We start from the raw sequence: 230,686 nt of genomic DNA, 5'->3' as shown, positions 1-230,686 counted from the left end.
AGAAATCTGGGCTGGTCGTCCATTACCTGAGTTGAGTGATGTGGTTGAAGCCGCACACGCTCTGCGTGACGAAGGGATCGCCCACGTGGTGATTTCTCTCGGTGCAGAAGGGGCTCTGTGGGTTAACGCCTCCGGTGCTTGGCTGGCAAAACCACCTGCTTGTGAAGTGGTCAGTACTGTCGGTGCAGGTGACTCTATGGTGGGTGGCCTTATCTACGGATTATTAATGCGTGAGTCCAGCGAGCATACGCTGCGTCTGGCGACAGCTGTCGCTGCTTTGGCCGTTAGTCAGAGTAATGTGGGTATTACGGATCGCCCGCAGTTAGCCGCCATGATGGCAAAAGTCGATCTGAAACCCTTTAATTAATATCCGGAGGCGAAATGAAAACGCTACTAATAATAGACAGTTCGCTCGGGCAGGCCAGAGGCCACCTCGCGACACTGATGTTGGGCGCTGCGGCGGCAAAAGCAGGACTGAGCTGGGTTGAAAACGCAGCTGATGCAGAGTTGGTGATTGTCGCTGGGCAATCTGTCCCTGCTGACAGCGCGCTGAACGGCAAAAAACTCTATCTCGGTGATGTCGAAAAAGCCGTACGTGATCCGGATGCTTTCTTAGCGCAAGCCATTGCGCAGGCTAAACCGTACCAAGCCGCAGTGACGGCATCTGCGCCAGTTGCAGCAGCGCAGGGCCCAAAACGTATCGTGGCAATTACCGCCTGTCCAACAGGGGTAGCGCACACCTTTATGGCCGCTGAAGCCATTGAAAGTGAAGCGAAAAAACGTGGCTGGTGGGTGAAGGTTGAAACTCGCGGTTCCGTGGGGGCAGGTAATGCAATCACGCCAGAAGAAGTGGCTGCGGCAGATTTGGTTATCGTGGCGGCTGATATCGAAGTGGATCTCGATAAGTTTGCTGGCAAGCCAATGTACCGCACGACGACTGGTCTGGCATTGAAGAAAACCGTGCAGGAATTAGACAAGGCACTGGTGGAAGCTGAAGTGTATCAGCCAAAAACAGGCAGCAGCGCGGGGACTGGCACCAAGAAAACAGAAACTGGCGGCCCATATCGTCACCTGTTGACCGGTGTTTCTTACATGTTACCGATGGTGGTTGCGGGGGGCTTGTGTATCGCACTCTCCTTCGTATTCGGTATCAAAGCGTTTGAAGTCAAAGGCACATTGGCTGCGGCCTTGATGCAAATCGGCGGCGGTTCTGCCTTTGCTCTGATGGTGCCTGTGTTGGCCGGCTTTATTGCGTTCTCTATTGCCGACCGCCCAGGTTTAACGCCAGGGTTAATTGGCGGTATGTTAGCGGTCAGCACCGGTGCGGGTTTCCTTGGCGGTATCATTGCCGGTTTCCTCGCGGGTTATGTTGCGAAAGCCATCAGCACTAAGCTGCAATTACCGCAAAGTATGGAAGCACTCAAACCGATACTGATTATTCCGCTGGTTGCGAGCTTAATTGTGGGTTTGGTGATGATTTATGTGGTCGGTACGCCGGTGGCAAAAATCATGACTGGCCTGACGAATTGGCTGCAATCTATGGGCACCGCAAATGCGGTACTGTTGGGCGCAATCCTCGGTGCGATGATGTGTACTGACATGGGTGGGCCAGTTAACAAAGCGGCCTATGCTTTTGGTGTGGCGCTGCTGAGTTCTTCGGTTTATGCACCAATGGCGGCCATCATGGCGGCGGGGATGGTTCCACCGCTGGCAATGGGTCTGGCAACATTATTGGCCCGTCACAAGTTCGATAAAGGTGAGCAAGAAGGGGGCAAAGCGGCGCTGGTTCTGGGCTTATGCTTTATCTCTGAAGGGGCGATTCCTTTTGCCGCTCGTGACCCAATGCGTGTCTTGCCGTGCTGTATCGCGGGTGGCGCACTGACTGGCGCACTCTCCATGGCATTCGGTGCGCAACTGATGGCACCTCATGGCGGCTTGTTCGTGCTGCTTATCCCAGGGGCGATTCATCCTGTGCTGTTATATCTGGTGGCTATCATCGCCGGAACAGTATTAGCAGGCGGTGCTTACGCGATGCTGAAACGTCCTGATGCGGTCGTGGCTAAAGCGGCGTAATACTGATTTGATTTGTTATGCATGACTCGATTTTTTAAACAGGGATCGATTAGTGTAAAAATAAAAAACCGGCCTCAAGTGCCGGTTTTTTTAATGGGGCGCTTCTTATTCTGCTTGTGACTTCTATTCCGTCTGCGACTTCAACCAAGCAATTTCTTCGGCCCAGATATCTGGATTGACGGTTTCTAGGATGAGCGGGATATTATCGAAACGCGCATCGCGCATAATATAGCTGAACACGGTTTTACCGATATTCCCTTCACCGAGGCTGTGATGGCGATCCACTCGGCTATTAAATTCACTTTTCGCATCATTGAGATGCATACCGCGTAAATACTGGAAACCGACAATTTCACCGAGCTGCTTGAAGGTGTGCTCGCAATCGGCCTCAGTACGCAAATCATAGCCAGCAGCGAAAGCGTGGCAGGTATCAATACACACGCCGACACGGCTTTTATCTTCCACGCCGTCAATGATGGCGGCCAGATGTTCAAACTTAAAGCCCAGATTACTCCCTTGGCCGGCAGTATTTTCGATCACCGCCGTGACACCTTCACTGGCATCTAATGCGATATTGATTGATTCGGCAATCCGCGCTAAACACTTATCCACATCGATTTGCAGTAAATGGCTGCCGGGGTGGAAGTTCAGTAATGACAACCCCAGTTGTTGGCAGCGGAGCATTTCATCAATAAAGGCTTCACGAGATTTCTCTAGCGCTTCAGTGACCGGATGACCCAAGTTAATCAGATAGCTGTCGTGAGGCAAAATTTGAGCCGATGTGTAGCCATATTGCTCACAAGCTTGCTTAAACTTCTCTATGACACTTTCTGTCAACGGGGCTGCGTGCCATTGGCGCTGATTCTTGGTAAACAAGGCAAAGGCGGTTGCCTTGATCTCATGCGCTCGAATTACCGCCTGATCGACTCCCCCCGCGGCACTAACGTGTGCTCCGACAAATTTCATTCCATTCTCCTCTGATGACCGAATCATTATGGCATTGATAGCGACATGATTGAATGGTGGAAAGGGTAGGAAAAGAAAAGGGCCGCTGGTGCGACCCTTGATTGATTTATTCTATGCAGCCATTAATTTGTACCGTCATCTGGCTATGCTGCAAAATGTTGTACCACTAAGTTGATTCCTGTACCGCCCACCAACAACCAGATAAATAGCAGCAGTGCGAGTAATATCGGCTTAACCCCAGCCTGACGAATAGAGCCGATATGCGTGGTGAGCCCTAATGCGACCATTGCCATGGCCAATAAAATGGTATCAAGCGTAATTAAATGGCTCACCCATGCAGCAGGCAGCAGATTCAGTGAGTTAAACCCAGCGACCAGAATAAATACCACCGCAAACCAAGGAATGGTGATGGCACTTTTTTCTCGTTTTGTTGCATTGCTTTTCACGCGGCTACGGCCCAAATAAGCGGAAAGCAACAGCAAGAAAGGTGCTAGCATCATCACGCGGATCATTTTAGTAATGACCGCAGCATTTTCAGCATCAGGGCCAATGGCATGACCCGCAGCGACCACTTGTGCCACTTCATGAATTGTCGAGCCGGCAAAGATACCGAAGGTTTCCTGACCAAACGGCAGCCATTGATAATGCAGGTTTAACTGATACAGCCATGGGTAGACAAAAATGGCTAATGTCCCGAAAATCACCACGGTTGCGACGGCCACGGCGACTTTGCTGGCGTCGGCTTTCAGTACTGGTTCTGTGGCCATAATGGCGGCGGCACCGCAAATACTACTGCCAGCACCAATTAACATCACGGTTTGCTGATCCAAACCAAAGACACGTTTACCTAGCCAACAGGCTAAGATAAAGGTGGAACTTAATGTTAAAATATCAATCATAATACCTGTGGCACCGACATCCGCCACTTGCTGAAAGGTGAGTCGGAAACCGTACAAAATGATCCCTAACCGGAGCAAATGTTGTTTGGCCAGTAAGACGCCATCCGAGCAAACGGGTTGTACCCAAGGGTACAAAGTATTGCCAACGATAATGCCGAAGATAATGGCCAATGTCAGCGCACCCAAACCCATATTGATAAACCACGGCATATCACCCACTGTCAGTGCCAACCCAGTAATCACACCGGTTAACACCAAGCCCGGAAGGTAGCGGGGCAGGGTGAACTGTTGTGGTCGAGGGAGTTCTTTAGTATGAGACGTTGCCATGTTGATATCCTATTGCCTGTGAAGATTGCGCATAGTTTAACGACTTTGGCAATAATAGATAAATTCATTATATATTTATAATCAATCGATATAAGTGGTAAGGGAGGGAAGTCATGCAGGCCGCATGATAAGGATGAAACTGATTAAGTTTATCACAATGGAAATGTGTAACGGATGATGGCACCTGTCACCCTATAAAGAGGGATTCTTGATATGAAAAAAGTAAAACATGAAAAGTCGTTGTGGGTGATATTGACGATTACTGCATTTATTTATTTGCTTATCCCACCTTATTTGATGGCTTATTTTTTTATGTCATTTAATTTGACGCCTTTTAATATTGCTTCTTTGCCGCATTTTAATCCGTTTAAGGTTGAACGCGGTATCCCTTTATCCCAAACTTTCGCTTATCTGTTAGTTATATGGTTGATTGTAAACATAGTTATCAGTGCATTCGCTGCTTTTGTATATTATATCTTCTTTCAATCAAATGAAAACGAATAGGCTGCTTCACACTTAATTTCATTTCCCTATGACCTCCCGCTTTTGCTCAAAGGTGTTAATCTTATACGGTCATTGAGGCTATTTTCTTTTCTGTCAGTTATTGTATTTGCAACGGATATATGAGTTCAGTTGCATCCTGCAACTGACCAGTAAAGTCATGATAGCGTCCTTCATTTTTTACTACAGAGACCGTTATGCACATAACCTTACGTCAACTTGAAGTCTTTACTGAGGTGCTGAAAAGCGGCTCGACGACCCAAGCCTCGGTTGTGCTCGCGCTTTCACAATCTGCAGTCAGCGCTGCGTTGGCGGATTTGGAAGGGCAATTAGGGGTGCAACTGTTTGATAGGGTCGGTAAGCGCTTAGTCACTAATGAACATGGGCGTTTGCTCTATCCCAAAGCCTTGGCGTTAATTGATCAAACGATTGAAATAGAACAACTTTTCCTGAATGACTTGGGTGCGCTGCGTATTGCAGCCAGTAGCACTATCGGCAACTATATGTTACCGGGCATGATTGCCAAATATCGGCGCGATTTTCCTGGTACGCCGCTCGAACTGAATATTGGTAACAGTCAGGACGTCATCGAGGCGGTGGCTGATTTTCGCGATGATATGGGGCTGATTGAAGGGCCTTGCCATATGCCGGAGTTGAAGACACAGGCATGGTTGCAAGATGAATTAGTGGTTTTTGCCGCGCCTGATAACCCGCTCTGCCATAAAATGCTCACACTTGATGCACTCGCTGGCGCGGATTGGATCCTACGTGAACGCGGATCGGGTACGCGGGAGGTGTTGGATCATCTGCTATTGGCAAAATTGCCGCACTTTAAATTGGTCATGGAGTTGGGCAATTCGGAAGCCATTAAGCGCGCAGTGCGCTATGGCATGGGCATTAGTTGTCTGTCGAGAAGGGTGATTGCCGATCAACTGGCGAGTGGGGAACTGGTTGAACTGAAAATCCCATTACCCACATTGGTTCGTACTTTGTATTTGATTCATCATCGGCAAAAACACATCTCTAATGCCTTACAGCGGTTCCTGAGTTATTGCCAAGAAGACAATTGAACTGTGTGGGTAAACCGAAAACGAGTGATACGTGTAGCGCGCTGGATTTCAGGTGTTTTACACCAATGCTGTGGGTTATTGCGGCAGATAAAACCTGCGGAAAACTATTTTTGCTGGCAATTGCGCTTTTGCTAATAATAGCGCTGGGATCATGAAGGTATCTTATATCAGCGCATTGTTACTATCCGAGTCGGTGGGATTTGTTACAATCCCGCCTTATTTTTTAAGGGTGGATTAGGGTAATAATGACTCAGCAAAATACTAAAACCCAAGTGCCGCAAGGCGCACAGCGTTTGCGACGAGAGCTTAAATCGCGGCATCTGGCCATGATTGCTATCGGCGGATCTATTGGTACAGGTTTGTTTGTTGCTTCAGGGGCAACCGTATCGCAAGCAGGCCCAGGGGGCGCATTGCTCTCCTATGCATTAATTGGCCTGATGGTTTACTTCTTGATGACCAGCCTCGGCGAATTGGCGGCATTTATGCCCGTCTCTGGCTCGTTTTCAACTTATGGTTCCAAATATGTTGAGGAGGGCTTCGGTTTTGCCCTTGGTTGGAACTACTGGTACAACTGGGCGGTCACCATCGCCGTTGACTTAGTCGCCGCACAATTAGTCATGAACTACTGGTTCCCTGACACCCCCGGTTGGATCTGGAGTGCGCTATTCCTCGCCTTGATGTTCTTACTGAACTACATCTCAGTCAAAGGCTTTGGTGAAGCAGAATATTGGTTCTCGCTAATTAAAGTGGTGACAGTGGTCATCTTCATCATTGTCGGTGTGATGATGATAAGTGGCATCATGAAAGGGGGGGAAAGTGCAGGCTGGCACAATTGGACGATAGGTGATGCCCCGTTTGCCGGTGGTTTCTCCGCCATGATTGGTGTGGCAATGATTGTCGGTTTCTCGTTCCAAGGCACAGAGCTGATTGGTATTGCGGCCGGTGAATCAAAGGATCCGGGCAAGAATATTCCCCGTGCTGTGCGTAAAGTGTTCTGGCGTATTCTGCTGTTCTATATCTTCGCTATCTTGATTATCAGCCTGATTATCCCGTATACCGACCCAAGTCTGTTACGCAATGACGTGAAAGATATTAGTGTGAGCCCGTTCACTTTAGTGTTCCAGAATGCGGGCTTGTTGTCTGCGGCGGCAGTCATGAATGCGGTTATTCTAACGGCGGTATTATCTGCCGGTAACTCTGGCATGTATGCCTCTACCCGTATGCTGTTTACTTTGGCCTCTGAGGGCAAAGCACCACGTATTTTTGCCAAGTTATCTAAAGGCGGTGTACCACGTAATGCGTTATATGCCACAACCGTGGTCGCGGGTCTATGCTTCCTGAGTTCCATGTTTGGTAACCAAACCGTTTATCTGTGGCTGCTAAACACGTCAGGTATGACCGGCTTTATCGCGTGGCTGGGTATTGCCATCAGCCACTATCGTTTCCGCCGTGGTTATATGTCACAAGGCCGCGATTTGAACGAATTGCCGTATCAGTCTGGCTTCTTCCCTCTGGGGCCAATCTTTGCCTTCGTACTGTGCCTAATCATTACCTTGGGGCAGAATTATCAGGCATTCCTGCAAGATCGCATTGATTGGTATGGCGTGACAGCAACTTACATTGGCATTCCATTGTTCCTAGTGATTTGGTTCGGCTATAAGCTGACCCGTGGCACTAAGGTTATCAAATATAACGAAATGGAATTCCCGAAATGGCGGGATGAAAGTGAAGAGCCTCAAGCGGCGAAAAAAGCCGTGTTGATTTCTGACTAGTCAGTCTTGCCGCTAAATTCAGTCCTCGTGACAGAAGGGCGATAAAGATAGAAGGGCGATAATAATATCGCCCTTTTTTATTGCCGTAATCTACTTGATTTGTAAGAAATAATTGACCGCCATTAGTGATGATTAGACAAAAAATTTCGCCAAATGAGTCCCACTCCTGCCAAAAGAATCGCCTCCTGATCGTTCAAGCTGATTAAATCACATTATAAAATATAGGGTTACACACATTAATGCCAAATGAATAACATCAATCATATTGATAATTATTATCATTTGTTTTATTGTTAGCGCCACATTGAATATCAGCAGCAAAGCAGCACGAGTATCACTGTAGCCAGCATGACCAAAACAACCGGTCAGATGAGTATGAATACTCTTGGGCGCGTGAGGAATACTCTGTGTCAATGCTTGCTTATCAAGGGAATGGGGCATGTCACTGCGGGTTTATCGCAAGGGGCACGGTGAGGCTGAATGGATTAATGATGTAACCATAATATTTTTATGGATACCTCGGCAGTAATCGGATTCACATAATAATAATGAAGCATCAAGCCGTCATAGCCTAAAGCGCTATTTCTGCTGCGGTGAGCTATTGCCAAAATTTATAAAAGTTAACTTTCATCTGCCCGCCAGGCGGCAAGGTGCTTTGCCCGATATCGTTCTTTGCCAGATATCGCTATATGCCGCAACAACCTGACGGAAAGGCGTTGAGTCAATTTATACCTCATGGAGAACGTATAATGCTTTTTAGGAAAACAAAATCTGCGGCACTGGTGATAGCTGCAATTTGCTCGTCTCAGGCCTATGCTGCCGAAACGAATAATAAGACCGCAACGACCACGACAGATACGATGGTGGTCACGGCAACAGGCTTCCAACAACGTATTCAAGACTCTGCGGCCTCTATTTCAGTGGTGACCCGCGAGCAAATTGAGAATAAGGCGTATCGCGATATTACCGATGCACTGCAAGACGTCCCTGGCGTCGTTGTCACAGGTGGCGGGAGCCACAGTGATATCAGTATTCGTGGGATGTCGGCAAAATACACATTGATTCTGGTAGATGGCAAACGCGTTGATACTCGCGGCACTCGACCAAATAGTGATGGCTCCGGTATTGAACAAGGCTGGCTGCCTCCTTTAGCCGCTATCGAACGTATCGAAGTGGTGCGTGGCCCAATGTCATCGTTATATGGCTCGGACGCGATGGGCGGGGTGATTAACGTCATTACCCGTAAAGTCGGTAAAGAATGGCATGGAACAGTCCGCGCTGATGCCACGTTGCAGGAAGATTCCAAATCTGGCGATATATTCCAGACCAATGCTTACGCTTCCGGCCCATTAATCGATGGCTTATTGGGGCTAAAAGTCAGCGGCCTGCTTTCTCATCGTAGCGAAGATAAAATCGTCGACGGTTATAATGAACAGCGCCTAAGAAATGGTGCAGCGACATTTACTTTAACGCCAGATGATCAAAACGAATTTGATTTTGATATCGGCCATTATGTACAAGACCGAAACTCCACTGCGGGACGTTCAATTCCCATAGCGAGTACGAGCAGTGATGTGCAATATGATCGCAATAATTATGCGATTACTCACCACGGTTATTATGACTTTGGTAATTCCACCAGTTATGTTCAACGCGATGAAACGCGAAATCCATCTCGCAATATGAAAAGCGTGGATAATGTCTTTAATACTCAAACATCATTCTTATTGGATAATCACACCCTGATTCTGGGCGGACAATATCGCTATGAAGAATTGAATGACAAGGGTAACCAATTAGCTTCAGCCAAAGATTTGACCAAATTAACCCGTTGGAGTTGGGCGTTATTTGCTGAGGATGAATGGCAGATGACCAACGACTTCGCCCTAACGGGTGGTGTACGTATGGATCAGGATGAAAACTACGGAACACATTGGACGCCACGTTTATACGGTGTTTGGCATTTAGCCGAGCAGTGGACATTAAAAGGTGGGGTATCGGGGGGGTATCGTTCACCTGATTTGCGTCAAGCCACAGAAAACTGGGGGCAAATCACCGGTGGTCGTGGCGATCCGGCGATCATTATTGGTAATGCTAACCTGAAACCAGAAAGAAGTATCAGCCAGGAAATTGGTATTCTCTGGGATGATCAGGAAGGTATGAATGCGGGCCTGACGCTATTTAATACTGATTTTAAAGATAAAATTACTGAGGTTCGCCGTTGTACTGACAGCACTGGTAATGCATCTGGTCAATGTATGATTAATGGCACTGCTTATAAATTTATCAGTGACCGTACCAACGTGGATAAAGCCATCACTCGTGGTGTAGAAGCTACATTTGATTGGGAAATCAACAAAGCGTGGTCAGTAACCTCCAACTATACCTTCACGCAATCTGAGCAGAAAAGTGGTCAATTCTCCGGTCAGCCGCTGAATCAAATGCCTAAGCACATGCTGAATGGCACACTGAACTGGCAGACAAGTGAAGAACTGGCGACGTGGATCCGTGCTAATTATCGAGGCAAAACCTCCGAATACCTCAACCGCACCAGTATTGGCGCAAGTACGCCGTCCTATACCTTTGTGGATTTGGGGGCTAACTATCAGCTAACGAAAGAATTCCGCTTGATGGGGGGCGTCTATAACGTGTTGGATAAGCGCGTCAATGTCGAAGTTAACGATAAAGTACTCGACGGCCGCCGTTACATGATTGGTGCAAGTTACGATTTCTAATCACCGTTCTCGATTTGTCGCTGTTTAAGGCGTAATGGCGTCGGCACAAGTGATTAGGTAAGAGCCAAAAAGGGTGGCTGATGATGTCAGTCACCCTTGTTCATTTAGATGATGATCAACTGATGCCAATCGCAATCACTTTCTGGAATGCGGCTCTTTGTGTCAGGCTGTGATACCAGCGTTGCAAATGCGGCAGTTCGGGGCGAACGATCGGCATATTGAACCAAGCGTATGCAAAACACCCGAGCGGAATATCACCGATACCGAATTTATCCCCAGAAAAGTAAGGTTGATCCTTGATGGCGCTGTCAGCAATGGTCATTAATGCATTCAGCTGCTCAACACCTTCAGCAATTTTGGCTTTATCTTGCTGATCTGGCGGCGTTCGCACTAAACCGATAAATGCTGCTTTAAACGGAACACTCATGCCTGAGGTGACCCAATCCATCCACTTTTCAGCACTGGCCCGCGCACGTGTGTCAGACAGATACAAGGTGTCTTCCCCATATTTAGCGGCTAAATAGCGCACGATGGTATTGGATTCCCACAGGATGAAATCCTCCTCTTGTAGGCAAGGAATCAAGCCATTTGGGTTTAATGAGCGGTAAAGGGGTTCATTCAACTTGCCATATTGGCCACCGACATCAATACGCTCGTAGCTGACGTTCAATTCTTCTAAACACCAAAGCACTTTTTTGACATTGGTCGAATTGTTCCGACCCCATACAGTGACCATATTTATCCCTCTATTGACATGAAATATTATCTATTTTTGCGCGCGGCCAATGGTGAATATCCCAATCATGTAGAATCGCCAAATCCACCAATTCATTACCGGGGTTAATGACGGCGGCATGATCGACATATTCCAATAACGGCTTATCATTAATCGAATCGCTGTAGCCATAGGAGTGTTGGAAGGCGAGCTCGGGCGATGCCGATAACCATTGTTTTAACCTTTCGACTTTACCTTCGCGATAAGTCAAGGTGCCGTAGGTTTTGCCGGTATAGCGTTCATCTTCCACTGAAACACCGATAGCGAGTGCCGCATTGGCAGAGAAATGCTGCGCGATGGGCGTCACCAAATGCTCACCAGTCGCTGAGATGATCACGATGTAATCGCCCCGTTGGCGGTGCCAATCGAGCAGTTTTTGAGCTTGCGGATAAATGCGCGGCAGAATATCGCTTTCAATAAAACGCTCAACCCAGCTTGCTACTTCAGCCGTCTGCCGTCCCACCAATGGAGATAAAGTCGATTCCATATAACAGGACATCGACAACTCCCCACGATAATACTGCTTCATTAAATACTGCTCTTGTTCTGCCAGTTCGATGGGGGCATGCCCTTTATCGACCAGCCAGCGCATCCATAGGCCGGAGCTATCGTCGCTGATTAGCGTCTCATCAAGATCAAACAAGGCCAAATCCATTAAGCCACCTCCTGATAAAGAGAAAGATTGAAGTGATACTTAATAGTGCGTGTGCTGGACATGACAAACTCCCCAACGGAATAAAGGGCTTTAGTAGCTAACCTAATACTTTCTACCTAAACATGGAAGAGGGTCAGCATATCCGCCAAATAAGACAGCTTAATGATCATGGCGGGTGAGCCCGCTGTTAATGATGAAAGACATAACATAGAACGGATTGATATTGGTGAGTTGCGGAGTTTAGGTGTTAATTATTTATATCGTTTAGATATAGATTGTTAAGTATCTAGTCGAGAACGCTCTTAAAACTGTTTGGTTTACGCTCAATAAAAAAGAGCGGATTGATGCGGTTTGCTGCTAAAGCCTGATGGCTAAAGAAAGAGTGTTGTCGTCTGTCTGCTTTCACCCCCACAGCTCAGGAGCTGATTATGCTGATTATTCGTTTGTATGGTTGTCCAGTTTTCATTGGTTCGGAGCAAAAAAAACAGCCAAGTGAACATTCTGGAGTGAAAAATGAGCCACCAAAATTTAAGCCATCCATCCTTAGTTAGTCACCCTCCATTCGTTGCGCCATCTGCCGCGAATGTCGCCTCTACACACTCGTTACCTTTATTGGATCTCGCATTGCTCAATGGCAGTGAAACAGATCGCCAGGCTTTTTTAGCCGACTTACGCCATGCGGCACGGGATATTGGTTTTTTCTATCTCACTGGACATGGTATCGACCCCACGTTATTAGAACAAATTCAAACACTGTCACGTCAATTCTTCGCGCTACCTGATGAAGAGAAACTGGCGGTTGCTATGGTGAATTCACCTCATTTTCGTGGCTATAACCGCGCCGCCGCCGAGCTCACTCGTGGTCAACCTGATTGGCGCGAGCAGTTTGATATTGGTGCGGAAAGAACCCCCTTACCACAAACATTAGAGACGCCACGTTGGGCGCAACTGCAAGGCCCGAATCAATGGCCAGCGGCATTGCCTGAGTTGAAACCCGCGTTACTGCAATGGCAGCGTGAAATGACGGGTATGGCGCTGCGCTTATTACGTGCATTCGCACTGGCATTGGATCTGGATGAAAACGCCTTCGATGAACTGTATGGCGATAAACCTAACGAGCATATCAAACTGATTCGTTATCCAGGGCGCGAAACGACCCAAAGCGGGCAGGGCGTTGGTGCTCACAAAGACTCCGGCTTCCTGAGCTTCTTACTGCAAGACAAACAGCGTGGTTTACAGGTTGAAGTGGAAGAAGGCCGTTGGATTGATGCGGTACCCCAACCAGGCACTTTTGTGGTCAATATCGGCGAGCTGCTTGAACTGGCCAGTAACGGTTACTTACGCGCCACAGTGCATCGAGTGGAAACACCGCCAGCCGGTACTGACCGCCTGTCTATCGCCTTTTTCCTCGGCGCGCGTTTGGATGCGGTGGTGCCCTTGTACCAATTGCCCGCAGCAATCGCCGCAGAGGCACGTGGCCCAGCCAGCGACCCACAAAATCCCCTGTTCCGTGATGTAGGGCTAAATTATCTCAAAGGACGACTACGGTCGCATCCTGATGTCGCGAGTCGTCATTACCCTGGTGTGATTGCCTCATCAGAAACTACTAGCACAACTTATTGATATTAAATTATAAAAACTTATTTTTAGGATAATGATGATGACAACAACACGTATTTCAGGTTTGGTTCGTACAGCTTTGTTCACCGCACTGGCATCGACTTTTGCTTTATCAGCACAAGCTGCTGACGCATTGCGCGTTGCCGCAGATCCGGTTCCTCATGCGGAAATTCTGCAATTTGTCCAAAAGCTCGACCCATCACTGAATCTAAAAGTGATTGAGATTCCGAATGGTGTTAACTCAAATGAATTGTTGGCCCACGGTGATGTTGACGCCAACTACTTCCAGCATGTTCCTTATTTGCACTCGCAAGAGCAGGCACTGGGGCAGAAGTTTGCTGTCGCCGCAACAGTGCATATCGAGCCGCTGGGGGTGTATTCCCACAAACACAAAACGTTCGCAGAGGTGCCGGAAAAAGGGACGGTAGCGGTGCCGAATAACGTCACTAATCTTAGCCGTGCACTCTATTTATTGCAGCAGCAGGGATTGATCACACTCAAACCGGGCTTTACTGATCCGGCTAAGAATCAGGCGACGCCGAAGGATATTGCGAGTAATCCCAAACAGCTGAAAATTCTGGAAATCGAATCACCACAAATCCCGCGTTCTTTGGATGATGTTGATTTAGCGGTGATTAATGGCAACTACGCATTAGAAGCAGGTCTGAATCCGGCAAAAGATGCTTTGGGGTTGGAAAAAGCGGCGGGTAACCCTTACGCCAATATTCTGGTGACCACGCCAGCGTTGGCAAAGGACCCACGCATCATTCAATTGGCGAAAGATTTGCAATCACCGGAAGTGGCGAAATTTATCACTGAAAAATACGCCGGTTCTGTTATTCCAGTGGCAGGCAATAAATCATGATTAGCATCGAACGCCTGAGTAAAACCTATCCGCAAGGTGGGCTGCTAATGGTGGCCCTGACGGAGGTGTCGCTCGCGATCCCCACCGGCTCGGTGTTCGGTATTATTGGCCGCAGCGGAGCGGGCAAAAGCACCTTAATCCGTTGTTTGAATCTCTTGGAGCGGCCCACTTCGGGCCGTATTCAGGTGGATGGTCGTGAGTTAACTACCCTGACTGATCGTGAGCTACGTTTACAACGGCAGAAGATTGGCATGATTTTCCAGAATTTTCATTTGCTGCATTCGCGCAATGTGTCGGACAACATCGCGGTCGGCTTGGAAATCATTGGTATGCCAAAGCTGCAACGTCAACAACGTGTCGCAGAGCTATTGGATTTAGTCGGACTGAGTGATAAAGCCCTGGCTTTTCCGTCACAGTTATCCGGTGGGCAAAAACAGCGAGTGGGCATTGCGAGGGCGCTGGCGGCGAAACCGGCTTACTTATTATCTGATGAAGCCACCAGTGCATTGGACCCCGAAACAACGGCCTCAATATTAGCGTTACTGCGTGATATCAATCGCCAACTGGGGTTGACCATTGTGCTAATTACTCATGAATTGGATGTGGTGAAGTCTATTTGTGATCACGCGGCACTGCTTGAGCGTGGCCGCGTCGTGGAGACGGGCGTGATTGCGGATTTACTCGCGTCGCCTGATTCGCGTTTGGGGCGTTCATTATTACCGACACGGGGGCCAGCGTCGGTATCAGGCACCCCCGTTGCGGAGTTAACCTTCTTTGATACTTTAGCGGCCTCGCCAGTGCTGAGTGAGTTAGCGCAGCAGCATGCAGTGGGGGTCACATTGTTGGGAGGTGGGGTGGAGTCTATTGGTGGCCATCGGGTTGGGCGTTTACAAGTTGATTTCAGCCACCCAGACGGCGGGTTAAATTTGGCTGAGATATTACAGTTTCTTAATGAGCGTGGCGTGAGGGCGGAACTGATATGAGCAGCGGCATGAGTTGGCAGGACCTGCTGGCATTGGTGACGAATGCCACCGGTGAAACGATTTATATGGTGGTGATCGCCACCTTTTTTACTGTTTTGATTGGGCTACCGCTTGGGGTGTTGTTATTTGTTTCGCGCCCTGAAGGTGTGCTCCCAGCACCACGGTTGAATACGTTGATCGGTACCATTGTCAATCTGGGCCGATCAATGCCCTTCGTGGTGCTGCTGATTGCTTTAATTCCGATTACACGTTGGATTATCGGCACCACATTGGGCAGCACTGCGGCGATAGTCCCTATCACGTTGGGGGCTATTCCCTTTTTTGCTCGTGTCGTGGAAGCAGCGTTAGATGAAGTGGACAAAGGGCGGATTGAAGCCATTTTATCGATGGGTGGTTCAGCCAGACATGTGATTCAGAAAGTGTTGTTGCCGGAAGCCTTGCCGGCATTATTGGCCGGCATTACCTTAACCGTTGTGATGCTGGTGGGCTTCTCCTCCATGGCGGGCGTGATCGGCGGTGGCGGGCTAGGTGATTTGGCGATTCGTTATGGTTATCAAAGATTCAATAATGAAGTGATGGTTGCCACACTCATTATATTGGTAATTTTGGTGCAAGGCGTGCAAAGCCTCGGCGATAAATGGGTGAGGTCGCTGGCACATCGGCGCTAAAGTTATTCTGGTTATCTGTTGTTTCCCCTCATTCTTCAGCTTATTCACACTGATTCGCCTTTTAATTCTTGACGCTCCTTTTTTTACCTATCAAAATGATAGGTAAAAATTTGAGAGGTGATTGAATGGAATCGAATACACCTTCGCATTATCAGGGAATTGCTATCAGAGAATTTCCGCTTAGTGCCATTTCAGCACGTAAAATAGTGAATGATTTGGCAGTAAATAGCACTAGCCGCATTCGGTTAAGTACACATGCGAAACAAAGGATGTCTGAACGGCGTGTCACGTTACGACAGATTATGTCTGTTTTTACCAGTAAACACAGTCGTTTTACCGAAGCTCCGCACCTCACTGCGGCTGGCGATTGGAAATTTAATCTACAAGGTATCGCAGCAGGGGACATGATTGAGGTTGTGACGGTATTGAAGCGGCATGAGGATGATCCTGCCTTGTTTGTTATCACGGTTATGATTAAGTAGGGAGAAAAATCATGTATCACTACACGGAAAGTGGTTTAACGACAGTGTGGCTGGCTAATGGTTATCATTGTGAATTTATTGATGGTGAGCGATTTACCAGTATTGATGATGTTGATGGCCTTCATCGTTTGATTGGCAAGATACTCGTTAACCGCTGTAGCCCATTAGCCGCTGATGACATTCGATTTATACGCATTGAAATGAATATGTCTCAAAAAAATCTTGCGGCATTACTCGGGGTTGATGTTCAAACCGTTGCTCGTTGGGAGAAGGGGCAAAGCAGCTTACCTCGGACGGCGGATGTCTCTTTACGTGCTCTTTATGTGGAGTCTATTGATGAGGCCAGTGAGGTAGGGCACTTCTTACGGATACTGGCGGACTCTGAAGCTTTGCAATCCATGGAAAAACTGATTTTTGAAGAACGTGAGCACCGATGGCAAAGAGCTGTTTAACGTTTTTCACTACCCGTCAGCAGGCGTGATATCCACACCTGCTGACGGGATGCAAAACTAACCGTTTAATGCCTGTGACAAATCGGCAATCAAGTCTTCAGTATCCTCAATACCCACTGATAAGCGCAGTAACTGTGGCGTGATACCGTGCTTTAACCGTGTCTCTAACGGGATTGAGGCATGAGTCATGCTGTAGGGCTGGCTGATTAAACTCTCCACGCCACCGAGGCTTTCTGCCAAGGTAAACAAATGTGAACGCTTAATCACTGCGCGGGCATAGCTATCATCACCTTTTAGCCGCACCGATATCATGCCACCGAACCCCGCCATTTGTTTGGTGGCCAGCGCATGTTGAGGGTGGCTTTTCAGCCCCGGATAATAGACGTTTTCTACTTGTGGCTGTTGCTCCAACCATTCTGCGATACGTTGCGCACTGTGGTTATGTCGTGCCATCCGCAAGGCTAAAGTCCGTAACCCACGTAAGGTCAAAAAGCTGCTGAAGGGATCTAAAATCCCCCCGACTGCATTATGTAAAAAGCCCAATTGCTCGGCCAATTCAGGATTTTGACCTACCGCAGCGACACCGGCGACCACATCAGAGTGGCCATTGAGGTATTTAGTGGCGGAGTGCACCACAATATCAAAACCCAGATCCAACGGACGCTGAATGTAAGGGGAGGCGAAAGTATTATCCGCCACACTAATCAGTTGGTGTTTTTTGGCGATCGCTGCAATGGCAGACAGATCCGCCAGTTTTAGCAACGGGTTAGTCGGTGTTTCAACCCAGATCATTTTGGTTTCGGGCAGGATCGCTTGTTCTAGCGCGATGGTATCCGCAGGGGAAACATAGGTGACCCGCAAACCGGCGGTGCGGCTGCGCACCTTTTCTAATAGGCGGTATGTGCCACCGTATAAATCATCAACGGCAATGATATGGCTACCTTGATCCAGCAGCTCGAGCACAGTTGAACAGGCGGCTAAACCAGACGCGAATGCGTAGCCACGTATGCCGCCTTCCAGCTCTGCGATAGCCTGTTCCAGCGCAGTACGTGTGGGGTTGCCACTGCGCGAGTATTCATAGCCAGTATGTTCACCGGGCGCAGGTTGCGCAAAAGTGGATGTTGCGTAAATCGCCGGCATCACTGCGCCAGTGCTGTCAGGGGTATAACCGGCGTGAACGGTTAAGGTGTCGAATTTTGCCATAATATAAATCCTTAATGAAAGAAGGTTAAGCCAGCTTCTGCCGCCAGTTATTCAATACATCGGTTCGGGTAATCAGGCCGAGGAAACGCTCGCCATCCAATACCACCGCCACATGGCCATCATTAAAGGTCGCCAACAGATCGCGGTAATCAGCCTCTTTTTGTAACGTGTTGACCTGACGAGTCATCGCGGTGCTAACGGGAAATTTGAAATGGTTGGCATCGGTTTGTACTGCATTCAGCAAATCCCATTCGTCGATTAATCCCACCACTTTTTCGCCCTCTAATACCGGCAGTTGTGAGATGTCATATAAACGCATTCGAGCGTGGGCAACTGATAAGGCATCTTGCGGTGAGACAGAAATAGTCGCGCCATCCTGATGGCTATAAGTGATGAAATCGCGTAAATCGCCATGCTGAGTTTTACTCAGCAAACCCTGTTCGAGCAGCCAGTAGTCATTGAACATTTTTGATAAATATTTATTGCCGCTGTCACACACAAAGGTGACCACGCGTTTGGGGGTGGTTTGCTCACGGCAATAGCGTAGTGCTGCGGCCAATAAAGTACCGGTTGAGGAACCCGCCAAAACACCTTCCTCCCGTAATAGGGTGCGAGCAGTGCTGAAGGCTTCAGCATCATCGATGCGATAAGATTTTTTCACCTGCGCGAAGTTGCTCAAGGGAGGAATGAAGTCTTCACCGATACCTTCCACCAACCAGCTTCCGGCATCGCCAATCTGTGCGTTGTCGACATAATCAGCCAAAATAGAACCCGCAGGGTCAGCCAAGACAAATTCGGTGTCCGGTGACACATCGGCGAAATATTGGCTTAGGCCACTGAGCGTGCCGCTGGAACCCACCCCCACGACGATTGCATCAATTTTTTCGCCCATTTGTTGCCACAATTCAGGGCCAGTTGATGTCCGATGTGCAGCCGGATTGGCTGGATTGTTGAATTGATCAATATAAAAAGCACCAGGCGTTTCTTGTGCTAATCGTAAGGCATAGTCCTGATAATAAGCGGGATGGCCTTTACCGACATCTGAACGAGTGAGCAACACTTGTGCGCCTAACGCCCGTAAGTGGAAAATCTTCTCCTGGCTCATTTTATCCGGCACGACCAACACCAGCTTGTAGCCTTTTAGCGCGGCAACCAGTGCTAGCCCAAGCCCTGTATTACCCGCAGTTGCTTCGATGATGGTACCACCGGCTTTTAATAAGCCTGATTGCTCTGCTTGCTCAATCATCGACAGAGCAACTCGGTCTTTAATCGAACCGCCAGGGTTTTGATTTTCTAATTTCACAAATAATTGGCACGGGCCAGTATCAAAACGAGTCAGTTCCAGAAGCGGGGTGTGGCCGATAAGATCAAGCACTGAGCGTGGGATTGCCATGTGTTTCTCCGATAAAGAGTGTGTTAGCTAAGTGCTCAGCTAACAATTTATGGGTCAATGATAGCGCCAGCGGTTTAAGCACTAAAAAGAACAAATAACCTCTCTATATTTCTTTTTGGAATAATAATGCTATTTCTTATGACGTTTGGATGTTTAGATGTCAGGACGTTCGGATAGCGAGATGTTTAGCCGTATGGGCATCAATGGCTACTTGAATCAGGGTCTTTACAAAACAAAACGTAAAACTGCGCCCAATTGACACGGCAATGGGATAAATTTAGAAAAGGTGTCGAAATATGACTAAACTCAAGTTTCAGCATCGGTAAAAAGACGTTATTTTTTCGTTAATTGGACCGTGGTCTGCTTTTGAAACACCACTTATTTCCGATTATTTGCAAGGATACTTTGGCGACCTCATGATGAAATTTCTCCTCCCTTTCAAGATAAAAAAATTGACGTTCAGCGCTGGATTATTGCTCTTGGCACTGCCCGCTGCGCACGCGGCTGATGACCCTGCGGTTCCTCCAGTTGATGCCAAAGCTTATGTATTGATGGACTACAACAGTGGCAAAGTGTTGGCCGAAGCGAATGGTGATCAGCGCCTTGATCCGGCAAGTCTGACAAAAATCATGTCCAGCTATGTGATTGGACAGGCGATTAAAGCCGGTAAAGTGCATCCAGATGATTTAGTCACTGTCGGTAAAGATGCTTGGGCGACTGGTAATCCGGCACTGCGCGGTTCTTCGCTGATGTTTTTGAAACCGGGTGATCAGGTAAAATTATCCGATTTGAATAAAGGCATCGTGATTCAGTCAGGTAATGACGCAAGCATCGCGCTGGCTGATTATGTCGCGGGTAGTCAGGACAGCTTTGTCGGGCTAATGAATAATTACGCTAAAGCGCTGGGCCTCACGAATACTCACTTTATGACGGTGCATGGCCTCGATGCTCCGGGGCAATACAGTACGGCACGTGATATGGCGGTGTTAGGGCAGGCCTTGATCCGCGATGTACCAGAAGAATATGCGTTGCATAAAGAGAAAGAATTTACCTTTAATAATATTCGGCAAATTAACCGTAATCGGTTGTTATGGAGTTCTAATCTCAACGTCGATGGCATGAAAACCGGCTTTACCTCTGGCGCCGGGCATAATCTGGTCGCCTCGGCCACTGATGGCCCGATGCGTTTGATTTCCGTCGTATTAGGGGCACCGAGTGATCGGGTTCGCTTCAGCGAAAGTGAAAAATTACTGACTTGGGGATTTCGTTTCTATGAAACTGTGGTCCCCATTAAAGCGACTAAGCCTTTTGTGACGCAAAAAGTGTGGTTTGGTGATACCGGGCAGGCAGATCTTGGGGTCGCTGAAGATGCAGCAATCACTATCCCGAAAGGGCAAATGAAGAATCTGAAAGCCAGTTATACGCTCAATCAAACCGAGCTACGCGCGCCGCTGGCTAAGCATCAAGTGGTCGGCACCATTGATTTCCAGCTTAATGGCAAAACCATTGAACAACGTCCGTTGGTGGTGATGAACGAAATCAAAGAGGGCGGGTTCTTCAGCCGTATCTGGGATTTTGTGATGATGAAATTGAGCCAGTGGTTTGGGGGAGTATTCGGCTAGTTGGCCTGTATGTCGTGGCAGGGCAGGTACTTTTCAATAATCTTAATGGCTACTTCTCAGTAGCCATTTTTATTAAGTCTAGACGACGATAAATCAGTTACAGGCAACAATCTTAATGGCCAGCCCACCACGAGACGTTTCGCGGTATTTAGCGTTCATATCTTTGCCAGTTTCATACATGGTTTCGATGACTTTATCCAAGCAGACACTCGGCTCACTGGTACGACGCAACGCCATACGGGCTGAGTTAACCGCTTGTACGGCGGAAATGGCGTTACGCTCAATACAAGGAACTTGAACTTGTCCAGCGACGGGATCGCATGTCAGCCCCAGATTATGTTCCATGGCGATTTCAGCGGCGATACAAACCTGAGCAGGGCTACCCCCCATTAACTCAGCCAATCCGGCAGCCGCCATTGAGCAGGCAACACCGACTTCTCCCTGACAACCCACTTCAGCGCCAGAAATAGACGCGTTCATTTTATACAGCGCGCCAATCACACCAGATACCAAGAAATAGCGGCTATAAGAGTTCTCATTCACTGGGCGAATAAACTTATCGTAGTAAGCGAGTACCGCAGGAATAATGCCGCATGCACCGTTAGTCGGAGCCGTTACCACCCGCCCGCCCGCCGCATTCTCTTCGTTTACGGCTAAAGCGTACATATTGATCCAATCGACCACCATCATCGGATCCGCATTGTGCTTATCGGTAGTGACCAACATACGCCGTAATGCAGCAGCACGACGTGGCACTTTCATGGGGCCAGGCAATAAGCCTTCGGTATTGATTCCGCGTTCGATACCGGCACGCATCACGTCCCAAATAGCGGCAAAGTGTGCACTTATCTCAGCTTTACTGTGTAATGCCAGCTCATTTTGCATCACTAAACCAGATAATGATAAACCAGTATCTTTGCAGTGTTTTTGTAAGTCACGCGCAGAGTTGAACGGATAAGGAACCGAAACGGCGTTGCTATCTTGCTGACCAAAACTTGCTTCATCGACAATAAACCCACCGCCGATAGAGTAATAAGTTTTACTCAAGAGGACTTCATCACCCGCATGAGCCGTGATGGACATGCCATTCTCATGCAAAGGTAAATTAGTTTCGTGGAAGTTCATCCCGCCTTTAGCGGGAAAATCCACTTCGTGCTGGCCATTTGCTAGCAGCAGACGCTCACGCAACTCAACATCGCGGATAAATCCTGCAATGGCATCAATATCAACGGTGTCGGGCAAATTTCCCGCTAAACCCATGATAATAGCAATGTCGGTATGGTGACCTTTGCCGGTCAGTGACAATGAGCCGTAAACATCAACGGTAATTCGCGTCACGTCAGAAAGATGTCCTAGCGCGATCAGGTCATCGCTAAACAGCTTGCCAGCCTTCATCGGGCCGACGGTATGGGAGCTGGAAGGGCCAATACCAATTTTGAAAATGTCAAAAACACTGACCATATTTTAACCTCTTAAAGGTTTTAATTATTAAATTGCTGACAATGCCGTGGGATAGAGAACCGGTACGGGCGCACCGGCTTTTGAAACGATTTTTTTCAGCAGTAAATGCTACTGGCTGGCCGTGGAGGTTGGCCAGCCGCATTATCATTAACCGAACAGGCTGAACAAGATTGCAGAGATAGCAATCAGGCCCATGATAACCACGAATACGTTACTGATATGACCGCTGTACTTACGCATCGCAGGTACTTTATGAATTGCGTACATTGGCATCAAGAACAACAACATAGCGATGATTGGGCCACCCAGTGTTTCAATCATGCCCAGAATGCTTGGGTTCAAGGTTGCGACGATCCACGTTGTCACCAGCATGAACAGCGCAGTAATGCGGTTCAGTTTATTGGTGCCGATGGTTTTACCTTTGCTACGCAAAGATTTGATGATCATGCCGTTAAAGCCTTCGCGAGCACCCAGATAGTGGCCCAAGAATGATTTAGTGATAGCAATAAAGGCAATGACCGGTGCCATGTAAGCAATGATTGGGGTATTAAAGTGGTTAGCAAGATAAGACAGAATAGAGATGTTCTGGCTTTTCGCTTCTGCAAGGTCTGCCGGTGACAGGCTCAGTACGCAACTGAAGACGAAGAACATAACCGTGACAACCATCATGATGTGCGCAAAAGCTAAAATGCGTGAACATTTCTTCTCAGCATCCACACCGTATTCTTCACGTTTTGAAACCGCAAACGCCGAAATGATAGGAGAGTGGTTGAATGAGAATACCATGACGGGAATAACCAGCCACATCGTCATCCACAACCCGCTACCTGTACCGTTACCGTCCATTGATACGTGCTCGAAGATGGCACCAGACCAGTTTGGGATCAGATAGACAGCCAACAGCATTAATGCGGCGACAAATGGGAATACCAAGATGCTCATTGCTTTAACAATGGTGTGCTCACCAAAACGCACGATAGTCATCAGGCCCACGATCAAAATCAAGGACAGGATGGCACGCGGTGGTGAAGGCAAATGCATCTGATGGGTAATAAAGCTATCAACGGTGTTGGTGATAGCAACGCTATAGACCAACAAAATAGGGTAGATAGCAAAGAAGTAAAGCAAGGTAATCAGTTTACCTGCGCCGATACCAAAGTGTTCTTCAACCACCTCAGTAATGTCTTCACCCGGATTTTTACCTGAAAGCACAAAGCGGCACAGGCCACGGTGAGCAAAGAAGGTCATTGGGAAGGCAATGACTGCCATCACAAGCAGTGGCAGTAGACCGCCGATACCGGCGTTGATTGGCAGGAATAATACACCCGCGCCGATTGCTGTACCGTATAGACCCAACATCCACATAGTGTCACTTTTACGCCATGTGCTTGCTGAAACTTTTCCCGTGGAGGCAAGGGTGCCTGCTTGAGTAGTGTCCATGAAAAATCTCCAATGTGAACACGTTAATTTAAAATTAAGAGCCGAAAGTTAGAAACCTGTAACGCATTATTTTGCCGCGCTATCAGGCGAAAATTTCAGTCAAAACGATTCGGTTATAGTGGGTGCCCTGGTTATTTGGTTGATGCCGTGGTTATGCTTAGGTCTAAAAATAAAGTGCAAAAATTAACCGACGATAAGCGTATTAACTCGCTTTATCGGGTATGTTAGTTGTCTCCGCAAACGCGGTAGTTTTTGCTGGCGGCAAGATAACGATTTGCAGTGGAAACTACCGTGATCCTGCTCTCAAATGCTTAATAAACTCGTTTTCTGGTGATTGTTGCTGATTTACAACTAATTGTTATTCAAATGTATCCTGATCGTAGATATGAATAACTAATATCTATTTTTTTTATTTTGATTAATAAGTAATCAATTTGTTTTTTATTGCTCAAATTTTGAGGTGCAATATATTTTAACCACGTTTTTGGATCTAGTTAAATTCAATATTTTCGCTATTTTATTGATTGAAGTCATAAGTTTAAAATTCATATAAAAATCATAATAAATTGATATTTAACGGTTTATTTTATTTTTTCCTGTGAAGTTGCCGTCTGAATTTGACGATAATATCATCATGAAAATAACAAATAAAAGTGGTTGGTTTTTTGTCGATGAAAATAGAGTAACGTGGAAAGATGGCAAGATTTCTTTTATTTGTCATAGAAATTCATTCTACCGGTAATTTGTCAGACAAAAAAATAGCGCTATTCCTTTACATGAATCCATTAGAAGAAAGACTAAATGTTAAATTAATTTACTTTAAAGATTGCCATTGATGAATACTTAATAATCAATGGAATTATGTTTTGAAATTTTTAATACGGAAATATTAAATACCCATAAATGAAATATGGATATCTAAATAAGATAATATGGCGAAAATATACTCGGAATTAAGCTAATGAATACCTAGGTAGAGTTATCTACCCAGGGTGAACTGTGATGGGAATTTTACTAAGCAATTCAAGCCTAACAGTAAGTGATGATGCCTTGAGCAGAGAAGAACTGGCTGAATTCAGCTTCTGGCTGGCGATCCGTCACTACCGTATCAAACAGTGTCAGAGCACCGATACTGGCAGGTTTTATCTTGCCGAATTTGCTGTGGTCGGCGACCAGAATTTTATGCTGGGATTTTGTCAGCGCGCGGTGTTTCAAAATGATCTCATCAAAATTGAAACAGGTTGCGCCATATTCAATTGAAACACCTGCTGCTGAGATAAACGCTTTATTGGGGCAGATATTATCCAGTTCATTATGCTGGCTGATCGGGGTGAAAATGTAGTTATTCGGTTTGAACTCGCCCCCGCACAGGATGACTTTGCAATTGGGTTTGTCTTGTAAGGAAAGAAACGTGTTGAGGGAGTAACAGATCGCCGTAAAGGACAGTTCTTCATCGATCTCGTCAATGATTGAGGGAATAGTGGTGCCACAATCAAAAAAAACCGTATCGTTTTCTACGATAAGTTGAGCCGCCAGTTGCCCAATTCGGCGCTTCTCTTCCACCTGCTTGGCTTGCTGGTCAGAAACAAAATAACTGTTGGGATTGTTGATTTTGGGGTCCATTACCACGTAGCCCCCTAGCAAAATGATCGCTGTTGGCTCTGCGCTCAGATCCCGCCGAATGGTCATTTCCGAAACACGTATTAGGCTGGCTGCATCTTTAAGATGGATTTTGTCGGAACGCTTTAGGGCCTGAGTAAGTTTACTGATTCGTTCTGCACGGCGGGTTTCCATAAGCGATTCCTGACAAACTATTCACGATACCTTGCACGGCAAAGCAGCACAGGGCAATAAATAAGCCCGGCATGACCGGGCTTACAATGATTTAGTAGCTTGATGCGGCCGCTTGTTGGCCCGAAACGATAGTGACCCCAGAGCTAGTGCCAATCCGAGTGGCGCCTGCGAGAATCATTTTCTCCGCAGTGGCTTGGTCACGAACTGCGCCGGATGCTTTGACACCCATGGCTGGGCCAACGGTGGAGCGCATCAATTTTACATGTTCTTCTTTTGCGCCGCCGGTGCTGAAACCTGTTGAAGTTTTCACAAAAGCGACGTCCAACTCACGGCACATCTCACAAACTTGGACGATTTGTGCATCACTGAGTAGGCAAGTTTCTAATATTACCTTCAACGGTGTAGAGGCGCAATTATCACGCACGGCCTGAATGTCAGCTTTAACTTCAGCCACTTTGCCGCTTTTTAGCCAGCCAACATTGATAACCATATCAATTTCTTGCGCGCCAGCGTTGATGGCAGCTTGAGCTTCAAACGCTTTTGCTTCTGTTAGGCCTGCACCCAACGGAAAACCAATGACTGAACATACTTTCACTGAACTACCCGCTAGCTGTTGTGCAGCCAAAGGAACATAACCTGAGTTCACGCATACTGCATAGAAATGATGCTGTTTAGCCTCTTCACATAGTTTGATAATTTGTGCTTCGGTCGCATCCATTGCCAGTAAGGTATGGTCGATATAATTCGCGTAATTGATGGTCATGAATATTGTCCTTTTGTCCATTTTTTAGTTAGCTATATTGTTATAATAGTAACATTAAATGGATATACAAAGGATTATTTCACGCCATATGCAATTCGGTGTTATTTAAATAACATTTAATGGTGCGCAAGTGAGATCTGGGTTCTGATACCGATGACTTCGGCGAAGACGATGATAGCAACGTGAAGAGAGCACATTGCTGACGATTTGATACCATCAGCAATGCGAAAGACAGGAATGGAGAGGTTAGCTTCTGACCCACCCTCTGCTGATAGGGATGGCAAAGCTGAGGTGATATAAGCGCTTCATACCATTAGAGATAGACTCGCCAAACAGATTCCACACTAACTGAGCAAATAAGCAGCCGACCATCCCTAGCAAGAAAGCGCCAACCATATCGAGCGGCCAATGCACGCCCAGATAAATTCGTGACCATGCGATAGCAATTGCTATCACCATCATCGTAATTGCTGACCAGACTTTATGCCAAAAAACAAAGGCTAAGGCGACGGTGAAAATTGCGGTACCGTGATCGCTTGGGAAAGAGCTATCGGGTGAATGACTCAGGAAATTATAGCCAAACCCCACGACAAAGGGCCGGTCGTGAGGGAATAGCATGCCGATACAGGCTGATGACAGCATAGCGAAAGCGAGTGCCATAGCGGCTTTCGTCACCATCGCCCGTTGTGAGTCCATCGAATTCTTCGGTCCCCATAACCACAAGCCAATCAGCAATGCTGGAATAATCATGATTAAGTCGCGTGCGATAAAAGTCGCAAAAGAAATCATCCATGGTGATGATGCGGGAGTCGCATTTATCATCGAAAAGAAAAAGTAATTCATTTGTTCCATTATTCTGCACCCTTATCGCGGTTGTAATAACCGCTAATCATCCAAAAAAGAGCCAATTGGCTAAACCATACCCACCAACCCGCCCAGAGGTTGTGAGTAAGGAAATGTGCACCGCGCATGATTTGACCAAACCCCATTAGCATGCCAAGACAGATACCTACGCCCCAACACAGCATCGCCAGACGGGGCCGTTCGGGGTAAAACAGAAAAAAAAGTGCCATGACAGCAAAACCGCTAGAGGCATGTCCACCCGGAAAGCAGTGGCCGGGACCGGCCCCGATGGGAACCGCGCCTAATAGCACATAGTTCAGGGATTTCCCGCCAAATTGCACCAAATCCCAAGGGCAAGAGTGCGCGCTGGTGGCTTTTAGAATGCCGATCACCAAGGGGCCAACCCCCAACAGCAACATACTGGTGACTAACCGCCCATTTCGGTGATAAATCCCCCATAGCAAGCTGATCGCTGAAGCGCTAATAATGGCCATTTTCAACAGTCGATGATTCAGTAAATCCAGCCAATAATTATGTTCTAACGGAAAATTCTGCCCAATGGGGTCAAACCAATACTGGGTAATAAGCCAATCCAACTGTTCATGGCGAGATAGCCAAAGAAACAGTAATCCGCTGATCGCCAACCCAAAAACTTGCCAAAAATAAAATGTTAGTGGCAATGAGTAAAGGGAGTTTGTCCGAATTGTAGGTGTCGTTGAGACGCGATTTAAAATTGGTGGGTCGACCTCAGGTTGAGGTCTAGAGTTATGGGACGTCACAAAACAACCTGAGCAGAAGGGAATAATGCTGGTACTGTAATAATTTTGTATTAAGAAAGCCTTAAGGGGGGAGCTTGAATTTCAGGCAAGAAATACAATCTCTGTCATTCGGGGCATGACCTCGGAACGAGTGACTAAAATGACTTTAATGATAACTAATGAATATCTTGTCTTTAGACCCATCAATTCGAGTTGGCTACTGTATTAGGGGCATCAACATACAAGTTATTAGCGAGGTAATGTAGTGAAAATCTTAAAATAATCTTTAATATTCAATTTGATATGTGACTTATGTTACTGTCGCTCGATGAAAACTATATCCGCACCCCATGACGCCATTTTTAAACAATTTCTGACCCACCTACAAACTGCTCGTGACTTTTTGGAGATCCATTTACCTCCTGAATTACGCCAAATATGTGACCTAAATACCTTACAATTAGAATCAGGCAGCTTTGTTGAGAATGACTTGAAAGCTTATTATTCAGACGTTCTCTACTCGCTAAAAACACAAATGCAGGATGGGTATATTTACGCTCTAATCGAACATCAGAGCTCACCGGATAAACAGATGGCTTTTCGGTTAATGCGATATGCTATTGCGGCTATGCAACGCCATCTTGAAGCCGGTAATGAAAAACTGCCATTGGTCATTCCGATCTTGTTTTACCACGGACAGGTTACACCGTACCCATATTCAATGAACTGGCTACAAGCTTTTAGCTCGCCAATTATGGCGGGTAAATTGTATTCTTCTGACTTCCCTCTGGTTGATGTAACAGTGATCCCCGATGATGAAATTATGACTCACCGGAGTATCGCTATGCTGGAACTCCTGCAAAAGCACATTCGCCGACGAGATTTATCCAAACTGTCGGATCGATTAGTCATACTGCTATCAAGGGGCTACAATACCGATGATCAGCTAGTTTCATTGATAAACTACATGCTACAGGATGGTGAAGATTCGGTCCCTAAAACCTTTATCTGGGATCTCGCTCGTCGTTCGCCACAGCACAAGGAGTTACTCATGTCGATTGCAGATAAATTGAAGCAAGAAGGCCATCAGGAAGGGGCGCAAGAAACAGCCCTGAGAATTGCTAGCGCTCTGTTAGCCAGTGGCGTTGATCGCGCTATTGTAAGGAATACGACTGGCCTAAGTGAAAAAGAATTGGCTCAACTTTGCCATTAATTACACGACAGAGTCAGTAGCTCTAGCAGATGACTTTGCTCTAAACGTTATCTGTTTGCTGTAACTCATTTCCTTCTGCTGCGACTCTATCAGCGACCAGTTTCTTATAAGTCTTTTCATCGGCTTTTAAAAAACGTCCGTGCAGGCCATATCAAAGTTCGGCAATCTTGCTTAACGTGCGGCGTTCTGGATCATCTCTTAACCACGGCTTATTGCTTATTTATTCCATTACGTAATACAGCAAAACTTGCCACAAAAGAAACATCATCACTACACCGCACCCGCCTGCACACTTTGCGTTATAAAGTTTTTTCAGTTTTATTTTTCTACAAACCAACCCGCCAGCCCGCGCCGTGGCTGGGGCTTTGCAGCATTTCGCCAACTGAAAAGAATGAAAAGAATTTCAGGGATTTGGATCACGTAGTGTTATGAGTACATATTCCAATGCATTGAAAATATTTAATAAACATGAATTACGTGGATCTCAGGACGTTTGGAATGGATCGTGTAGAAGGTGAGGGGTAATCCGCGAAGGCATGGCCCGCGCGGGTTTCAGCAAAAATTTATAGTATGTTTGAAACTGAAAAAGCTGGAGTAGAGTTCGCCAAATTGGAATTATTGATTGGTTAGATATTTAAGCCGGTTTGCCTAGAACATAAATAACTAGCAGTTCGGTTATGCCATCATCTAACTTCAGCGTGTCGCTATAAGTATTAATGAGTTCCCAACCATCAGCTAGCATAGGGTTAGCTTTGTTGGATCCAACGACTTCTTTAACTTCTGAATACTGTTTACTAGACATTTAAAATTCCTTTAAAAGGGACGTACTAAAGTATGTGCTACCACCAACAATTGACTTAAAGATAATTTCTTTAAATGATTTCATTGCTTTGATTTTAAATATAAAATTTCGCTTACTCTGCTGAAATTGAACCAGTGACCAAGCGATTATGAACCACATGCAAAACTTGCTGATTATATCAAATATGATTATTAGCTTGATTTTTTTCCAAGAACGATGCTGTTTATTGGATAATCACTCTCATCGACACCGTTACTTACGGCGATAATATCCCACCTATTTGTATCAAGAAGTTTATTTACTTCGGAGTCATTACGAAGTCCAATAAAAGTTTTTATTTCTCGATATACTGAATAATCAAAAACTTGCTGCGTCATATGTAATTCCTCGTGAATTGTTTTACTATCCATATATAAGTTACATCTAGAAATTGTAACGAGTTGCTTCCGCATAACATGATAGCTACTAACGAGGAAAAAGTAAGAGGTTTATGTAAGCAATTTAAGGGTGAGTTTCAAGCAAACTACAACTTGAGGCAACCATGGTCATAGTGTAACAATGGGCGGCTGTCGCCACTTCGCCGCCACGAGGTAAACTGGTTGTTCATATCTATATGTTTTAAAATGGCATTTTAAAAAGGCAAGAAAAAACCCGATTAGTCTTGAACCTAAGAAGGCGGGACTATCGGGCTCCTCAATATGGGGACATCAAAGAAAAGCAGTGGCACTAATTCAGACCCCAGTCCAGTAGGAAAGTTCTGGTCAAATGAAAAAAGTATAAAAAAATGTTTAGCTTTAGCCTTTCATCCCCTTTTTAGGGCATTAACCTAATATTCCCGGCCAGACAATGACGATCAACGAGCCCGCCAACGTCAATAATACGTTCGCAATCGCATAAGTCCCTGCATAGCCTAGCGCTGGGATATTACTGCGCGCGGTATCGCTGATGATATCCATGGCTGGCGCACAGGTTCGTGCGCCCATAATCGCGCCAAAAAGTAGCGCGCGGTTCATGCGTAATACATAAGCGCCAAAGAGGAAGCAGATGACAACAGGAACCAAACTCACAATAAGGCCTGAAATTAACATTTGCCCGCCGACGGCCCCGAGGCTGCTATTAATACCACCACCCGCACTTAGCCCGACGCCTGCCATAAAGACCATTAACCCAAACTCTTTCACCATATTCAGCGCTCCCTGCGGGATATAGCCAAACGTTGGGTGATTGGCACGCAGAAATCCGAGCATGATCCCCGCCATTAGCAGACCTGCGGCGTTACCAATCCCGAAACTGAAGTTACTAAACTGGAATGTAATCAGGCCGATCATTAAGCCTAAAATAAAGAATGCGCAGAAAGCTAACAGGTCGGTTACCTGACTGTGAATAGAAATAAAGCCAATTTTCTCTGCCACACTTTTCACGCGCCGCGCATCACCGCTGACTTGCAGCACATCACCCTTATTAAGAACCACATTGTCGTCAATCGGCATTTCGATTTGGCTGCGGATCACGCGGTTAAGGAAACAACCGTGGTCCGTCAGTTTTAAGTGGCTGAGTCGTTTACCAACGGCATTGCTGTTTTTGACCACAATCTCTTCGGTAACAATACGCATATCCAACAGATCGCGATCGAACACTTCTTTACCGTTACGAAAACTTGGGTCAAGACGTGAATGAGCATCTGGATAGCCCACAAGGGAGATTTCATCACCCACTTGCAGCACCGCATCACCATCTGGACTGGCCAGAATGCCGTTACGCCGAATACGCTCGATATAGCAGCCTGTCTGGCGATAAATGCCTAACTCACGGAGATTTTTACCATCAGCCCAAGCCACCAATTCAGGGCCAACACGATAAGCGCGGATGACCGGTAAGTACACTTTCCGCTGGCTATCGGTATCCAAACCGCGTTCGCGGGCAATCTGCTGGGCGCTGGTGGGCAAGTCTTGATGCTGAAGTTTGGGTAAGTAACGCGCACCTAAAATCAGGCTAACTAATCCGATAAGATAGGTGAGGGCGTAACCTAGGCTCAAGTTATCTTGGGCGTGTTGTAGGGCTGGATTATTGCCGATGGTATTGCGTAATGTATCGCCTGCGCCAACTAACACTGGCGTAGACGTCATTGACCCAGCGAGCATCCCCGCAGTGAGGCCAATATCCCAACCAAATAGCTTACCTAGCCCTAACGCCAGAATCATGGCGCTACCGACCATAACTAAGGCGAGCATGAGATAGTTTTTGCCATCGCGGAAGAAAATAGAGAAGAAGTTTGGGCCAGCTTCAACACCGACACAAAAAATAAAGAGCATAAAGCCCAAATTGAGCGCTTCTGTATTAATGGTAAAGTGCTGTTGCCCTAGCAACAGGGAGACCACCAAAACACCAATAGCGTTACCTAATTGAATAGGCCCTAATCGCAGTTTGCCTAGGCACAACCCCAGCGCTAACACGACGAATAACAGCAAGATGTAGTTGCCGTTCAGTAAATTTGCGACGTTAATATTCACAGGTATGACTTTCTGTTAGCCCAGATGATTCACGATATACACGCTCTTTACTTATCGGTAGAGCGACACACTTCATTAAAAGCTAAAAAAATATCGCCAGCCAGAACATCAGAGCAAGCGATAACGGGGCTTATTCTAATCGGTATGCTGCGTGACAGCCAGTAGTATGCAGGAAGTTTGCTCGGACTAGAGGGAAATACTAAATTGTTAATTTGAGCTGGGGTTATCTGCTATTTATATCCGTGCAAATAAGGTTTTTCGACACGATAATTTATGATTAAGTGACATGCTCTAGACGCAATATAAAAAGGGTGTTAGACACCCTTTATCGGATAAAGCCAATTTAAATTGATGGCGAAATCATAAGCGGCTTGCTAGCCCAATTACTGGAACAGGCTCAGATTTTGTTTAGCGTATGCTTCAAAATCAGTGCAACCGCCAATGTGTTTCTCATCAATAAAGATCTGTGGCACGGTTTCTACCGGTTTGCCGACAGTTTTTTCCAAATCAGCTTTGGTGATACCTTCCGCGTGAATATCGATGTAACGGAATTTAAAATCGTCACGTTCGGTTTCCAGTTTTTCTGCCAATTCTTTAGCACGAACACAGTAAGGACATCCAGGACGCCCAAAAATTACAGCAAACATTTAAAACTCCTTGATTAATTTGAGGTAATCACTGAGAACCTATCCCATTAGGATTATCTTATTGGCCATTTTGAACTCACATACAATTCAGAATCCCAGCGTACTGCCTATGGCTTCGATTCTTCCGCGCTATTTGTGTTCAAAATGACAGCAACAATGGCACCTACTGGGATTGGCTCTTAGCCAACAGCGACTGATACATTCAACTGCTAAATGACTTCTAGCGCATTACTCATTCTCACTGGGGTCTACTATGCCCTTTGGCACAGTGAAAAAAAAGCAGGAATTGCCTGTTGATATGATAAATCCTACCTATTTGCTTCTCGGTACTGTTACAAACCTTGGGGATTCAATACACTGAGTTAATACTTAGACATACCCAAGAATGTTGACCTACAACGGATGCCGTTGCAGTTTTAAACCTGAAGGGGAAGAGCTTATTGGAGGTAAAGATGCGCTCATTAGGAGATATGCCCCGCATAGTGATCGTTTCAGAAGTGCTGGGGATGCTGTTGCTGGTCGTGGCTTACCTCAGTATTAATGATTTTGTATCATTACCGGGTTCGATGGGCACACCGACTGTTGCGATTATGATGATTTTTGTCGGAATCGGCCTGATGGTGCCTGCCGCAGTTTGCATTGTTTGGCGCGTAGCCAGTGGTTTTGGTCCACTATTAGGGAGTGCCGATAGAGTCTCGCGGCCACAAACCAAGAAAGAACAAGATAAAGTGCAATCCGAAAAAGAGAATCAATCTAAGTAGGATAGGGATTGAGTCTTAATCAGGGCATTAAATTTGTCGGGATTGATCATGGCGCTGTCGGCCAATATTCCGTAAGCTATGCCACTTTTCGTATTATGAGAATCGTGAGGTAGGTAGTTATGGATTCACTCATCGTCCCGGATTTAGCCTTATTACGGCGTTGGCTGGATCAACTCGGTATCTCATTTTTTGAATGCGATTCCTGCCAGGCGCTGCATTTGCCGCACATGCAAAATTTTGAGGGTGTGTTTGACGCCAAAATCGACTTGGTGGATAACGTCATCTTATTCTCGGCGTTAGCCGAAGTCAGACCAACGGCGCTGATTCCACTGGTGGCAGATCTCAGCCAAATCAATGCCAGTTCACTGACGGTGAAAGCGTTCATCGATATTCAGGATGATAATCTGCCAAAACTGATTGTCTGCCAATCATTGACGATTGAAGTTGGGGTGACACTGGCTCAATTCGGTTACTTTATGCAGCAGTGTGAAGAGCAGATTTCAATGATCATTCTCGAAGCGCGTGCGAATGATTTATTGTTTATTGGCTCAAGCGAAGACGACGAAACACCGCAAACGGCCACGGCTTATCCTGTTATCCACTAAATATTTTGTCATTCAATGTGCCGCCAATGCTGGCGGCGCTTTGCTCTTATCTTTGTAAACCATAAGATCTTCTGCTTTTTACCCTCTTTTGCCAGATATTTATCGCCGTTTATACCGTTAGTGACGCATTACATAGATAAACTGTGCATAAAAAATCGATAAAAGGCGTTTTTTACCCTAGAGTCTGGTACGGATGGTTAACTGCGGTTATGCTGCTGTTTCTGCAAAAGACATAATATTACCTCATAAAATCAGTGATTATCCTTGTTAGGTTAATAATCACTCGCTGTGCATAGTCATGCATCTGGTGTTTGAGGCGATGAACGTCGGCAGGGCAAAGGTATTGTATCTTTTCGGATACAAATTTAGCGCACTATTTCACCCCCTGTTCTGGAGGAGTTAACGGATGTTCACCCAACGTAAAAAGTGGTTATCGGGTGTTACTGCTGGCCTGTTACTGGCCGCGTCCGTCTCAGCATCCGCTGAGGAAAAAACACTGCACGTTTACAACTGGTCCGATTATATCGCGCCGGATACGCTGGCTAATTTCCAAAAAGAAACCGGCATTAAGGTTGTCTATGATGTGTTTGACTCCAACGAGGTGTTGGAAGGTAAATTGATGGCGGGAAGCACCGGTTTTGATTTAGTGGTGCCGTCAGCCAGTTTCCTTGAGCGCCAACTGTCTGCTGGCGTATTTAAGCCATTAGATAAAACGAAATTACCGAATTACAAAAACCTTGATCCTGAGCTGTTGGCACTCGTCAGCAAACACGATCCTGAGAATAAATTTGCGATCCCATATCTGTGGGCCACAACAGGCATTGGTTATAACGTCGAAAAAGTGAAAGCGGCGCTGGGAACAGATGCACCCGTTAATAGCTGGGATCTGGTGCTTAAACCTGAAAATCTTGAGAAGCTGAAAAGTTGCGGCGTTTCTTTCCTTGATGCGCCAAGCGAGATTTTTGCCACTGTATTGAATTATTTGGGTAAAGATCCAAACAGTATTCAGGCGGCTGACTACACGGGTCCTGCAACCGAATTGTTATTGAAATTGCGGCCAAATATCCGTTACTTCCACTCTTCACAGTACATTAATGATCTGGCAAACGGTGACATCTGTGTGGCGGTAGGTTGGGCAGGCGACATCATGCAGGCATCTAATCGCGCTAAAGAAGCCAAAAATGGCGTGAATGTGGCTTACAGCATTCCAAAAGAGGGAGCCTTGGCTTTCTTTGATGTGTTTGCGATGCCATCAGATGCTAAAAGTCAGGATGAAGCCTATCAGTTCCTGAATTACCTGATGCGCCCTGATGTGATTGCCAATATCAGTAACCACGTGTTTTATGCGAATGCTAACAAAGCGGCAACCCCGCTGGTGAATGCTGAGGTTCGCGATAACCCAGGCATTTATCCGCCGGCAGATGTGCGCGCGAAGATGTTCACGCTGAAAGTACAAGAGCCGAAAATCGATCGTGTCATCACATCGGCATGGACTAAAGTGAAAAGCGGTAAATAACCCATTGATGGGTAAGTAAAATAGACCATGGTAGGAACAGGGGGACTTTCTCTCTGTTCCTGTTTTTTATTGCGCCGCACCTCAAATGCGGCCTGTTCTGCTTTTACGGAGAGCACGCTGAGTGAATGATGTAATTCCCCGCCCACAGCCCAAATCCCAGAAGGTGTTTACGCCCTTGTTGGAGATTCGCAACTTAACCAAATCATTTGATGGTCAGGCCGCAGTAGATGATGTCAATTTGACCATCTACAAAGGTGAGATTTTTGCGCTGTTGGGGGCATCAGGTTGTGGTAAATCGACCCTGTTGCGCATGCTGGCCGGTTTTGAACAGCCGACGCAGGGGCAAATCGTCCTCGATGGGCAAGACTTGTCACACGTGCCACCTTATCAACGCCCGATCAACATGATGTTCCAGTCATATGCGTTGTTCCCCCATATGACGGTCGAGCAAAACATCGCGTTTGGTTTGAAGCAAGACAAATTGCCTTCGAATGAAATTAAAAGCCGTGTGGCTGAAATGCTGACGTTGGTACACATGCAAGAGTTCGCTAAGCGCAAACCGCACCAGTTATCCGGTGGTCAACGCCAACGTGTGGCGCTGGCACGCAGCTTGGCTAAACGTCCAAAACTGCTTCTGTTGGATGAGCCAATGGGGGCGTTGGATAAAAAGCTGCGTGACCGCATGCAACTCGAAGTTGTGGATATTCTCGAGCGAGTGGGGGCGACTTGTGTGATGGTGACCCACGATCAAGAAGAAGCCATGACCATGGCGGGCCGTATCGCCATTATGAACCGTGGCAAATTTGTGCAAATTGGTGAGCCAGAAGAGATTTATGAACACCCGAACAGCAGATTCAGTGCTGAATTTATCGGGTCAGTCAATGTGTTCGAAGGGGTATTAAAAGAGCGCTTAGACGATGCATTGATTATCGACAGCCCAGGTTTACGCCATCCGCTGAAAGTGGACTCTGACGCTTCAATAGTCGATGGGGTGCCGGTATTCGTTGCGCTGCGCCCTGAAAAAGTCATGTTGTGCGAGCAGGTGCCGGAAGATGGCTGCAACTTTGCCGTCGGTGAAGTGGTACACATTGCTTATCTGGGTGATCTGTCGATATATCACGTCAAACTCCATAGCGGCCAGATGCTGAGTGCACAGTTGCAAAATGGTCATCGCTACCGCAAAGGCATGCCAACATGGGGCGATGAAGTTCAACTGTGCTGGGATGCCGATAGCTGCGTGGTCTTAAATAGCTAATGGTGCTAAATAGCTAATGGTTTAAGTCGCTGATGGGCTTTAAAAAACAGATCGTTTTAAAAAGCTCAATAGCCTTGGGGAGCTCAATATTGTGATACCAAAATCCACTCATGGCACCGAAGAGCCACCGACCCGTGCGGTAGGGCAAATTAAGGCGCTGATACAACGCTTCCAGATGGCACATGGCCGTAAGCTGGTTATTGCTATACCATATTTATGGCTATTCCTGCTGTTTATGTTGCCATTCCTGATTGTGTTTAAAATCAGTTTGGCCGAGATGGCCCGCGCGGTGCCGCCTTATACCAATTTAGTGACTTGGCTTGATGGTAAGTTGGATATCTCGCTAAATCTGGGTAATTATCTCCTGCTCCTTGAAGAACCACTGTATATCGATGCTTATTTGCAATCGTTACAAGTGGCGGCTGTCTCAACGCTGTGTTGCCTTATTATCGGTTATCCGCTGGCTTGGGCTATTGCTCACAGTAAATCATCGACACGCAATATTTTATTGCTGCTGGTTATTCTACCGTCATGGACATCATTCCTGATTCGGGTCTATGCCTGGATAGGGATACTCAAAAATAACGGCATATTGAATAACTTCCTGATGTGGACGGGGATTATCGATCAACCGCTGATCATTTTGCACACTAATCTGGCGGTCTATATTGGCGTAGTGTATTCCTATTTGCCTTTCATGGTGCTGCCGATCTACACCGCATTAACTCGATTGGATTATTCACTAGTAGAAGCTGCATCTGATCTTGGTGCCAAGCCACTTAAAACTTTCATCAGCGTTATCATGCCTCTGACCAAAGGGGGTATCGTCGCAGGTTCCATGCTGGTCTTTATTCCGGCGGTAGGGGAATTTGTTATCCCTGAGCTACTTGGTGGGCCAGATAGCATCATGATTGGTCGAATATTATGGCAGGAATTCTTCAATAACCGTGACTGGCCGGTGGCTTCAGCCGTGGCAACGGTGATGTTGGTCTTACTGATTGTGCCGATACTCTGGTTCCATAAACACCAGAATAAACAGATAGGAGGCGCGTCGTGAACAACCTACCGGAAGTGCGTTCAGTCTGGCGTCGAGTGATCTTAGTTGTTGCTTATACTTTCCTGTATGCACCAATGTTGATGCTGGTTATCTACTCATTTAACAGTTCAAAGCTGGTCACGGTATGGGCGGGGTGGTCGACTCGTTGGTATATCGAATTATTTAATGATTCAGCAATGATATCAGCCGTAGGATTGAGTCTGACTATCGCGTCGGCCTCCGCCACCATGGCGGTGGTACTTGGAACCATCGCCGCCGTAGTGATGGTGCGCTTCGGGCGTTTTCGTGGTTCGACGGGGTTTGCATTTATGCTGACCGCGCCCTTAGTGATGCCCGATGTCATTACTGGCTTGTCACTATTGTTACTGTTTGTCGCCATGGGGCATGCCATCGGTTGGCCCGCAGAACGTGGCATGTTCACCATTTGGCTGGCGCACGTGACCTTTTGTACCGCTTATGTGACTGTCGTCATCAGCTCGCGCTTACGTGAACTTGACCGTTCTATTGAAGAGGCGGCAATGGATCTGGGGGCGACACCGCTGAAAGTGTTCTTTGTGATTACCGTCCCTATGATTGCCCCTGCGTTAATTTCAGGCTGGCTATTGGCCTTTACCTTATCGTTGGACGATTTAGTGATTGCCAGTTTTGTGGCTGGGCCAGGTGCGACCACATTGCCGATGTTAGTGTTCTCTAGCGTGAGGATGGGGGTGAATCCAGAAATCAATGCGCTGGCAACACTGATTCTGCTGGTGGTGGGCATCATCGGTTTAATCGCATGGTGGTTTATGTCTCGCTCAGAAAAACAGCGGTTGCGGGAGTTACGCAAAGCAGCTCGCAGTTGATAGGGCTTATGAATAGTTGATACCGTTAATTAATAGCTGATAGCCCTTAAAACTGTTAGTCTTTCTTTTACTTTAACGCCGCCTTGAGCGGCATTATTGTGAAGGATAACATTGAGTTGTAGGGAACCGAACGGGGGATAGATAGGCCAATATGAGAGCATTATTTTCATCCTCAGCTTTTTCGTCTTCAGCAACGACACCTGTTCCGGTTCTGATTGCCGGCACCGCTATCATTGCGACCCATTTTGTTGGCCTATTGCTCCTTGTGGCAGAATTGGGATGGGGGGGCATCGGTGCGTTTATTAATGAAAGCCTACAAAGCTGGGATTCCAGTTTTATCCTAGTAATGAGTATTTTCTTACTTCTGCTGGAAATTGCCTGTGGTGTCGGGGTCTGTCGTCGGCAGAACTGGGCGCGCTGGTGCTACCTGTTTTGCCAGATACTCGTCATTATCTATCTGTTGGTAGTCTCATTTGATTGGCTACTATTAGATGTTTTTCGTATTGAAGGTGATAGCAATGCGGAAATCCTTCATAGCCTACTGATGCAGAAAATCCCTGATGTGGTGATTATCGGTTTGTTATTCTTTCCTTGGCATCGCTATTTTGGCCACTCAAAATGAGTGTTTAGCCTGACACAGTGCTACAATTCGCCTCCAGCAACAGCTTCGGCTACGAATTCTTTAATGTCTCAGTCTATAACGGTCAATTATTAATGCATTGCGCTCAGTATGCGGCAGGTCGCTGTCGTTCCTGTCAGTGGTTGGATAAGCCTTATCCACAACAACTGGCTGACAAACAACATCATTTAGAAAATTTGCTCTCTGGGCATTCAGTGGCACAGTGGTTAACGCCAGTTTTCGGGCAGGAAAGCGCTTTTCGAAATAAAGCAAAAATGGTGGTCAGTGGCAGTGTCGAGCGTCCGTTATTAGGGATGTTACATCGTGACGGCACGCCTGTGGATTTATGTGACTGTCCGCTTTATCCGGCCAGTTTTGCGCCCGTTTTTGCCCTCCTTAAAACCTTTATTGCCCGTGCAGGTTTAACGCCATACAACGTTGCCCGTAAGCGTGGTGAGCTTAAATTCCTGTTACTGACTGAAAGTACGCATAGTGGTGAGTTGATGCTGCGTTTTGTTTTGCGTTCGGAAACTAAATTGGCGCAATTACAGGCGGCGTTACCCTGGTTACAACAGCAGTTGCCTCAATTGGCGGTTATCTCGGCCAATATTCAGCCGGTGCATATGGCGATTTTGGAAGGGGAGAAAGAGATCCCTTTGACTGAGCAGCAGGCATTGCCGGAGCAGTTTAATCAGGTGCCACTGTTTATCCGCCCGCAAAGCTTTTTCCAGACAAATCCGCAGGTTGCAGCTTCACTCTATGCCACTGCTCGCCAGTGGGTGCGTGAGTTAAATATCGATAGTATGTGGGATCTATTCTGTGGCGTTGGCGGTTTTGGTTTGCACTGCGCGGGGCCGCAGACAAAACTCACAGGAATTGAAATTAGCGCTGAAGCCATTGCCTGCGCGCGTCAGTCAGCAGATCTGTTAGGGTTAAAAAACGTAAGTTTTGCTGCGCTTGATTCCACTCGCTTCGCTACCGCAGAAGCGCAAGTGCCGCAATTGGTATTGGTGAACCCGCCACGGCGCGGAATTGGAACAGAGCTGTGTGATTATCTGGCTCAGATGGCACCTGAATATATTCTCTATTCAAGCTGTAACGCAGAGACAATGGCGAAGGATATTAGCAGGTTAGCGGCATATCGTATTGAGCGGGTGCAGTTGTTTGATATGTTTGCGCATACGGCACATTATGAAGCTTTAGCCCTGCTTACCCTTCGTCCTTGAAGCCACAGGGTTGTTGGCTGCTTTCACGCACCCGAATCACATACTGATGTATGCTCATCGGGATGTGTTCAATTGCCGCCTACCTGTGACTCCAATGACTTTGGGTATATTTTTTTCTTGAAGCCACAGGGTTGTTGGCTGCTTTCACGCACCCGAATCACATACTGATGTATGCTCATCGGGATGTGTTCAATTGCCGCCTACCTGTGACTCCAATGACTTTGGGTATATTTTTTTCTTGAAGCCACAGGGTTGTTGGCTGCTTTCACGCACCCGAATCACATACTGATGTATGCTCATCGGGATGAGTTCAATTGCCGCCTACCTGTGACTCCAATGACTTTGGGTATATTTTTTTCTTGAAGCCACAGGGTTGTTGGCTGCTTTCACGCACCCGAATCACATACTGATGTATGCTCATCGGGATGAGCTCAATTGCCGCTAACCTGCAACGCAAAGATAAAGATTATTATTGCGGGAACCACTTATCGTTAATGGCCTTATAGGTACCGTCAGCTTTAACGGCATCAATCGCTTTATTCAGTTTTTCTAGCAGCACGGTATTATCTGGGCGTACAGCAATCCCCAAGCCAGTGCCAAAGTATTGTGGATCAGTCACATGCTCGCCAACTGAGGCCAAATTAGGATTGGTTTTTAACCACTCATTCACCACTGCAGTATCACCAAACACCCCATCAATACGGCCATTCTTCAGGTCAATAATGGCATTCTGGTAGCTGTCATAAGCCACAGTTTGGATTTCAGGATGCTTATCCTGCAAATATTTCTGATGCGTGGTGCCGTTTTCCATCCCGATCTTCTTCCCTTTCAGATCAGCAAACGAGCTAAATTTGCCTTTGGGGGCGATCACGATAGCGGAGTTAGCATAGTAAGGCTGAGTGAATGCCACTTGCTTGCTACGCTCTGGCGTAATGTCCATGCCGGAGATAACAGCGTCATAACGTTTGAATTTAAGCGCTGGGATCAGGCTATCGAAGGCTTGATTGGTGAAGGTACAGTTGGCTTCCATCTGCTTACATAATGCTTTTGCCAAATCCATATCGAAGCCGACGATCTCGTTATTGGCATCCATTGATTCAAATGGTGGGTAGGTAGCTGAAGCTGCAAAACGGATGGTTTCTGCTGCGGTTGCGCTGAAAACCATGCCACTCAAGATTGTTGCCAATAGTAACTTTTTCATGCTTAAACTCCTGTCTGAATTTTTTATAATGAATTATTTATTAGTTATTGATTTTATTATGACTAGTCATTGTTCATCGCAATATATTCGGATGAATGATGTGGATTACATTGCCACTATATGAATTTATATGCAAGTAATGTGATTAAAAATTTAGTTTTTATTTTCGAAGGAAGTGAAGAGTCGGAGGGAGTTGAATTTAGATCGGATCTCATTGTGGTTGATATTCATTCGGTGGTGATTTTGTGTTCCTCTTCTAAGCCAAAAGGCGCGCTTGGGTATTTTTGCCCAAGCGCGCCTTTTACCAAGAGAAGATTTATTCGCGTTAATTACGCCGTTCAAAAGCAAGCGCTCTGCGTTCCACCAAACGCATCAACAGCGTCAGCAGCCCATTCACGCACAGATACACGATGCCAGCGGCACCAAAGACCATCACGTCATAAGTACGCCCATACATCAACTGGCTATAACCCATGACTTCCATCAATGTGATGGTATAAGCCAATGAGGTGCTTTTGAACACCAGAACCACTTCGTTGGAGTAGGATGACAATGCGCGCTTAAAGGCAAAGGGCAGCAGAATGCGTAACGACTGAGCCTTGGACATCCCCAACGCTTCGCAGGATTGCCACTGACCTGAAGGAATCGCCCGAACAGCACCATAGAACAGTTGAGTTGTATAGGCCGCGCTGTTCAATGCCAACGCAATCATGGCACATAGCCATGGTTGTGACAGCAGGCTCCATAACCATGGGTATTCACGGATAGCCGGAAATTGCCCTGGGCCGTAATAAATCAAAAAGATCTGCACTAGCAGCGGGGTGCCCGTGAACAGCGTGATATAGATTTTGACCAACGAGGTCATAATCGGGGTTTTCAGTGTTAAGACGATGGTAAACAGCACCGATAACACCAAGGCCACAATTAATGAAGCAATCGTCAATGTTAGGCTGGTGTGCAGCCCTTTTAAAATCTCGGGTAAGAATTCCAACATTAGGATGGGCTCCGTTCAAAGCGGGTGGTACGGAGTTCAATCCATTTGAGAACGTATTGGCTCAGCAGGGTGACGACCAGATAAATCGCCGCCGCAATCATGTACCAAGTGAAAGGTTCTTGAGTGCGGGTCGCAATGCTTTTGGTTTGCAGCATCAAGTCATTGACGCTGATCAGTGACACCAATGCCGTATCTTTGAGCAGTACCAGCCATTGGTTACCTAGGCCGGGCAATGCGTGACGCCACATTTGCGGCATAATCAAGCGGAAGAAAATGGCTGCCTGACTCAAACCCAATGCTTGCCCAGACTCCCATTGCCCAATGGGGACTGCTTTCAGTGCACCGCGTAAGGTTTGCGACGCATAAGCCGAATAGAGCAGGGCGAGGGCGATGACACCGCACAGGAACGGGCTAACCTCGAAATCATCAATGCTGAGCTTAATCGGCAACTCAAACAGATAAAGATTTAGGGTAAAGCCATCCGACAGCATCATCAGCAATTGTGAAGAGCCAAAATAGATAAACAGGACCACCAGAATCTCTGGTAGTCCGCGTAAGATGGTGACCCAGCCCGTCGTCAGATAACTGACCACTTTGATACGTGATGATTCACAGACGGCAAACAACATCGCCAGAACCAGACCGAGGGCCAATGCACAAACGGCAAGGCCGACGGTCATACCGGCGGCGCTTGCTAAAGGTTGAAATTCATTCATGGGTGTTTAAATTACTGCTGGAACCATTTTTTATAAATGGTCTGATAGGTGCCATCTGCTTTAATTTTCGCCAGTGCAGCATCTAACTTACCCTGTAACTCGGTATTGTTCTGACGAACGGCGATACCTAGGCCTGTGCCGAAATAGTCAGCATCAGTCACTTTATCCCCGACGGCAGCCAATTGGTCATTCTGCTTCAGCCATTCATTCACTACCGCAGTATCACCAAATACTGCGTCCAGACGGCCATTTTTCAGATCAAGAATCGCATTCTGATAGCTGTCATAAGGTACGGCAGTGATTTCAGGGTGTTTTTCCATCAGGTATTTTTGATGAGTGGAGCCGTTTTGCATCCCAACACGTTTGCCTTTCAGGGCTGCTAAATCAGCAACTTTCCCTTTCTCAGCGATAAACAACGCAGAGTTATCGTAGTAAGGCTGAGTAAATGCCACTTGTTTTAAGCGCTCAGGGGTGATGTCCATGCCTGAGATAACGGCATCAAAACGTTTAAATTTGAGGCTGGGGATCAAGCTGTCAAAGGCCTGATTGGTAAAGGTACAGTCAGCCTGCATCTCTTTACACAGCGCATTAGCCAGATCGATATCAAAGCCCTGCATTTTATTATTAGCATCGATAAATTCGAATGGCGGATAAGTGGCTTCAGCAGCGAAACGGATGGTTTCAGCAGCAGAAGCAGAAAGACTGATACTGGCAAGGACTGCAGCAATTATTAATTTTTTCATCGCAAATTCCCAAATAGATATCAATGTGACAGATAGCTGGCAAAAGCTTCGGTTGTTGGTTGTGTAAAGTGGCTGGCATCGCCTTGTTCCACCACATGGCCGTTTTCCATGTAAACCACACGGCTGGCTGTTTTGCGGGCCACTTCAACTTCATGCGTGACGATAACCTGGGTAATGCCTGTCCCAGCTAATTCACGGATGATGCTAACGATTTGCGCCGTAATTTCTGGGTCGAGCGCCGCAGTCGGTTCATCAAACAGCAGAACCTGAGGCTCCATCATCAGCGCACGAGCAATCGCGACACGCTGTTGCTGACCACCAGAAAGGTGCAGCGGATAGCGATCCACAAAATCAGTCAAACGCAGACGCGTCAGTAATTTTTGTGCTCTTTCCATGGCTTCATCTTTTGATAGACCAAGCACACGGCAAGGCGCTTCAATCAGATTTTGTACCACGGAAAGATGCGGCCAGAGGTTATATTGTTGGAAAACCATGCCGACATTTTGACGCAAGTCGCGAATCGCTTTTGCACCCGGAGCTTGGGTAAAGTCGAAGTGATTACCGGCTATCTGTAATGTGCCAGAACGCGGCATTTCCAACAGATTAAGCACACGTAGAAGTGAGCTTTTACCGGCACCACTTGGCCCTAGTAAGACTAAGGTTTCGCCTGCCGGACAGTCTAATGTAATGTCGAACAGCGCCTGATGTACGCCGTAGTAACAGTTAATTCCGCTAAGTTGAATACTCATGCGCCAAATCTGAATAGCCAATGATGCGGTGAATGGTAACTTCCGCGGCATACTTATGCAATCTTTGTGCGTTAAAATTTATTAATAACCAGCGCTAGCGTTAAAAACCAGCATAACATTTGGATTTGATTGCGCGGAAAGGGAATTTGTCGTGCGATGAATAAATCTGACAGAGTATCCGCAGTGGTGATTAAAAAATAGGCGAAATGGAAATTTACTTTTAAATCAATGCATACCGATTTCTGGAAGAAAACCGGTACACATTTTCGGCAAGAATAATCTGGCGGCTATTTCAATTTAATCAGATTGAATGTTGTGAAAATGACATCTATGTCAGCGGCTTGTAGGTGATGTTGACGTATTGTATTGGTGAATACGTTTTTGTCAGAGAAGGTCGCTTTGTCACAGGTTTTAAGCTCTTCGGCTATTTGCTTGAGCGTTTTACTACTCAACTCACCAATTTGTGTTCGCACTGTCTCGAGTGGTTTTGGCTGCCAATCAGATTCTGGCTGTGATAGCCAGTCAGCGCGGTAGCGGTATTGAATGGCTTTTGCCGCATTGATTTGCGCCACCATAAAAGGTTTGATGGAGACGGGGTCAAGACCGAGTGACGCCGCTTCAGCTAGCGCTTTATCGAGTACTTTTTCTTCTTGGGCGACATCTTCGACGGGCAAATGATTTTGCGCTTTATAGCCCGCGACATCTTTCATATAGCTTAAGCGTGCATTAATGAGTTGGGCAGTTTGCCCACACTGAGGCGCAGCTTGTGCCGTGATGGCGACAAAAAATCCGCTGACGGCGATAAGCCTGATAGCTGAGTGTATAGAGGACATGGCAACTTCTTCCTTGTTGAAGTTAATGATGAGTAGGGCGAATAGACATCGCCCTGATAAGGCAGCCAGAAAAGTCCTGTGTGACTAGTGATCACCTAATAGTTGGCGCAAGCTGCTGGCGGGCGCAGTCACACCCATAAAGCGAATATCATCAACAACCCAGCACGTCCCTTCACGGATCATCAACACTTCATCTTGCCACGCCACGGTTTGGCCACTGGCCGTTTGATGCGTCAAATTCACCCGCAGTGGAATATTTCGGGCATCGGTATTGGGGATCGTAGAAGCGCTGGCGACATCGGCATGAGTGCTACCTTCACGCATACTGGTAAAGATATCACCGTTGATAGCTTGAGTTTTATTCACTTGAGTCGTGTTACGAGTGCCCGCCTGTTTTCTGGCGGTTTGGATTGTGTCGTACAGCCCTTGGCTGAGGTAAGGGCGGAATTGGGCCGAGAGATTATCATCCGGTAGGCCACTGCGATTGCCAATTTGCTGAACCCGCAGATCATAGAATTTTTGTGCGACCTGATCTGGCCCGCCCTCAATACAAGGTGCTGTACGGCTACTCACATCCTTAAACGCCGGATCGACAGTGTTGGTACAGGCGCTAAGCATAATGGCAAGAGGGAGAATCAGAGCGATATTTTTCTTTTTCATATGATGACCTTAGGTGAAAGAATCTGTTATGAAAGTGATTGTAGTATAGACCTATTTTCTTGACAGTTTCACGCTTGCAGGAGATTGTCTCATTCAGCCAAGCTATGCCTAGCATGTTCTTATAAATGAACAGCTTTATTGCCCACTTAATTTGCCATGCTGTTTTATCCAGCGGGCGGTGCGAATAATGCCTTCGTCGAGCGACACTATCGGGCGATAGCCCAATTCTTGCTCGGCTCGGCGGGTATCTAGCGTCATATCAAAGTTGAGTTTAGCGGCAGCATAGTGAGTCAATACTGGCTCTTTCTCGGCCTTATTCCCCAGTTTTTCCATCGTTCTGGCCATGATATCCATCATCGGATAAGGCACGGAACGAATACGGCACGGCATCGACAGCTCTTCTAACAGATGTTGCACGATAGTGCGTAACGGGCGGGGCTGCTGATTAGTAATGTTATAAGCGCGGCCCGACAGCGTATTTTGGCTTTGAGTCGCCAACCACATAGCATGCACCGCGTTTTCCAGATAAGTCATGTCCACCAAAGCATTACCACCCCGAGGCAGTAGCAGAGTGCCATAATATTTGATCATCTGTAGTAGGCGCGGCAGCATCACTTTATCGTGAGGGCCGAATAAACCTTGCGGGCGCAGGATCGTAAAATGGGTTTGCGGGTTGGACAGCGCCAATTGTTCAATGACTTCTTCACCGGCTGCTTTACTGCGGGCGAATTCATTGGCGTAACGCGCGGGGCGGAAATCTTCCTGAATATTACGGTGATGATGAAAATCGAAATAAATCGCGGGTGAGGAGATATGAATAAAATTCTCCACACCATAGGCGGCAGCCCATTCACCGAGGCGGCGAGTGGCACGCACGTTGGCCAACTCAAACGCTTCTTCCGTCCCCCACGGCGAGGTAAAGCCGGAGCAATGCCACAGGGTGTCGACATTAGCCAACATGGCTTTTGCCTGCGAGGAAACCAGATTCGTCAGATCCGCATGAATAAATTCAGCGCCCATTTTGGTCAGTAATGTTCCCATCGCCGGATTGTTACCGGCGGCGATGACTTTGATACCCTGACGACGGAGATATTCAACGGCATTTCGGCCTAACCCACAGGTTGCACCGGTGACCAATACCTTCATAGCGAATTCGGTTCCCACCAAAAATCAGAATGCTAGCGCATAGAATTATTCGCTCAGCAAATAAGATGCCATTCTTCCGTGAAATGATGCGCTATGCAATATGACTTTGGAGAAGAATATGACAAAAGGGCCAAAAGGCCGACAAATAACCGCTATTTATCGGCCTTTTGGTTCATTACGCTGATTTGTCTGAATTTGGTTCGCTTTGCCCTAATATCCCAGGCTGATGCTCGCGATCATACTGTTCCGCCAGTGTGGCAATGCGTTTTGCCATCCCACGAAAAATAAACAGATGTGCCGGCATCATGACAAACCAATAAAGTAAACCGCTAAAACCTGCCGGATGCCACCATGCTCGTACATCAAAACAGCGGTTTCCACCCATATCCTTGATAGTAAAGGTTAGCCGGCCTAAACCGGGCGCTTTCATGCCGAACATCATCGCTAATTGGCGCAATGGTTTGACGGTAATGACTTTCCAGCCATCAACCAGATCACCCAACTCCAGCGTGTCACGGTCAGGGCGGCCATAAACCACACCACCACCGGCAATATCGTCCATCCAAGCACGGATTTTCCAGAGTGGGTTGCCATAGAAATAGCCTTCTTTCCCACCGATTTGCTGTACCACATGCCAAAGTGCTTCACTCGATGCCGTGGTGTAAAGCTGGCAACCTGCTTGCTTCGGATAGAATCCGTAACCGGGTCGCCAACGGGCGCGAGCCTCGGGGTCATAGCCCCAATCAGCGGAATCCACCACTTCATCCTCACGGCGCAACGTCTCTTTGACTGCATCGTCAAAACGAATTAACTGTTGGGGGATCAGCGCTTGCAACGCTTCACCATCGGCGGGTAAATCGTGGTTCAAACCCTCGATTAATGCGCTGGCAATGGGCGTTGGTACTGAGGTGATCATGCTGATGAAATACACCGAGATAAATCGGGTGGGCAATGGGATTGGAATCAACCAACGCCGCTTACCACTGATGGCAATAAAGCGTTCGAACAGCGTTTGATAGCTGATATATTCCGGCCCTGCGACATCAAAAATACGGTTTTCTTGCGCCGGATGATTGAGCATTTCTGTGAGATAAACCAACAGATTTTCCAGTGCAACGGGGGAAGATTTTGAACGTACCCAGCGTGGTGGTGTCAGGATGGGCAGGTTATAAACCATGTCGCGCATCACTTCAAAAGCGGCAGAGCCGGGGCCGACAATGATACTGGCGCGCAGCTCTGTCACGGGAAGACCACTTTGGCGCAACAAATCACCGGTCAGTTTACGGGCAATCAGGTGGGATGAACTGTTATTCCCCGGTTGTAATGCGCCGAGATAAATAACTTGTTTCACCGTTGATGATGGCGCTTGCAGTGCGGCCTTCATATTGTTAGCTGCAATACGTTCCTGCTCAATCAAATCTTGCCCGTCACCCATGCCATGGACCAGAAAATAGACAACATCAATATCCTGTAACGCAGCATTGAGAGTGGCAGGTTGGTAAAGATCGACAAAACGGCATTGGACACCGGGCCATTGCTGCTCGTTTAACCACTCGATCCGGCGAGCGGCGGCAGTCACATGATGGCCCTGTTGGCTGAGTTTAGGGATCAGATGCTGGCCAATATAGCCACTCGCGCCAAGCACTAATATCCGTTGCGGGGTCATGAGCGTTGCTCGAGCAAAAATTCACGCCACAGTGCCACGACTTTTTCCAGATCTTGGCGGCTGATATTGATGTGAGTAATCATTCGGGTGATGGGTCCAGCACTGATTAATACGCCGCGTTCGCGCATCCAAGGGCCAAATTTGGCAGCAGACTCGGCAGATTGCTTGATATACAGCACGTTAGTTTGCGCGCCGGGTGCCACAATATCGACATCCAATGAGCGCAGCTGTTGCTCGAGCCAAGCGGCATTGTCGTGATCCTCTTTTAATCGAGCGACATTGTGTTCCAGCGCGTATAGCCCTGCGGCGGCGAGGATCCCGGCTTGACGCATGCCACCACCGGTCATTTTACGCCAGCGACGCGCGCGTTGGATGTATTCAGCACTGCCACACAACAACGATCCCACTGGCGTCCCCAGCCCTTTAGAGAGGCAAATCGTCAGCGTATCGCAATATTGACTGATCTCGCTCAACGGCACATTTAGTGCAACGGCGGCATTAAAAATACGTGCACCATCAATATGCAACGCCAGTTTCTTTACCCGAGTCAGTGCCCATGCTTGCTGTAAATAATCCAGTGGCAACACTTTGCCGCTATGGGTATTTTCCAAACTGAGTAATCGAGTTTGGGCAAAATGAATATCATCAGGTTTGATCGCGGCTAAGACTTTATCCAGCGGTAGGGTGCCGTCATCGTTGGCATCAATGGGTTGTGGCTGAATGCTGCCGAGTACCGCGGCACCGCCTGCTTCATACAAGTAGTTATGCGCTTTTTGACCAACGATATACTCTTCACCTCGTTGGCAGTGAGTCAATAATGCGACTAAGTTCGCTTGTGTACCGGTTGGCAAAAACAAGGCTGCTTCTTTGCCTGATAAACTCGCGGCTTTGGCTTCCAACGCATTGACTGTCGGGTCATCGCCATACACATCATCACCTACTTCAGCATTGGCCATGGCATTGCGCATCGCGGCGTTAGGTTGCGTTACTGTGTCACTGCGTAAATCGATCAGCATAATTTTCTCACGGTCAGAATAAAGGGGCATGCTTCATCATAGCCAGATTGATAAAACAAGAAAGGCGTGGCGGGTTTTATTTATAGATATTGTGAATATTGCTTATCAGATTAATGGAAAATGAATAAAATTGTGATTATTCACTGATTTATTAGGATATTTCTCGAGTGGCATAAACTAAACATGAAGCAGTATTAATTTTCTCTAGGCATTTCCCTTGGTTATCAGTAAAAAAACGTTTTTCCAATTCGCGCGCGTCAGCCCTATCCAATAATGTCAAACCATATTGCTGGAGGAATGCGTCTAACCCTTTCTCTGCAATACCAAATGTCCATTCTTCACCAAGGCTGCGAACCCCTTCAACACTTTCTTTTACGCCATATTCATCCGTCATGGCAGAGGTAGCCACGAATTTATGGTCACTCACTAATAGATGGTCATAAACAAAATCGAAAATAATCTGGCTACCATCGCTGCTGTAGTCACTGATGGCACTGAACAGCGATTTTACCTGCGGGTGGGTCAGATACATCAACAAGCCTTCCAGCAAAAATAGGCATTTCTCGCCGGGCTGCAACGGGAGGGCGGCCAGTGTGTCAGCCAGATTTTGTTGGTTAAAATCGAGGGGAATAAACGTCAGATTAGATGGCGGCGTGATGTGAGCTTTGGCCAGTTTCTCTATTTTATTTTGCTGCATAGTCGGATGGTCAATTTCAAAGATGCGACTATGTTGCAGGGAGTGATGAAAACGAATTGCTCTCGAATCATAACCGGCCCCCAGAATAAATATTTTACTGAAGCGCCCAGCCGTTTTTTGCACAATCTGATCGATATATAAAGTGCGAGCGACAATGTAGGGATAAATACCAACAGGGGTCGCGAGATTAACGACATCATCCCCTAACAGAAAGGTTTTCTGAATCATCGAAAAGAACGAGTGAAAGGTCTGACTCAGAATGACCGCGACGTAATCATCACATTTCAATTGCGGCCTTTTTTCGCCGTATGACTTTGCTCGGAGCAAACAGGTCAATTCAGCGGTTGCTGATACCCCTGACTTCGCTTTTTTTAGCATAGAAATACCACCATCAATACAATTAGCCTGCTGATTATAAAGTGAACGTGATGACAGTTAATCTATAAAAGACTCTACGCCTCTATAAGCGATTTAATAGCGCGATAAACAGAAAGTGTCGCTTACGCCACATTATCCGCTTACGGCACATTATTCGCTTACGCAACATTATCAATGATAAGGGTTCAGACTCGAATGAGTCAGCAGAGTGGAATGCGACGAATGCGGCTAAGTCGCCGCTTTCGTCATGGTTAATAGTCGATGGTTAATGGTGGGGCGATAAAGGCTGATGACTCAGCCTAGAGAGCGAATAACAACCTGAGCGTTACCTTAAAAGTGTTAACGTAGCCAATTGGTTTTTGCCAGTTCGACGACTTCATCACCACGTCCGTTGATAATGGCCCTGAGCATATACAGGCTGAAACCTTTGGCCTGATCGAACTTTATTTGTGGTGGCATCGATAGTTCCTGCTTGGCGGTGACCACATCCACTAACACTGGCCCCGGATGAGCAAAGGCACTTTCCAATGCGGCATCCAGTTCTGAGGCTTTTTCGACTCGGATCCCCTTAATGCCAGCAGCATTGGCAATTGCGGCAAAGTCAGGGTTATGCAAGTCCGTGCCATCCGTCAGATAGCCACCGGCTTTCATCTCCATCGCCACAAACCCCAACACACTGTTATTAAATACCACGATTTTCACCGGCAACTTTAGCTGTGCCAGTGTGAGGAAATCCCCCATTAACATGGTGAAACCGCCGTCACCGCATAAAGCAACCACTTGTCGGTCAGGCGCGGTAGCTTGCGCACCAATGGCTTGCGGCATGGCGTTGGCCATCGAACCGTGGTTGAAAGAACCCAGTAAGCGCCGCTTGCCGTTCATTTCAAGATAGCGGGCTGCCCACACCGTTGGCGTACCCACATCGCAGGTGAAAATAGCATCATCCGTAGCATGGCGGCTGATTTGTTGCGCCAGATATTGTGGGTGGATCGGTTGGTTGTCATTCGCGGTCGCCAGCCCATCCAGATCTTTGCGGGTGGTGCGATAGTGCTCCAGCGCTTTTTCTAAAAATTTGTTATCACTTTTAGCGTCCAACTGCGGTAACAGCGCGCTGAGTGTCGTTTTGATATCACCGACCAGCGCCATGTTCACTGGGCAGTGAGCCCCTATGCTGCCGGGGTTGATATCAATCTGGATGATATTCGCTTTGCTGGGGTAAAAGGCGCGGTAGGGGAATTGGGTGCCAAGTAAAACCAGCGTATCAGCATTCATCATGGCGTGATAACCGGAGGAAAACCCAATCAAACCGGTCATTCCCACGCTGTAAGGGTTGTCCCACTCAATATGTTCTTTGCCCCGTAGCGCATGGACCACAGGGGCTTGCAGCATTTCAGCCAGTTTCACCACTTCATCATGCGCATCGGCGCATCCGCTACCACACATCAGCGTGATATTTTTTGCCTTATTCAGCGTTTGCGCCAAAATGTTCAACTCGCTCATCAGCGGCTGAACCAGCGGTAATTTCGGTGTTTGCCACAGGATAGCCGCCTCTTCGGGGGCAGGTTGTAGCGCAACATCACCCGGTAACACGATCACTGAAACCCCACGGTTAAGAATCGCTTTGCGCATGGCGATTTCGAGCACACGTGGTAACTGTTCCGGATTGGACACTAATTCGCAGTAGTGACTGCATTCGCGGAATAACTCTTGCGGGTGGGTTTCCTGAAAATAACCGCTGCCAATTTCACTTGAGGGAATATGTGCGGCAATGGCTAATACCGGCACATGGTTACGATGACAATCAAATAAACCATTGATCAGATGCAGGTTACCGGGGCCACAGGAGCCTGCACAAACGGCCAGTTGCCCTGTCAGTTGTGCCTCAGCGCCAGCGGCGAAAGCCGCGACTTCCTCATGACGAGTGCCGAGCCATTCAATGGTACCCATTCGGTGCAGGCTATCACTTAACCCGTTGAGTGAGTCTCCGGTTACCCCCCAAATGCGCTTCACGCCAGCTTGTTCCAATGTTTTAGCGACCAGTGTTGCCACAGTTTGCTTCATCTTTGTACCCTCAATGATTAATGGCGAGTCATTATTCTATGAGGTCAAAGTATGGCGTGTTTAACCATTTTTGCTCTATTAAGGCGAGGAATTGCCCCATGGATAATATGGATGGGTAGCATGGGGCGATAAATTCCGTGACGGCATTAGTCAAACACTTATGCCAATTGAACGTCACCTTGTAGCTGACAACTGCACGCCAAAACATAGCCTTGGGCGATCTCTTCGGGAGTGAGGGTCATGGTGCTGGTGGTGGTGTATTCACCGTGCAGAATGCGTGTTTTACAAGAGCCGCAAACACCGGCGCGGCAGGCGGCCATGACGGGGACTTTATGCTGTTCTAATGCAAACAGCAGTGAAGTGCCGACCGGAACTTTCACGCTTCTCAGTGGGTGGCTGATGGTCATCGTCAATTCATTGCTAGTGTCTATATCGCTATCCGCAGTGCGGAACTGCTCTTTCTGGAAATGATCCGCAGGAACGGATTGCTCACGGCAATATTGCTCGACCCAATCCATATAGGGGGCTGGGCCACAGGTCATCACTCGGCGCTGGGTAATATCGGGCGCAACATGCTGCATTACATCAGTGGTGATTCTTCCGGCGATAAAGCCGTCTGTCGCGGCTTGCTCAGCCATCAAAGTGAGTTGCAGTTGTTGTGGATAGCGCTGCAATAACTGTTGCCACTCATCGGCAAAAATCACATCTGCGGGTGAACGCACATTAAAAATCACCCGAATATCGGCGTGTTTACGCTGAGCCAATAAGTCACGGCACATTGACATCACGGGTGTGACGCCGCAACCCGCAGCCAGCATCAGGTAGTGGTCATCATCAGCATGGGCACAAGTAAATTCACCCTGAGCATCGGAAAGCCACAGATAATCGCCTTCATTAACGTGTTGGGTTAACCAGTTGGAGCCTTCACCTTGGACTAAACAGCGCACAGTCAGTTGGATAAAAGGGCTTAATCCGGGTGTGGAGGACAAGGTATATGCACGCAAGGTTTCATCACTGTTGCGGATACTGACCAAAGCATATTGCCCCGGTAAGTAAGCATAAAAGTCATGATTAATCAGCCGCAGGCTCCAGACATCGGGGGTTTCTTGCACGATAGAGTGGACTTGCATACGGTTAGGACAAAGGGCGGTGGGGCAATCAGCTGGGATAAAATCGGTCATCGGGGCCTCACAACAAATCAGGTCATTTTCGGGCTAGAAATAGGAATCATGCCCGACCAATGGCGCTAAACTGCACTGGCCGGGCAAGGTGGTATTGCTCGATGAACTTACGTCACATTGACCTCACGCTAAGCTATCGAAAAATAGAGGCTTAGCTGCCCAGAATCTCGTTCATATCTTGTTCAACGGTGGTAATAGGGCGCATACCAAATTTCTCGTACAAGATCCCCATCAGGTTATCTGTCAGGAAACCGGGCGCGGTTGGGCCGGTATAAATGTTTTTGACGCCTAATGACAGCAAAGTCAGGAGGATGACAATGGCTTTTTGTTCAAACCATGACAGCACTAAACTGAGAGGCAAATCATTGACGGTGCAGCCTAATTTTTCTGATAACTTCACTGCCAGCATGATGGCAGAGTAGGCATCGTTACATTGGCCGACATCCAGCAGGCGTGGTAAGCCCTCTAGTGTGCCAAAATCCAGTTTGTTAAAGCGATATTTGCCGCAGGCCAGTGTCATGATGATGCAATCTTGCGGCACACTGCGGGCAAAATCAGTGAAATAGCTGCGTTCGGTGCGGCTACCATCACAGCCCCCCACCAAGAAGACATGGCGTAATTTTTTAGTGGCGACCAAATCAATCACGGTATCAGCAGCATTTAGCAGGGTTTGACGACCAAAACCGACGGTGATCAGATGCTCCAGTTCATTGTACGGGAAGCCCGCCAGACTCAGTGCTTGATCAATCACCTGCTTGAAGTCATCACCTTCCAGATGATTCACACCCGGCCAGCCAACAATACTACGGGTCCAAATGCGATCACCGTAGTTGCCCACATTCGGGTCAATGATGCAGTTGGATGTCATCAAGATCGGGCCAGGGAATTTGGCGAATTCAGTTTGCTGATTCTGCCAGCCACTGCCGTAGTTCCCCACCAGATGTGAATAACGTTTTAACTCAGGATAGCCGTGGGCAGGCAGCATTTCACCGTGGGTGTAAATGTTAACGCCAGTTCCCTCGGTTTGTTCCAACAGCATTTGCAAGTCTTTGAGATCATGGCCTGATATCAAGATAGCTTTACCGGCGACAGGGCGCACGTTAACGGCCGTTGGTTGTGGATCGCCATAAGCTTGGGTTTCACCTGCGTCTAATATGGCCATCACGTTGAAGTTCATTTTGCCAATGCCCATTGCGTTATTGAGCAATGTGTCAACGTCACGGGGTTGCGTGCCTAACCAAGCCATATAGGCATGATATTCAGCATAAATCTGCTCATCGTACTGACCCAATACGTGGGCGTGTTCCATGTAGGCTGCCGCACCTTTGAGGCCGTACAAACACAGCATCCGCAGACCGTGAAGGTCATCGCCGATTTCTGCTTTGTCGTTATTCAAGGCAAATTGTTGTGATTGCTGCTGCAGGGCAGAGATGTCATCTGACAGCAGTTGCAGTTCAGCTAAGGGGTGATCAACGGTAATCGTGCTGTCGAGCAGGCGACAACGAATTGCCAGTGATTGGCGGAGTAAAATCGCTTCTTTGGCGTAACCGATGATTCTGTCTGAATCGAAATTCACATTGGTTAGGGTAGAGAAGAAGGCTCTGGGTGCAAAGCTGTCAATCTGGTGATCAACGATACCCACTTCACGCGCAGTCAATGCCCACGCTGAAAGTCCTTGTAGCACGGCAACCAATAAATCTTGTAAATCAGAGGTTTCTGCCGTTTTGCCGCACATCCCCTGCGCGTAAGAGCAGCCATTGCCCGCAGGTGTCCGGATGGTTTGTTCACATTGCACACAGAACATAATTATTTTTCCTTTTAAAAGTGCATTTGTAATGCATGTTTAAAAGCATAGTGATGTCTGGCTGGTTTAAAAAGGCCTATTTAAGGCAACTTTCACTTGTTTTGATTTGGCGCAATTTTTGCTGAGAATGAGAATTTATTCACTTTGCTGCGAGGGCGATGCGCAGTGAGTTGTGCGACTCACCGCGCAAAGTGATCATTATGACGAGAAGAATGCGATCAATACTGGTGCCAATAGACTCAATAAAAATCCGTGGACGATGGCCGCAGGGACCATTTCTAGCCCACCACTGCGCTGCAATACGGGCAAGGTAAAGTCCATTGAAGTCGCACCACACAAGCCTAGCGCCGTTGAGCGGCTACTGCGAACTAGCGTTGGGATAAGCATGATCGCCACCAATTCCCGCGCTAAGTCATTGAAGAAGGCCGCGCTGCCGATCACTGGGCCAAATGCATCCGTCAGCAAAATACCGGACAGTGAATACCAACCGAAACCAGAAGCCATCGCCAGCCCTGTTTTAATCGGTAACCCCATTAATGCAGCGGCGAGTGCACCGCCGAGTAATGCACTGATGCCGACGATAAAGGCCACAATAGTGCCACGGCGGTTCAGCACGATTTGGCGCAGTGTCATGCCACTGTTACGCAATTGGATACCGACTAAAAACAGCAGGAAGATCAGTGCGAGTTCGCTGCCTTTTGCCGCAAATTGTAGCCATGCCCATTGGCTCAACCCCAGCAGAAAACCGATAATCACCACACCGCATAATTTTAATGATTCCAACGCCATATGCAGCCGCGAAGGTAATGCTTCCTGACGATGTGTGTTCCGCCAAGGTAATTTACGCTCGAGTAAAAACAACCCGAGTAGATTGGCGCAAAAAATACAGAGGAAAAAAACGCCCGTGTATTGGAAGATCAGCAGCAAGTTAGCACTGAGATTTTCCAGAAATGCCAGACTGATGCCCATAAAGAATAAAATCACGTAGACCATCCAGCTTAATAAGCGGTTGATCATTTGAATGAGTGACTTGCTGCTAAGTGGGATCAAATAACCTACGATTAACGGCAAAAGAATGATCAGCAATCCTGAATACACGAGTTATACCGTCCTGTTTTGCGGTTAAGATTATTATGCGGGGATGAGTGACACGGTGGTTAGAACAACCAGTACCAATATCAGATAAGCAATAGTGCTCAGTGCTGCAATAAGCTATCTAAAAATTCCCGCAGAGTAAAGCAGCATAAATATCGCTTTATCATCTGGCAGATAAGGATTTTTACCTCATATTTTCAATATAATCCGCTATGCTTGCCGACTTAACAATGTTATCTAGTAATCAATGTCATCTAGAAATCAATGTCATCTCGTAGTAACAGTATGATTCCATTCGCACCGGAGGCGTAGCATGTATCTTGAACGCGTTGATATAGTCGGTTTTCGCGGTATCAATCGTATTTCATTGAACCTTGATGATAATACCGTGTTGATCGGTGAGAATGCTTGGGGTAAATCCAGCTTATTAGATGCGCTTACGTTACTCTTATCCCCTGAACCGCAACTTTATCATTTCACCGTGCAGGATTTTTATTATCCGGCAGGGGATGAAAATGCGAAAGAGCGCCATTTACAGATTATTTTTACCTTCTGTGAGAAAGACATTGGCCATTGGCGTGCGCCTCGTTATCGCCAATTAGCCCCGCTATGGATAAATAATGATGACGGTTTGCATCGTATTTATTATCGGGTTGAAGGTGAATTGGCTGATGATGGCACCGTGTGCACTTGGCGCACATTCCTCGATTCAGAAGGCCAGCCGCTGGCGTTGCATGATATTGAGAAATTGGCGCGGGGAGTCATTCGCATTCATCCGGTACTGCGACTACGTGATGCGCGTTTTATGCGTCGGCTGCGTAATACCACCCTTGAAAATGGTCAACAGCCAGACAAAGTGGCGCTGAACCAACAGTTAGATCAGTTAAGCCGTGAATTGGTGCGCAACCCACAGAAATTGACTAACTCCGAACTGCGTCAAGGGCTAGAAGCCATGCGTCAACTACTCGAGCATTATTTTGCTGAGTTTGGCTCGCAGTCAGTCGGCGTACGTAGCCACCGCTTTCGCCCACAACCCGAGCGTGAGGCTTGGCTGGCGCTCGACAATATCAACCGAATGGTGGCTGAACCCAATAGCCGTAGTATGCGATTGATATTATTGGGTATGTTCTCAACGTTACTGCAAGCTAAAGGCCCGCTAAGCCTTGATCCTCATGCCCGCCCCTTACTGTTGGTTGAAGACCCTGAAACTCGCTTGCACCCCATTATGCTATCCGTTGCTTGGGGGTTACTCAGCCAACTTCCCCTACAGCGAATTACGACCACTAATTCCGGTGAGTTAGTGTCATTGGTGCCTGTGGAGAGCATTTGCCGGTTGGTACGTGAATCGTCACGGGTGGCAACTTACCGTATTGGACCACGTGGCATGAGTGCGGAAGACAGCCGCCGCATCGCGTTTCATATCCGCTTCAATCGGCCTTCAGCCTTATTCGCTCGTTGCTGGTTGATGGTGGAGGGGGAAACAGAAATCTGGTTACTCAATGAGCTAGCGCGTCAGTGTGGCCATCATTTTGAAGCTGAGGGCGTCAAAGTGATTGAGTTTGCCCAAAGTGGTTTACGGCCGCTGTTGAAGTACGCTAATCGTATGGGGATCCAATGGCATGTTCTGACGGATGGCGATGATGCCGGCAAAAAGTATGCTGCCACGGTACGAACAATGGCGGAAAATGATCATGAACGGGATCGCTTAACCATTTTGCCAGCACCCGATATGGAGCACTTTTTATATCGAGGTGGTTTTGATGATGTTTACCACCGAGTATCGGGAATACCGATGAATGCAAAAATGCAGCCACGTAGGGTGATTGAGAAAGCTATTCATCGCACCTCCAAGCCAGATCTTGCCATTGAGGTGACCAGTCAGGCCAGAGATTGGGGGGTAGAATCAATCCCCCCGTTACTGAAAAAAATGTTCTCGCGTGTTGTTTGGCTCGCGCGTGGGCGGGCAGACTAGCGTAACAATGTGTTGCGTTTAGCGCTCGATAAAATGTGCAGCTAAGCCGCTTTCGAGTTGATCAAGCAACTGATAACGGCGGCGATATTCCGCCCGCTTTTTGCTCGCAATATCTTCAAGCGGTTTGCGTGCAATCTGTGTGGGTAAGCTGAAATGGCCTTTTGAGCATTGTATCCCGCCCAATGAGCGCCAGAAGCTATCATAATCTGCGTGTAACTTATCTTTCTTCTTCGCTCGATAGCGCCAATTTTGATAAATATGCGTGGTATTCCCAACCGCAATGACTTGTGTTGCGCCCATCAGTTTCGCCAAAGAACAGGCGGCTTCTAATACCAAACGTTTAGGAAATAAACCATGGCACGCTTTGGTGCTGAGATGAATTTCACTGTGGGGAGTTTCGTTATCGGCCCCTTGTAAGCCACCAATAAACAATGTTTTTTGCTGTTGATAGTAAAATAGACTGAACGTCAGTACGGCCAGCGTTTGTTGTTGCTCATTGGTCAGCATCAGCGTAATTTCACCCTCTTTATTGAATCTCGCGATAGCGGCCAAATATAGAGAGTACTTCTCCTCATTCTTACCGGTTAGCTCAGTCAATTTATACGGCGAGTGATGGGCATAATTGTGCCGTAATGACGCTGGCATACATTGATTTATGAGTTCGAAATGATCCTGTAATACCGCCAGCTTTTGGCGATTATTAAAGGTATTAGCCAAATAAGGGCGATGCAATTTACAGGGTAAATCAGGTTGATTGCGTAACATTTTGCTCAGAAACGGCTGTTTCACCAGAATGGCTAACAAGTTAAAGGTTAATTTAGGGCAAATTAAGCTTCGGGCAATAAATTTAAGTCGAAACATCAACTTATGCCATGAACCGCCCAACGCGGGATTGCCTTTAAACAGCAATGCGATTAACCCCCAAGAGTTAATATTGTTAGGGTTTGATGTGGTGTTACTAATGTTATGCATGATTAAATCCGTTGTATCACTATTTTTTCGCCGCTATTGACGTTACGGGGCTATTGAAACAATCGGGAACTAAACAGTGTGTCAATGCATCTTAGGATTCGCTGGTAGCATGGTTATATTGAGTTTTCGTTTAACTAAATGAGAATTTCCGATGGTAATTTCGGCAATTTGAAGAAGAAAATTAAGGGAAGGTAATTAATTTGATGCCGTTCAGTAGCACTCAGCGCCGGTGGCTCTTGGTACTTGTCGTAGTGATTATCGGAGGTTTTTTCCTCGCTAAACACTTAATGGCACCAGCGCCGGTTCAATATCAGACAGTCAAAGTCGCCCATCGTGATTTGCAGCAGAATGTCTTGGCAACGGGCAAACTTGATGCAGTGCGCAAAGTAGATGTGGGCGCGCAGGTCAGTGGGCAGTTGGAAAGACTGTACGTAGAAATTGGCGATCAAGTGAAGCAAGGACAGCTATTGGCGATGATCGACCCGCAACAGGCGCAAAACCAAATCAAAGAAGTGGAAGCGACACTACAAGATTTGAATGCTCAGTTGGCACAAGCGAAAGCGGAAATGCAACTGGCAGCAGTGACGTTGCGCCGTCAGCAAGATCTGGCAAAACTTCAGGTCGTATCGCGTCAGGATCTGGACCAAGCCAGTACAACGCTGGCAGTGAAAAAAGCGCAAGTTGAGACCATTAATGCGCAAATTAATAAAGCCAAGGCCAGTTTGGATACCGCCAATATTAATTTGGATTACACCAAAATTTCTGCCCCAATGGCCGGTGATGTGGTGCAAATCACCACCTTGCAAGGCCAGACTGTTATTGCGGCTCAACAGGCGCCGAATATTCTGACGTTGGCAGACATGAGTACCATGCTGGTTAATGCACAGGTTTCAGAAGCCGATGTGATCCATTTGAAACCGGGGATGAAAGCCTCGTTTACCGTGTTGGGTGACCCCGGAAAGCGTTTCGATGGTGTGCTAAAAGACATTCAGCCGACACCGGAAAAAGTGAATGATGCGATTTTTTATTCGGCCCGCTTTGAAGTGCCGAATCCTGACCGAGTGTTACGTTTGCAGATGACCGCACAGGTTTCCATTGAGTTAGCAAATGTGAAACAAGCCGTCGTGATTCCATTATCGGCATTAGGTGAGGAGTTAGGCACTAATCGTTATCAAGTTGCGGTGCTAAAAGACGGCAAAGAAGAGAAACGCGAAGTGACCATTGGCATTCGTAATAATGTGGATGCGCAGATAGTGGCAGGTTTAAACGTCGGTGAGGAGGTCATCGTCAGCCGCGGCGGCATGGAGGAAGCATAATGACGGCATTGCTTGAATTAAAAGGCATTCGCCGGAGTTATCAGTCTGGTGGCGAAACGGTTGATGTATTGCAGGATGTCTCACTGACGATTAATGCGGGTGAGCTGGTTGCCATTATCGGTGCTTCAGGCTCGGGTAAGTCAACGCTGATGAATATTCTTGGTTGCTTAGATAAGCCAAGTGCAGGTGTCTACAGTGTTGCTGGCCAAGATGTTGCCACGTTAGATAATGACGCGCTGGCGGCACTGCGTCGCGAGCATTTTGGTTTTATTTTCCAACGATACCACCTGCTACCGCATCTCAGTGCGGCCCATAATGTAGAGGTTCCGGCGGTCTATGCCGGTTTGGGTAAGCAGGAGCGACGCGAACGGGCGAAAATGCTACTGACCCGTTTGGGATTAGAAGAGCGAGTTGATTATCAGCCTAATCAGCTCTCGGGTGGGCAGCAGCAGCGTGTCAGTATCGCCCGAGCTTTGATGAATGGTGGGCAGGTTATTCTTGCCGACGAACCGACAGGGGCACTGGATAGCCATTCTAGCGTTGAAGTCATGGCGATCCTAAAGCAGTTACAGCAACAGGGACACACGGTCATTATTGTGACCCATGACCCGACTGTTGCGGCTCAAGCAGAACGGATCATCGAAATTAAAGATGGCCGTATCATGGCAGATTCTGGCTCCAAAACAGTCGCCGCCGTTGCAACGTCGGAAGTCACGAGTCTCACGCCGCCCGCGCCTTCGTGGCAGCAACTGACGGGCCGTTTCCGTGAGGCGTTGTTAATGGCTTGGCGTGCTATGTCGGCCAATAAAATGCGCACTGCGTTGACGATGTTGGGCATCATCATTGGGATTGCTTCTGTTGTCTCCATATTGGTGGTCGGGGATGCGGCTAAACAGATGGTACTCGCGGATATCCGTGCGATTGGGACGAATACCATCGATATCTATCCCGGCAAAGATTTTGGTGATGATGATCCCAGCACACGACAAGCACTGGTTTATGAGGACATGGCGGCGCTGAAAGAGCAATCCTATGTCAGTGCGGTATCGCCAACCATCGCTGGCAGTATGCGGCTGCGATACGGCAATATCGATGTGGCAGCCAGTGTGTCGGGTGTGAGTGAACAATATTTTCGCGTATACGGCATGAAGCTCGAACAAGGCACAGCCATCACGCGTGAACAAGTTGAGCGTCAAGCACAAGTCGCCGTGATTGACCGTAATACCCAACGCAGGCTATTTCCCCATATAAACGATGTCGTGGGGCAAGTGATATTGGTTGGGAATATGCCAGCGACCGTGGTGGGGGTTGTGGAAGAGAAACAGTCCATGTTTGGCAGTAGCAAAGCACTGCGGATTTGGGTGCCCTATAGCACGATGGCCAGTCGCTTGATGGGGCGTTCATACTTCGATTCGATCACGGTGCGGATTAAAGAAGGTTATAACAGCAAAGAGGCTGAGCAACAGCTGATTCGGTTGTTGACCATGCGGCATGGCAAAAAAGACATTTTCACCTATAACATGGACAGCTTGCTGCAGACGGCGGAAAAAACCACCCGCACCATGCAATTGTTCCTGACATTGGTGGCGGTGATTTCACTGGTGGTTGGCGGGATTGGCGTGATGAATATCATGTTGGTATCCGTCACTGAACGTACCCGTGAAATTGGTATTCGCATGGCAGTGGGCGCGCGATCGAGTGATGTCATGCAGCAGTTTTTAATAGAGGCGATCTTGGTCTGTCTGGTGGGGGGGGCGCTGGGGATAACACTCTCCTTCGCCATCGGTTTGATCGTGGAAATGTTTTTACCTAACTGGCAAATTACTTTCCCACCGATGGCGTTATTCAGTGCGTTCTTGTGCTCAACCGTGATCGGGGTAGTTTTCGGTTATCTGCCGGCTCGAAGTGCCGCCAGACTCAACCCGATTGATGCTTTAGCGCGAGAGTAATGACTGAGCGAATATCGATTCGGATGAGAAGATGACCACAGTGATGATTTTTACGGTCATAAGAATGAATCGATGCCGGCCATTGACCACATCTATTAAGCCCGCATAATAGGGGAATAAAAATGCCAGTCATGATTGACTGGCATTTTGAGACGCCATGGCGTGTTTGGCGATAGCCTCCAGAAACACATCTGTCACCGGTGTGTTTTCGGTGATGGAGTTGCCATGGTATTAATGCGAATGAGTGCGTGGTGTCAGGCTAGTGCAGCCATTTCCTGCGGTATGTCTGTTTGTAATACCACATCTAACCCAAGTGGCACTATCAGGCTGGCATGGTTACCCTTCGGCCCTTGGTGGACATCAAAGTTAACCATCTGACCGGCTTTTAACGTTCGGTAACCATCCATCTGGATAGTTGAATAGTGAGCGAATATATCTTCACCACCGTTCTCGGGGCAAATGAAGCCAAAACCTTTGGCATTATTGAACCATTTAACAGTACCCGTCTCCATACTTCTACGTCCCTCGCAAGGCTATTCTAGTTTGAGATGAGGTAATCGCTGGTTAAAGTGAGTGCAAAGTGGTTAAACCGTCAGCATTGGTTAAAACGTTAGCATTGGTTAAAACATCAGCAACCCACGAAAATACACTCTAGTGGAAATGCTTATAACGTCAAGGAGTCGCTTTTGTCTGGCTGAGGCAGTTCTTCAAAGTTTGATGCAGCTAACGCTATTGTGTTTGTTTGGTTACAATTTAATCGTTTTTAAGGTGAGGAAATCGGCTTTTTTCTCTGGCGGCGTTATGGCATAAGTGATGTTAAAATAATAATAGATATCTTCATCAAATGGTCTTATAACCGGAGTGAGGTATTGCTCCTGTGTAGTTCAGTGAAACGATGGGCATGCAATGGGTAATAATAACGATTGGCTAAATTTTGATCACTTAGTCAAAGATAAACAGAAAGAGGCGCTTAAACCGCCGTCAATGTATAAAGTTATACTTAACAACGACGATTACACACCGATGGAATTTGTGATTGACGTTCTGCAAAAGTTCTTTTCTTATGATATTGAACGTGCAACACAATTGATGCTCAATGTGCATTATCAAGGAAAGGCGATTTGTGGTGTCTTTACCGCTGAAGTGGCGGAGACAAAAGTCGCACATGTAAATCAATACGCCAGGGAGAACGAGCATCCATTGCTTTGTACGCTGGAAAAAGCCTGATTAAGGCAATTATTGGGAGGTGCCTATGCTCAATCAAGAACTTGAACTCAGTCTCAACATGGCTTTCGCCAGAGCGCGTGAGCACAGACACGAGTTTATGACCGTGGAGCACCTATTGCTGGCATTGCTGAGCAATCCAGCTGCGCGGGAAGCGCTGGAGGCGTGTACGGTTGACCTAGTGGCATTACGCCAGGAACTGGAAGCGTTCATCGAACAAACCACACCAACATTACCGGTCACTGAAGAAGAACGTGACACCCAGCCAACGCTCAGTTTCCAACGGGTGTTACAACGCGCGGTCTTCCACGTTCAGTCATCTGGGCGCAACGAAGTCTCAGGTGCCAACGTGCTGGTGGCCATCTTTAGTGAACAAGAATCTCAGGCGGCCTACCTGCTGCGTAAGCATGATGTCAGCCGACTGGATATCGTGAACTTTATTTCCCACGGCGCCCGTAAGGATGAGCCGGGTCAGGCACCGAATGCAGAAAATCCGGTGAATGAAGAGCAGGCAGGAGGGGAAGACCGTATGGAGAACTTCACCACCAATCTGAATCAACTGGCCCGCGTTGGCGGCATTGACCCACTCATTGGGCGCGATAAAGAACTGGAGCGCACCATCCAAGTGTTATGCCGTCGGCGTAAAAACAACCCGCTGTTAGTGGGGGAGTCCGGTGTCGGTAAAACGGCTATCGCCGAAGGTCTGGCATGGCGTATCGTGCAAGGTGATGTACCAGAAGTGATGTCTGAATGTACCTTGTACTCGCTGGACATTGGTTCGCTGTTGGCTGGAACCAAATACCGTGGTGACTTTGAAAAACGCTTCAAGGCCCTGCTGAAACAACTGGAAAATGATAAAGACAGCATTTTGTTTATCGATGAAATTCATACCATCATCGGTGCTGGTGCTGCCTCTGGTGGGCAAGTTGATGCCGCTAATCTGATTAAGCCGCTGCTTTCCAGTGGGAAAATCAGAGTGATCGGCTCGACGACCTATCAGGAGTTCAGCAATATCTTTGAAAAAGATCGTGCTTTGGCGCGGCGTTTCCAGAAAATCGATATTACTGAACCGACGGCTGAAGAGACAGTTCAGATTATCAATGGCTTGAAACCGAAGTATGAAGCACACCATGACGTGCGTTATACCGCGAAAGCGATACGTGCAGCGGTTGAGTTATCAGTGAAATATATCAATGACCGCCACTTACCTGATAAAGCCATTGATGTAATCGATGAAGCGGGTGCCCGTAGTCGCCTAATGCCTGCTAACAAACGTAAGAAAACCGTCAATGTATCGGATATTGAGTCAGTGGTTGCTCGTATTGCGCGTATTCCGGAGAAAACTGTCTCTGCCAGTGATCGCGATGTCCTGAAGAACTTGAACGAACGCTTAAATATGCTGGTATTCGGTCAAGATAAGGCCATCGATGCACTGTCTGAAGCCATCAAGATGAGCCGTGCTGGTTTAGGGCATGAACACAAACCCGTCGGATCATTCTTGTTTGCTGGCCCTACCGGTGTGGGTAAGACGGAAGTGACGGTGCAATTGGCCAAAGCACTGGATATCGAGTTGCTACGCTTTGATATGTCCGAGTACATGGAGCGTCACACTGTCAGTCGCCTGATTGGTGCACCTCCAGGCTATGTTGGTTACGATCAGGGTGGTCTGTTGACTGATGCGGTTATCAAGCATCCTCATGCTGTGTTGCTGCTTGATGAAATTGAGAAGGCACATCCAGATGTGTTCAACCTGTTATTGCAGGTGATGGATAACGGCACACTGACGGATAACAATGGGCGTAAAGCCGATTTCCGCAACGTCATTTTGGTGATGACCACCAATGCGGGTGTGCGCGAAACACAGCGTACTTCTATTGGCTTTAAACAGCAGGACAACAGTACGGACGCTTTGGAAGAGATCAAAAAAGTGTTTACACCGGAATTCCGTAACCGGTTGGACAACATCATTTGGTTCAATCACTTGTCACCAGCGGTTATCCAGCAAGTTGTGGATAAATTCATTGTTGAGTTGCAGGCCCAATTAGATGCCAAAGGTGTGTCACTGGAAGTCAGTGAAGAAGCCCGTCATTGGTTATCTGATAAAGGTTACGACAAAGCGATGGGCGCACGGCCAATGACGCGGGTAATTCAGGAAAATCTGAAGAAACCTTTGGCAAACGAGTTGTTGTTTGGCTCTCTGGTTGATGGTGGCTCGGTCACTGTTCAGTTGGATAAAGAAAAACAACAACTGGCTTATGAGTTCCAGAGCGCACAAAAGCGTAAAACTGAAGGTGCGGTTCACTAATTCAGCGTGTTAATACCGAAGGTGTGTTAATGCTGGCGAATTTGTACAAATAAAATAGAAAAGGGCGATAAGTTGATAGCTTATCGCCCTTTTTATTTTGGATATTTCACTTTCTTCATGGCTGATAAAGCCGTATGACTGAGTAAATAAAAGAAAACGCAAAACGCCCTTACCATAAATTGGAAGGGCGCCGGAGGGGGGACTACATCCTCAGAGCTCGCGAGTCGTCGACTTGCGACAGATTAGCCGATTAACGGCTACGGAAGACAATGCGGCCTTTGCTCAGGTCGTACGGGGTCAGCTCTACAGTGACTTTGTCACCCGTCAGGATGCGGATATAGTTTTTACGCATTTTACCGGAGATATGAGCGGTTACCACGTGCCCGTTTTCCAATTCAACGCGGAACATGGTGTTCGGCAGCGTATCAAGAACGGTGCCCTGCATTTCAATATTGTCTTCTTTGGCCATCGAATCCTCTAGGTGTAACTACCTTAGTTTTTAACCGGCAAGATAATGCCGAAAAACCCACATTATGTAAAGAAGTGTTGGCGGTCATCGCACCATCTCCGCAAAATTAGCCTGCCGGTAAGAGGGGGATAAAGCCTAATGTGGGGTGTTTTAAGCGATTGAGTTTTACTGCATCGAAGATGAAAAACTCAACGATTGCGGTAACCAGCATTCAGCCGGTAGTGGACTAAACTGGATTTGACTCAACTGCTGTAAAAAAAAGTTTCGGGGGATCTCAATCGCACCCAGCGACGCAGTGTGAGCGTTGAGGACCTGACAGTCAATCAGTTCTCCACCCATACGGGTAAAATGATGACAAAAAACCATTAATGCGCTTTTTGAGGCATTGTCAGCACGGCTAAACATGGATTCACCGCAAAACAATGTACCGACGGCGATGCCATACAAACCACCAACTAGCTCATTTTCCAACCAAACTTCGACTGAGTGGGCATGCCCCAAAGCATGAAGTTGGCAATAAGCCTGTTGAACATCATCGCCAATCCAAGTTCCCTCATCACGCTGTGACGCACAAGCTTGGACAACATCCGTGAAAGCATGATTCAGCGTAAATCGATAAGGGCAACGCCGTAAAAAACGACGCATGCTGCGACTGATATGCAAATCTTCTGGAAACAGAACCGCACGTGGATCGGGCGACCACCACAAAATCATTTCCCCTGGACTAAACCAAGGGAAAATTCCCCGTTGGTAGGCTGCCAGTAAGCGAGGGGCAGATAAATCCCCTCCCAGTGCTAACAATCCGTTTGGTTCACGCAGTGCCAGCTCAGGTGATGGAAAAGCGAATGATTGTGAAGAGAGCTGTGTAATGCGCATAAATCTCCTTGGCGATGCTATCAGGCTCATATAAATATCAACGTCTTAGTATCAACATCAGTAATACTGCTTTGCTTTCAACCGCTTTTAATCATATTAGCTGATGAGCTACTGCTGTGCCGTCGATTTGAGCATGATAAAAGTTTCACTATCACGACATCAGTGACGTTGATGGAATTGGTAATAGCGTCCCTTACGTTGCAACAAACTGTTGTGATCACCTTGTTCGACTATCATCCCACCATCCATGACGCAGATTCGGTCCATAAACTCCAACCCATGCAAGCGGTGAGTGACAATAATCAAGCTTTTCTGCTGACAATGCTGACGCAATAACGCCAGAATTTGCTGTTCAGTTTCCGCATCTAACCCTTCAGTCGGCTCATCAAGTAGCAACAACGGGGCAGGGTGCAATAAAGCACGGGCTATCCCCAAGCGCCGTTGTTCACCGCCAGACAATGGTCGCCCGCCATCGCCCATCCACGCATTCAACCCTTCACTGTTATCCAACAAATTGGCTAAACCGACTTGTTCTAAAACTGTTTTGAGTTGTGCATCTGAGGCGTCAGGGCAAGCAAGTAACAGATTTTCGCGCAACGTACTGCTGAAAATATGTACCCGCTGGCTGACCACAGTCATCATCTGGCGCAGCGTTGTTTCATCATAGTGAGCCAATGGCATTCCGTTGAGTGTGATGATCCCCTTATTAGCATCCCAAGCTCGGGTTAATAGCTGTAACAGTGTTGATTTACCGCAACCAGTACGACCCAATAGCGCAATATGCTCTCCTGCGGCCAGTGATAGCGATATATCCTGCAAAACAGGCAATGGCTGCTGCGGGTACGTAAAACTTAACCCTGTCACTTCCAGCGCCACCTGCGGGGTTAACGTTGGACCCGTTACAGGGAATGTCACTTCAGGCTTTTGTTCCATCAACTGAGCGACCCGGGTCGCGGAGGCAATCACCTGTCCTAGATGTTGGAAGGCTCCAGCCACTGGCAATAATGCTTCAAATGCAGCCAAGGAGGTAAACACAAACAGCGCCAACAATGCGCCAGGTTGGTTGTTTCCACCAATGCCTTCAGCAGCAAGCCATAAAATCAGTGTGACAGTTAAGCCGGAGGCCAGAATCATAAGTGCTTGAGCTAGACCCGCCAACGATGCCTGCTGTTTTTGTCGGGTCATCCAACGCTGTTCAATTTCATCTAATGACGCGCGGAAACGACCCAATGCGCCGAAGACTAATAACTCTGCTTGCCCTTGTAACCAAGATGTCAGTTGCGAACGATATTGACCACGTAGGTCAGTTAAGTCGCGGCCAATAGGTTGACCTGCACGATAGAAAATCAACGGAACTAACAGCAATAAGCCCAGCAGAATAGCACCAAGGGTCAATGCTAAATTGACATCCAGATAACTCAAGCCAAACGTCACGACAGCAATAATGACGATGGCTGCTACCAAGGGTGAAATAACGCGTAAATAGAGGTGATCGAGCGTATCGACATCCGCAACTAGCCTGTTAAGCAGCTCACTTTGACGAAAACGAGCGATGCCAGCAGGGGAGAGGGGCAGGATCTTTTGGAACGCGAATACGCGTAGATGAGCCAAAACACGGAATGTTGCATCATGGCTAACAACCCGTTCAGCATAACGGCCCGCAGTACGGGTAATTGCGGCGCCACGGACACCGGCAGCCGGTAACAAATAGTTAAACGTATAGAGCCCGGCAGGCCCGGCAATGGCCGTGCCGGCTAAGAACCAACCTGATAATGTAAGCAAGCCGATACTGGCTAACAGTGTAACAATCGCTAGAACAATGCCGAGGCATATGAGGAACCAATGGCGGCGATACAGCGCCAAAAAGGGAAGAAGTACGCGCATGATTAAAGCTCCTCACTGCGGTGGGACAGCAGATTGGCAAATGAACCGGTAGACTGGCTTAAGCTTGAATAATCACCTTGTTGAATTAACAGGCCATTATCCATTACCCAGATTTGATCATACCCTCGCGTATCTTCCAACTGATGCGTGACCAGCAGCGTTGTCTGTCTGCGAGAGGCATCTTCCAGCGCTTTCATCACTAGCTGCTCACTGTGGGCATCAAGGCTGGCTGTTGGCTCATCCAACAGTAGCAAACGACATGGATTGAGTAATGCGCGGGCAACCGCAACGCGCTGAGCTTGCCCAACGGAAAGGCGTGCTGAGTGATCGCCGACTTCTGTATTGAGCCCTTGCGGCAAGTCATTGATAAACTCGCTGATATAGGCACGTTCGATAGCTTGCTGCAATTGTTTGTCGTCAGCATCAGGCTGGTCTAGCAGGATATTGGCTATCAGAGTTTGTTCAGGCAGATGCGGGTTTTGCCCAACCCAGCTTAATTGATCGCGCCAAGCTGGCGGTGCGAGGTCACGTAACTCAATCCCGTTAACTTTCAACGAGCCGCGATAAGGTAAAAAACCGAGCAGCAAATTGAGCAAGGAGCTTTTGCCTGCGCCACTCAGACCGACAATAGCAACACGTTTGCCAGCAGGCAGTGAAAATGAAAGTGGCCCCGCTAGACGGTTGCCATTGGGGGCTAAAATTTCTAATTCATCGGCCTCTAGGGTGACCGCATCTACACCGGTTAAGACTTTATCTCCTTGGCCGATAGACTCGCTCTCGCTGCTCAAAAAAGTCACTAATGACTCAGCAGCACCTACTGCTTGAGCTTTAGCATGATAAAACGTCCCTAAGTCGCGTAATGGCTGGAAAAACTCAGGTGCTAGAATCAACACTAAGAACCCCGCAAATAAGGTTACGCCAAGGCCATAGCTACCAAAGTTCAGTTCACCCAAATAAGAAAAGCCAAAATAGACTGCAACGACGGCAATAGAAATAGCAGCAAAAAACTCTAATACCGCGGAAGAGAGGAAAGCCATCCGCAAAACTTCCATGGTACGACGACGGAAATCTTCTGAGGAGTCGCGAATTTGGTCTGTTTCAGCTTTAGCACGATTAAACAGCCGAAGGGTGTCTAGTCCTCGTAAACGATCGAGGAAATTGCCACTTAAGCGCGCGAGCGCGACAAAATTCCGCCGATTAGCATCAGCAGCGCCCATTCCGACTAGCGCCATGAATAATGGGATGAGTGGCGCGGTGACAAATAAGATTAAGCCTGCCGCCCAGTTGATAGGGAAGACCGCGATCAATATCAGTATGGGAATCAATACAGCCAGATACATTTGCGGTAGATAGCGGGAATAGTAATCCTGCATATCCTCGATTTGTTCCAGAATAATGGTCGCCCAACTTCCAGCAGGTTTACCTTTCACCCATGCTGGGCCCAACTGCTCTAATCGGTCTAACACCACTTTACGTATCTGCTGACGCACTTTCATGCCGCAGATAAAACCAACGCGCTCACGTAACCAACTGATCACGGCACGTAAGGCGAAAGTACCCGCGAGCAGCCAAAAATCGGTGGTCAGCGACGCACGCGGTAACTTATCGATAATCAGAGATTGCAGCAAGGTGGCGAGTAACCATGCTTGAGCAATGATCAGTAACCCGCTGAGGAGGCCAAGTAACATGGACAGGCGGAGCCAACGTTGCGCCGGAGCGCTTTGTTTTTTCAGCCAACGAATCAACTCATACTGTCGTGTTTTATTCATCAGGCAATTTGTCTGCGCAAATATACCCAAAAGGCTCAGATATGCAGGGAGATGGATGACGCTATTTCACGCTATATCAATATAGGGTGTGAATGTGGTCTACCTACAATACTGATGACTCTGGGCTTATAAAGATCAAAAGTTTGTCACTATTGTCGGTGGCAAACTGGCGAGGGGCAATCTTACCTCGTGATGCATTGAGGCGAAACCATAATGCTTGTGATAGTTACCGCATTAGTAGATTTCTATAATTTGCTGTTTTTCATTGGGGTGCTAAATGTACAAAATAGAAACGGGTAGCTCACGTATCGCCAGCTACCCGTATGTATTCAGTAAAACAGTGATCTAAGATGTAATATCAATAAACGCTATTTATCGTTTACTAATCCATCAAGATAGCGTTCAGCATCCAGCGCCGCCATGCAGCCAGTGCCAGCAGAGGTGATGGCTTGGCGGTAAATATGATCCATAACATCACCTGCGGCGAACACACCTGGAATTGAGGTTTGCGTTGCATTGCCTTGGGTACCTGACTGGACTTTTATGTAGCCATTTTCCAGTGCTAACTGGTCACCAAAAATGGCGGTATTAGGACTATGACCGATGGCAATAAAGACACCCGCAACCGCAAGTTCTTCGGTTTCATTGCTTTGAGTTGATTTCAGGCGCACGCCGGTTACACCCATTTCATCGCCCAGTACTTCATCCAGCGTACGGTCAGTATGCAGCACGATGTTACCGTTTTTCACTTTCTCCATCAGGCGATCAATCAGAATTTTTTCGGAGCGGAAGCTATCACGGCGATGGATCAAATGGACTTCAGCAGCGATATTTGCCAGATACAGTGCTTCCTCAACGGCAGTATTACCGCCACCGACGACTGCAACTTTTTGATTGCGGTAGAAGAAACCGTCACAAGTTGCGCAGGCAGAAACCCCTTTGCCTTTGAACGCTTCCTCAGACTCCATCCCCAAATAGCGGGCAGATGCGCCAGTTGCGATAATTAACGCATCGCAAGTGTATTCATCGCTATCACCAAATAGGCGGAAGGGGCGATTTTTCAAATCAACACTGTTGATATGATCGAACAGAATTTCTGTCTGGAATTTTTCAGCATGCTCATGCATCCGGTCCATCAGTGCTGGGCCGGTGAGTCCTTCGGGATCGCCGGGCCAGTTTTCGACGTCAGTTGTAGTAGTTAACTGACCACCTTTTTCCATTCCGGTAATCAATACAGGTTTTAGGTTAGCGCGTGCTGCATAAACTGCCGCGGTATAACCTGCAGGGCCAGAACCCAGAATAATCAATTTGCTATGTTTAGCCGTGCTCATGAATACCTCTTTCCCACAATGGCGGACAATATTAGCGATTGTAGGGAAAATTGTGCATGAAAAAAAGCAGACAAAAATGTTGATAGCGATTTGTTTGATAGGCAATGCCTATTTAATAGACTAAATGTATTGAGAATCGGCAGTTACCGGATAAGAAAATTAAGTTTGGTGACAAATTGGACCAAAATTGATTTCTACGTTATGGAAAAAAAAACCTGAAAAAGCGTTGACCCCATAAAGAATGTGGCTTGTGAGCCAATGCGCCTAAAAAAAGCTGTCTTAGATAGAGAGAAATTTGCACCATTTTATCGCAAATAAGCGGTGAAAAAATAGCTAAGTGAAGGGGGCTGAGATTTTAATTCTGGCACGTTCTACTGATTTAACTTCTTTTACTTTGACAATCGGCTGCGCATTTGCGAAAACATCATAGGAAGAAGAAATTATCTGCGCGCCATAATTTCAGTTTTGGTGTCACTGACATCAAGCGAAAACCCTGGAATGTTTTCGATTAATACTGGATGGCATGTGGAGTCAGTTATCGAATAACCGTAGGGGGGATGTATCTGCGGTTGTTTGTGATGCGCTATCTCTTCCTCAACGCTAATAATCATCGAGTACCTCGCATACAGTTGGACAGACAGGGTGTGAGTTAACAACGTGTTGATATATTTGCATAAAACAGGCTGCGGGTCGTGGTTTGTAGCAAGCTCTAAAGGTCCTTACATTTAGGGTATGCCGCAGACTCAAGGAAATTAAGAGAGACTATAAGATGATAGATAATAAAAAACGGCCGGGGAAAGAGCTTGATCGTATTGATCGTAACATCCTGAATGAATTACAAAAGGATGGGCGAATCTCTAACGTAGAGCTTTCAAAACGAGTAGGATTGTCACCAACACCATGTCTAGAGCGAGTTCGCCGTTTAGAGCGTCAGGGCTTCATCCATGGTTATACCGCACTGCTTAATCCACAATATTTGGATGCATCATTGCTGGTTATTGTTGAGATTACTCTGAATCGTGGTGCTCCGGATGTGTTTGAGCAATTTAATGCTGCTGTAAAAAATCTTGAGGAAATTCAAGAGTGTCACTTGGTGTCAGGCGATTTCGACTATTTGTTGAAAACCCGTGTACCTGATATGTCCGCTTACCGTACCTTACTCGGTGAGACCTTGCTTCGCCTACCGGGCGTGAACGATACCCGTACCTATGTGGTCATGGAAGAAGTGAAGCAGAGTAACCGCCTTGTGATTAAAACGCGGTAAACAGGCAGGTGCAAAACCTGAGTAATTTGGTTACACTCCTGTTTATTCATACAGTTTCAACGCCGGGAGGGTTCTCGGCGTTGTTACTCATACCAGTTAACAGGAACCTGGAGAGCCTTTCTTGAGCCAGGAATATACAGAAGACAAAGAAGTTACTCTGAAAAAGCTAAGCAGCGGGCGTCGTTTGCTTGAGGCTGTTTTGATTGTGGTAACCCTTCTTGCAGCCTACTTAATGGCAGCGCTGCTGAGTTTTAATCCTTCGGACCCCAGTTGGTCCCAAACTGCTTGGCACGAACCTATCCACAATCTTGGTGGGGGTATAGGTGCGTGGATGGCCGATACGCTGTTCTTTACCTTTGGTGTTTTGGCTTATGCAATCCCAGTCATTATGGTGATGTTGTGCTGGGCAGCATTTCGCCAGCGCGATGCCAGTGAGCATGTTGATTACTTTGCACTTTCATTACGCCTTATAGGCACATTAGCCCTCATTTTAACGTCATGCGGCTTGGCTGCGCTTAATGTTGATGATCTCTATTACTTCGCTTCGGGTGGGGTGATTGGTAGCTTATTTAGTAATGCTATGTTGCCGTGGTTTAATGGTGTGGGAGCAACACTGACGCTGCTTTGTATTTGGGCTGTTGGCTTAACGCTCTTTACCGGTTGGTCTTGGTTGGTCATCGCTGAAAAAATTGGTGGTGTGGTCTTAGGTTCACTGGCATTTATGACTAATCGTTCTCGTCGCGAAGAGCGCTACGACGATGAGGATGGCAGTGACTATGTAGATGATGACCAGACTAACGAGCAAGAAAAAGACTCGGTGGCGAAAAAAGCCGTGGCAGCAGGCGCTGTAACAGCTAGTGCGCTAGCGGCAAATTCAGCTTATGCCGATGCGGATGATGTCCTCTTTTCAGCACCTTCTGTGACTGATGAGCCATTACCGTTAACTGAAAATGACGATGAATATGATCCTTTACTGAGTTCGCTACGTGCTACAGAGAGTGATGATTCCTCAGCGTTAGTGGCGGCTCCTGCACAGGTCGCTACTCCCCCTGTTCTGAGTTATGAGGATGCTAGTCATAATGATACTGCTCATACTCATGCCCTAAACTCCTTGGTTACTAACAGTCTGGTTTCACCAACTGACAATGTCTCCGCGACACCCCCGCTGTATTCTTTTGAAATACCAGAAGAATCATCCACTCCAATCCCGCGTCGTGACATCATGTCACCGGCTGAACGCCATGACCCTCAAATGGGGTCATGGGAGACACCAGCAGAACAGACCCGTCATTCGCCATTTGATTTTTCAACCGCGCAGCGTCATAGCGATCAGGTGGACAACTTGCTTTCTATGAATCCTGGGGTAGGGGCTGGTCTTGAGGGCCTCACTGCTGCGGATGTGGCCGCGGGTATGGCATCGCCATCTAACCCAATTTCGGTTGCTGGAGTAGTTGGTGCAAGTACGGTAGCCGCGACATTTATGCCAGCATTTACGGCGACCAGCGATAGCAGTTCGCAAGTTAAGCAAGGGATTGGTCCAGAATTACCGCGGCCGAATCCGGTACGTATTCCAACGCGACGTGAATTGGCCTCTTACGGCATTAAGCTGCCTTCGCAGCGTATCGCTGAACAGGAACAACGTGAGCAGCATGAAGAAGAAGCACAAAACGCCCAGGTAAATGCAACGTCATTTGATCCTCAAAGTGAGTCAGAGGATGATGCTGCGCTGCAACAGGCAATATTACGTCAAGCCTTTGCTGACCAACAATCAGCGCGCTATGGCCAACCTGATGCTGCTGGCGTTAATATTTTCTCCGCGCCAGAGCCTGAAGATGAACAAGCTCTGCAAGAGGCTGCATTGCGACAAGCGTATGCTGCACAACAGCAACAACGGTATAGCACCACGCAAAGTGAAGATGCTGCTCATCATGAAAATAACCTTTATAGTCGTGAAATCGAGAATAGCGAAAGCAGTGCAGCTGAACGAGTTCAGCCTGTCGATACCCACAGCGCGTTCACTTTCTCGCCAATGGCTGATTTAGTTGATGAGAGCCCGCGTGAGCCTCTATTCACGCTTTCTGCTCAGAGTGAGTCCGTTGCTGAGAACAGCACTTTTTCGTCAGATCACTCGGAGCAAGAGCCGCCACATCAACATGTATCTGGGTATCAAGCGCATTCAGAGCCAGCAGCACCGGCTCAATCTGCTTATTCTTCAGCTAATACACACTCTTCAGCTAATACGTACTCCGCGTACACACCACCAGCGGTGGCACCGACTTATACCGCACCAGTACCGCCGTTGGTTTCTCAACCCACAACACCGGTGCAATCAATACCACCAAGCCAAGCTGCTCCTTCTGTCGAACCGACGCCAGCGATGGATAGCTTGATTCACCCATTCTTGATGCGAAATGACCAGCCTTTGGTCAAACCGACGACACCATTACCGACACTCGACCTGCTTTCTTCACCGCCAGCGGAAGAAGAACCAGTTGATATGTTTGCATTAGAGCAAACAGCACGTTTGGTTGAAGCGCGTTTGGGCGATTATCGCGTGAAAGCCGAGGTGGTTGGTATTTCTCCGGGGCCTGTCATTACTCGTTTCGAGCTAGATCTGGCTCCGGGCGTTAAAGCTTCGCGTATTTCGAATCTTTCCCGTGATTTGGCACGATCACTTTCTGCTATTGCCGTGCGTGTTGTGGAAGTGATTCCTGGCAAACCTTATGTTGGGCTTGAACTGCCAAACAAACACCGTCAAACGGTTTACCTGAGAGAAGTGCTTGATTGCGCTAAATTCCGTGATAATTCTTCTCCTCTGGCTATCGTGCTCGGTAAAGACATCGCAGGGCAACCGGTGGTGGCTGATTTAGCCAAAATGCCTCACTTGCTGGTAGCCGGTACGACTGGCTCGGGTAAATCGGTTGGGGTGAATGCGATGATCCTCAGCATCTTGTATAAAGCGACGCCAGATGAAGTGCGTTTTATCATGATTGACCCGAAAATGCTTGAGTTGTCGGTCTATGAAGGTATTCCGCATTTGTTAACCGGTGTTGTCACTGACATGAAGGATGCTGCGAACGCATTACGTTGGTGTGTTGGTGAGATGGAACGTCGCTATAAGTTAATGTCTGCTTTAGGTGTCCGTAATCTTGCGGGTTACAACGAGCGCGTAGCGCAAGCGGAAGCGATGGGGCGGCCGATTCCAGATCCATTCTGGAAACCATCCGATAGTATGGATATCTCACCGCCAATGTTGGTGAAACTGCCTTATATCGTGGTAATGGTGGATGAGTTTGCTGACCTGATGATGACTGTGGGCAAAAAAGTTGAAGAGCTGATAGCCCGTCTGGCACAGAAAGCGCGTGCTGCTGGCATCCACCTTGTTCTTGCTACCCAACGCCCGTCAGTTGATGTGATAACTGGTTTGATTAAGGCTAACATTCCCACGCGTATTGCTTTTACGGTTTCCAGTAAAATTGACTCCCGAACCATCCTTGATCAGGGTGGCGCTGAATCGCTGTTGGGGATGGGGGATATGCTGTATATGGCACCTAACTCCTCAATTCCTGTGCGTGTGCATGGTGCCTTTGTCCGAGATCAGGAAGTTCATGCGGTGGTAAATGATTGGAAAGCCCGTGGTCGTCCTCAGTACATTGAGAGTATCATCAGTGGTGGAGATGAAGGCGAAGGCGGTAGCCTTGGGTTGGACAGTGATGAAGAGCTGGATCCACTGTTCGATCAGGCGGTCAGCTTTGTGCTAGAGAAACGCCGTGCGTCTATTTCTGGCGTTCAGCGTCAATTCCGAATTGGTTATAATCGTGCTGCTCGTATTATTGAGCAAATGGAAGCTCAGCAAATTGTGAGTACGCCAGGCCATAACGGTAATCGTGAAGTTTTGGCTCCGCCACCTCATGAGTAATCGCTTGTTCTGAAGCAGTTAACATAGACAGGGCCGCATTGCGGCCCTTATGCAAAGAAGCGTGACCCCATATTTATCAGTGAATTTTATAAGGTATTTAGAATAATGAAAAAACTGCTTGTTGCTTGCTGTCTGTTATCTGGCTTGATTTCAACGCCAGTTTTGGCCGATGCCAGCTCTGACTTGCAAGGTCGCCTGAGTAAGGTGAACAGTTTCCATGCTAACTTCTCGCAGAAAGTCACCACCGCTGATGGTGCGGCAGTGCAGGAAGGTGAAGGTGAACTGTGGGTTAAACGGCCCAATCTTTTTAACTGGCATATGACTTCACCAGATGAGAGTGTCCTGATTTCCGATGGTGAGACATTGTGGTTCTACAACCCATTTGTTGAGCAAGCGACGGCAACTTGGTTAAAAAATGCGACGGGCAATACACCGTTCATGCTGATTACTCGCAACAATCCAGATGATTGGAAGCAATACAATGTGAAGCAAAAAGGTGACGATTTCGAGCTGACGCCAAAAAGTGCAAGCGGCAATCTGAAGCAATTTGCGATTACGGTGTCACCAACAGGCACTATCAAAAGCTTTACTGCGGTTGAGCAGGATGGGCAGCGCAGTGCCTATACGCTTAAAGGGCAACAGAATAGCTCAGCGGATGCCAGCAAATTTAAGTTTACCCTACCTAAAGGTGTGACGCTGGACGACCAGCGGCAGTGAGGTTTGTGTGAGTAATATGTCCCTCGATTTTTCCCAAAATGAGTTTCAACCACTGGCCGCGCGGATGCGGCCTTTGACGTTGGATCAATATATTGGTCAGCAGCATCTGCTGGCTCCGGGTAAACCGCTACCGCGGGCAATCGTTGCCGGGCAGTTACACTCCATGATCCTTTGGGGGCCACCGGGAACCGGCAAAACCACCTTAGCAGAAGTGATTGGTCGTTATGGACAAGCAGACGTTGAGCGTATTTCTGCGGTGACCTCTGGCATAAAAGAGATTCGCGAAGCAATCGAACGGGCTCGACAAAATAGGGACGCAGGGCGGCGCACGATATTGTTTGTGGACGAAGTCCATCGCTTCAATAAAAGTCAGCAGGATGCATTTTTACCCCATATTGAAGATGGCACAATCACCTTTATCGGTGCTACCACTGAAAACCCTTCGTTTGAACTCAATTCAGCTTTGCTCTCCCGTGCGCGCGTCTATTTGTTGAAGTCACTTACGGCTGCTGATATTGAAAAAGTAATTGATCAAGCGATGTCAGATAGCCAGCGTGGCTATGGCGGGCAGAACATCAAGTTACTCGATGAAACCCGCCGAATGATGTCTGAACTGGTGGGTGGGGATGCTCGCCGCGCCTTGAACAGCCTAGAAATGATGGCAGATATGGCAGAAATTGATGCCAATGGGGTACGTGTGTTAACCCCTGATTTGCTTAAAGAAGTTTCTGGTGAACGGAGTGCTCGCTTTGATAATAAAGGCGACCGTTATTACGATCTGATTTCAGCGGTACATAAATCTATTCGTGGCTCAGCCCCAGATGCCGCTTTGTATTGGTATGCGCGGATTATCACCGCTGGCGGTGATCCGCTATATGTCGCACGGCGCTTGCTGGCGATTGCATCGGAAGATGTGGGTAACGCAGACCCTCGGGCCATGCAAGTCGCCATCTCGGCTTGGGATTGTTTTACCCGCGTCGGCCCGGCTGAAGGTGAGCGGGCAATTGCTCAAGCGATTGTTTATCTGGCCTGCGCACCAAAAAGCAATGCAGTTTATACCGCGTTTAAAGCCGCGATGCAGGATGCGCGTGACAAACCTGATTTTGATGTGCCAGAACATCTGCGTAATGCACCGACCAAATTGATGAAAGAAATGGGATTGGGCGCGGAATATCGCTACGCGCATGATGAACAACATGCCTATGCCGCAGGTGAGAACTATTTCCCACCTGAAATGGCCGCTACCCGCTACTATTCTCCATCGCCCCGAGGCTTGGAAGGGAAAATCGGTGAAAAGCTGGCATGGTTGGCTGAGCAGGATCAAAATAGCCCGATAAAACGCTACCGCTAGCCTTGCCGTTGCGGTAAGGTTAGCGCTATAACTGCTTGGTAAGTGGCTGTTTACACCACTTTAACCGCTTACAGCGTTAAATTCGCTTTCACTAACCATTTATGCCCGATATTCATATGGGTATATCCATAACTACAAGCACAGGACTAGCATGCTCGATCCCAATATGCTGCGCAATGAGCTAGACGCAGTCGCCGAAAAACTGGCTCGCAGAGGTTTTAAACTTGATGTTGAGATGTTGCGCCAACAAGAAGAGCGCCGCAAAGTTTTACAGGTTGAAACAGAAAGTCTGCAAGCAGAACGTAACGCTCGATCGAAATTGATTGGTGCGGCCAAGGCGCGTGGCGAAGATATCGAACCATTGCGTTTAGAAGTCAATGTGCTGGGTGAAAAACTGGATGCCGCAAAAGTCGAATTGGATAAGTTGCAAAACGAAATCCGTGACTTAGCCTTGTCGATTCCAAACCTACCAGATGATTCTGTGCCCGTTGGCAAAGATGAAAATGACAACCTTGAAGTTAGCCGTTGGGGTGAACCACGCAAGTATGACTTTGAGGTGAGAGATCACGTTTCCTTGGGTGAAATGGCCGGTGGCCTTGATTTCGCTGCTGCGGTGAAACTGACCGGTGCGCGTTTTGTGGTGATGAAAGGGCAAATTGCTCGCATGCACCGTGCGCTGTCTCAGTTTATGCTGGACTTACATACCGAGAAACATGGCTATCTAGAAGCTTACGTTCCTTATTTGGTCAACCATGCCACGTTGTATGGTACTGGTCAGTTGCCAAAATTTGGCGAGGACTTGTTCCACACTAAACCACTCGAAGAAGAATCAGATAGCAGCAATTATGCTTTGATTCCTACGGCTGAAGTCCCGCTGACTAACTTAATACGTGATGAGATTCTGGAAGAAGAATCCTTACCACTGAAAATGACTGCACATACGCCATGCTTCCGTTCAGAAGCGGGTTCTTATGGTCGTGATACTCGTGGCTTAATTCGTATGCATCAGTTCGATAAAGTCGAGATGGTGCAGATAACCCGCCCTGAAGATTCAATGGCGGCACTGGAAGAGTTGACTGGTCATGCAGAGAAAGTGCTGCAATTACTGGAATTACCGTACCGTAAAGTGCTGCTGTGTACTGGGGATATGGGCTTTGGTTCCAGCAAGACTTACGATCTGGAAGTATGGCTACCGGCACAAGATACCTACCGTGAAATCTCTTCATGCTCCAACTGTTGGGATTTCCAAGCTCGCCGTATGCAAGCTCGTTGCCGTAATAAAACGGATAGAAAGACCCGTTTGGTGCATACATTGAATGGTTCAGGTCTGGCAGTTGGTCGTACCTTAGTGGCGGTATTGGAAAACTACCAGCAAGCTGATGGCCGTATCCAAGTGCCAGAAGTTTTGCGCCCATACATGGGTGGTCTTGAGTTTATCGGTTAATAGGGACGAGTGAGTAAAAAGTGGTTGATTGAAAATTGCTGCTTTTATCATTTGTTCGTTATAAAGCGCCCTCGGGCGCTTTTTCTTTTTTAGAATACGGCTTCGAGTCCCGTTCGCTTATCCTCGGGCAAACCAGCATATTGTGCTATCCCCATCAGAGCGGCAATTGACTTTTTTATCGCCAGTGGCATGATGCGCTCACTCTCATCGCTCCGACGGTTTTTTTCTTATCATGTCCGCATATTCTCGCCCGGTGCTACTTTTGCTCTGTGGGCTTTTGTTGTTTACGATTTCTATCGCGGTTTTAAATACATTGGTTCCTTTGTGGCTATCCCATCAACAGTTGCCGACCTGGCAAGTGGGGATGGTTAGCTCATCCTATTTCACGGGGAACTTAGTTGGAACACTGATTGCTGGGCGTTTAATTCAAGGATTAGGATTTAATCGCAGTTATCATTATTCCTGCATTTTATTTGCTCTAGCGACCTGTGGCCTCATGCTATCAGTCGATTTTTGGAGCTGGTTGGGCTGGCGCTTCTTCGCTGGTGTTGCTTGTGCGCTAATTTGGGTTATTGTCGAAAGCGCTTTACTACGCAGCGGTACGTTAACTAACCGTGGGCAACTGTTGGCCGCCTATATGATGGTTTACTATTTGGGGACCGTGACTGGGCAACTGCTGCTGGGTGTTGTGTCGACAAAACTACTTAATGTCATCCCGTGGGTCAGTGCATTAGTGATTACCGCGATGTTGCCGCTGCTGTTTGCCCATTTCTCACATCAGGAGGGGAGTGAATCCTCTCATGTCGCTATTTGGCCGATGCTAAAGCGCCGTAGCGCGCGTTTGGGTATCAATGGCTGCATTATCTCAGGTGTCCTATTAGGTTCTCTGTATGGGCTGCTGCCGTTGTATTTATCCCATCAAGGAATGAGTGATGCCAGTGTCGGATGGTGGATGGCCTTGCTGGTGAGTTCTGGGATTATCGGTCAATGGCCGATTGGCAAGATGGCAGACCGTTATGGTCGCTTACTGGTGCTACGTATTCAGGTGTTTGTTGTGATCTTGGGGAGTGTCGCCATCTTGGGTCATTACGCCTTGGCGCCAGCATTATTTATTTTAGGATGCGCGGGGTTTACCCTTTATCCGGTCGCGATGGCGTGGGCGTGCGAAAAAGCCAGTGCTGACGAATTAGTGGCGATGAATCAGGCACTTTTGATGAGTTATACCATTGGCAGCCTGACCGGCCCGACCATGACTTCATTGCTGATGCAGCGTTACTCAGACAATTTATTGTTCATCATGATTGCTGGCGTCGCGTTGGTGTATTTGATGATGTTGCTGCGTAAGCCCGATCAGCAGCAAACGCCTTATGCCGCGATTTAACGGCCAAAATAATGCCGCCAGTCGGATACCCAACGGGCGGCATTGATTGAATATTATTTTGTTTGGCTTGGGTCAGCCGAAACACGGCTTTTAGTAGATCACTTTGTGTCCATAGCTTTCCAGAATACCTTTTACGCGGTCCATAATCTCCGCTGTCGGCGGTTTTACTCCATCCAACTTGTATTCTTCGCCCATCGCAATCCACTTATGCTTACCTAACTCATGGTAAGGCAGTAACTCTATCTTCTCGATATTGGTCATATTCTGGGTAAACTCACCCAACATATGCGCAGATTTATCATCGTCTGACCAACCTGGCACCACCACATAGCGGATCCAAGTTTTCTGGTTACGTTTTGCCAAATAGCGGGCAAATTCCAGCGTACGGTGATTGGACACGCCCACCAAATTCTGATGCACGCTATCATCCATTTGTTTCAAGTCCAGCATCACTAAATCGGTCGCATCGAGTAATTCATCGATAACGGGATCATAACGGCGAACAAAACCGTTGGTGTCCAGACAAGTGTGAATACCTTCTTCGTGACAGGCACGGAACCAATCGCGAACAAATTCAGCCTGTAAGATAGCTTCTCCGCCGGAGGCAGTGACACCGCCGCCAGAAGCATTCATAAAGTGGCGATAGGTAACGGCTTCTTTGACCAATTCTTCAACGGTAACTTCTTTACCGCCATGGGTGTCCCAAGTATCACGGTTATGGCAATACAGGCAACGCATCAAACAACCCTGGAAGAAGACGATAAATCGAATACCAGGGCCATCAACGGTGCCACAGGATTCAAATGAGTGAATGCGGCCAAGTACGGACATTGCAGGTTACTCCAATACTGAATAAATAAAGGCCCCACTAAGGTGGAGCCTTTAGTCTAATCTATTTTAGTTATGACTGTCATACTTCAAACTGCAAGTGAGTAGGTTGTTTTCGATTACCCAGCGACTTATTGGTATAAGCCACTGGTGATACTCTGTTACAGCCTACTTGCAACTCGAATTATGTAAGGTCTAAAACTTATATCGACTGAGTAAATGTACGTGTAATAACGTCTTGCTGCTGTTCTTTCGTCAGCGAGTTAAAACGAACAGCGTAACCTGATACACGGATAGTCAATTGCGGATATTTTTCCGGATTTTCCATCGCATCTAACAGCATTTCACGGTTCATGACGTTCACGTTCAAGTGTTGACCACCTTCGATGGACGCTTCGTGATGGAAGTAACCATCCATCAGACCTGCCAAGTTCGCTTTACGAACTTCGTCATCTTTACCCAGTGCGTTTGGCACGATAGAGAAGGTGTAAGAAATACCATCTTTAGCGTAAGCAAACGGCAGTTTAGCAACGGAAGTCAGAGAGGCAACAGCACCTTTCTGGTCACGGCCATGCATTGGGTTCGCACCTGGGCCGAATGGCGCACCAGCGCGACGACCATCTGGAGTGTTACCGGTTTTCTTACCATAAACCACGTTAGAGGTAATGGTCAGTACGGACTGAGTGGCAACAGCGCCACGGTAAGTACGCAGCTTCTGAATTTTCTTCATGAAGCGCTCAACCAGGTCACAAGCAATGTCATCTACACGTGAGTCATTGTTACCAAACTGTGGATATTCGCCTTCGATATTGAAGTCGATAGCCAAGCCATCAGCATCACGAATGGTGCTTACTTTGGCATATTTGATAGCAGACAATGAGTCAGCCGCAACAGACAGACCTGCGATACCACATGCCATGGTGCGATAAACATCACGGTCATGCAGTGCCATCAACGCAGCTTCATAGCTGTATTTGTCATGCATGTAGTGAATGATGTTCAGCGAGGTCACGTATTGTTTGGCCAGCCAATCCATAAAGTGATCCATGCGATCCATGACTTTGTCATAGTCCAGCACTTCATCCATCATTGGTGCTTCTTTAGGACCAACTTGGATTTTCAGTTTTTCGTCAACGCCGCCGTTGATTGCGTACAACATGGTTTTTGCCAAGTTTGCACGAGCACCGAAGAACTGCATTTGTTTACCGACAATCATCGGGCTAACACAACAAGCGATAGCATAGTCATCGTTGTTGAAGTCAGGGCGCATCAGATCATCGTTTTCATACTGTACAGATGAAGTATCGATAGACACTTTAGCTGCGTATTTTTTGAAGTTCAGTGGCAGTTTTTCAGACCACAGAATGGTCATGTTCGGCTCTGGAGATGGCCCCATGGTGTACAGGGTATTCAAGAAGCGGAAGCTGGTTTTAGTCACCAGAGTACGGCCATCAACGCCCATACCGGCTAGAGACTCAGTTGCCCAAATTGGGTCACCAGAGAACAGTTCATCATACTCAGGGGTACGCAGGAAGCGAACCATACGCAGTTTCATCACCAAATGGTCGATTAATTCCTGCGCTTCGATTTCAGTCAGTTTGCCTTCTTTCATGTCACGTTCGATATAAACGTCAAGGAAAGTAGAAACACGACCGAAGGACATTGCTGCGCCGTTCTGGGATTTAACCGCAGCTAAGTAGCCGAAGTAAGTCCACTGTACAGCTTCACGAGCATTTGTTGCTGGGCCTGAGATATCGCAACCATATTTGGCGGCCATTTGTTTGATCTGATTCAGAGCACGATGCTGTTCAGCAATTTCTTCGCGCAGCTGGATAGTCATTTCCAGATCTTTGCCGTTTTCCAGATCATCCTGTAAAGAATTGAACTGAGCCAGTTTGTCTTTCATCAGGAAGTCGATACCGTAGACGGCTACGCGACGATAGTCACCGATGATACGGCCACGACCATAGGCATCTGGCAAGCCAGTCAATACGCCAGATTTACGGCAGTTCAGGATGTCTTTGGTGTAAACGTCAAACACACCTTGGTTGTGCGTTTTACGGTAGTCGGTGAAGACTTTTTTCAGTTGCGGGTCAAGTTCACGGCCGTAAACTTTGCAAGAGCCTTCAACCATTTTGATGCCGCCGAATGGGATCAGAGCACGTTTTAATGGTTTTTCAGTCTGCAAACCAACGATAGTTTCCAGATCTTTATTGATATAACCAGCATCATGGGAAGTGATGGTCGCAACAACGTCGGTATCGAAATCAACTGGTGCATGAGTGCGGTTTTCCAGTTTGATCCCTTCCATGACTTGCGCCCACAGCTTGTCGGTTGCTTCGGTAGAGCCGGCAAGGAAGGACTCATCGCCTTCATAAGGGGTATAGTTCTTTTGGATGAAGTCACGAACGTTTACTTCGTTCTGCCAGTCACCCTGGGTAAAACCTTGCCATGCTTTGGCCAATTTCTCATTAAGTTCGGTCATAATGCATCTACCTTTTAATGTTAATTTCTTCGAAAACCGTGTGCGGCCACACTTAGTGTTGCTGGTCACCGCGCAGATAAATTACCCAGTAAGTTAAGCCAACCAGTAATCCACCACCAATGATGTTGCCAATAGTGACTGGAATCAGGTTATCAATGACAAAGTTACTTACAGTTAGGTTAGCAAAGTGCTCTGGTGCTGTTCCTATGGATTGCCAAAACTCAGGCGAAGCGAAGTTTTTAATCACAATACCCATAGGAATCATAAACATATTGGCGATACTATGCTCAAAGCCGCTGGCAACAAACATGCCCACCGGTAGAATCATCGCAAACATTTTATCCATTATGGTACGGCCGGAGTAACTCATCCAAACCGCCAAGCAAACCATCAAGTTTGCTAAAATCCCCAAACAGACTGCTTCAATAAAAGTATGGTGCAATTTGTGGTCGGCTGTTTGCAGGACATTTAGCCCCCATTGACCATTTGCTACGGTGTATTGGCCGGCGAACCAGATAAGTGCAACGAAGAAGAGTGCCCCGAAAAGGTTCCCAATATAGACATTAACCCAGTTGCAGCCTAGTTGACGCCAAGTAATACGGCCACTGGCTTTAGCAACAGTTGTCAGTACGGTAGAAGTGAAAAGGTCGCCCCCGCACACTACTACTAACATTAGCCCCAAGGAGAAACAAATACCACCCACTAACTTGGCAAAACCAAAAGGCACGCCAGCAGTACCGGTAGTCGCAGTAATATAAAAAACAAACGCAATTGAAATAAACACACCAGCAGTAATCGCTAAATAAAACGTTTTTAGCGGATGCTTGGTGGCTTTGTAGACACCGGCATCTTCGGCTACTTTAGCCATCGCCGCAGGTAATAAGGCATCGAAGGGGTTGTCAGCTTTCACACTAACTCTCTCTTAAGGGTTAATAAAGCACAACGAGATACTAGCAAAGCAGTATAGCGTGAAAATTGATATGGATCATATTGCGTGAGTTTAGCTACGAAGGAATCATTATGAAATGTGTGGATAATGGCATTAACGATTTGATTTTTAAGATAAAAAATTATTTTAATATTTACAAAAAATTTTGATTGAGAGGTTTTGATGCCACTCGGAAGGTTAATCAATAAGAAGGTTTGTAGTTATTTTTATTATTGACGTTAATAAAAAATTAACTATTTATTCACCTCTTTGTCTGCTTTTTTTCTTCAGCCAATAATATTTGTTTAATAGTTCTGTTTATCTACAGAAGCGGCGTCAGAAAATAACGTTTTTTTATGACAAAAACAATTGTTCAACTCAGTAATTGATGCTTATTTGGGATGGGAATAAATGCAACGATAAATAAGCGGCTTTTCAAGGGAGCATTTCCCGCCAATTATTGATTAATCAGCGGGAGAATGAAGTTTTACTCGCCTTTAACCCAGTAGCGGCGTTTGGCTGCTTGCAACTTGGCGTAAGCACCGAGCAGTGCTTGGTGTGCAGGTAATGCTTTCAGGTCTTCATCTACACTGAACAGGCCGTGGAAGCGTTCTTCGCCCGCTAAGACAGCGGAGGCAGCTTCTACGGCTTCTGCACCATACATTTTCACGAATGCGCTGTGATATTGCATCGGTTCACGGTCAGGTTCTTGAGTCAGCAACAAAAGGGTTTGCAGACAACGGTAATAGTTGGCCTGTTTTGCGGTGAAGACCGAAGAGTTGAAGTCCTGTGTCCATTCAAGCCAAATTAGCCCAAGCTCTAGATCGCCGCCTGCTAAGGCCAACATCGATTTCAGCTCACCGACTCGCAGAGTATACCAGCCGTTATCTTTCCCACTCGCGATACCCAATAACTCACGTACGCGGGCAAAATCGTCTAGCCCTTCATCATCGAGCTGCTGGATGAGTTCCAAGTACTGCGCAGGCTGCCAATCGCTATCTGGTAAGGCCAACAACGTGTCACGCAGATGAACACCCATGGTGTTGTTTGCCATCAGCAAGTCTTCTGCTGGGTAAATATCAGACATTCCGGGTACCAGAATACGGCAAGCGTAAACGCCCAGATGTTCGTAGTCTGCGATATACACTTGCGCATCTTCTTGTTTGAAGATAGCCATCAAGGTTGCGAACTCTTCTTCTGTGGTGCCTTTAAAGCTCCAGTCGACAAACGGATAGTCGGCATCTTCTTTAAACATATCCCAACTGATCAAACCGCTTGAATCGATAAAATGCGTTTCCAGATTGGTATGCTCAGCCACTTCTTCGTCATCAAACGTTGGTGCAGTAAAGACGTCTAGATCTTTTAGGCTGCGGCCTTGCAGCAACTCGGTCACTGTACGTTCCAGCGCCACACCAAAATCAGGGTGTGCACCGAACGAAGCGAAACAGGTGCCGTTTGATGGGTTAAACAACACCACACAGATAACCGGATATGCGCCGCCTAAAGAAGCGTCATAAGAGAGGATCGGGAAACCTTCGTCTTCCAGCTTCGCGATAGCTTCCACCACGCCCGGATAGCGATTAAGCACCTCGGCTGGGATTTCCGGCAAGCTGATAGATTCCGCAATAATGCGATTTTTCACATTACGTTCAAAAACTTCTGACAGCGCCTGTACCCGAGCTTCATTTGCTGTATTGCCAGCAGACATGCCGTTGGAAACATACAGATTGCCAATGATGTTCATTGGAATATAGACGGTTTCTAAATCTGACTGGCGGGTAAATGGCAGCGAGCAAATACCACGTTTGGCATTACCTGATTGCAAATCAACCAGATCACTGGCGACTAATTCTTGTTCTGGATCGTAAAACGCCAGCAGATGTTCATCCAAAATGCCTTCCGGCAGCAAATCATCTTCAGGGATCGGGAACCATTTTTCGTTTGGGTAATGAACAAAATCACCTTCCGCAATGGCTTTACCTAAATAGAAATCGGCAAAGAAATAGTTCGTGGATAAACGCTCAAAATATTCACCCAAGGCTGATGCCAGTGCCGCTTTTTTGCTAGCACCTTTGCCGTTGGTGAAACACAACGGACAATCGCGGTCGCGGATATGTACCGACCAAACGTGAGGAACAGGGTTGAGCCAAGAGGCTTCTTCGATATTAAAACCGAGGTCAGTCAGCTTTTGCTGAAAGCGAGAAATGGAGTCTTCCAGTGCAGCATCTTTGCCGGGGATAAAGGTTTGGGTCATGGTCATCACTTTTTGGCGGTACTAAAAACGCGCAATCATACGGGGTTTTAGTTAATAGCTCCACGTATTCCTAAAGTACAGTAATTGTCACAGTTTTATTATGGATATTCCGGATAATTCGCTAGCTTATAAATCATGGAGTCATAATTATGGAATCTATAAAGCTAACTAAATCTATAAAGCTAACAGTATTAGCCGGAATTTTAGCAGGGATCAGCGGTTCTGCCTCTGCTTTGCCCAATATTACTTTATTGGCAACCGGAGGAACTATCGCGGGTGGCGGCGATTCAGCCACCAAATCCAACTATACCGCAGGTAAACTGGGCGTTGATGCCTTGGTCAATGCGGTACCAGAAATGAAAAAACTGGCGAATATTCAAGGCGAGCAAGTCGTGAATATCGGTTCTCAAGATATGAATGATGAAGTCTGGCTGAAATTGGCGAAAAAAATTAATGCCGATTGTGCCAAAACAGACGGGTTCGTCATTACTCATGGTACCGATACGCTGGAAGAAACAGCCTATTTCCTCGACCTAACGGTGAAGTGCGATAAGCCTGTGGTCATGGTTGGTGCGATGCGGCCTGCTACGGCACTTGGTGCTGATGGCCCGTTGAATCTCTATAATGCGGTGGTGGTTGCCAGCGATGCGAATTCAGCCAAACGTGGTGTATTGGTTGCCATGAATGATCAGGTGCTCGCAGGCCGTGATGTCATGAAAACTAATACGACATCGGTCCAAACTTTCCAGTCACCGAATACCGGATCGTTAGGGTATGTCTATGATGGTAAAGTGAATTATCTTCATCAACCCGAGCCAAGGCAACCCGCTTTCGATATTAGCAACCTGAATACCTTGCCGAAGGTAGGTATTGTTTATAACTATGCCAATGCTTCTGATTTACCGGCTAAAGCATTGATCGCAGATGGTTATAAGGGCATTGTCAGTGCTGGTGTCGGCAACGGTAATCTCTACCATTCTGTATTCGATACGCTGGCGACGGCTGCTCATAACGGTGTTGCCGTTGTACGTTCATCCCGAGTACCGACAGGTTCCACGACTGAAGATGCGGAAGTTGATGACACCAAATACGGTTTTGTCGCCTCTGGCTCTCTCAACCCACAAAAAGCACGTGTATTGCTGCAACTGGCATTAACTCAAACCCAAAAACCACAAGAAATCCAACAGTTGTTCCACAAATATTAATCTAGTTGCTCATTGAACGGATCAATCTTCGACGGAGGCTTCGGCCTCCGTTTCTATTTTGTTACCGCTAATCTGAATTAAAACGTCAATACCTAGTTGCCGACTACCTTTAATAGGTAGGAGTTCACTACCAAGTAAGAAGCCACTGGGTTCTAACTCGCGTTTAAGACGATAGGATAACAATAGAATGCAAACTTTTGATTTCAACCGGATGGCGCTGGATAAATTTCCTATCGAATTTCTCGCTGAGGTCGGTATTCGGTGCTTATTCACCTTTGTGCTGGTTTTTTTATTTCTCAAACTGAGTGGTCGTCGTGGTGTACGTCAAATGTCGCTATTTGAAGTGGTGATCATTCTGACACTCGGCTCGGCCGCCGGTGACGTCACCTTTTATGACGATGTGCCACTCTTACCGGTGGTCATGGTCTTTATCAGCATCATGCTTTTGTATCGCCTAGCCACTTATCTGATGTCACGCAGTGAAAAAATCCAACAATGGATGGAAGGCAAGCCCCTTATCATCGTCAGTGATGGCGTATTTGTTTGGAAAACGATGCAGCAGGAAAATATCACGCATGACGAGTTTTTTATGGAGTTACGCCAGCAAGGTGTAGAACATCTTGGCCAAGTGCGGCTTGGCATTTTAGAGGTGAACGGTGCGATCAGTGTTTTTTTCTTCTCCGATGATCAGGTCAAGCCAGGCCTGCCCGTACTGCCGAAATGCTGCATTAGACCGTTCACGACGATTGAGAAAGCGGGTGAGTATGCTTGCAGCCAATGTAGCTTAATTATTTCGCTAGCCAGAGATACCCAAGCGACTTGTCAGCGCTGTGGTCATCACCATTGGGTAGAGGCTTTGCACCATCAACGGGCAAAATGAGTTATCTATCATGCTGTAACGCCGTGCTAAGACCGCGTTTAGTGAATAACTTCAAGATAAGAATAAGATATGGCACAGTCTGCTGCTGGTGAGGTTGAAAGTTTCCCTCGCGATGGCGAATAACCATTGCAGCAGGCGGACTCGAATGATAAAACCGAGTGATGGGTTATCACGATGGCAATCTCAGTAGAGTGTGGTGAGGGGAAATGACACAGGTTTATAATTTTAGCGCTGGTCCAGCGATGCTACCGGTTGAAGTTTTACGTCGTGCGGAACAAGAATTACGTAACTGGCATGGCCTTGGAACGTCGGTGATGGAGATTAGTCACCGCAGTAAAGAGTTTATACAGGTCGCTGAAGAGGCAGAAAAAGATCTGCGCGACCTGATGCAGATCCCAGCGAATTATAAAGTGTTATTCTGCCATGGTGGCGCGCGTGCACAATTTGCCGCAGTACCACTGAATCTGCTGGGCGACAGTAAAAGTGCCGATTATATTGACGGCGGATATTGGGCACACAGTGCAGTAAAAGAAGCACAAAAATACTGCATACCGAATGTTATCGATGTCACGACTCACGATAACGGTCTGACAGGTATTCAGCCCATGAAGCAATGGAAGTTGAGTGATAATGCAGCCTATGTGCATTACTGCCCGAATGAAACCATTGACGGCGTGGCTATCAACGAAGAACCTGATTTCGGCGACAAAATTGTCGTTGCAGATTATTCCTCATCCATCCTTTCACGCCCGATTGATGTTAGCCGCTATGGCGTCATTTATGCTGGCGCTCAGAAAAATATTGGTCCGGCTGGTCTGACGGTGGTGATCGTTCGTGACGATTTATTAGGTAAAGCGCGCACAGAGTTACCGTCGATCCTTGATTATAAAGTGTTGGCTGAGAACGACTCGATGTTTAATACCCCACCGACCTTTGCTTGGTATCTCTCTGGCTTAGTCTTCAAATGGCTGAAAGAGCAGGGTGGTTTGGGTGCGATGGAAAAACGTAATCAGGCTAAGGCCGAATTACTCTATGGCGCGATTGATAAGACGGGGTTCTACCGTAACCAAGTTGCGATTGCTAACCGTTCTTGGATGAATGTCCCCTTCCAAATGGCCGATGCATCATTGGACAAAGTGTTCTTGAGTGAAGCCGAAGCACAAGGCTTGCAAGCGCTGAAAGGCCACCGTGTTGCAGGGGGAATGCGTGCCTCTATCTATAACGCTATGCCAATTGAAGGTGTTAAAGCATTAACAGACTTTATGGCTGACTTTGAACGCCGCCATGGTTGATCTCTCGGGGCGGATGTCAGCCTCAACGAACGTGTAATGCCTTATTTTTGATTGTTATTTAATCTGCCATAACGACAGCCCCGACCTATACGGGGCTGTTGATCATTGAAGACTGGAGAGTGCTTTACCCATGCTGGAATCCCTGACGTTACAACCCATTGCCCTGATTAATGGCACCGTTAATTTACCCGGTTCTAAAAGTGTTTCTAACCGTGCACTTCTTCTGGCCGCGCTGGCCGAAGGGACAACCCAGCTCAATAACCTGTTAGACAGTGATGACATTCGTCACATGCTCAATGCGCTGCAAGCACTGGGCGTCAATGTTCGCCTTTCTGCGGATCGCACCCGTTGCGAAGTTGATGGTGTCGGTGGCAAGTTAACCGCGAGTCAACCATTGGAACTGTTCTTGGGGAATGCGGGAACGGCAATGCGACCATTAGCCGCTGCATTGTGTCTGGGGAATAACGATATCGTGCTCACTGGCGAACCCCGAATGAAAGAGCGGCCTATTGGTCATCTGGTTGATGCATTACGTCAAGGTGGTGCTCAGATAGATTATCTCGAGCAAGAAAACTACCCGCCACTGCGTCTACGTGGGGGCTTTCGTGGCGGTAAACTGACAGTTGATGGCAGTGTTTCAAGCCAATTTCTGACCGCACTGCTCATGACGGCACCATTGGCTGAACAGGACACGGATATTCAGATCCAAGGTGAACTGGTTTCTAAGCCTTATATCGACATCACCCTGCATCTGATGAGTGCCTTTGGCGTGAAGGTTGAACATGAAAACTATCAGGTTTTCCATATTAAAGGCGGGCAAACTTATCGTACACCGGGCACTTATTTAGTTGAAGGTGATGCCTCTTCGGCCTCCTATTTCTTAGCCGCAGCCGCCATTAAAGGCGGTACTGTGCGCGTAACAGGTATCGGTAAGAAAAGTGTGCAGGGTGATACCAAATTCGCGGATGTGCTGGAAAAAATGGGCGCAAATGTGACTTGGGGTGACGATTATATTGAGTGTAGTCGTGGTGAATTGCACGGCATTGATATGGACATGAACCATATCCCTGATGCTGCGATGACTATCGCGACAACAGCGCTATTTGCCAATGGCCCGACGATTATTCGCAATATCTATAACTGGCGAGTCAAAGAAACTGACCGTTTAAGCGCAATGGCAACTGAACTGAGAAAAGTGGGCGCGCAAGTTGAAGAAGGTGACGACTTTATTCGCGTCGTACCTCCTGCACAGTTAACCACCGCAGAGATCGGGACGTATAATGACCACCGTATGGCGATGTGTTTTTCGCTGGTGGCATTATCGGATATTCCGATCACCATCCTTGACCCTAAATGTACTGCAAAGACGTTTCCCGATTATTTCGAACAGTTGGCCCGTTTGAGCCAGCCCGCCTAGCCATAGATTATTCTGTCTAATCAGCCATGATGATGAGCACCGCTGGGTGCTCATTTTTTTAGGTGAAATAGGTGGCTTATTCCCAATGGCTACTCACTACTTCCATTAATAATAAATATTTTTCTGGTGATCCTTCCCATCTCTTCTACACTCCTGCCACTACCATGGTCTTATTTTCAGCAAGTAAACCACGGTGGGGTAACAGTTCACATCGATGCGGCGTATAATGTTGCTCCTGTGTTTGCCCGATGGGGTAGACAAGAGGTTTTGCCTACCGTAAAGGAGAGAGAAATGGCGGCGATAGCCCCGGTGATTACCGTTGATGGGCCTAGTGGTGCAGGTAAAGGCACGCTTTGCAAAGCACTGGCTGAATCGTTGGACTGGCGTTTGCTAGATTCTGGTGCGATTTACCGTGTTTTAGCTTTAGCGGCACTGCATCATCAGGTTGATATCAACACCGAAGAGGCATTGGTTCCACTTGCCGCACATCTCGATGTTCGCTTTGTCTCGCAGAATGGGCAGCTAAAAGTCATTTTAGAAGGTGAGGATGTCAGCAACGAGATCCGTACTGAAACAGTAGGAAACACGGCATCTCAGGCAGCTGCTTTTCCGCGTGTCCGTGAGGCGTTATTGCGCCGCCAGCGGGCATTTCGTGAAGCCCCCGGCTTAATTGCTGATGGTCGCGATATGGGGACAGTGGTCTTTCCTGATGCGCCGGTGAAAATATTTCTTGACGCAAGTTCGCAAGAACGTGCTCACCGGCGTATGCTACAGTTGCAGGAAAAGGGGTTTAATGTTAACTTTGAACGTCTTTTGTCCGAGATACAGGAGCGAGATGATCGCGATCGTAATCGGTCTATTGCGCCTTTAGTCCCTGCTGCAGATGCATTAGTACTGGATTCTACCAGTATGTCTATCGAGCAAGTGATTGAACAGGCGCTGGCTTATGCCCAACGAATTCTTGCGTTGCCGTTAAAAAAATAACGTCAATGCAGTTAGAACTGAGCTCTTAATAATATATTTTTTAATTAAAATTATTCTTGATGAGCACTTAAAACCTTGCTGCAAGGATATGTGGCGAGGCATGTGAAACAACCCCATCCGGCGGGATGCTAGATGGACGTTAAACTTAAGAATCCTGAAGATCATAAACATGACAGAATCTTTTGCTCAACTCTTTGAAGAATCCCTGAAAACAATTGAAACACGTCCGGGCTCTATCGTCCGTGGTGTTGTTGTTTCTATCGATAAAGATATCGTACTGGTTGACGCCGGTCTGAAATCTGAGTCAGCAATTCCAGCAGAACAGTTCAAGAACGCGCAAGGCGAACTGGAAATTCAAGTCGGCGATGAAGTTGACGTTGCACTGGACGCTGTTGAAGACGGCTTCGGTGAAACTCTGCTGTCCCGTGAGAAAGCTAAGCGTCACGAAGCATGGCTGATGCTGGAAAAGGCTTACGAAGAAGCTGCAACCGTTACTGGTGTGATCAACGGCAAAGTGAAGGGCGGCTTTACAGTCGAACTGAACGGTATCCGTGCGTTCCTGCCTGGTTCACTGGTTGATGTGCGTCCAGTTCGCGATACTCTGCATCTGGAAGGCAAAGAGCTTGAGTTCAAAGTCATCAAGCTGGATCAGAAACGCAACAACGTCGTTGTTTCTCGTCGTGCAGTTATCGAATCTGAGAACAGCGCTGAGCGTGATCAATTGCTGGAAAACCTGCAAGAAGGCATGGAAGTTAAGGGTATCGTTAAGAACCTGACTGACTACGGTGCATTCGTTGATCTGGGTGGCGTTGATGGCTTGCTGCACATTACTGACATGGCTTGGAAACGTGTTAAACACCCAAGCGAAATCGTCAATGTGGGCGACGAAATCACTGTTAAAGTTCTGAAATTCGACCGCGAACGTACTCGTGTATCCCTTGGCTTGAAACAGCTGGGCGAAGATCCATGGGTTGCTATCGCTAAACGTTACCCAGAAAGCACTAAGCTGACTGGTCGTGTTACTAACCTGACTGATTACGGCTGCTTCGTTGAAATCGAAGAAGGCGTTGAAGGTCTGGTACACGTTTCAGAAATGGATTGGACCAACAAAAACATTCACCCGTCTAAAGTTGTTAACGTTGGCGACGTAGTGGAAGTTATGGTTCTGGACATCGATGAAGAACGTCGTCGTATCTCTCTGGGCCTGAAACAGTGCAAATCTAACCCATGGCAGCTGTTTGCAGAAACCCACAACAAAAACGACCGCGTTGAAGGTAAAATCAAGTCTATCACTGACTTCGGTATCTTCATCGGCCTGGACGGCGGCATCGACGGCCTGGTTCACCTGTCTGACATCTCCTGGAACGTTGCAGGCGAAGAAGCAGTTCGTGAATACAAGAAAGGCGACGAAATCGCAGCTGTTGTTCTGCAAGTTGACGCAGAACGTGAGCGCATCTCCTTGGGCGTGAAACAACTAGCAGAAGATCCGTTCAATAACTACCTGTCTGTTAACAAGAAAGGTGCTATTGTTACTGGTAAAGTCACTGCAGTTGACGCAAAAGGTGCTACAGTTGAATTGGCTGGCGGCGTAGAAGGTTATCTGCGTGCTTCCGAAGCAACTCGCGACCGCGTTGAAGATGCAACGTTAGTTCTGAACGTAGGTGATGAAGTTGAAGCCAAATATACTGGCGTTGACCGTAAAAACCGCGTAATCAGCCTGTCTGTTCGTGCTAAAGACGAAGCTGATGAGAAAGATGCTATTGCTACAGTTAACAACAAGCCAGAAGAAGGCAACTTCTCTAGCGCAATGGCTGAAGCGTTCAAAGCTGCAAAAGGCGAGTAATAACGGGGGGCGTTCTTTACGCCCCTATACGGTAGTTTAGCTGCAAAGCTTGGAGGTAATATGACCAAGTCTGAACTTATTGAAAGACTTGCTGGCCAGCACTCTCATGTCCCGGCTAAGGCCGTTGAGGATGCAGTGAAAGAAATGCTTGAACATATGGCTGGAACACTAGCTGAAGGTGAGCGCATTGAGATCCGAGGATTTGGCAGTTTTTCTCTTCACTACCGTGCTCCGCGTGTTGGCCGTAATCCGAAGACTGGCGCTAAAGTTGAGTTGGAAGGTAAATACGTTCCACACTTTAAGCCAGGTAAAGAATTGCGTGATCGCGCTAATATCTACGGCTAAGTTGTTTACAACTTACCGCGTTATTATGTGTGCCTAAAGATCTAGGTATACACGCTGATAATAAACGGTGCCTCTAACGGCACCGTTTTTCTTTTCCCACCTATCCACTTTTCCCTCTATATCTACCGACAATCCCTCAAGGTCTTCATCCCTCATATTTCGCATTTCGTTTTAGCTGAATTTCGCACTTTCTGGAGAGATTTCGCATTTCTTCAACTGATTATGTAACAAGGCAAAACAGTTCGCGAACTGACTCTGAACTCTCATTTTATGTGCTGGCAGCTTCACCCAACAAGATAGAAAATCTACCTATTCTCAGTGAAATGAACAGATGGCATGAAGCTATCTAGTTGTCGCCAATGGACGGTCTGTTATTACTCTTAAAATCGATCAGGTTGCGGCAGCCATTGTCGTTGGCCTATTGCCCCTTATTTTTCTGCCTCAATTACCGGTAACTAGCAACATTGGCTTGTTGCTCGGATTGGGTCTTCTGTTAGGGATAAGCCGAAATAAGTATTGCCGATGTTTGGCCATCGTCGTTATCTGCTTTGTGTGGGGAAGTTGGCACGGAAATAAGATATTGGTGCAAATTGAAACCTTAACACAAGGTGAGCAGCAGATTATCGCAATGATAAAGAGTCCGCGTCTGGCTTGGGCTGAGGAGAGTAAAGTCCTACTGGCGATTCAGGAAGTCGATGGGCAACGAATATTTCCCCCTATTTCGGTATCAGTACATTGGCCAACTGCGCTGGAACCTCATTGTGCAGGACAGTTATGGGCACTGACTATCAGGATGCGAGGCGTCCATAGTCTGCTGAATGAAGGTGGGTTTGATAGCCAACGGTGGGCGGTGGCAAATCGCAGTCCATTGCAAGGTAGAATCATAAAGGCGGAGCTAATTGATGCACGATGTCATCTGCGCCAACAAGTAATTAGTCTTATTGAGCGGCAGCTTATGCCCTACGACCAACGACAAACGTTGTTGGCGCTCGCTTTCGGCGAAAGGAAGCGACTCGATACATCACTGTGGGCGCTTTTGCGTGATACTGGCACTGCGCATCTGATGGCCATTTCAGGATTGCATATCGCACTAGCGGCTTTATTTGGCGGCATATTGGCTCGTGGGATTCAATTCTTATTACCTGTTCGGTGGATAAATCCCTTGTTTCCACTGCTAATAGGTTGGTTGGCAGCAATGATATATGTTTGGCTGGCGGGTGCGAACCCACCTGCCGTGAGGGCCGCAATAGCATTAACGTTGTGGCTACTGTTGCGGTTGTTCAGCATTGCGTGTAGTACAGGGCAAGTATGGCTATGGGGACTCGCACTCATTCTATTATGTGACCCACTCGCTGTACTCTCAGACAGTTTTTGGCTCTCCTGTTTCGCGGTATTCAGCTTGATATGTTGGTATCACTGGGTGCCTGTCTCCAATCGTTTTCGGGTCGGTTGGAAGGGGACGATCATTCGAGGTTTGCATTTGCAACTTGGCATGATGTTGTTGTTGATGCCATTACAAGTTGGCTTGTTTCATGGTGTCAGCTTGTTTTCGATACCCGCAAACCTCTGGGCCGTGCCCATAGTTTCGTTACTCACTGTACCCTGTGTGTTATTGGCCCTCGCATTCACACTACTTCCTACGTAGCAGGCCTATTTTGGTTTCTGGCTGACTTATCACTTACTGTCGTCCTGATGCCGCTCAGCCAACTGAGTGCGGGTTGGTTACATACGGGGGCAACATCCGTTGCTCTTGGCTATGGTGGCTGGTTAGCGCTGCTTATCTGGCGTTTTCAGTGGTGGCGCAGTTACCCGATTGGGGTCATGGTGTTATGTGTCAACTTAGTATTATTCAGCCAACGGCGTGACGAGTATCATTGGCGTGTAGATATGCTGGATGTTGGTCATGGTTTGGCGATGGTCGTTGAGCGCGACGGGAAAGCGGTTATCTACGATACCGGTAATCGTTGGCACTCAGGAAGTATGGCTTCAACGGTTATCCTCCCTTATTTACGATGGAGGGGTATTACCGTTGAACAGATTATTCTCAGCCATAATCATCAGGACCATACTGGCGGCTTAGCTGAGCTTCAAGCTGCTTTTCCAAAGGCGACAGTACGGGCTCCTTACCCCGTTTCGATTAACAGCTTACCCTGTAAGCAGGGCGCATCATGGCAATGGAGCGGCTTAAGTTTTGAGGTTTTGTGGCCAGCTAAACAGGTAATTAATGCCAATAATGATGACTCATGTGTCATTCGCATTAATGATGGCAAGCATAGTGTGCTCTTAACCGGTGACCTCGAAACGCACGGAGAGCTGCAATTAGTGACGAATTTTCGTGCTAAATTAGCCTCTACACTATTACAAGTGCCACATCACGGTAGTAATTCGTCTTCAACTGCGCCTTTTTTGCGCACAGTGAAGCCTGAATTGGCATTTGCGTCTGCTGCACGCTATAACCAATGGCACTTACCCACTAAAAAAGTCATTAATCGCTATCGAAAAAATAACATTGTTTGGCGCGACACTACAGCTTCAGGTCAGATAAGTGTTTATTTTTACGAGGATAATTGGGAAGTAAAAGGTTATCGTGAACAATTAATGCCACGTTGGTATCACCAGCGGTTTGGTGTTGGGGGTCATAATGAGTAGAATAGGCCGCTATTTCTTCTGGTGCTGGTAATTGCATAATGAATGATAAAGATCTATCCACTTGGCAGACGTTCCGTCGCCTCTGGCCAACGATCACTCCTTATAAGACAGGTCTTGTTGTGGCGGCGATTGCATTAATCCTTAATGCTGCCAGTGATACATTTATGCTGTCGTTACTGAAACCATTACTAGACGATGGATTTGGGCATGCTGATAGCTCAATTTTAAAATGGATGCCGCTGGCCGTTATCGGTTTGATGGTGGTGCGCGGACTGACCGGTTTTATCTCTAGCTATTGTATTTCATGGGTATCAGGCAAAGTGGTGATGCATATTCGTCGCCGATTGTTTAGTCACATGATGGGCATGCCGGTATCTTTTTTTGATCAGCAATCAACGGGTACATTGTTATCACGTATTACCTATGACTCAGAACAAGTCGCTGCGTCATCTTCTAGCGCCCTCGTCACTGTGGTGCGTGAAGGTGCCTCGATCATCGGCTTGTTCATTATGATGTTTTATTACAGCTGGCAGTTGTCAGTGATTTTAATCGTCATCGCCCCGATTGTTTCAATCTCTATCCGAGTGGTTTCTAAGCGTTTTCGTAATATCAGTAAAAATATGCAAAGCACCATGGGGGAGGTGACCACCAGTGCCGAGCAAATGCTGAAAGGGCATAAAGAAGTATTGATCTTTGGCGGCCAGAAAGTTGAAACTGAGCGCTTCGAAACGGTGAGTAACCGTATGCGGCAGCAAGGTATGAAACTGGTTTCCGCCTCTTCTATTTCTGACCCGATCATACAATTGATAGCTTCTTTTGCTTTAGCGTTTGTGTTGTATGCTGCAAGCTTCCCAAGTGTCATGGAAACCCTCACTGCGGGGACTATCACTGTTGTATTCTCAGCAATGATTGCATTGATGCGCCCTTTAAAGTCCCTCACTAATGTGAATGCGCAGTTCCAACGCGGGATGGCTGCTTGCCAAACGCTCTTCACTATCTTGGATTTAGAGCAGGAAAAAGACGAAGGCAAGCTGGAAGTTGAAAGGGCGAAAGGTGAAATCGAATTCAACCATGTGACATTTTATTATCCAGGCAAAGATACTCCTGCACTGAATGATATCAATGTGCACATTGAAGCGGGTAAAACCGTGGCATTGGTCGGGCGCTCAGGTTCGGGCAAATCGACTATCGCCAATTTGCTCACTCGTTTCTATGATGTCAGTGAAGGCAGTATTTTGTTAGATGGACATGATCTACGCGAATACCGATTGGGCGCTTTGCGTAACCAAGTGGCGTTGGTATCGCAAAACGTTCATCTGTTCAATGACACCGTGGCCAATAATATTGCTTATGCGCGTGATGATCAGTACACCCGAGCCGAAATTGAAGAAGCTGCCCGCATGGCATATGCGATGGACTTTATCAATAAGATGGAGAATGGATTAGATACTGTGATTGGTGAGAACGGTGTGATGCTGTCCGGTGGTCAGCGCCAACGTATCGCTATCGCGCGAGCACTTTTGCGTGATTGCCCCATCTTGATTCTGGATGAAGCAACCTCGGCGCTGGATACCGAGTCCGAAAGAGCCATTCAAGCCGCTTTAGATGAACTGCAAAAAGATCGTACGTCAATAGTGATTGCTCATCGTCTCTCAACTATTGAAAAAGCAGATGAAATCCTAGTCATCGAAGATGGGCGCATTGTCGAACGTGGTGTGCATGCCGAATTGTTGGCGAAACAGGGCGCGTATGCTCAACTTAACCGTATACAGTTCGGCCAATGATTGAGCGTATCTGGTCCGGACAATCCCGGCTATATTTGCTGCTATTACCATTATCCTGGTTATATGGCGCAATAACTTGGTTTATCCGGACCAGTTACCGCATAGGTCTGCGAACGTCATGGCGTTCACCAGTGCCGGTTGTCATTGTGGGTAACCTCACTGCGGGCGGCAATGGTAAAACACCCGTCGTTATCTGGTTAGTTGAGCAATTACAACAACGGGGCTATCGCGTCGGTGTTGTCTCCCGTGGTTACGGTGGCAAGTCGTCGGTTTACCCGCTACTGCTAGCTGATGACACCACAACGGTGCAAGCCGGAGACGAGCCGGTTTTGATTTTTCAGCGCACGGGTGCACCCGTTGCGGTTTCACCAAAACGTGCTGATGCTATCAAGGCTTTACTGGCCTCTCACACGCTGGATTTTATTATCACAGACGACGGTTTACAGCATTACGCATTACAGCGTGATTTTGAGCTGGTAGTCATTGATGGAGTGCGCCGTTTTGGCAACGGTTGGTGGTTACCTGCTGGCCCGATGCGTGAACGAGCGGCGCGATTGCGCTCAGTTGATGCGGTTATCACCAATGGAGGGGGTGCTGCTACAGCAGAGATCCCAATGCAACTGGTTGCTCGGGATGCGGTCAATCTAGTCACGGGTGAGCGTCAGCCCGCATCACAGTTACAGCATGTGGTTGCGATGGCGGGTATCGGTCATCCGCCCCGTTTTTTTGCCACGCTGAGCGTCTTGGGCGTTGAGCCTAAAAATGAATATGCTTTTGCAGACCATCAGGATTATTCATTGGCGCAACTTGAGCCACTGACAACAGGCCCGCAAATTTTATTAATGACTGAAAAAGATGCCGTCAAATGCCGAGCTTTTGCTCAGCCTAATTGGTGGTATTTGCCAGTCGATGCACAATTACCACCAGATCAGGCGGAGCCGCTGCTGTCAAAAATTCAGGCTTTAGCAGAACGTTCAAAATAGTTCATTCGAAATGAGTTCACGGCCTATATTTAGGGCCCATATTTAGGATTAGTACTCAATCGAACCATTAAGTCGCTTACATTCAATTTCAGATACTCAATTGCGTCAGCTTTAAAGCTGCTGCACATGCAGCAAGCGAGCGCTGTTGAGTTTCTTCATACAACTGTAATTCGTCAATCACTGCCATCCCCAGATCTCGCTGGAAATCATGTTGACTCGAATGCCCAGTGAAATGACTTTGCCCCTTATCGCCCAAATTAGATTGGAAAATACCCGCTGCACTTACCGGTAAGAAATCCTCATAAACCAAGGGTTCATATTCGATAAACCCTTCATCAATCAACTCATCTAATGTGAGTTTTTTCACTGATTCAGCCGGTACATTGACGCTCTTTTCTGTGGGAAAGTAGCGGAAGTAAGCGAGTTTTTCGGTGCGCATCGTCTGATAATCATCAGGAAATTGACTAAACTGCTCGCTGAGAATGGTCATATATTGCGCTGCATTCTTTTCATTCGCCGGAACTTGTAATTGATCCTGCGCGGCTTGCAGCAAGCGGTCATAGAGACTGCGGCCTTTTGCCGTCAGTGCCGCACCGCGTTGTTCAATTTCTCCGAAACGAGCGGTGTGATATCCCTGAATGATTTGCCCATCCGTAGAGATAAACGCAATTCTTTCTTCCAATGCTTTAAAGCTGGTTTGCCGTAACAATATTGGGCAACGGCGGGGCGGTGGCCCTTCAATGACCGCTTTAGGGGTAATGTTATGCCGAGGCATCGCCGATTGCACCGCATCGATATCCAACGTGCGTGGGGTGAGATGATTGATATGTGGACCTTTGAATGCCACCACATCAGCAATGAGCCGGTGCTGGTCATGCAACTGTTGGTAGACCTCGGCACTGACGGTTGCCTGATTATGCCAGCGAAATGTCTCTAGAGATTGAGTGATAAAATCATCGGCCTCAAGGCTGGTCAGGCCTCCAGCAGTTTCAAATTGAATAATGAGCTCAATAGCACGTGGGGTAAATATTTCTCTAGTTGCTAAAATATCGGCCGCCCGTTGTCGCAGTACAGGCTGCTCTATCAATTCCAAACGCAGTAATGATGTAAAAATCCTGAACGGGCAGGCTTGTAATGAGGCTTCATGCACAGCACGAAAAGCGGTGGAATGAACCGGTACACCTGCGGGAGCGAGGTCATAATAACCGACAGGGAGCATCCCCATCACGGCAAAAAGGCGGCGCAACATCGAAAGTTCAGCTGGCGTTCCCACGCGGATAGCACCGTGGCGTTCCATGCTTAACCTTTCAATCTCTCCTGTTTGATGTAAATGACGAGCCAACTCCGGTTGTTGGTTTAAAGTCTGCTTATTGGTATCGGCAACCAGTTGCAATAACGTGCCATAGAGAGGAACTTCGGCCTGATACATGTCCGACATGGCTCGGGAAAATCTGGCCCGAATTTCATCGGGATGGACAAATTCAAGGGAGGTAAACGGTGTGTTGCTCATCTTCAGATCGCTCCTTTTTACCCATCGGTGGCGTCAATTGCCCTATCATGCTACTTATTACATGTTCTCTATTCATTTATATTTTAGATTGATATCGAAATATTGACGGTTAAGTAGCGGAGAATATTGGTTTTTTATGTGTTACATCTCATTTGTGCTGCTATTTAATAAAGATGGGCGGATAAAATAGTTGCTCAACAGGTGGTTTTGTGAGTAAATAGCCGCCGGCCTGTGGTTTAGCCCTATTTATGTATAAGAGTGTACGAGAGTAAAGTAGAGCAGTTCCTCCCAAGACGCTATCTTCTGATGCCGATTCAAAGACGAACCTTCCAGTATCTCCAGTAGTAACTCCCATAAGTAATGATTTTGATGCAGATCCACTTTTCGCATTAGCGTCGAAAGCATTGTGGTCGATTTATTCGTTCTCTGTATTTGAACGTATTTTTGTATTTGAAAGTTAAGGTAAACAGCCCGCGAGTGTCGGCTGCCGCAAAATTATAAAAACCGCGCTGATGCGGTTTTATTCATGAAATCAAGCTCATAGAGGTTTAATCAGAAAACTTTAGGATGGGCAACTGCATCTAAACAATAAATAAAAATGAGTTGTTAGGATGCCCAGTAAAAGGAAATTAAATATGACGTTAAAAATGGGTCGCGTGAAATGGTTCAATCAGTCCGAAGGCTACGGTTTCATTTCACCGCACGACGGTAGTTTGGATGTGTATGTCAGCAAGACAGCCATTGCCAACACCAAAAATAAATCACTGACTGAAGGGCAGGACGTTGAATTCTCTACTTATCGTAGTATTCACGGGCCGTCAGCAGCAGATGTGATCGCTTTCTAAGTCAATGGCTACCCTAGGGTAGCCATTTCTATTTACGTACTTGACGCCGTGGCATTATAAGCTGCTCTTGGCTAATGAATGACTGATAGTCAGTTCATCGGATTAATGAGATGACTGCGCAGTTACAATGTTAGTGACGTTAAGTATGTTGGCCTCTATTCAACCAATCTTCTGATTGCCGGGCCGTTTTGCAGGTGCTTCTATTTGTTTTTATGCGGCTTAATTGCTGAAGTTAGCAAACAGCGCAATAATTTTATGGAATACTTTCATTTCTTACTCGACATACATAATTGTGTGATTTTGGTCACAAAATACTACTCCTCGCTATTCAACATATCAATAACAAAACCACCGCTTATTGTCTCTAATTAATGGGTGTTTTTACTTAGAATGATGGCATTTAACATAAATGATTGTTATTTATCATTGATATGAGTGACGACGCCAGCGCAGTTAACCTGAATCAGTGGATATGATATCCTCGACCACTTTCCTGCTGGCTAAACTCCAATTTGGAGGATGTATGGACCACCGTTTACTCGAAATCGTTGCCTGTCCTGTCTGCAACGGCAAGTTATATTTCAATAAAGAGAACCTTGAGCTGGTATGTAAAGCCGACAATTTGGCTTACCCAGTGCGTGATGGCATTCCTGTATTGCTGGAAAACGAGGCTCGTCCACTGTCTATTGATGAGAAACATGCATGAGTTTCATTGCTATCATTCCAGCCCGTTTTGCTTCAACCCGTTTACCGGGTAAACCGTTAGCAGATATCGCGGGCAAACCGATGGTCGTTCATGTCATGGAGCGCGCGCTGGCTTCTGGTGCCTCGCGCGTGATTGTGGCAACGGATCACCCTGAAGTCGTCCAAGCCGTTGAGGCAGCAGGAGGGGAGGTTTGTCTGACCCGTGCTGATCACCAATCGGGTACAGAGCGTTTAGCCGAAGTCATTGAGCGCTACAAATTTGCTGATGATGACATTATCGTCAATGTACAGGGTGACGAACCCCTCATTCCGCCGGTCATTATTCGCCAAGTCGCTGATAATCTAGCGGCGTGCAGCGCAGGTATGGCAACACTGGCCGTGCCAATTGAAAGCAGTGAAGAGGCCTTTAACCCGAATGCCGTGAAAGTGGTGATGGATGCTCAGGGCTATGCACTGTATTTCTCCCGTGCGGCCATTCCATGGGAAAGAGAGCGATTCGCTCAATCAAAAGAGACTATCGGTGATTGCTTCTTACGCCATATCGGGATTTATGCCTATCGTGCAGGGTTTATCCGCCGTTACGTCAATTGGGCACCAAGTAAACTCGAGCAAATTGAGTTGTTAGAGCAACTTCGCGTGCTCTGGTATGGTGAGAAAATCCATGTGGCAGTGGCCAAAGCTGTGCCTACAGTGGGGGTTGATACCCAAGAGGATTTAGACCGAGTACGCGCTATCATGTCCGCTCAGTCATGATGACCAAATAATAGAGCCAGACTCGCTAGGGTCTGGTTTTTTATTGAGTTTATTCTGTATTCCGCTGTTTAACTTTATATTGTGGATATTATTTGATCTGCATTCTGGAAATCTCCCGCCTGCCATCCCATGATGAAGAATAACTTTCATCAGATAATTGGATAGAACTCTATGGAGCAGCTGAAAGCTGAGTTAAGTGTCGTGCTCGGGGAGTCGGTATCCCGCCTTGAACGTATCAGCGAGCAGCCGTATGCCCACCTGTATGCCATGTATAACCAGCAGGGGCAGGCTATTCCATTATTGGCTAAGAGTTATGTTTGTCAGGGGATCGCCCAGCAAGAGGCCTATAAATTGTCAATGTTGGCACGAGAGGGCGATATTCGCTTACCCACCGTGTACGGCTTGGTGATGACTCATGAGTCTCCTTACAAAGAAATTCTGCTGATGGAACGCTTGCGAGGTGTGTCAGTAGAAGCGCCCACACGGACGGGGGATCGATGGAATGCTCTGATGGATCAAATTGTAGAGGGCGTATTGGCATGGCATCGAATTGATAGTCATGGCTGTGTCGGCAATGTTGACAGCACGCAAGAAAATGATTGGTTCAGTTGGTACCAGCAACGGGTTGAAGTGTTGTGGGCCAGCTTATCGAATATCAATTCACCGCTCATGACGTTAGAAGACAGGGCGATACTTTACCGCTCCAGAGCCTCACTAAAAACACTTTTCGCCGGTTTTGATGACAGTTCGGTGCTGGTTCACGGCAATTTAACTTTACGTAGCATGTTAAAAGATCCGCGCAGTGATCAGTTATTAGCCATGCTGAATCCTGGCCCCATGTTATGGGCACCGCGTGAATATGACTTATTCCGCCTTAGCGAAGAGGGCATGCCGAGTCAGCTCTTTTATCGCTATCTCACTAAAGCGCCAGTCTCTGAATCTTTCGTTGCCCGCCGCTGGTTATATACGATTTGGGAGTTAGTCTCTCGCTTTATTCATACGGGCAATCTCGATCGCGCTATATTTGATAACGCTGCAAGGCAACTTCTGCCTTGGCTCAATTAGTATCCTGAATCAATGGGTTTTATCGCTGCTATTTTTATCATCACGATAATTCCCCGTTAATTTTTGCCATAGTAATCCTAATGTCTCATACCACGCACGTTCGGTATGGCCTAAATAGGTTGCCGCCGGTAAGCTACGCTCCCAAATATGTAGGGGCGTGGTGATCGCTAATTGGTTGGCGGGAGCCGGTATCGGGTGCAGCCCAATGCCAGTAAAGAATTTTATCGCCCGTGGTAAATGATTTGCTGATGTCACTAATAAAAATGGCTTATCTCCCACCAAGGCAGCGACTGCGGCTGCTTCTTCCACGGTATCTTTGGGTTGGTCTAAGGCCACAATATTTGTCGGCGGAACACCTAAACTTTCGGCAACTTGGGCGGCAGTTTTCGCACTGCTTTGACTGCCGGTGTTATTACCACCTGTAAAGACCATTTTTGCATGGGGATGGGCACGGTATAGCCTAATTCCCTCGGTGACCCTAGGTAAGCTATTCGCAAATAAATTCGAACTTGGTGCCCAATTCGGATTAAACGTGTAGCCGCCGCCAAGAACAACAATGTATTCTACTGGGTCGCTTCCCTGATAGGTGGTGTACTGTTTTTCTAATGGCAATAGCAGGCGATCGGCGACAGGTTGTAAACTAATCAGCAATAATACCAGCCAACTGAATGTGAAAAGTGTTTTGCCACTTTTCTGCCAGCGTGTAAACCACAATAAGATTAATGCCAGTCCCATAATGATAAGTAGAAAAGGCAGGGGCATTAATAAGCCGCCGACAAATTTTTTTAAGGTAAAAAGCATAAAAACAGAGACCTTTTGACTGAAAAAACGGCATTTGGCGTGGATTACTGGTCAAGAAGATTTATTCTAAGTCAGGCTGTGCCAAAATAGCAGGTTAGCAGGCATTCTTTTTGCTGTAGCCATTGATTTGCGAGTCTCAATAAGGCCGGTTAATCAATAGCTATAGATTTAACCAAAGTCACTGGCGGAGCCGTTGTTCATGCAGGATCGTAATTTCGATGATATTGCCGAGAAATTTTCCCGCAATATCTATGGTACGACGAAGGGAATGATTCGCCAGGCGGTTGTTTGGCAAGATATTACCGAGCTGTTAGCGCAACTGCCGCAACGACCTTTGCGGATTTTAGATGCGGGTGGCGGCGAAGGGCATATGGCTTGCCAACTGGCGGCACTCGGTCATCAGGTATTATTATGTGACCTGTCCGCTGAGATGATCCAGCGAGCAAAACTTGCAGCTGAAGAAAAAGGTGTGAGCCACAACATGCAATTTGTACAAAGTGCGGCTCAGGACATCACCCAACATTTAGAACAGCCGGTTGATCTGATATTGTTCCATGCGGTTTTAGAATGGATTGCAGAGCCACAAGAAGTTCTGCAAATACTTTTTGATGCGTTAAATCCAGGTGGCGCGCTCTCATTGATGTTTTTCAATGCCAGCGGATTGGTGATGCGCAATGCGGTGTTAGGTAACTTTCAGTTAGCGATACCCGGCGTTAAAAGGCGTCGGCAGCGCTCGTTATCACCGCAATACCCACTGGATCCGCCAACGGTATATGGTTGGCTTGAGCAAATGGGGTTATCCATTAGCGGTAAAACAGGAGTACGGGTGTTTCACGATTACATGAAAAATAAGCAGCAACAAGTCGATGAGTTTGCTGAATTATTGGCGTTGGAACAGCGCTATTGCCGTCAGGAGCCCTTTATCAGTTTGGGGCGCTACGTGCATGTCATGGCGTTTAAGCCGAATCTGAAGGACCCATTATGAGTGAATTTTCCCAGACAGTCCCCGAACTGGTCGCCTGGGCGCGGAAAAATGATTTCTCGATTACGCTACCAACCGAGCGTCTGGCCTTTTTGATGGCGATTGCGACGTTAAACGGTGAGCGACTCGACGGTGAAATGAGCGAAGGTGAGTTGATTGACGCATTTCGTCATGTCAGCAAGGGTTTTGAGCAGACCTCCGAAACCGTCACCGTTCGGGCAAATAACGCCATCAATGACATGGTACGCCAGCGTTTATTGAACCGATTTACCAGTGAAATGGCAGATGGTAATGCTATTTACCGCCTGACACCTTTAGGTATAGGCATTACTGATTACTATATTCGCCAGCGTGAATTCTCTACGCTGCGCTTATCAATGCAGCTGTCGATTGTCGCGCAAGAACTACAGCGTGCAGCTGAAGCGGCAGAAGAAGGTGGCGATGAATTCCATTGGCACCGTAATGTCTTTGCGCCCCTAAAATATTCTGTGGCTGAAATTTTCGACAGTATCGATATGACGCAGCGCTTAATGGATGAACAGCAACACAGCGTAAAAGAAGATATCGCTGCGCTGTTAAATCAAGATTGGCGCGCAGCCATCGCCAGTTGTGAAGTCCTGTTGTCCGAAACTTCAGGGACGCTGCGTGAGTTACAAGATACGTTGGAAGCCGCAGGGGATAAGCTTCAGGCGAATTTATTGCGTATCCAAGAAGCCACCATTGGCAATGTTGGTTTGGATTTGGTTGATAAATTAGTCTTTGATTTACAAAGCAAACTTGACCGTATCATCAGTTGGGGCCAACAGGCTATTGACCTGTGGATCGGCTATGACCGCCACGTGCATAAGTTTATCCGTACGGCGATAGATATGGATAAAAACCGTGTCTTTGCTCAACGCTTGCGCCAATCAGTGCAGAACTATTTTGATAGTCCTTGGGCTTTAACCTACGCCAACGCGGATCGTTTGCTGGATATGCGTGATGAAGAACTGTCATTGCGTAGCGAAGAAGTCACAGGGGAGCTGCCACCGGATCTGGAATTCGAAGAGTTCAATCAGATCCGAGAACAGTTAGCCGCCATGATTGAACAGGCATTGCTGGTGTATCAGCAACAAAAAATGCCGCTCAATTTGGGGGAAGTGATGCGCGAATACCTCGTGCAATATCCGCGTGCTCGTCATTTCGACGTGGCTCGTATCCTGGTCGACCAAGCAGTTCGCCTTGGTGTGGCCGAAGCCGATTTCTCAGGGTTACCTGCCGAATGGCTGGCAATCAATGATTACGGAGCCAAGGTGCAGGCACATGTCATCAACAAATACTGAAGTAGTAATGCCGGTTAAACTGGCTCAGGCATTGGCCAATTCACTGTTTCCAGCGCTGGATAGCCAGTTGCGTGCGGGCCGTCATATTGGCATCGATGAGTTGGATAATCATGCTTTCCTGATGGATTTTCAGGAGCAATTGGAAGAATTTTATACCCGCTATAACGTGGAATTAATTCGCGCGCCGGAAGGTTTCTTCTATTTACGCCCACGCTCTACCACGCTTATCCCACGCTCTGTGCTTTCTGAGCTGGATATGATGGTGGGCAAAATCCTGTGTTATCTGTATCTCAGCCCAGAGCGTTTGGCCCATGAAGGGATCTTCGCTCAGCACGAACTGTACGAAGAATTACTGAGTCTGGCTGATGAGAGCAAGTTGCTGAAGTTTGTTAACCAGCGCTCGACCGGTTCGGATTTGGATAAACAAAAGCTGCAAGAAAAAGTACGAACGTCACTTAATCGGCTACGTCGGCTGGGCATGATCTACTTTATGGGTAATGACAGCAGCAAGTTTCGCATTACTGAAGCGGTCTTCCGTTTTGGTGCCGATGTGCGCAGCGGCGATGATCCACGTGAGGCTCAGTTACGCATGATCCGTGATGGCGAGGCGATGGCGGTGGAAAATAGTCTGTCACTCCATGATGAAGTCGATGAAGCAGATATCAACATGGGCAATACAATGGACAGTGCAGAGGATGAACAGGAATGATTGAACGCGGTAAATTTCGCTCACTGACCTTGGTTAACTGGAATGGTTTCTTTGCTCGGACTTTCGATCTTGATGAGCTTGTGACCACGTTATCGGGCGGTAATGGGGCGGGTAAATCGACCGCTATGGCCGCTTTTGTCACAGCACTGATTCCTGACCTGACGCTGCTGCACTTTCGTAACACCACCGAAGCGGGGGCGACCAGCGGCTCCCGTGATAAAGGCTTACACGGTAAACTGCGTGCAGGTGTCTGTTATTCAACGTTAGACGTAGTCAACTCACGTCATCAGCGCATTGTGGTCGGTGTACGCTTGCAGCAAGTGGCGGGGCGTGACCGTAAAGTAGACATCAAACCCTTCACCATTCAAGGGTTGCCGACGGCCATCCAACCCACACAGATCCTCACCGAGGTCGTGGGCGAACGTCAGGCACGTGTACTGTCGTTGCAAGAGCTGAAAGAACGTGTCGAAGAGATGGAAGGGGTGCAGTTTAAGCAATTTAACTCCATCACTGATTATCATTCCCTCATGTTTGATTTGGGTGTGATTCCGAAGCGTTTGCGCTCTTCAGCAGATCGCAGCAAGTTCTATCGCTTGATTGAAGCCTCGTTGTACGGCGGGATCTCCAGCGCTATTACCCGTTCACTGCGCGATTACTTATTGCCAGAAAATAGCGGCGTGCGTAAAGCCTTCCAAGATATGGAAGCGGCATTACGTGAGAACCGCATGACGCTTGAAGCCATTCGTGTCACACAGTCAGACCGTGACCTGTTTAAGCACCTGATTTCAGAAGCTACGTCTTATGTTGCTGCCGACTACATGCGCCATGCCAATGAGCGGCGTATTCACCTCGATGGTGCGCTGGTCTTGCGCCGTGATTTGCTGACCAGTCGCAAACAATTGGTGACGGAACAGTACCGGCATGTAGAGATGTCCCGCGAATTGGCGGAGCAAAGTGGCGCAGAGTCGGATCTCGAAACGGATTACCAAGCTGCTAGTGACCACTTAAGTCTGGTACAGACAGCGATGCGTCAGCAGGAAAAAATCGAGCGCTATCAGAGTGATTTGGAAGAACTAACCTATCGGCTGGAAGAACAAAGTGAAGTCGTTGGGGAAGCTGGCGAGCAGCAGGCGGATAACGAAGCACGCGCTGAAGCCGCTGAGCTGGAAGTGGATGAGCTGAAAAGTCAGTTAGCCGATTACCAGCAAGCGCTGGATGTTCAACAGACCCGAGCTATTCAGTATCAGCAAGCACTCCAAGCACTGGAGCGTGCACGTGCACTGTGCCAATTACCTGAGTTAACAGCGGATAACGCTGAAGACTGGCTGGAGACTTTCCAAGCCAAAGAGCAGGAAGCGACCGAATCATTATTGCAGCTTGAGCAAAAATTAAGTGTGGCTGATGCCGCACACAGTCAATTTGAACAGGCCTACCAGCTGGTGGTGAATATTGCCGGCCAAGTTAGCCGCAGTGAAGCTTGGCAAGCCGCGCGTGAATTACTGCGTGATTGGCCATCGCAGCAACATTTGGCCGAACGTGTGCAGCCTTTACGTATGCGTTTATCCGAACTGGAACAGCGCTTACGTGCCCAGCAAGATGCCGAACGCCTATTGCAGGAATTCTGCAAACGTCAGGGTCAGGCATATCAGCCGGAAGAGTTGGAAGAGTTGCAGCGTGAGCTGGAATCACAGGTAGAAGAGCTTTCTCTCAGTGTCAGTGATGCTGGCGAGCGGCGTATGGAAATGCGCCAAGAACTGGAGCAACTGAAGCTAAAAATTCAGGAATTGACCGCACGCGCCCCTGTCTGGCTGGCGGCGCAAGAAGCGTTGAGCCAATTAAGTGAACAGAGCGGCGAGGCGCTGGAAGATAGCCGCCAAGTCACTGAGCACATGCAACAGTTGCTCGAGCGTGAGCGTGAAACGACGGTTGAGCGTGATGAAGTGGCTGCGACTAAACGCGCCATTGATGCCCAAATCGAGCGATTGAGCCAACCAAGTGGCGCTGAAGATGCGCGCATGATTGCGTTAGCTGAGCGTTTTGGTGGTGTGTTGTTGTCTGAGATTTATGACGATGTCACCCTCGACGATGCGCCATACTTCTCCGCGCTTTACGGCCCGTCACGCCACGGCATCGTAGTGCCTGATTTATCTTTAGTGCGAGATCAACTGGTCGGTCTAGAAGACTGCCCTGAAGACCTCTATTTGATCGAAGGGGACCCGCAGTCATTTGATGACAGCGTGTTCGCGGTTGAAGAGCATGACAACGCCGTCGTCGTAAAAATTGCGGATCGTCAGTGGCGTTATTCGCGCTACCCGGAAGTGCCACTATTTGGGCGTGCTGCTCGTGAGAATCGCTTAGAAGCGCTGTATCAAGAACGCGATAGCTTGGCTGAACGCTATGCGACGTTGTCATTTGATGTGCAAAAAACGCAGCGTTTACATCAAGCGTTTAGTCGCTTTATTGGCTCTCATCTGGCAGTGGCTTTCGATGCTGATCCTGAGGCTGAGATTCGCCTATTGAATACCCGCCGGAGTGAGATTGAACGTGCGCTGAATACGCATGAAGATCAAAACCAGCAGCAGCGCCAGCAGTTTGCGCAGGCAAAAGAAGGGATTTCAGCGCTTAACCGATTGATCCCCTTAGTCTCTTTGCTACTGGATGATACTTTGACTGACAGAGTTGAAGAAATCACCGAAGAGTTGGCTGAAGCGCAAGAAGCGGCTCGTCACATTCAGAAACACGGCGCATCGCTGACCAAACTTGAGCCCTTATTGTCTGTCTTGCAAAGTGACCCTCAGCAACATGAACAGTTGCAGGAAAACTATACCTTGGCTCAAAACAGCCAGCGCCAAGCCAAACAGCAAGCTTTTGCACTGACTGAAGTTGTTCAGCGCCGTGCGCATTTCAGCTATACCGACTCCGCTGGCATGCTGACGGAGAACTCGGATCTCAATGATAAGTTGCGTCAGCGCTTAGAGCAGGCAGAGTCAGAACGTACCCGTGCTCGTGAGCAGTTGCGCCAATATCAGGCACAGTTTACGCAGTACAACCAAGTGCTGGCCTCGCTTAAAAGTTCTTATGATGCCAAACGTGAGATGCTGAAGGAGCTGAGTCAGGAACTGGTGGATATTGGTGTTCAGGCCGATGCTGATGCAGAAGCCCGCGCTCGCACACGACGAGATGAACTCCATGCAGCATTGAGTACAAACCGTTCGCGCCGTAATCAGTTGGAAAAACAGATTACTTTCTGTGAAGCCGAAATGGACAGCTTGCAGAAGAAATTACGCAAGCTGGAGCGGGATTATCACCAGATTCGTGAGCAAGTCGTCACGGCGAAAGCGGGCTGGTGTGCCGTCATGCGGATGGTGAAAGATAATGGCGTGGAACGTCGTTTACATCGCCGGGAACTGGCTTATATGGATGGTGATGAACTGCGTTCTATGTCGGATAAAGCGTTGGGGGCATTGCGTCTGGCCGTCGCTGACAACGAACATCTGCGTGACGTGTTGCGCTTGTCTGAGGATCCAAAACGGCCAGAGCGTAAAATCCAATTCTATATCGCGGTATACCAACACCTGCGTGAGCGTATTCGCCAAGATATTATTCGTACCGATGATCCCGTCGAAGCCATTGAGCAGATGGAAATAGAGCTGGGTCGTTTGACGGAAGAGTTGACCGCCCGTGAGCAGAAATTAGCCATCAGCTCCAAGAGTGTGTCGAATATCATCCGCAAAACGATTCAACGTGAGCAGAATCGTATCCGCATGCTGAACCAAGGTTTGCAAGCCGTTTCATTCGGTCAGGTGAAGAGTGTGCGGCTGAATGTGAATGTGCGTGAGGCCCATTCAACCTTGCTCGAAGTGCTATCTGAGCAGCAAGAACAGCATCAGGACTTGTTCAATAGCAACCGCCTGACCTTCTCGGAAGCCTTGGCGAAACTGTATCAACGCCTGAACCCACAAATCGATATGGGGCAGCGGTTGCCACAAACTATCGGGGAAGAGTTACTGGATTATCGTAACTACTTGGAGCTTGAGGTTGAGGTTAACCGAGGCGCGGATGGTTGGTTGCGTGCTGAAAGTGGCGCATTGTCTACCGGTGAAGCGATTGGTACGGGGATGTCTATTCTGGTGATGGTGGTACAGAGCTGGGAAGAAGAATCACGTCGCTTACGTGGTAAAGATATTTCCCCTTGCCGATTACTATTCTTGGATGAGGCCGCACGTCTGGATGCGAAATCCATTGCGACATTATTTGAGTTGTGTGAGCGGTTGGAAATGCAATTAATTATCGCCGCACCTGAAAATATTAGTCCTGAAAAAGGGACAACCTATAAGTTGGTGCGTAAAGTCTTCCAAAATCATGAACATGTGCATGTGGTTGGTTTACGTGGATTTGCGAATGACATGCCGACATTGCCAGTTGAACACCTGAGAGGTGGTTAATTGTTGTTCAGTTAAAGCACGGGAATTATTAATTCTAATAAATGGCCGCTGAAAAGCGGCTATTTTTATTTGAGAGACAATTTCGGGTTATATTTTATAAGTACAGAAAATCTGTTAGCGTAATGTAATGATTAAAATAATCAGGTTGGTCACTCAACGGTAATTCGGGTGAGTGAGAGCAGCTAACGCCGCTGCGATGTCAAGGAAGAAGGGTATTGCCCAAAGGCATTGACGTTGCAGCAAGGCAGCCAACGAATAAATCCCGATGAGCTTACTTGTGTAAGTGATTCGGGTGAGTGAGAGCAGCTAACGCCGCTGCGATGTCAAGGAAGAAGGGCAAAGACAGACTATGACGTATTTGACAAGAACACTGGGGGCATAGAATGTCGATAGGGAAACGAAATCCGCAACACGCATTAGCGTTTTATTGCGCTTTAATGTGCGGCTTGATGCCTGCTTTTACTGCCTCGGCAGCGGCACCGGTCACATCGGTAGATTCCTCTGCGGTGCTGTCCACTAGCGGTCAGGTAATACCCGCCACATCCAGCATGTCGGTGGCACAAAGCCGTGAACAACTGTCGGCAATATTGCCTAAAACAGTGACGCCTTTTTATTCACCTAATCTAGCCGTGCTATATGCTGCTAATGCGATGCAACCGATGTGGCAGGATAAGGTCGCTGTTCAGCGTTTTCAGCAACAACTCGCCGAAGTGGCACTTTCCGGTATTCAACCGCAATTTATGCAGTGGGTAAAATGGCTGAGTGATCCTGACATTACCGGCATGGCGCGGGATGTGATTTTATCTGATGCCATGCTGGGATATCTGCACTATATCTCGGGTGTGGGTGCCAACGGCAGTGTGTGGTTGTACAGCAATGTACCCTACAAGATGGCAATGCCACCGGCCCCCGAGCTAAACCGCTGGCAGCAAGCGGTACAAGAGGGTTCGACTGCCGCCTATCTGACGTCATTAGCTCCTCAGCACCCCCAATACAATAAAATGCACCAAGCATTAAAACAGATGCTGGCAGATAAACGCCCTTGGCCACAGTTGGCGAATGGCCCAAGCTTACGCCCTGGTCAGCTCAGTGACGACATTCCAGCATTGCGAGAAATCCTCGATAGAACTGGGATGTTACACCCTATAACGACTGCGCCAGTTAAAGCGCCAGAAGTCATCCCTGTAGATAACCCAGCCGTTGCCGCCGTTAATGATGACCTCTCGGTTGATGAAGAGAAAAGTCGCGCTCAAGCACACAGTCTGGTGGTGAGCCCTTCAGCAGCCCCTGTTGCTGATATTCCTGTCACAGGTGGTGTGGCTTCATCTTCATCTGCGCCGCTCACGAGTACCGCTGTTATCACTGATAATGTGTATACGCCAGAGCTGGTGGAGGCGGTAAAACGCTTCCAGCTGTGGCATGGACTGAGTGATGATGGTGTTATCGGTGTACGTACCCGTGAATGGTTAAATGTCTCACCCCAAACGCGAGCAACGTTGTTAGCATTAAATATCCAGCGGTTACGCATTTTGCCGGGGCAGGTTGATAACGGCATTATGGTTAACATTCCAAACTATTCTCTGAATTATTATAAGAATGGTGCGGAAGTGCTCTCATCAAGAGTCATTGTGGGGCGTCCAAGTCGTAAGACGCCACTGATGAGCAGTGCATTGAATAATGTTGTCGTCAATCCACCTTGGAACGTGCCGACGTCTCTGGTGCGCCAAGATATCGTGCCGAAAGCACGCTATGATGCCGGTTATTTCCAACGCCACGGTTATACCGTGCTGTCTGGTTGGAGTAATGAGGCGCAAGTCGTTGACCCTTCCATGATTGATTGGAGCATGATTTCGCCTAATAACTTCCCTTATCGTTTGCGTCAGGCACCAGGCGCGAGTAATTCATTGGGAAGATTTAAATTCAATATGCCTAGCTCTGATGCTATTTATTTACATGATACGCCGAACCATGGACTGTTCCAGAAGGATATTCGTGCATTGAGTTCAGGCTGTGTGCGGGTCAATAAAGCCTCTGATTTAGCCAATATGCTGTTGCAAGATGCTGGCTGGAATGATGCGCGAGTGTCATCGACGCTTAAACAAGGGGATACCACTTACGTCAATATCCGCCAACGTGTTCCGGTGCAATTGTATTACCTAACGGCGTGGGTTGCGGATGACGGTAAGCCACAATTTAGAACAGATATTTACAATTATGATAAGACGGTGAGATCCGGTGCACAAATCTCACCTCAAGCTGAACTTTTGCTGCAATAAATGCAGTAAAACTCAATAACTAATGGTCTTAATATCGGGTTGTCGTAAGGGAGCCAAAATGATGTCTCCCGTTAACCGAACATCAATGCACAGTAGATGCGAGCCGAATGCGGGTTGACTGGTTTTCCGTAGACGGTTATGGTTCGGGGCGGCACATTTAGTGCTTTCTTTTGACATTCTTGCCGGGTATTAACAGAGATCATGGATAAAATTGATATTTTTCGCCGTAAATGGCTAACGTTAGGCGGGGTAGCGCTGGGTGTATCGCTGCTACCAGGGCAGGCATTTGCTACCCTCTCAACTCCTCGCCCACGTATCTTGACCTTGAATAATTTGAATACAGGCGAGTCTATAAAAGCAGAGTTTTTTGATGGGCTGAGTTATAACAAAGACGAACTCTCGCGTTTGAATCATTTATTCCGCGATTATCGAGCTAATAAAGTAAAAACTATCGATCCGCGTCTATTTGATCAGCTCTACCGCCTGCAAGGTCTTCTCGGTACCACTAAACCGGTACAACTCATTTCCGGTTACCGTTCGCTTGATACCAATAATGAACTGCGTGAGCGCAGCAGAGGTGTGGCTAAGCACAGCTTCCACACCCAAGGGAAAGCGATGGATTTTCATATCCAAGGTATTCAGTTGAGCAATATTCGCAAAGCGGCATTAAAAATGCGTGCGGGTGGTGTAGGATATTACCCTCGCAGCAACTTTGTGCATATTGATACTGGGCCGAAAAGATCCTGGTAATACGAATTTTTATGCCAATGAGTTGGATATATTCCCAATAGATTTCAAGGCACAGGGCAGTGGCACAAATATCAGTGCAAATTGGCCAACCAGCGAATCTACAGTTTGAGTCATGATGGGGATATTGAATATTGCATTGGGAGTGGAGTGTTATGAAATATCAAATTATCCCTGTGACCGCCTTTAGCCAAAACTGCACCTTAATCTGGTGTGAAGCAACAGGGCAGGCTGCATTAGTTGATCCCGGTGGTGATGCTGACAAGATCATCGCTGAAGTTGCGCGTCAAGGCGTCACTGTGACTCAGGTTTTACTCACACATGGTCACTTGGATCATGTTGGTGCTGCGGCTGAAATCGCTGCGCATTTTGATATTCCCATTTATGGTCCAGAGAAAGAAGATATCTTTTGGTTAGAAGGGCTGCCGGCTCAAAGCCAAATGTTTGGCCTCGCTGAATGTAAAGCTTTCACTCCAACGCGTTGGTTGGAAGAAGGCGACAAAGTGACTGTTGGTGAGGTGGAGTTGTCAGTTTTGCATTGCCCAGGCCATACGCCGGGTCACATTGTCTTTATTGATAAGCAAGGTCATTTGGCGCTCGTCGGTGATGTTATCTTTAATGGCGGAGTCGGGCGCAGTGACTTCCCGCGCGGCGACCATCAACAACTGATCAATTCCATACGAACTAAATTATTGCCGCTGGGTGATGATATAACCTTTATACCTGGTCATGGCCCAATGTCCACGCTAGGGCATGAGCGGCAAACCAATCCGTTTATACGCGAAGAACCCGCCATTTGGTGATATACAGCAGTTAAATCATGGCATAGCTCATCGTAGAGAAGGCACCGTTAGGTGCCTTTTTGCGTTATATTTATTGGGCGGCTCATGCGTTTTGTGAACCAATAGTCAGCTATTTATTTGTGCTGTTTACATAATGATGATATCCATTGATTGTGCAATGTTTCAGTGATATCGGCGGGGCATTCTTGGCAGATAAAAAAATCATTAACGAGTCAATGTAATTGATAGTGATGCGGCACGGTTTTAACTGCCGTTTTGAGTTCGTTATATTACGAGCGCCTTTCAATGGAACATACTATGCCATTTCGTCGTTTCAGAGATAATAAGTTACTGTCCCGGCTTGGTTTTTCTTGCATGGTATTAATACTCTTTCTTTTGCTAGGTGCCGTTGTGATTTATGGGCAAACCAAAGCGAACATGCATCAAAATGCAGAGGCCAAATTATTACAGGCTAAGGTACGCTTCGATCAAATATTTAATAATTTACAGCATGCAGCAATCCAAGTTGAAACTGGGCTAGGGAAACCTTGTTTACAAGTGGTGCAGAATCTACGGGATCAAGTGGTAATAACACCGGATGTTCGCTCTGTGTCTTTTGCAAAAGGCTCGACCATTTATTGCTCTTCAATATATGGCCCACTGGCCACTTCTTTTGATTTAGATGTATTCGTTGATGGGCAACTAGAATTAATGTCCGGGAATGATGTCACACCTGACCGTGCTTTGATGGTGTATAGGAAAGCACGCGGTAATGACAGTATTTTAGTTGCCGTGGATGGCTATTATCTGCGTAGTATTCTTAACTTGCTGAGTAGCGACATTGAATTGAATTTGATCGTTGGCCATAAGTGGATGGATGCTAAAGGGATGGTGCATGAAGGGCAACCTCATCAGGAAGGGGAGTCCCTGTATCTGGCATCGGACAAGTTTGCCTATTCGTTAAGTACCATGCTTTCAAACCAACAATATCTCACCTATGCCTGGCAATATACTCAGGGGAGCCTTATCTTCTTTATTTTAGTCAGCATCGGGTCAGCTGCACTTGTTTTCTGGTTATCGGGTAGGGCCGCATCACCCACGCAGGTATTAAAGCAGGCGTTAGGAAACAATGAGTTTATTCCTTACTTGCAACCAATTGTGACAGGTAAAGAGAAACTCTGGATTGGTTGTGAAGTATTAATGCGATGGCACCATCCTGGACAAGGCATGATTCAACCGAATCATTTTATTCCCATGGCGGAGGACAGTGAGCTTATTGTGCCAATGACTCGTTCACTTATGCAGCAAGTCAGCGCAAAATTTGCACCTTATGTAAATCAGTTACCGGAAGGTTTTCACTTTGGTTTTAATATTAGTGCTAATCATTGCCGTGACCTGAGCTTGGTGGATGACTGCCGTCGTTTTATTAAAGCATTTGGTGGTAATAAGATTAATATCACGTTGGAATTAACTGAACGAAAGTTGATTGTTGCAGATGAAATTACCGATAAATTATTTGCTGAACTCCATGCGCTTGGTGTCTTTATAGCGATTGACGATTTTGGCACCGGACATTCTAGCCTGAGTTATTTACAGCAGTTTAAAGTCGACTTTATAAAAATAGACCAAAGTTTTGTAGGCATGATTGGGTCAGATGCGCTATCGAGCCACATTGTGGGGAACGTTATTGATTTGGCGACTCGGTTGGGGTTGCAGACAATTGCTGAGGGAGTCGAAAACGATACGCAGATGCGCTATTTGCAGGCGCACAAGGTTGACTACCTGCAAGGCTATATGTTTGGGCGCCCCATGCCAATGGACGAGTTTGCGAATTATATGTTCCATTAGGCCTATCTGTATCTGCGTCGGTCATCACTGAATAAAAAAGGGTACTTCATAGAAGTACCCTTTATTGATGAGCAAATCATCAAGCGCTAATCAAAGTACTGCGACGATGGCTTCACACAATGGAGCCATATTGTCAGGTGTCATACCCGCAACGTTGACTCGGCCAGAGTTAACTGCGTAAACAGCGAACTCACTACGTAGACGTAAAACTTGCTCTTTGGTCAGCCCACTGAACGAGAACATACCGTTCTGGTTAATGATAAAGCTGAAATCTTGTTTCGCGCCTTTTTCCTGCAACGTATTAACAAACAACTGACGCATGCGATGAATGCGTTGGCGCATATCGGTCAATTCTTGTTCCCAAATGGCACGCAGTGCTGGATTGCTCAAAATCGTCGCGACGACAGAAGCACCATGGGCTGGTGGGTTAGAATAGTTGGCGCGAATAACGGCTTTCACTTGGCTGAACACGATATCTGCTACATCGCTGCTTGCTGCAACGACAGTACATGCCCCAACACGCTCGTTGTACAGACCAAAGTTTTTCGAATATGAGCTGCAAACGATCAATTCTTGATGTTTCGCGGCAAAGATTCGCAGGCCCTGAGCATCTTCTTCCAAACCTTTGGCAAAGCCTTGGTAAGCGAAGTCAAACAGAGGTAACCAACCTTTCGCGGCAGAGAGCTCAGCTAATTGGCTCCACTGGGCTTCAGTTGGGTCGATACCGGTTGGGTTATGGCAACAGCCATGGAACAACACAACATCGCCAGCCTGAGCTTCTGACAGGCTATTTAATAGCCCATCGAAGTCTAACGCATGGTTCGCTGCATCATAATAGGCATACTCAACCACTTCCAGCCCTGCGGCAGCGAAGACATTTTTATGGTTTGGCCAGCTAGGATTACTGACCCAGACACGTTTGGCACTGGTTTGATGTGCGATAAAATCGGCAGCGATACGTAACCCGCCTGTTCCACCTGGGGTTTGTGCGGTACGTGCACGTTTATCAGCGATAATCGCGCTTTGGGATCCGAACAATAATTCCTGAGTGCAACTCGCGAAAGCCGGTAGGCCATCAATACTCAGATAGTTTTTAGTAACTTCATTTTCCAGCAAATACTGCTCAGCTTTCTTCACGCTGGTGAGTACCGGCGTTTTACCGGTTTCGTCTTTGTAGACGCCAATTCCCAGATTGATTTTATTAGGGCGGTCATCCGCGCGGAAAATATCGGTCAGGCCCAGAATAGGGTCCGCAGGTGCAGCAGTGATTTTTTCAAACATGTCAGAGGCTTCCATGGCTTAGCGTTAAGCAAACAGAGCTATCAGGGTAACGCCAGTTTCAGCCTTTGCCAACCGTTTGCGATAAAAAGAAATGAATGTTGTGAGGCGGGGGGATTCAGGGTGAAAAATCAGCAAAATTGTAAGATTGGCAGCGGAATATCCCTATATTGACTAAGGATAGAAACAAAAAGACAGAGCCGAAGCCCTGTCTTTTTTAACTTACGTCAGCAGATAAACTGCTCGATTAAGTTTAACTTAGAACTGGTAAACCAAGCCAACACCAACAACGTCGTCTGTGTTCAGGCCGTTAGTACGAGTGAAGTTGTCTTCGTCCAGCAAGTTGATTTTGTAATCAACATAAGTGGTCATGTTTTTGTTGAACGCGTAGTAAGTACCAACAGAAACATATTTCAGCAGGTCATGGTTGTCATCAGTTGCGTTGTTCAGGTCCTTACCTTTGGACTGAACATAACCCAGTGATGGACGCAGACCGAAGTCGAACTGGTATTGTGCGGTGATTTCAATGTCACGAGTCTTGTTAGCAACAGAATCATTGCCAAATGGAGTCATGTTTTGAGTTTCAGCATACATTACAGCCAGGTATACGTTGTTAGCGTCGTATTTAGCACCAACGTTCCATGCTTGAGCTTTATCGCCTTCAGCAAATGTTGCGTTAGTCAGGTGAGCATCTTTCTGTGCAGTAGTACGGTTTGCAGTAGAGAAACCAGCACCGAAGTTCACGCCGTAACCGATATCATAAGTAGAAGAGATACCGAAGCCGTCACCGTTCTGAGTAGTCAGCAAGCCATCACGGCCACTTTCGTTTTTGCCTTGGTATTGCAGGGCAAAGTTCAGACCGTCAACCAGACCGAAGAAGTTGGTGTTACGATAAGTAGCCAGACCAGTAGAACGACCAGTCATGTAGTTATCAGGGTTAGAGATTGAGTCGCCACCGAATACTGGCAGCATGTCAGTCCATGCGTTGACGTCATAGATTACGCCGTAGTTACGGCCGTAGTCGAATGAACCGAATTCAGCAAATTTCAGACCAGCAAAGCCCAGGCGGGTTTTGTTGCCTTTAGCTTCTTGTGATTCAGCGTTGTTAGCCTGAATGTTGTATTCCCACTGGCCGTAACCGGTCAGTTGGTCAGTAATTTGGGTTTCACCTTTGAAGCCGAAACGAACATAAGATTCGTCGCCGTCTTGACCAGCGTTGTCAGAGAACTGGTGACGCGCGTCAACTTTACCGTACAGGTCAAGTTTGTTGCCGTCTTTGTTGTAGATTTCTGCAGCATTAGCCGCGCCAGCGACCAACAATGCTGGGATTACTACTGCAAGAATATTGCGCTTCATCATTATTATTACCCTCATTGGTTTTATTCGGACACCTGCCACTGCCGACAATAATTTTTTTGGAACTATTGTTGAGAGTTTGGTGTCGTCTGTGTCTGAACGCAGTGTTCCATTCACCGACCTTATAATCCAGACCGAAAATGCTACCAATTACCTGAATATGTTTCATTGGGATACTATGTGTTACTAAATGTAAATTTAAGGGAACTTTGTGACTTAGATCGAACTTTAAAAAATGACAAAAGCCAGCAGAGCTGGCTTTTATTTATACAACTGCACTAACTTTTTCTAAATGACGAACTTAGAAGCTGGCGTTTCTCGGTGTCCGTGGGAACGGAATAACATCCCGAACGTTTTGAACCCCTGTTACATAGGAGATCAAACGCTCAAATCCTAGCCCAAACCCTGAATGTGGTACAGTGCCGTAGCGACGCAGATCACGATACCACCAATAATCTTCTTTATTGAGGCCCATTTCTTCCAGACGCGCATCCAACACATCTAAACGCTCTTCACGCTGTGAACCACCGATGATTTCACCAATGCCTGGCGCCAACACATCCATCGCCGCAACAGTTTTGCCATCATCGTTCATACGCATATAGAAAGCTTTAATGTCTTTCGGGTAGTTTTTAACCACGACCGGTGCTTTAAAGTGTTTCTCTGCCAAATAACGCTCATGCTCAGAAGATAAATCGATGCCCCAAGACACGTCATTTTCAAACTTCTGGCCTGATGCCTGTAAGATCTCAATAGCGTCAGTGTAATTAACCTGAGCGAAGTCAGAAGTCACAAAACGCTGCAAGCGCTCCATGGCATCTTTATCGACACGTTCTGCGAAGAATTTCATGTCATCAGCGCGTTCGTTCAGTACCGCTTGGAAAACATATTTCAACATTTTCTCAGCCAAACCAGCGACATCATCCAATGAAGCGAATGCAACTTCTGGTTCTACCATCCAGAACTCCGCCAAATGACGGCTCGTATTAGAGTTCTCAGCACGGAAAGTGGGGCCGAAGGTGTAAACTTTTGACAACGCACTCGCGTAGGTTTCACCGTTTAACTGGCCAGATACTGTCAGGAATGCTTCTTTACCGAAGAAATCCTCGCTGAAATCGATAGCACCGGTATCGGTACGTGGCAGGTTTTCCAGATCTAACGTCGAGACACGGAACATTTCACCGGCACCTTCGGTATCTGATGCAGTGATAAGCGGCGTAGAAACCCAGAAATAACCGTTTTCATCGAAGAAACGGTGAATGGCTTGTGCCAAGGTATGGCGAACACGGGCAACCGCGCCAATCAGATTCGTGCGTGGGCGCAAGTGGGCGACTTCACGTAAATATTCGATGCTGTGACGCTTGGCCGCCATCGGGTAGGTATCAGGATCATCCACCCAACCGACGACTTTGATAGCCGTAGCTTGGATTTCAAAACTTTGGCCTTCACCAGGTGATGCCACGACGGTCCCAGTGATTTCAACTGAACAGCCAGTGGTCAGATGCAACACTTCATCCTGATAATTTGGCAAAGAATTATTCACGACGGCCTGTAACGGGTCAAAGCAGGAACCGTCATAAACAGCAACGAAGGAGATACCCGCTTTTGAATCTCTCCGGGTACGTACCCAACCGCGTACGGTGACTTCACTGTCAACCGCAGCACGGCCTTGCAGTACGTCGACTACAGGCACTACGCTCATAGATTTCTCTCTTTAATAGTTTTGATATAGAAATAGTTAACAACCCAAGAAAATGGGGATGTTGCTATGTTACTTGCGACAGTGCAGGACACAAGTAGAAATCACCAGTTTAGTGCAACATTTCTATGCTTATGATGAATTGCTTATGGTGAATAAGAGGTGGCACAAATGCTAGCTAGCTTTCTTAACTAGCGGCAGGGCAAAGGCTTCACGTAACTCATCGACAAACGCGGGATCGTGGCAAATGGTTTTACCGGGGCTATCAGACAGCTTAGCCACTGGTTTGTTGTTGCATTCAACCAGCTTGATAACAATATTCAATGGATTTACACCGGGAATATCACAGGTTAAGCGTGTGCCAATGCCAAAAACCAATTGGATGCGCTGGTAGAAATGGCGATAGAGTGATAACGCTTTTTCCAAATCTAGATTATCGGAGAAAACCAATGTCTTGGTCAGAGGGTCAATGCCCAGAGTCTCGTAATGTGCAATGGCTTTTTCACCCCACTCGACTGGGTCACCAGAGTCATGGCGCAATCCCTGATAGCGATGAGCAAATGTTTCATCAAAATCGCGTAAGAAGGCATCCATGGTAATACAGTCGGTCAATGCTACCCCAAGTTGATCGGGGTATTCATCTAACCAAACTTGCAGTGCAACACGCTGGCTGTTTGCTAAAACAGGGCTTATTTGTTGATGTGCCTGGAACCATTCATGTGCCTGAGTCCCCACCGGGGTTAATGCCAATTTACGGGCTAAATCATAGTTACTGGTTCCGACAAGATACGGGAACTCATTTTTTAAGCTGCCCACGATGGCATGTTGTATCTCGCGTGAAAAACGGCGACGGGTGCCGAAATCCATTAACTTGAACTGAGAAATATCAATATCAGCACTGAGCGTTTTAAATTGTTGTAGTTTGCGGCGCAGTTGCTCAATAGCTTGGGCGGTAGATACATGCACAGAACGGTGGCGATGGACGACTTCGCTGATGACCGCGAGAAGAGGGACTTCCCATAAGATAGTTTCACACCATAAACCCGCTATACGGATCTCTAGCTTACCGTTGTTATTCAAGACAGTGACTTGTTCAGGGTTAAAGCGAAAAGTGCGTAACCAATGGAGATAATCTGCTTGAAAAAAGGGCAGGCTTGAGAGGTAGGAGTACTCATCATCAGTTAGCGCCAATTGGCTCATTAATGCTATTTGCTGGCGAATTTCACCGGCATATTCTCCCAGCAGCTCATCACCGCGGCAGCGGAACTCTGCGGCAACAGAAATAGAGCGATAGCGATGGAACACCGCCTGCTGCATATGAAGTTTATATGCATCGGTATCAAGCAATGAAGTCAAAATCGGTGTGGCGTCTTGAGTCATGGCGCTATACAGCATCCTCGTAGCAGCATTTTCATAGTTGGTATAAACGATAGCGTCGGCATAAACGATAAAGCCACGGGAGTATACCGATATTATTCTGTTATTGAAGTCTCATCACACCATAAATTCTAATCCAAGGTCTAGGCTTAAACGTGCCTTTAATATCGATTCAGGTGGGTTGATGAAAACATTTGCAAGTTTGTTTTATAGAGGAATGCCAGAGATAACCACCTAGGGCAATAAAGGCGAGAAGTTTAGGTCCTTAATAAAGGAGAAAAACGGTTTTATGGCTAAACAAATGCAAACGTGCCATTGGTTTGCGAACCATCTCGAAAAAACCAACATTAATGCCGAATTGCCGCCATTGCTACGGGTCCCCAACTAGGTTTTTATTTCAATTGTGATACATTGAAAAGCTATCTTAGTCTTGGGCAAAGCCACTAGCAGCCATGTTCTTAAGCTCATTTAGCCATATAAGGCAGACCGGATAATCATATTCACAGATGACGTCAAAAGGGTTTCTATGTCACAACAGCCGCAAGTTAAATATCGTCACGACTATCGTGCGCCGGATTACACCATTACCGACATTGATCTGGACTTCGTACTGGATGCGCAAAAAACGACGGTAACGGCGGTCAGCAAGGTAAAGCGTCAGGCAACCGATGTCACTCCGTTGGTTCTAAATGGTGAAGACCTCACATTAATCAGTATCAGCGTTGATGGGCAACCATGGCCTCATTATCATCTACAGGATAATTCGCTAGTTATTGAGCAATTACCCGCACATTTCACACTGACAATCGTGAATGATATTCACCCCGCCACAAACAGTGCGCTTGAGGGGCTTTATCTTTCCGGTGAGGCATTGTGTACCCAGTGTGAAGCCGAAGGTTTCCGCCATATTACTTATTATTTAGACCGCCCTGATGTGCTGGCCCGTTTTACCACTCGTATCGTTGCCGACAAATCTCGCTATCCTTATTTGCTCTCCAACGGTAACCGTGTCGGGCAGGGTGAATTAGACGATGGCCGCCATTGGGTTAAATGGGAAGACCCATTCCCAAAACCTTGCTACTTATTCGCCTTGGTTGCCGGTGATTTTGATGTTTTGCGCGATACATTTATCACGCGCTCGGGCCGTGAAGTGGCGTTGGAGCTTTTTGTTGACCGGGGTAATTTAGACCGGGCCGACTGGGCAATGACCTCGTTGAAGAACTCAATGAGATGGGATGAGACTCGTTTCGGTCTGGAATACGATCTCGACATCTATATGATCGTCGCGGTGGATTTCTTCAATATGGGCGCTATGGAGAATAAAGGGTTGAATGTCTTCAACTCAAAATATGTGCTCGCAAAAGCAGAAACTGCTACAGATAAAGATTATCTGAACATTGAAGCGGTAATTGGTCATGAATATTTCCACAACTGGACCGGTAACCGCGTTACTTGTCGTGATTGGTTCCAATTAAGCTTGAAAGAAGGGTTAACCGTTTTCCGTGATCAAGAGTTCAGTTCTGATTTAGGTTCGCGTTCAGTTAACCGTATCGAAAATGTGCGAGTCATGCGTGCAGCGCAATTCGCAGAAGACGCAAGTCCAATGGCCCATGCTATTCGCCCAGATAAAGTCATCGAGATGAATAACTTCTATACCCTAACGGTATATGAAAAAGGTTCAGAAGTGATTCGCATGATGCATACCTTGCTGGGCGAACAACAGTTCCAAGCTGGCATGCAGCTCTATTTTGAGCGCCATGATGGCAGTGCAGCCACTTGTGATGATTTTGTACAGGCGATGGAAGATGCTTCTAATGTCGATCTATCCTTGTTCCGTCGTTGGTATAGCCAATCAGGTACCCCGATACTGACGGTGCGTGATGATTATGATGCGGAAAAACAGCAATACCATTTACACGTTAGCCAAAAAACATTACCAACGGCAGATCAACCTGAAAAACTGCCATTGCATATCCCACTGGATATTGAGCTGTATGACAGCAAAGGCAACGTGATTGCGTTACAGAGAAATGGGTTACCGGTTCATCACGTACTGAATGTGACTGAAGCTGAGCAGACCTTCACCTTTGATAACGTAGCACATACGCCAATCCCATCCCTACTGCGTGAATTCTCCGCGCCAGTTAAGTTGGATTACACTTACAGCGATCAGCAACTGACGTTCCTGATGCAGCATGCGCGTAATGAGTTTTCTCGTTGGGATGCGGCGCAAAGTCTGTTAGCCACCTATATCAAGCTTAACGTTGCCAAATATCAGCAGAAGCAGCCATTGAGTTTACCGACTCACGTGGCGGATGCCTTCCGCGCAATATTACTTGATGAGAACCTCGATCCCGCTTTAGCAGCACAGATCCTGACGTTACCGTCAGAAAATGAAATAGCAGAACTCTTTACGACGATTGATCCACAGGCCATCAGTGCAGTACATGAAGCGATTACACGCTGTCTGGCCCAAGAACTATCAGGTGAGCTATTGGCTGTTTATGTCGCGAATCTAACGCCGGAGTATCGGATTGAGCATGGTGATATTGCCAAGCGGGCATTGCGTAATACTTGCTTGAGTTATCTGGCCTTTGGTGATGAAGATTTTGCTAACAAGCTTGTGTCTTCACAATACCATCAAGCCGATAATATGACGGATTCATTGGCTGCAATGGCGGCAGCAGTGGCGGCACAGCTACCTTGTCGCGATGAGCTATTAGCCGCCTTTGATGTACGCTGGAATCATGATGGCTTAGTGATGGATAAATGGTTTGCACTACAAGCTACCAGTCCTGCAGCGGATGTATTAACACAGGTACGCGCTTTGCTTAAGCATCCAGCATTTAGCCTAAGCAACCCAAATCGGACTCGTTCTCTGGTGGGTAGCTTTGCTTCTGGTAACCCAGCAGCATTCCATGCAATTGATGGTAGCGGTTATCAATTCCTAGTCGAGATTCTCAGTGACTTGAATACCCGCAATCCGCAGGTTGCTGCGCGGTTGATTGAACCTTTAATTCGCTTAAAACGCTATGATGCAGAACGTCAGGCGCTGATGCGACAAGCACTGGAACAATTAAAAACGCTGGAAAACTTATCCGGTGATTTGTTCGAGAAAATTACCAAGGCGTTGGCGGCATAGTATTTAATGCCATTTAGCTATCTGAGAGGGCAGAAATGCCCGCTCAGGTTGCAAACAAACACCGATAACTCAATCTGGAACGGTGAGGACAGGCAGAAGAGTAAAGCGTCCGCGCCAAGGATGGCGCGGCTCGAGCCATCAGGGATGATTTTACGGCGTCTTTACGATCTGCTTGTCCTCTCCGCGCTAGGTGTCTTATCAGTTATCTGAGAGGGCAGAAATGCTCTTTTTGTGTCTTTGTCTCTTCTTACTTGCAAATAATTAACACTTTGTTATCAAGCAAGTGTGACTTGCTATTCTTTGCGCGGCTTTACTTAGCAAACGTTTACTTTCCTGAAAGATGAATTTACCATTCCCGCATCTATCCACATGTTGGCAGCCGGTCAGCTAACCACCGTGAATATGTGTCACCACATAAATTGAACGTCACTGGCTGTAGAACGACAGAATTAATACCCGCTAACGGTTTGTCACCGGTCGCTCAGGAGATCACATGTACTATCCTCTCGTCAAAAAAGCACTCTTTCAGCTTGATCCAGAACGTGCTCATGAGTTCACGTTTCGCCAGTTAAAACGTGTTACTGGTACTCCACTTGAGTTTTTAGTACGCCAGTCAGTACCCACTAAACCGGTCAGTTGCATGGGCTTATCATTCAAAAACCCAGTTGGCTTAGCTGCCGGTCTGGATAAAGATGGTGAGTGCATTGATGCTCTCGGTGCGATGGGCTTTGGCTTTATCGAAGTTGGCACGGTGACACCACGGCCACAGTCAGGTAATGACAAACCAAGGCTATTTAGGATCGTTGAAGCTGAAGGTTTGATCAATCGGATGGGGTTTAATAATCACGGCGTTGATAACTTAATTGAGAACGTTAAAAAATCCCATTTTGGCGGTATTTTAGGGATTAATATTGGTAAGAATAAAGATACGCCAGTTGAACAAGGTAAAGACGATTACTTGATTTGTATGGATAAAATATATCCATACGCTGGATATATTGCGATTAATATTTCTTCACCTAATACACCGGGGTTGCGATCTTTACAGTATGGTGAAGCATTAGATGATTTGTTAGCGGCAATTAAAAATAAGCAAACTGAATTACAGCAAAGACATCATAAGTACGTTCCGGTTGCCGTAAAGATCGCACCGGATCTTACTGAAGATGAATTGATCCAAATAGCCGACAGTTTAGTTCGCCATAATATAGATGGTGTTATTGCCACTAATACAACACTCGACCGTTCTCTAATTCAAGGATTAAATTATTGCGAACAAGCGGGTGGATTAAGTGGCCGACCATTACAACTACGCAGCACTGAAGTGATTCGCCGTTTATCGCAAGAGCTGCAAGGGCGTTTGCCAATTATTGGTGTTGGTGGAATTGATTCAGTCACCGCTGCGCGAGAAAAAATGGCCGCTGGTGCTTCTTTGATTCAAATTTATTCCGGATTCATCTTCCGTGGACCAGGTTTGATTAAGAATATCGTTACTCATATCTAATTATTTAAGCTCATTACTTGCCGGGGGGTTTATTTATTCCTCCGGCTCGTCTATATTTTACTCCGATAGATTAAATCTACAGCGAAAGCCTTATATGAATTTAATCCCTTTTGATGGGTGAATACTCAAATATTGAGTCAATGAAGTTGGCAGCATGGCGGGAAGGAAAGAATATGCGGATTAAACCAGACGATAAATGGCGTTGGTATTTTGATACCGAACACGACCGACTGATGTTGGATTTAGCTAATGGTATGATATTTCGCTCGCGTTTCCCGTCTAAAATGCTAACGCCTGACGCCTTTGACGAATCTGCATTTTGTGTTGACGATGCCGCGCTTTATTTTGAATTTGAAGATCAATGCCGCCAAATAAAACTCAGCCATGAGCAACGTTCAGAATTAGTTTTAAACGCACTGGTTGCATTTCGTTTCTTAAAACCGTTAATGCCTAAAAGTTGGTATTTTGCTCAGCAGCCGAAATCACTTACGCCGCAAAATGCTGAGTTAGCCGCAGTAAAAGTATTAGATAGTGGTGAGGATGTACGTTTGTTAGTCGTTGAGTCGGGTGACAGCGCCAGCTTATGTTTATTAGCCCAATCTCAGGTGACGTTAGCAGGGCGGCAGCTAATGCTGGGTGATGCAATAAAGATCATGAATGACCGCTTATTGCCGTTAGTCATTGAAGAGGTTTACACCGCCCCAGCCTTTGATCTGGATAGAGCGGTTTAATCCCTTTCTTATTTGAAGCTATTGCAATGTTAGCAACAAATATTGATCCGCATTGCTGACTTAAGTCAGTTCAACAGAATATTCTTATTTACCGCTAAGGGTTATGTTCCCTTTGGGGATGCAGCTGCAACAAAGAATCGTCCCATCATTGCCAATAGCACTTTGTTTTAACGGTGCGACATCGCCATCGACTAACGTAATTCGACAACAGCCACATATCCCTGCACGACATGAATAGGGAATACGAATATTTTGCTGTTCCAACTGCTCCAATAATACCTGCTGATTATTGCCATTAAACCGAATGCCATTGTATTCAATAGAGACGACTTTTGATTTATCTTCCGGCGCCGCGAGGCTCTCTACGACAATGCCTTCGCTATAGGGACGTGGTGGTTTGGTTGATAGAATTTCGACTTCATCGCCGACGCGAATAATACCGCTGTTTCTGGCCACCATATTCTGACCAAAATCAATATCACCATTCTCAGCCGTTCGGAATGTCTGCAATGTCCGTAATGGTTCACCGCTTGGATGCTTGCGTCCACGCTCAATGCTCACTGTGGTTAATACACAACGGCTACAGGGTTTCACTAAATCAAAGGTAATATCGCCGACACGGATAACTTTCCAACTGTCCTCAGCAAAAGCATCTGCACCCGTCACCACGAGATTTGGACGAAATTGTTCAAGTTTGATGCTACTAGGGCAGCGTTGCTGCAATGCTTTAAATGAGGCTTCATTGATCAACAGATAAGGGAAGCCATCAGCAAAAGAAAGTGGGATCTCTGGCAGAGGTTTTACTCGGCGAGTTAATTCTGGGCCAAGCCAGCGCAATTGGACTTCGCGTTGAAAATATCCACTTAGCCAGCTATTGATAGTGGGTGGCGCAATCAGCGCAGTAAAATGATTCCCCCAAACTTCAGTGGGTTCAGCATTGGCTAAGAAATCATTAAAGCGGATACTGGCACTCTCGCCATCGGGGGCAGTGAGATATAAACCGTCTGACATCAGGGCCGGTGTGAACATCACCATTTTGGGGTTCTGGCGCGCCGTCATAAAAGTGCCATCAGGCTCAGTAATCATAAATACACGGTCAAAGGCCAGTCCGCTGCTGCTGACTTGTGCATGAGAAAGCTGCAAGCCGCGCATGGATTTTACCGGATGAACGTAGAGTCGGGAGAGGGTAATCACCATAGCCTCCGTGCGAGTATAAAATTAAGAAGGAGCAACTTTATGACAAGCCGCTGGGATTAGCTATAATGCGCAACAATTTTCTTTTTGGTGATAGTGCGATATGAACTCTCTGTTTGCCAGCACGGCGCGTGGACTGGAAGAACTGTTAAAAAGCGAACTCGAAGCGCTGGGAGCCCTCGACTGTAAAGTAGTACAGGGTGGGGTACATTTTCAGGGCGACGATCGACTCATGTACCAAAGCTTGCTGTGGAGCCGGTTGGCTTCGCGCATCCTGTTGCCACTCAATGAATTCAAGGTATACAGCGACTTGGACCTGTATCTCGGCGTACAGGCGATTGACTGGCCGTCAATCTTTGGTGTGGATAAAACCTTTGCTGTGCACTTTAGCGGTGTAAATGAAGAGATACGCAATAGTCAGTACGGTGCGTTGAAAGTCAAAGATGCCATTGTGGATAGCTTCACCCGTAAGTTAGAGCAGCGTCCAACGGTGGCTAAGCAACAGCCGGATATTCGCGTCAATGTATTCTTGCAACGTGATATGGCCAGTGTAGCACTCGATCTCAGTGGCGAAGGCCTGCATCAGCGTGGCTACCGTGATTTAACCGGTCAGGCTCCGTTGAAAGAAAACTTGGCCGCGGCAATCATTCAACGTTCTGGTTGGCAGTTGGGTACACCGATGGTCGATCCGATGTGTGGTTCAGGTACCTTGCTGATTGAAGCGGCTATGATGGCTTCTGATCGTGCGCCGGGCCTGCATCGTTCACATTGGGGCTTCACGGCTTGGAGTGCGTTTAACGAAGATCTCTGGCGTGAATTGACTACCGAAGCGCAAGTCCGTGCTCGCACTGGCTTGCAGGAGACGACCTCACGCTTCTTTGGTTCAGACATTGATCGTCGAGTGATTGAGATGGCTCGTGCTAACGCCCGAAGGGCTGGCGTCTCAGAGCTGATCAGTTTCAATGCTAATGATGTCAGTAAATTGGTGAATCCATTGCCAGAAGGGCCAGTGGGAACCGTCATCAGTAACCCGCCATACGGCGAACGTTTGGACAGCGAACCGGCATTGATCGCACTGCATAATATGCTGGGTCGTATCATGAAAACATCATTTGGTGGTTGGCGCTTATCGTTGTTCAGCGCTTCGCCAGAACTGCTGAGCTGTTTGCAATTACGTGCAGATCGCGAGTTTAAAGCTAAAAATGGCCCGTTAGATTGCGTACAGAAAAACTATCAGTTAACCGCGAATCCGCAAGGGGCCAGTGGCGTACAAGTGGCAGAAGATTATGCCAATCGCCTGCGTAAGAACGTGAAAAAATTGGATAAGTGGGCTAAACAGCAGGGTATCGAATGCTACCGTTTGTATGATGCCGATTTACCCGATTACAACGTGGCGGTCGATCGTTATGGTAGCAAAGTCGTGGTGCAAGAATATGCGCCACCTAAAACGATTGATGCACAAAAAGCTCGTCAGCGCCTGTTTGATGTCATCAATGCCACGCTTGCGGTATTAAATTTACCTTCAAATCAGCTGGTGCTAAAAACCCGTGAACGGCAAAAGGGTAAAAACCAATACGAGAAATTGGCGCAAAAAGGTGAATTCCTGTTGGTGAGTGAGTATAACGCCAAGCTATGGGTTAACCTGACCGATTACCTTGATACAGGTCTGTTCCTTGATCATCGCATCGCGCGTCAGATGCTAGGCAAAATGAGCCAAGGTAAAGATTTCCTGAATCTATTTGCCTACACCGGCACAGCAAGTGTGCATGCAGGATTGGGCGGCGCACGTAGCACCACCACGGTGGATATGTCGCGCACTTATTTAGAGTGGGCCGAGAAGAATTTACGGGTAAATGGCTTAACCGGCCAGCAGCATCGTTTGATTCAAGCCGATTGCCTCTCTTGGCTTAGTAATACCGATGAGCAATTCGATGTGATCTTTATTGATCCACCGACGTTCTCTAACTCCAAGCGAATGGAGACCACCTTTGATGTTCAGCGCGATCATTTAGTGCTGATGAAAGAATTGAAACGGTTACTGCGTCGTCAGGGAACAATTATGTTCTCGAACAATAAGCGTGGTTTCCAGATGGATTTGGCCGGGATAGCCGCGTTGGGGTTGGAAGCGAAAGAAATTACCGCTCAAACGCAATCTGAAGATTTTGCCCGTAATCGTCAAATTCACAACTGCTGGCTGGTGACTCACCGCCGCGAGGAAAAGTAAAAACTATGTCGTTAATTAGCATGTCCGGTGCTTGGCTGTCCTTCAGCGATGCCCCTTTATTAGATAATACTGAATTGCATATTGAGGCAAACGAACGTGTTTGTCTGGTGGGTCGTAATGGCGCGGGTAAATCCACATTACTAAAAATCCTAAATAAAGAAGTTCCGCTGGATGATGGGCGTATCATTTATGAGCAGGATCTGATTGTCGCACGCCTGCAACAAGATCCACCGCGTAATGTGGCCGGAACCGTGTTTGATTTTGTGGCTGAAGGTGTGCAGGAACAAGCTGAACATTTGAAGGCTTATCATGCCACGCTACATGATGTAGAGCTTGACCCGAGCGAGAAGAATCTGAATCGTTTAGCTGCGCTACAGGAAATCCTTGATCACCAAGGCCTATGGCAGTTAGATAGCCGCATTCAAGAGGTATTGCTACAGTTAGGGCTATCGGCAGATGCCGAACTGTCATCACTGTCGGGTGGTTGGTTACGTAAAGCGGCATTAGGTCGTGCCTTGGTAAGCTCACCAAGAGTGCTGCTGTTGGATGAACCGACGAACCACTTAGATATCGAAACCATCAACTGGCTTGAAGGCTTCCTGAAAGAATTCCAAGGCAGCATCGTGTTTATCTCCCATGACCGTTCCTTTATCCGTGCGATGGCGACGCGTATCGTCGATCTTGATCGCGGCAAATTGGTGTCATGGCCGGGTAACTATGAGCTGTATCTTGCTAGCAAGGAAGAAGCGCTACGGGTTGAAGAGCTGCAAAACGCTGAGTTCGACCGTAAATTGGCGCAAGAAGAAGTATGGATTCGCCAAGGTATCAAAGCACGGCGCACCCGTAATGAGGGCCGTGTTCGCGCCTTAAAAGCATTGCGGATGGAGCGTTCACAGCGCCGTGAAGTGATGGGTACGGCCAAGATGCAAGTGGAAGAGACTGTGCGCTCGGGCAAAATCGTCTTCGATCTGGAAAACGTCAATTATCAGATTGATGACAAAGTGCTGGTGAAAGATTTCACCGCGCAGGTTCAGCGTGGCGATAAAATTGCACTGGTTGGTCCTAACGGCTGCGGTAAAACCACGTTGCTGAAACTGATGCTCGGTCAGCTTAAAGCAGACAGTGGCAAAGTGCATTGTGGGACAAAACTGGAAGTGGCTTATTTTGACCAGCATCGTGCTGAGCTTGATCCAGAACGCACGGTAATGGATAACTTGGCTGAAGGTAAGCAAGAAGTGATGGTGAATGGTCGTTCACGCCACGTATTGGGTTATCTGCAAGACTTCCTGTTCCACCCAAAACGTGCCATGACACCGGTTAAAGCGCTGTCAGGTGGTGAACGTAACCGCCTGTTATTGGCAAAGTTATTCCTAAAGCCAAGCAACTTGCTGATCCTCGATGAACCGACCAACGACTTAGATGTGGAAACATTGGAACTGTTGGAAGAGATGGTCGATAGCTATCAGGGCACCGTCTTGCTGGTTAGCCATGACCGTCAATTCGTTGATAACTCGGTCACTGAGTGCTGGATTTTTGAAGGTAATGGCCAAATCAATAGCTTCGTGGGGGGCTATTACGATGCTCACCAGCAGCGTGCTGAAGCAAAACCTATCCGTCAGGTGGCGGCTAAAGTTGAAGAACCTAAAGCGACCGCTGCGGTAAAAAGCAATGCGCCAGCGGCTAAAAAGCCAGGTAAATTGAGCTATAACTTGCAGCGCGAGTTAGATCAGTTACCGCAACAGCTAGAAAAATTGGAAAATGATATCAGCGAGTTACAGGTTCAGGTCAGCCACTCAGATTTCTTCTCCCGTCCGCATGAAGAGACCCAACAGGTCTTGAAAGCACTAGCCGATACAGAACAGGCGTTAGAAGTTGCGTTTGGCCGTTGGGAAGAGCTGGAAGCTCAGAAAAACGGTTAGAAACGTTTAATCACTGCGCTATCAGATAACGTAATAGACCACTCTATAATGATATTGTGTCTATTGTTATATTAGGTTTCTCGATAGAACAGTGTTCAGCTATGCCCTTCAATGATGAAGGGCATGTATAGCCGTAAGGAATGAAATCTTGTGTTCTACTATTCAGCCTGAGCACGGCGAGCAACCCGGTCAGACAGGGAATGTGATCTTGTGCCGGCAATGCGATATGTCAGTGGATTTACCCTCCCTGCCTTATGGCACCAAAGCGGTATGTCCGCGCTGTAAGACGACACTGACTGCGCGGTGGGATGAACCACGTAAACGCCCAGTCGGTTACGCATTAAGTGCATTATTTATGCTGTTGCTGGCGAACATGTTCCCCTTCGTCAAAATGCGCGTCGCGGGGATCACCAGTGAAATTACCCTGATCCAAATCCCTAAAGTGATGGTGGCTGATAACTATGCCAGTATGGCCACGTTATTTATGGTGCTGGTTCAGTTGATACCCGCTTTCTGTATGGTCGCTATCATCCTGCTTTGCTTGCGAGTACGAATGCCGACTCGTTGGAAAGCATTGCTAGCAAAAGTATTATTCCAATGCAAAACCTGGTGCATGGTTGAGATTTTCCTCGCCGGTGTACTGGTGAGTTTTGTCAAACTGATGGCCTACGGTGAAATCGGCATCGGTAGCAGTTTTATCCCTTATTGTATTTTCTGCGTATTGCAAGTGCGCGCATTCCAATGTGTCGACCGCCATTGGATGTGGCAGGATATTGCCCCCGCACCTGCGTTACCGCATCCATTAATTTCGGGCCGGACAGGGCTACGCCAAGGCTTACGTTCGTGTTCCTGCTGTACGGCAATTTTGCCGCAATCTCAGGTGCAATGCCCACGTTGCCATACCTATGGTTATGTCCGTCGCCGCAATAGTTTGCAGTGGACCATGGCATTACTTGTCACCTCTATCATGCTGTATATCCCAGCCAATCTACTCCCCATCATGATTACTGAAAGCTTGGGGAATCAGATGAATTCCACCATTATGGCTGGGGTGATTTTCTTGTGGAGTGAAGGCTCCTACCCAGTGGCTATGGTGATTTTTATTGCCAGTATCATGGTGCCATCGTTAAAAATGTTGGCGATCGGTTGGCTTTGCTGGGATGCGAAAGGCAAGGGAAAAAGTGATACTGAACGAATGCATTTTATTTATGAAATCGTCGAGTTTGTTGGCCGTTGGTCAATGATTGACGTCTTTGTTATTGCGGTGCTCTCGTCATTGGTCCGTATCGGGCAATTGATGAGTATTTACCCGGCGATTGGGGCGCTACTGTTCGCAATGGTAGTGATCCTGACCATGTTTGCTGCATTAACGTTCGATCCGCGTTTAACCTGGGATCGGATAAGTGAAACAACCCAAAAGGAGCCGCAAGGTGACGGAAAATAATCCCAGCCAGAATGTGGCGGAAATTGAAAAAATTAAGCGTTGGTCCCCTGTGTGGATCATCCCAATTGTCACCGCGCTGATTGGTGCATGGATACTGTTTTATCATTTTAGCCATCAAGGGCCTCAGGTGGTCATGACCACGTTGAATGCTGAAGGTATTGAGGCCGGTAAAACAAAAATAAAGAGCCGCAGTGTGGATGTCGGTATTGTCGAGCAGGTTACCCTGAGCCCAGACCTTAACCACGTTATCGTGCAGGCGCGCTTGAACTCAGGCATGGAAACGTTATTGCACAGCGACACAGTGTTCTGGGTTGTGAAGCCGCAGATTGGTCGTGAAGGGGTGTCTGGCCTGGGTACGCTGCTTTCTGGTGCCTACATTGAGTTACAGCCGGGTAGCAAAGGTAAGGCATTAAACGAGTTTACATTGCTTGACTCCCCGCCGTTGGCTTCACCTGATGCCAAAGGGCTACGTATCACTCTTGATAGTGAGCAAGCAGGGCAGTTAAGTGCTGGCGATCCGGTGTTGTTCCGTGGTTATCGCGTCGGTTCAGTTGAAACCAGTACCTTCGATGCGAAATCCCGCCTGATGCGTTATCAGCTATTCATTGGCGCACCATATGACAGTTTGGTCACGACTAACGTCCGCTTCTGGAAAGACAGTGGCGTTGCTGTTGATCTCTCTTCGCAAGGCATGCGAGTCGAAATGGCATCGCTGGCGACGTTGTTCAGTGGTGGCGTCAGTTTTGACGTGCCGGATGGTGTTGAATTGGGTAACCCGATTACAACGGATAAGCCAGAATTCAAATTGTTTGATAACCGCAGCAGTATTCAAAATTCGCTGTATACCGAACATGAAGATTTCCTGCTGTTCTTCTCCGACTCGGTCCGTGGTTTGCAGTCAGGTGCGCCGGTCGAATTCCGTGGTATCCGTGTCGGTACTGTCGGTGATGTTCCGTTCTTCACGGAAGGGATGAGACAGCGCGTGGATAATGATTTCCGTATTCCTGTCCTCATTCGTATTGAACCGGGCCGCTTCCGTAATGATTTGGGTCCAGATGCGAACTTTGAACAGGTACTGAAAACGGCTAAAGAGCGCGGGTTACGCGCGTCTCTAAAATCGGGCAACTTGTTAACCGGTGCTCTATTTATCGATCTGGATTTCTATCCAGATGCCAAACCATGGAAAGGGCCGTTGGAAGTGGCGGGTTACCCATTGCTGCCAACCGTTAGTGGTGGATTGGCGCAAATTCAGCAGAAAGTGATGCAAACGCTGGATAAAATTAATAATCTGCCATTGGATCCGATGGTGAATGAGGTCACGAAAACGCTGGTCGAAAGCCAGAAAACGATGCGTGAAACTCAGAAAACGCTGGAGTCATTGACGGCCATTACCGCCAGTCCGGCAATGAAAGATCTACCACAAGATCTGCAAAAAACCTTGAACGAGCTGAATCGCAGTATGAAAGGCTTCCAACCTGGTTCACCAGCCTACAATAAAATGGTCGGTGATATGCAACGGTTAGATCAGGTCTTGCGCGAGTTACAGCCGATATTGCGGACGTTGAATGAGAAGAGTAACGCGCTGGTATTTGAAGCGGCAGGAAGTCAGGACCCTCAGCCTAAGAAGGCCAAAAAATGATGAAATGGATGGCAGTTATCGCGGCATTGTTACTCAGTGCTTGCAGCAGCGAACCCAACAAAACCTATTATCAGTTACCGGCGCTCAGCGCGCCGGCGACTGCCAGTAGCAGCATCGCCTCAAGACAATTGTGGATTGAGCATGTTGGGGTGGCCGATTATCTGGCTGCGGCGGGAGTGGTCTATCAAACCAACGATGTTCAGTATGTCATTGCAACCAACAATTTATGGGCTAGCCCGTTGGATCAGCAGTTACAGCAAACCTTAGTGACCAACCTTAGCCATGCGTTACCGGGCTGGCTGGTTTCTTCTCAACCACTAGACAGTGATCAGGATGTTCTCAATGTTACCGTGACTGGGTTCCATGGTCGCTATGACGGCCGTGCCATCATTCGCGGTGTGTGGATACTGAAGCATCAGGGGCAACTGATTAAGCAGCCATTCGATTTGGAGCTTAAACAAAGTGAAGATGGCTATGATGCCCTCATCCGTACTTTAGCGACGGGCTGGCAGCAAGAAGCCGCCACGATTGCCGCTCAATTGCAACGCACCTCCGCTAAATAAGGGGGACCATTTATCCCTTCAAAGGGGGATAAATAATATATTGTGCTAAAAAAGTCTAATTCCCTTTCACTGGTCGTCACTCCTGTTGCCATGAAAGGGGATTATCCTTAACTATCAATTCGTTACTGTCATTCACCTCAAATCAATCACTTAGCCTATTCTGCGGGCATAGCTCACAAATGTGACATTGGCGTGAATTTTGCGCATTGCTTTTCTGTTTCTTAAAGACTATCACTTAAATGTGACTGTACATAAAGTGGTCACTGTTTTCTTTCCACCAGACAGAAATATGAGGGAAACGAGGCATGAAGAGACAGAAAAGAGATCGCCTGGAAAGGGCGTTGTCACGTGGTTATCAAGCAGGTATTTCAGGGCGTTCGAGGGAAATTTGTCCCTATCAAGCTTTAGACGCTAGATCACATTGGTTAGGAGGTTGGCGACAAGCCATGGAGGACAGGGCTGTGACCGCTTAAGCGGCTCCCTGTCAGAAGAAGGGATGACCTCCGCGATATGCGCATATTGCGGAGGTTGTTGTTTTACCCTGCGTACTTGGAGTTACAGCGTTGTTGGCTACGTTCATTCAGCCGAATCACTTACCTGAGTAAGCTCATCGACATTCATTCACTTGCCGCCTAGCTGTACCACCAATTACTTGGGTAAACGCGATATACGTACTTGGAGTTACAGCGTTGCTGGCTGTGTTCATTCAGCCGAATCAGTTAATCTACCCAACGTTTCAGCAAGATACTGGCATTCACACCACCAAAACCAAAACCATTCGAAAGGGCATAAGTCATCTCATGAGGCAACGCCTGACCTGCCACGATATTAAGCCCTTGGGCTGCAGGGTCAGGATTTTCCAGATTCAAGGTTGCCGGTACGATTTGATCACGTAAGGCCAGCACAGTAAAAATAGTCTCCAAACCGCCTGCAGCACCCAGTAAATGGCCTGTAGCAGACTTAGTGGAAGTCACTGCTAATGTGTCACCCTCACCAAACAAATGCTTAATCGCATTAATTTCGCCAAGATCGCCCACTGGAGTAGAGGTTGCATGTGCATTCAAATGTTGAACCTGTGAGGGCGTAATGCCTGCTTGGCGCAAAGCAATTTTCATTGCACGGTATGCGCCGTCACCGTCTTCAGCACCCGATGTCATATGGTAGGCATCCGCACTGGTGCCATAGCCAACAATTTCCGCTAACGGCTGTGCACCACGCGCCAGAGCATGCTCCAACGCCTCGATAATCAGTAAACCCGCACCTTCACCCATCACAAAGCCATCGCGTGCGCTATCGAATGGACGAGAGGCTTTTTCCGGGGCATCATTCGAGCCTGTTGACAGGGCGCGAGCGGCGGCAAAGCCAGCCAGACTGACTTTATCAATGGCGGCTTCAGCGCCACCGCATAAAGCCACATCAGCCTCATTGTTACGAATCAATCGGACTGCATCGCCAATCGCTTGCACACCTGCGGCGCAGGCGGTGACAGGTGCGCCAATAGGGCCTTTGAAATGATGCTTAATCGAAACATGGCCTGCGGCCAGATTCACTAAAAAGGAAGGTACGGTGAAAGGGGATAAACGTTTAGGCCCACGGCTATCTGTCGTTCGCACTGCATGGGCAATCGAAGGGAATCCACCGATTCCGGAACCAATGACTGTGGCGGTTCGATCTTGCTTCTCTTCGTCGTCCGCTTGCCAGCCCGCCTGGGCAATGGCTTCATCCGCTGCGGCCATCGCAAATTCAATAAAACGATCCATTTTCTTTTGATCTTTTGGCGCAACCGCTTTATCTGGATCAAAGCCTGCTTCAGTGTCTGCTGCGATAGTGGGGACTTGTCCGCCAATTTTGGCGGGTAAATCACCGACAATCTCATCAGGCAACACACGAATACCGGATTGTCCTGCTAACAGGCGCTGCCAAACAGTTTCGATACCACAACCTAATGGGGAAACGACACCCATTCCTGTAATCACTACACGGCGCGTATTCATCATTTTTCCTTTTGAGGCTCGATTATATGGGAGGTCTGCTTGGCATCTTTAGACTGCTTGCCTTGCATCAGTGCCAGTCGTTGATTAATTATATCGCTCCTGACGGAGCCTGCCGTTAGAGTGACATCTTGCGTACGCAGAGGTTGTCCAGTGCGCTTATCGAGCAAGACAGGTTCTACAGCCGTACCCGTGCGGCGATCGACCAGTAACACTGCAGGCCCCTCTGGTGCAAAATGTTGATTTCCCCAATGAAACAGCGTTGCAATCACCGGAAAGAAATCGTTACCACGTTCGGTCAATAAATATTCATAACGGGCAGGGCGAGGGTGGTAGAGGCGTTTCTCAAAGATGCCACTTTCCACTAGATACTTTAACCGCCGAGTCAGAATAGTCGGCGAGAGTTGCAAACTTTGCTGGAATTCATCAAAACGCGTTAATCCCTGAAAGGCATCACGGATGATTAGGATGCTCCACCATTCGCCCACTCTTTCAAGCGAGCGGGCGACGGGACAGGGCATTGCGTCAAGACTGGTTTTTTGCATATCTCGCTCACTTTAATCCGGTGGATTTCGCTAACCTTGGCCTAACAAGCCATTTTCTAACAAACCTTGATCTCTCAAGCGTTGCTCCAACAAACCATCGTGTACGACGATTCATCGGCGTAATATTAATCGACTACATTTATTGTAGTCACTGCTGTTAAAAAAATGCCACAGGGCATTTCGTTGATGAGCCATAACTATTACTGTGCAGGGGATGGCCCCTGCACATAGACAGCAAATACACTATTAGAAAGCGTTAGTGTCTTTGAACAAGCCAACTTTCAAATCAGTGGCTGTATAAATGACTTTGCCATCAACTAATACTTCGCCGTCTGCCACACCCATAATTAATTTACGCATAATAATGCGTTTAAAATTAATGCGGTAGGTCACTTTTTTGGCATCAGGCAGGACCTGACCAGTAAATTTAACTTCACCCACACCCAGTGCACGGCCTTTGCCTTCACCGCCCAACCAGCCAAGATAGAAGCCAACTAGTTGCCACATGGCATCCAGGCCCAGACAACCAGGCATGACGGGATCGCCGATAAAGTGGCAACCGAAGAACCATAGATCCGGATTGATATCCAGTTCCGCTTCCACATAACCTTTGCCATAGGTGCCGCCGTCTTCTGTCATTTTGACGACACGGTCCATCATTAACATATTGCCCGCTGGCAATGGTGGCCCGCCAGCGCCAAACAGTTCGCCACGGCCTGAAGCTTCAAGGTCTTCTTTTGTATAGGATTCGCGTTTATCTACCATGTTCTCAGTAAGCCTTATTTTAGTGAAGTGCGCAGAATAGCGTACACCTGTACGCTGAGCAAGTCCGATCAGCCGTGGTTGAACCAGTTCAGCCAACGTAATGGCCATGGCCAACGATGTCTGTCCTGCGGATTTACCTGCGAGATTCGCTCTTGAATAATACCCAAAAGACTAGGTTGCTGTTCATCAGCATAAACCACACCGGTTAATAGTGGTAATGCCTCAACTACGGTATCAACGGCCCACAGATGGAATTGACCCGCTTGCACAGCGTCAATCACGGCCTGATTAAGGCACAAATGACGGACATTGGTTGACGGTAAAATCACCCCTTGTGTGCCTGTAAGCCCACGGCGCTGACAAGTCTCGAAGAAACCTTCAATCTTTTCATTAACGCCACCAATCGGCTGTACATTACCAAACTGGTCAACAGAACCGGTCACCGCGATTTGCTGGTTGATAGGTTGCTGCGAGAGGGCACTAATGAGTACACAGAGCTCCGCGAGCGATGCACTGTCACCATCCACTTCGCCATAAGATTGCTCAAAAACAAGGGAGGCAGAGAAAGGCAGTGGTTGATCTAGTTCAAGCTCTGAAATGAGGAATGCTTGCATGATCATCATGCCTTTAGCATGAAGGTTACCGCCCAGTTCAGCTTTACGCTCAACATCAACAAACTCGCCATCCCCTAAATGAACAACGCAGCTGATTCGGGCGGGTTCGCCAAAGGCATAAGGATGACCAGGGTATTCCAGCACGGACAGACCATTGATCTGGCCGATAACTTGACCTTCAGTCTCAACCAGGATTTGACCAAGCTCGATTTCATCCTGCATCCGCTCAGCAAGATAGCTATGCCGCCAGTCACGAGCATTTAAGGCGAGTTCTAAGGCATTGGCTGTGAGGATATCCCCTTCAGCGTAGAGCGCGGCTTCCGCTAGCTGGTGGGTTAGCCATTGAGGACACAGTGGCAGGCTACCTTGGTCACCGCTATAACGTACAGCCTGACGTACTAGAACTGGCCAGGCGTCTGCAGCTAATGGCGGCAATTGCTTTTGTTGCAACAGCGCATTGACATAGCCGCACCATAAGGTCATGCCATCAATATCGACCAACGGAAGTTCTACTTCGAACTCACCATAAATAGCCAATTCACCCAGCTCAGGCTCCATATCGTGGAAGTCGCCAAGACCTAAACGATCGCCAACCAGAATCAGACGCAAATCCAGCGGCATGGAAGGGATATGTAGCGGCAGAGGGCGGGTTTCATCGGGTGATAACCAATCGAAGCGCTGCTGAACAATCATCTGTTTCAGGCGTAGCCACATGAGTGGTTGAGCTTGCAACGCCCGTACCGATAGGATCAATACGCCACCATTGGCTTGATGAACTAAACCAGGTTGCAGGCTGATTTGATCTTTATGCCATCTAACACAACCAAACAGTTGTTCCGGCTCGACCCATTCCTGATAGAGACAGCGTGACTGAGCGGCGAAACGCTCATTACCCTGCAGAGCGGGTTGCCAGCTAGCTTGGTGGTCTTGAATCAGATAGTCGCCACCAAACAAGGCTGAAGCCTCAGGTTGCAGCTCATTCACTGCCTGTGCAATTAACGCCAGATACTCCGTGCTCTCTTGTGCTTTGAGCAGCATAAAACGCGGTTGAGATTGTGGATGACAAAAGAGTGTCATGCCATTTTCTAACCGAGGTTGAATGGCGGCAAAAGAAACAGGCTCCAATTGGGAGGCAGTAGCAAATAACGCTTCATATGGCGTTGTGTTTGGCAGCAGTGACTGCCATTCGAGTCGGTTATTGGTCAAAGTGATAAATGCAATCGTCAAAAAGGGAAAGGGCGATTATACAAGAATAAAGCGGGCTGCATATACGTAGAGTGGCGGTTGGTGATAAGGAGTAAGATATCTGCAGTGTTCCGTACAAAAAACAATCTACTCAAGGGCTTTTAGTAGGATGAAATTCTGCCTAAAGCTGTTATGCTTGGTTTAAGTTACGCCGTCACTAAAGAGCTCACGATGAAATATCAACAACTGGAAAATCTAGAAAGTGGTTGGAAATGGGCATATTTGGTCAAAAAACACCGCGAAGGTGAGGCCATTACCCGACACATCGAAAACAGTGCTGCCTCAGATGCTGTGGAGCAACTGATGAAGCTGGAAAGTGAGCCAGTGAAGGTGTTGGAGTGGATTGATGCTCATATGAATCTGCGACTCACCACGCGAATGAAGCAAACTATCCGCGCCAGGCGCAAGCGGCATTTTAACGCAGAGCATCAGCATACTCGAAAAAAATCAATCGACTTGGAATTTCTGGTTTGGCAACGCTTAGCTGCTCTCGCTCGTCGTCGTGGTAATACGCTTTCGGAGACAGTTGTTCAGTTAATTGAAGATGCTGAGCGTAAAGAGAAATACGCTAACCAGATGTCATCGCTGAAGCAGGACTTACAGGATATTTTGGGTAAAGAGAAATAATCAGACTGCAGCGAGAATAAAAAAAACCCCGCAATGCGGGGTTTTTTACGAAAGAAGTAAACTTAAGCCTGTGGCTGAGTTACAACTTCTTTGTAGCCTTTAACTTCGATCTCTACGCGACGATCTGGTGCCAGGCACTCGATCAGAGCAGCACGTGGTTTCACGTTGTCACAAGTGTTGCCTGTAACTGGGTTTGCTTGGCCTTCACCGCGAGCGGTGATTTTGTCAGCAGGGATACCTTTAGAAACCAGGTAATCACGCACGCTGTCAGCACGACGCTGAGACAAAGCTAAGTTAGGAGCTGGTTGACCGATACGGTCAGCAAAGCCCAGAACCACAACAGAACCGTCTTTAGGATCGATAGAGCTCAGCTGTGCGTACAGTTGGTCCAGAGCTTGCTGGCCTTCTGGTTTCAACGTTGACTTGTTGAAAGCGAACAGTACGTCAGATTTCAGCGTGAAACGCTTAGTATCAACAACTGGCGCTGGCGCTGGAGCTGGAGCAACTACTGGTGCTGCTACATCATCCTGACCGAAACGGTAAGAAACACCAACACTCAGCAGACCGTTGTCTGGACGAGCACCAACGGTAGCTTTATCACCGATGTTGCTAACCCATTGGTATTCCATACGGGTTGCCCAGTTTTTGGTCCAAGCGTATTCTGCACCCAGAGCAACCAGTGGAGAAACACCAGTGTCGTGCGCTGTAGCGCGTGTATCGGTAGCAGCGTTATAACCGCTAGCGTCTGCACGCCATACCAGACCACCCAGACGAGTGTAAACGTCCAGATCTTGTGCTACAGGGTAGCTCAGTTTAGCAGCTAACTGAACGCCTTGTGCTTTGAAAGCGCCATTGTTAGTGTCGCCTTTGTAAGGCATACGGCCAAGCCAGTCGTAACCCATTTCAAAGCCCAGGTATTGGTTTGCTTGGTAACCCAAGAACGCACCAGCACCGACTTGGTCTTTATGAGTTGGGCCGTCATTATTAATGATGGAACCCGTGTCTTGGAACTGAGACCAGCCCAGTTTACCACCGGTGTACCAGGTGTTATCTTTCGGTGCGGCTTGCGCTACTGTAGCGAAACCTGCCAGTGCCACTGCTAATGCGATAGCTGTCTTTTTCATTTTACGCCTCGTTATCATCCAAATAGGCAATGAGCTTTTAAAAGCCAAGCCCTTGGTTAAAATTCTTCGTTAAGGTTTAAACGCTCCCGTTAATCACGTTGCCAGTATGATTTGGCATTCTAGAGCAACCTTAGCGAAGTAAAGTCTACAACGTGGCGAGAAACTTACAAGTCTGATGTAATAATCTGCCTGAAAAAAACGCGAAATAGTGCATGTTCTTTAACGATTTAGCCGTAAAAAACGGCTTTTCAACCTCGATATTTTCTGCTGAAAGCCGCATTCCGACTCGCTTTATAATGGTTTTATAGTGGGAAGCGCTAAAAATTGTAATAATTCATGGGATAAATCCTAAATTCACTTAATGATACAAAGAAGAATGAATTTTTAACGTTGCGCACTGTCCTTGAACCGTTTTTGTGTCATTTAGCGGATGCATAACAAACCCGTAAGTATTTCCTAGCTTTGCCGCTAAATGTAAACGAGCACGATCATCATCTGATAACTCAGGTAACCAACCCAGTACGACACTGTAATTTCCCGTCAATAATGCTTTTTCCATCGCATCGACAGTCGATAATGGGCTGATTTGTCTTACTTGAACGACTTTACTTGCGGGTAGGCCGGACTGTTGTAACCACAAACGACTCAATTTCTGTTGTGGTGTTAACCATAAAAGCCACCGAGCTTGTTTACCGAGTTGTTGTAATAAAGGAAGCAATAACTGGGTTACTGCAGGCTGGTTTGCACTGTACACAAGTTCACTGATAAGACCACAATCTGATGGTGCATCAACTCTTTCCACGGCATCGCTGGTAACAAGAGAATGATAATTAGCTTGATAAGGTTTAAGTGATTGAGTGCGCATGATTAACCTCGCCTGTAGTGTGCTGTATGCATATACAGTAGTCACTGTTTGTTAGAAGATCAACTAAATTTTTACAAGACGCTTCGCATAATTGTGAAGTAAATCCGTGCAAATTCATTTTGTATTTGGCTCGGTAATCCATTTTAAGTATTTTTTAATTAGTTGTTCCTCTTACACTTATTGCAACTGAATAGGGACGTTAGTTCGGATTTTTACTAAAGGAGTAGTCATGAAAAACGCATCAGAAAACAAAATCATGCAAGCACGAGATTGTTTTGATTTTTTAGGTCAGATCACGGTCCGCTCACAATTTGGCGGCTATAGCCTATTGGCTAATGGGATTATGTTTGCGGTCGTTTCTGAGGGAGAACTGTATTTGCGGGCGAATGATCAGGTCGAGGGAGTCTTTCGTGCCAGAGGGATGACGAACCTTGTTTATGCCAAACGCGGAGCGCCGATCCTACTGCGCTATTACAGGGTGGATACTTATCTTTGGGATGACGAACGGACATTATGCCATTTTGCCAAGCGGGCTTACGAAGAAGCTAAAACTGAGATTTTAAGCAAAAAAGGGCCAACTGTTCGGCTGAAGGATTTACCTAATCTGAGCGCCAGCCTCGAACGCCTGTTATGGCGAGTCGGTATCAAAAATGCATCAGATTTACGCCTTGAAGGCGCAAAGCGGTGTTACCTTAAATTACGCGCTTTGCGAGGCTCGCTCGGGATAAACATATTATTGTCGCTAGCGGGGGCTATTAGTGGCTATCACTACGCTGCTCTGCCACTAATGATACGAGTTGAGCTGATTGAATGGTTTGAAATACACATCGGCGCAATGTATGAAACAGCCTGATCATGGGCTAATAAAAATCAGCCCATGGCGCTTTTATTGTCTGATAGACAAAGTTATCCGGTCTGACTGATACGTTTATTCAGTTCACTCAGTTCAGGTAACAGTTCAAGCAGTAAGCCAATCTGCTGCAACACCAATTGGTCTTTACTCTCCGGCTCAGGATTGCACTCTTGCAGCCGGGTAGATAAGCCGGTTAATACTTGAGACATTTGTGTGCTGTCAGGTTGCTCTTGCTCAAGTGTGCCCTCGACATAACAAATAGCATCATTGAGTAAATTCAATGTGGCCGTATTCGTCAGTTTCTCGCGGTGAGCACCTAATGCAGAAATATAACTGAGCATGGTGTGGTTTAGGCAGAGTAAGCGGAATGCTGCTTCTTGGGTTTCTGGATTGTTTTTGGGCTCAGCGGACATATTTGAAATGACAGAAGCGAGTTCGGCATCGCAATTATGTGCATCTCGGCGCGCAATACGGTAGGGCAGACTATTATCTTTGCCTTGATAATATTGCACCAAAATAGCATCGAGATAGCGGCAGTTCGCATTCAATGTTTTGTGAACGACGGTCGGGAGTTGACGGAACTTCCAGTCTGGCCAGATAAAACTCACGGCAACCCAGGCAATAGCACATCCGAGTAAGGTATCGAATACACGTGGTGCAGCGACTTCAAATCCTTCGCCTAACAAGTTAAAGCAGAGCAAAACCAATAAGGTGATGAACATTGTGGCGTGGGCATATTGAACATTGCGGAAGGCAAAAAACAATACACCCGTAATGACGATCAGGATTAACTGCCCTTCAATAGAGGGCACAAAATAGAGGATAGGTAAGCCAATGAGTATCCCAGCTAACGTCCCGATGATACGAAGTGCGAGGCGGCGACGGGTAGCATTATAGTTGGGTTGGCAGACAAACAGGCTGGTTAGCAAGATCCAATAACCGTGGCGCATGCCGGTAACTTGGATAAAGGCATAGCCGACACAGAGTACAAGGGACATCCGAATAGCATGGCGAAACAGTGCTGATTTTGGTGTCAGGTGGCGGCTAATCCGTAGCTTGATATCACTCCACCCAGTCAGACGATCGTCAGATAAACGGCTTTCTGGTTGAGGGTCTTCTGCTAAGTCCTGTTCTGACTCAATTCCCGCCAGTTGTGCATCAATTGCCCGCAAGTTTTTCAGTAAATGTGATAGCGCCTTAACTTGCTGCGCGTGTTCATTATTAGCGAGCTCTCTGGCCAATGCAGCATCTAAAAAAGTGAAGGCACGTTCGAAACGAGGGTCATGTTGATACTTTTGCCGCATTAGTATGGATTGTGAGAGCTGCATACAGGCTCTGGCTTGCATGTTCAATAAGCGCTGAAAACGAAAGAGAACATCGCTGTAACGGAATTTCTCGCGCAATGCTTGGTATTGGACATGCGATGAACTGGCTCGCTCATGAATATCTTGCGCGACAAAATAATAATGAAGGGTTCGCCGAGTCCCACGTTGTCCTCGGTCACCTTTCAATCGCGTCACCAGCGAAGCTTTGGCCTGATTTAATGTTGTGACTAATGTTCCGTTCGCCATCGCCACATCAATAATGGGCTGATCGACATCAGGTTCAAGATCGGGGTCAAATAAATTGGCCTTAGCTTCTAAATAGCGTGCGAGCTGCTGATAACAGCGGGCCAAATTGTCCTGTAAGGGGCGAATAGGAAAGATAAGATGGCCGCAAAGCGTTAATAGGTTGTACCAGACGGCACCCAGTATCAGTAGTAGGGGCTGCTGATACCAAATCTGATACATAGAAGTCCCCAGCATGGTGTAGATGGCAATCAACAATGCGCCAAAAGCAATGGTCGCATAACGTTGGCCTAATGCGCCCAGCAGTATAAAACCGCAAGTTGATAGGGTCAGACCGAGGGCAAAAAACCAAGGGTAGGGAAATAAAAGTTCTATGGAGGCCGATGCGACAAAAAAACAGATTAGCGTAATAAAGAGATTACGTAACCGCCCAGCGAGGCGGTCATCCAAATCCGTTAATGCTGCAGCAACGACACCCAATGTGAGCGGAATCGTCAGTTTAGGTTGATCAATCCACCATGGAACTGCCGTTACGCCTGCTAATGCGATAAAAATTCGGACATGATAAAGCAGGCTACTATTGTAGACATAACGGCGTAAACCAGTGACGAAATTGAGCACAAAAAACCTCTAAAACTGAAAGATCAACGTTGCTGAAATTGGCGTTGAGCATTGGCGATTCTGGCCTGCTGCGCCACTTCGACTGAAACGACACGGCGACCCACTGGCCATAATGCGATAGCCGCAATTTTAAAATTGGCGATCCCTACAGGGATACCGATAATGGTTATGCATTGCACAATACCGGTGACAATATGGGATAGACATAGCCACCAGCCGAATAAAACAAACCAGACAATATTTAATAAAGAACCGCCCGCAGTTAGCAGAGCATTACTTTTTTCTGGGTATAATTCATTGACATGGATCGCCTCATTACCATAAGGAAGAAATGATAGCTTAGTAATTTCCCAGCAAGAGCGGGTTAGTGGTAAGGTGAAAATTAAGATAACGCTCACCACGGTGGCTAATAGCCAACCGAGAGTGGTGAAAAAACCACCTAATACAAAATTAAGGACGTTCAATACAGTACGCATAGTGATTTATCTGCCTTACTGAATAAAAAAACCGCAATGCGGGTGAGTAACAACACAGACTATCCAGTATATATGCATAACACGGGATAGTTTCCTGCTTCAACTATCGGATACCTGTTGTTTAAACTCAATTATTTTATTTACACTCCACTATGTTATTTCAATTCACTTAATACGAGTTATGGCGCGCAGATATGGAACTTAAGGCGACATCTTTTGGCAAGCATCTGGCCCAGCATCCCTATAATCGGGTTCGCTTGCTGAATGCGGGCATCGAAGTATGCGGTGATAAACATCAGTACCTGATCCCTTTTAACCAGTTGGTTAACATCCAATGCAAGCGCGGTATTGTCTGGGGTGAGATGGAGTTTGAATTGCCAAATCAGCAAGTTGTGCGCTTGCATGGTACTGAATGGCAAGAGACTCAGCGTTTTTATCATCATTTACTGGGCATCTGGCAGCAATGGAGTGAGGAGATGAGCCTGGTCTGTGTTGAGGTTTTGCATAAGCAAGTTGAGTCAATTAAGCGAATTGAGCAGCAAGATAAATGGTTCAAACGTAGTGAATTAGGTCAGTTGCAAGATGCTATCCGTGAGGCTTTTGCCGCGTTACCGATGCCGGTACAACGGCTGGCGGAATTTGAGTCTTGTCGCGCAGATTATGAACTTTGTTTGCGTTGGTTACAGCAAGGTCGCCGCAGCGTTGATCGTCGCAATCAGCAATGGACGCAGCGAATGCTCGAGGTGCACCAAGAATTCTTCCAGAGTGTTGAAAGTTCACCACTAAATGAATCGCAGAGCCGCGCAGTGGTCAATGGCGAAGATTCGGTATTGGTGCTGGCTGGTGCGGGTAGTGGTAAAACATCGGTGCTGGTGGCCCGTGCAGGTTGGCTATTACGCCGCAATGATGCGTTACCAGAGCAAATCTTACTGTTGGCATTCGGTCGCCAAGCGGCTGATGAAATGAATAGCCGTATCAAAGAACGCTTGGCGGTGGATGATATTCAGGCCAAGACATTCCATGCGCTTGCATTGCATATTATTCAGCAGGGTAGTCGTAAAACCCCTGCTATCAGCAAGTTGGAGTCTGATAGTCAAGCCAGAAGGTCGCTACTCATTAAGCATTGGCAGCAGCAGTGCAGCGAGAAAAAAGCCCAAGCGAAAGGCTGGCGTGAATGGCTGACTGATGAGCTGGAATGGGATGTCGCCGACGGTGATTTTTGGCAAGATAAACGGCTTGCTGCACGTTTGGCTGGGCGACTCGAGCGTTGGTTAGGGCTGATGCGCATGCATGGTGGTAGCCAAGCCGAAATGATTGAGCAAGCTGATGAAGAAATACGAGATCTCTTTCAGAAGCGTATACGGTTAATGGCCCCTTTACTTAAAGCATGGAAAACAGCATTAAAAGAAGAGGGTGCGGTTGATTTCTCGGGGCTGATTCATCAGGCGGTAAACTTGTTGGATAAAGGGCGCTTTGTCAGTCCTTGGAAGCATATCTTAGTTGATGAATTTCAGGATATCTCGCCGCAGCGAGCTATGTTACTGACCGCTTTGCGTAAACAAAATAAGCAAACTTGCTTGTTTGCTGTCGGTGATGATTGGCAGGCAATCTACCGATTCAGTGGTGCAGAGCTTTCACTGACCACTGCGTTCAGCCAGAATTTCGGCGAAGGGGCGGAGTGTGCATTGGATACGACCTATCGCTTTAACGACCGTATTGGTGAAATTGCGAATCGATTTATTCAGCAAAATCCCTACCAATTAAAAAAACCACTGAATAGCCTGAGCAAAGGCAATAAAAAGTCAGTGATGATTTTACCGAACGATCAACTTGAAGCGCTGCTAGATAAGTTAAGTGGTTTCGTTAAGGATGACGAACGTATCCTGATATTGGCGCGCTATCATCATTTACGCCCTGAAATCTTGCAAAAAGCAGCTACACGTTGGCCCAAACTGAACATTGATTTTATGACTATTCATGCCAGTAAAGGGCAGCAGGCGGAGTATGTGATCATTGCGGGTTTGCATGAAGGGAATGACGGTTTTCCTGCTGTGGCACGAGAATCCATTCTGGAAGATGTATTGCTACCGGCACCTGAGGATTTTGCTGATGCGGAAGAGCGGCGCTTGCTTTATGTCGCCATGACCCGAGCAAAACATCAAGTCTGGTTACTGCAAGATACGTCTAACCCCTCCGTATTTATTGATCAACTCAGTGAACTGGGTGTCCCGAGCCAGCGCAAACCCTAGCTAAGATTTAGCCCGGTGTTTTATCACCGGGCTTGATGGTTATTTCAGACGCTGCTTTAAGTAGCGATCATAATCAGGGATAGCAATGGTCACTTCGCCATGAAACAGTGCTGAACCAATTAAGAAATCTGCGGTTGAGCGGTTAGTGGCGACCGGTATATTCCAGACAGTTGCTAAACGCAGCAGTGCTTTGACATCGGGATCATGAGGTACGGCGTTCAGTGGGTCCCAAAAGAAAATCAAAATATCGATTTTCTTTTCAGATATCAGCGCACCGACTTCCTGATCCCCGCCCATTGGACCACTGAGCAAACAGTGGACGTCAATCCCGGTCGCATTCTGTACCAGATTGCCCGTGGTGCCAGTTGCATACAGTTCGTGCTGCGCTAAAAGATCTCTGTTTTCCATCACCCATTCGAGCAGTGATTTTTTGCAGTGGTCATGGGAGACAAGGGCAATATGCTTACGTGCCGCCATCGTGCGGGTGGTGAGTTCCATCAAAATATCCTTCAGTAAGAGCTAGCGGTTTACTGACAGATTACTGAAATGGATATTTTGTGCATAGCGTTAACGCAAAGAAATGCGAAGAAACAAGCATAACCTGATGTTTAAAAACGGCCAAAACAACGTGGTTATTTTGTCGGTGGTTTTTTGGCCCAAATCAGGAAGCGTTGCTGAGTTTCGGCATCAGCTTGTAAGAACCAGTATTGCAGCATCTGTTCAGCCACATTCTCACCTTGCAGGCGAGTGGTTTTCTGCGCTGCATTTGTTCCTGCGACTGCAATAGTAGTACCAGGCACAGCACTTGCTGGTGAAGGCGGAATGGTGGCAAATGAAGGAACAGATGCGCTGTGTTGACCCACATTATAGGTGGCCATTGCTGTTTCAAGTGTGATGGCTGCGCCAAGGTTTTCTTCATGCAGTACATCATGGCGCACGATCAATGGGCGACCATTATCGCCGATAAGTTGAAACTCGGGTTTTTTCGAGAACTTATGCCCATCTCGTTCGGAATCAATAACCGGCAATTTTATGGCGACGGAGCGAACGTTACGAGTATTGAACACCACGACCAATGGGGGGGAGGTGTACAATATTTTCGGTTCTGCCGGTAATGGTTTTGCCACTTTGAACAGAATCTGATGCTGCCCGCTGTTTAGCTCCAAACTGTCGGCCCCCTTGAGTAAAGAGCCAGACATATTTTTGCCATCGACCACCAACAGGTCAATTTCCGGTGCAAGTTTTAAGGTCGTGGCGAGTGCTGAAGCACTAAAGCAAACGGCCAAAATCCCTGCGACCACCAGACCAAATTTCATGTGTTGCTCCTGAAGGCGATATCCACTTACATTGTCAGACAGGCGAGATAATGTGTCAAAGTCTTTCCGTGCGCCCACATTTATTTACCGTTTGTAATATTCGGCATGAGTCTGTCATGTTTATCTTAATGAATTATAAAGATAAAATAAGTAATCTAACAACTATTAATGTTATGTCTATTAAGCGAAATCAATTAGACCGTGTTTAACCGCGTTTTTTAGCATGATATACACTTAGGCGATCTTCTAACTTTTCTAAATCCATCCAAATGCAAATGGCTAGGAACATTCTTTTAGCGCATCAGAGGAACTGAAAATGCACGATAAAGACATTGCAGAGATTCTCCAGCAGGTAAAGACAATTGCGTTAGTTGGGGCAAGCGATAACCCATCGCGTCCCAGCTACGGTGTTATGGCTTATTTGCTCCAGCAGGGGTATCAAGTTATCCCTGTTAGCCCTAAATTGGCTGGGAAAACGTTACTAGGGCAGCAGGTTTACGCTGAATTAGCCGATATTCCTGATGAGATTGATATGGTGGATGTCTTCCGCAACACAGAGGCTGCCTATGGTGTCGCGCAAGAGGCAATAGCTATTGGGGCCAAAGTATTATGGTTGCAGATAGGCGTTATCAATGAGTTAGCGGCAACATTGGCTGCCGATGCTGGTTTAAAGGTGGTTATGGACCGTTGCCCAAAAATTGAGATCCCGCGACTGGGGCTAGAAAAATAGAGCTTTTCGTGTGCTGATTAGCGTGATTCTCCGCTATAAGAGCATCGCAATAAAAAACCCGGCAGTGAGTGCCGGGCTTTATCATATGCATTGAAGATTGGGTATGCTGTTAATCAATTGCGCAGGCGTGGGGCCTGTAACTGATGGCGAATTGACGCAGCCAGTTCATCTAATGATGGTTGTTCGGGATGCGCATCAATATCCTCATATGTCAGTTGTGCTTCAGCGAGGTAAGTGTGTACCGGTTGCCCCTCTTCATCCTCAATGACCACGTGATACCAAGGTGATGAACGCAAAGTATCATTGTTTGCAACTTCATCAGGTTCAGGTGGCTCAAGAGAATATTCAGGATCGATATCAATTACCACACCCAAATAGCCGTGCAGGCTGTGGCGAACTTGCTGACCAATACCAAATTTGCTGGCGATCATGATAACCTCCTGAGAAACATTACTCTGCCCTCTATATGAGGGCATTATGGGGTATTTCAAGTCACACTATCCGACATGCAAACCCTTTCAGGTACAAACCTTCCGGATAGGTAGCAATAACCGGATGATCTGCTGCCTGGCGGAACTGTTCTATAAATTGTATATCATGACCTGCATCTAACGCAGCATCCGCCAAGATTTTTTGGAATAAATCTGTTGGCATCAATCCAGAACAGGAGAAGCTTAATAAGATCCCGCCTGGGCGTAGTAACTGTATTGCTAACATATTAATGTCTTTATAGCCACGGCAGGCGCTGGCCAATTGGCTTTTGTTTTCCACAAATTTTGGTGGGTCCATGATGATCATGTCAAACTTTTCCCCTTGCGTGCGGTAGTGGCGCAGCAGTTGGAACACATCATCGCGGACGAACTCAGCTTTGCTAAGATCTAACTGGTTCAGTTCTACATTCTGCTTCGCAATGTCTAACACGGATTGCGACGTATCGACACTGATAACTTGTTGGCAATTCCCCATTAGCGCAGCTACAGCAAAGGCACCGGTATAAGAGAAGCAGTTCAGAACGCGGCGACCTTCGGCATAATTACGTGCAGCGAGCCGACTATCACGCTGATCTAAATAAAAACCGGTCTTATGGCCGTGTTGGATATCAACCAGTATCTGCATACCGTTTTCGGTGATAGGTAACAGGGCTGGTGGCATTTCGCCGAGTACTGTCCCTTGGGTCAGTGGTAAACCCTCTTTTTTACGCACTGAAACATCAGAACGGTCATAGATAGAGCATTCTGGATAGCAGGCTTGCAGGGCGCTGATCAGCGTCGAACGTTGATATTCGGCACCGGCAGAGAGTAACTGCAAGACAAGGAAGTTTTGGAAACGGTCGATAGTGATACCGGGTAGGCCATCAGACTCACCGGCGATTAAACGGTAGCCATTCAAACCATCCCGTTGCGCCAGCCAATCTCGCCAGCTTTGTGCTTGCTGCAACCGGCGGATAAAGAATTCACGATCGACGACTTCATCTTGTTGGAACGTCCACACTCGTGCCAGGATTTGTGATTCAGGTGAATAGGCGGCACGTGCCAACCATTTGCCTTGGCTATCAAGGATATCAATGGTTTCACCGGGAAGGGCGCTGCCTTCAAGGCGCTGAACTGCCCCAGAGAAAATCCACGGATGGCGACGAAGTAAGGATTTTTCACGTCCTTTAGCAAGAAATAAGCGCATCATAATATTCTTTTAAAATCAAAATGTTATAATTGATAAGTCATTATCAATCAAAATAAGGTCACAATCATATAGCAATGTCATCCCACTCACTACCTCGACTATCCTGATACTTGGCTGTCATTTGGGCTGACTTGTGTCCTAGTCAATGTTGGGCGAACTCACCGCCTTTGGCGTCAGTATACAGCCTTGCGGCTAAACTTCGTATCTCATGGAATGATGGCGGCGACCCTTCCCACTCAACGCCTGATAATGGGCGCAAAAAACTTCCGGCTTAAAACTATCTTTCCTCAGTATCCAAAAACTTACCCGATCTCATCAATTTCATACTTCACAAGAAAAATCCTACCGATTAAACTGTATGCATATACAGTTGTATTGTAGGTGTGAATGATGATTTTTTACCCACTCTCCCCGTTGCGTGAAGTCGTTCTTATCCCGTTGTTTAACGAGACGATTCCGGCAGGTTTCCCAAGCCCTGCGGCAGATTATGTCGAACGACCATTGGATCTGAACGAGCTATGTATTGCTCACCCTGCAGCGACTTATTTCGTGCGCGTGTCGGGTCATTCAATGACGGGGGCGGGGATCTATGATGGTTCTCTGTTGGTGGTAGATCGGAGTATCACGGCACAACATGGAGATATTATTATTGCGTCTGTTGGTGGGGAGTTCACTGTAAAAAAACTGTGCTTACATCCTGTTGTACAGCTAGAGGCGATGAACCCCGATTATGCACCTATCGTTTTGAATGATAGTGGAGATGATTTAGAAACATTTGGTGTGGTGAGATACGTCATAAACGAGGCTACAAATGTTTGCCCTCGCTGACGTTAATTCTTTTATGCGTCCTGTGAGTCTGTATTCCGGCCAGACTTACAGGGGAAACCGATAATCGTCCTTTCAAACAACGATGGTTGTGTCATCGCGCGTAGCCGTGAAGCCAAATTAGTGGGTATTAAAATGGGTGAGCCGTATTTCAAGATGCGCAATCTGATCCAGAAATATGGTGTGGTGACATTCAGCAGCAACTATGAGCTTTATGCTGATATGTCTAATCGGGTTATGACTGTGTTGGAATCTATGTCGCCGGCCATGGAGATATATTCAATTGATGAGGCATTTCTGAACGTGTCTGGGGTCAATCATTGCATGAGTCTGGATCAGTTTGGTCGGGAAGTTCGGCAACGGGCACTACAATGGACAGGCCTCACTGTCGGTGTAGGAATTGCCCAAACTAAAACGCTGGCTAAGCTGGCAAATCATGCCGCCAAGCAGTGGAGTAAGACCGGTGGCGTGTTGGATTTATCCGATCCTGTCAGGCAGCGGAAATTACTTGCCATAACGCCAGTTCAAGATATCTGGGGTATTGGTCGTCGCATGGGTAAAAAGTTGAATCAGCTTGGCATCAACACGGCATTGCAGTTGGCTGACACTCATTCGCAGTTTGTGCGTAAAAACTTCAATGTCGTGCTAGAGCGCACCGTCAGAGAACTCAATGGTGAACAGTGTCTCGAGCTGGAAGAGTTCGCTCCGACAAAACAGCAGATTGTGTGTAGCCGGTCCTTTGGTGAGCGAATAACCCGTTATCAGGACATGCGCGAAGCTATCTGTGGGTATGCGGTGCGTGCGGCGGAAAAGCTGCGTGGTGAACATCAATATTGCAGGCATATATCAGCCTTTATCAAAACCAGCCCTTTTGCACCCAATGAACCTTACTATGGCAACATAGTGAGCACTAAGCTTCATATTCCCACACAGGATTCACGGGACATTATCGCTGCGGCATTGAGTTGCCTTGATGCGATATGGAAGGATGGTTATCGATATCAAAAAGGCGGGGTGATGCTGGGTGATTTCTACAGTCAAGGTATTGCCCAATTGGGGTTATTTGATGATAACCAGCCAAAAGCGAACAGTGCGGCGTTAATGGCAGCGCTAGATGAGATTAATCAATCGGGTAAGGGTAAGGTGTGGTTTGCTGGGCAGGGCATACAAAAGGGCTGGCAGATGAAACGCGAGATGCTATCGCCAGCTTATACCACCAGGTGGGCTGAATTACCGGTTGTGAGATGATGGTGATCAATCTTGCACGGATAGCCTGTTGAAGTGGGGATTTCGAGGCCATAATTGAGTTGGCTGCCAGCGAGGTAAAAGTGCGGTATTGCCGGAATATGAGCTGGAAAATGCAAATTATCGCGCAGATGAGGAGTCGATATGGCAACAGTATGCACAGCTGCTTATGTTTACGGCATCGTTCAAGGTGTCGGTTTTCGCTACAGTACGCAACGTCAAGCCCAGAAACTGGGGGTGACGGGATACGCCAAAAATTGCGATGACGGTAGCGTGGAGGTGTTGGCCTGCGGTGAGCAAGATGCCGTTGATAGTTTGCTGGCGTGGATAAAACAAGGGGGGCCACGAGGCGCGAGGGTGGATCGTTTGCTCACTGAGCCCCATCCCATCACGCCGTTTGAAACCTTTACTATTCGTTATTAACGGTTATTGCGCTACGAATGACTAACCGCTTTAACGCCTCCATCCCATTATTCAATGGCGGCAAGTCTGCCGCCTGCTAGATGCATTTCACGGGTTTGGGTAGACCGGCAATTTTCGTCGCCTGCTTTGCGGGGCCTTTGGGAAACAAGCGATATAAATATCGACTGTTGCCTTTTTCCTCGCCATATTTCTGCGCCATGGCTTTGACCAGCATGCGGATAGCGGGTGACGTATTAAATTCTTGATAAAAAGCGCGCACAAAACGCACCACTTCCCAGTGGGGTTCGGTGAGGACAATACCTTCTTGTTCTGCCAGCAATGGCGCTAAAGCTTCGCTCCAGTCTGCGCTGTTTTTCAGATAGCCCTGCGCATCGGTATCGATAGCCCGACCTTCAAACTCCAACATATCACCTCGGTGACTCACCTAATAAAACGGCCATCAATTTAGCAAATTTTTGACTGTAGCCCAAAATAATCTGTGAGTTCGTCCCATCACGAGCGCGAGAGGATGCTAAAAGAATAGAGGGGCTGGGCAGCAAGTGTGCGGCCATGATGATTAATTCATCATTCGATATTGAGATGGCGGCTTTTTGGTCGATTAAACACAAACAAGCTTTACAAGCGACAGTGCTCTGTTTATAGTTCGGTCCGTTGCGGAGGGGTGGCCGAGTGGCTGAAGGCAACGGTCTTGAAAACCGTCGACGGGAAACCGTTCGAGAGTTCGAATCTCTCCTCCTCCGCCAACTCAACTTCTACTACCCTCTCCCAGAGTCTACTCAAGTCAGTCATCACGGCACTTACAGAACATTTCAGTTATTCCAGCGTCTACTAAAATCAACCTAAATCTACATACACATGTGCATAGTTTTGTGTATAGTTTCGGCGCTAATCGTGGCTCTACACATCAGCAGGGAAAACTATACACATGCCACCACTTTCCGACCTTCAAATTAAGCGTTCAAAACCCGATGCTAAACCCTATAGCGTAACGGATGGCTTTGGGTTATCTCTCATTGTTGAACCCAATGGCTCAAAAGCCTGGCGCTTTCGTTATCGATTTGCTGGTAAGCCAAAAATGATATCTCTCGGCACATACCCATTAGTCACCTTGGCTGAGGCCAGAGAAAAACGTGATGAGATGCGAAAGCTGGTTGCCGCCGGTAAAAATCCAAGTGAAGTCCGCAAGGATAATAAACGTTCGCTACTGTTGGAGCAGTCCAATACATTTGAAGCAATAGCCAGAGAATGGTACGGGCGAAATGTCGAACGCTGGTCTGAGGGGTATAGCAAAGACATGATGAGCGCATTTGAGAAAGATATTTTCCCCTTTATTGGGCATCGACCCATTAAAGATATAAAACCCCTCGAGCTATTAGAAGCACTATCCAGAATGGAACGCCGTGGAGCTACTGAGAAAGTTCGTAAGGTCAGGCAGCGGTGTGCCGAAGTATGGAAATACGCCATTGTTACTGGTAGAGCAGAATATAACCCCGCACCAGACTTATCCAGCGCCCTTAAACCACACAAAAGAGATAACTATGCTCATCTCACCGCAGAGGAGTTGCCAGCATTTCTGCATGGCGTAAATGGTTATCGTGGAAGTGAAGTGGTAAAGAATGCTTTAAGGCTACTGATTATTACCGGGCTTAGACCCGGTGAGCTTCGTGGGGCCGTATGGCGTGAAATTGATATGGATAAAGCCCTTTGGGAAATCCCGCCAGAAAGAATGAAAATGAGGCGTAATCATGCAGTCCCTCTATCGAAGCAAGCGCTGGAGTTACTGAGACGAGTTCAGCTTATCAGTGGCGGATATGAGTTTGTATTTCCTGGGCGAGGGATTGGTGATAAGCCAATCAGTGAGATGACAATGAATCTTCTCATTCGACGCATTGGTTACAGTGGTAGAGCGACTGGCCACGGCTTCCGGCATACCATGAGCACCATTTTGCATGAGCAGGGATATAACTCAGCCTGGATAGAGCTACAACTTGCCCACGTCGATAAGAACAGCATTCGCGGCACCTACAATCACGCCCAGTATTTGGATGGCCGTCGGGAAATGCTTCAGTGGTATGCCGACTATATGGATTGCAGAGAACGTCAGTCGAAAGATTAGTTATTAGGTAAAACTCTTCCGTGAGGAATAAAAAAGGGTCGGTTCAGTAGGTTCAGTCGGTTCAATATTTTAGTTTGTTGATTTATAAGTTAATTAATTCATTTTTTGAACCGACCCTGAACCGACTTTAGGCCATTTGAACCGACCCTAATCGCGTTATCTCCCGAAAATCTTGCTTTCTCTCAGCTAAATCACCCTAAACCTGTAATTGATAAGCTGAAATTGCTCACCACAGTTTGATGTGAAAATGTGAAGTGATGCTGTGCATCGGTGGGGTAGGTGCTGGACGAGTATACAGTGGTGATTTATAGTAGACCTCAAGAGAATAAGGCTGTGCCTAGGCTGATCCCCGAAAACCAGTACACCTCTACTGGCCGGCATAGTCCCCAACACTAGAGGGTGTGAGGTGGCATGTGAAGTTGTCCCATAGTCCGAGTGAATTAGAAAGGTGCTGTAAGCTATTAGATTCTCTTGATGATCGAGAACGTATTTGGTTGATACCTAGAGGTAAAATTAGAAATTTAAGTTATACCCGACCAGGTTTAATAAGCCCATTTGAAGCAATAGACCTTATTAAAAGTGATGATGACTTGAACGAGTATTTGCTCGCTGTTTACGAAGGGATTGATGAGTATATTTCTCCTGAGCAATTACAATTGTGTAATAGTATTTGGAGTGAAATTATATCTGACCGTTCAATTAGTAAAAGTATGAATGTCGTCGGTATAACAATACAACAGGTAATAGATCCAAAAAAACATATCGAATTAAAAATACTGGTGAGAAAATATATAAAATCTGAAGTTGAAACGGATAAGTCTAAATGGATCAATATTCTAAACGAAAAACATCCAGGGTGGATGGATAGAGACCATAACTTCTCTAGGTTTGAGAATTGGTTACTGCGTATAATTTGGGGGTATCTATCAGGTGAATTATATAAAGCGTATGGTGAAGGGAAAAAAACATTAGATACTTATAAGATATTAACCGATGAATTGTTAAAACTTAGTGAACATTCCGTTTTTACATTTTTTAGTTTATCCAATTTGGGAGGAGCAGAAAAAAATTCCCTTGAGAGAATGGGGGAAAATGCTTCTTTAATGAGTGACTTTATACTGACATCTAGAAAGGATGAAACTCTAAAAGAGAGAGCTCTCGCTGTAGAGATACTTAAATTATTTCTGATGTATGCCAAAAAGAGTCATGTAAGAGGTGCACAAATTTTTTTAAACGCAGAATTTGTTGAAAATTATATTGATAGAAAAACAATTCAAAGATGTTGGGATATGGTAAAAAAATTAAAAATGGACAAAGTCTATGGATTTTAATGGGTCTTTGTCCGGTAAATAACTCTATTTTTTCATATGGTTTTGGGATGGCGTTAGCGTTAAATATGAACGTATCTTTGCCATATAAAATACAGTAATTATTAGTTAGCCTTCTCTGGAGTCTACTGACGTCATGTGACGTTAAATGAAACCAATAGGAAGGCAATATGCAGCGAGTCGCACAATCACTCATCCGCTTATCAGAAGTCCAACGCCGCACTGGTTACAGTAAGGCTTGGCTTTACCGTCTCATCAGCCAGAATCGCTTCCCTCAATCCATTAAAATCGGTACCCGTTCCATTGCCTTCGTTGAAAGCGAAATTGACGAGTGGATCAATCAACGCATTGCTGAATCCCGCAAGGAGGTCGCCTAATTAAGCATATAGGGTGTGCATTTGTTGCGTGTATTTGCGTTAGGTTTAATCCAGCATTTGATTTCCATCGCTACAGCTACCAAATGATTTAACGAAGGATAATTCAACATGAAAAAATTAAATGCCTTAATTGGCAGTACCCAAACTCAGCCCAAAATCGTACTCAGCGGTATTAATGTTAATGGCTTGCCTATCGAGTTTGTTAGCCAGTGGACGGAGTATTGGACTAAACAAAGTTTCGCTATTTCTGCCCCTGCCAATATTCGTCGCCAGTATTATCCCGATGATTCAGCGTTCAGTATTGCCATGCGTAAAGCTGGCTATGTTCCGGTTCGTACGCGAAAGTTGACAGGGAAAAAAGAGAGCTTTTGGCTGTATCGGGTAACTGGCAATGATAAGGGGGTATGCCCAGCAGATCCCTTATCTAGCAGGGATTACAACCCATTTGTGCAGGTGTCACATAAGCCTCGATATGGTTATAACGAGGTCGCTTTAGATGGGAAGTTACTTCATGTATATGGCGACCACATCCGTTTACTGACTAAAAAGCGGGTTCGTGTGAATGGTAAACAAGTTCAGGGCTACACAGCTAAAGGTCTGCGTGTGGAGGTGGTGGCATGATGCCCATAACTCAAGCAGCCACCCTGAACCGACTATCTTTGAGCGAGTCGGATACTAACCCGGTAATTTCGGGTCAGTTGCAAAAAATTTTGCAGGTGACTTTCGGTTACTTACTAACAGCCCCAGCAATTTCAGTCCTGTTTAAGGGCGGCAATAGTAACGCTCAAAATTTAAACTGCGAAACTTTCGGAGGTACCAGTAAAAGCAACTTGCATCAATCTTCAGAATTTAATGGAGATTGCTACTCAGCCAAATATTCGGCTCAGCAAGCGCCGCTCAAAAACGGCAATTCACCGAGTTTACCGGTGCGGCGTAACCTGTTGATTAAACTTAATTGTGCTGAAACAGGACAATTAGCTAACTCATTGATTCTTTCGAAGAACGCACAGTCCGTTTGTCGGGAAATCAAAGGCGAACAGTATTCGGGTTCGGCTGAACATTACCGTTACGCAGGTTCGGTAGTCATTCGAAACGGATGTAACAATGAAAATCAGCAGGTTACAGGCAAAGAAAAGGGCAGTGCTGAGAACACTACCCTTGAGATGGTGCCGTTTTTGATTCATGAGGAAAATCAACGCAGTCCAGTTCTGGACTGTAAGATAAATCATGATTCCTCAAATCTGAGTTATGAGGTAAATCAACAACCTCCAACTCTGGACGATGGAACAAATCAGCATATCCGTACCTGCGAAATTTTCGTAGGTCACAGAGTTACTGTGAGTAAGCCTATTCAGCCCTCTGGTGCTTCTTTGGCCTTCTTGCGCTTACGGCGTTTGATCTCACCTTGCAAAGCAGCCACGACAAATTGCGAGGTACTTTCACCGTCATCTTTCACTAATTCAACTTCATCAATAACTTCATGCGGAACTCTGGCATGTATTTTTTGTGATTTGGCATTAACGCTACCTGTTGCCATTACTGAATCCTCAATCATTTGGTGGAACACAGTATACACAAAAAATAAATTAATAAAATGGTTGAAGTGGAACACTGTTGATGCTTATAGTGTGTTCCACCTTGGGGCTTTAGATGCTCAAGAAATAACGAAGCCCGGAAGTGCGCTAACACTAACCGGGCCTCTTACCACCAACGATAGTCTGAATATCGAGGCAGCTATGTTAAATCATACCCCAACTCGCTTTAAATTTCTCTTTCTCGCCGTGCACCGTTCTGACCTGAGCGCAAAGCCGCACCGTGAATCTGTAACCGCCCATTCTGAACAAGATGCCCGCCGCTCTCTGGCTGGTCAGTTCGTACTTTCCTTTGCTGGCCGCATTCCTGCACAGGGGGTATGCAATGCTTAAAAAATACCGTGTTGAATTTAGCGCATTAGACGCTGCTGGTGGTGCTCTCAAACTGTCATGGTGTGGTGAAGCTGAAAGCCTTGATAAAGCATCTGCCACTGTTCTCTTGGGGGCTACAGAGCGCCGGTTAAGCAACGTTCAGATCACCAGCATCATGCAGCTCCTTGATGAGGATGATATCTACCCACCTTCATACAAAGAAACTCAAGCCCTGATTGCTGAACTGATGGGCAGCCATGGTAAGCCAATCCCTGACACCAGAGAGAATGTATCCCGCACTCGGTTACTTCGCGTTAAAGAAGGTCTGCTTCATTTGTTGACGGTTGTTATTCCTCTGATTGAGAACGAGCAGCAACGATTGCAGGTGTATTGGTGGGCTGAGGCGGTACATAACATCGTACGGTTTGAAGAGCATGATGCGAAAAATGAGCAGGGGGTGTGCAATGTCTAAAAAAACTGAACTGGCTCCGCTAGCGGCCAAAGATTTGCAGGTTATTGAGTATCGCGGTCAGCGTGTGGCAACCACCGAGCAGCTTGCGGCTGGGTATGGCACAACGGTGATTCGTATTCAGCAAAACCACCATGAAAATAAATCCCGTTTTGTTGAGGGTAAGCATTTCTTCAAAGTGGTTGGTACTGAACTCAACAATTTGCGACTAGTTTTAAGCGAACTGCAAATTTCACCAAAAACTCGCTCACTTATGCTCTGGACTGAACGCGGTGCGGCCAATCACGCGAAGATGTTAGAAACGGATCAGGCGTGGGACTACTTCAACGACCTCACTGAGTTTTACTTCTCCCGACGGGATGCATTGCCAGCACCTGCAACGATTCCCGACCTCAGTCGTCTGGAAATCCTTAAGTTGGCTATCGACTCTGAGCAAGGCCGTTTAGCTGAAAAGCAACGCGCCGACAAAGCTATTCGTACCAAAGGCCAGATTAGCCGTAAACGTGAAGCCAGCGCTCTCGGCAAACTAAGTGCAGCCACTCGCAAATGTCGTGTACTGGAAGAACGGCTGGGGGAAAGTACAAAGCATGCCACGGTGAAAGCTGTAGAAAATGTGACTCATCAGAAGTTTGCGTGGCATCCATTGCGAAAATGGTGTCTTGAAAATGGCTTTAAACCTGAGATTGTGCCTGATCCACAGTATGGCTCTGTAAAATCATGGCCCCGCGAAGCATGGTTGGCAGTACATAACATTAATCTGTCCGATGTTATGGGGGTGACTCATGGATAAATTAGCGCCCTGCGAAGTTTCCGATCTTCTCAGTCAAATTGCTTCAATTTTAAAAGTCAGTTCAATGCTGATTGCTAGTGAGGATGGTAACGACACGGGTTACGAACTTCTTTGGATTGCTATGGATCGCGCTGAAAAAGCGGCGAAAAATATCGAGGGGGTGAATTATGCGCGAACCGCTGCCAAATGATCGTTACAAAGACAGTCATGGCTCATTGGTCACTGTCGATAATGTTGCCTTTAATCGCGTTACTTTTAGCCGTGACGGATATTCATCGCCCTGCATTATGCCACTGGCGCGGTTCGTTGCTGAATTTACCTTTATCGGGAGAGCGTAGCTATGAAAGCCAATAAATCAGTACCTCTGGATATTGCCACGCATAAGGCGGGTCAATTAAATGCTCTCTTGCTGTTGATGTTTGAATCCAATGTTGAATTAGATACTACTGACGAAAAGGAATTACTAGGTCTAGCACTTGATCTCGCCGGGCCAGTTGCGGTTCATTTGCTTGAGCGGGAGGCCGGACAAAATGGAGCGCCTTGATAAAGCCAGTAGCTAAATGCCCTGTATTTAATTAGTTAGCATTCCAACATCTCAAAAATAACAGCCATCAGGCTGGGGACTCGCTCGGCCTGATGAAAGGAAAGGATATATTTATGACGAACCTGAATCATTCAATCGAATTAAATCGTAAACATATTGCAGTGGCATTTATCGCTTATTGTCAGAAACGAAATAGAGGCGAATCCATTGCCAATGTCATTATTAATTCTAGAAAGGTTGTTGTTCTGGAAAATTTAACTGAGGCAGCAATTTGTAATTGCCTTATTCATTCTTTGGAAGTGCTTTGTTTTCAGGAATTCGGGCGTGATGACGGTTCTCGGATCCTTGTGGAAACCTACACTCAGATGCTGAGTAAAGATAACAGTAAATTGACACCGCACGGCGTCGAGACAATGACGGAAGTCATGAAGGCTACGGTCGTAGAGACTTTGGCTAATCCTCATGATAACCGGCATGGGCTGGTATTCAGTCAGGACGGTGCAGCATGAAACCTTCCATCGACATGATCCGTGAAGTGACGGCTCAGGCCACCCACCGCTGGCGCGATATTCTTGGTTACCTCGGTATAGATGTACCAGAACGACCTCGTGACCATTCTGCTTGTCCGGCATGTGGCGGCAAAGACAGATTCCGATTTGACGATCAGGATGGACGTGGGACACATTTTTGCAATCAGTGTGGTGCCGGTGATGGGCTCGAGCTGGTACAAAAAGTTAAGCAATGTACCTCCACTGAGGCGGCGATTATGGTCGCTGATGCGCTGGGAATGGCTCTAAATTCACCCATGCCGGTATCCACTAAGCCTGTAAAACAACCCGCACAGCCAGACATACCAATAGCGAATAAGGTTGCGGAGCTGGTGGCGAAAACGGTATCAGGCGAATCTCACTACCTACTTAATAAGGGGCTTCCAAGCCCCTCCCAAGCCCTACTGAGTGATGGTTCCTTGTTGCTGGTACTGCAAACGATGGAGGGCGTTATAACGGGTGCACAGGTGATTAAGCCTGATGGCACCAAACGTCTGATATCTGGAACCATCAAGAAAGGTTCGTTCATTCCCGTCAGACTCCCACCAATATCAAGTAATGAGCCGGTTGTAACGGTACTTATTGCAGAAGGTAACGCAACCGGCGTTACCGTTTCGTTATTGAGTGATGGGGCTGTGCTGGCGGCCATTGATGAAGGGAATCTGATCCATATAGCGAAAACCAGCCGGGAACGTTGGCCTGATGCGAAAATTATCATTGCTGCTGATAACGACCTTAAGCCCGGTGAAAAGAATGTTGGGAAAGAATCTGCTGAGAAAGCGGCTACTGCGGTGAATGGTTGGGTTGCCTTACCACCAACAGATCATAAGGCCGATTGGGATGATTATCGCCAGCAGTATGGGCTGGACGCCAGCATTACCGCGTTCGCTGATTCGCTATATCAACCACATATTTTGGCAGAAGAGGAGCCTCCGGTTGCGGAGCCTCAGGATGTCAGACGTCCCTATGTCGATGAGCGTAAAGGTGGCATGTATTGGGTTGAACCCAAACTGGATAAAAGTAACGGCAATATTACGGAAAGAGAAAGCTGGCTGAGTGACCCGATATCCGTTGCGGGGATAGGTGAAGATGATAACGAACGGTACCTGATCCTCTGTTGGACGCCGGAGGGTAGCAATACCGAACGTTCAGAAGCTTTACCCATGCGTGATATTGGCGAACGGGAAGGTTGGTCGCGGCTGCGGGCTGGTGGTTTGTCTATCACAGCTAAAAGTGGGTTACGGGCAATACTGGCTGATTATCTGCAACGTAGTGGAGAGCGGCAGCTTTGGACAGTTGCCAATGCTACTGGCTGGCAGTGTGGGGCATACATTATGCCGGATGGTTCGGTGATTGGGTCGCCTGCAACCCCTGTACTCTTTAATGGCCGTTCATCGGCGGCAAAAGGCTACACCACTAAAGGTACGCCAGAGAGCTGGCGCAGTAACGTGGCAAAACTCGCTCGAGGCAACCCCTCCATGATGTTGGGTATTGCCTGTGCCTTTGCTGCTCCGCTCATTGGTCTGGCTGGCGCGGATGGTTTTGGTGTTCATTTATTCGGTGGCTCCTCCGCAGGTAAAACCACGACGGGTAACGCAGCTACCACTGTTTATGGTGAACCCGAAGCACTGAAGCTCACTTGGTACTCAACAGCATTAGGGCTGGTGAACGAAGCAGCAGCACATAACGATGGATTTATGCCTCTGGATGAAATAGGGCAAGGCAGCAATAAACGCGCAGTTGCTGATGCTGCTTATGCTTTGTTTAACGGCGTCGGCAAAATTCAGGGGGCCAAGGAGGGCGGTAATCGGGATGTGAAACGCTGGCGCGCAATGGCATTCAGTACCGGTGAGATCGATCTCGAAAGTTATATCAGAGCTGATGGTGGCAAAGTAAACGCTGGCCAACTGGTGCGGTTATTAAATGTCCCTATTACCAAAGCAACTGAATACCATGGCTATAAGGACGGTAAAGCGCATGCAGATGCTATGCGAGATGCCTGTAAAGACCACTACGGTGCGGTAGGGCGGGCATGGATAAAATGTCTAGCCAGTCAGAAAGAGGCGACAGCGCAAGCTGTCAGGGATGCGGAACGTCGGTGGATAGCATTATTACCCGATGAAGCTAGTGAGCAGGTACGCCGTGTTGCATCGAGGTTCGCCATACTGGAAGCCGCTTTGCTGCTTTCCAAACACCTTACCAGTTGGAATGAACAAGAGTGTCGTGATGCTTTACAGCATGGCTTTAATGCATGGGTTAATGATTTTGGTATGGGGAACCGAGAGTCAAAAGCATGGGCGGAACAGGCTGAGTCTTTCTTGCAACGCTTCGGTTATAGCCGTTATTTACCACACCCTGAAACGGATCCGCGAGATTTACCAATAAAGGATTTAGCGGGGTATCGGGAGAAAAAGCAGGGACTCGACACATTGGTATTCCATACCTTCCCGTCGGTGTTTCGCGACGAGATAGCCGTAGGTGCTAATGCAGTGGCTTTTGCTCAGGTTCTGGCAGATGCCGGTATGTTGGATAAACCGAGCAAGGGGATCACCAAGAAAACGCTCAGAATTGACGGTAAGCAACCCCGTTTTGTGGTGCTCATGATGCCAGATGATTTGGAGGAATAAGCAGGTCGCCTCCATTTGAACTGACCTGAATCGGATAAATCATTCTCTCTGGCGGGGTATTACACCAATGCCCTGACAGAGAGTAAAAGAATACAGGGTATGCATATCATGAGAATGACAAAAGAATTACGTGCTGAGGTATTTCGGCTTAAACAATCAGGCATCGGTTATAAACGGATAGCTGACATGACTAACTTGAATCTGAGCACAGTCAAAAGCGCCTGTAAGCGGTCTGGATTATTTGCTGATAATCCCGAGCATACAGCGATGTTTACGATACCAGAGAAGCAATACAGCACTGCACTTATAGTGCCAAAGCCGTTACCCGTGCAGCGGCGTATTACGGGAGACAGGCAGACAGACGCCTATTTATGGGTGTTGGAAGTTATCAATACCGGCGAACCTGGACATATTGCGGCGGCAGAAGAAGCTTTGCACAAACTGACTATATCCCCCAAAGATGCTCGTGATAATTACACCCGTTATCTGGAGGCGAATGGTGCGGGATGGACTGCCAGCTTTTCCACAATGATGATGGGCGACCCGCAGCATTATATAGACAGGGCCAGAATCCAATTTACTCGTGCAGCAGAGGTCAGGGGGACATTTGGCAGCTATGAAGCTGCATTGGAACCTACCAAAGCGGAACAACTCATGGAGATGGTCTGTGGTGATATTTATGATAATGATTTTGGCTGGACACCTAAGGAAAAAAAGAAGGGATGTATTGAGGGTAAGCGAGTTACTGAGGTATGGGACCTGCGAGCGCAAGCGTCAAAGGGTTTCGCTGGGGTTTTACCAGAGCCTCATACACTGTCTGATGTTGTAAGAGAATTTCAGTATTGGCAATGGTTATATACGGTGCGTAATGCTGCTTGCAAAGAAATGGATCCTGGTGGATATGGTTATGATTGTGACGGCCCTATATCAGACCGTGAAACCTATCTTGATAAGAAACTTGAAATCATCCGTCCTCGTCATCAACGAGAAGCACTAGAAGTATTGAAATGGTATTTGCAAAGTGAGCGACATCAGAGTTTTTCAGGCTCAGATAATGATGCGGTATATCTCAATTTGATAGGCGTGCATATAGGGGATGCGTTGATAGATAATTAAATAATGACATTAACATCGCCTAACGTGCTGCTATTGTGGTTGATGTTGGCGTTATTATGTCTTTTCTCGTTACGAATTATGGTAATATACCTACATAGCTAATCAATATAAATAGTGAGTCGTATATTAAATACGGCTCGCTTTTTTATTGGGTAACGTTCAGAGATTCAGAGGGGTATCCATAAATATGCGTGATATTCAGTTGGTATTAGAACGCTGGGGTGGTTGGGCAGCAAATGAAGATAGTGGCGTTGGTTACTCCCCCATTGCAGCCGGATTCAAAGGGCTTTTACCAAGTACCTCGAAAGCACGATTGTCTTGCTGTGATAATGACGGGCTGCTAGTTGATGCAGCTATAGGCCGACTGAAGAAGGCGGGGAGAGATGAAGATTATGAATTGATAGAACAGCACTACAAAAAAGGGATATCAAAGTCAGCAATAGCCAGAAAACAGAAATGTTCTGAAGGAAAGATTAGATTAAAACTCATGATGGCAGAAACCTTTGTTGATGCTTGCCTGATGATGGCAGGGGTCAAGTTAGAAATGGATGAGTGGACATATAAATCTGAAATAGAAAAAATTGCATAAAAAGCTATTCGTAACGAATTTTACCTATTATTGTGTTAAGAGTGGTTACTTTGTCACGTAGCTTACACAATTAAAAAGACCTTGCTTCGGCGGGGTTTTTTGTTTCAGTCTTCACCGCTAATTGGGTATACTAATTTCGAGGTATGCTCAGGTTGATACGCACTATCGACTTTCCAAAAGAAACTGAGCATATTTCACTTGTACGCAGTGACGGCCGGGAAAGACCGGCAACCCCCTAAAAATTATTAATCTTGGTATCAATTTGTATTGGAGCATTTCCACAAGACATATATATACTCCTAGTAATGATGGTAGATACTAGGAGATGAAGCATGTCAGACGTTACATCACATATAACGCTTGAAATATTGGCGCTAAAAAAGATAGTTTCAGCGTTTTATTGCACGCTAGGTCCTTCAGAACGAGCGAGACTTGATGTCATGCTAATGGACAAAAGCTCTCTAGATGGGGAGATTAAGTCGCCGTCATTGCAGCTAGAAATTCAAGATAAAATTAATAAAATCCTGCTGTAGAGTGACTTAGTTGTGATGTCACTGTCGAGATAGTTCGATTAATTATAAAGCCCTGGTATTTACTGGGGCTTTTTGCATTTTAGAGGTATGCGGTCAGCACATTGGTAGGTGTTGACGCCGGAACCGTAACCGGCTTCAAAGAGTCCTCGCCATCGTGCGGTTTTTTGTTTATGTATCTACCTCTAATTGGGTATACTGATTTTGAAGTATGCTCAGGCTGACATCCAGGGTCATCTGTCCAAAAGAAGCTGAGCATATTTCATCTACAATGAAAACTGACAGCCGGGAAAGACCGGCAACTATTCAAGCCCTTGAGTTAATTGCTCACGGATTTATGGTTTTGTGAGTCATGCCCACTGTAAAGGTGGTTATGTTTAAGGTTTGTTTATAATTGCAATGTAAATTATTCAGTGCTGTGATAGCTACCTTGGTGCAAGGATTGCATTATCATTGATACGGTTGCAGGGTTAACTATCACAGCCCCGAATTTTAAAGCCTCGGTTAATCGCCGGGGCTTTTTGCATTCTACATTCGCATGGGTACTGGATTGGTTAATCCAATCGTTGTGAAACAGTATCCAGCCGAATGCCTTCTGATTAAATAAACAAAAATGTTTATATTTAACTTGCAAGCATAAACAAAAATGCTTATAATAATTTCAAGTTAAACAAACAGGAGGAGGCGGTGAAGCAGAGCGAGTTTCGAAGATGGCTCGAAGCTCAAGGGGTAGAGATTAAGAACGGAACGAATCATCTTAAACTCTACTACCAAGGCAAGCAGTCAGTGATGCCAAGACACCCCAGTAAAGAGTTAGGGGAATCGTTAAGGAAAGCGATAATCAAACAGTTAGGCATCAAATAATAAATCGGCCCTTAGGGGCTGGTTACTCGCAAAGGTTCATCGTATTAAATATGCGATATCCAGTAAAACTACAGAAAGATGGTGATGGGTACTTTGTTAGTTTCCCAGATATCCCAGAGGCATTAACTCAGGGCGAAACCAGAGAAGAAGCGTTAGAGATGGCGCGTGACGCTCTGGTAACGGCGTTTGATTTTTACTTCGAAGATAATCGCCCGGTTCCACTGCCAAGTGATTCGGGTGATGACTTAGTGTCAGTTCCTGCGAGTGTGTGGGCAAAGGTTTTACTGCTCAACACAATGCTTGAGACCGGAATAACTAACGCTGAATTAGCGCGCCGAATGGGGCTTAAGCCACAGGAGGTTCAGCGGATTGTCACGTTAGGCCATAACACAAAGATTGATACAGTCGAGGCAGCGCTTACTGCTCTGGGTAAGCGTCTTGAGCTATCAGTTAGCTAATAAACAAAGCAATTAATTTTAAGGCTCACTTCGGTGGGCCTTTTTTATTTAGCCCGCCGCCAGCGCCAATCACCCTCAAACAAACTCCGTGTCTGAATGGATCACGGCGGCAGGGCTATTCCCTACACAACAGCATACGAACCCGACCAACGGCGGGAAGATAATTCCCCAAATGGGGAGGTGGGTTATGAAGATGGAAAAATACTCAAGCGGCATCGCGAAATTCTTCGGTGGGCTTTTGATGGGGTTTGGAGCGATGTCCTTAAATGACTGGGCTGTTTTTATTGGTATGGCTTGTGCTGTAGGTACGTTCGCCTTGAACTGGTACTACAAGGACAAGGAATTCAAGCTGAAGTTTAAGCCTAGGTCTGGAGCTGAAAATGTCACCAGCACTGAGGAATAAGATAATTGGCGTATCGGGTGGTGGGTAATGGCCTCAATCAAAACCAAACTAAGCGCTGCAGTTCTTGGTGTTGTGCTGGCTGGAGCGCCGGCGTCGGTCATTCTCAGTCAATTTCTTGATGAAAAAGAGGGAAATAGACTTTCTGCTTACCGGGATGGTCAGGGCAAGCCGACTATCTGCCGTGGTATTACTTATATCGACGGTAAACCCGTGCTGATGGGAATGAGGCTTACCGCAGCTCAATGCGACAAGTTAAACCAGAAAGAATCAGCCGCCGCCATAGCGTGGGTCGAACGGAATGTTCACGTTCCACTGACTGAACCACAGAAAGCCGGTATAGCTTCATTCTGCCCTTACAACATTGGTCCTCCAAAATGCCTACCATCTACGTTTTATTACAAACTCAACGCTGGCGACCGTAAAGGCGCATGTGCTGAGATCAAACGCTGGGTTCGTGACGGCGGCAAGGATTGTAATATTCGCTCAAATAACTGTTACGGGCAGATAGAGCGCCGCGCGCAAGAAAGCGAACTGACGTGCTGGGGGCTGGATGAATAAAGCCATTGGGATACTCATTGCTGTACTTATAGTTGCTGCTATTTGCGTAGCTGGCGGGTACTGGTGGGGTAGCGACAGCAAAGATTCGGAATGGTCCCTTAAGTGGACCAAGCGTGATAAGTCAGATCTTGAGGCAGAAAAAGCCGCTAAAAAGAGCGCTGACGAGAAAGAGGGTCAACTTCAAGCTGCACAATCAGCCGGATTAAAAGCATACCAACAAGGGGTAGCAGATGCTGAGAACAAAGCAAAAGGCACTATTGCTGCTTACCGCGCTGGCAATATCAGGTTGCAAAAGCGCTTCGAGTGTCTCTCCGCTTCAGTTGGGGATATGTCCGTTACTCCCGCCAGTGGACAGCTCACTGATGCAGCCAGAGATTGCGGATTTTCAGACGCAGATGTCGGATTTCTTATTTCAATCGCTGAACGAGCCGACAAGCTAGTTGAGAAGGTCACCGCACTGCAGAAGGTAGTCACTGATGACAGACGAATAATTAACGATGCCCGATCACAGTAGGGATTTAAAATTGAAATCTAAGATAGTTATTAATTTAATCGACATTGTTTTCCTGTTGCTGCTGGGTTACGGACTATGGCAACCAGAAAGCGGTCTATTGAATGTCGCTCAAGCTTATATCTGGCTAATGATACTACTTTCGTGGTTATCCATGCTTATCGTGCTCGGGATCATTATTGCTATTTATGCTGCTACTGGTGAACAGAAACAACCGCTGGTGGATTATTTGGGAAAGATATTTAAGCCATCAGATAAATCAAAATTTTCAAAGGTAATAGGCTGGATACGGTTCGTTGCTGTCGTTTCCTGCATGGCATACATCGGGTGGATCGTTACTTCAATTTTCTTCGCTGCTTCCTCTCTATTTTTTAGAGCGACAAGGTATATGGCGAGAGAAGTGATAAAGCTTCAAAACCCATAAACACCAATTAAGGGGGTAATGATGGATCGTCCGAGTTTGATTGCAGGACAACTAGCGGGTGATAGGCTGAGTTTCCAGATATTACAGGTAGAAGCCCAGCCAAGCGAAACTATCACAATCGACAAAGAATTATTTAAACAGCTTCTTCAGCTTGTCCTCGACCTTCCTGATCTCGGCAGTAAACTTGCTGCTATCAACGTTGATGCTAGATCCGCAGCGGCAGGTGAAGTGCTTGTTAAACTTGAGCCAAGCGTATTTCTTCTTCGTCTTAGTGCCGCACTTAGGGCATGCGGGTAACTCAATTTCCTGATTATCGAGCATCGACATAGATATTCCCTTCTTGGTTGTGTGAGAACTCCCAAGATACCACCGCCGCCTGAGGTGGAGAAGTAAACAGGCACACAATTGCATGAGCATTACAGGTGGCATTCATTGAGTGTCATCGATAATGCGCAAACCAAAGTCACCTCGTTAACTCCGGCTCGCTGTGGGGGTTAATGCTGGTGGCTTTTTTATTTAGGGATAGGTCATGGCAAATCTTAAAGATTTATCCAATCAGTTGCAGTCGATAAAAAAGCAGCTCCCTTTTGCAGCAGCTCAGGCTCTAACCAGTGTTGCCCGCCAGATTGCCGCCGCTCAGAAGGTGGGTATGCAGCGCAATCTAGATAATCCGACACCTTTCACCGTTAGTTCTGTTGGTTCATTTGGGGCTCGTAAAGACCGATTGCAGGCCAAAGTGTTTGTGCGTGATATTGCTGCCAGTTATCTCGAACCGTTCGAGTTCGGCGGTCAGCACAAGCTCAATGGTCAAGCATTGCTCAATCCCAAAAACATAAAGCTGAATAAGTTCGGCAACTTAGCCCGTAATAAAACGCAGCAGCTCAAGGCTAAAGAAAATGTCTTTGTAGGGGAGGTGAATGGCGTTAGTGGTTTCTTTCAGCGTAAGAAAGGCAAAAAGAGCAAAAAGGTTAAGAAGCGCCAAAAACGCTCTCCTAATGGTGTGCATCGTGCCAGAGAGAAACAAAGAGCACCTAAGTTGCTGATTCAGTTTGGTGATGCACTGGCCGTTAAGCCAACGCTTGGATACTTTGACCGGGCAAACGTAATGGCACAGGCTTTAATGCCCGGTGCATTAAGCCTAGCAATCGAACAGGCACTGAAGACGGCTAAATAACAAACCACTCAACCATTGTATAGCTAACGCGCCTCGCCTATGCGGGGCTTTTTATTGCCTAAATTACAGGTGATACATGAAAGAGTTAACTCAGGAAAGGCTGAAAGAGCTACTTCACTACGAACCTGATACCGGTGTATTTACGTGGCTGGTCTATCGTAGCTTTAGGGCTGTAGCTGGCTCAGTAGCTGGGCGCACCAATATGACAACAGGCTATGTAGAAATACAAATTGATGGTCGTCGCTACAAGGGGCATCGCCTTGCATGGCTCTATATGACGGGTGAGCAAGCCAACAGTCAGATTGATCATGTGAATGAGGTAAAGGTAGATAATCGCATTAGCAATCTTCGTGTTGCTACTCGAGCAGAAAACAAAAGGAATGTTGGCATCACTAAAGCCAATACATCAGGTGCAAAGGGTGTCTATAAGCAAGGTAATCGCTGGATTGCTCAGGCGCAGATGGACGGGAAGAAATACCGATTAGGTAGCTTCATGAGCGTTGATGATGCAGCCAAGGCATACGACTCGTTTTGCCAGCAGTCTTATGGGGAGTTTTATCACCATAGTTCGGCCCGTTCAGTTGATAATCATTATCAATAAAAAATGGGTCCTTCCTGGCAACATTTATTACACGGGACATTGCGCGCCTCGTTCTGCGTCTAGCTATCAACTTTTGAAATTTGGGTAACAGGTAACAGCCGGGGTAACAGATGAACCAGTCAGATTTTGCAAAACTTCACAACGTCAGTCGGAAGACAGTAACAGCGTGGAAGGCGCGTGGGTGGCTGGTTCTGGCAGGTGATGATATCGATGTTGAGGCATCAAACGCCAACATTGAGCGCTTTCGGAAAACTGTTACCCGACCTGAGAAAAAAGCAGCAGGTAACACGCAAGGTAACAAACAAGGTAACAGCCCTAAGGGTAACAGTTCAGGTAACAAATCCAGCGGCGACCCGGCAGAATCCCCCGCAAGAATTGTCGAGAAGATGATCGCCGAGAAGGGCGTCGAAATGACCATCGATGAAGCGCGCGCAATGAAAGAGAACTTTCTGGCGCTACTGACCCGCCTTGAGTACGAAATCAAGTCAGGTCAGGTGCTTCCCTACAAAGATATGATTGAGGCGGTAGGTGGCGAGTATTCCCGTATGCGTACCCGCCTGATAGCTATTGCTCCCGAACATGGCCCCCGTTTGCGGGTGCTAGCCTCAACCACTAACGATGCGGAGTTTGTTGCAGCACTGCAAGAAGTGGTTTACGAGGCAATGGAGGAGTTAAGCCTTGATAACAATAACAACGGAGAAAGCGGCTAATCCTGCCGCCTGGCAAAACTTTTCCACCGAACTCCATCAGCGGCGCAAGAACGTTAACCCCCCTGAGCCTTTGTCATTGAGTGAATGGGCCAATAAGCATGCAGTACTGTCAAAAGAGACAAGTGCGCAGACTGGGCGTTTTCGCTCTTTTGCTTATCAGGATGGCATGATGGATGCGGTGACTGACCCTTTGGTAACTCAGGTGTCCGTTATGAAGTCGGCACGAGTGGGCTATACCAAGATTCTGGATCATGTCATTGGCTATTATCTGGTGCATGACCCATCTCCTATATTGGTTGTTCAGCCTCGAGTCGAGGATGCGGAGGACTACAGTAAAACTGAGATTTCCCCGATGCTGAGGGATACCCCCGTCCTCGCTGAGATATCGGGTGATCCGAAAGCCAAGAGTAGTAACCAGACCATCCTTAAAAAGCAGTTTCTCAATGGCGCCAATTTAACGCTGGTTGGGGCAAATAGTCCCGGCGGCTTTCGTCGTATCACTTGCCGTATCATTGCCTTCGATGAAGTTGACGGTTATCCCATTGCAGGGGCCGGTGTTGACGGCGATCAGATAGCTTTGGGTACTAAGCGTTCGGAAACATTCTGGAATAGGAAAATCATATTAGGTTCAACCCCCACCGTGAAAGGGATTAGCCGAATTGAAAAGGCTTACGCAGAAAGTGATCAGCGTAAATATTATGTTCCATGCCCTCATTGTGGTGAGTTTCAAACGCTGGAATGGGGTGGACCAGAAACACCTTACGGGATTAAGTGGGATAAAGATGCAGACGGTAATGGATTGCCGGAAACGGCCTATTATGTTTGTCGCCATAACGGTTGCGTGATTCACCACAACGATAAAGCCGGAATGGTCAAAACGGGACAATGGCAGGCAACCATGCCCTTTAAAGGGCATGCAGGCTTTCATATTTGGGCGGGATACAGTCTCTTTCCTAACGCAGCATGGAAGTATCTGGTCGCTGAGTGGTTGCGGGTGAAAGACGACCCCCTGATGCGTCAGACATTCATCAACCTTGTCTTGGGTGAACCCTATGAAGATCGCGGTGAAAAGGCGCTCAGTGAAAAAAGCCTGGCAGAACGTTGTGAGGTTTATTCCGCTGAAGTCCCTGATGGTGTTGCCGTCGTCACCGCCGGTATCGATACGCAAGACGGACGGCTTGAGGTTGAGGTGGTGGGCTGGGGCCGGAATGAAGAAAGCTGGTCTATCGCTTATGACGTTATTGAAGGGGATTTAGAAACTGACGAACCCTGGCGGCGGCTTGATGCTTACCTGAAGCAGACTTGGCGGAGAGCTGACGGGCGAGGATTTACGATTATGGCTGCCTGTCACGACTCCGGCGGGCATCATACCCAGAAGGTGTATGAGTTTTCCAAGGAGCGGATTGGGCGGCGGATATGGGCGATAAAAGGCGAGTCGGCAAGAGGCGGTAAGCGTTCCCCCATCTGGCCAACAAAGCGCCCATCTTCTCGGTCAAAGTCTCAATTCAAGCCCATTATACTGGGTGTGAATGCCGCAAAAGACGCCATTCGTTCCCGTCTTCACATGGAGCAACCGGCAGCGGGCATTCCTTCCGCTGGGTATATGCACTACCCAGTTGAGCGTGATTTACACTATTTTAGCCAATTACTTGCAGAGCGATCCGTTGTTAAAACGGCGGGCGGGCAACGTTATCGTGTTTGGGAATTATTGCCTGGGCGCGCAAATGAGGCATTAGATTGCCGGGTATACAGCTATGCAGCATTGAAAGGATTGCTGCATTTTGGATTAAGTCTTAACCAATATGCTGACAGCCTTTTAAGCCATCCTGAAAAATTACTGCCTCCTTCGGACGTTAAAGAAGACAAGCCCAACTTGCGTTTTCCGGGCGTCATTATTCCAGAGTCACAACCCACTACACCCAAGAGTAGAGCCAGAAGGCTGGCGTAAGGATATCCATGTTCAATGCAAACACTAGCCTACTGGCCGGTGCGATGAGTCGCGTCCAATTAGAAGAGGCATTAAACCGAGCGCAGCAAGCCTATATCGAATTATCGTCCGGCGCGAAGGGCGTTTCGTTCTCCTATGCGCAAGGGGATGGCACCCGATCGGTTACCTATCAGCAAACAGATATTGGGACACTAATGGGGTTAATTCAGCTTCTTCAGGCTCAGTTAGGCGTTGTTAAGCGTCCGCGTAGGGCGCTAAGGTTTCGTTACTGATGAAAAATGAAGTGAGAATTTTAGGACCTGACGGTCATCCGCTGGCACCTTCGCGATCCCGTGCATCCATGCTCAGTGGTTCCCGAGGGGTTCCCTACGACGCCGCTGATCAATTCAGTGACGCGATGGCCAACTGGCAACCGTCATTGTGGTCGCCAGATAACGAAATCAACACCTCTCGCGATCAGGTGGTTGCCCGTGTTCGGGACATGGTACGTAACGATGGTTGGGCCTCGGGCAGTGTGACCCGCATTTTGGATAATGCTGTTGGTGCATCTTTTCGCCCACTGGCCAAGGTCGATTATCGGACGCTGGCACTGATGACTGGGAATCCTAAGTTTGACGCGAAATGGGCTGATGAATATGGACGAGCCATTGAGTCAGGTTGGCGAATTTGGGCGAATGATCCTAATCGTTATTGTGATGTCGAAAGAAAGAAAACCGTAGCCCAACTGTTGCGGCTTGGTTTCCGGCACAAGTTGATCGACGGTGACGCGCTTTGTGTCATGCAATATCGCCCTGACCGTCTTGGCTATGGTAAAGCGCAGTATGCCACGGCAATACAAATTATTGACCCGGACAGATTAAGTAACCCACAGCAGAAGTTCGACATGTTGAATGTTCGTGGTGGAGTCGAAATTGATGAGGACGGGGTGCCCATGGCCTACCACATCCGCAAGGCGCATATGGGGGACTGGTGGGCGGCGCAAGAAACCATGACATGGGAGCGTATCCCGCGAGAAACTGACTGGGGTCGCCCAATTGTCATCCATGATTTTGACAGCGATCGAGCCTCACAGCATCGAGGGATCAGTATTTTCACCCCCATCGTTCAGCGTCTGAGAATGCTGATTAAGTACGATGAAGTAGAGCTGCAGTCTTCAATCCTTAATTCCGTTTTTGCTGCTTTTATCACATCACCTTATGACCCGAGTTTGGTCGCGGACGCCCTTGATACGGGGGAAGAAGTTAACCGGTATCAAGATATGCGCCGTGAGTATCACGATGAAAAAAGGCTGTCTCTACAAGGCGGTGCACGAATACCAATTCTCGCACCGGGCGAGGGAATGGAGACGCTAAGTGCAGTACGGCCAACCAGTAACTTTATCGCCTTTGAAAGTGCCGCGCTGAGAAATGTCGCGGCGTCATTGGGCATTTCCACCCAGCAGCTGACTCAAGACTGGTCTGATGTTAACTACAGTTCAGCCCGTTCCGCCATGCTAGAGGCTTGGAAAACCCTGACCCGTCGTCGCGATGACTTTGCTACAGGTTTCGCCCAGCCTATTTTGTCGTGCTTTATCGAAGAACTGCATGACTTAGGCGAAGTTCCCTTACCGGATGGCGCACCTGATTTTCTCGCAGCGAAAGCGGCCTATTGCCGTGCTCAGTGGATGGGTCCCGGCCGTGGCTGGGTTGACCCCGTGGCTGAGAAGAAAGGGGCCATTCTTGGGATGGAGGCGGGGCTGTCTACTCTCGAAATGGAAGCGGCTGAGAACGTCGGTGAAGACTGGGAAGAACTACTGGATCAGCGCCAGCGAGAACGTGAGGCATACATTGAGCGTGGGTTGCCTATCCCTACATGGCTGCAAGCTGACACCTTTGCACCTGATCAACAACAAAAACCGGAGGCACAGTGAATCTTCCACATTTAGCCCAGCGGCTATTTAACACCCCGCTGGCACTTCACCCGCACAAGGCTGAAGTGGTTATGGCGGCACTGACTGATCGGTTCGGCTTGACGCGCATTCAGTCTAGTGGCGATTGGGATGATGAAGGGGATGATTTCTTTTCACGCAAAGGTCGTGATTGTGGTTATGACGTCATCGAGGGTATAGCAGTTATTCCGATTCAGGGCACGTTGGTGCAAAAGTTAGGCACCCTGCGACCTTATAGCGGCATGACAGGCTATGACGGCATTCGGGCCAGCTTTCTGACCGCAATGAATGATGATGCGGTTAAGGGCATTTGTTTTGACATTGACTCACCGGGCGGTGAAGTCGCCGGCTGTTTTGATTTGGCCGATGAAATCTATGCTGCCCGAGGCGCTAAACCCATCTGGTCAATCCTGTCCGAAAATGCTTATTCAGCTGCTTATGCACTGGCCAGTGCGGCGGATAAGATTATCGTCCCGCGAACGGGCGGCGTCGGTTCTATCGGTGTCATCGTGATGCATGTTGACTGGTCGCAGCGCATAAAAAGTGATGGGGTGCAGGTCACGATAATCACTTTTGGCAGCCGAAAAGCTGAGTCAAACCCTTGGGAACCTTTAAGCGAAGAGGCGAAAAAAGCCATTCAGTCAGATGTTGACGAGATGGGCCGCCTGTTCGTGAGTACCGTTTCCCGCAATCGCGGGATAGCAGAGAGAACCATCAGGGATACCGAGGCGGCCTGTTTCTTAGCTGCTGATGGTGTGCAACTGGGGCTAGCTGATCAAGTTGCCTCACCTGATGTCGCATTCCGCGATTTATTAACATTGGTTGGAGAAAAGTAATGGCGAAAATTAAAGGATTTTCACACCTGTTTGGCCGTGGGGCCAAAGCATCAGAAGAGACCGAAGACGATAAGGAAAAGTCCAAAAAGGCCAAAGGTCGTCAGGCTGAAGAGGATGAAAAAGATCCTGACGCTGAAGAGGACGATGACGATTCAAACGATAATCCTGACGATCAGGATGAAAAGGACCCTGATGCCGAGGATGACAGCGATGATGCTGACGCGGATGAAGGGCGTGATGATGACGGTGATGATGATACCGACGACCGTAATGTCAAAAAAGGTCGCAGTGCTGAACGTCAGCGCTGTGCACGTATCTTTGGCAGCAAACATGCTACCGGGCGCGGAGATTTAGCGGTTTCTCTGGCACTCAATTCCGGCATGAGTTCCGCCGCAGTGATCCGTGTTCTTGCCTCCACTGCAGCTACTTCACCGGCATCAGCCCCTCGTAAACGTTCTTTGGATGAGCGGATGCAAGCCCACGGTAATGTACAGCCTGGACAAGACACCGCCGCCGCATCAAAAGGCGCGTCACTGGTCAATAAGATGACCAGCCTCTATGACTCAGCAAAGGGTAAAAAATAATGGATAACTTCGGACAAAATGCTTTCCAGCCGGGTATGCGCTCATCTCTGTATGTGCCCGACCAGTTAATCGCCGGAACACTGCAACTGGTCACGGATACCGCTGTTATTGCTCAGGCAGCGGCAATCCATTTGCGTGGCACCGTGATGGGAAAAATTACAGCATCAGGCGAATACATCAAGTCAGTAAAAGATGCGGATGACGGCAGCGAAGTGCCGGTTGCGATCCTTGTCGATGATGTGGATACAACAACAACGTCTCAGCGCGGGGGCCTATACTTGATGGGACAATTCAATCAAAACCGCATTATTCATGATGCTTCATGGACGCAGGCCGAGTTAAAAACGGCACTTCGGACGTATTCAATCTTCCTCGAAGACAGCACCCAAGCAACAGTTTAAAACCTCACTTTCTGATTTGCACTCAATGCCACTCACCTGGCAGGGGTTTGCTCGTCTTCAATCTTGATCTGGTGGCTCTGGCTGCCAGAAAATTAAAAGAGATACTACATGAATATTTTTGATACCAACGCGTTGGTTCAGGTTGTTCCTAACCTTAAAACAAGCCAAAACTGGTTACTGGATCGCTTCTTTCCTAACATCGTGACCTATGAGACTGAAGAGGTTTCAATTGATGTGGACATCGGTAAGCGCCGCTTGGCACCTTTTGTCTCCCCGTTAGTCGCCGGTCTTTTGGTTGAAAGCCGAAAATATCAGACCAATACCTTTAAGCCTGCTTACATTAAAGATGTGCGGGTTCCAGATCTACGAAAACCTATCCGCCGCCAAATGGGCGAGCGTATTGGCGGCGAGTTCACCGCCACTGAACGTGAGATGCTCAATATTCAATTTGAAATGGAAGATCAAATTGACATGATCAACCGCCGCTTGGAATGGATGGCGGCCAGTGCACTGACCAAGGCAAAAATTATGGTCGTGGGTGAAGGGTTTGAAACGGCTGAGATTGACTTCGGCCGCTCAAGTTCTCTGACCATTACACTGAGTGGGTCAGATAAATGGCCTTTATCTGTTCCCGCAGGCACGACCAACACCCGACCGTCAGATGATATTGAAGACTGGCAAACACTGATGTTAAAAGAGTCCGGGGCGGTGGCCACTGACTTGGTATTTACGACCTCCTCATGGAAAGCGTTCCGTCTCGATACCTCTATTAAAGACAATGCCATCACATTCCCAGCATTGAGTCCGTTTGGTAATCAGGTTGACGCCGGACCACGAATTTCAAAAGGTGCAGTCTATAAAGGTCGCTGGGGAAACTATGATTTGTGGTTGTATAACGATTGGTTTATTGACCCGGTTGATGGTATCGAAAAACCAATGATCCCCGATGGTGCCGTATTGATGTCAGGTGCTGACTTGATGGGGACGCGTGCCTTTGGTGTCATTCTGGACCCTGAGTTTAATTACGGGCCTTTGGCGTTTGCACCGTCATCATGGACCATGAAGAACCCCGCTCAGCGTTATTTGATGATGCAATCCGCTCCGCTGGTTATTCCAAGCCGGGTGAATGCCTCCCTCTGTGCGACGGTGGTGTGATATGGCAAAAACACCGAGCAAGCAGCAAGCCAGCATCAACGAACTGGGCGGCTTGCCGCCCGAGTTCGCCGCTGACACCCCGCAGGAACAGACTGTTGTGACGGATAATAACGAAACACAGCCTGATCCTGAGGTACAAAAAGAGACATCAACGAGTGAGGAGCCGCCTAAAGCACCTGAAATACCAGACAGCCAGAGCAATAGTTCTGCTGAACCTGATGTTCAGGACCGTACCACAGAGAACGAGACGGAGAGTGATTATCCTTCCGACGACTCTGACGAGTTGGAGGTTGTTGTCGTAAAAGGCCAGACCCTACGCCATAGCGGGGAAACTTATGCGGAGAATAGCCGTTTATTCCTGCTGCATGATGATGCTGAACGACTGATTAGCCTGGGCGTGGTTGCTGATGTGAAAGCCTTACGGCAACAGGCAGCACGCGCTGTAGGCCCCTCAATCACTGTTGATGATGGCGTGAAGATAAACCGGGGGAGCTGATGGGCATCAACTGGGATCAGCATCTTCTCGCGCCATTGCATTCGGTATTTGGTGACCCGGTTGATTATCGCCCCGCTGGTGGTAAGCCAACTTACACCATCAGCGGCATCTTTGATCGGGCCTACACCACCATCGATACGCTGGATGATGGCAGCACCATAAATACCACTAATCCCGTTTTAGGGGTCAGAGACAGTGAGTTTCGTTTGCCGCCCAAACAGGGGGACCGGGTATTTATTGGCATGGTGGCTAATGAACCGGTCAATACCTTGTTTGCCGTGGCGGATGTTCAGCCAGACAGCCACGGCGGGAGCAAACTCATTCTGAATCGGGTGAAACCATGAATACAGCGCAAGTCAGGAAATTGGTTGTTGATGCCATCATCGGAAATACTGACGCGGGAAACCGCGTCTACTCCCCGCGTGACTGGCCAACGACCGAGGAGATGTATCCGGTTATCTTGGTGCAAACCCTTATCGAGGAAAAGCAGTCATTAGGCCGCAACGCCCCGCAGTTCAACACCATCACCACCGTTCGCATTACTGGCCGGTTGCAGGAGTTAGACGGTGAGAATGAGAATGACGGGGCGAACAAGGCAGAGTTGTCGCTCGAGCGGTTGCGAGAACAAATTGAACGAGCGGTGATCAACAGTTATGACCTCACCCGCCAAATACAGCAGTTTGCCCGAGTTCGCTCAACCATTGATCTGGATTCGAGTGGTGAAGGGCATATGGCTCAACTACTGATGGAGCTGGATATTGAGTATTACCAAGGCCCAGAGGATTTTTACCCCATTGTGGGCGATCCACTGAAGGGCATCGATATCACTATGTCTATGCCAGATGGCACCACTCAACCCGTGGTATCAATAGACCTTTCGGAGTAAATCCCATGCATGTTAAACCCGTAGCCGGTCGCACTGTGCGCGATCCGGTTAAGGGCACCTTTTTGCCTGAATCCGGCACCGAGGTTCCCGATAACTCATTTTGGCGTCGTCGTTTAAACGACGGTGATGTGGTGCGCGAACAACCTAAAGAGGTTAACCCCGCACCAGAAACTACCAAAGCGGAGAAAACCAAATAATGACCATTCCCTTTACTCATATTCCGAGCAATCTTCGGACACCGCTTTTCTTCGCTGAATTTGATAACTCACAGGCGAACACGGCGACAACGACGCAGCGAACTTTAATCATCGGCCAGATGTTGGCTTCAGGCTCGTTACCTGCGGATATTCCGGTACTGGTTTCCTCAGTGGCTACCGTGGCGGGGCAAGCTGGCGCAGGTTCAATGTTGCATGGTCAGATGGCTGCATACTTAGCGAATGACATCGCCGGTGAGATCTACATTTTACCGTTGAGCGATGCGGAATCCATGGTTGCGGCAACAGGTAAGATTACCGTGACCACGCAGGCATCAGCAACTGGGGTTATCTCTTTGTATATCGCGGGGATTCGGGTGCAAGTCGCGGTGGTGGCGACTGATGAGGTGGCAGAGATTGCCACTGCATTAACCGCCGCCATCAATGCCGCCAGCGCCTTGCCTGTCACTGCCGCTGCGGTGGACGCGGTCATCACGCTCACCGCTAAAAACAAAGGTGCTCACGGTAACACGATTGATTTACGGCTGAATTATCTGGGCGGTGCTGGCGGGGAAACAACACCAGATAGTTTGGTGCTGACGTTGATACCGATGGCTGGCGGCGCGGGTGCGCCAGAACTGGATGATGCGCTGGCTAATTTGCAGGACAGGACCTTTGATTTCATCATCAACCCCTACACCGATACGGCATCGTTGAATAAAATCAAAGAGTTTCTGTCAGACAGTACCGGTCGCTGGAGTTATGCCGAGCAGCTCTATGGCCATAGCTTTGCGGCTCAATCTGGGACTTATGGGCAACTGACTGCGGCAGGCGAATTGCGTAACGATCAGCATGCTTCTCTGTTGGGCATCAATGGCTCGCCAACACCAAGCTATATCTGGTCTGCGGCTTATGTCGGCGCGATTGCGCAAAGTCTGCGTAACGACCCCGGCCGCCCGTTACAAACTTTGGCAATCAGTGGCGTATTGGCCCCGCCACTGGCCAGCCGCTTTACGCTGACTGAGCGTAATAACCTGCTGCACAGCGGGATCTCCACAGTCACCGTGACGGATGATGGGACTGTTCAGGTGGAAAACATCATTACCACCTATCAGAAAAACAAATACGGCGCTGAAGATGACAGCTATTTGCAGATTGAGACCTTATTCCTGCTGATGTTTGTCACTCGATTCCTGCGTACTCAGGTAACGTCGAAATTTGCCCGTATGAAGCTGGCGGCCGATGGCACCCGCTTTGCCCCCGGCTCGGCGATTATCACCCCGAACGTGATCCGCGCTGAATTGATTGCCCAGTACCAGACGCTGGAATTTAACGGCTATGTGCAGGATGCCAAAGGGTTTGCCAAGGGATTGAAGGTCGAAAAGAGCGCCAGCAACCCGAATCGCGTTGATGTGCTGTGGACGGGTGTCCTGATCAATCAGTTGCGCATCTTCGCCGTTCTTAACCAATTCCGCCTTCAGGCATCAGCATAAGGATTCATTATCATGGGTGATACATCCAATCGCCTCGCGGGGACAGCTTATGTCACCGTTGACGGCCTGACCATCATGGTGGCGGGGCAATTCAAATACAGCCCCTCAAAGTTCAAGCGTGAAACGCTCACAGGGATGGATGGGGTGCATGGTTATAAAGAGACCTTTAACGCGCCGTTTATCTCCTGCCAAATCCGCGACAGTGGCGGCACGTCAATCAGCGATTTTAACGACCAGACCAATGTCAATATTGTCTGTGAATTGGCCAATGGCAAAACGATTATCGGCAGTGGTATGTGGTCGGTAAATACCCAAGAAGTAGATAGCACCGAGGCGACTGCTGATATTCGCTGGGAAGGTGGTTCTGTATCGGTGACGGAGAACTAAGATGTCTGAACTGGAACGTACTAAAACAATCCCCCTCGTTAAGCCTATTTCTCATGAAGCCACTAAAACCACCTATGAGGCTATCGAACTCAGTGAGCCGATATTGATTCAGGTTCAGCAGTTTTATGACGAACAGGCTAAATCTGGTGCACTCAGTGCGATGGGGCTGCTCATTTCTTTGGTGTCGAATGTGCCGCGTGAAGCCATCAAAAAAATGGCTTTCACCGACTATAAAGCCTGTGAGGTCTACATGATGAGTTTTTTAGCCTACTCCCCCCAGGTGGAGAATGGGGTAACGAACTAGCAGATGTGACCTATTACTATGGGTGGGGACCAGCAGATGCCTGGTCCCTGACCTATAGCCGATTACAGTGGTGGTATCAGCAGGCGGTCAGAATTAACAAGGTGAAGGCGGGGAAAAATGGGTAATGCATTTGATTTTGAACTGACCGCGACAGATCAAGCCTCAGCTTCCATTCAGCGTATCGAAGAGGCGGTTAAAAATCTTATTCCTGATCTGGATAAAACCCGAGACGGACTCAAATTAGGCGGTCAAGAATCGGTTGAGGGTATTGATGACCTCAACATGCGCTTAAAAGGGATGGGGGATTTTGCCCGCAATGGTGTCCAGTTTGTGGGTGATTTGGTGCCACCGCTGAAAATGGTGGGGGAAATTGGCAGTAAGGCACTCAGCTTTGGGGCGCTTGGCGCGGTGGGTTATATCGGTTTCAAAGCGGCTCAGGGGTTAAGCGCCGCCGCTGATTCAGCCTATTCGCTTGATGTTGCGGCAAAAAATGCCGGGATGTCCGTTGATGAATTTAGCCGTGTCAGCGGTGCGATGCAGATATTGGGGGTGGATAGCGCCGCCGCCCGTCAATCTGTTGAGGGGCTATACAAGACGTTCAATGATCCCTTGTGGGCACGTAATGACACCACGCAGGCATTGCTGGCTCAGAACGGGATTGTCATTGAACGGCTCAAAGATGGCACAGCAGATGTCTATAAGACCTTGGACAACGTTGCCAAAATATTCCCCAAACTTTCCCCGCAGACTCAAAAAACATTGGCGGATGCTTTAGGGCTGGATGCCAATCTTTTGGCATTAATGAGAGAGGGCGTCAGGTATAAAGAGTTACTGGCTAAATCGGATAGTTTTGGCTTAACGGTTGACCCCAAAATTAATGCGCAACTGGTTGAATTGAATGCTCAGTTAAAGGAGGCCAGCGCCGCGCTTGATGGATTGATGACCAAAGGGAAAATATGGGCAGCCCAAAAACTTTTACCTGATGAAAATATGGTCAAGGGAAGTGCTGCAACTCAGCTTCATGATGTGAAGATGCGCGAGAACGATGATGAAAACTCGTTTGCACATGGTGATAAACAGAAAGATATTCTTCATCGGGCGCGAGTAGACGATAAATTCAAAGAGACATTATCGTTTAAAGAGAAAGCCTACTTAACGTTTGGATATCCAGATAAGGATTTTACCCAAAAATTAAATGATCAGTACGGTGCGGATTGGGAAGCGCAGGAAAAGAAACGGCTTGAAATAGAAAAGCAAAAAAACGTCGCTCCCGTTAAGTCACCCTACATACTTCCCGGCGAAGATCAGAAGCAAGCGAGACTAAAACAGTTAGAGTCACAGTATAACCTGCCTTCAACCTTGCTTGATCGGGTCTACCTGACTGAATCTAACCGAGGTAAAAATCTACTATCACCCGCAGGGGCACAGGGTCCATTTCAGTTTATGCCGCCAACCGGTAGAGATTATGGCTTAAACTCGATGGATGACCGAATGGACTTCAATAAATCCAGCGAAGCAGCGGCCAAGTATCTTTCTGATTTGCTTAAAATGTTTGATGGTGATGTCAATAAGGCGGTAGCTTCTTATAACTGGGGACAGAATAACGTTAAAAAATATGGGATAGGGCAAGCTCCTGCCGAAACTCGTAACTATCTACAAAAAATAATGCCAGGTTTACCCGCCATTCATCCCCAATCTGGCGAGTTAAATACTGGCACCTCTGATATCAACGCATCACCGCCAATATCCATTAACTCATCCCAGCAAAGCGGGAGAGAGATTAATGAGATCACCCAAGATATGGGTGGCGATAAGTCAGAAATTGAAATTACGCTGATCACGGATAAAACAGGAGAACGTCAGAAAATAACCGCGCCAAAGGGGGCGAAAATATCAACATCAATGAGTTACCCGGCGTAATAACGAACAACCATCAACCTCGCTTCTGGCGGGGTTTTTTATTTTCAGGGGGCGTAAATGTCACTGATCAGCAATGCACTTTCTGATTTATTGGGTACTGGGGGCGATAGCTGGCAGTGGTCAGAACACCTGCACCCTGCCTCTTTCCGTGGGGTTCCCTTTGCGGTTATCAGTGCGGAAGGTGTCTTCGGTCGCCGTCAGGCTATTCATGAATACCCTTATCGCGATACCGCCTGGATTGAAGATTTAGGCCGTGCCACTCGCCGCCTGACTATCCGTGGTTTTCTCATTCAGAGTAGTGGCCTTTATAACGCACCTGACGTCATGACCCAGCGCGACTCCCTGATCGCCGCCTGTGAAATGCCTGATGCGGGAACACTAGTACACCCAACACTCGGTGAAATGACGGTCAGCATCCCCGAAAGTGGCCTTCGTCTGAATGAGGGGGCCGAGTCTGGGCGTGTTTTTGAATTTACGCTGACCATTATTGAGTCGGGTTTACGGGTGTTTTCTGTTACCAGCTCCGCTGATGCGGTTTCGTCGATTCAGTCATCATGGTTTGGTCTGGCCTCCAAGTCCGTCGCCACCTTTATTGCCACGGTCAAAGGCGAGATCCGTTCTGTCACTCAAACCATCAGAACGCTGAAAAGTACCGCGGCATTCTGGGTCAATATGGTGAATTCAACCACCAGTGAAGCGACAAATCTGGGCAATATGCTCCGCTCTACATTAGGCCGGGATCGTTATGGCCGCTTTAATCACGGCACTGTAGGCGGCAGCGTATCAGGGGCCACGGCGTCCGTCAGCACGCAGAGTGACACAACGGACCTGTCCGCGCTGGTGGACCAACGAATGGCTGTTTCAGTCGAGGGGCGGGCATCACTCGCGGCTGCTACCGATGCATTGACCGAGGCCGCAACGGTAGCAGCACATGCCAATGCGGTTCTGGCTGTCGTGAATGCCATCTTGGCCAGCGGAGCCAGTACCCTTGATTTAATCCGCATGATGCAAGAATTAACGGCAATCAATGACGACACTTTTCGACCCAATCCCGGCGACAGCAATACCGCCGCCGCCAGTTATCAGCTCATTATTGTGTTGTGTGCCGGCGCGATGGTGTTTGCCGCGTCGCAATATCAACCGGAAAGCTATGACGATGCAGTCGATATATTGACGCGGGTCTGTGATGTGGTAGACGGTGCCGCGCTTTCAGCGGCTGATACAGGCAATGATGAGGTGTATCAGTCATTAATTACGTTACGTGAGTCTATCGTCACGCTGTTACAGCAGACGGGCGCTAACCTGTCTCGCGTTGAGATAGTCAATTTTAACCGCTCACTGCCCGCGCTTAATCTGGCCAATCGACTCTATCAGGATGCCCGCCGGGGTGATGCACTGGTGAAAATGGCGGTTCCTGTTCATCCGGCATTTATGCCCCTTCGATTTAAGGCGCTGAATTCATGAGTGATGATTTGACGCTGCGTATTGGCAATAAGCTGATCACGGGCTGGGATAATATCCGTGTCACTCGCAGCATAGAGCGGTTACCCAGCGATTTCAGCCTGTCATTGATGGACCTTTATCCGGGCAGTGATAACCAGCAGTGGGTGAATCCGGGCGACCCTTGCGTGGTTAATTTAGGTGATGATGTGGTGCTGACCGGATATATCGACCGCTGGGCACCGATGATCAGCCGTAATCGCCGCGAAGTGAGGGCGACGGGGCGGAGCAAGTGCCAGGACCTGGTTGATTGCTCCGCTGAGTGGCCAAACAATGTGATCAGCCAATCAACAGCGCTACAGATAGCCCAACGATTGGCGCAGCCCTACAGCATTACGGTGACGACTGATGTGACCGACTTGGATATTGTCCCCCAATTTACATTGAACTGGGGTGAATCCTCGCAGGAAATCATCGACCGCATTACCCGCTGGGCGGCGCTGCTCTATTACGACCTGCCCGATGGGAACCTCTATCTGACTCGGGTGGGGACGCGCAAAGCGGCCAGCGGTGTCGCGCAGGGTATCAATATCGAAGACGCCGCGTATAACTCCGGTATGGATCAGCGCTTTTCTGACTACATTGGTGTATCGATGTCGGTGAGCCAACTTCAGGAGCAGGTACAGGACGCCGGATATGGCGCGGTGACCTTAGCCCGCAGTCGCGATCCTGAAGCGGCCAAAATGCGTTATCGCAACCGCATTATCATTGTTGAAAGCACGATGAAAGCGCTAAAACTGGCCCAGCAGTGCATCGACTGGGAAATGAACCGCCGCTATGGGCGCTCTAAAGAGCTGCTGGTAACGGTCGATAGCTGGCGCGATAAAGACGGGAAGTTATGGGAACCCAACACCCTGATCCCCATTGATTTGCCTATCTTTGGCTTAAAGGATGAACTCTGGCTGTTATCGGAGGTGACCTATCTCAAAGACGACCATGGCACCGCCGCGCAAATGGTGCTGATGCCGCCTGAAGCCTTTACCGTTCAGCCTTATCAGTTCTATTCAAACCTTATGGAGTTGAACCCACGATGAGCGAATCAGGGCAGCTATCCCAACTATATCGCCAGATAAAAATGATACTCGGGATAGGACGGGTCACAGCCAGCAATGATGGCGGCACCGTTCAAACCGTTCAATATCAAACCCCGCTTGAAGTCCGTGATGATACGCCGAGATTGGCTGAGTTTGGTTTTTCGTCAGGGTTACCCGCTAACACCGATGTGGTTATTGGGTTCCTCGGTGGTGACAGGTCAAGCGCAGTCATTATTGGCTCAAATCATCAGTCTTTTCGTCATACCGGACTCAATACGGGTGAAACGGTGATCTATTCGCAGTGGGGGCAATACATCAAGTTAACCGAAACCGGCATCATTATTGAGGCCAATGGTCAGCCGGTCACGGTCAACAATGCCACTGAGGTGACGGTTAATGCCGCGGTAAAAGTGCGCCTAAATACCCCGTTACTGGAGGTCAGTGGCGATATTGTCGATAACGCTGGCAGCAATGGCACCACGCTGAAAACCCTACGCGAAGCCTATAACACCCACAATCACCAGCTTAAAAATGTACAGGGTGGTAGCGCGACATTAACCAGTGAAGTGACGGGTAAGGTGGTGCAATGACAACAGATATCAAAACAGTCTGGGAACCGGACAAATTGCTGGGCGACTGGCAAACAGGCGGCGGTGGGCTGCTGGATGGCAATGATTTAGAGACGGCCATTTTAATTAGCCTGTTCACGGACCGGTTGGCCCGTTCTGATGACGCTATTGACGGCGACGATCGGCGCGGGTGGTGGGGTGATACCGGATCAGAGTACCCGATCGGCTCCCGGCTGTGGTTGCTGCACCGCGAAAAACTTACTACCAAGGTAGCGCTAAAGGCTGAAGACTATGCCAATGAAGCCTTAACTTGGTTGCTTGATGATGGCGTGGTGACCGCAATCAGTACCAATGCTCAGATAGTGTTTCCCAACCGAATCAATCTCATTGTCAACTATCAACAACCGGCTAAAGCACAGGCTTCAGTTAAATTCTCATGGGTATGGGAGAGCTAATACATGCCATTTAATCGCCCCACATTAAGCGAACTGCGCCAGCGCAACCTGTCTTATATTCAATCAGAACTCAAGACGGGCGGTAATTTATTGCGCTTCTCCAATGTCGGTGTGATCAGTGATGCTGATGCCGGGATGGCACACCTGCATTACGGCTATCTGGATTATATCGCGCTGCAATCCACGCCTTATAATGCCACCGATGAATATCTTGCCGCGTGGGCCGCGTTGAAAGATGTGTTTCGCAAGCCAGCCAACCCCGCCACCTCTCCTATCGTCGAATTTAGTGGCACTACAGGCCGCGTGATTGCCGCTGGGAGCCTGTTAAATCGGGCCGATGGTTATCAATATCGCCTCGATCATGAGGTCACGCTGGGATCTGGCGGCACAGGCACCGGCTCAATCACTGCGGTGCTGCCAAGCGTATTAGATGACACCACGGGGGGCGGTATTGCCGGGAATGCCGATGCAGGGACATCTCTGACATTGGATGTGGCCATCGATGGCGTTCTGTCGGTGGCCACCGCCACAGTTAAGGTATCTGGCGGCGCTGATATTGAATCAGAAGATGCTTTTCGTTCTCGTATGTTACTGGCTTATCAAAACACTCCCCAAGGTGGCAACGATACCGATTATCGCGGCTGGGCTTTGGCCGTGCCGGGTGTGACTCGTTGTTGGGTGAAGCGCCGCTTGCAGGGGGTGGGCACAGTCGGTATTTATATCATGTGTGATGGCAATGATTCTGGCGGCTTTCCGGTCGGGACTGATGGCATATCGCAACTTGAAGAGTGGGGCGCGGTAAAAGCGACCGGTGATCAGGGGCGGGTAGCCGACCACATTTATCCCTTACAGCCTATTATCGCCATCATCTATGTCTGTGCCCCGGTAGCGGCCCCGGTGAATTTTGTGATTAGTGGTATTTCTACAGCAGATAGCGAAACTACCACAGCAATAAACACGGCCATTGACGAGGTGTTTTTTACTGAGGGCGAGCCGGGCGGTAAAATTTTACTGTCGTCACTGCTGCTGGCCATCGGTGATGTGACAGGCACCAGTGGTTTTATTCTCGACTCCCCAACGACTAACATCCAGCTTGAAACCGGACAATTACCTCTCCGGGGCATGGTGACCTACCTATGAGTCGATATTCTGTTAATGACTATACCGCGGCCATTCAAGCACTGATGCCGGGGGGCTTAGTTTGGCCCAAAATATCAGACGGGACTCAAACCAGTACTTTACGAGCGCTAGCCCGATCCTTCCAACGTAGTGATGAGGATGCCCGTGATCTGCTTGATGCCGCTTTTCCTTCAACAGCGACCGCCATGTTACCCGAGTGGGAAGCGACGCTTGGGTTACCTGATTTATGTGCGATAGGTGAGATAGACAGCATCATCCAGCGCCAGCGGGCCGTCGTCTCCAAACTGTTCGGCATTGGTGGCCAGTCGGTGGCTTACTTTACCCATGTTGCCGGGGCGCTGGGTTACACCATCTCAATCACCCAATATAGGCAGGCATGTACCGGGATGTCGGTTTGCGGTGACGCCATAAACGGTGAAGAGTGGCCGTTTACCTGGCTGATCACCGCGCCGGAGACCACGATTAATTATGCCCAATGCGGTTTGACTTATTGCAGTGATCCACTGCGTTCGTGGGGAAACAAACAGCTTGAATGTCGGTTAACAGTATTAAATCCATCCCATACCATTCTTAAATTTGGCTACATTAGCTAGTTAATCACTCTCTATTTATTTTTATGCGCCTTAACTGGCGAGGGTTTCTTATGCAAAAAATTGGCGATATCCCCAACACGCGCGCCGACAATAATGGCGAGTTTACTGATGGTAATGTTGCTGGTGGCGTACCACCGACAATACTACCGGCAGAGTGGTTTAATACCATTCAACGCGAATTAATGAGTATTTTAGCAGCAGCCGAAATTGAAGCTGATAGTGATGCTTTTGATCAAGTTCTATTATCGATACAAAAGCTCGTTAGTGAGGGAATCCCAGATCTTAAAGATGCCTCATTAACCCAAAAAGGGATTGTTCAGCTTAGCAGTTCTATAACCAGCACTAGCGAAACACTTGCCGCAACGCCAAAAGCTGTAAAGGCCGCGCTTGATGCTTCATTGCCAATCGGTGGCACAGCTGCATCAGCAACTAAACTGGCGACTGCAAGAAAAATTGGCGGTGTAGATTTTGATGGTACCAAAGATATTGACCTGCCTTTCATTAATACCACCGACTCGAATGTTCAATTGGCAGGTGTACTTGGCGTAAAGAGCCTCGAAGTTTACCCGATGACTGGAAGCGCTGAGGGTGGGCAAATCGATTTATTCGATAAAGACGGTGTGCACGTTGCATTTTTTGATATCGATTCAGGCGGGAATACACGTATAGTTTCTACTGCGGCTGGGGTGGCTATTTCCATCAATAAAACCACTGGTGATGTCACAATCCCGAAAGTATTGAACGTCACTGGTAATATCACATCAGTAGGTAGTGTCCGCGCTGGAAACGGTTCGGCACAACTATCCACCAACGGTAATATCTACGGCTCGGTGTGGGGTACGGATCTTTACACTTACCTGACCGATCAACTGATTGGTATCCCAATGCCTTACCCCCTGGCCAGTGTCCCCGCTGGCTTTTTGAAGTGTAACGGCGCTGCCTTTAGCACATCTACTTACCCACGTTTAGCTCTTAAATATCCGTCTGGCGTACTCCCCGATATGCGTGCGAATGCCATTAGAGGCTGGGACGATGGGCGAGGAGTAGACGCGGGACGAGCGTTGCTGTCACAGCAGCTTGACGCATTGCAAAACATTACAGGTAACTTCGCCTTGGGGGGCAGCAAACAAGTTGCGGGGGTTACGGCAACAGGCGCATTTGGCCCAATGGAGGTATATGACGCGCTAGGGCAGCAGGCTACCGGTGCTGGAAATATCGGGGGTATTACCTTCGATGCTTCTCGTGTTGCGCGCACAGCAGCAGAAACACGTATGAGAAACATCGCATTCAATTACATAGTAAGGGCTTTATAATGACTAAATATTCACTGGAAATCGCCGCAGCGCAGTTGGGAGAAGATGGACTGTCTATTACTGAAGGATGGATAGTTGTTTATAGCGCGAATCCAGATTCTCGCGAATATGTTGGTGCCAGTAATGAGTACCTGCCGTTAGGTGTTAGCTTGCCCGCCAGTGGTTATGCTGACTCGCCTGTATTACCCACCGAGCCAGATAAGGCCGTACGCCGGAACGATGCTGGCAATGCATGGGAAATCGTAACTGACTTGCGCGGCAAGACTGCATACAGCACTGAAACCGGCCAACCAGAAGAAATCAGCTTTATTGGCGAGTTGCCGGATATATTGACGTTACTGGCCCCGAATACCGATTTCGACAAATGGAACGGCGCGAAATGGGTAACAGATAAAGCATTGCAACAAGCCGCAGCAACGCAGGAAGCGGAAGAAAAGAAAACCCGATTACTAAATGCAGCAGCGGCAAAAATTGCACCGCTGCAAGATGCGGTAGATACCGGCATGGCAACGGATGACGATTTCACCCAGCTCCTCGCTTGGAAAACTTACCGCGTCTTACTGAACCGTATTGACACATCAAAAGCGCCAGATATTGAATGGCCTGTAGCGCCTAAAGTGTAAACAAAAGCCGGGCTTAATTGCCCGGTCTGTATACCTATATTTTTTAACCAGTATTAGAAGTTGTATTTAACTCCTAGCATTACAGCTGTATCGCTGTAACCTTTGTTACCAATTTGCTGGCCGACATTACCCCAGACATTCAATTTCTTATTAATCTGGCCTTCCACACCCACTTTCAGCTCACCAATATTGGCCGCACCGTCTTGCTTAACCGTCATACCGTCCATCGTAGTGCCGAAATCATTAGTATTGTGGATCCAGTTGGCTTCCACAAACGGTTGGAATACACGATCTTTACCTTTATCCTGATCGGCGTAGCCATTCATAAAGGCTTTCACCCCCATACGGGTCTGGATGTTTCCATCACCTTCACCGGATATATTTGTCCCATTGGCTTCTTTATGGTCGTCCGCTTTAACACCCATCCATGTCACCTGCGCTTTCGGCTGGATAAAGTAACTGGCGTTTTTCGACGCATTCTCACCGATTTTAAAGGTATAGCCACTTTCGACTGAGGCGCTTACGCCCTTAGACTTGTACTCTTCAGAAGCTAAATCCTGACCATTGACCGTGTTGTTGAACCAGCTGTATTGCGCCCAGCTATCTACGTATAATCCGGACTTGTCTTCGCTATTCGCGTACCAGGTACCGTATACACCGGCGCTGTAGCCGTCGATTGAGCCTTTAGAGCTATAGCCAGACACTTGTGAAACAGTCGTACTCTTGCTATTGCCATATCCAGCCATAATACCTAGATGGAAACGGTCCGTGTTGTTATTACTCCACTGAGCAATATCACCGCCCAGTTGCAGGACATAACGATTAGCTTGTGTATTCAATTGCCCCGATGCATCACGTGAACGGTTATGCCCACCTTCGTTACGCAACCACAGGCTGGTCACTTTATGTTCACCGGTCAATGCATCAATATACTGGGTTTCACCCATGCGGTCATTGAGACTCGTTATAAACATGCTATTGGCAGTTGCCAGGTTAGCAGTGTAACTGCCAGCTTCTGGCCGGTTGACCATCACTGGTGGTTCAGCAGGTTCAGCAGGTTCAGCAGGTTCAGCAGGTGGAACCGATGTTGCTGTGCTGGTCAGATACCAGTTGCTGGCATTTATCCCTACACCACGCGCCAGAGAGTAATCATAGACACCGGCAACAATACGCCCCTGCTTAACAAACTCACCGCTTGACAGCCCATTAACCTCAATCAGTTCGATACCATTCAATGTTGTTGCGCCACTACCACCCAAGTTAGTCACGCCCACACGAGTTGTGCCAGAAGTATTGCCATTAACGACCAATTTATCAGTAGCTGAAGTGTCATTATTTAATAGAGAATTAAAATTGAGCAAGCCATCGTTGCCGATGTAATTACCGGATACCGTCAGAATCGTACCTGGTACACCGTTAAGGCTCACAGTACCGCTATTACTTAGACTGTTCAGTGTCTGGTCGAAACCGGCTAAATCCAGTTCCCCCGCAGTCTCGACAATATATTCGGAAGCTGTACTGAAGCTGCTTGCAGCACCAGCCTTTAAGATGCCAGCATTAACTGTTGTCGTACCACTATAGGTATTTACGCCATTTAATACCGTCATACCACTGTAAACGGCCACTTTACCACTGCCAGCAATGGCAGAATTAAACTGATAATCAGTATCAATATGGTTAAAGACAATTGAGCTATCACCGCTCCCTAAGGTAATAAGTGGTGTATTAATATAACCGGCTAATGACGCAGTATAATTAGCTGCGCTACCAATATTCAGTACTCCGATTGAAGTTGCATCTTTAGCAATGGTTAAATTATCGGTTTGAACAGTCCCACTGTTATTAATAGTCAGTGAGGCGTTACCGCCAAACTCCCCAAAACGAATATCACCTGTATTAACCCAATTGGAGTTAACACCAGTGACCAAAACGTCACCTTTTGAGCCAGCGGTATAGCCGACATAGCTACCAGAACTACTGAGACTCCCGCCATCGGAGACGACGACAGAGCCATTCCCACTGTTACCAATAACCAAGCTGTTAGCGTTGTGCCAAGAAGAATCTGTACCTGAGATATTTACTCGGCCAGTGGCATCTTTCCCTGCACCAACATAACCAAAACTATCAGTTACAACGCCACCATTAGTGATATTTAGAGTACTATTAGAACCTACTGATGCGTAAAACGAACCAATTTGCAGGGTCTCGGCATTATCCCAACGAGAGTCGGTGCCGGTAATTTCTACCACTCCGATAGAGTCGTTAATATTCCCGCTTTGACTGGTTACTACACCACCATCAGAAACTACCATGGTGGCAGGGCCATTTGTTCCTATATCAAGTAAAGTACCCACTTGCCAGCGGGAACCTGCACCGTTCACTTCTACATAACCGGTTGAAGTCGTTCCTGCCGCAACGCTTGCTTTCGTTGCCGTGGTAACAACGCCGCCACTGGTGATTTTAAGACTGCCATCACCTTCATGGCCGATGAACATACGATTACCGGCATTCCAGATTGAGCCTAGACCTGTGACTTCAACGCTACCGGTTGAACCTGGGCGATACGCAATATCAGCATCATTTTGGTTAGTGACTACAGCACCATCGGTAATTCGCATCATGCCATTACTGTCATTTTCGCCACCAATGCGTAACTCACCGCCGTTGATTAATTGTGAATCAGTTCCACTGACTTCAAGATAACCAACAGCCCCAACACCAAAACCAACATGTGTCGCGTTAACAGGGTTATTTACAACTCCTCCATCCGCTATCAGTAATGTGCCGTTACCGTTATAACCAACAAAGAGCACCCCGTTATTTATCCACTTAGAGTCAGAGCCAGTAATAACTACCTCACCGGTAGCTGTAGAACTATAACCAATATAGCTCCATAGCCCAGCGGCTACATTTCCGCTGGTTAACGTTCCACCACTTCCGCTGTTCAACGGTCCACCATTGAAAATATCCATAGCACCAAATGACGTATTACCAATTATTATTACCCCTGGAATATCCCAGTCAGGTAAGTCGGGTATTACATCACCTGTAAAACCGATGTCAGCATAAGAAGTTGTAGTACTAATCGCAGATATAATAGTTAAGGCGATACAAGATAATTTGTAGTTAAATTTTTTCATTTTAAGTAATGGCCCAGATATAAAATATGATAAAAAGAATAAGTTTATTAATATGAATTCTCGTTTACTTTTTAAAATACACATGAGCATCAAATTTATTACTGCAACGATAATTCATGAACTCACGATAACGTGATTTAGGTCAAAAAATAATCAGATACTAGGGTTGGTTTTGTAGGAATATTCCTGTTTTTCGTTTAAGTATCTAAATTTCCGTATCCAAATAATCAGTTTAAAATAATATTAATAATTGTATTAAGTTTTCATCAATGTGGTTGGCATCATAGAACAGATTCATTGCTCCACAAATACTGGGGGGATATCGGGGAGGGAGTAGCCGGTAGGTAACCGGTCAGATAGAAGGTGTTAAGCCTGAAACCAGTCATCCGCACTTTCCCACGTTTCCTGCAAAATCTCCTGAATCACTTCTTTGTCGTCAGGCATCCCACCAAGAACGGTTAACCCGTTGGCACCTGCAAATCTCACCTTCACGACAAAGTTATTGAATTTATCACTGAGGCGGTTCGTCAACTCTTTGGTAAGAGCATCAGTGTAGCCAACCGGAAAGCTCTTGGCGTTCAGCTTATCTATCGTCACTTCGACACGCAGCATAAATCCCCCTCAAATTAAAGATCGATAACCAGCCACTGATCTGCTTCATCAAACATTTCCTCAACCAGCCGATTGAGAATAGCCTTATCACCTTTGCTGGCGTCGGTATTGATGCCGTTCGCTTGCATTGGCTTAACCTTGACCTCAGCTTTAGGGAAGACACGGTGTACGCGCTTGGTTAGTTCAGCCAGGATAAGGTCATTGGCACCTGGTATCTCTTTCACGTTTCGCTTATCGTAAACCAGTTCAACTTTCATGATTTCACGCCCTATCAATTAACTGTATTTATATACAGTAATAAATTTTACTCCTGTTGAAAAGTCTTTCTGCAAAACTATTTTTCTTTACTTGATAATTTGATGGTGACGATCACGGCTTTAGCTAATTTAAATTAATATTCATATTAATCAATGTTTTAATTTAATTTTCATCAATATGGTTGGGTGCTGAACCGACTTTATGGAGAGATGAACCTACCGTGGGTCGGTTCAAAATAAAATAAATATCTAATATAAATCAGATGGATAAGAGCGTGAACCGACTGAACCTACCGAACCGACCACTTTCTGGTTATATATAGAGAAATTTTTTTCGCGATCCCTAATCCATAATCGACTGTTAAATCGAAGGTCAATAAACACTCAGCTTGATAGTTGCGAATATTGTGTATGTATGCAAAATAGTGAACTAACCTCGTTACTGACCATGACGCGCAGGAATATTACTCAATTTAGGAGAATATTACGTGTATAGATATGTGTATAGTAATGTAGATATAACTCAATAATTATATTAAATATCATCATGTTGACTACTTGATTCTAATCCCTCCTCCTCCGCCATCTTCGAATCCCAATCTCTTAAAAAGATTGGGATTTTTTGTTTTTGATTTTTCTGGTATGCCATTCTCCATTCGCTGTGATTAGACTAAATTGATTGAGATTAGGATAGATATCGTCTGCGATGAAGATAAGTCCCCACCATTCGGCCCGATAGAAATCGGGTCAATCGGTTCTGAGAGTATCGAATTTAGATGCTGCTAAATTGATGCGGAAAGACCTGAAAGACACGATTGCTTGCTGGATAAAACCTTAGCAAAATCGTATTACAGCAGATGATTCGCAACCTTAACCACTATTTTGCGCAATGGCGCAGTCTCAGCCAATGTCCCCATTGGGCGATGCAATTTGCCAAGGAATAGCTGCGCGATATCACTGGGGGGCCAGTGTGAACAAGGCTTCCGTGGTGGTCCCTTCAAACAAGCCATAGTCTCGCTCAATATCAAAATCCATTGTTGGCCGCTGACCCTCAGTTGAGGGCGAAGCTCCAATCACCTCACTGCCTTCTCTCTGACATTCATCCCCATCAACAAAACAATCAAAAAACTGCAAAACAGATCACATTTGTTGAAGTACTGGTTTTTAAATGTATATAAAAGCGAGTAAGGTCAAAAATGAAATCAAATGAAAGCAAAAGAGAGACATTGATAATGAATGAAACTACAAAACGCATGGCACGGCTCATTGATCTGAGCGCCGTCCAAGCCACAAATACCGAAGCAGATGTTCGCCACTGTGCTGAATTGGCAAGCCATTACCACATTATCTCCGTTCACGTCCTGCCGTGCTGGACACGTTTTCTCAGCACCTTGCTGCCAGAACAAGGCCGTGCAGACGTCATGATCGGTGGCCCAGTAGGCTTTCCCGGTGGTGGTCATGCCACAGATATTAAGGTGCAAGAGGTCCGACAACTGATTGTCGATGGCGCTCGTGAGATTGATATGGTGGTGAACATCGGCAAAGTTCTTTCCGGTGATTACGACTACGTGCGTGAAGATCTGCGCCGGGTGGTAGAAGCTGCCGCGCCTGTACCAGCCAAAGTCATTCTGGAAACCCACTACTTAAATGAAGAGCAGATCCGCAAAGTCTGTGATATCGCCGTAGACGTCGGTATGGCTTGGGTGAAAACCTCCACCGGCTGGGCACCAACCGGCGCTACAGAAGAAAAAGTGGCGATCATTGCTGATCAACTGCGTGGCCGCATCCAGATCAAAGGAGCCGGTGGTATCCGCGATCTAAACACGGTGCGAGTGCTGTATCGCTTGGGTGTCCGCCGTTTCGGCATGAGCGCAGCCGCTACCCAACAGGTGTTGGAGCAACTGGAGCAGGATCCAAGCCTGTTCCCGGAACTGAACGATAACTAAAAACTGATACACGGTGCCTATTACGCACCAGTGTAACGCTTCTCGGGGCACCCTTGTTGCCCCCACCAGGAGTGATAATAATGAAAGACTTACTTCTTACCCTTGATATCGGCACTGGCAGCACTCGCGCTGGGCTGGTGATGTGCACCGGAGAAATTCTCGGCTTCGCTCAGCGCGAATACGATCAAATCACGCCGCAGGCCGGTTGGGCTGAACAACCGCCTTCACTATGGTGGCAAAGCGCCTGCGAATGTACTCAAGAGTTGCTGGTACGCTTTGCCGAATATCGTCCACGCATTGCCGCCGTTGGGGTTTGCGGCCAAATGCATGGCACGGTTCTGCTGGATGCAGATGGTGAACTGGTGGTCGATCGTGCCTTATTGTGGAACGACAAACGTTCGCAGCCGCAGGTAGATAATTTTAAACAACAACAAGCGCCTGAACCGTGGCTTGCGCTGTTAAACAACCCTCCTGCCGCCGCCTGGCCCGCCTTTAAGCTATGTTGGCTGCGTGAGAACCACCCTGAACAGTGGGCACAAGTTGCCACTGTATTAATGCCGAAAGACTATATTAACTTCCGGTTGTGCGGTGTGCGCGCTACCGACTACAGCGAAGCCTCTTGCTATTACCTGATGGACAGCGCCACACAAACTTGGTCGGAAACGGCACTTAACCAATTCCAACTGCGGCGCGATCAATTACCTGCTCTGTATCTCTCCAGCGATGTGATTGGCCAGATCGATCAGTCCGCTGCCGCTGCTACCGGTTTACCCGTAGGGATACCTGTCGTGGCCGGTGCCGCAGATATGGCTGCCACGTTGTTGGGCTCTGGGGTTTATCAACCCGGTACCGCGTCTGACAGTACCGGCACCTCGACCCTATTAACCGTGGTAGCCAAGCAACCATTGCTTGATCCTTGGGTGAATAACCTGCATTTGGCCAATTCCGCTTGGGGCGGCTTTACGATTTTGGATGCCGGTGGTGATGCCATGAGATGGGCACGTATGGCACTGAACGACAGTCGCCTTAACCACCAACAAATGCTTGATCTGGCGGCGAATGTCTCCCCAGGGGCCGAAGGGTTGCTATTCCTGCCTTACCTCACCGGCGAACGCCTGGCGGAGCATACCAACTCCCGGGCACAGTTCTTTGGTTTGCAACGCAAGCACCGGCAAGAGCATCTTTACCGCGCTGTGCTGGAAGGCGTTGCGCTGGCCGCATTGCGTAACCTGCAACAACTCCGTCGTTGTACACAAGAACCGGATGCCATGATCGCTTCTGGTGGTGGCGCACGCAGTGCACTGTGGTTACAGATCAAATCCTCCGCTTATAACCTGCCGATCCTACAAACTCGCAATCAAGAAAACGGTACGACTGGCTGCGCGATTATTGCAGGCGTCGGAATTGGTCTGTTCAGCAGTTTTGCTCAGGGTGTCAGCCGCACCGTCAGCATTGAACGGGAAATTACGCCGGATCCTCGGTTACACGAACACTACCTGCGTTGTTTTGAACTGTTCGAACAACTCTATGGCCAGGCCCAATCCCTTTACGAACAGCTTGATGTTATTAGCTCGTTTTCTTTCTCTGAGAATAAAGGAACACCACAATGAGCGAATCTCTGATCAGTAAAACACCCGCGGCGGAACAAGTTGCGGCAGAAAACATCGATAGCAGCGCCTATTTACCTGCCACACCCTGGCTGCAACTGATGCTGGTCTGTTGCCTGTTTGCCCTGTGGGGCATGGCAGGCAACCTTAACGATATTCTGATCGCCCAATTCAAAAAGGGGTTTGATCTCACCGATACCCAGACCGCGCTGGTACAGTCAATCTTCTTCCTTGGCTATTTTCTGGTAGCACTACCTGCGGCGGCGATAATCAAGCGTTACTCTTACAAGGTCGCCATTGTTATCGGCCTGTGTCTGTATGCGCTAGGTTGTTTTCTGTTTATCCCTGCTGCGCAAATCATGACTTATGGAGCATTCCTCGCCTGTTTGGGGGTGATTGCTGCCGGGTTGTCATTCCTGGAAACCTCCGCTAATACCTATTCCAGCCTGTTGGGTCCGTTAAAAACCTCGACTCAACGTATTAACTTCTCGCAAATTTTTAATTCGTTTGGGGTGATTTTCGGCGTGTTGATTGGCCAGCAGTTAGTGTTCGGTAAAAATGATCCGACTCACGATCAACTGCTGCAAATGCCTGCTGAACTGGCAGAAGCTGCCCGAGCTCAGATGGTTTCACAGGTAGTGACGCCGTATCTGATCATTGGTTCGGTGCTGATAGTACTGGCGTTGATTTTTGTGATAGTCAAATTCCCCGCATGCAAAACACAACATTCACAAGGTGGTGGAGCCAAGCCACTGTCACAGTCATTGCGTATCTTACTGGCGTTGCCACGTTTTCGTCTCGGGGTACTTTCGCAGTTCCTGTATGTTGGCGCGCAAGTTGGTCTATGGAGTTTCACCATTCGTTTTGTGCAGATGATTGAACAAGGCACAACAGAACATTCAGCCACCTATTGGCTGATTGCTACACTGGTTTGTTACTCTGTCGGGAAAGTCGTCACTACCGCGTTGATGAAAAAATTTAATCCGGCGCTGTTGCTCGGCGTATTCTGCTCCATCTGTGTGCTGTTGCTGCTGTTTGCCGTCAATATCCACAGTATGTTCGCAGTGGTAGCGATTATGGGGGCCAACTTCTGCATGGCGCTGTGCTGGCCGACCAACTTCGGGTTGACCATTAAAGGTCTGGGAGAGGAGACACAAGTCGCGGGTTCGATCGTGGTGATGTCTATTATCGGTGGAGCTATCGTGCCATTAATTATGGGCATGATTTCCGATGCCAACGGCGGCAACATGCAAATCGCCTTTGCCGTACCGATGCTCTGCTTTGCGTACGTGGCTTTCTACGGCTTCTACTGCGTGAAGAAGGGGGTCTAATATGGCAAATCTAATCAGTGGTCTGGCTCATGTGGGTCTGCGCAGTGCCAATATAGAACGGGCAACCACTTTCTATCATTCATTAGGATTTACTACCCGCGAGACTCTGGTGCTCGATGATCCGCAGGGCAACATTGGTATTCGTTTCTTAACGCTGGGCACCCTAACGTTAGAGTTGTATCAGTTGCCTTGGTCTGGACAACAGCGTGATGCCGCCAGCTTTGGTATTGATCACATTGCATTGCAGGTTAGCGATCTTGCTGCCGCTCAGCAATGGATGATGGAACTAGGTTACCCGTTGACGGAAGGCCCTTCACTGCAACCCAGCGGCCATGACGGCGTGCGCTACTTTATGATTGCAGGGCCGGACGGTGAACAGGTGGAGTTTAATCAGCCACTGTAGAGTCTATTTATCCTTATCCCACCCCTCTTCTTATCGAAGAGGGTGTTAATGTGGTGCTGTGGTCAGGTGGGCTATCACACCGCTTTTGCCAGTAGCGCATGTGCAGAGTATATTACCCGCACATCGTTCAGCAGACAGGGAGGGAGGGAGTATGTATGCAGAGGAACGACAGGAAAAACTTCTCACCATTCTGAAAGAGAAGCGCAAACTGTCAGTTGGGGAAATGAGCGAGCGGTTTAACGTTTCTGGTGCTACCATCCGCACCGATTTGCGCATCCTAGAAGAAGCCGGAATGCTTACCCGCACTCATGGTGGTGCGATCCTGCGTACTCGCGCCAGCTTTGAAATGAGTTCTGATCAGCGTGAAGAGGTCAATCTCTTGTCCAAAGAGCAGATTGGCCTACTCGCGGCAAGTCTGGTGGAAGACGGTGATATCATCGTGCTGGATACCGGCACCACCACCTTGCAGATTGCCCGTCATATACGCCAGCGCCGTAATATTACGGTGATCACCAACGATTTTATGATTGCCAAAAGCCTGGAAGATGTGGATTCGATCCAGATCGTGCTGCTCGGCGGTATAGTCAAAAAAGGCTACCACTGCACAGTGGCGATCAACGGCCGTTCGCTGCTGGATACGTTGAATATCGATAAAGCCTTTATGGGGGTGAACGCTCTGTCGCTCAAGTATGGGGCATGCGTGGCCGACATTATGCTAGCAGAAACCAAACGCAGTATGGTGGAACACGCTAATCAGGTGATTGTGGTCTGCGATCATACAAAGCTGGGCAACACTTCACTGGCGCAGTTCGCCACGCCGGCACAGATCGATACAATTGTACTCGATACCTTGCCGGAAGATGCTGCAGATTACCACGAAGCAGGGATCGCATTGTTAAGCGTCCAATGCGAGGAGTAACCCATTTGTCGTGATTTGCCATCGTAAACTTCGTTATCGACAAGAGGTGGAGCCTCTGATGGGTGGTTTGTGCCACGAATTGAGCATGAGCAAGCTAGCGTTCAATCTAGGCGATATGACTTTAGAACACGCTGGTTCACTCAAATAAACCACTGTTTACTGGCGATTGTCGCAGCGCCGCTGGCACCGTTAAATGCTGACGATGAAGCTTGTACGAAGCGCACTACGTCATGGGAAAGCGGGCGGCGCAAATAAGTTCGTATTTGCTGGATCAATGCTTCTAGTGGGAAACCCGGCATATCCATCACCCCGCCGCCGAGCACTATCGCATGGGGATCAAACAGGTTAATGCTGGTGGCAATGGCTTTCGCTGTTCGTTGCATAAACTGCACAATAAACGGCTGCTCGGTGGCATAGAGAAACAGTTCACTTAGTGCAAACTCGCGCGGTGTGCTGTCATACCATCGGCGTAACGCCAAACCGGAGCAGGTGGTTTCAAGACAGCCGTAATTGCCGCATCCACACTGCTTTTCATCATCTCCCATGGGGATATGCCCCAATTCACCTGCCACGCCGTGTGCTCCAGTCCAGGGGGCGCCATTCATCCAGATAGCAAACCCCATGCCGGTACCAAGATAAGCACCGAGAACCAATTGCTGCTCAAGTTGATGTTCATGTACGTCATAGGAGAGTTGCATATTAACATCACGCTCGAATTGAACTGGGCAGTGCAGCACTGCACTCAGCTTATCGGCCAACCCTGCCAAGTCAGTCGAGGCTAACGGTAAATTGGGTGTGGAAATGATGCTCTTTTTATCGTTCTCTACCAGTGCTGGAAACCCCATGACCAACCCTTGGCAGCGTGCATTATAACGTTCAAGATATTGATGCAGTCGGGCGCTTAATCCAGCGACTAGCCCCGAGGCAATAACATCAGCAGTACGTAACTTCTCACAATGGAGCATCACGCCATCGCGCTTGAGTAAGCAAAAGCGGATATGGGTCGCCCCCATATCGACCCCGATCACCACGTCATATTTAGGCATGCTGTAACACCTCACTCTTGGCATGAATGATTTGTTGCGACATCAGCGCCCAGGCTTTATCGATATCAGCGGCATGATTGAACAGCCCGGAAGAGCCAACAATTAGCACATCGGCCCCAGCCTCAATCAGACGTTGGTATGTTGCCTGATTACATGAACCATCAATTTCAATTTCATAATTAAGCTGGTTTTTTTCACGCCAGGCTTTCAGTTCAGCAATTTTATCTAACATTTCAGGGATAAATGGCTGTCCAGCAAAGCCAGGGTCCACCGTCATGACGGTTATTTTATCTGCTTTATGAATGTAATATTTCATGCTATCGACCGGTGTTTCTGGATTGAGGATCAGGCCGACTTTCATCCCCAAACTGCGGATTTCCTCGATCAAGCGAAATGCTTGTCCGTTGAGGGTTTCTGGGTGCAGCGTGATAAAGTCTGCGCCCGCTTTTGCCAAAGGAGCAATGTAATCCTGTGGGCGCGTCACCATTAAGTGACAATCCAGTGGTTTGTTGGCAATACGCTTCACTTGGCTGACGAAAAAGGGTGACAGTGTCAGGTTAGGTACAAAATGGCCGTCCATAATGTCGATGTGAAAATAGTCCGCATTTTGGTCAATAAATTCAATTTGTTCTTTAAATTTCAGCAAATCCATACACATCAGGGAGGGAGATATCTTCATTATCGAGTCCTTACTTACTGATAAGTCGGTCGAGGGCGACAGCGGCAATAATCAGGCCGCCCATCACCACCAGTTGGTAATAGGTTTGTACTTGGAGAATATTTAGGCCGTTATTGATGGTGCCTATAATCAGGCCACCAATAACCACAGAAAAGATGCGCCCCTTGCCCCCGAAAAAGCTGGTACCGCCAATAATGGCACTAGCGATGGCATAGGTTTCAAACCCCATCCCAGCTAACGGTTCAGCCGCGCCAAGGCGAGCTGTCGAAACCACGCCAGCAAGACCGGCACAAATACCTGAGATGATAAACACCACTAACATGTGAAATTTCACATCAATGCCGGAATAAAAAGCTGAGTTTTTATTGCCGCCCAAGGCGTAGATATTGCGCCCAAGGCGTGTACGGGTGGTTAGGAACCAGAGCACTATGGCGATAAACAGGGCGAATAATACCGGTACTGGAATGCCTAACACACTGGCAGCAAAGAAGTTTACAAACTCAAACGAGAAGCCATACACCGAGTTGGCATCAGAAATCACCAAGGTGATACCGCGAAAAATGGCATTAGTGCCAAGAGTGATGATGAAAGGGTGCAGGCCGGTCCAGTTGACTAGGCAGCCATTGATGGCCCCCAGCGCGCCACCTACCAGCACACCACCAATCAGTGCTGCGAATATTGGATCGACCCCTGCTAGCATCAATTTTGCGGTAACCATGCCAGACAGCGCTAGAATCGCACCAACAGACAAGTCGATCCCTGCCACTAAAATGGCAAAGAACTCACCCATCCCAATTAATACAGTGACCGAGCTTTGGACGAATATTTGCGTGATGTTATTGGTAGTAAGGAAATACTCCGACGAAATAGAACCAAAGATAGCCACAATGATAGCCAGAATGAAAAAAGTGCTGTATTTATCCCAAAAAGCGGCGAAGTTAAACGGCTTTTTCCCAGCCGTATCCGATTTCACTCTTGTGGTAATGCCCATGCCATAATCTCCTCTTCGCTGATGTCATCACGGTTGGTCAGGATTTGCGTTAATCGTCCTTCACAAAACACCGCAATACGGTCGCAGACGGTAATAATTTCGGGAAGCTCAGAGGAGACCATCAGAATGACTTTTCCCTCATCTGCAAGGGTGCGCATCACTTTATAGATCTCGGCTTTAGCACCCACATCAATACCTCGGGTGGGTTCATCAAAAATAATCACGTCGGGATGACAACATAACCATTTAGAAATCAATACTTTTTGCTGATTCCCGCCAGACAGTTCTGTGATATTTTGCGACACCGAATGGCACTTTAGTGCCAGTAGGCTTCGTTGTTCTTCGGCAATTTCCTGCTCAAGCTGTGGCTTAACCAACCCGATTGCACCTTTGTAACCCCCTTCTTTTAAGCTATGGCTGATAGCCATGTTCTCAGCGATAGAGAAATTGCTGAAAAAACCGTTTTCACGCCGGCTTTCCGTGATGTAGCCCATGCCTTTTTTCAGTGCATCCAACGGGGAGCGGGGGGTGATATTTTTGCCATTAAGCCAGACTTCGCCATGGCTGATTTTGTCGACACCAAACAGGCAATTCATTAATTCGGTGCGGCCAGAACCCACTAAACCGGCAAACCCGAAGATCTCACCCCGGTTGACAGCAAATGAGATATCGCGGACTTTTTTCTTATCGCGACTGGTCAGGTTTTTCACCTCAAACACCGTGTCACGTACCACGTTGCCGGTATTTTCTTTGAAGGCAATAAAGCGGTTTTGTAATTCGCGCCCGACCATCAAACGCACAATGTCGTCGTTAGTGACATCCTGAATCATGCCGCTACACACACTGCTACCATCTTTCATTACTGTATAGCGATCGCATATACGACGGATCTCATTCAGTTTATGAGAGATATAAACAATAGCAGTACCCTCTTTGCGCAACTGATTCATAATTAAGAAGAGATAATCCACCTCTTTATTAGTCAGTGATGAGGTTGGCTCATCCATAATAATAACTTTAGCATCGAGCATTAATGTTTTAGCAATTTCTAACATCTGTTTATGACTGATGGATAAATTAGCCACTTTTTCATCAAGGCTGACTTTTAAACCCACGCGTAATAACATTATTGCCGCCTGGATACGCATTTTTCTCCAGTCTACAATATTTATACCGCAGAATTTTTTCGTCAGGTGACGGCCAATATAAAGATTTTCTAATACTGTCAATTCATCAATGACACTAAGTTCCTGATAAATAATCCCGATACCTAATTGCGCTGCCTGTTTATGGTGCAGTTTGTCGTAATTAATATCATTAATAGTTATTGAGCCACTCGTTGGGGAATGAATACCCGACAATACTTTCATTAAAGTTGATTTACCTGCGCCATTCTCACCTAATAACGCATGAATTTCATGTGTGAAAATAGTTAAATCAACGGACTTTAAGGCATGAACCGGCCCAAAGGATTTGCCGATCCCCGCCATAGAGATATAAGGCGTGACCATATAATCACCTTAGTTTTTATTCCTACCGAAATCTACCCATACCCGACCTAATCCGTAAGAGGAAAGCCGAGTGAGTGGCTCTGCTCTTTAACCGGATATTAGCCGGGTGGGTACGGCTATAATGCTATTTGGTGACCAGTACAGAATCCACTAGCGTAAACTGCGGTTGTTTATCTAATGGGATCACTTTCCCCCGTTGAACCGCTTCCACCAGCAGTTTCAACCCGGTAGCACCGATATTCGCTGGGTTTTGTGCAACCGTGGCGGTCATTTGCCCGGCATCTACCATCTTACGTGCTTCGGGTATTCCATCGGTGCCGACAACGAGAATCTTGCCGACTTTACCTGCATTGGCGACTGCCTGTGCTGCACCCATCGCCATGGTGTCATTGGCGCAATAGATAGCTTTCAGATTGGGGTTGCGCTGCAAAACATTGGTGGCGACATCTAGCGCTTTAATACGATCCCAATCAGCAGGCTGACTGGCAACTAATTTGATTTGGCTGGCTTGCTTAAATGCTTCCGTGGCTCCCGCACGGCGTGCTTCACCAGAAGCGTTACCCGCTTTACCTTCGATAATAGCGACTTCACCACCAGTAGTGCCTAATTTATCAATAATGAAAGCGGCTCCTTTAGCTCCTACCGCATTATTGTCAGTCGTGACAAAGGCTTCGACATTGCCTTTAGCTTTTTTCAGATTATCCATATCAATTTTTTCGTCGAGATTGACCAGATAAATTCCTTTTTGCCAGGCACGAGCCACAGGCATAACTAGATTAACTGAAGACAGTGGCGCAAAGGCTATACCTTTGTAATTCTTATTACTCAGATCTTCGAATAATTGCAGTTGAGACTGAAAGTCACCTTCAGAAGGGGACGCAAATATATCTACACTGACACCTAATACTTTTGCCTCCTCTTCAATTCCTTTTTTCATATCCACCCAGAAAGGATTAGAGAGCGTTTTTAAAATAACCGCATACTCTGCGGCAGCGAACGCACTGGTGGATAACATCATACCTATGGCTGCACCACTAAATAGTTTTAGAAGTTTATTCATGGCTCATTTCTCATTGTAGGGAGAGAGTTCCGGCATGTCTTAAAATAGAGACATGCCGGTTTTTATTACTATTATTTATCTCGCCGGAAAAAGTCGACAATAGCGCCGGTTTTTTCCAGATTAATCGTAGCTTGTTCAATATCTTGTTGTGCTACAGAAACAAAAAATGCATCTAATAAAGTGAGTTGTAATATACGCGCTGAGGCGTTTCGCCCTAATAAAGGGGTCTCTGGTGCTGGCGAACAAATAATAAAATCAGCCAATTTGGCAATAGGGGAGTGATAGCTATGAGTAATACATATAATCTTCGCTCCATTCTTCTTTGCCAATTCTACAGCGGCTTTTAAATCACTGGTGCGCCCGGAATGGGACACTACCAGCACCACATCACCTTTTTTCAGTAATGCAGCGGACATCATCATAATATGTGCGTCTTGGTAAGCCTGGCAACGCACACCTATGCGCAGTAGTTTATGCGCGATATCGGCACAAATCGGATTCGAGCCACCCACACCGTACAAATCACGTTGTTTGGCACCATAGAAAAAGCGTGCAGCACGGTGGATTTCATCGACGTTAACGATCGATTGCCCTTCCATAATCGTGCGCAGGGTGATGTTAAATACCTTATTAACCACATCCTCTGGCGCTTCATCAAACGATAACTCAGCCGGTAACACCTGTTCAGACTGCGAGAAGTAATCAATCAACGTACTGCGCAGATTGCGAAAGCCACTAAAACCCAGCAGTTTTGAAACTTTAACAATCATCGCTTCCGACACCATGAGGGTCTCGGCAACATCTTTAATCGCGGGTGCGGCACTCAAGTTCCCAGGTGTAAGAAACCATTCAACAATACGGCTTTCATTTTCCGTCATCCCCTCTTGCTTCATTCGTAGGTAGGGGGCAATACCGATCCCGTTAGGAATACCTTGATCAAACTCTGACTCACTCATCTCGGTCTCATGTCCAAAAATTGAAGACGTCACTATATCACCACAATGTGTTGACGAAATATGCTATCAACTTCACAGAATTTGATAATTTATAAAGTAACTATTGTTTGTGTAGTTTTCCCTTGGAGGGTGAAATATTATAAATAAATTTATAGTGATTAAAATCAAGTTGTTGAGTTTGTTTTATGGATGTTGCTTACGGATTGTTCTTTATGGTCACTACACAAGTTATTTAAATTTCATGATTATTGTGCGTAAAATAGACACATTCCTGCGCGGAATTGCTGGGATTTTTAACTATAAGTATCGTTTTAGCTCACATAAAACTGAAATTTGTGAAGTTTGGCTTACTGACGAATGAGAGGTTATTCAATGAAAAGTATTGCTCTGGGTTGCGATCATGTCGGATTTATTCTGAAAGCGGATATTGTTGCTCACTTACAAACGCGTGGCATCAAGGTGATTGATAAAGGTTGGTGGTCTACAGAACGTACGGATTATCCACGCTATGCCAATGAAGTTGCTGAGGCGGTGACGGCTGGGGAAGCTGATGGTGGCGTCTTGATTTGTGGTACGGGCGTAGGCATCTCGATTACGGCAAATAAACATCCCGGTATCCGCGCGGTAGTGTGCAGCGAACCTTATTCGGCACAGCTTTCTCGACAACATAATAATACTAATGTACTGGCTTTTGGCTCTAGGGTCGTAGGGTTGGAACTGGCGAAGATGATTGTGGATGCCTGGCTTGATGCAGAATTTGAAGGGGGCCGACATCAAACTAGGGTAGACGCCATAACCGAGGTGGAAACACGATTTAACGCATTGTAATAAGACCAGCCACTATTTCTGTTACTGCCAAATGCAGGAGTCGAGTCCTGCATTTGGATTGCTAAAAAGCAATGGGATCTGATGAGCATGAGAAGCCTAAGCTAAATCAAAATTAGCATAATAATGACCCGCTGATTTAGTCACCATAATTTTAGGGTTCTTCTTTACTTTCTCAGCAATGGATTCTGCTAGTTCACCAACGTCAGATGTGGATTTAGTCTCACTTTGATAACTGTATTCGGCGCTTGGAAGTAATTTCTTTACACCAGACTCAGTAATGATCACCGTTCGTGAGAAGCCCTTAGTTTCCATTTTATTATGTAGGTCGTCGTAGTCGGCATCTTCTGAATCACGTAGCTCAACCCTAACAGTAAATCTCGCCATTTTTTAAATCCCTATATTAATTATGGAATAATCAACATAGCAATTTCCATCGACGGTGGAAAGAAGGGAAGTCACAGCCGTTCCGTAACCTCTGCCGAAAGCGCAATCTCACCTTATTACCGACACCTTGAGTATTTGATTCCTTTTTGATGGACAAATTCTGAGCTTTGAATCAGGCAGTATTTGGCCTTGATGGTGAGCATGTTGGCATAGTTTGATAGGGGCGTTAAGTGAACTAGGGGTCCAAGCAATGAAATCTAACTTTAAAAACGAAATACAGACATTCGGACGCTCCCTATTATTGCCTATTGCCGTTTTAGCACCAGTAGGGATGTTAATGGGGATCTGTAGCGCGCTAGGTCAGGCGTATATGATAGACAAGCTACCTTTTCTGGGGAATGCCTATTGCAAGGCGATATTGTCTTCGGTGGGTTTAATCAGCAGCGTCGTGTTCCAGAATATTCCGCTGCTGTTTGCCATGGGGGTTGCCTATGGCATGTCGAAGAAAGAGAAGGGCATTGCCGTTTTCTCATCGGTCATCGCCTATTTGACGCTGTTGATTTCAATGCATGTGCATCTGAAATTAATGGATCAATTAGTGACGGAGAATATGGCCTTTGTCGGGCAGGGAATGGTTCTCGGTATCCAAACACTGAAAATAGAGGCGTTGGGAGGGATCATTGCCGGTTTGCTTGCCGCCAAGGTCACGGACCGGTTTTACCGATTGCAACTGCCGTTGGCATTTGCGTTCTTTAGCGGAAAAAAATCGGTCGCTATCTTGTCCATTGCCTTCACTATTCCGGTCGGTTTGATCATCCCGTTTGTCTGGGACGTCTTTACCTATGGGATGAGGAGCATTTCGACCGTCATGATGGCACCGAACATTGGTGCTGGGATTTACATGACCTTAAACCGTTTGTTGATTCCATTCGGTCTGCACCATGTGTTGAGTTCGACAGTCCGCTTTACCGAAGCCGGCGGGACTTATCTGATTGATGGGCAAACCTACGTTGGCATTCTGCCAGCCATGAATAAAATCTTGTTTGAACTGGGGCCGAATCATCCGGCCTGGAATGAGTTTATGCCGACGTTGTCCAGTTATTTGGCATCATCGCAAATGTTGACCACGTTATTTCGTGTTCCGGCTATTGGTTTGGCGATGTACCACATGGCCTATATTAAGAACAAGAAATTTGCCAAGGGGATGATCCTAACCGTTGTCTTGACGGCATTCCTCGGCAATATTACTGAGCCGCTGGAGTTCTCTTTCCTGTTTATTGCGCCTAGGCTGTTCATCATCTATGCCATATTGTGCGGCTTGCTAACGATTCCACTGCAAATACTGGAAGTCTCGATTGGTTATATTCGTGGCACGATATTCGACTTCGGTATCTTCGGGTTAATGTACGAAAATACCCATTGGGTGAACCTTATCATTCTGGGTGCGATCAACTTTGTCGTGTTCTATTTTGTCTTCCGCTACGCCATTGGAAAATTCGATATTAAAACGCCAGGTCGTGAAAATGAAATGGCCGATAGCGCTCTACTAAATAACAAAGAGTATGACAAGGTGGCGCAATTGGTTGTGGAAGGTTTGGGTGGCAAGAATAATATCAAACGGGTGGAAAACTGTGTGTCACGGCTGCGTATTGATCTCGGTGATCAGAAACTGGTGAACATGGAGTTATTGAAAGAGTCTGGGTCACTGGGGACGTTTATTCCATCCAGCAATCATATTCACGTCGTATTTGGACCGCACGTCGAGTTTGTCCGCAATGCGGTAGACGATCAACTTGCTGGCATTACGCAACGTTAAGAGGGAACAGCATGCGCGCACTCTATGATTCAAAAAGTAAGACTATCGACCATCAAGGAATGAAAGACCTCTTCACTCATGAGGCCAGAGTACAGTCATGGCTTGATGTCGAAGGCGCTCTGGCGATGGCGCAAGCCAAGGTCGGTATGATCCCAACGGCAGCGGCGGAAAATATCGCGGCTAACTGCCGGCTTGAGCGCATTGATCTTGCCGAAGTTGACCGGCTACTGCGCCAGATTGGCCACGGTTTTGTACCGGTTATCAAAGTGTTGGTGAAAGCCTGTGATGCACAAAGCGGTAAGTATGTGCATTACGGTGTGACCACCCAGAACATTCAACAGACGGCTCATCTGTTGATCGTGAAAAAATTCCACCAAAAGCTGATGAAATTCGTGGATGACACGCTAGTCAATCTCGCTCAGCTGGCGAAAGAGCATAAAGACACGCTAATGGCGGGGCGGACGCACGGTAAACACGCACTACCCATTACCTACGGCTATAAGGTTTCGGTGTGGATCTATGAACTGCTGGCGGCGGTCGAACGTATGCAGGAAGCCGAAAAACGTGTGTTTACTGTCATGATGGGCGGTGCAGTGGGAGCCTTTCATGCGACAGGAGAACCGGGTAGAACGGTACAGGATCTGGTTGCCGAAGAACTCGGTATGCATTCGATGTTGGTTCCTTCGCGTAATGCTAGGGTATTTCGCGCCGAGTACATCGCCAATTTGTGCCTGCTGGCGACGACCTTACATAAAATCGCTGAGGAGGTTTATCAGACCTCAAGTGAGGAATTTGGTGAAGTGTCGGAGGCATTCGCTAAAGGCACCGTAGGCAGCAGCACTATGCCGCAGAAGGTCAATCCCAAACTCGCGAAAGGTATTATTGCCAACGCACAAAAGCTGTATTCGGTCCTGACCGCAACACTGTATGTTTGCCCGCGGCCTTTTGAAGCCGATAGCTCTGCTTATTTCATCTTTGATGCCAGCCTGCAAGAAAGTATTGAATTGATGGCGGAAATTATCCTGCGCGCTGAGGAACTGACGCGGACGCTGGTGATTAACCCTGAGCGGATGCATGACAATGTCATGCTGACACATGGGTTGATTAACAGTGAGAAAATCATGATGAAACTGATCGATAAATTGGGCAAAGACCCCGCTCATGAACTGGTTTATAGCATGGCGATGCGCAGCACACATGAGCATCTCGAATACAGCGAAGTACTGAGCAATGATCCAATGATGGCGGATAACTTCACGGCTGATGAGATAGCCGAGCTGCTCGATCCCCGCACTTATACCGGACTGTGTGCCGTCATCGCCGATGAATTGGCTGATCGGGTACTGAGGGGAAGAAATGAATAACTGTCGTTCTGGCGTCATTAAGTCCAACAGGATCGTATTCCCTGATGGGGTCAAGGCCGGTTATTTGTTGGTGCAAGAAGGGAAAATCAGTGGCTTTGAACCCCATTTTTCCGGCGAGCATATCGACTTTAGCGACAAGATTATCATGCCCGGTTTTGTCGATATTCATGTGCACGGCTGGGGGCGGGGCTCTTTCGCTTATAAGGGAAATAAAGCGGCGCTTAAATGGATGAGTCATGATCTGGTGAAGGTCGGAGTGACGTCATATTTGCCGACGTCTGGGACGATGCCGAATGCTTTTCTGGAAGCTTCGCTGGTAGAGGCCGCTGATTATATCGCCACGGCCACCCCCGCCGAGGGGGCTGAGGCGATTGGCATCCATATGGAAGGGCCTTACATCAGTGAAAAACATCTTGGTATGCAGCGGGCAGACTCACTACAGCCTCCCAGTATTGGTGGGTTTGACCGCTTCAATCAACTGGCAGGGCAGAATATTCGCCTGATGACGTTGGCGCCAGAACGGGAGGGGGCGCTAGAGCTGATTCGTCACCTGTGCGCGAAGGGCATTACCGCGTCGGCAGGGCATACTGATGCCACTTTTGCTGAGGTGACGGCAGCGGTTGAAGCCGGATTAAGCCATTTCACTCACGCTTACAGTGGGATGCGTGGTTTCCATCATCGTGAGCTCGGTGTGGTCGGGGCGCTGATGTACCATCAGGATACTTACGCAGAAGTCGCAAAACAGAGTGGTATCACCATCAAGCCAGAAGCTTTTGATCTGCTTTATCGCCTTAAACGCGACCGGCGAATGGTCTTGATGAGCGATTGCATGGGCTATGTCGACTTCCCTGAGGGCTATGAGTTTTACCATTATCTGCGCAAAGAGACATTCCGCATCAAGCAAGGGCAGTTGGAGATTGCCGCGGATAGTGGTGAAACGCAGCATGTTTGTCCCTGTGACTACTCATCAGTGAAGCAACTTGAGATGAACTTCTTGGATTCAGTGAGAAACATCTTCGAACGTCTGGATAATGGCTGGGTATCTATCGCCAGAATTGCTTGCGAAAACCCGGCGATTCTGGCGAGGGCGCAAGACAGGAAAGGGTCACTATGCTTGGGGAGGGATGCTGATATTTTGGTGTTAGATGACGATTTCAATTTGATCGATGTCTACTGTCGCGGTCTTCGCCAGGCGCAACTTCGCGAAGTGTAGTTCCACGCAACAGAACGGTTCACATCCGTTCTGTTGCCAACAACCCCGTGTTTCGCGTTAAATAAAAAAGTCAGGATACTTCTGCCCTAATAAGGTTTGCAGTTGCTGATGATCCAATCCCTCTACATCTTGAAGAAATTCCTCGGTAGGGATTTTCTTTTTCGCACGTGAAAGTCCATGTTTGCCAAGCAGCGAGATGTCATCACGGCTCAAATAGAAATTCACCTTAATGTAATCCAACTGATAATACTTCAGGTAGCTGGATATTTTATTGGTGAAGGTAATGAGCAAATCAAAAGGCGTCTGTTCCAACGTGTGCAACTCGTTAATATTGACGCAGCAAAGGATCTCAATATGGAAGTGCGATTTCAAAACCTCTTTGAAATAGCCGACCTTACTTTCCGAAGAGTTGGTCACAATAATAATGCGTTTCTTATATTCACTGTGAACCCGATTCTGCAATTCATATTTCTTTAGGATTAAGACCAGTGTTGACAGATGCACCGTCGAAAATATGGTCTGATAATAGTGCGCAACGGCTAAGGTGGCCTGAGACACTGCCTGATATAGCACGGCATGCCGGGTTTGGACTTCGTGCAGTTTTTTGTCGTCAAAGTATAAATTGAACTTGCTTTGTACGATGGTGGAATAGATGAACTGATAAACCTCGGCAAAGAACGGTGATGCGTTGTGTATTTCAGCGCGTAATAGCGGGGAAATGTATTCGCAAAAATGCCTGACCAGTGTGACTAGCTTAGGGTCATAGACATCAAATGGACGCCAAGTGTAGGTCAATGAGGAGGTCAGCAGGTCAAGAAAGCGATTTTCATGCTCATTGTCCAGTAGTGCGAAATCGAGCGACTGAATAAAGTTGAGATTGTGACTGTGGGTAATCTCGTGCCCGCGCCGCAGACGTTGTAGGGCAATACTCATGTACACCAGAAAATACTTCTTGCTGTTGTAGCCTAGCGTAATCTTGTTGCTCAGTCGTTGCTGATAAATCTCGGCGGCAGTGTGGATCTCCGACTGGCACTCTCTCAGAAATTGCGTCGCAATCGACTTATTGATTGGTTCGTTAGCTTTGTGTGGCACCAGCAGATGACCTTCACCAATCTCTACGGTTTTGAGAATAGTCAGGCAGATAGCGATACGTAGGTGAATTTCGTCACCCTCTAGCCGCGATCCTTGTTTGTGGATAGTGGTAATAGCGAGATGGTTGCTCTGTAGAAATGCTAAGAGCGGCTGATTATCATTTTTGAGAGTGGTGGGACTAACATTGAACTTTCGGTAGTACTCACTTTTATTCACCACGTCCCGCAGAGATAGCGCTACGCTAAGATCCTTAATGCGCTCCTCCGCAGTGGTTATGTAGCGGTTAAAAGGAATGTGTTCTAGGAAATCGATATATTCTCGATAAGTAATGGCCGTAATGATCAACGGACCATCGATATGAAGATGGTAAGCGGGCTTAAGAAATTCGTTAATCTCTTTCATTGTCCGCTTCAGTGTCGACGTCGTTTTGCCAAATTTGGTCGTAATATCGTTGATTAATACAGGGCTGTGCTCCTGAATATATTTTAAGAATGACAGGTCAAAGCTGTTCATTATTGCATCTCAACGTCGAATCTTACTTCAAAGCCATTTGCGGATATCTAAGAGTATCGAAATTGAAAGATTCTGTCTGTGAACTAGGTCGGCAGGAAAAAGGAAACATCGACAAAAAATCGCCTTTTACATTGGATTAGAACATGACACGTACGTTGGCGGGGATTTGAATCGCATAGGGTTTCTTCACGCGCTTGGTCGTTAATCCTATATTAGTAGAACCTCCGAACATCCCAAAGGATGAGGCTGTGCTGAAAATATCGATGTATGAGTAAGTGCACTTAGCTTATCATTATAGGTTATTTGCTATAGAGTGTATGGTCATATTATTAATTCGTGGTATTAGATGACTATGTTGAATATCTACTATAGAAACCCTAGTGTGCAGTAGCATTTTATTTCATCATATTTTAAGTTATCAAGTTTGGCTTTATTATAAAAAAGTATCATTGCAAGTGAAAGGTAAATTGGTAAATTTATTGGTATTTTTTTTAAGCTATATATTGATGATTAGATTATTCTGTATTATGGTGACTGAATTTACTTGTTATTGTTTTTTTGATATAGTTATTTTGAAAATTTATTATATTGTGAGAGTGTTATAATGATGGATTTCTTTGCTTTAGATTATGATTCTTTATCCAAAAGAAAATCGAGTGAGCTATTTTCCCTAAGAAAAAAAACATTTAAAGACCGCCTCAACTGGAGAGTGAATTGTGAAGAGAATATGGAATTCGATGGCTATGATAATAAGAATACTACCTACATTTTAGGTGCGTATAATGATACTGTTATCTGCAGCTTAAGGTTTATAGAAACAAAATTTCCTAACATGATAATCGATACCTTTAGACCTTATTTTAAAAACTTAAGTTTACCGGAAGGGAACTATGTTGAAGCTAGCCGGTTATTTATTGATAAAGAGCGAGTAAAATCGCTTAGTTTACAACAACATCCTATCAGCTTGATTCTTTTTTTATCGATGATAAATTATGCAAAAGATATGAGTTATCAAGGTATCTATGCGATTGTTAGCCATCCTATGCTGATTATTTTCCAACGTTCTGGCTGGCAGATTTCTGTTATCGAAACGGGGCTTTCAGAGAAAAACCAAAATATTTATCTAATTTATATGCCTGTGGATGAATATAATCAGCAGATCTTAATCAACCGCATTAACGAAACCCCGTTCATCTTGAATGGAAATTTAAAAACCTGGCCATTATCATTCAGTGGTAGGGAAAACCGGCCTGATAAGGTTCAATTCGATCCCGAGCCTTATGGCGTGCTTGGCATTGGTAACACCTAGTTTTTTGACTGCATTACCAATATGATATTTTACTGTGGTGAGCTTGATGCCTAAAATAAGGGCAATTTCCTGATAGGATTTTCCCATGCTCGCCCAGTAAAGTATTTCATTTTCGCGCTCGGAGAATAACTCTTTTGGCGCTGTTTTTTCTAGATTACTTGCGGTACTAAACTCTTGGTAAAGTGTGAGCAATTTCTCGTGCGTTGTTAATAATAACATTTGAAGGTCGTTTTTCTTGTCCGTGATTAACGCTTCTATATCATCATCACAAGTGTCATCAATTATCATAGACAGAACAACAAGGTTATGATAATGGTCGTGAAGTACAAAGGTATACCCATTAATGACGTTATAATTTTTAGCCATATCAAAAATTTTCGGCATTTTTAGCCCTGAGCTGATCATTATATTCTCATCCCAAGGGAAGGGGGTAACACGGTACGAGGCTGTAATAAGAACAGGGTCTATGAATTGATAATTATTTTTAGTGTAAAACTCAAACCATTCAGTTCTATTCGATATGATTGCAAAGTTGGTGGGGTTTTTTTTGTTCATTATTGCATAGGCATATTTGATGTTGTTAAAGGGTTTTAGGTTTTTCTCCAAATAGTTTTTTATGGATGCATTAATATTAATATTGCTAAAAAATGAACTTGACACCCGCCATCTCCTTGAACGAAATCCATTATAGTTTCAATAGTATAACATAAGATTGATACTGTATGAATCTCTCTTCTGACGTCGGGTTGGAATTCATAATATTAGAATGAGAAAGTTATACTCGTTGCTTTCGAACCATAATGTATGAATATGTCATACAAGTGTTAGTCTCTGTCAAGCTGAGAGGAAGAATAACCAAATTTGAATATATCTGCTTTAGCATAATCAATATTGAATTTGATGAGCATGTCAGCGCGTATTGCCATTCCTTTCTTCGGGCGAGCATCATCGACCAAATGGAAATCAACTCGTATTATTTATTTAATATCAATGGGATAAGTTACTAGGATTTAGGCATATGCAAAAAGTCTCATTCGCCTTTCACCGAATGAGACTAAAAATTGACAGGTTATTAACTATTAGTAATAATACTTAAAAATTTCCTTGGTGTTGGCCAAATTGGCTTCTGAACCTCTAAGTGGGATCAGTTTTTTACGGGTAAAACATTTTGTTCTTCTGCGTAAACAATAAGGTGTTTTGTTAATGAATGCTAGATGGATTAAAGTACAGTCAAGCACTGTACTTTAATCGGTAAACACCTTCAGACAGCGCTTTTTCATGCCTCATTAGGTGCGTCAATTCGGCGTATTCACCAAGTTTTCAGGTTCTGTTGGCCATCCTCTGTGAGCTCCGCATCGCCACATATTCCTTTGACCTATGTTGTAGTTGGGAAAGAGAATTCATTATTTTTCTGATAGATATGGTATGCCCGCATACAAAAGCATAGCGTTGCTCGGTCAGGATACAAATCATGAAAGCGGCCAAACCATTTCAGTTCTATACCACCGTGAATCCCGATTCCAGTCAGCGGATGAGCACCACTGTATTCATGTGGACTTTTGGTAAACCATTCTACAATGATGGCGTATATTAAAGATAATTGAACAATGAATGCTCAGATTCCCATTGTTGTCGGTACTAAAACGACCGAGGTTGTTCCCCATAATAGATACATAGTGCTTACCACGGCTCTGGCCAAGATGGACAATTTTTGTTGCAGGTATGACTCGCGCCCATAGTAACGCAAGAGTATGTCGGTGCTGCAATATGTCACTACTGCAATAGTAAATGAAAGGATAGCAGTGCCATATCTTATATATCGTAGGCATGTTAATACTGAAAATTCTATTTTTTATTGGGTATTACCAGTCCAATATCTCATTACATTAAAATTAATCATGGCATCAAACTACAAGCAGCCTTTATTGATGCGTGACTGATGGTATGTTGGGATAATAAAATAATAGAGTGGGGTTTTTATTTAAATTAATAGAATTCTGAAGTGATAAAGAGGGTTTTTCTCTTTTTTTAAACTAGTCTGAAATACCCTAAATGGCTACCAATGGTGTATTGGCTGGGTGTCGTTTATCTGTTATCAGTAAAATTGCTAATAACATTTTTTGTCATGAATCAACGCTTCAGCGGCACAAAACAATGTCTCTACGCAACTAAACAATGCCTCAGTTACCTTCAACATCGATTCAAACTCATAACGATAGCTGCGTAACATCTAAGCAGTGTTGCTTCTCACATTCTCAACTCAATAATCATCTTTTGTATCTTTCGCTGCTGAACGGATCACCCACCACGAGAAAAGAGCAATAACCGCCAAAATCGCGACAATAATCAAAAATACTATCAATGTCTTATACCTATTTGTCTTATATCGATAATCTTCATTGTGATCCGTATGACAAATAAAACAGTATCAAATGAATCATTTCTGATGACCGCCCGGTAGCAGTTATCGATCTCAGGAGAAGAGTATAGAGAGGTTTTTCAAGAAAATACAAAACTGTACTACATTCAGATAAATCCACCGACTACCTCTAAAGAGGTATGCTATTGACTTTTATGCAAAAAATGTTCGATAACCGTGTTTTATTTGAGCTACTTCATAAAAGTGAATACCCATACAAAAAATGTTTGATCTAAAACAAGCATTCTCACTACTACAAATCTTTTATGCCAAAACCTCCTTAATATCGCCTTAACCCAATGGGTGTTATCAGTCTGAGGCTCCGGCTTAGCTGAGCATTTCTCCGCCTATTACGGGTTTAAAAATAAAAATAACTATCTGGTGCGGACACTGACAACGTCCGGGATGGAAAAATACACTGGAGTAAATATTGTGAGCAAATTGATTAGACAGATGTCGGTAGGGATATTGGCTCTTTTGGCAATAGGGTGGGCATTTACTCTGGCGGCCGCACCTACACCACCGATTGAGGCCCGCAACGATAAATTCGCTGAGCAGCATATTGATCAGTTCACTTCTTGGCTAAAAACCAAAGAGAGTGGACCCCGTGAAGATGCCTTGGCAGAAGATCCAAACTTGGTGATCCTTTGGGCAGGTTATCCCTTCGCGAAAGATTATAACAAACCTCGTGGACACTATTATGCCGTGACTGATGTGCGGGAAACGTTGCGTACTGCTGCACCGAAAACTGCCGAAGATGGCCCCTTACCCATGGCTTGTTGGAGTTGTAAAAGCCCAGATGTCGCTCGCTTAATCAATGAACAGGGCGAAGAAGGTTACTTCAAAGGAACATGGGCCAGAGGCGGGCCAGAAGTGGTCAATCAGTTAGGCTGTGCGGACTGCCATGATACCGCGTCAGCTGATTTTGCAGCGGGCAAACCTGCATTGGTGTTATCTCGCCCTTATGCAGAACGCGCGTTGCAATCCATCAATAAGCCTTTCGATCATGCTAGCCGTCTAGACCAACAATCCATGGTCTGCAGTCAGTGCCATGTTGAATATCACTTTGCGGGCAAAGACAAAGAGGTGAAATTCCCTTGGGATAAAGGCACCGACGTGGAATCAATGGAGAAATATTATGATGAAATCGCGTTCTCTGATTGGATTCATCCGCTCTCTAAAACCCCAATGTTAAAAGCACAGCATCCTGAGTATGAAACTTGGCGCGCTGGTATTCACGGCAAAAATAATGTCAGTTGTATCGATTGCCATATGCCGAAAATTCAAAATGCGGCGGGCAAAGTTTATACCGACCACCAAATTCGTAACCCTTTCGAGAGTTTCGAAACCACGTGTGTTAATTGCCATACCCAAGACAAAAAAACGTTGCAGGATATCGTCGCCGAACGTAAAGCCAGCATTCAGGAAATGAAACTGAATGTCGAAAGACAACTGGTTCACGCGCATTACGAGGCCAAAGCTGCTTGGGATGCCGGTGCGACTGAAGAAGAAATGAAGCCTATCTTGCAAGATATCCGTCATGCGCAGTGGCGTTGGGATTATGCCATCGCTTCCCACGGCATTCATATGCATGCCCCTGATGTTGGTTTGAAAGTGCTGGGCGGTGCGTTGAATAAAGCCGCCGATGCACGTACCAAACTGACGCGTTTGCTCGCCACGAAAGGCATTAGCCACGAGATTCCGTTGCCGGATATTTCGACCAAACTCAATGCGCAAAAAGCGTTGGGGATGGATATGGATAAGCTGAACCGTGAGAAGCAGGAGTTTCTGCAACAAGTGGTGCCAGCCTGGGATGATCAAGCCCGAAAAGCAGGCCGTTTGAGCCAGTAAGTGGCGTTCCGGTGAACGACTTTCACCGGATATCTTCCAGGGACAACGGGCTCCATACGGGGCCATAGCAAAGGTGGAATCACTATGCGCGTTTTACGTTCATTCTGTTCAGCAGCGCTGCTGGCAGTGTTGACCTTGTGCACGCTGCCCAGTCACGCCACAACACAGACCGCACCACCGCAAGCGGCGGATTCGCGTCATGTTGTGGCGCCGCAACGCGATCCAGATGCGGCTTGCACCCAGTGCCACAAAGAGCAAAAAGATGAGTTACACGGCAAGCATGCG

At 47.3% G+C, this 230,686-nt stretch carries 205 protein-coding genes, 1 tRNA gene and 3 pseudogenes (2 of these 209 cut by a window edge); 133 read left to right on the top strand and 76 right to left on the bottom strand.

Annotation, left to right across the window (positions count from 1 at the left end; all coding sequences use genetic code 11):
• Both fruK and fruA read left to right on the top strand, forming a co-directional pair.
• Positions 1-367, top strand: partial view of a 1-phosphofructokinase gene (fruK, locus tag DA391_RS14805; RefSeq protein WP_019209429.1) — the end only. The gene continues 572 nt to the left of window position 1, outside the view; the window shows 367 of its 939 coding nt (coding positions 573-939); its start codon lies off the left edge, out of view; the stop codon is at positions 365-367.
• A gap of 14 nt (positions 368-381) precedes the next feature.
• Positions 382-2,073, top strand: coding sequence for a PTS fructose transporter subunit IIBC (gene fruA / locus DA391_RS14800; protein ID WP_050081388.1), 1,692 nt, complete (start codon positions 382-384; stop codon positions 2,071-2,073).
• 123 nt (positions 2,074-2,196) lie between these two features.
• On the opposite strand, the gene nfo is transcribed toward fruA, so the two are convergent.
• Positions 2,197-3,039, bottom strand: coding sequence for a deoxyribonuclease IV (gene nfo, locus DA391_RS14795; RefSeq protein ID WP_050081389.1), 843 nt, complete (start codon positions 3,037-3,039; stop codon positions 2,197-2,199).
• Positions 3,040-3,182: 143 nt separating this feature from the next.
• Complete coding sequence (locus DA391_RS14790) at positions 3,183-4,265, bottom strand: YeiH family protein (protein WP_050081390.1); 1,083 nt, start codon at positions 4,263-4,265, stop codon at positions 3,183-3,185.
• Between the two features lie 213 nt (positions 4,266-4,478).
• Between DA391_RS14790 and DA391_RS14785 the strand changes: the two genes are divergently transcribed.
• The 4 genes from DA391_RS14785 to DA391_RS14770 all read left to right on the top strand — a co-directional run bounded on the left by DA391_RS14785 (position 4,479) and on the right by DA391_RS14770 (position 10,343).
• Positions 4,479-4,769: a hypothetical protein gene (locus DA391_RS14785; RefSeq protein WP_050081391.1), complete on the top strand. Its 291-nt coding sequence runs from the start codon at positions 4,479-4,481 to the stop codon at positions 4,767-4,769.
• 194 nt (positions 4,770-4,963) lie between these two features.
• Positions 4,964-5,836 carry a DNA-binding transcriptional regulator YeiE gene (yieE, locus tag DA391_RS14780; RefSeq protein WP_019209434.1) on the top strand — a complete coding sequence of 291 codons (873 nt, stop codon included), beginning with the start codon at positions 4,964-4,966 and terminating at the stop codon, positions 5,834-5,836.
• Positions 5,837-6,081: 245 nt separating this feature from the next.
• Positions 6,082-7,608, top strand: coding sequence for an amino acid permease (locus tag DA391_RS14775; protein WP_050081392.1), 1,527 nt, complete (start codon positions 6,082-6,084; stop codon positions 7,606-7,608).
• Positions 7,609-8,357: 749 nt separating this feature from the next.
• Positions 8,358-10,343 (top strand): ligand-gated channel protein, encoded by a 1,986-nt coding sequence (locus DA391_RS14770; RefSeq protein WP_050286860.1) that lies wholly within the window; start codon positions 8,358-8,360, stop codon positions 10,341-10,343.
• 115 nt (positions 10,344-10,458) lie between these two features.
• On the opposite strand, the gene DA391_RS14765 is transcribed toward DA391_RS14770, so the two are convergent.
• Positions 10,459-11,079: a glutathione S-transferase gene (locus DA391_RS14765; protein ID WP_050081394.1), complete on the bottom strand. Its 621-nt coding sequence runs from the start codon at positions 11,077-11,079 to the stop codon at positions 10,459-10,461.
• Between the two features lie 10 nt (positions 11,080-11,089).
• Positions 11,090-11,773, bottom strand: coding sequence for an HAD family hydrolase (locus tag DA391_RS14760; RefSeq protein ID WP_050286862.1), 684 nt, complete (start codon positions 11,771-11,773; stop codon positions 11,090-11,092).
• A gap of 513 nt (positions 11,774-12,286) precedes the next feature.
• On the opposite strand from DA391_RS14760, the gene DA391_RS14755 reads away from it, so the two are divergent.
• The 6 genes from DA391_RS14755 to DA391_RS14730 all read left to right on the top strand — a co-directional run bounded on the left by DA391_RS14755 (position 12,287) and on the right by DA391_RS14730 (position 16,843).
• Positions 12,287-13,396 (top strand): isopenicillin N synthase family dioxygenase, encoded by a 1,110-nt coding sequence (locus DA391_RS14755; RefSeq protein ID WP_050286864.1) that lies wholly within the window; start codon positions 12,287-12,289, stop codon positions 13,394-13,396.
• Positions 13,397-13,433: 37 nt separating this feature from the next.
• Positions 13,434-14,258, top strand: coding sequence for a MetQ/NlpA family ABC transporter substrate-binding protein (locus DA391_RS14750; RefSeq protein ID WP_042806360.1), 825 nt, complete (start codon positions 13,434-13,436; stop codon positions 14,256-14,258).
• Positions 14,255-15,241: a methionine ABC transporter ATP-binding protein gene (locus DA391_RS14745; RefSeq protein ID WP_108087914.1), complete on the top strand. Its 987-nt coding sequence runs from the start codon at positions 14,255-14,257 to the stop codon at positions 15,239-15,241. The genes DA391_RS14750 and DA391_RS14745 overlap by 4 nt, the downstream gene beginning before the upstream one ends.
• Entirely contained in the window at positions 15,238-15,909 is a 672-nt protein-coding gene (locus tag DA391_RS14740) for a methionine ABC transporter permease (RefSeq protein WP_098904384.1), read from the top strand. Before DA391_RS14745 ends, DA391_RS14740 begins: the two co-directional genes overlap by 4 nt.
• Before the next feature lie 125 nt (positions 15,910-16,034).
• Entirely contained in the window at positions 16,035-16,391 is a 357-nt protein-coding gene (locus DA391_RS14735) for a DUF4258 domain-containing protein (protein WP_050081397.1), read from the top strand.
• A gap of 11 nt (positions 16,392-16,402) precedes the next feature.
• The gene (locus tag DA391_RS14730; protein ID WP_050081398.1) at positions 16,403-16,843 is read left to right on the top strand and encodes a helix-turn-helix domain-containing protein; all 441 of its coding nucleotides are present in this window, start codon (positions 16,403-16,405) and stop codon (positions 16,841-16,843) included.
• A gap of 57 nt (positions 16,844-16,900) precedes the next feature.
• Here DA391_RS14730 and DA391_RS14725 read toward each other — a convergent pair whose 3' ends face one another.
• Both DA391_RS14725 and DA391_RS14720 read right to left on the bottom strand, forming a co-directional pair.
• On the bottom strand, positions 16,901-18,046 hold the full coding sequence (locus tag DA391_RS14725; protein ID WP_050081399.1) for a trans-sulfuration enzyme family protein: 1,146 nt from the start codon (positions 18,044-18,046) through the stop codon (positions 16,901-16,903).
• A gap of 25 nt (positions 18,047-18,071) precedes the next feature.
• Complete coding sequence (locus tag DA391_RS14720; RefSeq protein WP_050287475.1) at positions 18,072-19,439, bottom strand: pyridoxal-phosphate dependent enzyme; 1,368 nt, start codon at positions 19,437-19,439, stop codon at positions 18,072-18,074.
• A gap of 416 nt (positions 19,440-19,855) precedes the next feature.
• Between DA391_RS14720 and DA391_RS14715 the strand changes: the two genes are divergently transcribed.
• A complete protein-coding gene (locus DA391_RS14715) occupies positions 19,856-21,061 on the top strand; it encodes a serine hydrolase (RefSeq protein ID WP_049605422.1) in 1,206 nt (401 codons plus the stop codon).
• Between the two features lie 93 nt (positions 21,062-21,154).
• Here the strand turns inward: DA391_RS14715 and DA391_RS14710 are convergent, their stop codons facing one another.
• From DA391_RS14710 to DA391_RS14685, 6 genes are all read right to left on the bottom strand, one after another.
• The gene (locus DA391_RS14710) at positions 21,155-22,522 is read right to left on the bottom strand and encodes an L-serine ammonia-lyase (protein WP_050081402.1); all 1,368 of its coding nucleotides are present in this window, start codon (positions 22,520-22,522) and stop codon (positions 21,155-21,157) included.
• Between the two features lie 147 nt (positions 22,523-22,669).
• Positions 22,670-23,962 (bottom strand): HAAAP family serine/threonine permease, encoded by a 1,293-nt coding sequence (locus DA391_RS14705; protein ID WP_019209449.1) that lies wholly within the window; start codon positions 23,960-23,962, stop codon positions 22,670-22,672.
• A gap of 1,029 nt (positions 23,963-24,991) precedes the next feature.
• On the bottom strand, positions 24,992-25,756 hold the full coding sequence (gene deoR / locus DA391_RS14700) for a DNA-binding transcriptional repressor DeoR (protein WP_108087913.1): 765 nt from the start codon (positions 25,754-25,756) through the stop codon (positions 24,992-24,994).
• Between the two features lie 91 nt (positions 25,757-25,847).
• Positions 25,848-26,519 (bottom strand): deoxyribose-phosphate aldolase, encoded by a 672-nt coding sequence (gene deoC, locus DA391_RS14695; protein WP_050081404.1) that lies wholly within the window; start codon positions 26,517-26,519, stop codon positions 25,848-25,850.
• A 246-nt stretch (positions 26,520-26,765) separates the two neighbouring features.
• A complete protein-coding gene (gene ybjG, locus DA391_RS14690; RefSeq protein ID WP_050081405.1) occupies positions 26,766-27,371 on the bottom strand; it encodes an undecaprenyl-diphosphate phosphatase in 606 nt (201 codons plus the stop codon).
• Positions 27,371-28,042, bottom strand: a complete 672-nt coding sequence (locus DA391_RS14685) for a phosphatase PAP2 family protein (RefSeq protein WP_050081406.1) — start codon at positions 28,040-28,042, stop codon at positions 27,371-27,373. Before DA391_RS14685 ends, ybjG begins: the two co-directional genes overlap by 1 nt.
• Before the next feature lie 406 nt (positions 28,043-28,448).
• Between DA391_RS14685 and DA391_RS14680 the strand changes: the two genes are divergently transcribed.
• On the top strand, positions 28,449-29,333 hold the full coding sequence (locus tag DA391_RS14680) for an Rpn family recombination-promoting nuclease/putative transposase (protein ID WP_108087912.1): 885 nt from the start codon (positions 28,449-28,451) through the stop codon (positions 29,331-29,333).
• Between the two features lie 634 nt (positions 29,334-29,967).
• Here DA391_RS14680 and DA391_RS24215 read toward each other — a convergent pair.
• The 4 genes from DA391_RS24215 to DA391_RS14660 all read right to left on the bottom strand — a co-directional run bounded on the left by DA391_RS24215 (position 29,968) and on the right by DA391_RS14660 (position 33,292).
• Entirely contained in the window at positions 29,968-30,135 is a 168-nt protein-coding gene (locus tag DA391_RS24215; protein WP_159074570.1) for a hypothetical protein, read from the bottom strand.
• Positions 30,136-30,326: 191 nt separating this feature from the next.
• On the bottom strand, positions 30,327-30,512 hold the full coding sequence (locus DA391_RS14670; protein WP_108087910.1) for a hypothetical protein: 186 nt from the start codon (positions 30,510-30,512) through the stop codon (positions 30,327-30,329).
• Between the two features lie 444 nt (positions 30,513-30,956).
• Positions 30,957-32,645, bottom strand: coding sequence for an aspartate:alanine antiporter (locus DA391_RS14665; protein WP_019209457.1), 1,689 nt, complete (start codon positions 32,643-32,645; stop codon positions 30,957-30,959).
• 383 nt (positions 32,646-33,028) lie between these two features.
• Positions 33,029-33,292, bottom strand: coding sequence for a GrxA family glutaredoxin (locus DA391_RS14660; protein WP_004710767.1), 264 nt, complete (start codon positions 33,290-33,292; stop codon positions 33,029-33,031).
• Between the two features lie 452 nt (positions 33,293-33,744).
• Here DA391_RS14660 and DA391_RS14655 point away from each other — a divergent pair, with 452 nt between their 5' ends.
• From DA391_RS14655 to rlmC, 8 genes are all read left to right on the top strand, one after another.
• Complete coding sequence (locus DA391_RS14655; protein ID WP_019209458.1) at positions 33,745-34,053, top strand: YbjC family protein; 309 nt, start codon at positions 33,745-33,747, stop codon at positions 34,051-34,053.
• A 119-nt stretch (positions 34,054-34,172) separates the two neighbouring features.
• Complete coding sequence (locus DA391_RS14650; protein WP_019209459.1) at positions 34,173-34,658, top strand: YbjN domain-containing protein; 486 nt, start codon at positions 34,173-34,175, stop codon at positions 34,656-34,658.
• A 406-nt stretch (positions 34,659-35,064) separates the two neighbouring features.
• Complete coding sequence (gene potF / locus DA391_RS14645; protein ID WP_019209460.1) at positions 35,065-36,174, top strand: spermidine/putrescine ABC transporter substrate-binding protein PotF; 1,110 nt, start codon at positions 35,065-35,067, stop codon at positions 36,172-36,174.
• Between the two features lie 121 nt (positions 36,175-36,295).
• Positions 36,296-37,429: a putrescine ABC transporter ATP-binding subunit PotG gene (gene potG, locus DA391_RS14635; RefSeq protein ID WP_049605407.1), complete on the top strand. Its 1,134-nt coding sequence runs from the start codon at positions 36,296-36,298 to the stop codon at positions 37,427-37,429.
• A gap of 91 nt (positions 37,430-37,520) precedes the next feature.
• Positions 37,521-38,486: a putrescine ABC transporter permease PotH gene (gene potH, locus DA391_RS14630; RefSeq protein WP_108087909.1), complete on the top strand. Its 966-nt coding sequence runs from the start codon at positions 37,521-37,523 to the stop codon at positions 38,484-38,486.
• A complete protein-coding gene (potI, locus tag DA391_RS14625; protein ID WP_050081409.1) occupies positions 38,483-39,328 on the top strand; it encodes a putrescine ABC transporter permease PotI in 846 nt (281 codons plus the stop codon). The genes potH and potI overlap by 4 nt, the downstream gene beginning before the upstream one ends.
• Positions 39,329-39,479: 151 nt before the next feature.
• On the top strand, positions 39,480-39,950 hold the full coding sequence (locus DA391_RS14620; protein WP_050081410.1) for a YbjO family protein: 471 nt from the start codon (positions 39,480-39,482) through the stop codon (positions 39,948-39,950).
• Positions 39,951-40,042: 92 nt separating this feature from the next.
• On the top strand, positions 40,043-41,173 hold the full coding sequence (gene rlmC, locus DA391_RS14615) for a 23S rRNA (uracil(747)-C(5))-methyltransferase RlmC (RefSeq protein ID WP_050287477.1): 1,131 nt from the start codon (positions 40,043-40,045) through the stop codon (positions 41,171-41,173).
• Positions 41,174-41,642: 469 nt separating this feature from the next.
• Here rlmC and artJ (DA391_RS14610) read toward each other — a convergent pair whose 3' ends face one another.
• The 15 genes from artJ (DA391_RS14610) to DA391_RS14540 form a co-directional block, all read right to left on the bottom strand.
• Complete coding sequence (gene artJ, locus DA391_RS14610; RefSeq protein WP_050081411.1) at positions 41,643-42,374, bottom strand: arginine ABC transporter substrate-binding protein; 732 nt, start codon at positions 42,372-42,374, stop codon at positions 41,643-41,645.
• Positions 42,375-42,699: 325 nt separating this feature from the next.
• Complete coding sequence (gene artM, locus DA391_RS14605; RefSeq protein WP_019209467.1) at positions 42,700-43,368, bottom strand: arginine ABC transporter permease ArtM; 669 nt, start codon at positions 43,366-43,368, stop codon at positions 42,700-42,702.
• Positions 43,368-44,084 carry an arginine ABC transporter permease ArtQ gene (gene artQ, locus DA391_RS14600; RefSeq protein ID WP_019209468.1) on the bottom strand — a complete coding sequence of 239 codons (717 nt, stop codon included), beginning with the start codon at positions 44,082-44,084 and terminating at the stop codon, positions 43,368-43,370. Before artQ ends, artM begins: the two co-directional genes overlap by 1 nt.
• Before the next feature lie 11 nt (positions 44,085-44,095).
• The gene (gene artJ / locus DA391_RS14595; RefSeq protein WP_019209469.1) at positions 44,096-44,827 is read right to left on the bottom strand and encodes an arginine ABC transporter substrate-binding protein; all 732 of its coding nucleotides are present in this window, start codon (positions 44,825-44,827) and stop codon (positions 44,096-44,098) included.
• Between the two features lie 20 nt (positions 44,828-44,847).
• Positions 44,848-45,576, bottom strand: a complete 729-nt coding sequence (gene artP, locus DA391_RS14590; protein WP_108088286.1) for an arginine ABC transporter ATP-binding protein ArtP — start codon at positions 45,574-45,576, stop codon at positions 44,848-44,850.
• A gap of 287 nt (positions 45,577-45,863) precedes the next feature.
• Positions 45,864-46,409, bottom strand: a complete 546-nt coding sequence (locus DA391_RS14585; RefSeq protein WP_050873279.1) for a chorismate mutase — start codon at positions 46,407-46,409, stop codon at positions 45,864-45,866.
• A gap of 84 nt (positions 46,410-46,493) precedes the next feature.
• Positions 46,494-47,069 (bottom strand): lipoprotein, encoded by a 576-nt coding sequence (locus tag DA391_RS14580; RefSeq protein WP_108087908.1) that lies wholly within the window; start codon positions 47,067-47,069, stop codon positions 46,494-46,496.
• Between the two features lie 135 nt (positions 47,070-47,204).
• Entirely contained in the window at positions 47,205-48,215 is a 1,011-nt protein-coding gene (locus tag DA391_RS14575) for an NAD-dependent epimerase/dehydratase family protein (protein WP_050081414.1), read from the bottom strand.
• Positions 48,216-48,390: 175 nt separating this feature from the next.
• Positions 48,391-49,881 (bottom strand): DUF2867 domain-containing protein, encoded by a 1,491-nt coding sequence (locus DA391_RS14570; RefSeq protein ID WP_050286104.1) that lies wholly within the window; start codon positions 49,879-49,881, stop codon positions 48,391-48,393.
• Positions 49,878-50,897 carry a low-specificity L-threonine aldolase gene (gene ltaE / locus DA391_RS14565; RefSeq protein ID WP_050081485.1) on the bottom strand — a complete coding sequence of 340 codons (1,020 nt, stop codon included), beginning with the start codon at positions 50,895-50,897 and terminating at the stop codon, positions 49,878-49,880. The genes DA391_RS14570 and ltaE overlap by 4 nt, the downstream gene beginning before the upstream one ends.
• 151 nt (positions 50,898-51,048) lie before the next feature.
• A complete protein-coding gene (locus DA391_RS14560) occupies positions 51,049-51,972 on the bottom strand; it encodes a class I SAM-dependent methyltransferase (RefSeq protein ID WP_050873283.1) in 924 nt (307 codons plus the stop codon).
• Positions 51,973-52,311: 339 nt separating this feature from the next.
• Positions 52,312-54,033: a ubiquinone-dependent pyruvate dehydrogenase gene (poxB, locus tag DA391_RS14555; RefSeq protein WP_050286102.1), complete on the bottom strand. Its 1,722-nt coding sequence runs from the start codon at positions 54,031-54,033 to the stop codon at positions 52,312-52,314.
• Positions 54,034-54,191: 158 nt separating this feature from the next.
• Positions 54,192-55,214 carry an NADH oxidoreductase gene (gene hcr / locus DA391_RS14550; RefSeq protein WP_108087907.1) on the bottom strand — a complete coding sequence of 341 codons (1,023 nt, stop codon included), beginning with the start codon at positions 55,212-55,214 and terminating at the stop codon, positions 54,192-54,194.
• A gap of 151 nt (positions 55,215-55,365) precedes the next feature.
• Positions 55,366-57,018 (bottom strand): hydroxylamine reductase, encoded by a 1,653-nt coding sequence (hcp, locus tag DA391_RS14545; protein ID WP_206186967.1) that lies wholly within the window; start codon positions 57,016-57,018, stop codon positions 55,366-55,368.
• Between the two features lie 198 nt (positions 57,019-57,216).
• Entirely contained in the window at positions 57,217-58,116 is a 900-nt protein-coding gene (locus DA391_RS14540) for a lysine exporter LysO family protein (protein WP_050286099.1), read from the bottom strand.
• 310 nt (positions 58,117-58,426) lie between these two features.
• Between DA391_RS14540 and DA391_RS14535 the strand changes: the two genes are divergently transcribed.
• Positions 58,427-60,085 (top strand): ATP-dependent endonuclease, encoded by a 1,659-nt coding sequence (locus tag DA391_RS14535; protein ID WP_050081421.1) that lies wholly within the window; start codon positions 58,427-58,429, stop codon positions 60,083-60,085.
• Between the two features lie 18 nt (positions 60,086-60,103).
• Here the strand turns inward: DA391_RS14535 and DA391_RS14530 are convergent, their stop codons facing one another.
• Positions 60,104-61,057 carry a VirK/YbjX family protein gene (locus tag DA391_RS14530; protein WP_050286098.1) on the bottom strand — a complete coding sequence of 318 codons (954 nt, stop codon included), beginning with the start codon at positions 61,055-61,057 and terminating at the stop codon, positions 60,104-60,106.
• Positions 61,058-61,260: 203 nt separating this feature from the next.
• Here DA391_RS14530 and macA point away from each other — a divergent pair, with 203 nt between their 5' ends.
• Positions 61,261-62,373, top strand: a complete 1,113-nt coding sequence (gene macA, locus DA391_RS14525; protein ID WP_050081423.1) for a macrolide transporter subunit MacA — start codon at positions 61,261-61,263, stop codon at positions 62,371-62,373.
• On the top strand, positions 62,373-64,322 hold the full coding sequence (macB, locus tag DA391_RS14520; RefSeq protein WP_050081424.1) for a macrolide ABC transporter ATP-binding protein/permease MacB: 1,950 nt from the start codon (positions 62,373-62,375) through the stop codon (positions 64,320-64,322). The genes macA and macB overlap by 1 nt, the downstream gene beginning before the upstream one ends.
• Before the next feature lie 254 nt (positions 64,323-64,576).
• Here the strand turns inward: macB and cspD are convergent, their stop codons facing one another.
• Complete coding sequence (cspD, locus tag DA391_RS14515) at positions 64,577-64,834, bottom strand: cold shock-like protein CspD (RefSeq protein WP_050081425.1); 258 nt, start codon at positions 64,832-64,834, stop codon at positions 64,577-64,579.
• 394 nt (positions 64,835-65,228) lie between these two features.
• Here cspD and clpS point away from each other — a divergent pair, with 394 nt between their 5' ends.
• Both clpS and clpA read left to right on the top strand, forming a co-directional pair.
• Positions 65,229-65,549 carry an ATP-dependent Clp protease adapter ClpS gene (clpS, locus tag DA391_RS14510; protein ID WP_050081426.1) on the top strand — a complete coding sequence of 107 codons (321 nt, stop codon included), beginning with the start codon at positions 65,229-65,231 and terminating at the stop codon, positions 65,547-65,549.
• A 25-nt stretch (positions 65,550-65,574) separates the two neighbouring features.
• Entirely contained in the window at positions 65,575-67,851 is a 2,277-nt protein-coding gene (clpA, locus tag DA391_RS14505; protein ID WP_049605366.1) for an ATP-dependent Clp protease ATP-binding subunit ClpA, read from the top strand.
• 250 nt (positions 67,852-68,101) lie between these two features.
• On the opposite strand, the gene infA is transcribed toward clpA, so the two are convergent.
• The 5 genes from infA to trxB all read right to left on the bottom strand — a co-directional run bounded on the left by infA (position 68,102) and on the right by trxB (position 74,180).
• The gene (gene infA, locus DA391_RS14500; RefSeq protein ID WP_002211347.1) at positions 68,102-68,320 is read right to left on the bottom strand and encodes a translation initiation factor IF-1; all 219 of its coding nucleotides are present in this window, start codon (positions 68,318-68,320) and stop codon (positions 68,102-68,104) included.
• Between the two features lie 165 nt (positions 68,321-68,485).
• The gene (gene aat, locus DA391_RS14495) at positions 68,486-69,196 is read right to left on the bottom strand and encodes a leucyl/phenylalanyl-tRNA--protein transferase (RefSeq protein ID WP_050081427.1); all 711 of its coding nucleotides are present in this window, start codon (positions 69,194-69,196) and stop codon (positions 68,486-68,488) included.
• A gap of 159 nt (positions 69,197-69,355) precedes the next feature.
• On the bottom strand, positions 69,356-71,080 hold the full coding sequence (gene cydC / locus DA391_RS14490; protein WP_050081428.1) for a heme ABC transporter ATP-binding protein/permease CydC: 1,725 nt from the start codon (positions 71,078-71,080) through the stop codon (positions 69,356-69,358).
• A gap of 2 nt (positions 71,081-71,082) precedes the next feature.
• Positions 71,083-72,849, bottom strand: coding sequence for a heme ABC transporter permease/ATP-binding protein CydD (cydD, locus tag DA391_RS14485; protein ID WP_050081429.1), 1,767 nt, complete (start codon positions 72,847-72,849; stop codon positions 71,083-71,085).
• A gap of 368 nt (positions 72,850-73,217) precedes the next feature.
• On the bottom strand, positions 73,218-74,180 hold the full coding sequence (gene trxB / locus DA391_RS14480) for a thioredoxin-disulfide reductase (protein ID WP_019209489.1): 963 nt from the start codon (positions 74,178-74,180) through the stop codon (positions 73,218-73,220).
• 769 nt (positions 74,181-74,949) lie between these two features.
• Here trxB and lrp point away from each other — a divergent pair.
• The 6 genes from lrp (at position 74,950) to DA391_RS14450 (ending at position 84,256) form a co-directional block, all read left to right on the top strand.
• Positions 74,950-75,444, top strand: coding sequence for a leucine-responsive transcriptional regulator Lrp (gene lrp, locus DA391_RS14475; protein ID WP_002211340.1), 495 nt, complete (start codon positions 74,950-74,952; stop codon positions 75,442-75,444).
• 121 nt (positions 75,445-75,565) lie between these two features.
• Positions 75,566-79,363 carry a DNA translocase FtsK 4TM domain-containing protein gene (locus DA391_RS14470; RefSeq protein WP_050081431.1) on the top strand — a complete coding sequence of 1,266 codons (3,798 nt, stop codon included), beginning with the start codon at positions 75,566-75,568 and terminating at the stop codon, positions 79,361-79,363.
• 105 nt (positions 79,364-79,468) lie between these two features.
• Positions 79,469-80,080 carry an outer membrane lipoprotein chaperone LolA gene (gene lolA, locus DA391_RS14465; protein ID WP_050081432.1) on the top strand — a complete coding sequence of 204 codons (612 nt, stop codon included), beginning with the start codon at positions 79,469-79,471 and terminating at the stop codon, positions 80,078-80,080.
• Between the two features lie 7 nt (positions 80,081-80,087).
• Positions 80,088-81,431, top strand: a complete 1,344-nt coding sequence (locus DA391_RS14460; protein ID WP_108087906.1) for a replication-associated recombination protein A — start codon at positions 80,088-80,090, stop codon at positions 81,429-81,431.
• 151 nt (positions 81,432-81,582) lie between these two features.
• Entirely contained in the window at positions 81,583-82,875 is a 1,293-nt protein-coding gene (serS, locus tag DA391_RS14455; protein WP_050081433.1) for a serine--tRNA ligase, read from the top strand.
• A 232-nt stretch (positions 82,876-83,107) separates the two neighbouring features.
• Entirely contained in the window at positions 83,108-84,256 is a 1,149-nt protein-coding gene (locus DA391_RS14450) for an MFS transporter (protein WP_049605352.1), read from the top strand.
• A gap of 90 nt (positions 84,257-84,346) precedes the next feature.
• Here the strand turns inward: DA391_RS14450 and pflA are convergent, their stop codons facing one another.
• The 4 genes from pflA to ycaO form a co-directional block, all read right to left on the bottom strand.
• On the bottom strand, positions 84,347-85,087 hold the full coding sequence (gene pflA / locus DA391_RS14445; RefSeq protein WP_005171041.1) for a pyruvate formate lyase 1-activating protein: 741 nt from the start codon (positions 85,085-85,087) through the stop codon (positions 84,347-84,349).
• Between the two features lie 199 nt (positions 85,088-85,286).
• Positions 85,287-87,569 (bottom strand): formate C-acetyltransferase, encoded by a 2,283-nt coding sequence (gene pflB, locus DA391_RS14440; RefSeq protein WP_050081434.1) that lies wholly within the window; start codon positions 87,567-87,569, stop codon positions 85,287-85,289.
• Positions 87,570-87,621: 52 nt separating this feature from the next.
• Positions 87,622-88,479, bottom strand: coding sequence for a formate transporter FocA (gene focA, locus DA391_RS14435; protein WP_050081435.1), 858 nt, complete (start codon positions 88,477-88,479; stop codon positions 87,622-87,624).
• Between the two features lie 505 nt (positions 88,480-88,984).
• Entirely contained in the window at positions 88,985-90,751 is a 1,767-nt protein-coding gene (ycaO, locus tag DA391_RS14430) for a 30S ribosomal protein S12 methylthiotransferase accessory factor YcaO (RefSeq protein ID WP_050873290.1), read from the bottom strand.
• Positions 90,752-90,900: 149 nt separating this feature from the next.
• Between ycaO and ansB the strand changes: the two genes are divergently transcribed.
• The 10 genes and pseudogenes from ansB (at position 90,901) to lpxK (ending at position 104,133) form a co-directional block, all read left to right on the top strand.
• The gene (gene ansB, locus DA391_RS14425; protein ID WP_108087905.1) at positions 90,901-91,956 is read left to right on the top strand and encodes an L-asparaginase 2; all 1,056 of its coding nucleotides are present in this window, start codon (positions 90,901-90,903) and stop codon (positions 91,954-91,956) included.
• A gap of 187 nt (positions 91,957-92,143) precedes the next feature.
• Positions 92,144-92,836 (top strand): DUF421 domain-containing protein, encoded by a 693-nt coding sequence (locus DA391_RS14420; protein WP_050286091.1) that lies wholly within the window; start codon positions 92,144-92,146, stop codon positions 92,834-92,836.
• A gap of 206 nt (positions 92,837-93,042) precedes the next feature.
• Complete coding sequence (gene serC, locus DA391_RS14415; RefSeq protein WP_050878981.1) at positions 93,043-94,128, top strand: 3-phosphoserine/phosphohydroxythreonine transaminase; 1,086 nt, start codon at positions 93,043-93,045, stop codon at positions 94,126-94,128.
• A 130-nt stretch (positions 94,129-94,258) separates the two neighbouring features.
• Positions 94,259-95,545 (top strand): 3-phosphoshikimate 1-carboxyvinyltransferase, encoded by a 1,287-nt coding sequence (gene aroA / locus DA391_RS14410; RefSeq protein ID WP_050081440.1) that lies wholly within the window; start codon positions 94,259-94,261, stop codon positions 95,543-95,545.
• Between the two features lie 291 nt (positions 95,546-95,836).
• Positions 95,837-96,529 carry a (d)CMP kinase gene (gene cmk / locus DA391_RS14405; protein WP_019209505.1) on the top strand — a complete coding sequence of 231 codons (693 nt, stop codon included), beginning with the start codon at positions 95,837-95,839 and terminating at the stop codon, positions 96,527-96,529.
• Between the two features lie 169 nt (positions 96,530-96,698).
• On the top strand, positions 96,699-98,372 hold the full coding sequence (gene rpsA, locus DA391_RS14400) for a 30S ribosomal protein S1 (RefSeq protein ID WP_004391091.1): 1,674 nt from the start codon (positions 96,699-96,701) through the stop codon (positions 98,370-98,372).
• Between the two features lie 60 nt (positions 98,373-98,432).
• Positions 98,433-98,717, top strand: coding sequence for an integration host factor subunit beta (gene ihfB, locus DA391_RS14395; RefSeq protein ID WP_019209506.1), 285 nt, complete (start codon positions 98,433-98,435; stop codon positions 98,715-98,717).
• Positions 98,718-99,090: 373 nt separating this feature from the next.
• Positions 99,091-101,366 (top strand): annotated as a pseudogene (locus DA391_RS14390) (ComEC family protein).
• Positions 101,367-101,401: 35 nt separating this feature from the next.
• Positions 101,402-103,150, top strand: coding sequence for a lipid A ABC transporter ATP-binding protein/permease MsbA (gene msbA / locus DA391_RS14385; RefSeq protein ID WP_050081442.1), 1,749 nt, complete (start codon positions 101,402-101,404; stop codon positions 103,148-103,150).
• A complete protein-coding gene (gene lpxK / locus DA391_RS14380; RefSeq protein WP_057649917.1) occupies positions 103,147-104,133 on the top strand; it encodes a tetraacyldisaccharide 4'-kinase in 987 nt (328 codons plus the stop codon). Before msbA ends, lpxK begins: the two co-directional genes overlap by 4 nt.
• Before the next feature lie 88 nt (positions 104,134-104,221).
• Here the strand turns inward: lpxK and hglS are convergent, their stop codons facing one another.
• The gene (gene hglS, locus DA391_RS14375; protein WP_108087904.1) at positions 104,222-105,643 is read right to left on the bottom strand and encodes a 2-oxoadipate dioxygenase/decarboxylase HglS; all 1,422 of its coding nucleotides are present in this window, start codon (positions 105,641-105,643) and stop codon (positions 104,222-104,224) included.
• Positions 105,644-106,278: 635 nt separating this feature from the next.
• On the opposite strand from hglS, the gene DA391_RS14365 reads away from it, so the two are divergent.
• From DA391_RS14365 to DA391_RS14350, 4 genes are all read left to right on the top strand, one after another.
• Positions 106,279-106,488: a cold-shock protein gene (locus DA391_RS14365; RefSeq protein WP_050081445.1), complete on the top strand. Its 210-nt coding sequence runs from the start codon at positions 106,279-106,281 to the stop codon at positions 106,486-106,488.
• A gap of 523 nt (positions 106,489-107,011) precedes the next feature.
• Complete coding sequence (locus tag DA391_RS14360) at positions 107,012-107,194, top strand: Trm112 family protein (protein ID WP_004700032.1); 183 nt, start codon at positions 107,012-107,014, stop codon at positions 107,192-107,194.
• On the top strand, positions 107,191-107,946 hold the full coding sequence (kdsB, locus tag DA391_RS14355; RefSeq protein WP_019209512.1) for a 3-deoxy-manno-octulosonate cytidylyltransferase: 756 nt from the start codon (positions 107,191-107,193) through the stop codon (positions 107,944-107,946). Before DA391_RS14360 ends, kdsB begins: the two co-directional genes overlap by 4 nt.
• A gap of 171 nt (positions 107,947-108,117) precedes the next feature.
• Positions 108,118-109,011, top strand: coding sequence for a YcbJ family phosphotransferase (locus tag DA391_RS14350; RefSeq protein WP_050081446.1), 894 nt, complete (start codon positions 108,118-108,120; stop codon positions 109,009-109,011).
• A gap of 9 nt (positions 109,012-109,020) precedes the next feature.
• Here DA391_RS14350 and elyC read toward each other — a convergent pair whose 3' ends face one another.
• Positions 109,021-109,812, bottom strand: coding sequence for an envelope biogenesis factor ElyC (elyC, locus tag DA391_RS14345; RefSeq protein ID WP_050081447.1), 792 nt, complete (start codon positions 109,810-109,812; stop codon positions 109,021-109,023).
• Between the two features lie 199 nt (positions 109,813-110,011).
• Here elyC and cmoM point away from each other — a divergent pair, with 199 nt between their 5' ends.
• The 8 genes from cmoM (at position 110,012) to DA391_RS14305 (ending at position 122,923) form a co-directional block, all read left to right on the top strand.
• The gene (gene cmoM, locus DA391_RS14340; RefSeq protein ID WP_108087902.1) at positions 110,012-110,797 is read left to right on the top strand and encodes a tRNA uridine 5-oxyacetic acid(34) methyltransferase CmoM; all 786 of its coding nucleotides are present in this window, start codon (positions 110,012-110,014) and stop codon (positions 110,795-110,797) included.
• Positions 110,794-112,116 carry a chromosome partition protein MukF gene (mukF, locus tag DA391_RS14335; protein WP_019209516.1) on the top strand — a complete coding sequence of 441 codons (1,323 nt, stop codon included), beginning with the start codon at positions 110,794-110,796 and terminating at the stop codon, positions 112,114-112,116. Before cmoM ends, mukF begins: the two co-directional genes overlap by 4 nt.
• Positions 112,097-112,825 carry a chromosome partition protein MukE gene (gene mukE / locus DA391_RS14330; RefSeq protein ID WP_050081449.1) on the top strand — a complete coding sequence of 243 codons (729 nt, stop codon included), beginning with the start codon at positions 112,097-112,099 and terminating at the stop codon, positions 112,823-112,825. Before mukF ends, mukE begins: the two co-directional genes overlap by 20 nt.
• Positions 112,822-117,270, top strand: coding sequence for a chromosome partition protein MukB (gene mukB / locus DA391_RS14325; protein WP_050081450.1), 4,449 nt, complete (start codon positions 112,822-112,824; stop codon positions 117,268-117,270). Before mukE ends, mukB begins: the two co-directional genes overlap by 4 nt.
• 383 nt (positions 117,271-117,653) lie before the next feature.
• Complete coding sequence (ldtD, locus tag DA391_RS14320) at positions 117,654-119,546, top strand: L,D-transpeptidase (protein ID WP_108087901.1); 1,893 nt, start codon at positions 117,654-117,656, stop codon at positions 119,544-119,546.
• Between the two features lie 201 nt (positions 119,547-119,747).
• On the top strand, positions 119,748-120,296 hold the full coding sequence (locus tag DA391_RS14315; protein ID WP_019209520.1) for a YcbK family protein: 549 nt from the start codon (positions 119,748-119,750) through the stop codon (positions 120,294-120,296).
• Between the two features lie 152 nt (positions 120,297-120,448).
• The gene (locus DA391_RS14310; RefSeq protein ID WP_050081452.1) at positions 120,449-121,096 is read left to right on the top strand and encodes an MBL fold metallo-hydrolase; all 648 of its coding nucleotides are present in this window, start codon (positions 120,449-120,451) and stop codon (positions 121,094-121,096) included.
• A 297-nt stretch (positions 121,097-121,393) separates the two neighbouring features.
• The gene (locus DA391_RS14305) at positions 121,394-122,923 is read left to right on the top strand and encodes an EAL domain-containing protein (RefSeq protein ID WP_050286075.1); all 1,530 of its coding nucleotides are present in this window, start codon (positions 121,394-121,396) and stop codon (positions 122,921-122,923) included.
• A gap of 90 nt (positions 122,924-123,013) precedes the next feature.
• Here DA391_RS14305 and DA391_RS14300 read toward each other — a convergent pair whose 3' ends face one another.
• The 4 genes from DA391_RS14300 to pncB form a co-directional block, all read right to left on the bottom strand.
• A complete protein-coding gene (locus DA391_RS14300) occupies positions 123,014-124,204 on the bottom strand; it encodes an amino acid aminotransferase (protein WP_050873307.1) in 1,191 nt (396 codons plus the stop codon).
• 255 nt (positions 124,205-124,459) lie between these two features.
• Positions 124,460-125,557 (bottom strand): porin OmpF, encoded by a 1,098-nt coding sequence (gene ompF, locus DA391_RS14295; protein WP_167311213.1) that lies wholly within the window; start codon positions 125,555-125,557, stop codon positions 124,460-124,462.
• A 301-nt stretch (positions 125,558-125,858) separates the two neighbouring features.
• Entirely contained in the window at positions 125,859-127,259 is a 1,401-nt protein-coding gene (asnS, locus tag DA391_RS14290) for an asparagine--tRNA ligase (protein ID WP_050286069.1), read from the bottom strand.
• Positions 127,260-127,430: 171 nt separating this feature from the next.
• Complete coding sequence (pncB, locus tag DA391_RS14285; protein ID WP_050081456.1) at positions 127,431-128,636, bottom strand: nicotinate phosphoribosyltransferase; 1,206 nt, start codon at positions 128,634-128,636, stop codon at positions 127,431-127,433.
• Positions 128,637-129,159: 523 nt separating this feature from the next.
• On the opposite strand from pncB, the gene pepN reads away from it, so the two are divergent.
• From pepN to DA391_RS14270, 3 genes are all read left to right on the top strand, one after another.
• Positions 129,160-131,775 (top strand): aminopeptidase N, encoded by a 2,616-nt coding sequence (pepN, locus tag DA391_RS14280; protein ID WP_050081457.1) that lies wholly within the window; start codon positions 129,160-129,162, stop codon positions 131,773-131,775.
• A 493-nt stretch (positions 131,776-132,268) separates the two neighbouring features.
• Positions 132,269-133,279, top strand: a complete 1,011-nt coding sequence (pyrD, locus tag DA391_RS14275) for a quinone-dependent dihydroorotate dehydrogenase (RefSeq protein WP_050081458.1) — start codon at positions 132,269-132,271, stop codon at positions 133,277-133,279.
• Between the two features lie 173 nt (positions 133,280-133,452).
• Positions 133,453-134,010: a cell division protein ZapC gene (locus DA391_RS14270; RefSeq protein WP_019209528.1), complete on the top strand. Its 558-nt coding sequence runs from the start codon at positions 133,453-133,455 to the stop codon at positions 134,008-134,010.
• An 84-nt stretch (positions 134,011-134,094) separates the two neighbouring features.
• Here DA391_RS14270 and DA391_RS14265 read toward each other — a convergent pair whose 3' ends face one another.
• Complete coding sequence (locus DA391_RS14265; protein WP_108087900.1) at positions 134,095-135,207, bottom strand: YcbX family protein; 1,113 nt, start codon at positions 135,205-135,207, stop codon at positions 134,095-134,097.
• A gap of 100 nt (positions 135,208-135,307) precedes the next feature.
• Between DA391_RS14265 and rlmKL the strand changes: the two genes are divergently transcribed.
• From rlmKL to rmf, 6 genes are all read left to right on the top strand, one after another.
• On the top strand, positions 135,308-137,428 hold the full coding sequence (gene rlmKL, locus DA391_RS14260) for a bifunctional 23S rRNA (guanine(2069)-N(7))-methyltransferase RlmK/23S rRNA (guanine(2445)-N(2))-methyltransferase RlmL (RefSeq protein WP_050081459.1): 2,121 nt from the start codon (positions 135,308-135,310) through the stop codon (positions 137,426-137,428).
• A gap of 5 nt (positions 137,429-137,433) precedes the next feature.
• A complete protein-coding gene (locus tag DA391_RS14255; RefSeq protein WP_050873310.1) occupies positions 137,434-139,347 on the top strand; it encodes an ABC transporter ATP-binding protein in 1,914 nt (637 codons plus the stop codon).
• 226 nt (positions 139,348-139,573) lie between these two features.
• Positions 139,574-140,791: a membrane integrity-associated transporter subunit PqiA gene (gene pqiA, locus DA391_RS14250; RefSeq protein ID WP_019209532.1), complete on the top strand. Its 1,218-nt coding sequence runs from the start codon at positions 139,574-139,576 to the stop codon at positions 140,789-140,791.
• Complete coding sequence (pqiB, locus tag DA391_RS14245) at positions 140,778-142,430, top strand: intermembrane transport protein PqiB (protein WP_019209533.1); 1,653 nt, start codon at positions 140,778-140,780, stop codon at positions 142,428-142,430. Before pqiA ends, pqiB begins: the two co-directional genes overlap by 14 nt.
• Entirely contained in the window at positions 142,427-142,993 is a 567-nt protein-coding gene (gene pqiC / locus DA391_RS14240; protein ID WP_050081461.1) for a membrane integrity-associated transporter subunit PqiC, read from the top strand. Before pqiB ends, pqiC begins: the two co-directional genes overlap by 4 nt.
• A gap of 305 nt (positions 142,994-143,298) precedes the next feature.
• Positions 143,299-143,466, top strand: a complete 168-nt coding sequence (gene rmf / locus DA391_RS14235; RefSeq protein ID WP_005170911.1) for a ribosome modulation factor — start codon at positions 143,299-143,301, stop codon at positions 143,464-143,466.
• A gap of 246 nt (positions 143,467-143,712) precedes the next feature.
• On the opposite strand, the gene fabF is transcribed toward rmf, so the two are convergent.
• The 4 genes from fabF to DA391_RS14215 all read right to left on the bottom strand — a co-directional run bounded on the left by fabF (position 143,713) and on the right by DA391_RS14215 (position 148,114).
• Positions 143,713-144,987: a beta-ketoacyl-ACP synthase II gene (fabF, locus tag DA391_RS14230; RefSeq protein WP_050081462.1), complete on the bottom strand. Its 1,275-nt coding sequence runs from the start codon at positions 144,985-144,987 to the stop codon at positions 143,713-143,715.
• A complete protein-coding gene (locus DA391_RS14225; protein WP_050081463.1) occupies positions 144,987-145,529 on the bottom strand; it encodes a winged helix-turn-helix transcriptional regulator in 543 nt (180 codons plus the stop codon). Before DA391_RS14225 ends, fabF begins: the two co-directional genes overlap by 1 nt.
• A 246-nt stretch (positions 145,530-145,775) precedes the next feature.
• Entirely contained in the window at positions 145,776-146,294 is a 519-nt protein-coding gene (gene fabA, locus DA391_RS14220) for a bifunctional 3-hydroxydecanoyl-ACP dehydratase/trans-2-decenoyl-ACP isomerase (RefSeq protein WP_005160035.1), read from the bottom strand.
• A 68-nt stretch (positions 146,295-146,362) separates the two neighbouring features.
• Positions 146,363-148,114, bottom strand: a complete 1,752-nt coding sequence (locus tag DA391_RS14215) for an AAA family ATPase (protein ID WP_050873445.1) — start codon at positions 148,112-148,114, stop codon at positions 146,363-146,365.
• 210 nt (positions 148,115-148,324) lie between these two features.
• Here DA391_RS14215 and matP point away from each other — a divergent pair, with 210 nt between their 5' ends.
• Entirely contained in the window at positions 148,325-148,780 is a 456-nt protein-coding gene (matP, locus tag DA391_RS14210) for a macrodomain Ter protein MatP (RefSeq protein WP_108087899.1), read from the top strand.
• A 62-nt stretch (positions 148,781-148,842) separates the two neighbouring features.
• Here the strand turns inward: matP and ompA are convergent, their stop codons facing one another.
• Positions 148,843-149,904 carry a porin OmpA gene (gene ompA, locus DA391_RS14205; protein ID WP_050081464.1) on the bottom strand — a complete coding sequence of 354 codons (1,062 nt, stop codon included), beginning with the start codon at positions 149,902-149,904 and terminating at the stop codon, positions 148,843-148,845.
• Positions 149,905-150,262: 358 nt separating this feature from the next.
• Entirely contained in the window at positions 150,263-150,769 is a 507-nt protein-coding gene (gene sulA / locus DA391_RS14200; RefSeq protein ID WP_108087898.1) for an SOS-induced cell division inhibitor SulA, read from the bottom strand.
• Between the two features lie 229 nt (positions 150,770-150,998).
• Between sulA and DA391_RS14195 the strand changes: the two genes are divergently transcribed.
• Entirely contained in the window at positions 150,999-151,622 is a 624-nt protein-coding gene (locus DA391_RS14195) for a TfoX/Sxy family DNA transformation protein (protein ID WP_050081465.1), read from the top strand.
• Positions 151,623-151,675: 53 nt separating this feature from the next.
• Here the strand turns inward: DA391_RS14195 and yccS are convergent, their stop codons facing one another.
• The gene (gene yccS, locus DA391_RS14190) at positions 151,676-153,811 is read right to left on the bottom strand and encodes a YccS family putative transporter (protein WP_050878985.1); all 2,136 of its coding nucleotides are present in this window, start codon (positions 153,809-153,811) and stop codon (positions 151,676-151,678) included.
• 23 nt (positions 153,812-153,834) lie between these two features.
• Positions 153,835-154,287, bottom strand: coding sequence for a YccF domain-containing protein (locus DA391_RS14185; protein WP_042806371.1), 453 nt, complete (start codon positions 154,285-154,287; stop codon positions 153,835-153,837).
• A 194-nt stretch (positions 154,288-154,481) separates the two neighbouring features.
• Between DA391_RS14185 and helD the strand changes: the two genes are divergently transcribed.
• Positions 154,482-156,536, top strand: a complete 2,055-nt coding sequence (helD, locus tag DA391_RS14180; protein WP_108087897.1) for a DNA helicase IV — start codon at positions 154,482-154,484, stop codon at positions 156,534-156,536.
• 39 nt (positions 156,537-156,575) lie between these two features.
• On the opposite strand, the gene DA391_RS14175 is transcribed toward helD, so the two are convergent.
• Both DA391_RS14175 and DA391_RS14170 read right to left on the bottom strand, forming a co-directional pair.
• Positions 156,576-157,034, bottom strand: a complete 459-nt coding sequence (locus DA391_RS14175; RefSeq protein WP_108087896.1) for a methylglyoxal synthase — start codon at positions 157,032-157,034, stop codon at positions 156,576-156,578.
• Positions 157,035-157,168: 134 nt separating this feature from the next.
• Complete coding sequence (locus DA391_RS14170) at positions 157,169-157,852, bottom strand: DUF2057 family protein (protein WP_167398177.1); 684 nt, start codon at positions 157,850-157,852, stop codon at positions 157,169-157,171.
• Between the two features lie 316 nt (positions 157,853-158,168).
• On the opposite strand from DA391_RS14170, the gene DA391_RS14165 reads away from it, so the two are divergent.
• Positions 158,169-158,582: a CoA-binding protein gene (locus DA391_RS14165; RefSeq protein ID WP_019209546.1), complete on the top strand. Its 414-nt coding sequence runs from the start codon at positions 158,169-158,171 to the stop codon at positions 158,580-158,582.
• Between the two features lie 113 nt (positions 158,583-158,695).
• Here the strand turns inward: DA391_RS14165 and hspQ are convergent, their stop codons facing one another.
• Both hspQ and rlmI read right to left on the bottom strand, forming a co-directional pair.
• Positions 158,696-159,013 (bottom strand): heat shock protein HspQ, encoded by a 318-nt coding sequence (gene hspQ, locus DA391_RS14160; RefSeq protein WP_050081471.1) that lies wholly within the window; start codon positions 159,011-159,013, stop codon positions 158,696-158,698.
• A 61-nt stretch (positions 159,014-159,074) separates the two neighbouring features.
• Positions 159,075-160,265 carry a 23S rRNA (cytosine(1962)-C(5))-methyltransferase RlmI gene (gene rlmI / locus DA391_RS14155; protein ID WP_172440364.1) on the bottom strand — a complete coding sequence of 397 codons (1,191 nt, stop codon included), beginning with the start codon at positions 160,263-160,265 and terminating at the stop codon, positions 159,075-159,077.
• Positions 160,266-160,652: 387 nt separating this feature from the next.
• On the opposite strand from rlmI, the gene umuD reads away from it, so the two are divergent.
• From umuD to yccX, 3 genes and pseudogenes are all read left to right on the top strand, one after another.
• Positions 160,653-161,090 carry a translesion error-prone DNA polymerase V autoproteolytic subunit gene (umuD, locus tag DA391_RS14145; RefSeq protein ID WP_050081473.1) on the top strand — a complete coding sequence of 146 codons (438 nt, stop codon included), beginning with the start codon at positions 160,653-160,655 and terminating at the stop codon, positions 161,088-161,090.
• A pseudogene (locus tag DA391_RS14140) lies at positions 161,074-162,335 on the top strand (Y-family DNA polymerase). Before umuD ends, DA391_RS14140 begins: the two are co-directional and overlap by 17 nt.
• Positions 162,336-162,476: 141 nt before the next feature.
• Positions 162,477-162,755 (top strand): acylphosphatase, encoded by a 279-nt coding sequence (gene yccX / locus DA391_RS14135; RefSeq protein WP_050286051.1) that lies wholly within the window; start codon positions 162,477-162,479, stop codon positions 162,753-162,755.
• A 76-nt stretch (positions 162,756-162,831) separates the two neighbouring features.
• Here the strand turns inward: yccX and tusE are convergent, their stop codons facing one another.
• On the bottom strand, positions 162,832-163,161 hold the full coding sequence (gene tusE, locus DA391_RS14130) for a sulfurtransferase TusE (RefSeq protein WP_049605313.1): 330 nt from the start codon (positions 163,159-163,161) through the stop codon (positions 162,832-162,834).
• Positions 163,162-163,410: 249 nt separating this feature from the next.
• Between tusE and DA391_RS14125 the strand changes: the two genes are divergently transcribed.
• The 5 genes from DA391_RS14125 (at position 163,411) to DA391_RS14105 (ending at position 167,197) form a co-directional block, all read left to right on the top strand.
• A tRNA-Ser gene (locus DA391_RS14125) sits at positions 163,411-163,498 on the top strand.
• Between the two features lie 182 nt (positions 163,499-163,680).
• Positions 163,681-164,871, top strand: coding sequence for a tyrosine-type recombinase/integrase (locus DA391_RS14120; RefSeq protein ID WP_108087895.1), 1,191 nt, complete (start codon positions 163,681-163,683; stop codon positions 164,869-164,871).
• A 413-nt stretch (positions 164,872-165,284) separates the two neighbouring features.
• The gene (locus DA391_RS14115; RefSeq protein ID WP_108087894.1) at positions 165,285-166,202 is read left to right on the top strand and encodes a hypothetical protein; all 918 of its coding nucleotides are present in this window, start codon (positions 165,285-165,287) and stop codon (positions 166,200-166,202) included.
• A 167-nt stretch (positions 166,203-166,369) separates the two neighbouring features.
• Positions 166,370-166,576, top strand: a complete 207-nt coding sequence (locus tag DA391_RS14110; protein ID WP_108087893.1) for a helix-turn-helix transcriptional regulator — start codon at positions 166,370-166,372, stop codon at positions 166,574-166,576.
• A 108-nt stretch (positions 166,577-166,684) separates the two neighbouring features.
• Positions 166,685-167,197, top strand: a complete 513-nt coding sequence (locus DA391_RS14105; protein WP_108087892.1) for a hypothetical protein — start codon at positions 166,685-166,687, stop codon at positions 167,195-167,197.
• 730 nt (positions 167,198-167,927) lie between these two features.
• On the opposite strand, the gene DA391_RS24515 is transcribed toward DA391_RS14105, so the two are convergent.
• Positions 167,928-168,113: a YlcI/YnfO family protein gene (locus DA391_RS24515; protein WP_049614860.1), complete on the bottom strand. Its 186-nt coding sequence runs from the start codon at positions 168,111-168,113 to the stop codon at positions 167,928-167,930.
• Between the two features lie 199 nt (positions 168,114-168,312).
• Here DA391_RS24515 and DA391_RS24510 point away from each other — a divergent pair, with 199 nt between their 5' ends.
• The 44 genes from DA391_RS24510 (at position 168,313) to DA391_RS13885 (ending at position 201,154) form a co-directional block, all read left to right on the top strand.
• Complete coding sequence (locus tag DA391_RS24510; protein WP_240624740.1) at positions 168,313-168,501, top strand: host cell division inhibitor Icd-like protein; 189 nt, start codon at positions 168,313-168,315, stop codon at positions 168,499-168,501.
• Entirely contained in the window at positions 168,494-168,952 is a 459-nt protein-coding gene (locus DA391_RS24505) for a hypothetical protein (protein ID WP_240624738.1), read from the top strand. The genes DA391_RS24510 and DA391_RS24505 overlap by 8 nt, the downstream gene beginning before the upstream one ends.
• Positions 168,945-169,739 carry an ORF6N domain-containing protein gene (locus DA391_RS14090; RefSeq protein WP_049602770.1) on the top strand — a complete coding sequence of 265 codons (795 nt, stop codon included), beginning with the start codon at positions 168,945-168,947 and terminating at the stop codon, positions 169,737-169,739. The genes DA391_RS24505 and DA391_RS14090 overlap by 8 nt, the downstream gene beginning before the upstream one ends.
• On the top strand, positions 169,732-169,929 hold the full coding sequence (locus DA391_RS14085; protein ID WP_049602771.1) for a hypothetical protein: 198 nt from the start codon (positions 169,732-169,734) through the stop codon (positions 169,927-169,929). Before DA391_RS14090 ends, DA391_RS14085 begins: the two co-directional genes overlap by 8 nt.
• Positions 169,907-170,077, top strand: coding sequence for a DUF4222 domain-containing protein (locus DA391_RS14080; protein WP_049602772.1), 171 nt, complete (start codon positions 169,907-169,909; stop codon positions 170,075-170,077). The genes DA391_RS14085 and DA391_RS14080 overlap by 23 nt, the downstream gene beginning before the upstream one ends.
• Positions 170,078-170,079: 2 nt before the next feature.
• The gene (locus DA391_RS14075) at positions 170,080-170,283 is read left to right on the top strand and encodes a hypothetical protein (RefSeq protein ID WP_108087890.1); all 204 of its coding nucleotides are present in this window, start codon (positions 170,080-170,082) and stop codon (positions 170,281-170,283) included.
• Between the two features lie 113 nt (positions 170,284-170,396).
• Entirely contained in the window at positions 170,397-170,792 is a 396-nt protein-coding gene (locus DA391_RS14070; protein ID WP_032898470.1) for a hypothetical protein, read from the top strand.
• Positions 170,789-173,458 (top strand): TOPRIM and DUF927 domain-containing protein, encoded by a 2,670-nt coding sequence (locus DA391_RS14065; protein WP_108087889.1) that lies wholly within the window; start codon positions 170,789-170,791, stop codon positions 173,456-173,458. Before DA391_RS14070 ends, DA391_RS14065 begins: the two co-directional genes overlap by 4 nt.
• A 99-nt stretch (positions 173,459-173,557) precedes the next feature.
• Positions 173,558-174,574 carry a hypothetical protein gene (locus tag DA391_RS14060; protein WP_108087888.1) on the top strand — a complete coding sequence of 339 codons (1,017 nt, stop codon included), beginning with the start codon at positions 173,558-173,560 and terminating at the stop codon, positions 174,572-174,574.
• A 187-nt stretch (positions 174,575-174,761) separates the two neighbouring features.
• A complete protein-coding gene (locus DA391_RS14055) occupies positions 174,762-175,163 on the top strand; it encodes an antiterminator Q family protein (protein WP_108087887.1) in 402 nt (133 codons plus the stop codon).
• A 332-nt stretch (positions 175,164-175,495) separates the two neighbouring features.
• Entirely contained in the window at positions 175,496-175,696 is a 201-nt protein-coding gene (locus tag DA391_RS14050; protein ID WP_019210745.1) for a hypothetical protein, read from the top strand.
• A gap of 684 nt (positions 175,697-176,380) precedes the next feature.
• Positions 176,381-176,557: a type II toxin-antitoxin system HicA family toxin gene (locus tag DA391_RS14045; RefSeq protein WP_050879015.1), complete on the top strand. Its 177-nt coding sequence runs from the start codon at positions 176,381-176,383 to the stop codon at positions 176,555-176,557.
• A 50-nt stretch (positions 176,558-176,607) separates the two neighbouring features.
• Positions 176,608-177,015, top strand: a complete 408-nt coding sequence (locus DA391_RS14040) for a type II toxin-antitoxin system HicB family antitoxin (RefSeq protein WP_050879014.1) — start codon at positions 176,608-176,610, stop codon at positions 177,013-177,015.
• A 187-nt stretch (positions 177,016-177,202) separates the two neighbouring features.
• Positions 177,203-177,418, top strand: a complete 216-nt coding sequence (locus tag DA391_RS14035) for a phage holin family protein (RefSeq protein ID WP_050081311.1) — start codon at positions 177,203-177,205, stop codon at positions 177,416-177,418.
• 27 nt (positions 177,419-177,445) lie between these two features.
• A complete protein-coding gene (locus DA391_RS14030) occupies positions 177,446-177,976 on the top strand; it encodes a lysozyme (protein WP_108087886.1) in 531 nt (176 codons plus the stop codon).
• Positions 177,969-178,490 (top strand): DUF2514 family protein, encoded by a 522-nt coding sequence (locus DA391_RS14025; protein ID WP_108087885.1) that lies wholly within the window; start codon positions 177,969-177,971, stop codon positions 178,488-178,490. Before DA391_RS14030 ends, DA391_RS14025 begins: the two co-directional genes overlap by 8 nt.
• Positions 178,491-178,500: 10 nt before the next feature.
• Positions 178,501-178,911 (top strand): hypothetical protein, encoded by a 411-nt coding sequence (locus DA391_RS14020; protein ID WP_145566227.1) that lies wholly within the window; start codon positions 178,501-178,503, stop codon positions 178,909-178,911.
• Positions 178,912-178,929: 18 nt separating this feature from the next.
• The gene (locus tag DA391_RS14015) at positions 178,930-179,208 is read left to right on the top strand and encodes a hypothetical protein (RefSeq protein WP_145566229.1); all 279 of its coding nucleotides are present in this window, start codon (positions 178,930-178,932) and stop codon (positions 179,206-179,208) included.
• Positions 179,209-179,440: 232 nt separating this feature from the next.
• Positions 179,441-180,085, top strand: a complete 645-nt coding sequence (locus DA391_RS14010) for a hypothetical protein (protein ID WP_108087882.1) — start codon at positions 179,441-179,443, stop codon at positions 180,083-180,085.
• 76 nt (positions 180,086-180,161) lie between these two features.
• Entirely contained in the window at positions 180,162-180,686 is a 525-nt protein-coding gene (locus tag DA391_RS14005) for an HNH endonuclease signature motif containing protein (protein WP_108087881.1), read from the top strand.
• 110 nt (positions 180,687-180,796) lie between these two features.
• Positions 180,797-181,396, top strand: coding sequence for an RNA polymerase subunit sigma-70 (locus DA391_RS14000; RefSeq protein WP_108087880.1), 600 nt, complete (start codon positions 180,797-180,799; stop codon positions 181,394-181,396).
• Complete coding sequence (locus tag DA391_RS13995) at positions 181,365-183,344, top strand: phage terminase large subunit family protein (protein WP_264191903.1); 1,980 nt, start codon at positions 181,365-181,367, stop codon at positions 183,342-183,344. The genes DA391_RS14000 and DA391_RS13995 overlap by 32 nt, the downstream gene beginning before the upstream one ends.
• An 8-nt stretch (positions 183,345-183,352) precedes the next feature.
• Positions 183,353-183,616: a gpW family head-tail joining protein gene (gpW, locus tag DA391_RS13990; RefSeq protein WP_108087879.1), complete on the top strand. Its 264-nt coding sequence runs from the start codon at positions 183,353-183,355 to the stop codon at positions 183,614-183,616.
• Positions 183,616-185,253, top strand: a complete 1,638-nt coding sequence (locus DA391_RS13985; RefSeq protein ID WP_226723099.1) for a phage portal protein — start codon at positions 183,616-183,618, stop codon at positions 185,251-185,253. The genes gpW and DA391_RS13985 overlap by 1 nt, the downstream gene beginning before the upstream one ends.
• The gene (locus DA391_RS13980; protein WP_108087878.1) at positions 185,250-186,107 is read left to right on the top strand and encodes a S49 family peptidase; all 858 of its coding nucleotides are present in this window, start codon (positions 185,250-185,252) and stop codon (positions 186,105-186,107) included. The genes DA391_RS13985 and DA391_RS13980 overlap by 4 nt, the downstream gene beginning before the upstream one ends.
• Positions 186,107-186,691, top strand: a complete 585-nt coding sequence (locus tag DA391_RS13975) for a DNA primase (protein WP_108087877.1) — start codon at positions 186,107-186,109, stop codon at positions 186,689-186,691. The genes DA391_RS13980 and DA391_RS13975 overlap by 1 nt, the downstream gene beginning before the upstream one ends.
• Positions 186,691-187,092: a head decoration protein gene (locus DA391_RS13970; RefSeq protein WP_108087807.1), complete on the top strand. Its 402-nt coding sequence runs from the start codon at positions 186,691-186,693 to the stop codon at positions 187,090-187,092. The genes DA391_RS13975 and DA391_RS13970 overlap by 1 nt, the downstream gene beginning before the upstream one ends.
• A gap of 108 nt (positions 187,093-187,200) precedes the next feature.
• On the top strand, positions 187,201-188,247 hold the full coding sequence (locus DA391_RS13965; RefSeq protein WP_108087806.1) for a major capsid protein: 1,047 nt from the start codon (positions 187,201-187,203) through the stop codon (positions 188,245-188,247).
• A 1-nt stretch (position 188,248) separates the two neighbouring features.
• A complete protein-coding gene (locus tag DA391_RS13960) occupies positions 188,249-188,743 on the top strand; it encodes a hypothetical protein (RefSeq protein ID WP_108087876.1) in 495 nt (164 codons plus the stop codon).
• A complete protein-coding gene (locus tag DA391_RS13955) occupies positions 188,743-189,087 on the top strand; it encodes a head-tail joining protein (RefSeq protein ID WP_108087875.1) in 345 nt (114 codons plus the stop codon). Before DA391_RS13960 ends, DA391_RS13955 begins: the two co-directional genes overlap by 1 nt.
• On the top strand, positions 189,084-189,629 hold the full coding sequence (locus DA391_RS13950) for an ATP-binding protein (protein WP_108087874.1): 546 nt from the start codon (positions 189,084-189,086) through the stop codon (positions 189,627-189,629). Before DA391_RS13955 ends, DA391_RS13950 begins: the two co-directional genes overlap by 4 nt.
• 5 nt (positions 189,630-189,634) lie before the next feature.
• The gene (locus tag DA391_RS13945; protein WP_108087873.1) at positions 189,635-189,826 is read left to right on the top strand and encodes a DUF2635 domain-containing protein; all 192 of its coding nucleotides are present in this window, start codon (positions 189,635-189,637) and stop codon (positions 189,824-189,826) included.
• Positions 189,826-191,316, top strand: coding sequence for a phage tail sheath subtilisin-like domain-containing protein (locus DA391_RS13940; protein WP_108087872.1), 1,491 nt, complete (start codon positions 189,826-189,828; stop codon positions 191,314-191,316). The genes DA391_RS13945 and DA391_RS13940 overlap by 1 nt, the downstream gene beginning before the upstream one ends.
• 12 nt (positions 191,317-191,328) lie before the next feature.
• Complete coding sequence (locus DA391_RS13935) at positions 191,329-191,703, top strand: phage tail tube protein (protein ID WP_049615551.1); 375 nt, start codon at positions 191,329-191,331, stop codon at positions 191,701-191,703.
• A 1-nt stretch (position 191,704) separates the two neighbouring features.
• On the top strand, positions 191,705-192,007 hold the full coding sequence (locus DA391_RS13930; RefSeq protein ID WP_083159844.1) for a phage tail assembly protein: 303 nt from the start codon (positions 191,705-191,707) through the stop codon (positions 192,005-192,007).
• A 117-nt stretch (positions 192,008-192,124) separates the two neighbouring features.
• Complete coding sequence (locus DA391_RS13925) at positions 192,125-193,927, top strand: transglycosylase SLT domain-containing protein (protein WP_108087871.1); 1,803 nt, start codon at positions 192,125-192,127, stop codon at positions 193,925-193,927.
• A 57-nt stretch (positions 193,928-193,984) separates the two neighbouring features.
• Complete coding sequence (locus tag DA391_RS13920; RefSeq protein WP_108087870.1) at positions 193,985-195,391, top strand: DNA circularization protein; 1,407 nt, start codon at positions 193,985-193,987, stop codon at positions 195,389-195,391.
• Entirely contained in the window at positions 195,388-196,461 is a 1,074-nt protein-coding gene (locus DA391_RS13915; protein WP_108087869.1) for a phage baseplate assembly protein, read from the top strand. Before DA391_RS13920 ends, DA391_RS13915 begins: the two co-directional genes overlap by 4 nt.
• Positions 196,458-197,051 carry a phage baseplate assembly protein domain-containing protein gene (locus tag DA391_RS13910; protein WP_108087868.1) on the top strand — a complete coding sequence of 198 codons (594 nt, stop codon included), beginning with the start codon at positions 196,458-196,460 and terminating at the stop codon, positions 197,049-197,051. The genes DA391_RS13915 and DA391_RS13910 overlap by 4 nt, the downstream gene beginning before the upstream one ends.
• Positions 197,048-197,485: a phage GP46 family protein gene (locus tag DA391_RS13905; RefSeq protein WP_108087867.1), complete on the top strand. Its 438-nt coding sequence runs from the start codon at positions 197,048-197,050 to the stop codon at positions 197,483-197,485. The genes DA391_RS13910 and DA391_RS13905 overlap by 4 nt, the downstream gene beginning before the upstream one ends.
• A gap of 3 nt (positions 197,486-197,488) precedes the next feature.
• Positions 197,489-198,625 (top strand): baseplate J/gp47 family protein, encoded by a 1,137-nt coding sequence (locus tag DA391_RS13900; RefSeq protein WP_108087866.1) that lies wholly within the window; start codon positions 197,489-197,491, stop codon positions 198,623-198,625.
• Positions 198,622-199,218: a YmfQ family protein gene (locus DA391_RS13895; protein WP_108087865.1), complete on the top strand. Its 597-nt coding sequence runs from the start codon at positions 198,622-198,624 to the stop codon at positions 199,216-199,218. The genes DA391_RS13900 and DA391_RS13895 overlap by 4 nt, the downstream gene beginning before the upstream one ends.
• A gap of 50 nt (positions 199,219-199,268) precedes the next feature.
• The gene (locus DA391_RS13890; RefSeq protein WP_108087864.1) at positions 199,269-200,531 is read left to right on the top strand and encodes a phage tail protein; all 1,263 of its coding nucleotides are present in this window, start codon (positions 199,269-199,271) and stop codon (positions 200,529-200,531) included.
• Complete coding sequence (locus tag DA391_RS13885) at positions 200,531-201,154, top strand: tail fiber assembly protein (RefSeq protein ID WP_108087863.1); 624 nt, start codon at positions 200,531-200,533, stop codon at positions 201,152-201,154. The genes DA391_RS13890 and DA391_RS13885 overlap by 1 nt, the downstream gene beginning before the upstream one ends.
• A 53-nt stretch (positions 201,155-201,207) precedes the next feature.
• Here the strand turns inward: DA391_RS13885 and DA391_RS13880 are convergent, their stop codons facing one another.
• The 4 genes and pseudogenes from DA391_RS13880 to DA391_RS13865 all read right to left on the bottom strand — a co-directional run.
• Complete coding sequence (locus DA391_RS13880; protein WP_108087862.1) at positions 201,208-204,294, bottom strand: autotransporter outer membrane beta-barrel domain-containing protein; 3,087 nt, start codon at positions 204,292-204,294, stop codon at positions 201,208-201,210.
• A 366-nt stretch (positions 204,295-204,660) separates the two neighbouring features.
• Positions 204,661-204,903 carry a DinI-like family protein gene (locus DA391_RS13875; RefSeq protein ID WP_167398232.1) on the bottom strand — a complete coding sequence of 81 codons (243 nt, stop codon included), beginning with the start codon at positions 204,901-204,903 and terminating at the stop codon, positions 204,661-204,663.
• A 17-nt stretch (positions 204,904-204,920) separates the two neighbouring features.
• Complete coding sequence (locus DA391_RS13870; protein WP_049600571.1) at positions 204,921-205,163, bottom strand: DinI family protein; 243 nt, start codon at positions 205,161-205,163, stop codon at positions 204,921-204,923.
• An 848-nt stretch (positions 205,164-206,011) separates the two neighbouring features.
• Positions 206,012-206,252, bottom strand: a pseudogene (locus tag DA391_RS13865) (YhcH/YjgK/YiaL family protein); the annotation flags it as partial.
• A 107-nt stretch (positions 206,253-206,359) separates the two neighbouring features.
• On the opposite strand from DA391_RS13865, the gene deoC (DA391_RS13860) reads away from it, so the two are divergent.
• The 5 genes from deoC (DA391_RS13860) (at position 206,360) to DA391_RS13840 (ending at position 211,369) form a co-directional block, all read left to right on the top strand.
• On the top strand, positions 206,360-207,109 hold the full coding sequence (gene deoC / locus DA391_RS13860; protein WP_108087860.1) for a deoxyribose-phosphate aldolase: 750 nt from the start codon (positions 206,360-206,362) through the stop codon (positions 207,107-207,109).
• An 80-nt stretch (positions 207,110-207,189) separates the two neighbouring features.
• Positions 207,190-208,719, top strand: coding sequence for a xylulokinase (locus DA391_RS13855; RefSeq protein WP_057649939.1), 1,530 nt, complete (start codon positions 207,190-207,192; stop codon positions 208,717-208,719).
• On the top strand, positions 208,716-210,047 hold the full coding sequence (gene fucP, locus DA391_RS13850; protein ID WP_049605304.1) for an L-fucose:H+ symporter permease: 1,332 nt from the start codon (positions 208,716-208,718) through the stop codon (positions 210,045-210,047). Before DA391_RS13855 ends, fucP begins: the two co-directional genes overlap by 4 nt.
• A gap of 1 nt (position 210,048) precedes the next feature.
• The gene (locus tag DA391_RS13845; RefSeq protein ID WP_050081755.1) at positions 210,049-210,450 is read left to right on the top strand and encodes a VOC family protein; all 402 of its coding nucleotides are present in this window, start codon (positions 210,049-210,051) and stop codon (positions 210,448-210,450) included.
• A 151-nt stretch (positions 210,451-210,601) separates the two neighbouring features.
• Positions 210,602-211,369, top strand: a complete 768-nt coding sequence (locus DA391_RS13840) for a DeoR/GlpR family DNA-binding transcription regulator (RefSeq protein WP_049605302.1) — start codon at positions 210,602-210,604, stop codon at positions 211,367-211,369.
• Positions 211,370-211,509: 140 nt separating this feature from the next.
• On the opposite strand, the gene alsK is transcribed toward DA391_RS13840, so the two are convergent.
• The 6 genes from alsK to DA391_RS13810 form a co-directional block, all read right to left on the bottom strand.
• The gene (gene alsK, locus DA391_RS13835) at positions 211,510-212,415 is read right to left on the bottom strand and encodes an allose kinase (protein WP_108087859.1); all 906 of its coding nucleotides are present in this window, start codon (positions 212,413-212,415) and stop codon (positions 211,510-211,512) included.
• Entirely contained in the window at positions 212,408-213,094 is a 687-nt protein-coding gene (gene alsE / locus DA391_RS13830; protein ID WP_050081751.1) for a D-allulose 6-phosphate 3-epimerase, read from the bottom strand. The genes alsK and alsE overlap by 8 nt, the downstream gene beginning before the upstream one ends.
• A gap of 10 nt (positions 213,095-213,104) precedes the next feature.
• A complete protein-coding gene (gene alsC / locus DA391_RS13825; protein ID WP_108087858.1) occupies positions 213,105-214,085 on the bottom strand; it encodes a D-allose ABC transporter permease in 981 nt (326 codons plus the stop codon).
• Entirely contained in the window at positions 214,064-215,596 is a 1,533-nt protein-coding gene (gene alsA / locus DA391_RS13820; protein WP_108087857.1) for a D-allose ABC transporter ATP-binding protein AlsA, read from the bottom strand. The genes alsC and alsA overlap by 22 nt, the downstream gene beginning before the upstream one ends.
• 124 nt (positions 215,597-215,720) lie before the next feature.
• Entirely contained in the window at positions 215,721-216,656 is a 936-nt protein-coding gene (gene alsB, locus DA391_RS13815) for a D-allose transporter substrate-binding protein (protein ID WP_050081748.1), read from the bottom strand.
• 71 nt (positions 216,657-216,727) lie between these two features.
• Positions 216,728-217,612, bottom strand: coding sequence for a MurR/RpiR family transcriptional regulator (locus DA391_RS13810; protein ID WP_057643082.1), 885 nt, complete (start codon positions 217,610-217,612; stop codon positions 216,728-216,730).
• Between the two features lie 372 nt (positions 217,613-217,984).
• Between DA391_RS13810 and rpiB the strand changes: the two genes are divergently transcribed.
• Entirely contained in the window at positions 217,985-218,440 is a 456-nt protein-coding gene (gene rpiB / locus DA391_RS13805; RefSeq protein ID WP_050081743.1) for a bifunctional allose-6-phosphate isomerase/ribose-5-phosphate isomerase RpiB, read from the top strand.
• Between the two features lie 96 nt (positions 218,441-218,536).
• Here rpiB and DA391_RS13800 read toward each other — a convergent pair whose 3' ends face one another.
• Positions 218,537-218,824 carry a type V toxin-antitoxin system endoribonuclease antitoxin GhoS gene (locus DA391_RS13800; RefSeq protein ID WP_050081741.1) on the bottom strand — a complete coding sequence of 96 codons (288 nt, stop codon included), beginning with the start codon at positions 218,822-218,824 and terminating at the stop codon, positions 218,537-218,539.
• 250 nt (positions 218,825-219,074) lie between these two features.
• Here DA391_RS13800 and DA391_RS13795 point away from each other — a divergent pair, with 250 nt between their 5' ends.
• From DA391_RS13795 to nagA, 3 genes are read left to right on the top strand one after another with little or no spacing between them, the layout of a single operon-like run.
• Positions 219,075-220,640, top strand: coding sequence for a PTS transporter subunit EIIC (locus DA391_RS13795; RefSeq protein ID WP_050081739.1), 1,566 nt, complete (start codon positions 219,075-219,077; stop codon positions 220,638-220,640).
• Between the two features lie 11 nt (positions 220,641-220,651).
• Entirely contained in the window at positions 220,652-222,004 is a 1,353-nt protein-coding gene (locus tag DA391_RS13790) for a class-II fumarase/aspartase family protein (protein ID WP_050081737.1), read from the top strand.
• Entirely contained in the window at positions 221,997-223,217 is a 1,221-nt protein-coding gene (gene nagA / locus DA391_RS13785; RefSeq protein WP_108087856.1) for an N-acetylglucosamine-6-phosphate deacetylase, read from the top strand. The genes DA391_RS13790 and nagA overlap by 8 nt, the downstream gene beginning before the upstream one ends.
• A gap of 57 nt (positions 223,218-223,274) precedes the next feature.
• Here the strand turns inward: nagA and DA391_RS13780 are convergent, their stop codons facing one another.
• Complete coding sequence (locus DA391_RS13780) at positions 223,275-224,822, bottom strand: hypothetical protein (RefSeq protein ID WP_050873336.1); 1,548 nt, start codon at positions 224,820-224,822, stop codon at positions 223,275-223,277.
• A gap of 604 nt (positions 224,823-225,426) precedes the next feature.
• On the opposite strand from DA391_RS13780, the gene DA391_RS13770 reads away from it, so the two are divergent.
• Entirely contained in the window at positions 225,427-226,131 is a 705-nt protein-coding gene (locus DA391_RS13770; protein WP_057649950.1) for an acyl-homoserine-lactone synthase, read from the top strand.
• On the opposite strand, the gene DA391_RS13765 is transcribed toward DA391_RS13770, so the two are convergent.
• On the bottom strand, positions 226,048-226,791 hold the full coding sequence (locus DA391_RS13765) for a helix-turn-helix transcriptional regulator (protein WP_050081731.1): 744 nt from the start codon (positions 226,789-226,791) through the stop codon (positions 226,048-226,050). The two genes, DA391_RS13770 and DA391_RS13765, sit on opposite strands and share 84 nt — an antisense overlap.
• An 811-nt stretch (positions 226,792-227,602) precedes the next feature.
• Here DA391_RS13765 and DA391_RS24610 point away from each other — a divergent pair.
• The 3 genes from DA391_RS24610 to nrfB all read left to right on the top strand — a co-directional run.
• Positions 227,603-227,725, top strand: coding sequence for a hypothetical protein (locus tag DA391_RS24610; RefSeq protein WP_260833752.1), 123 nt, complete (start codon positions 227,603-227,605; stop codon positions 227,723-227,725).
• A 1,278-nt stretch (positions 227,726-229,003) separates the two neighbouring features.
• On the top strand, positions 229,004-230,401 hold the full coding sequence (nrfA, locus tag DA391_RS13760) for an ammonia-forming nitrite reductase cytochrome c552 subunit (RefSeq protein ID WP_172986963.1): 1,398 nt from the start codon (positions 229,004-229,006) through the stop codon (positions 230,399-230,401).
• Positions 230,402-230,485: 84 nt separating this feature from the next.
• Positions 230,486-230,686, top strand: the start of a protein-coding gene (nrfB, locus tag DA391_RS13755) for a cytochrome c nitrite reductase pentaheme subunit (protein ID WP_050286038.1). It continues 366 nt past the right edge of the window; the window shows 201 of its 567 coding nt (coding positions 1-201); its start codon is at positions 230,486-230,488; its stop codon lies beyond the right edge, outside the window.

The organism is Yersinia massiliensis (assembly GCF_003048255.1).
GTDB lineage: Bacteria > Pseudomonadota > Gammaproteobacteria > Enterobacterales > Enterobacteriaceae > Yersinia > Yersinia massiliensis_A.
This window is presented reverse-complemented; position numbering and strand designations above follow the sequence as displayed.

Excerpts from the sequence above, each read along its gene's own strand:
- fruA (WP_050081388.1), top strand. The coding sequence starts at position 382 with ATGAAAACGCTACTAATAATAGACAGTTCGCTCGGGCAGGCCAGAGGC.
- nfo (WP_050081389.1), bottom strand. The coding sequence starts at position 3,039 with ATGAAATTTGTCGGAGCACACGTTAGTGCCGCGGGGGGAGTCGATCAG.
- DA391_RS14790 (WP_050081390.1), bottom strand. The coding sequence starts at position 4,265 with ATGGCAACGTCTCATACTAAAGAACTCCCTCGACCACAACAGTTCACC.
- DA391_RS14785 (WP_050081391.1), top strand. The coding sequence starts at position 4,479 with ATGAAAAAAGTAAAACATGAAAAGTCGTTGTGGGTGATATTGACGATT.
- yieE (WP_019209434.1), top strand. The coding sequence starts at position 4,964 with ATGCACATAACCTTACGTCAACTTGAAGTCTTTACTGAGGTGCTGAAA.
- DA391_RS14775 (WP_050081392.1), top strand. The coding sequence starts at position 6,082 with ATGACTCAGCAAAATACTAAAACCCAAGTGCCGCAAGGCGCACAGCGT.
- DA391_RS14770 (WP_050286860.1), top strand. The coding sequence starts at position 8,358 with ATGCTTTTTAGGAAAACAAAATCTGCGGCACTGGTGATAGCTGCAATT.
- DA391_RS14765 (WP_050081394.1), bottom strand. The coding sequence starts at position 11,079 with ATGGTCACTGTATGGGGTCGGAACAATTCGACCAATGTCAAAAAAGTG.
- DA391_RS14760 (WP_050286862.1), bottom strand. The coding sequence starts at position 11,773 with ATGGATTTGGCCTTGTTTGATCTTGATGAGACGCTAATCAGCGACGAT.
- DA391_RS14755 (WP_050286864.1), top strand. The coding sequence starts at position 12,287 with ATGAGCCACCAAAATTTAAGCCATCCATCCTTAGTTAGTCACCCTCCA.
- DA391_RS14750 (WP_042806360.1), top strand. The coding sequence starts at position 13,434 with ATGACAACAACACGTATTTCAGGTTTGGTTCGTACAGCTTTGTTCACC.
- DA391_RS14745 (WP_108087914.1), top strand. The coding sequence starts at position 14,255 with ATGATTAGCATCGAACGCCTGAGTAAAACCTATCCGCAAGGTGGGCTG.
- DA391_RS14740 (WP_098904384.1), top strand. The coding sequence starts at position 15,238 with ATGAGCAGCGGCATGAGTTGGCAGGACCTGCTGGCATTGGTGACGAAT.
- DA391_RS14735 (WP_050081397.1), top strand. The coding sequence starts at position 16,035 with ATGGAATCGAATACACCTTCGCATTATCAGGGAATTGCTATCAGAGAA.
- DA391_RS14730 (WP_050081398.1), top strand. The coding sequence starts at position 16,403 with ATGTATCACTACACGGAAAGTGGTTTAACGACAGTGTGGCTGGCTAAT.
- DA391_RS14725 (WP_050081399.1), bottom strand. The coding sequence starts at position 18,046 with ATGGCAAAATTCGACACCTTAACCGTTCACGCCGGTTATACCCCTGAC.
- DA391_RS14720 (WP_050287475.1), bottom strand. The coding sequence starts at position 19,439 with ATGGCAATCCCACGCTCAGTGCTTGATCTTATCGGCCACACCCCGCTT.
- DA391_RS14715 (WP_049605422.1), top strand. The coding sequence starts at position 19,856 with ATGATGAAATTTCTCCTCCCTTTCAAGATAAAAAAATTGACGTTCAGC.
- DA391_RS14710 (WP_050081402.1), bottom strand. The coding sequence starts at position 22,522 with ATGGTCAGTGTTTTTGACATTTTCAAAATTGGTATTGGCCCTTCCAGC.
- DA391_RS14705 (WP_019209449.1), bottom strand. The coding sequence starts at position 23,962 with ATGGACACTACTCAAGCAGGCACCCTTGCCTCCACGGGAAAAGTTTCA.
- deoR (WP_108087913.1), bottom strand. The coding sequence starts at position 25,756 with ATGGAAACCCGCCGTGCAGAACGAATCAGTAAACTTACTCAGGCCCTA.
- deoC (WP_050081404.1), bottom strand. The coding sequence starts at position 26,519 with ATGACCATCAATTACGCGAATTATATCGACCATACCTTACTGGCAATG.
- ybjG (WP_050081405.1), bottom strand. The coding sequence starts at position 27,371 with ATGGAACAAATGAATTACTTTTTCTTTTCGATGATAAATGCGACTCCC.
- DA391_RS14680 (WP_108087912.1), top strand. The coding sequence starts at position 28,449 with ATGAAAACTATATCCGCACCCCATGACGCCATTTTTAAACAATTTCTG.
- DA391_RS24215 (WP_159074570.1), bottom strand. The coding sequence starts at position 30,135 with ATGTCTAGTAAACAGTATTCAGAAGTTAAAGAAGTCGTTGGATCCAAC.
- DA391_RS14670 (WP_108087910.1), bottom strand. The coding sequence starts at position 30,512 with ATGACGCAGCAAGTTTTTGATTATTCAGTATATCGAGAAATAAAAACT.
- DA391_RS14660 (WP_004710767.1), bottom strand. The coding sequence starts at position 33,292 with ATGTTTGCTGTAATTTTTGGGCGTCCTGGATGTCCTTACTGTGTTCGT.
- DA391_RS14655 (WP_019209458.1), top strand. The coding sequence starts at position 33,745 with ATGCGCTCATTAGGAGATATGCCCCGCATAGTGATCGTTTCAGAAGTG.
- DA391_RS14650 (WP_019209459.1), top strand. The coding sequence starts at position 34,173 with ATGGATTCACTCATCGTCCCGGATTTAGCCTTATTACGGCGTTGGCTG.
- potF (WP_019209460.1), top strand. The coding sequence starts at position 35,065 with ATGTTCACCCAACGTAAAAAGTGGTTATCGGGTGTTACTGCTGGCCTG.
- DA391_RS14620 (WP_050081410.1), top strand. The coding sequence starts at position 39,480 with ATGAGAGCATTATTTTCATCCTCAGCTTTTTCGTCTTCAGCAACGACA.
- rlmC (WP_050287477.1), top strand. The coding sequence starts at position 40,043 with ATGCATTGCGCTCAGTATGCGGCAGGTCGCTGTCGTTCCTGTCAGTGG.
- artJ (WP_050081411.1), bottom strand. The coding sequence starts at position 42,374 with ATGAAAAAGTTACTATTGGCAACAATCTTGAGTGGCATGGTTTTCAGC.
- artM (WP_019209467.1), bottom strand. The coding sequence starts at position 43,368 with ATGTTGGAATTCTTACCCGAGATTTTAAAAGGGCTGCACACCAGCCTA.
- artQ (WP_019209468.1), bottom strand. The coding sequence starts at position 44,084 with ATGAATGAATTTCAACCTTTAGCAAGCGCCGCCGGTATGACCGTCGGC.
- artJ (WP_019209469.1), bottom strand. The coding sequence starts at position 44,827 with ATGAAAAAATTAATAATTGCTGCAGTCCTTGCCAGTATCAGTCTTTCT.
- artP (WP_108088286.1), bottom strand. The coding sequence starts at position 45,576 with ATGAGTATTCAACTTAGCGGAATTAACTGTTACTACGGCGTACATCAG.
- DA391_RS14585 (WP_050873279.1), bottom strand. The coding sequence starts at position 46,409 with ATGTCCTCTATACACTCAGCTATCAGGCTTATCGCCGTCAGCGGATTT.
- DA391_RS14580 (WP_108087908.1), bottom strand. The coding sequence starts at position 47,069 with ATGAAAAAGAAAAATATCGCTCTGATTCTCCCTCTTGCCATTATGCTT.
- DA391_RS14575 (WP_050081414.1), bottom strand. The coding sequence starts at position 48,215 with ATGAAGGTATTGGTCACCGGTGCAACCTGTGGGTTAGGCCGAAATGCC.
- DA391_RS14570 (WP_050286104.1), bottom strand. The coding sequence starts at position 49,881 with ATGACCCCGCAACGGATATTAGTGCTTGGCGCGAGTGGCTATATTGGC.
- ltaE (WP_050081485.1), bottom strand. The coding sequence starts at position 50,897 with ATGCTGATCGATTTACGCAGTGACACAGTAACGCAACCTAACGCCGCG.
- DA391_RS14560 (WP_050873283.1), bottom strand. The coding sequence starts at position 51,972 with ATGCTAAAAAAAGCGAAGTCAGGGGTATCAGCAACCGCTGAATTGACC.
- poxB (WP_050286102.1), bottom strand. The coding sequence starts at position 54,033 with ATGAAGCAAACTGTGGCAACACTGGTCGCTAAAACATTGGAACAAGCT.
- hcr (WP_108087907.1), bottom strand. The coding sequence starts at position 55,214 with ATGACCGATTTTATCCCAGCTGATTGCCCCACCGCCCTTTGTCCTAAC.
- hcp (WP_206186967.1), bottom strand. The coding sequence starts at position 57,018 with ATGTTCTGTGTGCAATGTGAACAAACCATCCGGACACCTGCGGGCAAT.
- DA391_RS14535 (WP_050081421.1), top strand. The coding sequence starts at position 58,427 with ATGTATCTTGAACGCGTTGATATAGTCGGTTTTCGCGGTATCAATCGT.
- DA391_RS14530 (WP_050286098.1), bottom strand. The coding sequence starts at position 61,057 with ATGCATAACATTAGTAACACCACATCAAACCCTAACAATATTAACTCT.
- macA (WP_050081423.1), top strand. The coding sequence starts at position 61,261 with ATGCCGTTCAGTAGCACTCAGCGCCGGTGGCTCTTGGTACTTGTCGTA.
- macB (WP_050081424.1), top strand. The coding sequence starts at position 62,373 with ATGACGGCATTGCTTGAATTAAAAGGCATTCGCCGGAGTTATCAGTCT.
- cspD (WP_050081425.1), bottom strand. The coding sequence starts at position 64,834 with ATGGAGACGGGTACTGTTAAATGGTTCAATAATGCCAAAGGTTTTGGC.
- clpS (WP_050081426.1), top strand. The coding sequence starts at position 65,229 with ATGGGTAATAATAACGATTGGCTAAATTTTGATCACTTAGTCAAAGAT.
- clpA (WP_049605366.1), top strand. The coding sequence starts at position 65,575 with ATGCTCAATCAAGAACTTGAACTCAGTCTCAACATGGCTTTCGCCAGA.
- infA (WP_002211347.1), bottom strand. The coding sequence starts at position 68,320 with ATGGCCAAAGAAGACAATATTGAAATGCAGGGCACCGTTCTTGATACG.
- aat (WP_050081427.1), bottom strand. The coding sequence starts at position 69,196 with ATGCGCATTACACAGCTCTCTTCACAATCATTCGCTTTTCCATCACCT.
- cydC (WP_050081428.1), bottom strand. The coding sequence starts at position 71,080 with ATGCGCGTACTTCTTCCCTTTTTGGCGCTGTATCGCCGCCATTGGTTC.
- cydD (WP_050081429.1), bottom strand. The coding sequence starts at position 72,849 with ATGAATAAAACACGACAGTATGAGTTGATTCGTTGGCTGAAAAAACAA.
- trxB (WP_019209489.1), bottom strand. The coding sequence starts at position 74,180 with ATGAGCACGGCTAAACATAGCAAATTGATTATTCTGGGTTCTGGCCCT.
- lrp (WP_002211340.1), top strand. The coding sequence starts at position 74,950 with ATGATAGATAATAAAAAACGGCCGGGGAAAGAGCTTGATCGTATTGAT.
- lolA (WP_050081432.1), top strand. The coding sequence starts at position 79,469 with ATGAAAAAACTGCTTGTTGCTTGCTGTCTGTTATCTGGCTTGATTTCA.
- serS (WP_050081433.1), top strand. The coding sequence starts at position 81,583 with ATGCTCGATCCCAATATGCTGCGCAATGAGCTAGACGCAGTCGCCGAA.
- DA391_RS14450 (WP_049605352.1), top strand. The coding sequence starts at position 83,108 with ATGTCCGCATATTCTCGCCCGGTGCTACTTTTGCTCTGTGGGCTTTTG.
- pflA (WP_005171041.1), bottom strand. The coding sequence starts at position 85,087 with ATGTCCGTACTTGGCCGCATTCACTCATTTGAATCCTGTGGCACCGTT.
- pflB (WP_050081434.1), bottom strand. The coding sequence starts at position 87,569 with ATGACCGAACTTAATGAGAAATTGGCCAAAGCATGGCAAGGTTTTACC.
- ycaO (WP_050873290.1), bottom strand. The coding sequence starts at position 90,751 with ATGACCCAAACCTTTATCCCCGGCAAAGATGCTGCACTGGAAGACTCC.
- ansB (WP_108087905.1), top strand. The coding sequence starts at position 90,901 with ATGGAATCTATAAAGCTAACTAAATCTATAAAGCTAACAGTATTAGCC.
- DA391_RS14420 (WP_050286091.1), top strand. The coding sequence starts at position 92,144 with ATGCAAACTTTTGATTTCAACCGGATGGCGCTGGATAAATTTCCTATC.
- serC (WP_050878981.1), top strand. The coding sequence starts at position 93,043 with ATGACACAGGTTTATAATTTTAGCGCTGGTCCAGCGATGCTACCGGTT.
- aroA (WP_050081440.1), top strand. The coding sequence starts at position 94,259 with ATGCTGGAATCCCTGACGTTACAACCCATTGCCCTGATTAATGGCACC.
- cmk (WP_019209505.1), top strand. The coding sequence starts at position 95,837 with ATGGCGGCGATAGCCCCGGTGATTACCGTTGATGGGCCTAGTGGTGCA.
- rpsA (WP_004391091.1), top strand. The coding sequence starts at position 96,699 with ATGACAGAATCTTTTGCTCAACTCTTTGAAGAATCCCTGAAAACAATT.
- ihfB (WP_019209506.1), top strand. The coding sequence starts at position 98,433 with ATGACCAAGTCTGAACTTATTGAAAGACTTGCTGGCCAGCACTCTCAT.
- lpxK (WP_057649917.1), top strand. The coding sequence starts at position 103,147 with ATGATTGAGCGTATCTGGTCCGGACAATCCCGGCTATATTTGCTGCTA.
- hglS (WP_108087904.1), bottom strand. The coding sequence starts at position 105,643 with ATGAGCAACACACCGTTTACCTCCCTTGAATTTGTCCATCCCGATGAA.
- DA391_RS14365 (WP_050081445.1), top strand. The coding sequence starts at position 106,279 with ATGACGTTAAAAATGGGTCGCGTGAAATGGTTCAATCAGTCCGAAGGC.
- DA391_RS14360 (WP_004700032.1), top strand. The coding sequence starts at position 107,012 with ATGGACCACCGTTTACTCGAAATCGTTGCCTGTCCTGTCTGCAACGGC.
- kdsB (WP_019209512.1), top strand. The coding sequence starts at position 107,191 with ATGAGTTTCATTGCTATCATTCCAGCCCGTTTTGCTTCAACCCGTTTA.
- DA391_RS14350 (WP_050081446.1), top strand. The coding sequence starts at position 108,118 with ATGGAGCAGCTGAAAGCTGAGTTAAGTGTCGTGCTCGGGGAGTCGGTA.
- elyC (WP_050081447.1), bottom strand. The coding sequence starts at position 109,812 with ATGCTTTTTACCTTAAAAAAATTTGTCGGCGGCTTATTAATGCCCCTG.
- cmoM (WP_108087902.1), top strand. The coding sequence starts at position 110,012 with ATGCAGGATCGTAATTTCGATGATATTGCCGAGAAATTTTCCCGCAAT.
- mukF (WP_019209516.1), top strand. The coding sequence starts at position 110,794 with ATGAGTGAATTTTCCCAGACAGTCCCCGAACTGGTCGCCTGGGCGCGG.
- mukE (WP_050081449.1), top strand. The coding sequence starts at position 112,097 with ATGTCATCAACAAATACTGAAGTAGTAATGCCGGTTAAACTGGCTCAG.
- mukB (WP_050081450.1), top strand. The coding sequence starts at position 112,822 with ATGATTGAACGCGGTAAATTTCGCTCACTGACCTTGGTTAACTGGAAT.
- ldtD (WP_108087901.1), top strand. The coding sequence starts at position 117,654 with ATGTCGATAGGGAAACGAAATCCGCAACACGCATTAGCGTTTTATTGC.
- DA391_RS14315 (WP_019209520.1), top strand. The coding sequence starts at position 119,748 with ATGGATAAAATTGATATTTTTCGCCGTAAATGGCTAACGTTAGGCGGG.
- DA391_RS14310 (WP_050081452.1), top strand. The coding sequence starts at position 120,449 with ATGAAATATCAAATTATCCCTGTGACCGCCTTTAGCCAAAACTGCACC.
- DA391_RS14305 (WP_050286075.1), top strand. The coding sequence starts at position 121,394 with ATGCCATTTCGTCGTTTCAGAGATAATAAGTTACTGTCCCGGCTTGGT.
- DA391_RS14300 (WP_050873307.1), bottom strand. The coding sequence starts at position 124,204 with ATGTTTGAAAAAATCACTGCTGCACCTGCGGACCCTATTCTGGGCCTG.
- ompF (WP_167311213.1), bottom strand. The coding sequence starts at position 125,557 with ATGAAGCGCAATATTCTTGCAGTAGTAATCCCAGCATTGTTGGTCGCT.
- asnS (WP_050286069.1), bottom strand. The coding sequence starts at position 127,259 with ATGAGCGTAGTGCCTGTAGTCGACGTACTGCAAGGCCGTGCTGCGGTT.
- pncB (WP_050081456.1), bottom strand. The coding sequence starts at position 128,636 with ATGACTCAAGACGCCACACCGATTTTGACTTCATTGCTTGATACCGAT.
- pepN (WP_050081457.1), top strand. The coding sequence starts at position 129,160 with ATGTCACAACAGCCGCAAGTTAAATATCGTCACGACTATCGTGCGCCG.
- pyrD (WP_050081458.1), top strand. The coding sequence starts at position 132,269 with ATGTACTATCCTCTCGTCAAAAAAGCACTCTTTCAGCTTGATCCAGAA.
- DA391_RS14270 (WP_019209528.1), top strand. The coding sequence starts at position 133,453 with ATGCGGATTAAACCAGACGATAAATGGCGTTGGTATTTTGATACCGAA.
- DA391_RS14265 (WP_108087900.1), bottom strand. The coding sequence starts at position 135,207 with ATGGTGATTACCCTCTCCCGACTCTACGTTCATCCGGTAAAATCCATG.
- rlmKL (WP_050081459.1), top strand. The coding sequence starts at position 135,308 with ATGAACTCTCTGTTTGCCAGCACGGCGCGTGGACTGGAAGAACTGTTA.
- DA391_RS14255 (WP_050873310.1), top strand. The coding sequence starts at position 137,434 with ATGTCGTTAATTAGCATGTCCGGTGCTTGGCTGTCCTTCAGCGATGCC.
- pqiA (WP_019209532.1), top strand. The coding sequence starts at position 139,574 with ATGTCAGTGGATTTACCCTCCCTGCCTTATGGCACCAAAGCGGTATGT.
- pqiC (WP_050081461.1), top strand. The coding sequence starts at position 142,427 with ATGATGAAATGGATGGCAGTTATCGCGGCATTGTTACTCAGTGCTTGC.
- rmf (WP_005170911.1), top strand. The coding sequence starts at position 143,299 with ATGAAGAGACAGAAAAGAGATCGCCTGGAAAGGGCGTTGTCACGTGGT.
- fabF (WP_050081462.1), bottom strand. The coding sequence starts at position 144,987 with ATGAATACGCGCCGTGTAGTGATTACAGGAATGGGTGTCGTTTCCCCA.
- DA391_RS14225 (WP_050081463.1), bottom strand. The coding sequence starts at position 145,529 with ATGCAAAAAACCAGTCTTGACGCAATGCCCTGTCCCGTCGCCCGCTCG.
- fabA (WP_005160035.1), bottom strand. The coding sequence starts at position 146,294 with ATGGTAGATAAACGCGAATCCTATACAAAAGAAGACCTTGAAGCTTCA.
- matP (WP_108087899.1), top strand. The coding sequence starts at position 148,325 with ATGAAATATCAACAACTGGAAAATCTAGAAAGTGGTTGGAAATGGGCA.
- ompA (WP_050081464.1), bottom strand. The coding sequence starts at position 149,904 with ATGAAAAAGACAGCTATCGCATTAGCAGTGGCACTGGCAGGTTTCGCT.
- sulA (WP_108087898.1), bottom strand. The coding sequence starts at position 150,769 with ATGCGCACTCAATCACTTAAACCTTATCAAGCTAATTATCATTCTCTT.
- DA391_RS14195 (WP_050081465.1), top strand. The coding sequence starts at position 150,999 with ATGAAAAACGCATCAGAAAACAAAATCATGCAAGCACGAGATTGTTTT.
- DA391_RS14185 (WP_042806371.1), bottom strand. The coding sequence starts at position 154,287 with ATGCGTACTGTATTGAACGTCCTTAATTTTGTATTAGGTGGTTTTTTC.
- helD (WP_108087897.1), top strand. The coding sequence starts at position 154,482 with ATGGAACTTAAGGCGACATCTTTTGGCAAGCATCTGGCCCAGCATCCC.
- DA391_RS14175 (WP_108087896.1), bottom strand. The coding sequence starts at position 157,034 with ATGGAACTCACCACCCGCACGATGGCGGCACGTAAGCATATTGCCCTT.
- DA391_RS14170 (WP_167398177.1), bottom strand. The coding sequence starts at position 157,852 with ATGAAATTTGGTCTGGTGGTCGCAGGGATTTTGGCCGTTTGCTTTAGT.
- DA391_RS14165 (WP_019209546.1), top strand. The coding sequence starts at position 158,169 with ATGCACGATAAAGACATTGCAGAGATTCTCCAGCAGGTAAAGACAATT.
- hspQ (WP_050081471.1), bottom strand. The coding sequence starts at position 159,013 with ATGATCGCCAGCAAATTTGGTATTGGTCAGCAAGTTCGCCACAGCCTG.
- umuD (WP_050081473.1), top strand. The coding sequence starts at position 160,653 with ATGATTTTTTACCCACTCTCCCCGTTGCGTGAAGTCGTTCTTATCCCG.
- yccX (WP_050286051.1), top strand. The coding sequence starts at position 162,477 with ATGGCAACAGTATGCACAGCTGCTTATGTTTACGGCATCGTTCAAGGT.
- tusE (WP_049605313.1), bottom strand. The coding sequence starts at position 163,161 with ATGTTGGAGTTTGAAGGTCGGGCTATCGATACCGATGCGCAGGGCTAT.
- DA391_RS14120 (WP_108087895.1), top strand. The coding sequence starts at position 163,681 with ATGCCACCACTTTCCGACCTTCAAATTAAGCGTTCAAAACCCGATGCT.
- DA391_RS14110 (WP_108087893.1), top strand. The coding sequence starts at position 166,370 with ATGCAGCGAGTCGCACAATCACTCATCCGCTTATCAGAAGTCCAACGC.
- DA391_RS14105 (WP_108087892.1), top strand. The coding sequence starts at position 166,685 with ATGAAAAAATTAAATGCCTTAATTGGCAGTACCCAAACTCAGCCCAAA.
- DA391_RS24515 (WP_049614860.1), bottom strand. The coding sequence starts at position 168,113 with ATGGCAACAGGTAGCGTTAATGCCAAATCACAAAAAATACATGCCAGA.
- DA391_RS24510 (WP_240624740.1), top strand. The coding sequence starts at position 168,313 with ATGTTAAATCATACCCCAACTCGCTTTAAATTTCTCTTTCTCGCCGTG.
- DA391_RS24505 (WP_240624738.1), top strand. The coding sequence starts at position 168,494 with ATGCTTAAAAAATACCGTGTTGAATTTAGCGCATTAGACGCTGCTGGT.
- DA391_RS14090 (WP_049602770.1), top strand. The coding sequence starts at position 168,945 with ATGTCTAAAAAAACTGAACTGGCTCCGCTAGCGGCCAAAGATTTGCAG.
- DA391_RS14085 (WP_049602771.1), top strand. The coding sequence starts at position 169,732 with ATGGATAAATTAGCGCCCTGCGAAGTTTCCGATCTTCTCAGTCAAATT.
- DA391_RS14080 (WP_049602772.1), top strand. The coding sequence starts at position 169,907 with ATGCGCGAACCGCTGCCAAATGATCGTTACAAAGACAGTCATGGCTCA.
- DA391_RS14075 (WP_108087890.1), top strand. The coding sequence starts at position 170,080 with ATGAAAGCCAATAAATCAGTACCTCTGGATATTGCCACGCATAAGGCG.
- DA391_RS14070 (WP_032898470.1), top strand. The coding sequence starts at position 170,397 with ATGACGAACCTGAATCATTCAATCGAATTAAATCGTAAACATATTGCA.
- DA391_RS14065 (WP_108087889.1), top strand. The coding sequence starts at position 170,789 with ATGAAACCTTCCATCGACATGATCCGTGAAGTGACGGCTCAGGCCACC.
- DA391_RS14060 (WP_108087888.1), top strand. The coding sequence starts at position 173,558 with ATGCATATCATGAGAATGACAAAAGAATTACGTGCTGAGGTATTTCGG.
- DA391_RS14055 (WP_108087887.1), top strand. The coding sequence starts at position 174,762 with ATGCGTGATATTCAGTTGGTATTAGAACGCTGGGGTGGTTGGGCAGCA.
- DA391_RS14050 (WP_019210745.1), top strand. The coding sequence starts at position 175,496 with ATGTCAGACGTTACATCACATATAACGCTTGAAATATTGGCGCTAAAA.
- DA391_RS14040 (WP_050879014.1), top strand. The coding sequence starts at position 176,608 with ATGCGATATCCAGTAAAACTACAGAAAGATGGTGATGGGTACTTTGTT.
- DA391_RS14035 (WP_050081311.1), top strand. The coding sequence starts at position 177,203 with ATGAAGATGGAAAAATACTCAAGCGGCATCGCGAAATTCTTCGGTGGG.
- DA391_RS14030 (WP_108087886.1), top strand. The coding sequence starts at position 177,446 with ATGGCCTCAATCAAAACCAAACTAAGCGCTGCAGTTCTTGGTGTTGTG.
- DA391_RS14025 (WP_108087885.1), top strand. The coding sequence starts at position 177,969 with ATGAATAAAGCCATTGGGATACTCATTGCTGTACTTATAGTTGCTGCT.
- DA391_RS14015 (WP_145566229.1), top strand. The coding sequence starts at position 178,930 with ATGATGGATCGTCCGAGTTTGATTGCAGGACAACTAGCGGGTGATAGG.
- DA391_RS14010 (WP_108087882.1), top strand. The coding sequence starts at position 179,441 with ATGGCAAATCTTAAAGATTTATCCAATCAGTTGCAGTCGATAAAAAAG.
- DA391_RS14005 (WP_108087881.1), top strand. The coding sequence starts at position 180,162 with ATGAAAGAGTTAACTCAGGAAAGGCTGAAAGAGCTACTTCACTACGAA.
- DA391_RS14000 (WP_108087880.1), top strand. The coding sequence starts at position 180,797 with ATGAACCAGTCAGATTTTGCAAAACTTCACAACGTCAGTCGGAAGACA.
- gpW (WP_108087879.1), top strand. The coding sequence starts at position 183,353 with ATGTTCAATGCAAACACTAGCCTACTGGCCGGTGCGATGAGTCGCGTC.
- DA391_RS13985 (WP_226723099.1), top strand. The coding sequence starts at position 183,616 with ATGAAAAATGAAGTGAGAATTTTAGGACCTGACGGTCATCCGCTGGCA.
- DA391_RS13975 (WP_108087877.1), top strand. The coding sequence starts at position 186,107 with ATGGCGAAAATTAAAGGATTTTCACACCTGTTTGGCCGTGGGGCCAAA.
- DA391_RS13970 (WP_108087807.1), top strand. The coding sequence starts at position 186,691 with ATGGATAACTTCGGACAAAATGCTTTCCAGCCGGGTATGCGCTCATCT.
- DA391_RS13965 (WP_108087806.1), top strand. The coding sequence starts at position 187,201 with ATGAATATTTTTGATACCAACGCGTTGGTTCAGGTTGTTCCTAACCTT.
- DA391_RS13960 (WP_108087876.1), top strand. The coding sequence starts at position 188,249 with ATGGCAAAAACACCGAGCAAGCAGCAAGCCAGCATCAACGAACTGGGC.
- DA391_RS13955 (WP_108087875.1), top strand. The coding sequence starts at position 188,743 with ATGGGCATCAACTGGGATCAGCATCTTCTCGCGCCATTGCATTCGGTA.
- DA391_RS13950 (WP_108087874.1), top strand. The coding sequence starts at position 189,084 with ATGAATACAGCGCAAGTCAGGAAATTGGTTGTTGATGCCATCATCGGA.
- DA391_RS13945 (WP_108087873.1), top strand. The coding sequence starts at position 189,635 with ATGCATGTTAAACCCGTAGCCGGTCGCACTGTGCGCGATCCGGTTAAG.
- DA391_RS13940 (WP_108087872.1), top strand. The coding sequence starts at position 189,826 with ATGACCATTCCCTTTACTCATATTCCGAGCAATCTTCGGACACCGCTT.
- DA391_RS13935 (WP_049615551.1), top strand. The coding sequence starts at position 191,329 with ATGGGTGATACATCCAATCGCCTCGCGGGGACAGCTTATGTCACCGTT.
- DA391_RS13930 (WP_083159844.1), top strand. The coding sequence starts at position 191,705 with ATGTCTGAACTGGAACGTACTAAAACAATCCCCCTCGTTAAGCCTATT.
- DA391_RS13925 (WP_108087871.1), top strand. The coding sequence starts at position 192,125 with ATGGGTAATGCATTTGATTTTGAACTGACCGCGACAGATCAAGCCTCA.
- DA391_RS13920 (WP_108087870.1), top strand. The coding sequence starts at position 193,985 with ATGTCACTGATCAGCAATGCACTTTCTGATTTATTGGGTACTGGGGGC.
- DA391_RS13915 (WP_108087869.1), top strand. The coding sequence starts at position 195,388 with ATGAGTGATGATTTGACGCTGCGTATTGGCAATAAGCTGATCACGGGC.
- DA391_RS13910 (WP_108087868.1), top strand. The coding sequence starts at position 196,458 with ATGAGCGAATCAGGGCAGCTATCCCAACTATATCGCCAGATAAAAATG.
- DA391_RS13905 (WP_108087867.1), top strand. The coding sequence starts at position 197,048 with ATGACAACAGATATCAAAACAGTCTGGGAACCGGACAAATTGCTGGGC.
- DA391_RS13900 (WP_108087866.1), top strand. The coding sequence starts at position 197,489 with ATGCCATTTAATCGCCCCACATTAAGCGAACTGCGCCAGCGCAACCTG.
- DA391_RS13895 (WP_108087865.1), top strand. The coding sequence starts at position 198,622 with ATGAGTCGATATTCTGTTAATGACTATACCGCGGCCATTCAAGCACTG.
- DA391_RS13890 (WP_108087864.1), top strand. The coding sequence starts at position 199,269 with ATGCAAAAAATTGGCGATATCCCCAACACGCGCGCCGACAATAATGGC.
- DA391_RS13885 (WP_108087863.1), top strand. The coding sequence starts at position 200,531 with ATGACTAAATATTCACTGGAAATCGCCGCAGCGCAGTTGGGAGAAGAT.
- DA391_RS13880 (WP_108087862.1), bottom strand. The coding sequence starts at position 204,294 with ATGAAAAAATTTAACTACAAATTATCTTGTATCGCCTTAACTATTATA.
- DA391_RS13870 (WP_049600571.1), bottom strand. The coding sequence starts at position 205,163 with ATGAAAGTTGAACTGGTTTACGATAAGCGAAACGTGAAAGAGATACCA.
- deoC (WP_108087860.1), top strand. The coding sequence starts at position 206,360 with ATGAAATCAAATGAAAGCAAAAGAGAGACATTGATAATGAATGAAACT.
- DA391_RS13855 (WP_057649939.1), top strand. The coding sequence starts at position 207,190 with ATGAAAGACTTACTTCTTACCCTTGATATCGGCACTGGCAGCACTCGC.
- fucP (WP_049605304.1), top strand. The coding sequence starts at position 208,716 with ATGAGCGAATCTCTGATCAGTAAAACACCCGCGGCGGAACAAGTTGCG.
- DA391_RS13845 (WP_050081755.1), top strand. The coding sequence starts at position 210,049 with ATGGCAAATCTAATCAGTGGTCTGGCTCATGTGGGTCTGCGCAGTGCC.
- DA391_RS13840 (WP_049605302.1), top strand. The coding sequence starts at position 210,602 with ATGTATGCAGAGGAACGACAGGAAAAACTTCTCACCATTCTGAAAGAG.
- alsK (WP_108087859.1), bottom strand. The coding sequence starts at position 212,415 with ATGCCTAAATATGACGTGGTGATCGGGGTCGATATGGGGGCGACCCAT.
- alsE (WP_050081751.1), bottom strand. The coding sequence starts at position 213,094 with ATGAAGATATCTCCCTCCCTGATGTGTATGGATTTGCTGAAATTTAAA.
- alsC (WP_108087858.1), bottom strand. The coding sequence starts at position 214,085 with ATGGGCATTACCACAAGAGTGAAATCGGATACGGCTGGGAAAAAGCCG.
- alsA (WP_108087857.1), bottom strand. The coding sequence starts at position 215,596 with ATGGTCACGCCTTATATCTCTATGGCGGGGATCGGCAAATCCTTTGGG.
- alsB (WP_050081748.1), bottom strand. The coding sequence starts at position 216,656 with ATGAATAAACTTCTAAAACTATTTAGTGGTGCAGCCATAGGTATGATG.
- DA391_RS13810 (WP_057643082.1), bottom strand. The coding sequence starts at position 217,612 with ATGAGTGAGTCAGAGTTTGATCAAGGTATTCCTAACGGGATCGGTATT.
- rpiB (WP_050081743.1), top strand. The coding sequence starts at position 217,985 with ATGAAAAGTATTGCTCTGGGTTGCGATCATGTCGGATTTATTCTGAAA.
- DA391_RS13800 (WP_050081741.1), bottom strand. The coding sequence starts at position 218,824 with ATGGCGAGATTTACTGTTAGGGTTGAGCTACGTGATTCAGAAGATGCC.
- DA391_RS13795 (WP_050081739.1), top strand. The coding sequence starts at position 219,075 with ATGAAATCTAACTTTAAAAACGAAATACAGACATTCGGACGCTCCCTA.
- DA391_RS13790 (WP_050081737.1), top strand. The coding sequence starts at position 220,652 with ATGCGCGCACTCTATGATTCAAAAAGTAAGACTATCGACCATCAAGGA.
- nagA (WP_108087856.1), top strand. The coding sequence starts at position 221,997 with ATGAATAACTGTCGTTCTGGCGTCATTAAGTCCAACAGGATCGTATTC.
- DA391_RS13780 (WP_050873336.1), bottom strand. The coding sequence starts at position 224,822 with ATGAACAGCTTTGACCTGTCATTCTTAAAATATATTCAGGAGCACAGC.
- DA391_RS13770 (WP_057649950.1), top strand. The coding sequence starts at position 225,427 with ATGATGGATTTCTTTGCTTTAGATTATGATTCTTTATCCAAAAGAAAA.
- DA391_RS24610 (WP_260833752.1), top strand. The coding sequence starts at position 227,603 with ATGAAAGCGGCCAAACCATTTCAGTTCTATACCACCGTGAATCCCGAT.
- nrfA (WP_172986963.1), top strand. The coding sequence starts at position 229,004 with ATGTCGGTAGGGATATTGGCTCTTTTGGCAATAGGGTGGGCATTTACT.